Origin of the sequence: Rubinisphaera italica (genome assembly GCF_007859715.1) — a bacterium.
In the GTDB taxonomy this organism is placed as follows: Bacteria; Planctomycetota; Planctomycetia; order Planctomycetales; family Planctomycetaceae; genus Rubinisphaera; species Rubinisphaera italica.
This window is the reverse complement of record NZ_SJPG01000001.1, coordinates 288,358-519,043: the sequence shown is the minus strand read 5'-3', so window position 1 is coordinate 519,043 and position 230,686 is coordinate 288,358. Positions and strand designations below refer to the sequence as shown.

196 protein-coding genes, 3 tRNA genes and 3 pseudogenes (1 of these 202 cut by a window edge) are annotated in these 230,686 nt (G+C 48.2%); 92 read left to right on the top strand and 110 right to left on the bottom strand.

The features are described 5' to 3' along the window. Positions 1–16: 16 nt before the first annotated feature. Positions 17–388, top strand: a complete 372-nt coding sequence (locus tag Pan54_RS02135) for a hypothetical protein (protein WP_146501929.1) — start codon at positions 17–19, stop codon at positions 386–388. 218 nt (positions 389–606) lie between these two features. Further along, the gene (locus tag Pan54_RS02130; RefSeq protein WP_146501928.1) at positions 607–897 is read left to right on the top strand and encodes a hypothetical protein; all 291 of its coding nucleotides are present in this window, start codon (positions 607–609) and stop codon (positions 895–897) included. Positions 898–1,184: 287 nt separating this feature from the next. Here Pan54_RS02130 and Pan54_RS02125 read toward each other — a convergent pair whose 3' ends face one another. Continuing rightward, positions 1,185–1,730, bottom strand: coding sequence for a RipA family octameric membrane protein (locus Pan54_RS02125; protein ID WP_146501927.1), 546 nt, complete (start codon positions 1,728–1,730; stop codon positions 1,185–1,187). A gap of 840 nt (positions 1,731–2,570) precedes the next feature. Further along, positions 2,571–3,751, bottom strand: a protein-coding gene (locus Pan54_RS02120) for an IS3 family transposase (protein WP_146501926.1) whose coding sequence is annotated in 2 segments (ribosomal slippage) — positions 2,571–3,466 and positions 3,466–3,751 — 1,182 coding nt in all. Because the reading frame shifts where the segments join, the coding sequence is not laid out codon by codon here. Here Pan54_RS02120 and Pan54_RS02115 point away from each other — a divergent pair. The 4 genes from Pan54_RS02115 to Pan54_RS02105 all read left to right on the top strand — a co-directional run bounded on the left by Pan54_RS02115 (position 3,750) and on the right by Pan54_RS02105 (position 9,489). Next, on the top strand, positions 3,750–4,526 hold the full coding sequence (locus Pan54_RS02115) for a tyrosine-type recombinase/integrase (protein ID WP_315852392.1): 777 nt from the start codon (positions 3,750–3,752) through the stop codon (positions 4,524–4,526). The genes Pan54_RS02120 and Pan54_RS02115 overlap by 2 nt on opposite strands. A gap of 790 nt (positions 4,527–5,316) precedes the next feature. Then, positions 5,317–5,469, top strand: coding sequence for a hypothetical protein (locus tag Pan54_RS25675; protein WP_165441534.1), 153 nt, complete (start codon positions 5,317–5,319; stop codon positions 5,467–5,469). Between the two features lie 158 nt (positions 5,470–5,627). Continuing rightward, positions 5,628–7,562 (top strand): recombinase family protein, encoded by a 1,935-nt coding sequence (locus Pan54_RS02110; RefSeq protein ID WP_146501924.1) that lies wholly within the window; start codon positions 5,628–5,630, stop codon positions 7,560–7,562. A 1,714-nt stretch (positions 7,563–9,276) separates the two neighbouring features. Next, positions 9,277–9,489: a hypothetical protein gene (locus Pan54_RS02105; RefSeq protein ID WP_146501923.1), complete on the top strand. Its 213-nt coding sequence runs from the start codon at positions 9,277–9,279 to the stop codon at positions 9,487–9,489. 286 nt (positions 9,490–9,775) lie between these two features. Here the strand turns inward: Pan54_RS02105 and Pan54_RS02100 are convergent, their stop codons facing one another. From Pan54_RS02100 to Pan54_RS02085, 4 genes are all read right to left on the bottom strand, one after another. Next, positions 9,776–12,136: an arylsulfatase gene (locus Pan54_RS02100; protein WP_146501922.1), complete on the bottom strand. Its 2,361-nt coding sequence runs from the start codon at positions 12,134–12,136 to the stop codon at positions 9,776–9,778. A gap of 57 nt (positions 12,137–12,193) precedes the next feature. Beyond that, the gene (locus Pan54_RS02095) at positions 12,194–14,563 is read right to left on the bottom strand and encodes an arylsulfatase (protein WP_146501921.1); all 2,370 of its coding nucleotides are present in this window, start codon (positions 14,561–14,563) and stop codon (positions 12,194–12,196) included. A 173-nt stretch (positions 14,564–14,736) separates the two neighbouring features. Continuing rightward, positions 14,737–16,224, bottom strand: coding sequence for an arylsulfatase (locus Pan54_RS02090; RefSeq protein ID WP_242631193.1), 1,488 nt, complete (start codon positions 16,222–16,224; stop codon positions 14,737–14,739). Between the two features lie 266 nt (positions 16,225–16,490). Continuing rightward, entirely contained in the window at positions 16,491–16,787 is a 297-nt protein-coding gene (locus tag Pan54_RS02085) for a DUF1501 domain-containing protein (protein WP_146501919.1), read from the bottom strand. Between Pan54_RS02085 and Pan54_RS02080 the strand changes: the two genes are divergently transcribed. Continuing rightward, complete coding sequence (locus tag Pan54_RS02080) at positions 16,786–18,207, top strand: IS1380 family transposase (RefSeq protein ID WP_146501918.1); 1,422 nt, start codon at positions 16,786–16,788, stop codon at positions 18,205–18,207. The genes Pan54_RS02085 and Pan54_RS02080 overlap by 2 nt on opposite strands. A 200-nt stretch (positions 18,208–18,407) precedes the next feature. Then, the gene (locus tag Pan54_RS02075) at positions 18,408–19,046 is read left to right on the top strand and encodes a hypothetical protein (RefSeq protein WP_146501917.1); all 639 of its coding nucleotides are present in this window, start codon (positions 18,408–18,410) and stop codon (positions 19,044–19,046) included. A gap of 2 nt (positions 19,047–19,048) precedes the next feature. Here Pan54_RS02075 and Pan54_RS02070 read toward each other — a convergent pair whose 3' ends face one another. Then, entirely contained in the window at positions 19,049–20,179 is a 1,131-nt protein-coding gene (locus tag Pan54_RS02070; RefSeq protein WP_146501916.1) for an ISAs1 family transposase, read from the bottom strand. Between the two features lie 195 nt (positions 20,180–20,374). Here Pan54_RS02070 and Pan54_RS02065 point away from each other — a divergent pair, with 195 nt between their 5' ends. Continuing rightward, positions 20,375–20,809 carry a hypothetical protein gene (locus tag Pan54_RS02065; RefSeq protein WP_146501915.1) on the top strand — a complete coding sequence of 145 codons (435 nt, stop codon included), beginning with the start codon at positions 20,375–20,377 and terminating at the stop codon, positions 20,807–20,809. 334 nt (positions 20,810–21,143) lie between these two features. On the opposite strand, the gene Pan54_RS02060 is transcribed toward Pan54_RS02065, so the two are convergent. Further along, complete coding sequence (locus tag Pan54_RS02060) at positions 21,144–21,524, bottom strand: helix-turn-helix domain-containing protein (protein WP_146501914.1); 381 nt, start codon at positions 21,522–21,524, stop codon at positions 21,144–21,146. A 132-nt stretch (positions 21,525–21,656) separates the two neighbouring features. Here Pan54_RS02060 and Pan54_RS02055 point away from each other — a divergent pair, with 132 nt between their 5' ends. The 4 genes from Pan54_RS02055 to Pan54_RS02040 all read left to right on the top strand — a co-directional run bounded on the left by Pan54_RS02055 (position 21,657) and on the right by Pan54_RS02040 (position 23,597). Then, positions 21,657–22,040 carry a DUF4339 domain-containing protein gene (locus tag Pan54_RS02055; protein WP_146501913.1) on the top strand — a complete coding sequence of 128 codons (384 nt, stop codon included), beginning with the start codon at positions 21,657–21,659 and terminating at the stop codon, positions 22,038–22,040. A 55-nt stretch (positions 22,041–22,095) separates the two neighbouring features. Next, positions 22,096–22,851, top strand: coding sequence for a DUF4339 domain-containing protein (locus Pan54_RS02050; protein WP_146501912.1), 756 nt, complete (start codon positions 22,096–22,098; stop codon positions 22,849–22,851). A gap of 9 nt (positions 22,852–22,860) precedes the next feature. Further along, positions 22,861–23,169, top strand: coding sequence for a hypothetical protein (locus tag Pan54_RS02045; RefSeq protein WP_146501911.1), 309 nt, complete (start codon positions 22,861–22,863; stop codon positions 23,167–23,169). Between the two features lie 113 nt (positions 23,170–23,282). Beyond that, positions 23,283–23,597, top strand: a complete 315-nt coding sequence (locus Pan54_RS02040; RefSeq protein ID WP_146501910.1) for a hypothetical protein — start codon at positions 23,283–23,285, stop codon at positions 23,595–23,597. On the opposite strand, the gene Pan54_RS02035 is transcribed toward Pan54_RS02040, so the two are convergent. Next, on the bottom strand, positions 23,594–23,890 hold the full coding sequence (locus Pan54_RS02035; protein ID WP_146501909.1) for a hypothetical protein: 297 nt from the start codon (positions 23,888–23,890) through the stop codon (positions 23,594–23,596). The two genes, Pan54_RS02040 and Pan54_RS02035, sit on opposite strands and share 4 nt — an antisense overlap. 1 nt (position 23,891) lies before the next feature. Between Pan54_RS02035 and Pan54_RS02030 the strand changes: the two genes are divergently transcribed. The 6 genes from Pan54_RS02030 to Pan54_RS02005 all read left to right on the top strand — a co-directional run bounded on the left by Pan54_RS02030 (position 23,892) and on the right by Pan54_RS02005 (position 29,494). Next, a complete protein-coding gene (locus Pan54_RS02030) occupies positions 23,892–24,179 on the top strand; it encodes a molybdopterin converting factor (RefSeq protein WP_207310024.1) in 288 nt (95 codons plus the stop codon). Between the two features lie 116 nt (positions 24,180–24,295). After that, a complete protein-coding gene (locus Pan54_RS02025; protein ID WP_146501908.1) occupies positions 24,296–25,339 on the top strand; it encodes a hypothetical protein in 1,044 nt (347 codons plus the stop codon). Further along, on the top strand, positions 25,275–25,946 hold the full coding sequence (locus Pan54_RS02020; protein WP_146501907.1) for a hypothetical protein: 672 nt from the start codon (positions 25,275–25,277) through the stop codon (positions 25,944–25,946). The genes Pan54_RS02025 and Pan54_RS02020 overlap by 65 nt, the downstream gene beginning before the upstream one ends. Beyond that, the gene (locus Pan54_RS02015; RefSeq protein ID WP_146501906.1) at positions 25,943–26,599 is read left to right on the top strand and encodes a ThiF family adenylyltransferase; all 657 of its coding nucleotides are present in this window, start codon (positions 25,943–25,945) and stop codon (positions 26,597–26,599) included. The genes Pan54_RS02020 and Pan54_RS02015 overlap by 4 nt, the downstream gene beginning before the upstream one ends. Positions 26,600–26,851: 252 nt before the next feature. Continuing rightward, positions 26,852–27,889 (top strand): hypothetical protein, encoded by a 1,038-nt coding sequence (locus tag Pan54_RS02010; RefSeq protein WP_146501905.1) that lies wholly within the window; start codon positions 26,852–26,854, stop codon positions 27,887–27,889. A 417-nt stretch (positions 27,890–28,306) separates the two neighbouring features. Next, positions 28,307–29,494, top strand: coding sequence for a tyrosine-type recombinase/integrase (locus tag Pan54_RS02005; protein WP_165441533.1), 1,188 nt, complete (start codon positions 28,307–28,309; stop codon positions 29,492–29,494). A 211-nt stretch (positions 29,495–29,705) separates the two neighbouring features. On the opposite strand, the gene Pan54_RS02000 is transcribed toward Pan54_RS02005, so the two are convergent. Then, a tRNA-Ser gene (locus Pan54_RS02000) sits at positions 29,706–29,792 on the bottom strand. 44 nt (positions 29,793–29,836) lie between these two features. Beyond that, positions 29,837–30,073 (bottom strand): hypothetical protein, encoded by a 237-nt coding sequence (locus Pan54_RS01995; protein ID WP_146501903.1) that lies wholly within the window; start codon positions 30,071–30,073, stop codon positions 29,837–29,839. Positions 30,074–30,827: 754 nt separating this feature from the next. Here Pan54_RS01995 and Pan54_RS01990 point away from each other — a divergent pair. Next, on the top strand, positions 30,828–31,085 hold the full coding sequence (locus Pan54_RS01990; protein WP_146501902.1) for a hypothetical protein: 258 nt from the start codon (positions 30,828–30,830) through the stop codon (positions 31,083–31,085). Positions 31,086–31,337: 252 nt separating this feature from the next. Here the strand turns inward: Pan54_RS01990 and Pan54_RS01985 are convergent, their stop codons facing one another. Both Pan54_RS01985 and Pan54_RS01980 read right to left on the bottom strand, forming a co-directional pair. Further along, entirely contained in the window at positions 31,338–31,700 is a 363-nt protein-coding gene (locus Pan54_RS01985) for a co-chaperone GroES (RefSeq protein ID WP_146501901.1), read from the bottom strand. Positions 31,701–31,929: 229 nt separating this feature from the next. Next, a complete protein-coding gene (locus Pan54_RS01980) occupies positions 31,930–34,791 on the bottom strand; it encodes an efflux RND transporter permease subunit (protein ID WP_146501900.1) in 2,862 nt (953 codons plus the stop codon). A 686-nt stretch (positions 34,792–35,477) separates the two neighbouring features. Between Pan54_RS01980 and Pan54_RS01975 the strand changes: the two genes are divergently transcribed. Continuing rightward, on the top strand, positions 35,478–36,233 hold the full coding sequence (locus tag Pan54_RS01975; RefSeq protein ID WP_146501899.1) for a class I SAM-dependent methyltransferase: 756 nt from the start codon (positions 35,478–35,480) through the stop codon (positions 36,231–36,233). Positions 36,234–36,440: 207 nt separating this feature from the next. On the opposite strand, the gene Pan54_RS01970 is transcribed toward Pan54_RS01975, so the two are convergent. From Pan54_RS01970 to atpD, 9 genes are read right to left on the bottom strand one after another with little or no spacing between them, the layout of a single operon-like run. Next, on the bottom strand, positions 36,441–37,343 hold the full coding sequence (locus tag Pan54_RS01970; RefSeq protein WP_146501898.1) for a F0F1 ATP synthase subunit gamma: 903 nt from the start codon (positions 37,341–37,343) through the stop codon (positions 36,441–36,443). Further along, on the bottom strand, positions 37,340–38,920 hold the full coding sequence (locus Pan54_RS01965) for an alternate F1F0 ATPase, F1 subunit alpha (RefSeq protein ID WP_146501897.1): 1,581 nt from the start codon (positions 38,918–38,920) through the stop codon (positions 37,340–37,342). Before Pan54_RS01965 ends, Pan54_RS01970 begins: the two co-directional genes overlap by 4 nt. Next, positions 38,917–39,738, bottom strand: a complete 822-nt coding sequence (locus Pan54_RS01960) for a F0F1 ATP synthase subunit delta (RefSeq protein WP_146501896.1) — start codon at positions 39,736–39,738, stop codon at positions 38,917–38,919. The genes Pan54_RS01965 and Pan54_RS01960 overlap by 4 nt, the downstream gene beginning before the upstream one ends. A 3-nt stretch (positions 39,739–39,741) precedes the next feature. Next, a complete protein-coding gene (locus Pan54_RS01955) occupies positions 39,742–40,023 on the bottom strand; it encodes a F0F1 ATP synthase subunit C (protein WP_146501895.1) in 282 nt (93 codons plus the stop codon). 29 nt (positions 40,024–40,052) lie between these two features. Continuing rightward, positions 40,053–40,748, bottom strand: a complete 696-nt coding sequence (locus tag Pan54_RS01950; RefSeq protein WP_146501894.1) for a F0F1 ATP synthase subunit A — start codon at positions 40,746–40,748, stop codon at positions 40,053–40,055. After that, positions 40,732–41,052: an ATP synthase subunit I gene (locus tag Pan54_RS01945; protein WP_146501893.1), complete on the bottom strand. Its 321-nt coding sequence runs from the start codon at positions 41,050–41,052 to the stop codon at positions 40,732–40,734. The genes Pan54_RS01950 and Pan54_RS01945 overlap by 17 nt, the downstream gene beginning before the upstream one ends. Continuing rightward, positions 41,045–41,383, bottom strand: coding sequence for an AtpZ/AtpI family protein (locus Pan54_RS01940; protein WP_146501892.1), 339 nt, complete (start codon positions 41,381–41,383; stop codon positions 41,045–41,047). The genes Pan54_RS01945 and Pan54_RS01940 overlap by 8 nt, the downstream gene beginning before the upstream one ends. Beyond that, positions 41,376–41,765, bottom strand: coding sequence for a F0F1 ATP synthase subunit epsilon (locus tag Pan54_RS01935; RefSeq protein WP_146506280.1), 390 nt, complete (start codon positions 41,763–41,765; stop codon positions 41,376–41,378). The genes Pan54_RS01940 and Pan54_RS01935 overlap by 8 nt, the downstream gene beginning before the upstream one ends. Further along, entirely contained in the window at positions 41,755–43,227 is a 1,473-nt protein-coding gene (gene atpD / locus Pan54_RS01930) for a F0F1 ATP synthase subunit beta (RefSeq protein ID WP_315852365.1), read from the bottom strand. Before atpD ends, Pan54_RS01935 begins: the two co-directional genes overlap by 11 nt. Before the next feature lie 315 nt (positions 43,228–43,542). On the opposite strand from atpD, the pseudogene Pan54_RS26705 reads away from it, so the two are divergent. From Pan54_RS26705 to Pan54_RS01900, 6 genes and pseudogenes are all read left to right on the top strand, one after another. Further along, positions 43,543–43,625: pseudogene (locus tag Pan54_RS26705) on the top strand (ArsR/SmtB family transcription factor); the annotation flags it as partial. A gap of 655 nt (positions 43,626–44,280) precedes the next feature. Then, entirely contained in the window at positions 44,281–44,706 is a 426-nt protein-coding gene (locus tag Pan54_RS01920) for an Hsp20/alpha crystallin family protein (protein WP_207310022.1), read from the top strand. A 125-nt stretch (positions 44,707–44,831) separates the two neighbouring features. Further along, on the top strand, positions 44,832–45,998 hold the full coding sequence (locus Pan54_RS01915) for a baeRF3 domain-containing protein (RefSeq protein ID WP_146501889.1): 1,167 nt from the start codon (positions 44,832–44,834) through the stop codon (positions 45,996–45,998). Beyond that, complete coding sequence (locus Pan54_RS01910; RefSeq protein ID WP_146501888.1) at positions 45,982–47,031, top strand: class I fructose-bisphosphate aldolase; 1,050 nt, start codon at positions 45,982–45,984, stop codon at positions 47,029–47,031. The genes Pan54_RS01915 and Pan54_RS01910 overlap by 17 nt, the downstream gene beginning before the upstream one ends. 137 nt (positions 47,032–47,168) lie before the next feature. Continuing rightward, positions 47,169–48,752, top strand: coding sequence for a glutaredoxin domain-containing protein (locus tag Pan54_RS01905; RefSeq protein WP_165441532.1), 1,584 nt, complete (start codon positions 47,169–47,171; stop codon positions 48,750–48,752). A gap of 59 nt (positions 48,753–48,811) precedes the next feature. Next, on the top strand, positions 48,812–49,822 hold the full coding sequence (locus Pan54_RS01900; protein WP_146501886.1) for an alcohol dehydrogenase catalytic domain-containing protein: 1,011 nt from the start codon (positions 48,812–48,814) through the stop codon (positions 49,820–49,822). Between the two features lie 54 nt (positions 49,823–49,876). On the opposite strand, the gene ppsA is transcribed toward Pan54_RS01900, so the two are convergent. From ppsA to Pan54_RS01820, 16 genes are all read right to left on the bottom strand, one after another. Beyond that, entirely contained in the window at positions 49,877–52,294 is a 2,418-nt protein-coding gene (ppsA, locus tag Pan54_RS01895; RefSeq protein WP_146501885.1) for a phosphoenolpyruvate synthase, read from the bottom strand. A gap of 113 nt (positions 52,295–52,407) precedes the next feature. Next, positions 52,408–53,451 (bottom strand): hydrogenase expression/formation protein HypE, encoded by a 1,044-nt coding sequence (gene hypE / locus Pan54_RS01890; protein ID WP_165441531.1) that lies wholly within the window; start codon positions 53,449–53,451, stop codon positions 52,408–52,410. Positions 53,452–53,465: 14 nt separating this feature from the next. Beyond that, a complete protein-coding gene (hypD, locus tag Pan54_RS01885) occupies positions 53,466–54,593 on the bottom strand; it encodes a hydrogenase formation protein HypD (RefSeq protein ID WP_146501883.1) in 1,128 nt (375 codons plus the stop codon). Continuing rightward, positions 54,590–54,850 carry a HypC/HybG/HupF family hydrogenase formation chaperone gene (locus Pan54_RS01880; protein WP_146501882.1) on the bottom strand — a complete coding sequence of 87 codons (261 nt, stop codon included), beginning with the start codon at positions 54,848–54,850 and terminating at the stop codon, positions 54,590–54,592. The genes hypD and Pan54_RS01880 overlap by 4 nt, the downstream gene beginning before the upstream one ends. Next, complete coding sequence (gene hypF / locus Pan54_RS01875; protein WP_146501881.1) at positions 54,850–57,168, bottom strand: carbamoyltransferase HypF; 2,319 nt, start codon at positions 57,166–57,168, stop codon at positions 54,850–54,852. The genes Pan54_RS01880 and hypF overlap by 1 nt, the downstream gene beginning before the upstream one ends. 17 nt (positions 57,169–57,185) lie before the next feature. Then, positions 57,186–57,845 (bottom strand): hydrogenase nickel incorporation protein HypB, encoded by a 660-nt coding sequence (hypB, locus tag Pan54_RS01870; protein ID WP_146501880.1) that lies wholly within the window; start codon positions 57,843–57,845, stop codon positions 57,186–57,188. Next, positions 57,842–58,201 carry a hydrogenase maturation nickel metallochaperone HypA/HybF gene (locus Pan54_RS01865; protein WP_146501879.1) on the bottom strand — a complete coding sequence of 120 codons (360 nt, stop codon included), beginning with the start codon at positions 58,199–58,201 and terminating at the stop codon, positions 57,842–57,844. Before Pan54_RS01865 ends, hypB begins: the two co-directional genes overlap by 4 nt. Then, positions 58,194–58,715 (bottom strand): hydrogenase maturation protease, encoded by a 522-nt coding sequence (locus Pan54_RS01860; RefSeq protein ID WP_146501878.1) that lies wholly within the window; start codon positions 58,713–58,715, stop codon positions 58,194–58,196. The genes Pan54_RS01865 and Pan54_RS01860 overlap by 8 nt, the downstream gene beginning before the upstream one ends. 43 nt (positions 58,716–58,758) lie before the next feature. Next, positions 58,759–60,057 carry a Ni/Fe hydrogenase subunit alpha gene (locus tag Pan54_RS01855; RefSeq protein ID WP_146501877.1) on the bottom strand — a complete coding sequence of 433 codons (1,299 nt, stop codon included), beginning with the start codon at positions 60,055–60,057 and terminating at the stop codon, positions 58,759–58,761. Next, the gene (locus Pan54_RS01850; RefSeq protein ID WP_146501876.1) at positions 60,050–60,853 is read right to left on the bottom strand and encodes an NADH-quinone oxidoreductase subunit B family protein; all 804 of its coding nucleotides are present in this window, start codon (positions 60,851–60,853) and stop codon (positions 60,050–60,052) included. Before Pan54_RS01850 ends, Pan54_RS01855 begins: the two co-directional genes overlap by 8 nt. A gap of 14 nt (positions 60,854–60,867) precedes the next feature. Then, positions 60,868–61,728, bottom strand: coding sequence for an FAD/NAD(P)-binding protein (locus tag Pan54_RS01845; RefSeq protein WP_146501875.1), 861 nt, complete (start codon positions 61,726–61,728; stop codon positions 60,868–60,870). Next, positions 61,725–62,825, bottom strand: a complete 1,101-nt coding sequence (locus tag Pan54_RS01840) for a 4Fe-4S dicluster domain-containing protein (RefSeq protein WP_146501874.1) — start codon at positions 62,823–62,825, stop codon at positions 61,725–61,727. The genes Pan54_RS01845 and Pan54_RS01840 overlap by 4 nt, the downstream gene beginning before the upstream one ends. 49 nt (positions 62,826–62,874) lie before the next feature. Then, positions 62,875–63,345: a Crp/Fnr family transcriptional regulator gene (locus tag Pan54_RS01835; RefSeq protein ID WP_165441530.1), complete on the bottom strand. Its 471-nt coding sequence runs from the start codon at positions 63,343–63,345 to the stop codon at positions 62,875–62,877. 207 nt (positions 63,346–63,552) lie between these two features. After that, on the bottom strand, positions 63,553–64,386 hold the full coding sequence (locus Pan54_RS01830; RefSeq protein WP_165441529.1) for a universal stress protein: 834 nt from the start codon (positions 64,384–64,386) through the stop codon (positions 63,553–63,555). Positions 64,387–64,435: 49 nt separating this feature from the next. Beyond that, the gene (locus tag Pan54_RS01825) at positions 64,436–65,308 is read right to left on the bottom strand and encodes a universal stress protein (RefSeq protein ID WP_146501871.1); all 873 of its coding nucleotides are present in this window, start codon (positions 65,306–65,308) and stop codon (positions 64,436–64,438) included. Positions 65,309–65,363: 55 nt separating this feature from the next. Further along, positions 65,364–65,828, bottom strand: coding sequence for a cytochrome c (locus Pan54_RS01820; protein ID WP_146501870.1), 465 nt, complete (start codon positions 65,826–65,828; stop codon positions 65,364–65,366). A 69-nt stretch (positions 65,829–65,897) separates the two neighbouring features. Between Pan54_RS01820 and Pan54_RS01815 the strand changes: the two genes are divergently transcribed. After that, positions 65,898–66,341 carry a methyltransferase family protein gene (locus Pan54_RS01815; RefSeq protein WP_146501869.1) on the top strand — a complete coding sequence of 148 codons (444 nt, stop codon included), beginning with the start codon at positions 65,898–65,900 and terminating at the stop codon, positions 66,339–66,341. Positions 66,342–66,456: 115 nt separating this feature from the next. Here Pan54_RS01815 and Pan54_RS01810 read toward each other — a convergent pair whose 3' ends face one another. From Pan54_RS01810 to Pan54_RS01790, 5 genes are all read right to left on the bottom strand, one after another. Next, positions 66,457–66,939: a hypothetical protein gene (locus Pan54_RS01810; RefSeq protein WP_146501868.1), complete on the bottom strand. Its 483-nt coding sequence runs from the start codon at positions 66,937–66,939 to the stop codon at positions 66,457–66,459. A 162-nt stretch (positions 66,940–67,101) separates the two neighbouring features. Further along, positions 67,102–67,560: a hypothetical protein gene (locus Pan54_RS01805; RefSeq protein WP_146501867.1), complete on the bottom strand. Its 459-nt coding sequence runs from the start codon at positions 67,558–67,560 to the stop codon at positions 67,102–67,104. After that, entirely contained in the window at positions 67,553–67,837 is a 285-nt protein-coding gene (locus Pan54_RS01800; protein ID WP_146501866.1) for a hypothetical protein, read from the bottom strand. Before Pan54_RS01800 ends, Pan54_RS01805 begins: the two co-directional genes overlap by 8 nt. Positions 67,838–68,087: 250 nt before the next feature. Further along, positions 68,088–68,741, bottom strand: coding sequence for a response regulator transcription factor (locus tag Pan54_RS01795; RefSeq protein ID WP_207310021.1), 654 nt, complete (start codon positions 68,739–68,741; stop codon positions 68,088–68,090). Further along, positions 68,741–70,582 carry a sensor histidine kinase gene (locus Pan54_RS01790; RefSeq protein ID WP_146501865.1) on the bottom strand — a complete coding sequence of 614 codons (1,842 nt, stop codon included), beginning with the start codon at positions 70,580–70,582 and terminating at the stop codon, positions 68,741–68,743. Before Pan54_RS01790 ends, Pan54_RS01795 begins: the two co-directional genes overlap by 1 nt. A gap of 537 nt (positions 70,583–71,119) precedes the next feature. Here Pan54_RS01790 and Pan54_RS01785 point away from each other — a divergent pair. Both Pan54_RS01785 and Pan54_RS26195 read left to right on the top strand, forming a co-directional pair. Then, positions 71,120–72,712, top strand: a complete 1,593-nt coding sequence (locus tag Pan54_RS01785) for a bifunctional aminoglycoside phosphotransferase/ATP-binding protein (protein WP_146501864.1) — start codon at positions 71,120–71,122, stop codon at positions 72,710–72,712. 138 nt (positions 72,713–72,850) lie between these two features. Continuing rightward, positions 72,851–73,120 (top strand): hypothetical protein, encoded by a 270-nt coding sequence (locus Pan54_RS26195; protein WP_146506278.1) that lies wholly within the window; start codon positions 72,851–72,853, stop codon positions 73,118–73,120. On the opposite strand, the gene Pan54_RS01775 is transcribed toward Pan54_RS26195, so the two are convergent. Both Pan54_RS01775 and Pan54_RS01770 read right to left on the bottom strand, forming a co-directional pair. Next, complete coding sequence (locus Pan54_RS01775) at positions 73,103–73,699, bottom strand: amino acid kinase family protein (RefSeq protein ID WP_146501863.1); 597 nt, start codon at positions 73,697–73,699, stop codon at positions 73,103–73,105. The two genes, Pan54_RS26195 and Pan54_RS01775, sit on opposite strands and share 18 nt — an antisense overlap. A gap of 122 nt (positions 73,700–73,821) precedes the next feature. Next, complete coding sequence (locus Pan54_RS01770; RefSeq protein WP_242631192.1) at positions 73,822–74,211, bottom strand: Rieske (2Fe-2S) protein; 390 nt, start codon at positions 74,209–74,211, stop codon at positions 73,822–73,824. A gap of 330 nt (positions 74,212–74,541) precedes the next feature. Here Pan54_RS01770 and Pan54_RS01765 point away from each other — a divergent pair, with 330 nt between their 5' ends. The 6 genes from Pan54_RS01765 to Pan54_RS01740 all read left to right on the top strand — a co-directional run bounded on the left by Pan54_RS01765 (position 74,542) and on the right by Pan54_RS01740 (position 79,280). Next, complete coding sequence (locus tag Pan54_RS01765; RefSeq protein WP_146501862.1) at positions 74,542–74,907, top strand: hypothetical protein; 366 nt, start codon at positions 74,542–74,544, stop codon at positions 74,905–74,907. Between the two features lie 313 nt (positions 74,908–75,220). Beyond that, positions 75,221–75,309: transfer RNA gene (locus tag Pan54_RS01760), tRNA-Ser, on the top strand. Positions 75,310–75,485: 176 nt separating this feature from the next. Further along, a complete protein-coding gene (locus Pan54_RS01755) occupies positions 75,486–76,787 on the top strand; it encodes a tyrosine-type recombinase/integrase (protein WP_165441528.1) in 1,302 nt (433 codons plus the stop codon). Between the two features lie 558 nt (positions 76,788–77,345). Further along, a complete protein-coding gene (locus Pan54_RS01750; protein WP_165441527.1) occupies positions 77,346–77,507 on the top strand; it encodes a helix-turn-helix domain-containing protein in 162 nt (53 codons plus the stop codon). A gap of 287 nt (positions 77,508–77,794) precedes the next feature. Continuing rightward, positions 77,795–78,175 (top strand): hypothetical protein, encoded by a 381-nt coding sequence (locus Pan54_RS01745; RefSeq protein ID WP_146501859.1) that lies wholly within the window; start codon positions 77,795–77,797, stop codon positions 78,173–78,175. A gap of 118 nt (positions 78,176–78,293) precedes the next feature. Continuing rightward, on the top strand, positions 78,294–79,280 hold the full coding sequence (locus tag Pan54_RS01740) for an IS30 family transposase (RefSeq protein WP_165441826.1): 987 nt from the start codon (positions 78,294–78,296) through the stop codon (positions 79,278–79,280). 399 nt (positions 79,281–79,679) lie between these two features. Here the strand turns inward: Pan54_RS01740 and Pan54_RS01735 are convergent, their stop codons facing one another. From Pan54_RS01735 to Pan54_RS01720, 4 genes are all read right to left on the bottom strand, one after another. After that, on the bottom strand, positions 79,680–82,205 hold the full coding sequence (locus Pan54_RS01735) for a M14 family metallopeptidase (RefSeq protein ID WP_146501857.1): 2,526 nt from the start codon (positions 82,203–82,205) through the stop codon (positions 79,680–79,682). 236 nt (positions 82,206–82,441) lie between these two features. Continuing rightward, the gene (locus tag Pan54_RS01730) at positions 82,442–82,804 is read right to left on the bottom strand and encodes a carboxypeptidase-like regulatory domain-containing protein (RefSeq protein ID WP_207310020.1); all 363 of its coding nucleotides are present in this window, start codon (positions 82,802–82,804) and stop codon (positions 82,442–82,444) included. 169 nt (positions 82,805–82,973) lie between these two features. After that, a complete protein-coding gene (locus tag Pan54_RS01725; RefSeq protein WP_146501855.1) occupies positions 82,974–83,957 on the bottom strand; it encodes a DUF1559 domain-containing protein in 984 nt (327 codons plus the stop codon). Between the two features lie 285 nt (positions 83,958–84,242). Beyond that, complete coding sequence (locus Pan54_RS01720; protein WP_146501854.1) at positions 84,243–85,436, bottom strand: AraC family transcriptional regulator; 1,194 nt, start codon at positions 85,434–85,436, stop codon at positions 84,243–84,245. Positions 85,437–85,773: 337 nt separating this feature from the next. On the opposite strand from Pan54_RS01720, the gene Pan54_RS01715 reads away from it, so the two are divergent. The 3 genes from Pan54_RS01715 (at position 85,774) to Pan54_RS01705 (ending at position 88,713) form a co-directional block, all read left to right on the top strand. Then, positions 85,774–87,087 (top strand): peptidase C45, encoded by a 1,314-nt coding sequence (locus Pan54_RS01715; protein ID WP_146501853.1) that lies wholly within the window; start codon positions 85,774–85,776, stop codon positions 87,085–87,087. A 51-nt stretch (positions 87,088–87,138) separates the two neighbouring features. After that, the gene (locus Pan54_RS01710) at positions 87,139–87,897 is read left to right on the top strand and encodes a BPL-N domain-containing protein (protein WP_146501852.1); all 759 of its coding nucleotides are present in this window, start codon (positions 87,139–87,141) and stop codon (positions 87,895–87,897) included. Positions 87,898–87,987: 90 nt separating this feature from the next. Then, entirely contained in the window at positions 87,988–88,713 is a 726-nt protein-coding gene (locus Pan54_RS01705; RefSeq protein WP_146501851.1) for a hypothetical protein, read from the top strand. A gap of 237 nt (positions 88,714–88,950) precedes the next feature. On the opposite strand, the gene Pan54_RS01700 is transcribed toward Pan54_RS01705, so the two are convergent. The 4 genes from Pan54_RS01700 to Pan54_RS01685 form a co-directional block, all read right to left on the bottom strand. After that, complete coding sequence (locus Pan54_RS01700; RefSeq protein ID WP_146501850.1) at positions 88,951–89,823, bottom strand: DUF1559 domain-containing protein; 873 nt, start codon at positions 89,821–89,823, stop codon at positions 88,951–88,953. 150 nt (positions 89,824–89,973) lie between these two features. Continuing rightward, on the bottom strand, positions 89,974–91,809 hold the full coding sequence (gene ggt, locus Pan54_RS01695; RefSeq protein ID WP_146501849.1) for a gamma-glutamyltransferase: 1,836 nt from the start codon (positions 91,807–91,809) through the stop codon (positions 89,974–89,976). Positions 91,810–91,851: 42 nt separating this feature from the next. Beyond that, a complete protein-coding gene (locus tag Pan54_RS01690; protein WP_146501848.1) occupies positions 91,852–93,642 on the bottom strand; it encodes a Na+/H+ antiporter NhaC family protein in 1,791 nt (596 codons plus the stop codon). A gap of 351 nt (positions 93,643–93,993) precedes the next feature. Beyond that, entirely contained in the window at positions 93,994–95,373 is a 1,380-nt protein-coding gene (locus tag Pan54_RS01685) for a sigma-54-dependent transcriptional regulator (RefSeq protein ID WP_146501847.1), read from the bottom strand. Positions 95,374–95,477: 104 nt separating this feature from the next. Here Pan54_RS01685 and Pan54_RS01680 point away from each other — a divergent pair, with 104 nt between their 5' ends. From Pan54_RS01680 to Pan54_RS01660, 5 genes are all read left to right on the top strand, one after another. After that, on the top strand, positions 95,478–95,927 hold the full coding sequence (locus Pan54_RS01680) for a VOC family protein (protein WP_207310019.1): 450 nt from the start codon (positions 95,478–95,480) through the stop codon (positions 95,925–95,927). 73 nt (positions 95,928–96,000) lie between these two features. Next, positions 96,001–96,471, top strand: a complete 471-nt coding sequence (locus Pan54_RS01675; protein WP_146501846.1) for a hypothetical protein — start codon at positions 96,001–96,003, stop codon at positions 96,469–96,471. 84 nt (positions 96,472–96,555) lie between these two features. Further along, positions 96,556–97,668 (top strand): DUF1611 domain-containing protein, encoded by a 1,113-nt coding sequence (locus Pan54_RS01670; RefSeq protein WP_146501845.1) that lies wholly within the window; start codon positions 96,556–96,558, stop codon positions 97,666–97,668. Beyond that, positions 97,668–98,696 carry a dipeptide epimerase gene (locus Pan54_RS01665; protein ID WP_146501843.1) on the top strand — a complete coding sequence of 343 codons (1,029 nt, stop codon included), beginning with the start codon at positions 97,668–97,670 and terminating at the stop codon, positions 98,694–98,696. The genes Pan54_RS01670 and Pan54_RS01665 overlap by 1 nt, the downstream gene beginning before the upstream one ends. A gap of 110 nt (positions 98,697–98,806) precedes the next feature. Further along, positions 98,807–100,717: a hypothetical protein gene (locus Pan54_RS01660; RefSeq protein WP_146501842.1), complete on the top strand. Its 1,911-nt coding sequence runs from the start codon at positions 98,807–98,809 to the stop codon at positions 100,715–100,717. 43 nt (positions 100,718–100,760) lie between these two features. Here Pan54_RS01660 and Pan54_RS01655 read toward each other — a convergent pair whose 3' ends face one another. The 8 genes from Pan54_RS01655 to Pan54_RS01620 form a co-directional block, all read right to left on the bottom strand. Beyond that, the gene (locus tag Pan54_RS01655) at positions 100,761–101,168 is read right to left on the bottom strand and encodes a hypothetical protein (RefSeq protein WP_146501841.1); all 408 of its coding nucleotides are present in this window, start codon (positions 101,166–101,168) and stop codon (positions 100,761–100,763) included. Between the two features lie 488 nt (positions 101,169–101,656). Then, complete coding sequence (locus tag Pan54_RS01650; RefSeq protein WP_146501840.1) at positions 101,657–102,328, bottom strand: ThiF family adenylyltransferase; 672 nt, start codon at positions 102,326–102,328, stop codon at positions 101,657–101,659. After that, on the bottom strand, positions 102,325–102,996 hold the full coding sequence (locus Pan54_RS01645) for a hypothetical protein (protein WP_146501839.1): 672 nt from the start codon (positions 102,994–102,996) through the stop codon (positions 102,325–102,327). Before Pan54_RS01645 ends, Pan54_RS01650 begins: the two co-directional genes overlap by 4 nt. Further along, on the bottom strand, positions 102,932–103,972 hold the full coding sequence (locus Pan54_RS01640) for a hypothetical protein (protein WP_146501838.1): 1,041 nt from the start codon (positions 103,970–103,972) through the stop codon (positions 102,932–102,934). The genes Pan54_RS01645 and Pan54_RS01640 overlap by 65 nt, the downstream gene beginning before the upstream one ends. A gap of 114 nt (positions 103,973–104,086) precedes the next feature. Continuing rightward, complete coding sequence (locus Pan54_RS01635) at positions 104,087–104,377, bottom strand: molybdopterin converting factor (protein ID WP_207310018.1); 291 nt, start codon at positions 104,375–104,377, stop codon at positions 104,087–104,089. Positions 104,378–104,419: 42 nt separating this feature from the next. Beyond that, on the bottom strand, positions 104,420–104,608 hold the full coding sequence (locus Pan54_RS01630; RefSeq protein WP_146501836.1) for a hypothetical protein: 189 nt from the start codon (positions 104,606–104,608) through the stop codon (positions 104,420–104,422). Next, positions 104,587–104,892, bottom strand: a complete 306-nt coding sequence (locus Pan54_RS01625) for a hypothetical protein (protein WP_146501834.1) — start codon at positions 104,890–104,892, stop codon at positions 104,587–104,589. The genes Pan54_RS01630 and Pan54_RS01625 overlap by 22 nt, the downstream gene beginning before the upstream one ends. Before the next feature lie 133 nt (positions 104,893–105,025). Next, positions 105,026–105,334, bottom strand: coding sequence for a hypothetical protein (locus tag Pan54_RS01620; RefSeq protein ID WP_146501832.1), 309 nt, complete (start codon positions 105,332–105,334; stop codon positions 105,026–105,028). 410 nt (positions 105,335–105,744) lie between these two features. On the opposite strand from Pan54_RS01620, the gene Pan54_RS01615 reads away from it, so the two are divergent. After that, positions 105,745–105,966, top strand: coding sequence for a hypothetical protein (locus Pan54_RS01615; protein ID WP_146501831.1), 222 nt, complete (start codon positions 105,745–105,747; stop codon positions 105,964–105,966). A 182-nt stretch (positions 105,967–106,148) separates the two neighbouring features. On the opposite strand, the gene Pan54_RS01610 is transcribed toward Pan54_RS01615, so the two are convergent. Both Pan54_RS01610 and Pan54_RS26190 read right to left on the bottom strand, forming a co-directional pair. Further along, a complete protein-coding gene (locus tag Pan54_RS01610; protein ID WP_242631191.1) occupies positions 106,149–107,120 on the bottom strand; it encodes an ISAs1 family transposase in 972 nt (323 codons plus the stop codon). Then, complete coding sequence (locus Pan54_RS26190) at positions 107,057–107,311, bottom strand: transposase family protein (protein WP_242631190.1); 255 nt, start codon at positions 107,309–107,311, stop codon at positions 107,057–107,059. The genes Pan54_RS01610 and Pan54_RS26190 overlap by 64 nt, the downstream gene beginning before the upstream one ends. 540 nt (positions 107,312–107,851) lie before the next feature. Between Pan54_RS26190 and Pan54_RS01605 the strand changes: the two are divergent. Further along, positions 107,852–108,061 (top strand): annotated as a pseudogene (locus Pan54_RS01605) (sugar transferase); the annotation flags it as partial. 19 nt (positions 108,062–108,080) lie between these two features. Beyond that, complete coding sequence (locus Pan54_RS01600) at positions 108,081–109,400, top strand: nucleotide sugar dehydrogenase (protein WP_146501825.1); 1,320 nt, start codon at positions 108,081–108,083, stop codon at positions 109,398–109,400. Between the two features lie 31 nt (positions 109,401–109,431). On the opposite strand, the gene Pan54_RS26020 is transcribed toward Pan54_RS01600, so the two are convergent. The 6 genes from Pan54_RS26020 to Pan54_RS01575 form a co-directional block, all read right to left on the bottom strand. Further along, positions 109,432–109,836, bottom strand: coding sequence for a transposase (locus tag Pan54_RS26020; protein WP_207310017.1), 405 nt, complete (start codon positions 109,834–109,836; stop codon positions 109,432–109,434). A gap of 192 nt (positions 109,837–110,028) precedes the next feature. Further along, positions 110,029–111,201 carry a transposase gene (locus Pan54_RS01590; protein ID WP_165441526.1) on the bottom strand — a complete coding sequence of 391 codons (1,173 nt, stop codon included), beginning with the start codon at positions 111,199–111,201 and terminating at the stop codon, positions 110,029–110,031. Continuing rightward, positions 111,093–111,464, bottom strand: a complete 372-nt coding sequence (locus Pan54_RS01585) for a transposase (RefSeq protein WP_146501821.1) — start codon at positions 111,462–111,464, stop codon at positions 111,093–111,095. Before Pan54_RS01585 ends, Pan54_RS01590 begins: the two co-directional genes overlap by 109 nt. A gap of 72 nt (positions 111,465–111,536) precedes the next feature. Continuing rightward, positions 111,537–111,716, bottom strand: a complete 180-nt coding sequence (locus Pan54_RS01580; RefSeq protein WP_146501819.1) for a hypothetical protein — start codon at positions 111,714–111,716, stop codon at positions 111,537–111,539. After that, complete coding sequence (locus tag Pan54_RS26520) at positions 111,717–111,851, bottom strand: hypothetical protein (RefSeq protein WP_261343165.1); 135 nt, start codon at positions 111,849–111,851, stop codon at positions 111,717–111,719. A 501-nt stretch (positions 111,852–112,352) separates the two neighbouring features. Beyond that, positions 112,353–119,213, bottom strand: a complete 6,861-nt coding sequence (locus Pan54_RS01575) for a choice-of-anchor Q domain-containing protein (protein WP_146501817.1) — start codon at positions 119,211–119,213, stop codon at positions 112,353–112,355. Positions 119,214–119,686: 473 nt separating this feature from the next. Between Pan54_RS01575 and Pan54_RS26515 the strand changes: the two genes are divergently transcribed. From Pan54_RS26515 to Pan54_RS01500, 16 genes are all read left to right on the top strand, one after another. Next, on the top strand, positions 119,687–119,809 hold the full coding sequence (locus tag Pan54_RS26515) for a hypothetical protein (RefSeq protein WP_261343164.1): 123 nt from the start codon (positions 119,687–119,689) through the stop codon (positions 119,807–119,809). Positions 119,810–120,765: 956 nt separating this feature from the next. After that, the gene (locus tag Pan54_RS26640; protein ID WP_146501815.1) at positions 120,766–122,037 is read left to right on the top strand and encodes a NeuD/PglB/VioB family sugar acetyltransferase; all 1,272 of its coding nucleotides are present in this window, start codon (positions 120,766–120,768) and stop codon (positions 122,035–122,037) included. A 43-nt stretch (positions 122,038–122,080) separates the two neighbouring features. Next, the gene (locus Pan54_RS01565) at positions 122,081–123,289 is read left to right on the top strand and encodes a DegT/DnrJ/EryC1/StrS family aminotransferase (RefSeq protein WP_146501813.1); all 1,209 of its coding nucleotides are present in this window, start codon (positions 122,081–122,083) and stop codon (positions 123,287–123,289) included. Between the two features lie 209 nt (positions 123,290–123,498). Next, positions 123,499–124,668, top strand: coding sequence for a non-hydrolyzing UDP-N-acetylglucosamine 2-epimerase (gene wecB, locus Pan54_RS01560; protein WP_315852364.1), 1,170 nt, complete (start codon positions 123,499–123,501; stop codon positions 124,666–124,668). 57 nt (positions 124,669–124,725) lie between these two features. After that, positions 124,726–126,021: a UDP-N-acetyl-D-mannosamine dehydrogenase gene (gene wecC / locus Pan54_RS01555; protein WP_146501811.1), complete on the top strand. Its 1,296-nt coding sequence runs from the start codon at positions 124,726–124,728 to the stop codon at positions 126,019–126,021. Between the two features lie 255 nt (positions 126,022–126,276). Continuing rightward, positions 126,277–127,557 (top strand): O-antigen ligase family protein, encoded by a 1,281-nt coding sequence (locus tag Pan54_RS01550; RefSeq protein ID WP_146501809.1) that lies wholly within the window; start codon positions 126,277–126,279, stop codon positions 127,555–127,557. 15 nt (positions 127,558–127,572) lie between these two features. After that, positions 127,573–128,724 (top strand): glycosyltransferase family 4 protein, encoded by a 1,152-nt coding sequence (locus Pan54_RS01545; protein WP_146501807.1) that lies wholly within the window; start codon positions 127,573–127,575, stop codon positions 128,722–128,724. A 124-nt stretch (positions 128,725–128,848) separates the two neighbouring features. Then, positions 128,849–130,141: a lipopolysaccharide biosynthesis protein gene (locus Pan54_RS01540; protein ID WP_146501805.1), complete on the top strand. Its 1,293-nt coding sequence runs from the start codon at positions 128,849–128,851 to the stop codon at positions 130,139–130,141. Then, the gene (locus Pan54_RS01535) at positions 130,119–130,943 is read left to right on the top strand and encodes a sulfotransferase family 2 domain-containing protein (RefSeq protein WP_146501803.1); all 825 of its coding nucleotides are present in this window, start codon (positions 130,119–130,121) and stop codon (positions 130,941–130,943) included. The genes Pan54_RS01540 and Pan54_RS01535 overlap by 23 nt, the downstream gene beginning before the upstream one ends. Positions 130,944–131,218: 275 nt before the next feature. Beyond that, a complete protein-coding gene (locus Pan54_RS01530; RefSeq protein WP_207310016.1) occupies positions 131,219–133,204 on the top strand; it encodes a bi-domain-containing oxidoreductase in 1,986 nt (661 codons plus the stop codon). A gap of 447 nt (positions 133,205–133,651) precedes the next feature. After that, positions 133,652–135,538: an alginate lyase family protein gene (locus Pan54_RS01525; RefSeq protein ID WP_165441525.1), complete on the top strand. Its 1,887-nt coding sequence runs from the start codon at positions 133,652–133,654 to the stop codon at positions 135,536–135,538. Beyond that, the gene (locus Pan54_RS01520; protein ID WP_146501797.1) at positions 135,538–136,761 is read left to right on the top strand and encodes a glycosyltransferase family 4 protein; all 1,224 of its coding nucleotides are present in this window, start codon (positions 135,538–135,540) and stop codon (positions 136,759–136,761) included. The genes Pan54_RS01525 and Pan54_RS01520 overlap by 1 nt, the downstream gene beginning before the upstream one ends. A 227-nt stretch (positions 136,762–136,988) precedes the next feature. Beyond that, positions 136,989–137,144, top strand: a complete 156-nt coding sequence (locus Pan54_RS25670; protein WP_165441524.1) for a hypothetical protein — start codon at positions 136,989–136,991, stop codon at positions 137,142–137,144. Between the two features lie 49 nt (positions 137,145–137,193). Further along, positions 137,194–137,448 (top strand): hypothetical protein, encoded by a 255-nt coding sequence (locus tag Pan54_RS01515; RefSeq protein ID WP_146501795.1) that lies wholly within the window; start codon positions 137,194–137,196, stop codon positions 137,446–137,448. Between the two features lie 445 nt (positions 137,449–137,893). Then, the gene (locus Pan54_RS01505; RefSeq protein ID WP_146501791.1) at positions 137,894–138,340 is read left to right on the top strand and encodes a transposase; all 447 of its coding nucleotides are present in this window, start codon (positions 137,894–137,896) and stop codon (positions 138,338–138,340) included. After that, complete coding sequence (locus Pan54_RS01500; protein WP_242631189.1) at positions 138,337–138,738, top strand: transposase; 402 nt, start codon at positions 138,337–138,339, stop codon at positions 138,736–138,738. Before Pan54_RS01505 ends, Pan54_RS01500 begins: the two co-directional genes overlap by 4 nt. A gap of 21 nt (positions 138,739–138,759) precedes the next feature. Here the strand turns inward: Pan54_RS01500 and Pan54_RS01495 are convergent. Then, positions 138,760–139,846 (bottom strand): annotated as a pseudogene (locus Pan54_RS01495) (IS630 family transposase). A gap of 117 nt (positions 139,847–139,963) precedes the next feature. Between Pan54_RS01495 and Pan54_RS25665 the strand changes: the two are divergent. After that, positions 139,964–140,116, top strand: a complete 153-nt coding sequence (locus Pan54_RS25665) for a hypothetical protein (protein ID WP_165441523.1) — start codon at positions 139,964–139,966, stop codon at positions 140,114–140,116. 665 nt (positions 140,117–140,781) lie between these two features. On the opposite strand, the gene Pan54_RS01490 is transcribed toward Pan54_RS25665, so the two are convergent. Then, positions 140,782–141,297, bottom strand: a complete 516-nt coding sequence (locus Pan54_RS01490) for a hypothetical protein (protein WP_146501787.1) — start codon at positions 141,295–141,297, stop codon at positions 140,782–140,784. A gap of 21 nt (positions 141,298–141,318) precedes the next feature. Between Pan54_RS01490 and drmB the strand changes: the two genes are divergently transcribed. From drmB to Pan54_RS26700, 3 genes are all read left to right on the top strand, one after another. After that, entirely contained in the window at positions 141,319–142,500 is a 1,182-nt protein-coding gene (drmB, locus tag Pan54_RS01485; RefSeq protein WP_261343163.1) for a DUF1998 domain-containing protein, read from the top strand. Positions 142,501–142,633: 133 nt separating this feature from the next. After that, positions 142,634–143,014, top strand: a complete 381-nt coding sequence (locus tag Pan54_RS01480; RefSeq protein WP_146501783.1) for a hypothetical protein — start codon at positions 142,634–142,636, stop codon at positions 143,012–143,014. Then, a complete protein-coding gene (locus Pan54_RS26700) occupies positions 142,926–143,267 on the top strand; it encodes a phospholipase D-like domain-containing protein (RefSeq protein ID WP_146501781.1) in 342 nt (113 codons plus the stop codon). The genes Pan54_RS01480 and Pan54_RS26700 overlap by 89 nt, the downstream gene beginning before the upstream one ends. A gap of 754 nt (positions 143,268–144,021) precedes the next feature. On the opposite strand, the gene Pan54_RS01470 is transcribed toward Pan54_RS26700, so the two are convergent. From Pan54_RS01470 to Pan54_RS01450, 5 genes are all read right to left on the bottom strand, one after another. Next, a complete protein-coding gene (locus tag Pan54_RS01470; protein ID WP_146501780.1) occupies positions 144,022–144,447 on the bottom strand; it encodes a hypothetical protein in 426 nt (141 codons plus the stop codon). A 110-nt stretch (positions 144,448–144,557) separates the two neighbouring features. Next, on the bottom strand, positions 144,558–144,896 hold the full coding sequence (locus tag Pan54_RS01465) for a hypothetical protein (RefSeq protein WP_146501778.1): 339 nt from the start codon (positions 144,894–144,896) through the stop codon (positions 144,558–144,560). Positions 144,897–145,224: 328 nt separating this feature from the next. Beyond that, entirely contained in the window at positions 145,225–146,454 is a 1,230-nt protein-coding gene (locus Pan54_RS01460; RefSeq protein WP_146501776.1) for a recombinase family protein, read from the bottom strand. Between the two features lie 175 nt (positions 146,455–146,629). Further along, positions 146,630–146,968 carry a hypothetical protein gene (locus Pan54_RS01455; protein WP_146501774.1) on the bottom strand — a complete coding sequence of 113 codons (339 nt, stop codon included), beginning with the start codon at positions 146,966–146,968 and terminating at the stop codon, positions 146,630–146,632. Between the two features lie 362 nt (positions 146,969–147,330). Continuing rightward, a complete protein-coding gene (locus Pan54_RS01450; protein WP_146501772.1) occupies positions 147,331–148,413 on the bottom strand; it encodes a hypothetical protein in 1,083 nt (360 codons plus the stop codon). A 143-nt stretch (positions 148,414–148,556) separates the two neighbouring features. Here Pan54_RS01450 and Pan54_RS01445 point away from each other — a divergent pair, with 143 nt between their 5' ends. Beyond that, positions 148,557–149,927: a phage integrase family protein gene (locus Pan54_RS01445; protein WP_146501770.1), complete on the top strand. Its 1,371-nt coding sequence runs from the start codon at positions 148,557–148,559 to the stop codon at positions 149,925–149,927. Here the strand turns inward: Pan54_RS01445 and Pan54_RS01440 are convergent. Together Pan54_RS01440 and Pan54_RS01435 are read right to left on the bottom strand one after the other, a co-directional pair. Beyond that, positions 149,912–151,267, bottom strand: a complete 1,356-nt coding sequence (locus Pan54_RS01440; protein ID WP_165441521.1) for a tyrosine-type recombinase/integrase — start codon at positions 151,265–151,267, stop codon at positions 149,912–149,914. The two genes, Pan54_RS01445 and Pan54_RS01440, sit on opposite strands and share 16 nt — an antisense overlap. A 349-nt stretch (positions 151,268–151,616) precedes the next feature. Beyond that, positions 151,617–151,701 (bottom strand) — tRNA-Ser (locus Pan54_RS01435). A 293-nt stretch (positions 151,702–151,994) separates the two neighbouring features. Here Pan54_RS01435 and Pan54_RS01430 point away from each other — a divergent pair. Continuing rightward, positions 151,995–154,085, top strand: a complete 2,091-nt coding sequence (locus Pan54_RS01430) for a thioredoxin domain-containing protein (protein WP_146501766.1) — start codon at positions 151,995–151,997, stop codon at positions 154,083–154,085. Positions 154,086–154,196: 111 nt separating this feature from the next. On the opposite strand, the gene Pan54_RS01425 is transcribed toward Pan54_RS01430, so the two are convergent. From Pan54_RS01425 to Pan54_RS01410, 4 genes are all read right to left on the bottom strand, one after another. Next, on the bottom strand, positions 154,197–155,948 hold the full coding sequence (locus Pan54_RS01425; RefSeq protein ID WP_146501764.1) for an Hsp70 family protein: 1,752 nt from the start codon (positions 155,946–155,948) through the stop codon (positions 154,197–154,199). 209 nt (positions 155,949–156,157) lie between these two features. Then, a complete protein-coding gene (locus tag Pan54_RS01420) occupies positions 156,158–157,309 on the bottom strand; it encodes a hypothetical protein (RefSeq protein ID WP_165441520.1) in 1,152 nt (383 codons plus the stop codon). Positions 157,310–157,465: 156 nt separating this feature from the next. Beyond that, complete coding sequence (locus Pan54_RS01415; RefSeq protein WP_146501761.1) at positions 157,466–159,247, bottom strand: HEAT repeat domain-containing protein; 1,782 nt, start codon at positions 159,245–159,247, stop codon at positions 157,466–157,468. 118 nt (positions 159,248–159,365) lie between these two features. Beyond that, complete coding sequence (locus Pan54_RS01410) at positions 159,366–159,662, bottom strand: transcriptional regulator (RefSeq protein WP_146501759.1); 297 nt, start codon at positions 159,660–159,662, stop codon at positions 159,366–159,368. 466 nt (positions 159,663–160,128) lie between these two features. Here Pan54_RS01410 and Pan54_RS01405 point away from each other — a divergent pair, with 466 nt between their 5' ends. Continuing rightward, complete coding sequence (locus tag Pan54_RS01405; protein WP_146501757.1) at positions 160,129–163,020, top strand: hypothetical protein; 2,892 nt, start codon at positions 160,129–160,131, stop codon at positions 163,018–163,020. 116 nt (positions 163,021–163,136) lie between these two features. On the opposite strand, the gene Pan54_RS01400 is transcribed toward Pan54_RS01405, so the two are convergent. Then, positions 163,137–164,186 (bottom strand): zinc-dependent alcohol dehydrogenase family protein, encoded by a 1,050-nt coding sequence (locus Pan54_RS01400; RefSeq protein WP_146501755.1) that lies wholly within the window; start codon positions 164,184–164,186, stop codon positions 163,137–163,139. 259 nt (positions 164,187–164,445) lie between these two features. Here Pan54_RS01400 and Pan54_RS01395 point away from each other — a divergent pair, with 259 nt between their 5' ends. The 4 genes from Pan54_RS01395 (at position 164,446) to Pan54_RS01380 (ending at position 168,701) form a co-directional block, all read left to right on the top strand. After that, entirely contained in the window at positions 164,446–165,000 is a 555-nt protein-coding gene (locus tag Pan54_RS01395; RefSeq protein ID WP_146501753.1) for an inorganic diphosphatase, read from the top strand. A 207-nt stretch (positions 165,001–165,207) separates the two neighbouring features. Then, the gene (locus tag Pan54_RS01390) at positions 165,208–166,242 is read left to right on the top strand and encodes a fatty acid desaturase family protein (RefSeq protein ID WP_146501751.1); all 1,035 of its coding nucleotides are present in this window, start codon (positions 165,208–165,210) and stop codon (positions 166,240–166,242) included. 288 nt (positions 166,243–166,530) lie between these two features. After that, positions 166,531–168,372, top strand: a complete 1,842-nt coding sequence (gene lepA, locus Pan54_RS01385) for a translation elongation factor 4 (RefSeq protein WP_146501750.1) — start codon at positions 166,531–166,533, stop codon at positions 168,370–168,372. 131 nt (positions 168,373–168,503) lie between these two features. Then, the gene (locus Pan54_RS01380) at positions 168,504–168,701 is read left to right on the top strand and encodes a hypothetical protein (RefSeq protein ID WP_146501748.1); all 198 of its coding nucleotides are present in this window, start codon (positions 168,504–168,506) and stop codon (positions 168,699–168,701) included. 181 nt (positions 168,702–168,882) lie between these two features. On the opposite strand, the gene Pan54_RS01375 is transcribed toward Pan54_RS01380, so the two are convergent. From Pan54_RS01375 to Pan54_RS01360, 4 genes are read right to left on the bottom strand one after another with little or no spacing between them, the layout of a single operon-like run. Then, positions 168,883–170,214: a DUF1552 domain-containing protein gene (locus Pan54_RS01375; protein WP_146501746.1), complete on the bottom strand. Its 1,332-nt coding sequence runs from the start codon at positions 170,212–170,214 to the stop codon at positions 168,883–168,885. Between the two features lie 36 nt (positions 170,215–170,250). Beyond that, positions 170,251–173,058: a DUF1592 domain-containing protein gene (locus Pan54_RS01370; protein WP_207310014.1), complete on the bottom strand. Its 2,808-nt coding sequence runs from the start codon at positions 173,056–173,058 to the stop codon at positions 170,251–170,253. After that, a complete protein-coding gene (locus Pan54_RS01365; RefSeq protein WP_242631188.1) occupies positions 173,034–173,534 on the bottom strand; it encodes a transposase in 501 nt (166 codons plus the stop codon). Before Pan54_RS01365 ends, Pan54_RS01370 begins: the two co-directional genes overlap by 25 nt. A gap of 19 nt (positions 173,535–173,553) precedes the next feature. Continuing rightward, positions 173,554–174,498, bottom strand: coding sequence for an IS5 family transposase (locus Pan54_RS01360; protein ID WP_146501742.1), 945 nt, complete (start codon positions 174,496–174,498; stop codon positions 173,554–173,556). Positions 174,499–174,711: 213 nt separating this feature from the next. On the opposite strand from Pan54_RS01360, the gene Pan54_RS01355 reads away from it, so the two are divergent. Continuing rightward, positions 174,712–175,884, top strand: coding sequence for a sialidase family protein (locus Pan54_RS01355; RefSeq protein WP_146501740.1), 1,173 nt, complete (start codon positions 174,712–174,714; stop codon positions 175,882–175,884). Between the two features lie 254 nt (positions 175,885–176,138). Here Pan54_RS01355 and Pan54_RS01350 read toward each other — a convergent pair whose 3' ends face one another. Next, a complete protein-coding gene (locus Pan54_RS01350) occupies positions 176,139–176,864 on the bottom strand; it encodes a GntR family transcriptional regulator (protein ID WP_165441518.1) in 726 nt (241 codons plus the stop codon). A gap of 522 nt (positions 176,865–177,386) precedes the next feature. Between Pan54_RS01350 and Pan54_RS01345 the strand changes: the two genes are divergently transcribed. Beyond that, entirely contained in the window at positions 177,387–178,928 is a 1,542-nt protein-coding gene (locus tag Pan54_RS01345; protein ID WP_146501737.1) for a hypothetical protein, read from the top strand. Between the two features lie 67 nt (positions 178,929–178,995). On the opposite strand, the gene Pan54_RS01340 is transcribed toward Pan54_RS01345, so the two are convergent. Beyond that, complete coding sequence (locus Pan54_RS01340; protein WP_146501735.1) at positions 178,996–180,312, bottom strand: Gfo/Idh/MocA family oxidoreductase; 1,317 nt, start codon at positions 180,310–180,312, stop codon at positions 178,996–178,998. Between the two features lie 315 nt (positions 180,313–180,627). Between Pan54_RS01340 and Pan54_RS01335 the strand changes: the two genes are divergently transcribed. Next, positions 180,628–181,941, top strand: a complete 1,314-nt coding sequence (locus Pan54_RS01335; RefSeq protein WP_146501733.1) for a leucine-rich repeat domain-containing protein — start codon at positions 180,628–180,630, stop codon at positions 181,939–181,941. A gap of 116 nt (positions 181,942–182,057) precedes the next feature. Here Pan54_RS01335 and polX read toward each other — a convergent pair whose 3' ends face one another. From polX to Pan54_RS01320, 3 genes are all read right to left on the bottom strand, one after another. Next, positions 182,058–183,806 (bottom strand): DNA polymerase/3'-5' exonuclease PolX, encoded by a 1,749-nt coding sequence (gene polX, locus Pan54_RS01330; protein ID WP_146501731.1) that lies wholly within the window; start codon positions 183,804–183,806, stop codon positions 182,058–182,060. Between the two features lie 151 nt (positions 183,807–183,957). Next, complete coding sequence (locus Pan54_RS01325) at positions 183,958–185,310, bottom strand: sulfatase family protein (protein ID WP_165441517.1); 1,353 nt, start codon at positions 185,308–185,310, stop codon at positions 183,958–183,960. Positions 185,311–185,447: 137 nt separating this feature from the next. After that, positions 185,448–186,320 carry a MerR family transcriptional regulator gene (locus tag Pan54_RS01320; protein ID WP_261343162.1) on the bottom strand — a complete coding sequence of 291 codons (873 nt, stop codon included), beginning with the start codon at positions 186,318–186,320 and terminating at the stop codon, positions 185,448–185,450. 282 nt (positions 186,321–186,602) lie between these two features. Between Pan54_RS01320 and Pan54_RS01315 the strand changes: the two genes are divergently transcribed. From Pan54_RS01315 to Pan54_RS01295, 4 genes are all read left to right on the top strand, one after another. Then, positions 186,603–187,085 carry a fasciclin domain-containing protein gene (locus tag Pan54_RS01315; protein WP_146501725.1) on the top strand — a complete coding sequence of 161 codons (483 nt, stop codon included), beginning with the start codon at positions 186,603–186,605 and terminating at the stop codon, positions 187,083–187,085. A gap of 142 nt (positions 187,086–187,227) precedes the next feature. Then, a complete protein-coding gene (locus tag Pan54_RS01310) occupies positions 187,228–188,247 on the top strand; it encodes a sigma-70 family RNA polymerase sigma factor (protein ID WP_146501723.1) in 1,020 nt (339 codons plus the stop codon). A 243-nt stretch (positions 188,248–188,490) separates the two neighbouring features. Further along, positions 188,491–188,898 (top strand): response regulator transcription factor, encoded by a 408-nt coding sequence (locus Pan54_RS01305; RefSeq protein ID WP_146501721.1) that lies wholly within the window; start codon positions 188,491–188,493, stop codon positions 188,896–188,898. 732 nt (positions 188,899–189,630) lie between these two features. Then, a complete protein-coding gene (locus Pan54_RS01295) occupies positions 189,631–191,268 on the top strand; it encodes a hypothetical protein (protein WP_146501720.1) in 1,638 nt (545 codons plus the stop codon). 272 nt (positions 191,269–191,540) lie between these two features. On the opposite strand, the gene Pan54_RS01290 is transcribed toward Pan54_RS01295, so the two are convergent. From Pan54_RS01290 to Pan54_RS01270, 5 genes are all read right to left on the bottom strand, one after another. Beyond that, positions 191,541–191,951, bottom strand: coding sequence for an amidohydrolase (locus Pan54_RS01290; protein WP_242631187.1), 411 nt, complete (start codon positions 191,949–191,951; stop codon positions 191,541–191,543). A 27-nt stretch (positions 191,952–191,978) separates the two neighbouring features. After that, a complete protein-coding gene (locus Pan54_RS01285) occupies positions 191,979–193,265 on the bottom strand; it encodes an Nramp family divalent metal transporter (RefSeq protein ID WP_146501718.1) in 1,287 nt (428 codons plus the stop codon). A gap of 183 nt (positions 193,266–193,448) precedes the next feature. Continuing rightward, entirely contained in the window at positions 193,449–194,708 is a 1,260-nt protein-coding gene (locus Pan54_RS01280) for a class I SAM-dependent rRNA methyltransferase (protein ID WP_165441515.1), read from the bottom strand. A gap of 133 nt (positions 194,709–194,841) precedes the next feature. Further along, entirely contained in the window at positions 194,842–195,498 is a 657-nt protein-coding gene (locus Pan54_RS01275; protein WP_146501714.1) for an HAD family hydrolase, read from the bottom strand. Between the two features lie 192 nt (positions 195,499–195,690). After that, the gene (locus tag Pan54_RS01270; RefSeq protein WP_165441514.1) at positions 195,691–198,030 is read right to left on the bottom strand and encodes a TolC family protein; all 2,340 of its coding nucleotides are present in this window, start codon (positions 198,028–198,030) and stop codon (positions 195,691–195,693) included. Between the two features lie 312 nt (positions 198,031–198,342). Here Pan54_RS01270 and Pan54_RS01265 point away from each other — a divergent pair, with 312 nt between their 5' ends. Beyond that, on the top strand, positions 198,343–200,133 hold the full coding sequence (locus Pan54_RS01265) for an HlyD family efflux transporter periplasmic adaptor subunit (RefSeq protein WP_165441513.1): 1,791 nt from the start codon (positions 198,343–198,345) through the stop codon (positions 200,131–200,133). A gap of 285 nt (positions 200,134–200,418) precedes the next feature. On the opposite strand, the gene Pan54_RS01260 is transcribed toward Pan54_RS01265, so the two are convergent. The 7 genes from Pan54_RS01260 to Pan54_RS01230 all read right to left on the bottom strand — a co-directional run bounded on the left by Pan54_RS01260 (position 200,419) and on the right by Pan54_RS01230 (position 208,198). Next, the gene (locus Pan54_RS01260; RefSeq protein ID WP_165441512.1) at positions 200,419–201,789 is read right to left on the bottom strand and encodes a type II secretion system F family protein; all 1,371 of its coding nucleotides are present in this window, start codon (positions 201,787–201,789) and stop codon (positions 200,419–200,421) included. A 180-nt stretch (positions 201,790–201,969) separates the two neighbouring features. Beyond that, the gene (locus Pan54_RS01255; RefSeq protein WP_242631186.1) at positions 201,970–202,896 is read right to left on the bottom strand and encodes a type II secretion system F family protein; all 927 of its coding nucleotides are present in this window, start codon (positions 202,894–202,896) and stop codon (positions 201,970–201,972) included. A 155-nt stretch (positions 202,897–203,051) separates the two neighbouring features. Continuing rightward, complete coding sequence (locus Pan54_RS01250; protein ID WP_242631185.1) at positions 203,052–204,407, bottom strand: CpaF family protein; 1,356 nt, start codon at positions 204,405–204,407, stop codon at positions 203,052–203,054. 131 nt (positions 204,408–204,538) lie between these two features. Continuing rightward, on the bottom strand, positions 204,539–205,795 hold the full coding sequence (locus Pan54_RS01245; RefSeq protein ID WP_146501707.1) for a hypothetical protein: 1,257 nt from the start codon (positions 205,793–205,795) through the stop codon (positions 204,539–204,541). A gap of 202 nt (positions 205,796–205,997) precedes the next feature. Then, complete coding sequence (cpaB, locus tag Pan54_RS01240; protein ID WP_146501705.1) at positions 205,998–207,050, bottom strand: Flp pilus assembly protein CpaB; 1,053 nt, start codon at positions 207,048–207,050, stop codon at positions 205,998–206,000. Positions 207,051–207,201: 151 nt separating this feature from the next. Further along, positions 207,202–207,603 carry a TadE/TadG family type IV pilus assembly protein gene (locus Pan54_RS01235; protein WP_146501703.1) on the bottom strand — a complete coding sequence of 134 codons (402 nt, stop codon included), beginning with the start codon at positions 207,601–207,603 and terminating at the stop codon, positions 207,202–207,204. A gap of 22 nt (positions 207,604–207,625) precedes the next feature. Continuing rightward, on the bottom strand, positions 207,626–208,198 hold the full coding sequence (locus Pan54_RS01230; protein ID WP_146501701.1) for a prepilin peptidase: 573 nt from the start codon (positions 208,196–208,198) through the stop codon (positions 207,626–207,628). A 431-nt stretch (positions 208,199–208,629) separates the two neighbouring features. Here Pan54_RS01230 and Pan54_RS01225 point away from each other — a divergent pair, with 431 nt between their 5' ends. After that, on the top strand, positions 208,630–209,331 hold the full coding sequence (locus Pan54_RS01225) for a hypothetical protein (protein WP_146501699.1): 702 nt from the start codon (positions 208,630–208,632) through the stop codon (positions 209,329–209,331). A gap of 34 nt (positions 209,332–209,365) precedes the next feature. After that, the gene (gene hemL, locus Pan54_RS01220) at positions 209,366–210,652 is read left to right on the top strand and encodes a glutamate-1-semialdehyde 2,1-aminomutase (protein WP_146501697.1); all 1,287 of its coding nucleotides are present in this window, start codon (positions 209,366–209,368) and stop codon (positions 210,650–210,652) included. A gap of 378 nt (positions 210,653–211,030) precedes the next feature. Here hemL and Pan54_RS01215 read toward each other — a convergent pair whose 3' ends face one another. Beyond that, a complete protein-coding gene (locus Pan54_RS01215; protein WP_146501695.1) occupies positions 211,031–213,334 on the bottom strand; it encodes a hypothetical protein in 2,304 nt (767 codons plus the stop codon). A 546-nt stretch (positions 213,335–213,880) separates the two neighbouring features. On the opposite strand from Pan54_RS01215, the gene Pan54_RS01210 reads away from it, so the two are divergent. Further along, the gene (locus Pan54_RS01210) at positions 213,881–215,029 is read left to right on the top strand and encodes a 1-deoxy-D-xylulose-5-phosphate reductoisomerase (RefSeq protein WP_146501694.1); all 1,149 of its coding nucleotides are present in this window, start codon (positions 213,881–213,883) and stop codon (positions 215,027–215,029) included. After that, positions 215,017–217,029, top strand: coding sequence for a site-2 protease family protein (locus Pan54_RS01205; protein ID WP_165441511.1), 2,013 nt, complete (start codon positions 215,017–215,019; stop codon positions 217,027–217,029). The genes Pan54_RS01210 and Pan54_RS01205 overlap by 13 nt, the downstream gene beginning before the upstream one ends. A gap of 166 nt (positions 217,030–217,195) precedes the next feature. On the opposite strand, the gene Pan54_RS01200 is transcribed toward Pan54_RS01205, so the two are convergent. Continuing rightward, positions 217,196–218,227, bottom strand: a complete 1,032-nt coding sequence (locus Pan54_RS01200; protein ID WP_146501690.1) for a polysaccharide deacetylase family protein — start codon at positions 218,225–218,227, stop codon at positions 217,196–217,198. Positions 218,228–218,302: 75 nt separating this feature from the next. Further along, positions 218,303–219,244 carry a hypothetical protein gene (locus Pan54_RS01195; protein WP_146501688.1) on the bottom strand — a complete coding sequence of 314 codons (942 nt, stop codon included), beginning with the start codon at positions 219,242–219,244 and terminating at the stop codon, positions 218,303–218,305. 429 nt (positions 219,245–219,673) lie between these two features. Between Pan54_RS01195 and Pan54_RS01190 the strand changes: the two genes are divergently transcribed. Then, positions 219,674–220,414 carry a hypothetical protein gene (locus Pan54_RS01190; RefSeq protein ID WP_146501686.1) on the top strand — a complete coding sequence of 247 codons (741 nt, stop codon included), beginning with the start codon at positions 219,674–219,676 and terminating at the stop codon, positions 220,412–220,414. A 105-nt stretch (positions 220,415–220,519) separates the two neighbouring features. Here the strand turns inward: Pan54_RS01190 and Pan54_RS01185 are convergent, their stop codons facing one another. Further along, complete coding sequence (locus Pan54_RS01185; RefSeq protein WP_146501684.1) at positions 220,520–220,708, bottom strand: hypothetical protein; 189 nt, start codon at positions 220,706–220,708, stop codon at positions 220,520–220,522. Positions 220,709–221,286: 578 nt separating this feature from the next. On the opposite strand from Pan54_RS01185, the gene Pan54_RS01180 reads away from it, so the two are divergent. From Pan54_RS01180 to Pan54_RS01160, 5 genes are all read left to right on the top strand, one after another. After that, complete coding sequence (locus Pan54_RS01180) at positions 221,287–224,055, top strand: PSD1 and planctomycete cytochrome C domain-containing protein (RefSeq protein ID WP_165441509.1); 2,769 nt, start codon at positions 221,287–221,289, stop codon at positions 224,053–224,055. 105 nt (positions 224,056–224,160) lie between these two features. Continuing rightward, on the top strand, positions 224,161–225,576 hold the full coding sequence (locus Pan54_RS01175; protein ID WP_146501680.1) for a DUF1501 domain-containing protein: 1,416 nt from the start codon (positions 224,161–224,163) through the stop codon (positions 225,574–225,576). A gap of 394 nt (positions 225,577–225,970) precedes the next feature. Beyond that, positions 225,971–226,990, top strand: a complete 1,020-nt coding sequence (locus Pan54_RS01170) for an endonuclease/exonuclease/phosphatase family protein (protein WP_146501678.1) — start codon at positions 225,971–225,973, stop codon at positions 226,988–226,990. A 38-nt stretch (positions 226,991–227,028) separates the two neighbouring features. After that, the gene (locus Pan54_RS01165) at positions 227,029–227,805 is read left to right on the top strand and encodes a Swt1 family HEPN domain-containing protein (protein WP_146501677.1); all 777 of its coding nucleotides are present in this window, start codon (positions 227,029–227,031) and stop codon (positions 227,803–227,805) included. A 4-nt stretch (positions 227,806–227,809) separates the two neighbouring features. Then, entirely contained in the window at positions 227,810–228,172 is a 363-nt protein-coding gene (locus tag Pan54_RS01160; protein WP_146506270.1) for a cupin domain-containing protein, read from the top strand. Positions 228,173–228,179: 7 nt separating this feature from the next. On the opposite strand, the gene Pan54_RS01155 is transcribed toward Pan54_RS01160, so the two are convergent. Both Pan54_RS01155 and Pan54_RS01150 read right to left on the bottom strand, forming a co-directional pair. Then, a complete protein-coding gene (locus Pan54_RS01155) occupies positions 228,180–229,814 on the bottom strand; it encodes an arylsulfatase (protein ID WP_146501675.1) in 1,635 nt (544 codons plus the stop codon). A 431-nt stretch (positions 229,815–230,245) separates the two neighbouring features. Continuing rightward, positions 230,246–230,686: the final stretch of a beta-propeller domain-containing protein gene (locus Pan54_RS01150; protein ID WP_207310013.1), read on the bottom strand. Its footprint extends 516 nt past the window's final position; only the last 441 of its 957 coding nucleotides appear in the window; the start codon falls outside the window, past its right edge; the stop codon is at positions 230,246–230,248.

Below are 230,686 nucleotides of genomic sequence, written 5' to 3'. Positions count from 1 at the left end.
ATGAAGGAACAAAGCCATGAATAATTCGATCAATAATATGAATCTTGATGAGGCCATTGATTATTTGAGTTTTGCAAATACTGCAGATGAAGGACCTTATTGGTTAATGCGGTTAGGGAAAGAGCCAAGCGTCTCAGAAAATGAAAAATTACTAGAAGCGATGAAGATCATTTGGAAATCAACTAGTGATAACGATTCCATAGCACGCGAAGTGGCTTTCCACTGCGGAACTATGCTTAACTTCAGTAATTCATGTCACGATGCACTTGTGCAAAGTAACGCAAGTAAAGCAACAATCTACTATATGGAAAAACTAACCATAGCTGCATACGATATTCTCGCCGGTGAAAATGCACTGCAATGGCAGACTCCGTTTGCTGCAGAGTGAGTAATCGACCACGGTGGGTGGCCCGCCCGATTTTGTCGTTTGATTCTCAGAGAGATAAGATGAATCCACCCTGCAGTTTCTGGCTTTAATTGACATCCAACAACCCAAATAGCCAACCGGAACCGTAAAACTTAAAGTCTACGACGACGAGAAATAGATCCACTTCGACACGTTCTCATGCAACAAACGAAGACAACCGGTCGCCATGTCCACGTTTCTTGTGGACATGCTTAATCCGTCTTGAAATCCCTGCAAATCTGACCGCCTCCTCCAGCCGGGATCAGGCCTGGACGACTAACACTCTGGCTCAGGCGACGATTAATCATCAGCAAGAAGTGGATCGGCTGAATTTGAAAGCGGGGTTTGATTTGGGGATCACCGATGCCCAGCATCAGCAGACGATCAAACTGGCCGAAGTCCAGCAGCAGTTCCAGCAGGTCAAGTACGGCATCGAAGGCTACTCCCAAGCGGCTTACGACTATGCCGGTTTAACGGTCGAAACATTCTGATTAACAATTCTTCTTTGATCATTTCATACTACCTTCAGATCAAACAGGAGCATTATTGGGAAGCGATTCCGGCCGAATTGAAAGACAACTACTATGATGCGAGCCGCTGAAATACCAGTATCTATCAATCGCTTGAAGTCCAGAACCGTCAAAAGTGATCGGGAAGTTTTGCAGGGTTTACGCATTGATTTGTAAGTGCAATTTGACGAATTTCAGCTGGTATTTCATGCTATTTCAAATAGCTGTTCTCATTGTTGGTTTCCGCGTTCCTCTTGTAGTCTATGAAATTAAGTTAAGAAATTGGACCGCGTTTCATGTGATGGAAGATTCACCTCATGTGGCTTTGGCGACTCTTTTACAAAGACCACGCTTGCTGCGAGGTATATTACGATAAAAAACACAGGGATAAACGATTCGATCTGCGTCAATGTCATATATCGACCGGAATCTCCGCCCTTTCCCAGCATTGTCCATTCCAGAACACTGTATGGTTGAGCGGGCAACTCCTTTTCAAGAAGTCCAACAACTTTGTATTTCGCTTCGTTCAACCTTCGGTAAGATAGAGTCAGCAAGACCCACAGAACACACAAGCCGATCCCGACTAACAGCAAAGGCAAAATCAATCCTGCTCGTACTTCTGTGTCGCTTTGAAGCAACTGGCCAATGGCGGCGAGAACCAGTGTGTGTAAGGTTATAAACGCAAGGTGCATGCTATGTCGCCGAGTGCTGACACGATCCGCCATTTCGACGTAGAGTTTGTATTGCTCAAGCAATAAATGCTGTATCTCTTGATGTTTTGGATTGCATGGTTGATCTGGGGCGGATTCAGACATTGATTTGGCCTAATTTACGGGAAGTAGTCTGATTTCTCAAACTGAATTTACAGGAATCGATTTAGGGTTATGAATAGAATTATGTAGCCCAATTGCCAACATGCTTTCAACGTTCCGTATCTTCTCTAGGTGACGTCTACCAATAGCAGTTCGCCGCAGAACACTTAATCAAACGACTGCTTACCTGTACGCTTCCAATTCCATCATTGAGCCGGTGATGAGAGAGATTAATCGCATGGTCTTTATCACAGTATTTCATGAACAAATTCCATTGCTATGTGAATGCGACATAGTCGGAATACTGTTGTGGGCACGAATCGGAACTCGCCTCCCGGAACAGGGCAATCGCATGAGAAAACTCTGTAAATACAGCGTTTTTAGTGTGATTGTTAGCAAAAAAGATGCGATTTCGTGTCATCAACTTTAGTGGAACTGTCGAAAACTCCTGTTTTTTAAGTATTTTTGTAAGTAATTCTCATGCGATTGCCCTGCCTCCCGGAATCAGTTGCCGTTAGTACTCATGGAAACGAATATCAATAGGGAACTGTATATTCAACGCAATGACTTATGCACTCAATTGCTGAGAAATGACTGGGTTCAACTCTCAACCTCCTGACAGGCCCCTCATTGATATCTAGTATTTATATTTGGAAAGCTAGTCTTAACGGGTCCACTACCCTGCCCATCGAACTCAATCTGATCTGGGATGTATGCGTATAATACTTGGCCATCAAAGCAGATATCTCATCGTAGAGTTTGTAATGATCCAATATGACTGAATGATTTATTTTCAATTCCTCATTGTGGACTTCCCCAAGAATAGTGGGCGCGGGGTAATGGTTAAGTCACTTGTACAAACTGCGCAGGGCTCAGATAGCCCAGTGCAGAATGTTTCCGTACTCGATTATAAAACACTTCGATGTATTCAAACAGGCTCGATCGAGCCTCTGAACGCTTCTTGTATCGCTCATGATGAACGAGCTCTTTCTTCAACGTCGCAAAAAATGACTCCATGGGAGCGTTGTCCCAACAGTTCCCTTTCCGGCTCATCGAACAGGTGATTCCCATCGAGGTCAACACCTGTTGATAATCCTCGCTAGCGTACTGACTCCCGCGGTCTGAGTGAAGCGTTAATTCTTTGAGGTCTGCATTCGACACGGCCTCCTGATCCACTGCCATCCTCAAGGCATTGACCACCAGGTCTGAGGTCATGCGTTCGGCCATCGACCAGCCTACAACTTTGCGCGTATACATATCCAGCACTGCTGCCAGGTACAACCAGCCCTCCTCAGTCCAGATGCAGGTGATGTCACTCAGCCAAACTTCATTGCTTTTTGTCACGGCATCAAACTGACGATCCAGATGGTTCTCAGCCACGGGCCGGGAATGATTCGAGTCCGTGGTGTTTTTGAACTTCTTCCTGGTTTTTGCCTGAATTCCAGCCTGATTCATCAATTTGGCCACCGTATTCTCTGAGACCTCATAGCCGCGTTCCAGCAATTCTCTATGCATCCGAGGAGAGCCATACACTTCTCGTGTCTCCTGATGAATCTCCTTCATGGCCTGTGTCAACTCCTGTTGATTCTCCTGGCGTATACTCATCGGACGATTCTTCCAGGTGTAATATCCACTCCGGGAAACCTCGAAGATTTCACACATCCGAGCTACTTCAAAGTCTTCTTCATGGTCATCAATAAAGGTAAATCTCACTGATTTTCCTTCGCGAAAAAGGCTGCTGCTTTTTTTAAAATCTCTCGATCCATTCTCAGCTTACGATTCTCCTCGCGCAGCTGTCGCAACTCTTCACGTTCGGATTCAAACAACTTCTCGTTGGACTTCGATTCTTTGCCGCTCATGAACTTCTCTTTCCAGTTGCGTAAAACACTGACATGAATATCCAGGCGTCGAGCCGCCTCGGCCAGCGGATAATGCTGCTCGGTCACCAGTCCCACGGCATCCCGCTTAAACTCTTCAGAATAACGCCGCCGCGTCCGTTTTCCAGCCTGTGATGATCCCGACATAGTCGACTCCTCTCGGAGAGCTTACACTCTCTTTTGGGCGCCCACTATTCTTGGGGAAGTCCAGTTTCGGATATCACTGAGCAAGGCACAGGGATCCGATACCTACTGCTATACCAGGGAACAAGTTGAGGCTATGGTGTCGCACTGCCAGAAAACGCCTTCACTGGAGTGGATGAAAAATGTCATCGTCGGCCTGGCAACAACCGGCATGCGCATCGGCGAATTTGTTTCCCTACGTTGGTCAGACCTTGATCTCGAAAACAATGTCATTCAACTGACCGATGAACGATCAAGTAAACGTCGCAAACAGGCTGGCTCTGTCAGGACGATCAAAGGTAAGCGTGGACGAACGATCCCACTCCATGAAACCTTTAAAACGATTCTCAAACAGATTCCCATGCATCACGATGGACTCGTATTTCATGGTCCACTCGGTGGCAAAATAAAGCCGGATGTGATTCGTAGAAATTTGATCAAGCAGATTCTTGAGCCATTAAGTTCCAGCTTCCCCATCCCTGTAGGTGAGATCGGATTTGAACATGGACGACTCCATAGTTTTCGACACTACTTCGTCAGCGAAGCCTTCCGACAAAACGTGACCGAGGCTCAAATCATGGAATGGGTCGGACACAAGGATTCAGAGATGGTCAAGCTCTATCGGCACTTGCGGGCCGATGATGGTCACCGTCATATGCAGCGCCTGAACTTCGGCACCGCTCCTGAACAGCCATCCCCAATAATGGATGAGACTATCCCAGAAATCACCCTGGCATGAAATGGTTTCATGCCAATTCCCTTTTGACCTGGAGGAACCTGAACGACTCAGCAATATGTAGTCTGCCAAGCTGCGACATATCAGCAAATTAGTCCCAAACTGTCCCATTGATTGTCCCAATCAGTGGGACAAAAAAAGACGCTCGACGTAAGTCGTTATAAAATAGAGACTTGCAATGAGCGTCTTGAATGATGCGGAGAGAGGGGGATTCTAATTTTACGATTCCGCAATAACCTGTTTTTCAGGTACTTTTCTCATATTTCGCTTTAATTATAGCGAATTCGTGATTTTGGCCATTAGTCATCATTGTTCATCTTTATTCACGACTAGTCAACTTTTTGGCACAGTGTGCCAAATCTTCTGGATGAGCTGCCTCCGCAAAGGAGGCTTACTATGTGGCACTATTCTGCTTCAATTTCTCGTTCTATTTATTGCGAGAGTCGACACACTGCTCTTTATGAACCGCATGTTCTGACTGGATTCTGGACTCGATTGAAATTCAATCCAGTCTATGAACTTTGTGAAGATTGCAGGGTTTCAGCTAGAAATTCAAAACTGCGATTTCAATTTACAAAGCTAGTCAAAACTGACCTATCCTGTGGGCATAATTCAGAATCTGCAGAAAGTCGGCTTCAATGGCATGCTCTTGCCTTAATCACAGGCTGTGCAATCAGACTCCAGCTCCCTCAATGCTCATCTAACCATAAACGAATAAGCCGAGAATTAGTCCATTTTATTCGCGATGGTCTCTCCCCTCCCCATATCAAATCAATCAGTAAAGGTTTCGCCAGTGGCTCAATCCGAAGCAGATTTGCCAGTTACAGATGCTGAAAAAGCAGTTAACGCCATTCAGACTTCCAACTTAAAAAAGGTTCAAGTTGAGTGGTTGCGACTGATCATCGAACTGGCCATCACAATGCCAATCGATGAGAAAATCGAATAGATCAAATGAAGCGATAGCTTCAAATTCACCAGATCAGTTCGTAGCAATCTTCAGCATTTTCTGACACGAATTCAATCGTCCTGTTACCAAGGAAATGATTCCCAGTTCCAGGACAGCAATTTTCAATTTCGATCTTAACAGATCAAGGATAGATAATCATGTATTTACAGCACCCCATTAACAAAGATACCAAAATTTTGAGCTATGCGCGATATTCCACAGAGGAACAACGTAGTCAGAGTATTGATGATCAACATCAACAAAATGTTGCATTTCTCGAAGAACAGGGCGTTGATACCAGCTCAGTAGACCGACTTCAGGATGAAGGAATTTCTGGAGAGATTCGCAGTCGGTCAGGAATTAATAAGGTTTTAGCTGGAATTGCGGCTTTGCTTTGGCAACTAATAATCGTCGAAGACTCGAGCCGTTTATTTCGTGGGGTTGCCCCATGTATTGACTTAGTTGGTCGTGCAGTCGATGCCGGAATCCGAATTATTTGTATCGGCGATCGAGTTGATACCGCGGATGAAGACTGGCAGAGTCGGCTGGAAGATGCTCAGAGACATCACGGGCATGATAACTTCAAAACTCGATACCGGATTAAACGTGCACTCGATGGGCTCTGGAGAATGGGAGCCGCCATCGGGCTCTTAAATCCCGGTTATGAGAGGTATCAAGTAAATCCAGAAAATCCAAAAGCTCCGAAATTCGACCGAGTCATAGAACGATTCAAACCTAACATCAAACGGGTCTATGAAATGGTTGCTACAGGGCACTCTACGTGGGAAGCGGCTGAGTACCTGACTCAAGAATGTCTTCCCAAGACGTCAAATTCTTCAAAACCAGAATGGACGCGAAAAAATGTTATCAGTTTAATTCGAAAACCCATCTATCGAGGTGAGGAAAGTTATCGGGTTACAGTCGCTAAAAAAATTCACTCGACAGGAAAAACAAAATGCGAGGAAAATCCCAATCCCGACAAAGTCCTATGGCGTCCAATGCCTCATCTGCAAATTGTTGAAGATCTGTTATGGCACCAAGCCAATCAGAAGCTTAATGAATTAAGCACTGTCAAACCAAAGCATGGAAGAGAAAGCTTGTTGTACGGCATACCACGAGATTCTCGTGGGCCACTTTCAACGATCTTCGAGTGCGGCATATGTGGTCGTCCGATGTATATGGAAGGCCGAAATGAGGGAGGGTATCGCTGTAGTGGAGTCAAACAAAGACAATGCTGGAACAAGGCGACCAGTATTCGGGATTTGACGCATCAGAGGATTGGAGCAGCTATGTCTCAAGAGATTCTTTCCGCCTGTTCGGATCAGATTGATAGTCTGCTGGAATATGCGGAATCGCGGATGACATGTTCAGCAGAAATCGAAGCTGAGTTAAAGAAACTCAATCGACAAATCGCCGAGGTGAAGAAAAAGGAGAATAAGCTTTTGGAACTCTTTCTGGAGGATATGGAACCTACTGATACGGTCAAAGAAAAGCTCAGCCAACTTCAGAGTGACAAGAAAACTATTCAGCTTTCTGAGCAACAACTTCAGGCTCGAAAATCACTTGCTGTTGCAGTTCCCACCCGGGAACAACTTTTCGAAAAGTTGCAGGAAGCTTCTGAGCAGATCTCACTGAACCAAAATCAAACGACTCCACTACTCCGTCAGTTACTGGTGGCTCCAATACGAGCCATTCCCTGTCAGCAGTTTGGTTCCTCGAAGGTCGTCCTGAGGGCTGAATTTACGATTCAGCTGATTCATCTGTTACCGGACGAATTACGTCTGCTGTTGTCAGATGAGGATTTGACATCCACTGAATCTGAATTGTTTCAGAAAACGATTTGTGTCGATCTTTTTGAACCGTCTATGGCTCCCAAATATGCCATGCAAGCCCTGGAAATCTATGAGAGTAATACGACTCGCCGACCGACATTGGTTGAGATTGGTGAAAAGCTTGGCATTTCAAAGCGTAGCACGCACCTCGCATTGAAGCTTGGCCATAAAATGCACGAAGCTGGTCTCACCGATCCATTCATTCCACTTGAGGAGTGTCCGGAAAATGCCTCGCGGTGGAGAATCAGTAGGGCAGGATAGCAGGCTTCAGGCTGGCCATTGTGGTCAGCCTGGTCTGCTTCTTTTTTAACTATCAGTCAGCCTGGCAGGTTTTACCCATGAATCTGCCATGCTGTAATTTTTTGCGATCAACGCCTGACGGCATTATCGGATTCATCACTCCGGATCGTCAGCACCGTTCGACAATGGTGTGATTTTTAGACACGAACTTTGCGACCTTAAAGTCAGAGGTTTTATTGATTCAGGAAACCAACGAATAAATACAACTATCGGCAGTCAGGCGCTATCTACTAGCCAACAAGTTAGTGAGAGATTCTCGGTGAAGTGCAATGTTCATGATAGACCAGGAACTACAGAACAGGATGGTTTCAATAAGTCTCTGCTGATGTTCAGAAACACTATTGAACTGTCCATTTTAAACCGTGTGAAAACTGAAAGTTCGCGGTTTTTCTTTGCAATATGAGTAGGAATCTAAACATGACAAATAATCAAATCAAATCAATACAGAACATGTTGATTAGCGTTCAGCAAAACATGAGGAATGCCGCTAATCCAGCGTGGGCCGAAAAGTTTCATACCGGTGATCATGAAAAGAAGAGAGATCTGATGAGGCTGAGGGGAAGCATTTCTGATAATTCAAACAGGTTGGGCTCTAAAATCACTGAGTCAGTAGATGAGCCATAAAGGACATTAAAATCCAACCATAACAAACAGAATAAAAACGCGTCCCCAACTCCAAATACCGCTTGCCACATACTGGAACTCGTATTGCCCTCAGCTGGCCCGAAGGCCTGGGGAGATTTCGAGAGAGCACGCATTTCAGGGCTCAATATCATTCACGGTTTGGGCAGCCAGCCTATTCCATTCCATTCGTCTTCGATACCTTTGTGCGTACGATTTCAACTACACAGTTATCAGTGACGCCGCATCACTTGCCACCGGACCTCAAGCTAAGTATTTCTAAACTCTATCGAATGTAAGACTTCGCAGGAATGATTAGCCGTTCATTTTGAGAGATCATTTCCCTCTACCTGTAGAACTCAAAATTCGGGGATGCTGTTATAATAGAATTGGTATTTCATATGTATCTTTTGAATGGACGATATCGTCCATCCTCCCTGAATGGCCCAGCGAAGAACCGTTATGTTCCATTTGCTGTGGGGCTGTCCGGATGCCGCTTCGAACCTGCACATCGATGCTGCGAACTGCGCTCGTGTAAGGACGTGGTTCCCAAAGCCCAATCAACAGCAAAACCCCGCCTGCAACGCTGTGGTCAAGGGATTGGGTTTGCATAAACGTACAAATCTCCCCGATTAGTGCTCGAACCAGAGTAGCGAGCCGCGAAACTGGCGACTGGATTTGAACTCCGTAAGTTCCACGCCGACAGTAATTTCGAGCAATGCCCCTTCGTTGCGTCGCCTGTTTGAATTTACTGGGTTGGGCTTCGTGGTTTGCGTAACTCGCATCCACCAAACGAGAAACAGTTCGCTGTAAATCAACACGACGACCTGTTTGGTTTCTCAGTCGGGGCAACCAGACACGGTTAGAACTTTTTTATCGGACCGTCACGCAGTCGACCGTGTTAGAATCTAAAGTATGGGAAGAGGTTACATCAACTAAGGTGTGACTCGCCCTTGAAAGAGCAACTCAAGACGTACGGTGTGTAAAATCCCTCCTGTCAATAAAGCCGAAGCAGATTCGGACGGAATTCCCAGCGCACAAGGACGGTTCGTCCTTGGGCACGACCAGAGCCATTCGCGAACTGCCGGATGTCATCACCTTGACTGCGATTTTCGCGTACCCGAACTGCGGTCGGTGGAAACCACCACTGCCTCGAACGACAATTCCGTCGTGCTGGCGGCTGATGCATCCGACGCGGTTCACAGATCAAGATTGGGATGCTACATCAGGTACCGAAGCCGGTTTGGGGCGAGAACCACAAACATGATCCATATTTCGGCGATCTGGACATCCTCGGTATAGACGGCAGCCATCGCCGGTTCCTCCCCGGCAAACGGACCGTATCCTTGTCAAGTTTGATCTTGACTGCGAATTGAGCAGGGGCATCGGTAGCCAGGCTAGTTGGCATTGTACCCGAAGCTTGCAGTTGACCAGCAGGTATTTCTCATGATTGAAGGTCGCGACGACGACACCTGGATTCCAGCCTTCGTCATAGAGGATGAAACCGGAGATGGAAAATACTGCCTACATCTAATCAAGATAAGGAAGTTATTTCACCTCTTTTCCAGGTAACGAATTTCCGTGGTTTGAATTTTGCCTTCGAATAGGAATGGGGCTTGGTCGTAGTAGTCCAAAGATACGGGCGAGTCCTGGTCGCGGCCGATGTCAAAGGTCGCGTTGCTGGTGAAGTGCAGCGACATGCCGCGTGGGACGCGTCCTTTGGCAACTTCCTTACCATCGACAAGCAGTGAGACATCAATCGGGCCGCCAATCTTTTTGACCAGTTTCGAGACGACTTCGATGCGGTGTTTGCCCGCTGCAATTGGCGTCTTTGAACGCACCTTGGTGCGCTCGATCTCAAAGAGATTGAACTCATAGCACAGCTCTCCGTCATCCATATAGCACGTCAAGCCCCCGGAAAATCCCGCCAGCGCGTATAGCACGCCACTTGCTTCTTTGGGGAGATTGACGTCCATCGTGACTTTACTGCTCACCTTGCCCAGTTTGGGTGCAGCCGATTCCGGAGTGCCCGAGACCGGGCCATAGAACGACCACTGCGTGGACGGCGGCGCGGGCGCGTCTTCAGGGTGATAGAGAACGGTCGACCAGAGCCCACCACCGATGGGCAGGTTCTTATTCTTGGCCGACTCCGTTAAGAACAACTCCTTCATCTCTTCCAGCTTCTTGGGATTGGCCTTCGAAAGGTCGTTCGACTGACTCCAGTCTTCTTCAATGTTGAACAACTCCCATTTGTCCGTCAAAGGCGACCACTCCTTAATCCCCGGTGGAATGCCACCCACCCAAGGTTCGCGGGGACCACGTGCGGAGGCAAACCAACCGTCGTGATAGATCCCACGGCTCGCCATGATGTCAAAGAACTGCGTGTTTCGGGTTCCTTCAGCTTTCGGATCATTCAGTGAGTAAGCCATGCTGACGCCATCAATCGGATCTTGCGCAAATCCGTTGACGACTTGCGGGAGCGAAATGTCCAGCAATTCATAGATGGTCGGTGCGATATCGACCACGTGATGAAACTGGGATCGCGCGACCTTGTCGCCTTTCAACTTGGCTGGCCAGGAGACGGCCATCGGTTGTCGCGTACCGCCAAAATAAGCCCCCTGCAATTTGGTGCCTCGATACGGCGTGCTCCCCGCCCAAGCCCAGCCAGCATGATACATGTTGTCAGTTTTGGGACCGCCGAGTGCATCCAATCCGCCCAGTTCTTCGAGTGCCTCCAGGTGTTGAGAGATTTTTGTTGCAATCCCGTTCTGGGCCAGTTGCTCGCTGATCGTGCCGTAGAGCCCTTCCGAAGAGGAGCCGTTGTCGCCCCAGATGTACAGAACCAGCGTGTTTTCCAGACGCTTCTGTCGTTCGAGTTCATCGATAATCCGACCAACCTGTGCGTCGGCATGTTCGGTGAAGCCAGCAAAAATCTCCATTAACCGCCGCTGGAACGGCTTTTCTTCTTCTGGGATCGATTCCCACGAAGCCATCGAATCGGCTCTCGGCGTTAGCTGTGTGCCTTCTGGTATCCAACCGAGTTTCTTCTGGTTCGCGAAGACGCGCTTTCGGTAGGCGTCCCAGCCATCATCAAATTTTCCTTTGTACTTGTCAGCCCATTCTTTCGATACCTGATGTGGACCATGTGATGCACCGGGTGCCCAGTACATGAAAAACGGTTTGTCGGGAGAGTAGGCTTTCTGATCTCGCAGCCAGGTGATTGCATCGTCGGCGATGTCTTCGGACAAGTGATAATGCTCGTTGCCGCCGCTGGTTTCCGGACGTTCGACGTAGCTTGTGTTTCGAACCATCGTCGGTTCATACTGAGACGCTTCCCCGGCCAGAAACCCATAGAAGTATTCAAACCCGTAACCGGTTGGCCAGTAGTCGAACGGTCCCTTGTTCGTGATCTGCTCCTCAGGCGTGTTGTGCCACTTTCCGAAAGCCGAGGTGTTGTAACCATACGCTTTGAGTACTTCGGCCATCGTTGCCGACGTCTTCGGAATCACTCCGCTGAACCCATCGAAATCGTTGGCAATCGCAGCAATCTGACCATTACCGACGCGCGTATGATTGCGACCAGTCAGCAGCGCAGCCCGGGTGGGCGAGCACATCGCCGTCGAGTGAAAACGGTTGTAAGAAACACCCGACCCTGCAATGCGGCTGAGCGTCGGAGTGTTGATTTCACCACCATACGTTGACGGAGTTCCCGCTCCGACATCGTCAATGAGGACAATCAGAATGTTCGGTGCATTGGACGACAAGCGTTTCGGTTCAACCCGTTTGTTGTAAGTCGAACTCTCAATCGTCACGCCCGCTTGGGATCCCGAAGGAGCGGGTGGGAACGGCAGGATGTCTTGCGCCAGACACGTCCCGGGCATGACCAACAGTATTGCAATAGAGAACAATTTCATCGTTCGGTGCTCATTTTTTTGAGGAGAAGGTGATGGTCGTGCCCGCGTGGTTTCGTCTTACTTCAATTCGACTTTGACAGTGCGGATCGTGCCGTTGAATTTAAACGGACGCTTTTCTGCGTAGTCGAGCGAAACGGGCGAGCCGAGGTCGACACCGACATCAAAGGTTTCACTTGCTGAGAACGCGGCTGGTACGGACAGGCGCGTGGTCATCTTGGCGACTTCGTCGCCGTCAACAGACATCACCAGCGTTAACGGGGCACCGGGTTTTGGGAGTGATGTGTCGACAACAATCGTGTGCTCGCCCGCCGCAATTGGTTCCTTCGATTTCACGGTGTAACGCTCGATGATCATCAGGTTGTATTCGTAGCAGAGGTAGCCGGCGTCCATGTAACAGGTCAGACCCCCGGCAGCGCCACCCAGTGCATAGAGCACTCCACTTGCTTTGTCGCCGACTTCTAAATCGATTTCGACTCGGTTGTTCTTCTTACCCAGTCCAGGCGCAGTGAACTCGGGCATGCGACGTGTGTTCGGGCCGAATGTCCAGCTGGTGTATTTCGTGCCCACCACATCTTCCGGGTGAATTCGCGTCCAAATCGCACCGCCGATCGGGAAATCCTTGTTGTCTTCGGCAGCGACCAGAAACTCCTTTTTCATTTTGGCAAGCCGCTCAGGATGAGCGGCGGCCAAGTCGTTTGCCTGTGAAAAATCGCTTCGCAGATCATAAAGCTCCCAGACGTCGTCTTCTGAATTCCAGCCCTGCATGCGTTCCGGATTGTTTGCCGGATCCCACGGGTAAAGCGGCCCGAACGTGCAGGCCATCCAGCCATCTTTGTAGATTCCCCGACTGGCAAAGTTGTCAAAGAACTGCTCCTTTTTTGTGGTCGGTGCCGCGGCGTCCTCAAAGGTGTACGCCAAACTGCGTCCATCCATCGGCATCTGCTCGGCTCCCAGAACGACCTTCGGCGGTGTGATCTCAAGAATGTCGTAAATGGTCGGCACGATGTCGATTACGTGGTGGAACTGCGACCGAATTTCGTCGCTCGGCTCGATGCCCGCGGGCCAGGAAATTGCCATCGGGTTCCGCGTCCCGCCGAAGTACGACGCCACGAGCTTGGTGCCCTTGAAGGGTGTGCTTCCGGCCCAGGCCCAGCCAGCGTGGTACATGTTGTCGACGGCGGCGGTCCCGATCGCATCGAGCCCGCCCAGTTGGTTGAGAGCTGCGATTTGCTGGTCGACGGTGGTGGGAATCTGGTTCTGTGCGAGCAGCTCGCTGACGGTTCCCTGGACACCTTCGGCACTCGATCCGTTGTCGCCCCAGATGTAAATCACAAGCGTGTTTTCTCGCAGGCCACGTTCTTCTAACCCATCAATCACACGTAGGACTTGATGGTCCGTATGCTCGACAAAGCCCGCATAGACTTCCATCAGCCGGCGCTGAAACGGTCGCTGCGATTCGGGAATCTCCTCCCAGCCTTGCATGGTCGGGTCACGCTTGGTCAGCTTGGTGCCTTCGGGAATGATGCCCGTTTCGAGCTGACGTTTGTAGACACGCTCGCGATAGGCGTCCCATCCGTCATCAAATTTCCCCCGGTACTTATCGGCCCATTCCTGGGCAACATGATGCGGACCATGCACGGCTCCAGGAGCCCAGTACATCAAAAAAGGTTTGTCGGGCGAATAGGCTTGGTGATTGTCGAGCCACTGCAACGCTTCTTCGGCCATGCCTTCAGAAAGGTGGTAGTTCTCGTCGTGTGGGGGTTCAATGTGAGTACGATTGCGGGTCAATCGCGGTTCCCACTGCGAAGTTTCCCCAGCGATGAACCCGAAGAAGTAGTCAAACCCGTAGCCGGTCGGCCAACGGTCGAAGGGCCCCATGCTGGTCGTCTCGGTCGCCGGCGTGTTGTGCCACTTGCCGAACGCTGACGTCTTATAGCCGTAGTGATGCAGCACTTCCGCAACCGTTGCCGCCTCGCGTGGAATGATACCGGTGAATCCGTCAAACGCGACGGCCCGCTCGGAAATGGTGCCCGAACCGACGCGAGTGTGATTGCGTCCCGTCAGCAACGAAGCTCGCGTCGGCGAACAAATCGCCGTCGTGTGGAAGGCATTGTAGCGCAGGCCTTGGCTGGCGATTTTTTTGAACGCCGGGGTGGAGACTTCGCCGCCGAAAACTTCCGACACGCCGAAGCCCACATCGTCAATCAACACGATCAGGATGTTGGGCGCGCCCTCTTTCAAACGCTGTGGCTCGGCCGGCCACTTCATCGTCGAATCCTGTAGCAGCGGCTTGACGACGCTATCAAGCGGCGTCGGCGGGAAAGGCAAGGCGTCCTGGGCATATCCCCGGACTGCAATCAGGGTAACGGCCAAAAAAGCTGCCGAATACTTTGACGCTACCAAGGTAGCAATATGGAACGATTTCATAGTTAAGCTCGCTATGGTGAAGTGGGCGACGCTCGAACGGCGTCAAGGGAATCGGTAAAGTTGTTCATTCATCTCGTCCACTGCGAAATCCAATTCCGCTGTATGTTTGTAAATAAAACGAGTTGCTCCCAGGAATCGGCCTGGGAGCGATCGGGCCAGCGAAAGTGCGACAACTATTGCTTGGGCGTAAAACTTCCTCCCTCTTGTCGTGGGGGGAACTCTTTGAAGGTCGCCATGAATTCGCCGACGATATCCTTGAGGGGAACCATCACATACATGCGGCGGTTGACCCAATCGTCATAGTAGGATGATTCTTCCGGCGCTGCTTCGAAGGGATCGGCGCGGAGGTCGATCAAGAGCGGCGCTTTGCGAACTTCCTGGGGGTGCATCCAGACATCGATGCCGTGATGATTCTGAGTCGAGAAATGAAACTTGTAATCCTTGAACCGAACGGCCCCCAACGTGCCATCGTCAACGAAGGCAAAGAACTTCGTGCGCGGGCCTGCCTTCGCCTTGCCGGTCAGGTAGGGAAGAAAGTTATGGCCGTCGAGGTGAACTTTGAAATTCTTATCGCCCGCTTGGTGGCCCTTGAGAAGCTTGTCTTTGATTTCCGGTTCACCAGCGGCTGCCAAGAGCGTGGGCAGGCAATCCTCCAGCGAAATGATTTCGTTCGAGACCTTGCCGGCGTCGAATTTGCCGGGCCAACGGATGACAAAAGGCACTCGGATACCGCCTTCCCACGTGGTGGCCTTTTCCCCTCGAAACGGGCTGGTGCCTCCATCTGGCCACGAAAATTTCTCAGCACCGTTGTCGGTCGTGTAGATGACAATGGTATTGTCCGAGATGCCGAGGTCGTCCAACTTATCGAGCAGTTGGCCGACGTGTCCGTCATGCTCGACCATCCCGTCCGCATAGACGCCTCGTCCGGTCTTGCCCTTTGACTCCGGCTTCAGGTGCGTGAAGATGTGCATGCGGGTCGTATTGAACCAGCAGAAAAACGGTTTGTCCGCTTTCGTTTGCCGTTCCAGGAAGTCGAACGTAGCGTCAAGGAACTCGCCGTCGACGGTTTCCATGCGCTTCTTGGTGAGTGGTCCGGTGTCCTCGATCTTGCCGTCGACGGTCGATTTGATCACGCCGCGCGGCCCGTATTTCTTCCGGAACTCGGGGTTTTTAGGGTAGTCAACGTTTTCGGGTTCTTCTTCAGCGTTGAGGTGATACAAGTTGCCGAAGAATTCATCAAAACCGTGATTGGTTGGTAAGAATTTGTCGAGGTCGCCCAGGTGATTCTTGCCAAACTGACCCGTCGCGTAGCCCATGGGCTTGAGGAGCTCAGCAATCGTTGGGTCTTCGGACTGCAGCCCAATCGGATCACCCGGCAAGCCGACCTTCAACAGACCGGTTCGCTTGGGTGACTGCCCGGTGATAAACGCGGCGCGACCTGCGGTGCAACTTTGTTGACCGTATGCGTCGGTGAACATGATTCCTTCGCGAGCGATTCGGTCGATGTTCGGCGTCCGATAGCCCATCATCCCATGGTTGTAACAGCTGGGGTTAAACCATCCGATATCGTCCGCCATAATCACAAGAATATTCGGCTTGTCAGCCGCGAGCGATGGAACGACCATTGCAAACACGATCGCCAAACAGGCAAGAGTTCTCATTAACATAAGTGTGCTCCTGGGGTGAAACGAGTTAAACCGACATTTCCCATATGGGTTGAGCCTAAATCGCTCCCTATCTTAATATCGCGCCCCCCCCCCGTGTCTAGCGCGTGGTGATTTTTCTCCATTTTTTCGTCCGTCCGCTGCTGGAGACCGGGAATCGGTCCCCGTCGAGTCGTTTTTCAGCGGCGGAATTTTGGTCCTGCGCAGACCTTCTCCGCCGGGAAGCTCGTTTTCCACTCTTTTTGTTCCGCTCCCGAGTCACGTCACTCGACCACGGGTGGCGGCAGCGCCAGTCGTGCAATGCGGTCGAGGATGTCCGCGATCGGTCGTTTTTCTGTACCAAGTCGAGTCCCCTGATGATGCGCGGGCAGGAATGAACTTCCGTAGTTTTGCGCACCGCCGAATCCGCTGGCGGGCGTCATGGTAATGAAGCCGGGCAGATTCTCGTTCATCGATCCTAGCCCGGATTTCTCACCCGGGGGTGGAAAAAGGCTGCCTGGTTTGGGATAAGTTGTTTTCTCACAACAGCTTTCACCCCAAACGACAGGCAGCCTTCTCATGACACAGTGTTCCACAAAGTCCCTCACTTTTCAACCCCACCAGCGTCGCGAAGTCGTGGCCAATTTTGATGGTCTGATGATCACCTCCGATGCGGGCGGGCTCTTGCTGCGGGAACTCGATAACAAGCTGAAGTTGACTTCACGGGTCGCTGGTTGTTTTAGCGATCATCGCGATTTCGATTATATTGAGCACTCCGTGCTCGAACTGGTCAGGCAGCGTATTTTTGCGTTAACGCTCGGCTATGAAGACCTCAATGATCATGACCGCCTGCGGGATGATCCATTGCTCGCGCTGCTGGCCGGCAAAGACGATCTGACCGGACAACAGCGAGCGCGGGAACGTGATCGCGGGCATGCTCTGGCCGGCAAAAGCACGCTCAATCGACTCGAGTTGACTCCCCCCGGAGCCAGCCCGGAGAGCCGCTACAAAAAGATCACGGCCAACTGCAGCGACTTCTCACGTTTGTTCGTGGATCTGTTTCTCGACGCTCACCAGAGGCCGCCCGAAGAAATCATTCTCGATTTCGACGCCACCGATGATCCACTGCACGGACATCAACTCGGGCGATTCTTTCACGGTTATTACAAGCAGTACTGCTATCTGCCGCTGTATATTTTCTGTGGCGAGCACCTGCTGTGTGCGCAGCTCCGACCGGCCGATATCGATGCCAGTCTGGGGACAGTGGAACAGTTGCAGCGGATTGTGCCGTTGATTCGCCAGCGCTGGCCGGAGGTGCGAATCGTGATTCGCGGCGACAGCGGATTTTGTCGCGAGCCGATCATGCAGTGGTGCGAAAAGAACGAAGTCCAATACATTTTGGGGCTGGCCAAAAACGAGCGACTCAAGGAAATGATTGAGGCTCAGCGGGTGGCCGCCAAGCTCTTTTTTGACGACACGAAACAAGCCGCTCGCCTGTTCGCTGACCTGCGGTACCGGACGTTGAAAAGTTGGAGTTGCCAGCGGCGGGTTGTCGCCAAGGCCGAGCATCTCTCGAAAGGCGAGAACCCGCGGTTTGTGGTGACGAATCTGACAGAAGACCAGGCCGATGCCCGGACGCTGTATGAAGATCTGTATTGTCAGCGCGGCGAGATGGAAAACCGGATCAAGGAACAGCAGTTGTGTCTGTTCGCCGACCGGACGAGTTGTGCGACCATGCGGGCCAATCAACTGCGGTTGTGGTTTTCTTCGGTGGCCTATGTGCTGCTGGCGGCTCTGCGACGTCACGGCTTACAGGGAACCGATCACGCAAAGGCCCGCTGCGATACGATTCGCGTGAAGCTGCTCAAGATCGGGGCACAGGTGCGGGTGACGTGCCGGAAGGTGTGGCTGTCACTGTCGGAAGCATACCCGTATCGCGAGTTGTTCGGCCAGGTCTGGCAAAACCTGCAAGACCTCCCGCCGCACCCTGTCCCTGGATGAGCCCAATCGGCTTCGAAAGAGTCCACCACAGCGCCCACCGCGCTCGCGGTACGCGCCGAACTGACAAAAACGGCCTGAAATCCGACCTGGCACCAAAAAAACACCTCTCGACACCCCCTCCACGCTCCCAATCCCCACCCACCAAACCAAATTCCCGCCCCGCAAGCCCCCGGGAGAAGAAATGAGAAACCGGGTGAGAAATGCGGGCTAATCCGACCCCAGACCCAACAGATGGAGAAAGCACGGAAGAACACGACGATTGCAATTGTGCGTGTGGGGATAATGGTGCTTCTGATGAAGTCGAAGATCTAACACTCGGAATTTTCAAAGCCTTTGATGACGAAGGTAATCAAGTCGGTTGGATTCTGGCAACGATTCTGACCGATGATGATGGGAATCCAATACTGGATGACGATCAGGATTACCTGCCCGATGAAATTCTTCAAACAACGGACATGAACGGCAATCAAGATGATGACCTGGAGTATGCTGAAACCGACTTAGACGACTTTACCACATTCGGTGAAGTCTACGGCGTAACCAAACCGCAATTGGATGATGCGATTGCCCAATTGCAAGCACAGCAGGCAGCGAATCAACAGAACCAACCGGAGTATCAGATTGAGGCGGTGGAAGAGAAGAACGTTACCTCAAACCCAACAATCGAAACAGTAACACCACTTGATCGATTCTCTGATCAAAAAGTCGCTGAGATTCAAGGGTTTGGTCAGGGGTTAGTTCAGGGATACCTTGACATTACTCGCACTGTAGCAGATTCAGTAATCGATACATATAATTTTGTCGCTTGGTGGGGTAAAACATCCAGGGCAATCGCATGAACTCACGCTTGATTTCCTGTCAGATATCGCAATAAATTCTCGAAACTCCAGCTGGCGGTGAGTCGTTTGAGTCTCATGCTCTTCTTTTCGCTCTGGTCTCGCTTCACGATTGTCAGAGCCAGTCGTCGGAAAATTGCGGCGTTGGCTGGGCCTTCGCCTTTGCGGATCCGGCTTGTATCTTCTGCAAATGTCACGTCCAAACTCCAGTGCATCTGGTTCTCGATTTTCCAATGGTCCCGAACGTGCTTAGCCAGTTTGCGGACCTTGGGTGGCAACGAACTGATGAAGTACATCAACTCTTGTGATGTCTTCCCATTCACCGTTCGTTCGCGGTACACCATGCCTATCGTTTGAGCGTCCGTCCATCCGAGTTGACCGATAGCGGCCGGAGCCGGGAAGACCGTGTAGCGGCGATACTCATCCCGACCCCCATTGTGTTCTTGTGTCGTGTGCCGGCGAACGCGGGAGTGGTTGAAATCATTTTCAGAGAGTCTGGCAAAGGTCTCGTTGATGATGTGATAGAGTTTGGGCTGATTCCCCTTGACCGTCAAAATGTAATCGGCTCCTTTCTCACGAATTTGTTTAGCAGTCGACTTTTGAGTGTGCAATGCATCGAGCGTGACAACTGCTCCAGTCAACTCCAGCAACTCGATGAGTTTCGGCACAGCGGTTCGCTCATTGGAGCCTTCTTTGACGGGCAACTGCCCCAGGCACAAATGCAAATCCCCGGCCCAGGCCGTCACAACATTCAGGGCGTTTTTGCCAGCGGCTTTGTCGAAACTGCGTCTAAGAACTTTGCCGTCCAGATGCACGCCCTGATCTTTGAGATCCACTTGAAGGGAGTCGACCCATTTGATCAGACACTCGGAAAACGCAACCGGATCGAGCCGCGAAAAGACGCGGCTGAATGTATCGTGGGAGGGAATGCCATTGGTCAACGGCACATACTTTCGGAAGAGTTCAAGGTGCTGATTGCCATAATGTTCGATGTCGGTCCAAGTATCACAATTGGCAACCGCTCCGCACATCGCTAGAAAAATCATGTCGGTTAACGAGTAAACAACTTTTTTGTCCTGACGTGGATCAGGAAGGTCATTAAAGAAAAGTAAAAATGACAACGGGTCGGTAAACATGACAATTGCTCCGGAAAAATGTTGCAAAAGTCCCTGCGCATAACGAGACCGTACTGGTCTCAAAAACCGAATTGAATACCATGCATTTCCCGAGCCAATTCATGCGATTGCCCTGGTAAAACATCAAACGATTTTATTCTGGAAAAAATTCCAGGAGGAGCCCCTTTTGAATCTGTTGATCTTTCGATTAAGAAAGTGGACTGGGATCGTCCTGACTTACACTTGAATCTCGTAGATCCAAACTTGTATCCCAAGAAGTACAGTTCGACAGCAGGTGCGATTGGCGCTGAGTTCCTGCTGGGTGCTGGTGCAAAAAGAACTCTGGATATTGTTGAAAATGCAACCAAGACCAATAGGATCAACAACTGTGTTGTCTCAAGAACATTTTTGAATTCCGATGACTTTGCCAAGTTGCCAAAATCAGGACGAATTGAACCTATGTCAGTACGATTCAGCCAAGACAGTATCGGCTTGCTTTCCTGCCGTGAAAAGATCGAAGACTTTCAATTCTGCCTGATCAATCGAGCATTTTGCTGTTGCGAACACACGATGGAAGGCCGCATGATCGTGCGCCATGGTACAAGTAACCAATCGCGGATCAGAGTGCGAAAGGTATTGGCGGTCGGTTGATTCATAACGTCGGTAAGAACTCCCAATAACGTAACACCATCCATCAGAGCCATCCTCCTAGTAAGCTCAGCATGGAATGATGAGAAGCCCGAAAATATCGCGCGGATCGAGAATATCTATGGGCTGTTAAACCACCTTACTCAGCAGCGATTTACTCAAGACAATTGCTTCGAACATGATTTGGGCGATTCTGGTCTTCACTACAACTCGAATTAATTCAACGGGTCGATACATTCGCTAAACAATCGGCAAAAACGTGTCATCATAAGGTGATGGAGATAGCTTAGTCTTCCCAAGGCGTCAATCCTCCTCACTTCTCGCGGTCAGCATTGGATCACGCTGATTTTCGGCTGGTTTCACACAGGCGTGCCAGTAGCGGATTGAGCATTAGCAGTGTTTCTTTGCTCGCGTTGTCCAGCAGTTCGTCGAAGCGTTTGCGAGCTTGCTGGCGGAGTAGTTTTTCAGACTGAGGAGCATCTGTTTCCGGGATCAGATCCGCGATTGTGGTCTGCAATCCTTTGGCGAGCCGCTCGATCAAGTCGATGCCAGGTGCCACCTTGCCGGTCTCAAGTCGCCAAACATAGGTTGGCGTAATCTGCGCGACCTGAGCCAACTCTTTCTGCGTCATGCCCCGCGAACTTCTCAGTTCCCGCAAGCGGGCAGCAAACCGATTCACGACGGCGGCATGTTGAATTTGTTGTTTTTGCTTGGCCATGGAGGAACTCCTCTGTGTACATCGTCGCAATTCCTCTCTTAGCCGCACTTGCAATAGTAGTTCACCGTAGGCACTATAGTGCTATTAGTGATTCACAATATCAGTTCCTGCTTCAAGGAAAGACAAAATCACATGACCACACTCACGTACTACATCAAACGACAGGAGCAAATGTTCGGCCCACTCTCGCAGTTAGAAATGCAGGAACTCCTGAAGTCTGGGCAGATTGAAGCCAATACCTCGGTCTCCACCGACGGGAAGTCCTGGCGACCAGCAGAACAAACTTTCCCATCAATACAGTTCACGAACCCAGAAATATCTCCAGAAGACTGTGAACCATATTCCTATCTGCCCAAGTTCGTGCCTCGCTTCATCAGAGAGTTTCATGCTGACAAGACTGACATCCTCTCGATTCAGGGAGGAATTGGCTGTCTGGTTTTTGTCATTATTCTGGCTGTCGCAAATCAATTTCGTCTCTTCATCTTGAGAGGCTTAACCAGTTTGTTTGCCAATTGATGGCTCTCATTTACGGTGACATTTTCGTCTTCTATTCAGCTAAGGATTTACTCTTATGTCCGAATCACACTCTGCTCATCCTCCTGAACCACAAAGCCCTGAACCACCAGTATTACCTAAACAGGATTGGTGGTTGGCTCGGAATGGTCAATCAGAAGGTCCTTATTCCTCAGCATACATCGAACTGCAACTGGCCAGTGGAACGATCAAGCCCCGAGATCTGATCTGTCAGGTTGGTGAGCAGCACTGGCAACCGATCTCTACAGTTTCAGCATTCCAGGCAGCTCATCCTGCTGCTGACCCCACAAAAAGTCCTCCATTGCCTCCGACGATAGAATCGTCACTCAACAATTATGCGTTGCGTTACGCCAGGCGCGGGTATGGAATACTACTGGCAGCCTCAATCGTGTTGACCGTCTGGGAAATCACCTTTCATGAACATTTGACGGGGTTCAACTGGTTATTTCTGTTCCTCGAACTCATCATTTATTTTATTTCTGGAGGGATATTTGTGTGGTTACAGCGCGCAGTCGCACGCTGCGAATCCGAGCCGCAGACTGGCCTTCGTTTTATTCAATTTGGTTTCATTGCAGACATGATTAATTCGGTCTTTTTTGGTCTGGTGATTGGAGGATTGTTACTTATTATTCCGAGCGACGCTCCAGAGTTAATTCCTGAGGTCATCACGAGCCCGCTTTATGACATCATGTTTGTATTTCGCGTCTTCCTGGCATTCCTGGCCTTCTGCTTTGAACTGGTCTGGGTGATCTATTTCCAGATCACAGCCACTTACAAATCTTCTCCACGCTAGAAAGGTTCTATGATCGCGTTCAACGACAACTTTCTCTCTTCTTCCTCTGGCCGCTTACGCTTCCCTCCCGGCCAAATTGTTATCACGCCTAATGCTCTTGCTCAGTTGCCTCACGCCGAAGTTTTTACGGCTCTCACACGCCATCTGACAGGCGACTGGAGAGACTGCTCTTCGGAGGACCGGCAAGCCAACGAGCGGGCGTTGGAATCTGGTGGCCGTGTCTTCTCGGTGTATCACTCGGCCGATCAGCAAAGATTCTGGATCATCACCGAAGCGGATCATACGCTCACGACCGTGTTGATGCCGGACGATTACTGAGGCGACTCGTCGTCATCGACTGCTTCTCGCTAACGGCCACCTTATGGCGGTCTGCTCCCTGACTCCCGTTCCGCGGGAGTTTTTTTACGCACTTTCACAAGTAAGGAATCCTTATGACTTCTCAATCTCACTCTCTAAATCCCAATTCTGAATCTGGTTGCACAATGCGACAACGCGATCTCGACCGGGCCGTCGCCCGAGCCACCGGCGAATCGGTCAATACGATCCATTCGCGGGGATTCATCCCGCTCTACCCCGATGTCATCGATGACGACATTCCGATCCTCGACTGGGATGAACTCGATCGCCAGCACAGTGTCGGCGTCCATCGCTTGCGACATCCGCTCCCCGAGGATTGCTGGATGTCTCCGGAATTCCTCAAGTCTCAAACTCCACAAGGAGGATCATGTCCGCTCGGCAAAAGCTAAATGCCGCCTACCTGAATGGCTCGCTGACGATTGCCGGCATTATCGGAGGGATTTGCGAGTCGTATGTCGTCTTCGGAATCACCTTTGCCGTGCTGATGATCGGCAACATCCAGGGCGGCGACATTCGCCTCAACAGACGTCGCCCGCGACGCTAAAGCATTCTGCTTTACCAGTTGCAGTCGCATGAACGACAAGAGACTGAATCGTCCGTTCTGCTCCTGCAGTACGCAACAAGACCGACTCAATGAATCATGAGTCACCACATCTTCTTCACTTTCACACAAGGAGCCCATTTTGAAGATTCTCTATATCAACAACGACGGCGGCGGTTTCGCCGACTACATCTCCATCGAACCTGAGACCACCATCTCACACTTCGTTGACCAACGTCTCAAACACGGCATCGCAGCCGACTATCTCATCCGCGTCAACCGCCAACCAGTCAGCTCAGACTACATCCTCCAGGAAGGCGACCGCGTCTCCCTCACCCCCACCAAAATCGAGGGGGCTCGGGGAGCCTCTGGGCAGTCGCATGGGCGTTGGGAGACTGAGAGAGTTCAGTTTGCTCCTGCAGGGCGTTGATGAATTGCTGGGGAGAATGAGTTCTCCCTGAGATTTTGTGGGCCGGGCGGTCAGGTTATTGAATCTGGCCGCCCGGCCCTTTTTCTTTCACAAACACTTTTTGAGAAAGGCACCCTATGAATGACTTTCAGCGACTTGCCCTGCGAGCCGCGATCTCCATTCGGGAGGCAATGCTGGTCGATCCGTCGAATCAGGAGCTCGATCTCCCTGATAAAGACTGGAATCGCCTCCAGCGATTGCTGCGACAGAAGCAGTTGGCTCAAGACCACGAATGGCGAATGGCCGAACGGATCATCAATACACGGCTGATCTTCACGATGGAACGTCTGGCTACCGATCTCCGACAACGGACACGCGATCTGGAGCAGTCTGTCAAATCGCGATTCCCTCCACCCGACCTGCGTCTGCTCTATGAAGAACTGATCGCGTTACCGAATGAATTCAGCGAAGTGAGTATCGATCTACGACACGGCATCCTCCGTGTGGTGACAGACGAGATCACTCTCGAAGACATCACTCTTGGCCGCTTTGATATCGTTTACAACTGGACGTCGGAAGGTCCTGGCCCGAGCTATGATATCCACGCTCTCGACCCGGCTCCCTCGAATGCCAATTCTGACTTCGTCCATCCGCACATTTCTGATGGCATCCTCTGCGAAGGCGAAGCGAAGTCGGGGATCGAAGCGGCACTGGCTCAGGGGCGTTTCTGCGATTTCTTTCTGATCGTCGCCAGCACGCTCAATACCTACAATGACGATTCGGCTTATGTCACGCTCAAAGAGTGGTACGGCACTCCCTGTCTGGATTGTGGAACCAGTTGCAGCGATGACGACCTCACCCTCTGCAGTGGCTGTGAAGATCCCTTCTGCCATCAGTGCTGTGATTCCTGTCGGAACTGCCACGACTCACTCTGCAGTTCCTGTCTGCAATCCTGCGAGGAGTGCTCTGCACCCCATTGCGGCGACTGCCTCAATACGTGCAGCGAATGCAACCACGACTTCTGCAGTAACTGCCTGACCGATGGCTATTGCGAAGCCTGTTACGAAACCCTTTCTGAAACTGATCCTGAACTCGAAGAAGAAGAGGACAACCATTATGAAACGACGCACCCCCAACAAATCCCCACTCCCTCGACGCCTGCAGAGACGACCTCGCCGTAAACGCTTTCATCGACCGGCCTTGAAGTTCAGCCCAACGGCTTGGGCCAAGTTGATTTACCTGCGCGATGCCGGCCCGACTGAAGTGGGGGGATTCGGCATCTCCTCTGCAGACGATCTGCTGTACGTTGAAGAGCTGGTGCTGCTGCCGCAAATCTGCACAGCCGTGACTGTCAGCTTTGCTGAAGACGCGATTGCGGATTACTTCGATCAGCAGATTGATCGCGGCCTGAAACCCGAGCAGTTTGCTCGTATCTGGATTCACACGCATCCGGGGGAGTCCCCGGAACCGAGTCCCACCGACCTGGACACCATGGAAACCAGTTTCGGGGAGTGTGACTGGGCGGTGATGTTTATCCTGGCCAGGGAAGGCAAACGCTACGCCGAGCTCCGCTGGAACCGCATGCAGCACTCCCGCATGCGGATCAAAACCTCGATCGACTACCAGCAGCCGTTTGCCGGCACCGACTATGCAGCCTGGCAGGAGGAATACGACGAGAATGTCGTCGACCAATCTCAGAAATGGACGGACCTCATGGAACCGGACGAACTCTGGGAATATGGCGACCTGTTTGACAATCCCCACTCAATTCTGGAGTTCAACGCATGACTAATCCTGATCGCTATATAAGACAAGCCGATCTCGTTCCCCGGGATCGGATCCAAGAACTGCAGGTGACCGTGATCGGCGTGGGAGCGATTGGTAGACAGGTCGCACTGCAACTGGCGGCTCTGGGAATCCCCCGATTGCAGTTGATCGATTTTGATCAGGTCGAGCCAACGAACATCACGACGCAGGGCTACGACCATCAGGATCTGGGCCAGCTCAAAGTCGAGGCCACCGCCCGACGCATCCAGCAACTTGATCCCACCATTGAAATCATCCAAGTAGCCGACCGCTACCGCTCACGCATGGAAGTCGGGGCAGTCGTCTTCTGCTGCGTCGACCGGATCAGCACCCGGGAATCAATCTGGCGATCCCTCCAGGACCGCTGCGAATTCTGGAGCGATGGCCGCATGCTGGGAGAATCGATGCGGATCCTAACAGCCACGGATCCCAATTCCCGGCAGCATTACAGCAGTACGCTCTTCAAGCAGTCCGCGGCCCAGTCCGGTCAGTGCACGGCCCGCAGCACCATTTACACGGCCAACATCGCTGCTGGCCTGATGCTGCACCAGTTCACCCGCTGGCTACGCGGGATGCCTACTGATGTTGATCTCTGTCTGAACTTATTGGCAAATGAGTTGATGATCGCCAATTGATTCTTGAAAATTCCGAATTGAATTGTCAATTGCATATTTTGAATATCTCACCCCAAATACCTATTTGGACGGAAATGGATGCTCCCAGAACTGTATCACGGACTGGGGCATCTTTTTTATTGTTTTTCGTCTTTATCATTCAAAAAAGCACCTGACAAAAAAATCTCTCTCGCCTACTTTTAGAAAGGAGAAAGCCAGTTCTTTTTTAGATTCTCCAGGATCAATGTTTTTGAGTAGGACAGGAGGGGAGACGTGACGGTCCAGGGTAATGTGCAGTTTTCAACCAAACTGCCAATGAAACAGATCTTGCATAGCAATGGAGAATACACGGAGGAGTCCGAAAAGCTGAGTTACATATTTCCAATCGAATTGCTGAATATGATATGCCAGGAAATCGGTGAGGAAAATTTTGATACCAATGTCCTGGTTCGTGAGCGGAAACTCTCACAAAACACGCAGTACATTGGATTTTGGCGGGGAATGCCGTTGTCCTATCCGTTGCTGAAACCTTATCAGGATATTGTGCTGGATCAATTCGCAGCTGATGTTCTCAAACAATCAGAGGCTGATTGCCAGAGTCTTGAAGATGTGGCCAATGACAGGTTGAGAAAATTCAATCTCACAATGCGTGCCTACTGTGGCTGGTTGCTGATGAATGAGGAATTTCTTAAAGATCATGATCGCTGGTTAAATCAAAATGGGGAGAACATTCTCAAGTTCGGAATCCCCTGCTTTGTTCAAAATACTGCTCAAGATAGAACACTTGAAGAATCAGAGGAGTGGGTCCGGGAGTATCAGTCATTCTGCCAGAAGTGGCGATTACAGTCACTGGCAGCACCACGACTTCCTGTTCCTCAACCCATCCAATCTCCGTACGTCTCTGAGCTGTCAGCTCTTAATCCAGCGGAAGGGACCACTCTGATGGCTGTACCGGATATCTATCCAACATTCAGTCGAGGGATACTCCCTGACATTTTGGAGGATTCACTGAGAGGCTCCCAGGTTCCAGGTCATCTTCAGGATTGGATGGATATTGCGGCAAAGGAAAACACCTCAAAAAATACGTTGGGAACTTTTCAGCGTCGGTTCGCCTTACAGCATTACTGGCGAGTGTTCTACGACAAATTCCCGACATCGGTAAGTAAGAACGTGACCAAATTGCATGCCGCGTTCAGCACTTTTTTTCAATGTGATATAGACACGATTCGTGGAGACCTTCGCTCTATCAAAAATTCACTGGGACCGGACTGGCAATACACTCCCTTTTTCGCCCCATCCAAAAAAGTGTGAAAACGTGAGCTAGCGAATTCACTCAGCGTGACAGCAAACTCCTGCTCAAATCACTCGTAACTGGTCGTCTTTAAGTCCTTTTGCGAGTGTTTTTTCATGAAGTCAGCTCAGAACTCCAGCTCATTTTTCAGTATCAATGAATTCGTAGCCAAGACAGGGATGTCGTTGAGCACTGTTCACAGGCGGATCCACAATGGTGATATCCAAACATATCAGCCGGGTGGTCCCAAAACGCGAATTCTAATCCCTGCCGAAGAACTCAATACGAGTTATTCACATCGGTCGTCGACCGAATCCGCTTTACTTAATGATCGGCTCCAGACTGCTAATAAAAAGCGGGGGCCAAAGCCACGCTGGCAAAACAATTAAAATTCAGCACATTATTGCGAATCGCATTTCGCAGAGGAGGTTACGATTGTGCCTAAAAAACGTACGCGTCAAGTCATTCAGTGTCCGCACTTTAGATGGGTATTGTATCAACATAAAAATGGTATCTGGTATGCAGATGGACGCAGCAATTCCCCGGATCTGGGTCGGCACTCACTAGGAACATCGGATCAAGCCGAAGCCCGCTCTAGGGTTTCCGAACTCGATTTAAATAAGGCTGTCAAACAAGGATTGGTGGACAAGTCTCTATTGGATCGAGATTCAAAAGCCCTACTTCAAATCGCCGCAGGGCGTAGGTTGTACGAGGAATACACACGACGACCGTTATCGGTCGGAGGTCCACGGGAATCGACCCGAAAACGGTATCGTGCCGTGTTGGATAAGTTTGTCCCGTTCTGTACAAATCAGAAAATTCAATACTGGAATCAAGTGACCGATGAGTTGTTGGATCGGTATGCCTCTTGGCTGGAAATTCGTGAGTATGCTCATGCCACTCAGTGTTTTGAGATCGCCACGATCTTACAGATCAACAAATATCTGGTGGAGAAATCGCACCTGCCACCCGAGGCATTGATCAAAAAATCAGTTCCAAAGATTCAGGAGTCGACGACATATTGCTGGAAGCCTGAAGAAGTCAAAGCTCTCTTTAAAGCTTGCGAGGATCCCGAATTAATCTGGCTGAGAAACGTCTTGATAACTCTCGCGTACACTGGCATGAGAATCAGTGAGTTAGCAGGGCTTCGCTGGAACGATATCGATTTTGAAGCCAACAAAATCAGCTTGACTGACGAAAGTAAGAAAAAGAGTTTGAAGGGACGAAACAAGCGAACGATCAAGTCAGGATACAGTCGAAGATTTCCCATTCATCCCGATCTTCAACCGATACTCAACTCGATCGAACGACAGGACGATGGATTGGTTTTTCATGGATCTCGGGGAGGGAAAATCAAACCGGATGTCGTTCGTACCGTCCTGATCCGGGATCTGCTCAAACCACTAGCAGATCGTTTTCCGAGCCCTGACGGGGAGGTCGGATTTATTGACGGACGACTACACTCTTTCCGACATTATTTTTGTTCAGTCTGTGCCAATAACAATATCCCGGAGCGGATCCTGATGGACTGGCTGGGACACAAAGACAGCAAAATGATCAGCAGGTACTATCACCTGAATGAAAAAACATCGACCGAACAGATGAGCAAAATTCAAATTGTCTGATGTTGTCCTCTGCATCAGTGTGATGTAGGGACGTTACTATTCTTTTTTACTGGAGGTCAGCAAGTCCAGCGACTATGAATGAAGTAAGAAATCGATGGCTGATTCAAGCAACGAATTTGGCACAGTTTTGGCACAGTTTCAATTTTCGAAACTGGCAACACTTCTCAAACCCCTGTTTTTATAGGATTTGAGAAAGCCAAAATGAAAAAAGCGGAGAGAGGGGGATTCGAACCCCCGGTCCTGTTACCAGGACACAGCATTTCCAATGCTGCACAATCGGCCGCTCTGCCATCTCTCCGTGGGCATCAATTGAGGATGCCGTTTGTTTAATCAATGATGTGATTATTCTTGGTCGGATTCTTCAGCAGGCGTTTCGCGTTGCCCGCGTTCAGTTAAGTCCTTGGCTGCATCCATGCGGGTTTGAATGTCTCTGCAAGCTGCGTTGAGTGAACGCCAGCGTGGGTCTCTACGGAATTCTTCCGCTTTGACACTTCGGGATTCCAAGTCTTTTTGCCACAGGTCACGAGTATTTTCTGCTAATTTCAAACTACGCTCTAATCGATCTGACTTGAGTGGCATCGCATTAATTCCGTGTGCTTAGGTTACCGTTTGGACTTGTTTTCACTGGATAGCATCGCATCTCGCAAGATGAGAGAGAGGATCGAAATTGAGTTTCTGGTTCTCATTCTGCTCAATATAAAATCTCTATCCCCACATCTAACAAGCGGATGGGCATTGTGGCGTTCCACGATCCGATTATCAAGTGAAGCTAATTTTAACATCTGGTGGAATTTAAAATTGAATGAGATCTGTACAAGAAAATACTCTTCTGGCCACTGTGTGAGTCATTATTAGAGAATGTTTATCCTGAGATTGCGGCAATTTGCTGGGCTGGAGCATATTCACAACTTTCCTGCAGCGTTCAACAGGAGAAACACAGCGTTATAGGACATTTGGTGACCATGCGACTGCAGAGACCGTTTGAAAATGGGCTAAACCGTGCTTTTATAATAATTTGAAAGTCTATGCGACAGATATTGGTTGAGCAGATGCTCAAAGGAGTCGTTGTACGATTTACAGCCCTCGAATGCATCTCGACAAGACACCACGCGTATGATACTTATTCGCTCCCTCCAATACTCCCTCCTTATTCACTGTGTTACGCCTGCGACGTTTTGTTTCAGCGTAAACACTCATGCCTAAATGGCAGTGTCATCGTCTTTGACAATCCCACGTCAAATTCCCTCAGGATAATCCCATGATCCGGTTCTCAGCCCTCCCTTTATTGAATTGTTTTTCGAAGGGAAAGTGTTCTCTCTCATTAGCAATACTGATGTTATTACTCATTGGATCGAGTGGATGCACGCAAACTGGTAGTATTCGAGAGATGTTCACGAGAAGCTTTGATAGCTCGAAACCGAGTCATCATGATTATGATGATGATACCGATAACGTTGACGAAGGCTGGATAAAAGAAGCAGGCATTGAAGCGCGTGGAGATCGGCCACTGGAAGTGGATAATGATCCCTTCAGGAATATGCTCATGTCACCCAAGGCGAGAAGCATCGAACGGAATCTGGGATTTGAGTAACTCTTCGGAGTTCTGAGAGCATTTCTAAATGCAGTGTGCCTTCACCTGTTCGATTATTTAACTAAATCGCTGTATTTGCTCAGGCAGAACGCGGAAAATTGATTTTGGAAATGCTCTAGACCATTTTCAAATGGTTTCTGCAGTCGCTTGGACTCCAAATGACCGTAAAACACTGAGTTTGCTCCTGCCAAACGCTGCAGGTGATTTTTGAATATGCTCTAGAACTTTACCGAGTTGCATAAATTCGGTCGTCTACTCCAGGTCGTCCCTATCGTCATCGGATTCTTCTTGTCCAAGATCCGAATTGGAATGTGAGCGCGGTGTCTCAGAGCGACGAAAGACAGCGACGACATCATCAATCGGCACGACAAACAGCAGATTGTCTGATTCAAAATCGACCGGAATGGCATCCTTAGGGTGAAACAGAACCTTGTCGTATTTATTGACGGGAAATTCCTCGTCATTTTCAACTTCAAGACTGACCGCAACGACTCTCCCTGTAATGGTTGGAATCTCAGCCTGATCAGGTAATACAATTCCGCCACGTGTTTTTTGACGACTTTCATCTTTTCGAATAAGAATTCGTGGCCCAAGAGGCTCGACGTATTCGGTCATAATCTATTCCTGAATTATTATTAGAGCAATCGCTCTTCGATATGCCTGTGTCGGACATTAATACAATGTTTTGACGCATTTGAGACAAAATATTGTCTGTCACTAAAGAATAGCCTGACATGAATGCTTGCACACGGAAAATTCCGTATATTTGTCGCACAATATTCACAAAATGAATCATTGCAAAGAGAAAGGGATGAGAAAAGAGCAAATCCTTTGCCAAATTGATTCAGTTAGAATTTGATCCTTCGGTGACCTTGGCAGTGACAATTTTGAGATGAGGAGTCGATACGCTGGCTTGACGGGATTCTGTGTCTTCGGGATCTACATCCTCATTGAGGCCAGCAGTGTTTGAAAGTTCGGAGTTCTCTTGAGGATTGTTCGACTTTCGAACACTTTTTTCAATGATGGTTCCCAACCATCCCGCCAAAAGTGCAGGCAGAAACACAATGTCTGCGATGAGGGCAGCAGCCACTAAGGCAGCCATCAGAATTCCAAATCGACTGATCATTAACAGTGGAGCCGGGAAGAGCATTAGTAAGCCGATGGCAACAATCGCACTGGTTTGCCACATTGCAGGCGCACAATGAGAGAGTCCCAGTTCGATAGCCTCTTTCCGTGACTTGCCCAAAATTAACCCCTGTTTGAACCAGGTAAGTAGATGCAAAGTGCCATCGACTGCTATCCCGAGAGCCACCGAAGCAGTGATCATGGTACCGATATCGACCCGCCCCCCCATTATCGACAAAGTGCCGAAGCAAAATGCGACGGGCATGAGGTTGGGGAGCATGGTCAGTAAACCAGCAATCGGATTCCTGAGCACGATGATCAGTACGACAGCAATGATGCCAAAGGCCATGCCGAAACTGCGAATCAGGCTCTCAAGCAACGCTTCCTGTGTCCGTAAGAATACGGGAACCATGCCTGTCACAACATGATGAGTGCCAGCATGAAATTTCAAAACCGATTGAGAAATTCCATCGAGTTCATCCATCAGCAGGCCGTAATCATTATCAGCCATGACGTAGGCCTGGGCTGAAATTCGCCACAGTTCGTCGCCAGTTTCACTCAATTTTTTATCGCCAGGAACGGTCCAGTCGGCATCTTCCTGAGCGACTGTTAACAGAGATTCAGCTTCTGGAAGTTCGCCATCTTTAATTTTGCTTTCAAAGGCATTGCTGCGTTTGTTGTAACGTGCTTTGACAAGAAATGAGTCATCTTCAGCAGGTGGTTCAGTCGGCTTCTGGAAATCTGACAGGGAAAGTGCACCAGTAATTTCATGATGAGTCCGGATCTTGTCGGTAATCTGACGAACCACTTCCAGGCGTTCCAGAAACGGCATATTCTCCTGTGCGTCTTTATCGAACCTGACAATCGTGTCAACAGTATTGATGCCGATAACGTTATCTTCCAGAAACCAGTAATCCTTCATGATCTGAGAATCTTTGGGAAAATAACGAATCACTTTCGTTTCACTCTTAAAATAAGTAAGCCCATAAAGACCAAAGGCAAATAGTCCCAGACAAACAACTGTAACTAACGAGGAATGACGATAAATCGCGTTTGCCAGCAGACGCCAGGACTTACCATCGGACTCATGTTCTTCGGGTGGCTGGCCTGGCCAAACTTGCATTAAGGCAGGTAAGACAAAAAGTACAAAGATCAAAGATACGCCACATCCTGCCGCCGCATAGATTCCGAAGTCGCGAACGGGGTTGAGTGTACTGGTCATCAATGATGCCAAACCAATTGCCGTTGTCGCTGAGGCAAGAATACAGGGTTGTGCTGCCATCTTAACTGCATTTATGACAGCATTCTCAGGGTTCTCCCAGGCTGCATGCTTCCAGTAACTGGCCAGATGAATGGCTCCTGAAAGTGTTAATACCGACAATAGGGTCGGCATCACAATGAGCACCATATTCATGGTCGATCCCGTTAAGGGAACCAGCATCACCGTTAATAAGGTCGCATAGCCGGAAACGGTTAATACGAGCACGCCAAGTCGAAAACTACGTAGCATGAAAAAGGCCAGTACAAAGCTGACCAGAGCCGACAATCCGGTTACGGAACGCATGAAAAATGGGGCATTCGGATCGTAGTTGGACTTAGCAACTTCTTCGTTCAATCGAGCCGAGCCAACGGGTCGTCCACCAAGATGGATTTCTTCTGCAGGAATGAAACATTCTTTGGCAACCGTGATAACGTCTTCAAGAGCCGCAGAACGATCAGCCTGACCTGCTTCCGTGAAGGTGACCACGAGTGCAATCGGTGCTCCTGTCGAAAAGAAGGTCTCAGCAATAAGCGGGTCGCCCTTCGGGTAGGCTTTACTGGGGCGTGAAGTGATCGATTCGATTAATTTTTGAACTTTGGTCGATAATTCCGCATCTGGTGCAATCAAATGCCAGGTGACCTGAAACTCATGCTCCGGGACTACTAGAATCTTGTCGAGGCGTTCTTCATCCTCTTCGTAAAACTCCTCATCATCTGCTTTACGTTGACGGATTTCTGCATATTCAGTGAATTTAAGGGGAGGCTGCCAGAGTTTTACCGCTGGGAGTATTTCGACATTTAGTTTTAACTCATCTTTTGCTCGTCGGATAATTTCCTGTTCAATAAAATCCTGTTTTTCCTGACCGAGTTCCGTCAGACGGACTTTTAAAGCTCCATGCCCAAGTAGCAATCCTCCCAGAGTATCAAGAGCCTGATCGTCTTCGATGCCCTGATCGAGAATTTGTCGCAACGATTCCCTGGGCGTTAAAACGGCTTCAACATAAGGACTCCCACGACGCTCAACGCCTTTGGCATCGACATAACCTTCAAGTTTCGCAGCCAGCAATTCGCTGCGGGCGTCATTCAATGTGCTGTCGTCCCAGGAAACGAACAGGCGATCTTTCACAGGGAAGTGTTCGCCGTACCAGTCCAGTAAAACAGCTTGCGGATCGCGTTCCGGAAGCCAGGCCTCTACCTCATTCTTCATCTCGATCTGTTTAAGCGTCGTGAAGATAAACGGAGTCGCAAACAGCAGGGCAGCCAGAACCCAAACGGAAAGTCCATTGCCCCAGGGATCTTTTTTATTGAAGAAATTCAGCATGTGGTCTGCACCAGTTATTGTTTTGGAGACGAATCACGCAAGTGGCTCTCTCTCCGAAATCCATTTATAAGATTGTCATCTGAGCGAGCCATCACCCTTTTCACATCCATTTGCCCCACCCCAGCGACCTAAATCAGCTAGAAGTGTAGTGCTTTAATGCGTTTAATCAAATCGGAGAAACAGACCAAGCGTTCTTATCACTGTATTTTTATACCAACCCGGGATCTTGGGCAACATAGGATGTACAGAGCGTTTTTTCGGGAGTGGCTGATGGAATTCAAATTACACACATCTGTCAAATTGGGCAAGAAAAAGCCTCAGGGGATATTGTATTAATAAATAAGTCATCCCCTATCGGTCCCGGATTTCAGTCCCATTATTTTTCATTCCTATTTGAATTTTAACTCACAATCGCGACCAGATCTTCGCGCCTCGCGAAATCAGTGTTCCGATCGAACCTTTAGTGGTCTTCGATCTGACAGTCTTTGAATCCGGCTTGATCGAAGGCCCCAGAACTGTTCAATTTCCCATGGTTTTGGCAGATAAGCCTAACAGAAAAGACTTCCCAATTAAGTGGTAGCACAACTTGCTAAGAGATATCATGTAAGGTGATTTGAATTGAAGATACGTCATAACTTCATTGGATTGATATGTGAACTAGTGCAAGCCGATAGGGAGAGTATTCGATGAGTGCATGGGAAAGGTTTGGTTTTGCCCGCTGGTTGGTGGTAGGCATTGTCGCGTTCTGTTTATTATCTGAGTTGGAGATTTCCGTCGGGCAAGAACAACCGACGGATGCAAAGTCACTGCCCACTAAGAGTGTGAAGCCAGGAATTAATGAGAATTTCCTAAACCCAAATTTGAAGGTTGAGGAATGGGTTGAACGATTCGAGGTAGAAAGTCGTGAGGTTTTCACGGCTCGTAACGAGGTGCTGGCTGCACTGGAGCTCCAACCGGGCATGCGGGTGGCCGATGTTGGTGCGGGAACAGGCTTGTACACAACTTTAATGGCGGATCAAGTTGGCTCCGAAGGCTGGGTATTCGCCGTAGAAATTGCCGTTCCATTCGTGGAGCATCTCCGTGAAGTCGCGCGTAAACATAATCAGACGAATGTGACTCCCGTGCTTTGTGATGAAGATGCGATCAATCTACCACCTGAGTTGCTCGATCTCGTTTTCACCTGCGATGTCTATCATCATTTCGAGTACCCACAATCAACTCTCGCTACCATTCTGTCTGCACTCAAGCCGGGTGGGCGATTTATTGTTGTCGACTTCGAAAAAATCCCCGGAGTGAGCCGCGATTGGCTGCTCGAACATGTGCGTGCTGATAAAACGACAGTCCGCCAGGAAATCGAACAGCAAGGTTTCGAATTTGTCGCTGAGAAGAAGATGAAAGGGTTTCAGGAAAACTACTTTCTTGTCTTCCGAAAGCCGATGTAATGAGTCTTCCAGGTCATGTGCGGCAGTGTCAAGCTGAGTTGATGTCACGGTGAGTATTGTGGTTTCCAAGAGAGTAGCAGTTTGTCACGACGCTTCTTATTTATCAGGAATATTGTCGCCGGTTTGGAAGTAAATCTCATTCTGTGTCTGTCAGTGAAACGCCAGATGCGGTCGGGGCAAGTTGTGTTGAGAAACGAAAAACTCAACCTATTTCACATGCTCCTTGGATGCAACAAGGGCATCAAAGCCGGCGACGACATCGAACAGTTCCTCATCAATGCTGCTTTGGCGGAGGCGATGGAAGGAGACGTGGAACTCTTCGAGTAACTGATTGATATTTTGATCTGCACGTTGCATCGAGGCCAGACGGCTCGCATTCTCACTCGCCAGTGATTCTGCACATGCTTGAAACATTGAGATAAACAAATACTCGTGGATGAGGGCTCGCAATATCGAGAGTTCGCTTCCCATCACTTCTGGAACAATCTTGGTTGGCCAGGAAACTTTGGTCAAACTTTTCTGCCATTGGGTGTCCAGAGGGAGCAACCGCCGACTGACTGGTTCGTACAATGCCCCAGAATTCGGGCGATTGTGAAAGACATACACACACGCAGGTTCTTCAGTAGATTGCTGAGAGACACTTTCCAATTGAATCTGACCGACCAGCGGCGCGATGGCCTTGACGGTATTTGGTACATTAAACAGTCCCTGCATTGGGAGGCCGGCATCTGACAATCTTGCGTGAACGCGTTCGCCAACTGCCCAGACTTCCAGTGAGCCGGGAAACTTCGTAAGTGTCTGAATTGCATGATCGGCCACAACATCGTTGAATCGGCCTACCAGACCCTGGTCAGAACCGAACACAATGGCGCAAATGGTCCCAGACTCTGGATGTTGATTACCAGGTGTTGACAATGTCATCATGTTACTTTTTCGATAACATGCACTCAAACCTAATTCGATAGTTCTGTAGTAGTCAGTCAATGCTCGCACGGATTGCTCGTATTGCTCGATACTGGAAGCGGCCATCGCTTTCATCGTCCTGACAACCGATTGCAAATCGCTGGCGGTGGTGATCTGACGGCGAATTCTCGCGAGGCTGTCACTCATGTTTGTTCCTCCTCAACCGATGCTGGAGAGGTGGGCTTGGGGTCTGGATTGGATTTGAATCCTGCAAGTGATTGTCGAGCAATCTCGATGATCGTTTTGCGATCCTCGTCATTCAATTTCTGAGCGGTTTCGAATCTCTTGCAGATGTCTTCCGGAATATTTTCAGCTGAATCCTGAACGGTCTGTTCTGCAGCTGTCATCTGGTTAAGTGGCACGGCCTCAAAAAGCCCCTCGCTCAAGGCGAGTAAGATTGCGATTTGGGCAGCCACTGATACGGGAGTGAATTCGGGCTGCTTGAGACATTCACGGATTCGTCGACCATGCTCGATTACTTTGAGAGTGTTATCATCCAGACGGGCGCCGAATCGAGCAAACGTTTCTAATTCTTCGAACTGGGCGTATGCCAGTTTAAGATCCCCTGCAACCGCACGATACATTGCCCGTTGTGCCTTCCCGCCAACACGTGATACGGATTTACCAACATCGACAGCGGGCAGCACTCCCAGTTCAAAGAGAGAAGGAGACAGGTAGATTTGCCCATCCGTAATGGAAATCAGGTTGGTTGGGATGTAAGCGGAAATGTCCTGAGCTTCCGTTTCGATGATTGGCAATGCCGTTAATGAGCCTCCTCCGCGTTTCTCGCACAGATGTGTCGATCGCTCCAGTAACCGGGAGTGAATATAGAAGATATCACCGGGAAAGGCTTCCCGACCGGGGGGACGCCGCAAGAGCAAAGAGAGCTCACGATAAGCACGTGCGTGTTGTGTCAGGTCGTCGTAAACAATCAGGACATCACGACCTGCTTCCATGAAATATTCAGCAATACTGGTTGCTGCATAGGGTGCAATGTAAGCCAGTCCGGGAGGATCGTCGCCTTCGGAGACTACGACAACTGTGTGATCCAGCCCCCCGCTCTCTTGCAAAACAGCCACCGCTTTCGCCACAGAGGAAGCCCGCTGTCCAATCGCGCAATAAACACAGACAACATCTCGCCCCCGTTGGTTGAGAATGGTATCCAATGCAATGGCAGTTTTTCCTGTCTGGCGATCACCGAGAATCAACTCCCGTTGACCACGTCCAATGGGAATGAGTGCATCGATAACTTTGAGACCAGTATGAAGCGGCACCGTTACGGGAGCACGATCCATAATTGGGGGTGAAGCACGTTCTGTAGGAAGACGTGTTTCCGTGGAGACCAGCCCCTTGCCATCGATTGGTCGCCCAAGCGGATCGATCACCCGCCCGAGTAATCCGTTCCCTACAGCCACGTCCATCACACGTCCGGTGCGCCGCACTTCATCACCTGCCTGAAGTTGCCAATAGTCGCCAAGTAACACGACACCGATTTCATCCTCATCCACGTTGAATGCAATGCCTAACACATCGCCCGGAAACTTAACCAGTTCTTCAAAGCCAACATTAGGCAAGCCTGAAACCTTGGCGATTCCTGTACTCAGACTGGTAATAGTACCGACTTCTCGCGGTATTAATCGGGGTTTCAGGGCGGATTGAGCCTGATGGATCCCTGCCCAGGCAGTGTCGAGTAGATCGTTTAAGCTTTCCGGTTGCTCACTCATGAGTGACTCTCCGCGAGGTGCGTATCTTTAGAATTTGACTCAGCGCCGGGAGTTATCATCTGTTTGTTATTGAGTATTTGGTCAACATTCTCTTCGAGCGAGCTTAAATAATCGGCAAGACTCCATGCTATTTTTTGTCCGTTGATGGTCAGCTCAATGCCGCAGATGACATCTGGAGTCGTTTCAAAGCGGACGAGAATCTCCTTTGCGATAATTTCATTGAATGTCTGTTGGATTTTCTGACGTTGACTCTCAGACAATTGAAACGCACTCCGTACGATAGCAGGATCCGATGACGACTTGAGTGCCTCAGTCAGTCTGGCTTTTGTCATACCGTCGATGTCTCGCAGGCGGTCTGTGAATGTCTCACACATTCGCTCTTCCAGACTTACGCCAGCAAGATCAATCAATGCTTTACGTGCGATGGAAAAGACTTCCTGCTGAGTCCGTTGAATGAAGGCGTTGTTGAGGTTACGAGCGTCAATTCTCAACGATTCCTGTCGTTTAATAGTGAAGGAATCGGCTGCCTGACGCGCTTGCTCAATCAGTCGTTGGCGTTCTGCTTTCGCGTCCTCCGTAGCCTGGCTGATCAGTTCCGATTTCTGCTGATCGAACTCTGCATTTTTCCGTTCGAAATCATTGCGTTCTTTTCGGGCTTCGGCTTTCTTTGCATCAGCATCTGCGAGTTCTGCTGCAATCTTCTTTTCCCGCTCATCAATTGCATGCAGGATGGGGCGATAGAGAAATCGTTTCATCAACCACACCAGAATCAGGAAGTTAATCGCCTGTGCAAGTACGGTGAACCAATCAATAAGCATTGCTTACTTTCCTGCCGCTTGGGAGATGGCCTGGTTCCAGAACGGATTGGCGAAAATGAGAATCATAGAAACTACAAAGCAATAAATGGCCGTCGATTCGATCATCGCCAGACCGACAAATAGCGTTCTGGTGATTGTAGCTGAGGCGTCGGGCTGCTGAGCCAGTGCGCTCAGGGCAGTTGCGACCGCCTTTCCCTCTGCGAAGGCAGGCCCCATACAGCCGAAACTGGTGGTAATCCCGGCAATGGCAATCGATGTCACCGCGATGATTGTCATACTGTCCATGTATTTTTCCTTTTATTGGAGAGGTAAAGTTAGAGGGCCCCATCGGATTTAGAATTGGGCTGACGAATTCGTGTCGCAGCGGCAATATAAACAGCAGCCAGGATCGTGAAGATATAGGCCTGCACCATTCCGGTGAGCAAGCCGAGTGCCGTCATGAAGATTGGAAAAATGAGCGGAGTAATCGTGAGCAATATAGCAATGATCATCGCTCCACTCATCATGTTGCCAAATAATCGAACGGCCAATGCCAATGTTCTTGATAATTCACTGATGATATTGAACGGAAGCATAATGACTGTCGGTTCAATGTAAGACTTCAGGTAGTCTCCCAAACCATGAGCTTCGATTCCGAACATCGGCACCGCCACAAACACGCAAAGTGCCAAGGCTACGGTTGTCGATAATGAGCCCGTCGGCGGTTCATAGCCAGGGAAAATTGTGCAGAGACTGGCTGTGGCCAGGAATAAAAATAGTGTGCCCAGAAAGCTAAGATACTTCAGAGGATGACTCAGCCCCACATCTGCGATTTGCTTTTCGATGCCGCAGACGATGATTTCAAGCAGATTCTGCCAACGAGTGCGATGCAAGTCAGTAGAAAGCTTGCGCGTGATCAGTTTCGAGGCAACGATCAGCAATAGCATGGTTGCCCAAGTGAATACGATGGTCGCATTGATTTTGAAAAATCCGAATTGCCAGAAAATCAGTTCGTCAGGGCTGAGACGCATGGTTGGCCTCCTGCACGTTGAGAGTTGGATTTTCAACGGAACTGAACGTCTGCCGCATTACGACCATGCGTGCCATGATAAAACCTATCAGGCATGCCATCAGTCGCTCCCAGTGAAAGCCTGAGACAAAGTAGAATCCCAGCAAGGTCACACTCATTCGCAGCAGAAGACTTCCAAGAAACCACCGCACCGGATATGGGGAGATGATTCCTTTCTGAATGGTCCATCGGAGTCCCCCAAAGAATATCGTTCCCAGTATGGTTCCTGCTAACCAAGCTGGAATCAGAATGAACGCCTCATTCATCTCGATCCTCCTGTTCGTCTCGCATCGCTTTATCTTCCTTAAAGACCCATTGCCAGGCACTCCAGCAACCGATTGTCAAACCAATGATCATCAGCGTTAGCGTCCACGAGTGCCGTGCTCCAAAGTGTTTGTCCAGCCAAATTCCGATAACAACTCCCAGTAATGTGGGAATTACGACCGACCAGCCAATCAGCCCCATCATTCCCAAACCAAACCAAACCCCATAATTGTTGTGACGTTGAGCCTTAAGTTTTCGTGTCAGCTTTGCGCCGACTTCCCGGCTAAAAGCCGTTTGTTTCTTATTGTCAATCGCTTTCGGCTTATCAGTCATGATGAAGCTCCGAAAGACTACGGACAATACCCGTCTCCAATTTTGTCATTGTGGAGCGAATACTTTGCTCCTGTTCATCCAGTGTCAGAAACTCTCTTTCAACAGCTGCGCGTAACTGGTTCAGATCTGTACCACCAATTGCATTTCTAACGGAGACGAGCACTTCCTGACCGGATTTGACGAGCATACCTTCGTCAATGGCGATGTAAACCTCTCCTTCCGTCTCATTTTCGTACATGAAAATTCCTGGAGAGAGAGACATGACACAGTCCAGTCGATGCGGCAGCAAGCCAAACGAACCTTCTCGTGATTCTGCAACAATGCGGGAGACGTCGGTCTTCTCTGCAAAGACCTGAAACGGTAGCAACACTTTAAGATGCATGAACGTCATTGGCGTGTTCCTCCGTTTTCTGAGGATTTGTCTTTAACTTCGACTTCCTGGTGGCTTCGTCAATCGTTCCAATCATATAAAGATCGCTTTCATTGGTCTCTTTAAATTCATCACGCAGAATTCTTTCACAACCGTTCAAGGCATCTTTGAGGCTTACGAGTTTGCCTTTGAGTCCTGTAAACTGCTCAGTTGTGAAGAAGGGCTGAGTCAGAAAGCGTTCTAATCGGCGAGCGCGTCCCACGATCATTCGATCCTGAGGGGAAAGTTGCTCCATACCGAGCATCGCAATGATGTCTTTAAGGTCGGCGTACTGGGCCAGCGTCCGTCTAATTTTTTGTGCCAGTTCGTAATGACGCTGGCCAACGATTCCCGGCGTGGCCATTTTTGAACTCGACTGCAGTGGATCAATAGCCGGATAGAGCCCTTCGCTGGCCCGTTTACGAGACAGAACAATTGAAGCCGAAAGATGAGAAAATGTATGTACCGCTGCAGGATCAGTGAAATCGTCCGCTGGCACATAGACTGCCTGAATCGATGTGATGGCTCCGGTGTCGGTGTTCGCAATGCGTTCTTCCAAACCTGAGAGTTCCGTGCCCATGGTCGGTTGATACCCCAGTCGCGATGGCATCTGCCCCATCAAGCCAGACACCTCCATGCCAGCCTGGATGAATCGAAAGATATTGTCGATAAGCAGCAGCACATCGCGATGCTCGTCGTCACGGAAATATTCAGCCATGGTTAATGCCACATGTCCCACGCGAAAGCGGGCTCCCGGTGGCTCATTCATTTGCCCAAACACCATCGCCATGTTCGGAAGCACCCCAGCTTTATTCATATCTCGGTAGAGTTCCTCGCCTTCGCGACAGCGTTCACCAATGCCGCAAAATATGCTCGCGCCTTTGTGATTCCCTACCATATTGTGAATCAATTCCGTTAGCAATACGGTTTTACCTACGCCCGCTCCCCCGAATAGACCAGCTTTACCACCCCGTTCAAGAGGCACAAGAACATCAATGATTTTGATGCCCGTTTCAAATATCTCTGACTTGGTCGAACGTTGTGCTAACGCTGGCGGAGCCCGATGGACGCTACGTAAGTGAACATCGGCTAATTCCCCTTCACGGTCGATCGTATTGCCGAAGACGTCAAACATTCGCGACAGTAACCCTTTACCCACCGGGGCTTGCAATGGGCCGCCCGTATCTTCTACGGTCATACCTCGCGCGAGTCCCTGCGTCGGCGTCAAGGCAATCCCGCGCACATGAAACTTATCGCGTTGGACCAGAACTTCAATAACAATTTGCCTTTGGTCCCCAGCTCGCAGCACAGAATATATTGGAGGCAATTGCTTTTCGAACCGTACATCGACAACGCTACCACGAACGGAAACCACGACACCCTGATTCAATACCATGGCATCATTTTCCTGCGGCTCAATCGTCGGCAAACTCATAGGCGATGACTCCATTTCCAATTACAATTTTCAAGCATGTCCAGACGGTGCTCGTTGATGTATTTTCTATGCTCTTTGAGTTTGTCAGAGCGTGGTTGTTTCAGCAGCTCTTCCGTACCTGAGTTTGCTGCTTACCGTCCATCTTATCAGAATCATCACCAGAAAGAAGAATGATCTAGTTTCGAAATCGTTTCATCACAACCATCATTTGGATAGTTATTGTACACAGACTGCAAATAAAGCCATGAAAAAAATAACAATAAAGCTCCATAGCCTCCGGGTACCTTTGAGGACTTTGCTGGAGCTGTAGAATGTCTGAAAACTGGCACAATCCAGTTCGATTGCGAATCGTTCAGATGATGTTGCATGGTCTCTATACAGTCGGTGAATTGGCTGCCGTTTTTGTATCGTGGCAATGATTTTGATGGTCAGACCGTTGCCCATATTCCCGGGGGCGGTCTACTATTGTTGACCAGTGCCCAGTAGAAACGCCGTAAGAGACACAGTGCCTTCAAGCCGAGGATTGGTTACCTCAAGCAAGACAATCGAACGGGGCACTGTTTTTTGAAAGATCTGCCAGGAGATGAAATCGACGCGGTACTTGCAGCCACCTTATCGAACTTGCAGAAACTGCAGCGAGCGATCTTCCCTCGCTGATTTTGTGGATGTGGGAGTGAGCTCAGGATACATGTTGATTGCTCGTGCCAGTCTCGATGTATTATCCCGAGAATGCCCGCTTTTTCTGCAGCAGACTGAAGACGACAAGGTTTTTTGGTGTCCAAACGATAGATAAGAATCCCGGGAAATGCTCTATGTTTCCCGGCTCAGCATCTCTCCTCAGCAATCTCTGAGGGCAGCTTATGTCATGAAAGTCGCTACAGACTAACACCTGAATATCTGGTAGTCACTCATTGTAGATTAATAGAAAATGACGTCATTGACTGATTTTCAGAAGTATGAAAATCGGAATCATTTTTCTGGAACAATAAACGGTTGTAGACAACCAGGAGGTGAATGATGGCTGGTACTGGGATTTCTAAAAATTCGGGGAACATGAGTCCCGCAATTCGCCATCCGTTTCAAGCCATTCGACAGGAAATGGATGAACTGTTTGGAGAGATGACGAGGGGGCTAAGTGAATGGTCAAATGGTCCACAGTCCGCTGCATTCGATCTGGCTGAAACTGAGAATACACTGGAGCTGAAAATGGATCTGCCCGGCTTGAAACCCGAGGATGTTCAATTGGATGTTACTGGTGACCGCATCCGCATCTCTGGTGAGCATCGGGATGAAAGTGAAGAAAAGAATAAAACGTTTCATCGGATCGAACGTTCTCAACGTTCGTTCTTCCGCGTGATTGATCTTCCCTGTTCGGTATCTCAGGAGGAAATTGTTGCTGAACTTAACAATGGCGTTCTGACCGTAACGATGCCGAAATGTGAAGAGGCAAAATGTCACAAGGTAGCCATCAAAGGTTAATCAGAATTTTCGGGTGTGTGCAGGTGCACTCACCCGACTCTTTATCATTTGCTTATTTTGTATTAGCCAGGCACTCACAATAGAGAGGGCAGCGAAGTTGTTCGCTGTGGACTTCTGGATCGAAAATGTGTGACATTAAGACAAAAGAGTTATTCGAATTCGCAAATCAAAATACTCCACCACTCGTCTCCGTTTATCTTCCAGTCGAAATCACTGGACGAGAGTCGAAGCAGAACTCAATCCGTTTACGCAATTTGTTAAAGCAAGCAGAGAGCACTCTGGCAAACTGGTGGTTCGAGCAGCCAGAAGCTGAGAAGTTTATCAATAAGGTGATGTCATTTGCAGAGAAGACCGTCTGGAAAAAGCGTTCTCAAGGAATGGTGATTCTGATATCAGATCAGCAGATTCATCACTATGCGCTCCCCGACCCTGTTCCCGAGTTAGTCTTTGTAGGAGACCATTTTTACCTCCGACCTTTGCTTCCCGTCGTTCAGGAGCAGATTCCTTACATGGTTTTGGCTCTGAGTCAGAATCATGTTCGTCTTATTCAAGTTAGCGAAGGTCAACCAACGCAACTCAGGATCCCGGAACTGGATCAGATGAGTATGACGGTCGATCGTGCTCAAATATCGGATCCTGGACTTCAGCGTCACTCAGTTGGCTCTGGAAAAGAAATACTGCATGGTCATCAAGCCGAACCCGATGACCCTCATTCAAAGATTCGCTTACACGAGTTTTGCCAGCATGTGTTTGATGCGATCAAGCCAAAACTCACCGACAAGCACGGTCCTCTTCTCCTCGCTGCTGAAAATCGAATTGCTGTTGAATTTAGCAAGGTTGTTACCGATCAAGATCTTTCAAGTCGAGTTCTGTCAGGTAATCCCGATCAGAAATCGGTAGAAGATCTCCAATACGATTCGTTATCATTCATCAGTGAAATTGTTGCAGGTCGACGTCAAAAGTTCCTGGATGATTTTCTGACACGGCATGAACTACCTGATATTTCCAGTGATCTTGAAGTGATATTTGAAGAGTTATTTACTGGCCGACTGGAATCGATTTGTCTTGCCGAAGATACTCAAGTCTGGGGTTTATACAGCCAGTCAACAGGAGTAATTGAACAGCATTCTGAGAGACGAGACGATGATGAAGATCTCTTGAATCGATTAGCCGTCTACGCGATCTCTCACAAAATCCCATGGATGACTTTTCCCGCAGACGAGATGCCTGATCAGAGTGTCGCCATCGGTCGGTTTTATAAAGGAGCAGTGACTCATGAATTCCATCCTTGAACTTCTTGGGGAAGAAAGCGGATCTCTACTGGACCACCAGTGCCAAACCATTGATAAATCACGGCTGACTCTTCCGGGGCCAGATTTCGTTTCTCGAGTATGTGCAAATTCTGATAGAAACTCGAGAGTCCTCAGGAGCTTGGAAACGCTCTTTGCTCACGGCCGATTGAGTCAGACGGGGTACATGTCGATATTGCCGGTGGATCAAGGAGTCGAACATTCTGCCGGCGCCTCCTTTGCCGTCAATCCTGATTATTTCGATCCGGAAAACATAGTAAGACTCGCCATCGAAGGAGGATGCAATGCCGTCGCATCCACAGTTGGAGTTCTCGGTGCAGTCTCCCGAAAATACGCGCATCGAATTCCGTTTCTGGTCAAATTAAATCACAATGAACTTCTTACTTATCCAAACTCTTATGATCAGCGGATGTTCGCCTCTGTGAAGAGAGCATACGATCTGGGTGCGGTGGCCGTCGGAGCTACAATTTACTTTGGCTCTCCCGAATCCCGCCGTCAAATTGAAGAAGTCAGCCTGGCATTTGAGACGGCTCATGAACTTGGCCTGGCCTGTTTTTTGTGGTGTTATCTACGGAATCCAGCCTTCAAAACTGATCAGGACTATCATGTCTCGGCCGATTTGACTGGGCAGGCCAACCATTTGGGAGTTACGCTTCAAGCGGACATCATCAAGCAAAAACAAGCCACAAACAACGGAGGCTATCGAGCCATACAATTTGGCAAAACCAATGATCTCGTCTACGAGCAATTATCTTCTGATCACCCGATCGATCTGTGTCGATATCAAGTGGCCAATTGTTATATGGGACGAGCTGGCCTTATCAACTCCGGTGGAGCGTCCTCTGGAAATTCAGACCTTGCTCAGGCGGTTCGAACAGCAGTGATTAACAAAAGAGCAGGTGGCATGGGGCTGATCAGTGGCCGCAAAGCCTTTCAACGACCGCTGAAAGAGGGTATCGAGCTTTTGAATCGCATTCAGGACGTTTACCTGGACTCCGAAATCACCATCGCCTGAGAGAAATAGAAGGTTGATTCATTATTACGTTGCAAACATCAATCCAAATCACATTGATCAATCATACTTGTGACTTGCTGTGGAATACTGTAGCACGTTGGAGATATTTCATATTGATGGCCATTGTGGCATTTCTGATGACAACTTCTTCGGGCTTAGTGATACGCCACGCCCATGCTCAAATGGAAACCAAACGTACCGCAGTCCTGGTTTTCTATTATCACAGTGATCAGAATACAGATTTGCTGCTATTTAACTCCCTGAATAAAAGCATACGATCACGCAAGGCCACAACACTTCAAGCTGTCGATCTGGACAATGCCGATCAAAAGCAGTTGCTGCAGTATCAAAGGTTTCTGGACTATTTTTCAATTACGGCGGACTCAACGCCGTTACTGATTGGCTGCAATGCCTATCGTTCTCGTGGTTTGAACGAGCAAAATGTTGAGTCCTATGTCGAACAGATGTTACGGGTTGATATTTATACCCGAGCAGGATGTTCTCATTGCGAGGACGCCATACGATATTTAAAGCTCCTGCGGGATAAATATCCAGGTTTTGAATTTCGTGTCCGGGATATCTTTAAAGACGCGGAAGCACGACAGGATCTGATCACTCTCACGCAACGCTATAAACAGGCAGCAGCAAGCACTCCGGTCTTTCATCTCTGCAATCAGATGATTGTTGGTTTTCAGGGAATCGAAATTACCGGTAATCGTCTGGAGAAATTATTGACGACCTGGACGATGAATGCCGGACAGACACAATCAAAGATGGAACCGAGTTTAGAGCATCAACTCTTTTCTGAAATTCCTTTTTCAGCACAACTACGTTGGGAACGATCCCTATTTACAGTCTCCGCCGGCTTGAATTCTCCAGAAAGTTCGACAAGTTTGTTACAGGATGAGACGTCTCTGGATGCCCCCAGTTTTTTCGAACCAGACCTGAATGATGCTACGCCTCTCGGTCCCGAATCCGATACGACAATCATCCTGCCATGGATTGGCGAAGTGAATGCGGATAGTCTGGGAATGCCCCTGTTCACCATTCTTGTGGGACTGGTCGATGGTTTTAACCCCTGTGCGATGTGGGTACTTCTATTTCTATTATCCTTACTTGTTAATCTGAAAAATCGTCTGAGGATACTACTAATCGCCGCGACTTTCGTGCTGGTGAGTGGGCTGGCCTACTTCGCTTTCATGGCTGCATGGCTCAACGTCTTCCTGCTGATTGGATATCTTCGATCAGTCCAGGTAATCCTGGCGATTCTTGCCATTGGGATTGGCTCGATACACATCAAGGACTTCTTTCTCTTCAAAAAAGGCATTTCTCTCTCGATTCCTGAGTCTGCAAAACCGGGCATCTATGCAAGAACGCGACAAATCATTACTGCTGAAAACCTGTACGGAGCCTTGTTTGGTGCGTTTGTGCTCGCAGTACTTGTGAATATCGTCGAATTGTTATGCACAGCCGGTCTGCCTGCACTCTATACTCAAATTCTCACGGAGCAGAATTATTCGACCTGGATAAACTATGGCTATCTCGCGCTTTACAATATTGCTTATATGTTTGACGATAGTTTGATGGTTGGCATCGTTGTGATCACGTTAGGAAAGAACAAATTGCAGGAACGGCAGGGTCGCTGGCTCAAACTGACTAGCGGGATCGTCATTCTTGTACTGGGATTGGTCATGCTGATTCGTCCCGAGTGGCTATCCTGAGACATCTTCAAAGCTGAGTTTTCAGGAACTGAGAATATTAATCATTTGAGGAGCGTTTGATGAAGGCAATGATCCTGGAAACTCTTCAGGAACTCACTCCAGACTCCGAACCGTTGAAGTACGTTGACTGGACTGATCCAGAACCTCAATCTGATGAAGTCGTTATACGTGTTGCTGCTTGTGGAGTTTGCCATACTGAACTCGATGAAATCGAAGGACGCTTAATTCCGCCATCACTGCCGATCATCCTGGGACATGAAGTCATTGGATATGTTGAAAGCGTAGGTCATGATGTCACTCAACATCGCATTGGAGATCGTGTCGGAGTCGGCTGGATTTACTCATCGACCGGAGACAGTGACGAAAATCTGGATCCGACATTTCAGGGTACCGGATGTGACCATCATGGTGGATACGCAGAAAAAATGTCTGTTCCAGCCCGGTATGCGTATCCAATTCCAGAGTTATTCAAAGATGCTGAAGCGGCTCCATTGATGTGCGCAGGCTCTATCGGATATCGGGCACTGAAACTGACACAATGCTACGATGGAGATCCGATTGGTTTGACTGGATTTGGAGGATCCGCTCATCTCGTCTTGTCTTTGATTCACCATCTGTATCCGCGCTCTCCAGTTTCGGTCTTCGCACGTGATGCCGAATCGCGACAGTTCGCACTCAATCTCGGAGCCAGTTGGGCAGGTCCGATCGAAGCAACAGCTCCGGTACCGCTGAAGGCAATCATCGACACGACCCCCGCCTGGAAACCTGTCGTAAACGCACTCCGCAATCTACAACCTGGCGGGCGGTTGGTGATTAATGCGATCCGAAAGGAAGCCCGTGATCAGGAAGAGTTACTCTTGCTCAACTATCATGAACACCTCTGGATGGAACGCCAGATACAATCTGTTGCGAATATCACCCATTATGATATCAGCGAATTTCTAAAAATTGCCTCAGAGATCCCAATTCGCCCCACAATCAAAACATTTCCACTCCAGGAAGCGAATCAGGCTCTGCGCGATCTCAAATTTAAGCCGACGCGCGGGGCCAATGTGTTAGTGATGTCATAATCCCATTTTCAATAAATTCTGCAGTTGGATTATTCATCAATTTGCTCCAGTTCATTATTGTTTCGCTTCATGTTCGGCAACCAGTAATGTTGTCTTGATGATTGTATCGGGATTGAGTGAGATACTGTCGATACCTTCATCAATCAGGAATTTTGCGAACTCGGGATAATCACTTGGGGCCTGCCCACAGATTCCAATTTTCTTATTCGCGGATTTCGCTTTGCTAATCACCTCAGTAATCATCTTTTTCACAGCTGGATTCCGCTCGTCGAATAGATGGGCGACAATTTCAGAATCGCGATCCACTCCCAATGTCAGTTGTGTCAAATCGTTGGATCCAATTGAAAAACCATCAAAGACTTCTGCAAATTGTTCGGCGATGATGACATTGCTGGGGATCTCACACATCACATAAACTTCCAGACCATTTTCGCCCTGAACGAGTCCATGACTTTCCATTTCGGAAATCACCCGTCGGCCTTCCTCAACAGTTCGACAAAACGGAATCATGACTTTGAGATTATGTAATCCCATAACTTCTCGGACCCGGTGAATCGCCCGGCATTCGAGTGCGAAGCCAGCCCGATAACGGTCATCGTAATAGCGGGAAGCTCCCCGGAAACCGATCATCGGATTCTCTTCGGTCGGTTCATAAGGTTTACCGCCTACCAGATTTGCATACTCATTTGTTTTGAAATCACTCATCCTCAAAATGACTTCTTTGGGATAGAACGCAGCCGCAATCATCGCGACCCCTTCGGCTAGTTTCTCGACAAAGAATTCCGGCTTGTCCTCATATCCAACTGTAATCTCATCGATCATTTCCCTGATTTTGATATCCGCCAGTTGATCGTAATCCAGCAGTGCGAGTGGATGAATTTTTATGGAATGGTTGATGATAAACTCGACCCGGGCCAGGCCAACTCCATCATTTGGCAAGAAGGAAAGCCGAAATGCCTGATCGGGGTTGGCCAGGTTCATCATAATCTTTGTCCTGGTCCGACTGACCTCACTCAGTTCAACGGACTTCTGCTCATAATCCAGTAATCCTTCATAGACGAAGCCGGCATCTCCTTCGGCACAACAGACGGTGACTGGTTGACCAGTCTGAAGAAGCTCTGTGCCTGTTTCAGTTCCCACGATTGCGGGAAGACCTAATTCCCGACTGACGATGGCGGCATGACAAGTCCGCCCGCCACGATTCGTAACAATCGCCGCTGCTTTCTTCATCGTCGGTTCCCAATCGGGATCTGTTTTATCAGTGACAAGGATTTCTCCTGGCTGAAACTGCTTGAGCCCAAGTGGAGAATCGATAATCCGAACGGGGCCTTTAGCAATTCGTTCTCCGACTGCACGTCCGGTAACGAGAACCTGACTTCGGTTATTAAGTTCAAATGTCTCCAACACATTTTTTATCTTCTGAGACTGAACCGTTTCTGGCCGTGCCTGAACGATATACATTTTTCCTGTCAGCCCATCCTTAGCCCATTCAATATCCATTGGACAAAGCTGACCTTTCTTTTGAGAGTAGTGATCTTCGATCACGCAGGCCCATCGTGCCAGGAGCAGCAGGTCCTCATCAGGAATGCAAAATCGTCGACGATCTTCCAGGGAGACAGGAACGTTCTTTGTCATCCTTGTGCCACCGAGATCGTAAATCAGTTTGAATTCTTTTGTCCCGAGGCGACGTTGGAGAATGGGACGACATTCAGGATCTTTCAGGAGAGTTGTCTTGAAAACATAAAATTCATCAGGATTGACAGAACCTTGAACAACATTCTCTCCCAAGCCATAAGCGGCGTTGATAAGAACGGCATCTGGAAATCCGGTTTCGGTATCAATCGAAAACATAACGCCGGAATAAGCAAGATCCGAACGAACCATCAGTTGAACACCAATCGAAAGTCCGATTGTGAAATGATCAAAATCTCTTTCCTGACGATAAGAAATAGCACGATCCGTGAATAAGGAGGCAAAACAGCGACGGCATGTTTCCAGTAAAACTCCGGCTCCGCGAACATTGAGCATGGTTTCCTGTTGTCCGGCAAAACTGGCATCGGGCAAATCTTCCGCAGTCGCACTACTGCGGACCGCGACATCGATGTCAATGGTTTCGCCACACAACGTTTCGTATTCGGTGATGATTTGCTGTTGCAAACTGTCGGGCATTGTGACTGAGAGAATGGCTTGTCTCACGGCGTGGCCACGCTGCTGTAAGTTCTCCATGTCACTGGTATCCAGATCTGCAAGAATGGATCTGATCTTCTGATCCACGCCAGTCACAGAGAGAAAATCGTGATAGGCCTGAGCAGTGACTGCAAAACCGTTAGGAACCAGTATCCCCTGGTCGGTCAGCGACTGATACATTTCACCAAGTGAAGCATTTTTTCCACCGACCGATGCAATATCGTCTATCGAAATGTCGTTGAACCAACGGATATATTCAGAAGTCCCTTTTACTGCATCAGACATCTTGTTAGCTCCTTAGTGTGGTTTGAACTGAACCGGTAACAGCCTTAAATACATCCGTACCGAAAATTGGTTCGTTATTGTTCGGAGTAGTTCCTAAGTTTCGGAGAAGAATTTCAACAGATTCGAGGTAGCGGTGCCCCCATAGGTTCATCGATTGGAAGTTCACGATCGAAGAGATTTTTTATGGTGACGGGAGCATTCTGACGTGACCGAGCAGTCCCAATGATTGCGGCATCACGATTACCAGTTGCCTGCAGTGACTCCAGTATTAAAGGCCCCTGTCCCGAAGCTGCCGCAATCACCATTGTCCCTTCACATGCAATATGAAGGGGATTCAGGCCGAGCAATTCACAGGCTGCCTGTACTTCCGGGGAGATCGGTAATTGATTCTCCATGATTGTGAAAGTGCATTGAGCAGCCTCAGCCCACTCGTGTAAAACAGCCGAGACTCCTCCCCGCGTGGCATCCCGGAGTGAGCGAACCTGCTCCATATGCCCCTTGATGGCATTGATTTCATTTGCCAGGCTGTTCACGTCACTGGTGGGTTCTGGCTCAAACTGTAAATTTTCTCGGGCAGAAAGGATCGCAATGCCATGCTGACCAATTGGTCCGGTCACCAGAATTTCATCACCAGGTTGAATGGCCTGAGGTCCCGGTGGCACAACAGGACCGGCTATCCCGACTCCTGTCGTGTTTAAGTAGATCTGATCACATTGGCCCCGCGGAACAACTTTCGTGTCACCCGTTGATACAAAGACACTACATCTTTCACAGGCATTCCTCACGCTCTTCAGGATGCGATCCAAGGTTGCAATTGGAAACCCCTCTTCAATGATAATTCCCAAACTTATGCAATAAGGAATTGCACCGCTCACGAGCAGGTCGTTAACGGTTCCGTAGACCGCCAGAGAGCCGATATCTCCACCCGGAAAAAATAGTGGTGAGACCACATAGGAATCAGTGGTCATCATGATTGACGAACTATTGAGGCTCAGGCAGGCCGCATCTCCAGAAACGTTTAAGGTGGGATCTGACAGAATGACCTGCATATGGTCCCGAATCAACTCCCGCGACAACAGTCCGCCTTCGCCATGGGCGAGGGTCACTAACCCGTGAGATCCGGAAAGAGGAATGGGACAATTTTCGTTCAATTGCATCTTAAGTAAGTCCATTATCCATCGATCAATGGAGCCTTTTCTGACTGGGGCTCGTTGTTAATTCGGTAACGGTAATAAGCAGCACAGGCTCCTTCCGAGGAGACCATCGGCGCCCCGAGTGGGTGGGCGGGTTTGCATGACTTTCCATAGGCACTGCATTCCGGCGGCTTGATAAGCCCTTGTAACACTTCCGCACTCTGGCATACCGTTTCGTTCTGATTGACTGGAGAACGACTCCCAACAAAGCGACTCCAGGCGTCATATTTTCGATAGTTTGGTTTCAATGAGAGACCGCCTGCGGGAATGATTCCAATTCCCCTCCAGGATTGATCAACGATTTGATAAACTTCGTCAATCAATTTCATGGCATTGACATTACCACCATGCTTCACCGATCGGGGATAGCAGTTCAGTAGCCGAGGTTTTCCTTGCTCCAGCATATGCACGCATGACTGAATTCCCTGTAGCAGATCAATCGGTTCAAAGCCTGTGATGACGACAGGTACTTCATAGGTATCCACTAAATCCTGATACTCTTCCAGGCCCGTAATGGTGCAAACGTGACCGGCAGCCAGGAATCCCTGCAAACGCGACTTTGAAGATTCAAGTATGATTCGCATCGCAGGCAAAACACGAACATGGGAAACCAGAACGCTGAAATTATCCAGTCGTAATTGTTCCGCCTGCAGGACTGCCAACGCCGTTGAAGGAGCGGTCGTTTCAAAACCCACGCCCAGAAATACGACATCCAGATCCGGATTCAGGCGTGCGAGTTCTACGGCATCAACCGGGCTGTAAACTATCCGCACATCACCGCCGCTCGCTCGGGTTTGATTCAACGACTGTGCAGTTCCGGGAACTCGAAGCATATCCCCAAATGTAGTCAGTATGGTCGATGGCTGCAGAGAAATCTGTTGTGCGATGTCGATGATCTCAGCCGGTGTGACGCATACCGGGCATCCGGGGCCGTGAATCAATTCCACCACGCCAGTCAATTCAGATTCAATACCGTACTTGAGTAGATTATGAGTCTGCCCGCCGCAGACCTCCATAATCCGCCAGCGCTGCGTCGCCTGTTTTCGAATTTCAGATACGAGATTCCTGGCTGTTTGCGGATTTCGATATTCCGTCAGATACTTCATCCGCTTGTTCCTTCCTCTTGAATTTTGTCCGAGGGATCGAGACCTGAAAGATCGGTCTCGATGAGTGCTGCTTGCTCTGCGGAGATTTGTGTGATCGCGATCCCGGCATGGACAATCACAAAATCTCCAATCTCTGCATCAGGAACGCAGGCGAAATGACAGACCTTTTTCAGACCACCGAAGTCAACCTCCGCTTTCGCAAATAGTGGATCCTGGTCTAGCCAGCGAGTCACACGTCCAGGAATTCCCAGGCACATTAGACTGCTCCTACCGAATTGTGATCTGCATTTCGAGTCAGTCTCGCGACCGCTATTGCTAATTGACCCGCTGCCAGGCCTGCGTCATTCAGCGGAATAGAGACAGGACAAAAAACATTCCGATGATCCTGTTCCAGTTCTCTACGCAATGTCTCCAGTAAGATTCGATTCTGAAAACAACCTCCTGAGAGTACGATAGGATAGTCGGGGAAAAGACGACACATTTTTCGAATTCCCTGAACCAGTCCACGATGAAATCGACAAGCGATAACCGCAGGTGCAGTGCCTGCGTCAATATCATGTACGATTTGTCGAATCGCAGTTTTCCATTCGAGTTGAATTCTGTGATCAACAGTAGATACCTTAAATCGATAAGGTGTCTGTACGGAATCACAATTCTGAGCTAAGGCTTCCAGAATCATGGGAAACTGACCTTCATAGCTCGATTCCGTACGACGAGTGATCAGTGCAGTGATTCCATCGAACAAACGTCCCATACTCGAAGTCCGCGGTGAAAGATGTTGTCTGCCTGTTATTTGAAGGATATTCTCTGCACTATTGTCAGGGAATATCTGACGTCCAATCTTACTTGCGGCTTCTGCTTCCATTGCCGATTCCAGCAACGAAATCGCAATACGCCAGGGACTGAGAATTGCAGCGTCCCCCCCCGGAAGTGAGAAAGGGGCGATATTTCCAACCCGGATGTAGTCAACTGCAGTGGTCAGCAGGAATTCACCTCCCCAGACCGTTGCATCATCTCCCAGCCCGGTTCCATCAAAAGCAAGCCCTAAAACGTTCTCGTCTAACAAATTATGCTCAAGCATTCCTGAAACAATGTGCGCATGATGATGTTGAACACCGATGAGCGGCTTCCCCTGACGAGTCGCCCATTTGGTGGAATAATATTCCTGGTGAAGATCGTGAACGATGTATTCGGGATCCATTTGATACAGAGTCTGCAGTTCTGCAATTTGCTGTTCGAAGTATGTTCGGTTTTCCAGTGTATTGAGATCACCAATATGAGGGCTCAAAATTGATTGAGATCCATTCGAGAACGCGATTGCATTCTTTTGTTCTCCGCCAACAGCGAGGATTTGCATCTGGGTAGAAATCGGGAGTTTCAAAGGGGATAGCCCACGACCGCAACGGATGGTGACCTGTTGTCCGCTGGCAATACGAACGACGCTATCGTCAATCGGCCTGACAATTTCTCGATTGTGATGGAGAAAACAATCAGCGATATCAGCCAGTTCCGACCGAGCCTTGGACGGGACGCTCTCGATTGGCTTGCCTTCGACATTTCCGCTTGTCACGATCAACGGGACATTCACAAGACGACACAATTCCTGGTGGACAGGAGTGGTCGGAAGCATCACGCCTATTGTCCCTACAGGACCTGTCACCTCTCGAGCCAATCTGTTCCTGGCGAGTTGATTCAACAAAACAATCGGATTACGGCTATCCGCCAATATCTCCCGTTCAATCTGATTCAAACTGGCAAGGTGTTCGGCTGCATTGAGCGATTGAACCATGACCGCAAAAGGTTTCGATTCCCTCTTCTTTCTCTGTCGTAATCGTTGAACAGCAGCTAAATTCGTACCATCCACCAGTAACTGGTAACCGCCTACACCACATAAACCGACAATGTCTCCTCTCTTGATATCCTCTACCGCAAGTTGAATCATCATATCATAATTAAGTTCGACAAATTGTCCTGATTTTTCGTACCAGTATTTCGGGCCGCAATCTTGACAGGCAATTGTCTGTGCATGGAAACGACGTGAAGATGAATTCGTATAATCCTCTCGGCAATTGACGCAGAGATCATAATCTTTCAGACTCGATTGCTCTCGCTCAAAAGGCATCCGTTTAATAATCGAATACCGCGGCCCGCAACTGGTACAGGAAATCATCGGATAGCGATATCGGGCATCATCCGGCGACGAGTATTCGTGTTGACATTGGTCACATGTTGCCAAGTCAGCTGGAAGAATTGTCTCTAACCGGCCGGTTGCAATACTTTCAAGAATGCGGAACTCCGTATTTCCGGTTGCTTCACATTTGATTTCCTGACGACTTGTAATCTTTGCGTCTGTCGGGAAATGTGAAGAAAGCTGATCGCGAAATTCATCCACATCTGACGGTGATCCTTCAACCACGATCAACAAACCAGTCAGTTGGTTACTCACAGAGCCACTCAGATGATGCATTTGAGCTAATCGAGCAACGGCTGGGCGCATCCCGATCCCCTGAACGATTCCATTCAGGATGATTCGATGAGCGACAACGTTCTGAAGTGTTGAATCAGGAGATAACATCGATGTTGCTTATTTAATTATTTCTGAATCTTACGAAGTTGACGGACCAGGAATTCACACCATTCGTCAACTCCAGCCAGGGTTTGTGAACTGGTCGTCAAAAAGTCCAGTTCAGGTTGAATTCTCCGAGCATCCTCAACAGCTGAGGAAACGTCAAAAGGAACATACGGCAGCAGATCAGATTTCGTAATGACCATTGCCTGACTGGTTCGAAACATCTTCGGGTACTTTCCTGGCTTGTCATCTCCCTCTGTCACACTCAGAAGCGTTACCCGCAGATGTTCACCCAAATCGTGGGAGGCTGGACATACTAAATTTCCCACATTTTCTATGAACAGAATATCGAGATCCGATTGATTCAAACGCTCATATCCACTTTCCACCAGCGGGATTTCCAGGTGGCATGCTCCCCCTGTGGTTAATTGCTGTACCGGAACGTAAGGCTTGAGCCGTTCTGCATCACGATCAGTGGCCAAATCGCCAACAAGCACAGCCAGGCGATACTCATCCCCGATTTTCGTGGCCGTTCTTTGAAGCAGACTGGTTTTCCCGGCTCCGGGCGATGAAACAAGGTTTACAACGAGTGTTCCCTGATCTGACATTCGTTGGCGAAACCGATTCGCTTGTTCTTTAAGATCAGCTTTCAGATCGCGGTTTACGGTAATTGTCTGATTCATGCATTCACTCCAACTTCACGCAATTCAATATCGATAATTGTTAATTCATCTCCGGCAGTAATCCGGACCTGTTGTGAATTACATCGTGGACAACAAAACTGATAATTCGTAATGATGATCTTCTGCTGGCAATTCTCACATTTTGCCTCAAGAGGAATTTTTTGGATTTCCAATTTAGCCTGTCGTCCGATTTTCTCGGGGGCCAGATCACGAAACGCTAACTCAACCAGAGTGCACTCGACCCCGGAAAACTCTCCTACAGCGAGTCGAATCATTTCAATCGCTCCTCCCCCGTTTGATCGAGCAATTTCTTGAACCTGCCGTAGCAATGAACGAACGACTGAATACTCATGCATCAAACTCACCTACTCTATTGAATTGAGGATTTTGTAATCCCCGAGTGTGAGGTTCAATTTCATTACGCTGCAGTAACTCGGCAACATCCTTGGCTGCTGATAAGACCTGGGGGCTCATGGAACTGAGCGGTTCCCAGTTCTTGCCTGTCACCGTCCAGATATGAATCTTCATCAAATCCGGAAATGTTTCCGTAGCCAATTCCAGTGTCCCGGTCAGACTGGAAGCATGGGAACTGGCAGGAATTCGTTGCAGTTCCGGTAATTGAGGCCAGGTGTAGCAGGCGATTTCGCCAGGCTCATGAGAGGTTTCAGAATTGGCATCGCAAATGATCAGGTGTGTAATCGTATCAAGATGATTGAGCAAAGCCTGTGAATGTGTGATTTTCTTCAGTCGCACATCACACCCTTGCAGCCGATCGATGACCTCCCAGCCGAACTGATCATCCCCATGTGAACTTCCAAGTCCAGCGATCAGCATAGTCGGTTGTCGAGATTGTTTCCGAATTTCACTCATTACATTTTCTCAAATCACTATGTTTATTTTTCGCGACTTTTCATTACTCCACACGTTCAATCGAGAGTTTAAGGAAATGAGTCGCACAACTGATGCAGGGATCGTAGGATCGAATCAATCGCTCACATGCCTGAGCCACCTGATCATCTTCCATCGATAGTAAGGGGGGAAGATAATCCCTTAAGTCGTTTTCAATTTGTTTCTGATTTTGTGATGTCGGAGGAATAATCGTCGCATGTTGAATCAGGCCAGCATCGTCAATTTCATAACGGTGAAACAAAGTGCCGCGAGGAGCTTCTGTCGCGGCCATGCCAACTGCGGCTCGTGGTTGATAGGGTATTCGCGATTCGGATGGTCGTTGATAGTTCCTGCAGATCTCCAGTGCTTCTTCGAATGCATGCACGACTTCCAAACCACGTGCCAGTATCGATTGAAACGGATTGTTACAGGGCCATTGGATATTCACACGATCTGCAAGTTCGCGAGCATTGGGGTGGAAATTGTCTCGACTGTGGTTGATGCGAGCCAGCGGTCCGAACAGACAACTTGTTTGACTTTCTATTTTATGAGCCTGCAAGGCCGTTGAATGCGGAACCTGATATTCACAGATCACCTGCTCGTACTCTTTCACATCGAACGACTCTCCTTTGCTTGAGCCCATGGTATCTCCAAACCAGGGATATTCACTCGAGTTGCTAATCGAGATCAAATCGTAATTGCATACAAAGTCTGGAAAGTTGAAGCCGGAAATCCAATGAGTCGTCTCAATCGCTGCCTGAAGTCCCCATTCCAGCTCAGGAATCAAACTCTGCAACTCGTCGAGAGCAGGCGTGCGATAAAACCCTCCAATGCAGACATTGACAGGATGAACCGAACGTCCCCCCAGGACTTCGAGAATCTGATTACCAATTTTCTTGAGTCTGAGCCCCCGTTTAATTTCGTCAGGAAAGTGTTTTCCCAATTCCAGTCCACTGGAGTAGCCAAAGAAATCAGGAGCCTGCAACAAATGCATATGCAGGCAATGGCTTTCAATCCATTCTCCACAGTAGAGCAACTTCCGAAGTTGATGAATTTCGGTTGGGATCTCAATTTCGAGAGCTGCCTCAATCGCACATGCGGAACTCATTTGATAGGCCACAGGGCAGATTCCACAAATTCTGGCAGTTAAGTCAGGGACATCTTCCAGAGGGCGGCCCCGCAAAAAGGCTTCGAAAAACCGCGGAGATTCATAGATATTCAACTCAACACGATCGATGACATTGTTGTTCAAGCTGACATGCAGTGCCCCTTCTCCCTCAACACGCGTCAGGGCGCCAACACGAATTGTGCGAGACTCACTCATCAGACTCTCCTTCGGCCGAGTCTTGCCTCTTAAGTTGTGCACCTGTCCGTGCAAATTCTGGAGCTTCTGCGTTCACGTTCAGAAAGAGTGGAATCAACTCAGCTGATGCGTGCCCGTCTTTAATCAGCCAATCTGTTAAGCCATCTGTATTCGTTTGATGACAAGGCCCGAAGCAGCCATAACAGCCACGATGAAATCGAGGACAAATGGCTCCGCATCCAGCTTGCGTGAGCGGCCCCAGGCAGGGGATTCCCCGAGCGACACTCACGCATACGATATTTTGCAGTTTGCAGTCCCGACAGACGGAGTGATCTGGCACGCTGAATTTGCGATGGTGAAGTTTATCGGAAATGATTTGCAAAAGTTGCCCGGTGTCGACGGGACAACCTCTCAATTCAAAATCAACGGAAACGTGGTTGGAGATTGGAGTTGACGTTGCCAGTGATTGTAAATACTCGGGATGTGGGTAGACCAGTTTCATAAACTCGTCATGATTGGCTCCATTGCGTAACGCCTGAATCCCTCCTGCTGTTGCACAGGCTCCAATCGTGACAAGTGTGTCTGTTTGCCTACGAATCTGTTGGATACGATCCAGGTCTTCAGGAGTCGAAATCGATCCCTCAATCAAAACCAGATCATAAGGTCCGGAGTCGATACGACTGCTCGCTTCTGGAAAGTGCGCAAACTCGACCAACTCAGCCAGTTCCAGCAATTCTTCTTCCGCATTAAGTAGTGAAAGCTGACATCCATCGCATGAGGCGAATTTGAAGATTCCCAGCCTTAATTTTTCCGGCATCGATTCTCCTCGATTCAGAGTTCTGGAATCTTCATTAATTCTTTGACTTGATTATACCGGAAAACCGGTCCATTCGTACAAAGAAAGTAGGACCCTAATTGGCATCGCCCACAATGTCCGATCGCACAATTCATATGACGCTCAAGACTGAAGAAAATCTGATCTTCAGGAATTCCTCGTTCGATTGCCGCAAGAGCAGAATAATTCATCATCACTTCGGGGCCACAGCACATCACGATGGCGGCGTTGGGATCTGAGAGCTCGATGTGGTCCAGTAAACTCGGCACAACTCCAATATTTCCCTGCCAACCGGTTGTCGAGTGATCGACTGTGGTCAGAACTTCAAAGCCTGAAGACCGCCACTGATCATATTCTGCTGAATACAAGAGAGAGTCCGGACTGCGTCCACCTATGAGTATGGTCACTTTCGAAAAACTACACCGCGATTGTCTCAATGATTCAATAACAGAACGCAGTGGTGCCATTCCAATGCCTCCACCAATCAGAATGAGGTGCTTCTCCTCCAAATCCCGTAACGGCCAACCGTTTCCATACGGTCCTCGACACCCGAGTGTTTGCCCTAACTCCAATCTGAAAATCGCATTGGTGACATTACCAGCCTGACGAATCGTATGCACGATGTTTCCGGTATTTTGCGATAATCCACTTGTAGAAATTGCTGCTTCTCCATATCCAGGAATATAAAGCATATTGAACTGCCCAGGTCTTGCGGCGTATTGCTGTCCAACCGCGGAATCGACGAAAGAAAATTCAAAAGTCTCGACGATTGGTATTTCCTTCTTTCTTGAGACCAAACGAATTTCATGAAGTTTCCAGGCAGAGTTGGAAGTCGGAACCGATGCCTCCCGATTCATGGTTCCTCCTCACAAAGGGCTGCGACTTCCGCCGTCAAATCGATACCGACAGGACACCAGGTGATACATCGACCACAGCCAACACAACCAGATTCACCAAATTGATCGTGCCAGGTCGCCAGTTTATGGGTAAGCCATTGTCGATATCGACTACGTGTATCGTTTCTGACAGGTGTTCCATGCAACTTGCTGAAACCAGGATTGAAACAGGAGTCCCAGGTTTTACGACGATCGACTCGTTCCTGATTCAAATCAGGAACTTCTTCAACATGACTGCAAAAACAGGTCGGGCATACCATCGTGCAATTTGTGCAGGAGAGACAACGATTCGCAACATCTTTCCAGTGGGAATGCTCAAGTTGACCCATTAACCGATTTCGCAAATCGGTTGTGTCCATTGTTTTTTTTATTTGTTCTGTAGCGTGATCAGAGATCGACTCTGACTCAGAAAGTTGTTCCTCAGTCGCAGTCGGAAATCCCAACGGCGTCACAATTTCATTTCCATGTGAACTACCAATCTCTATCAGGAATCCATCGGACAGTTCCGTCAACGCAATATCAAATCCCGACTTGCACTTAGGTCCTGTATTCATCGAGGTGCAAAAGCAATTCGCAGAAGGCACGGCACAGTTAACGGCTACGATGAATGAAGCTTTTCGTCGATTCTGATAGTTTTTGTCAACGTATGCCCCCTCCAGAAACACTCGATCCTGAATACGCATCGCTGCCAGTTCGCAGGCTCGAACTCCCAGAAACGCATAGGATTCGCCTTCGTCGACATGATCTTCGAAAACCCATCCATCCTGAGACTTGATCGATGTTGAGATCAACTGCAATGGAGGAAACAGATATCTCTTCCAGGAGTGTGGGCCAACGGCATAGTCGAAGAATCGCTGATTCCCTGTATGTTGAAGTCGATAATATCCCGGTTTCTGTTCATCAGTGTATCCGCGTGGCATGTCATCAATCGATTGAATTTCAGCATAGACGATGGCTTCCTGATCAATGGTCGGAGCAATCACTCGATAGCCCGAATGCATCAATTGCCTTAAAAGGTCGGGGAACTGATCCATGCGAAAATATTGAAAGTCGTTCATGAAATTAAGTCTGAGATAAAACTAAGTGATAAGAGAATTGCACTCTGCTTCAGGTGACTTTAGGTTTCACAGCAGAATCGACGTCTGGAGGGAGAAACAGATCAAGCAGCTGTAGCCGAGTGGCCATTAATCGACGAGCAAATATGCAGGCGATCTCTTTCATAAACTGGTATCCGAAATCATGGTCAATTTCGCAATAGTCTTTTAACTCATCTGCCTGAAAAACAATCAGCTGAGTCTCTGTCAGCGTCGTTGCTCGTAGTGACATCGGTCGAGTTGAAATAATTGGGGAACATCCCAGAAATTCTCCATCACTCAAGGTTAACAATTCGATAAATTTTCGCCCTTGCACAAACGTGTCCAATAAGACATTCCCTTTGACAATCAGATAGACGGAGTTGTGATACTCTCCCTCCCGGAACAAACAGCAATTTCCGGCGACGGTTTTAGGTTCTCCCATTGAGATAATCTTGGACATCATCTTTTCAGAGAGGTTTCTGCCAAACGATAATTGATCCATTATTGATGGTCTTTCAATCATTCATCCCTGTCAAACAGCGTGTCATTTCTTAGATTTCACTTTACAATCAACCGCGTTTCATCTTTTTGAGACAGTATCATTACTGCAGTTTGCAGTTTACTGGAGTGGCTATTGATGGTTTGAGTCCTATTTTTCCAGTCATTCACCCGCTGCACATTCATGGAAACGGCTATAGAACTTCAACATTCACCTGATCACTAACACGGAACAGGAAGCATGTTCGGCGATATGATAAGCTGTGCTACCGAGCATATGTTCGATTAACTTATTATGTCCATGATGGCCAAGCAAAATTAAATCGGCGTTCCAGGTCACGGCAGCATTCAGGATGGTTTTATCAATATTGTCGTCTTCAATTACTTCCGTTTCTACACGACGTAATTTTGTTGTCATTTCTTTGTCGAGCCGTATCCTTAAAGCGTCGAGTTCACCATAGGTGGCATTCGCTATCGCCATTTTTTTCATATGGTCAGTCTGAGACTCCATCACATTGAGGAGCATTAACTCGACGGGGATCCGCCAGTTAGTCGACTCAATCCACTGCACTGCAGACTCTGCGGCTCGGGATCCATCGTAGGGAAACAGGATTCGCACAACTTCCCTGGAATCGACTTCAGGAAATTTCTTTGCGATCAGCACCGAGCAGTTTGCCTGCTTGACAAGATGACTGGACACATTTCCCAACAGCAGAGAATCGATCTTGCCAAGGCCCCGGTCTCCAGCGACCAGAAGTGTGGCCCCTCCCACCTCGGCTTCCTTCATCAGCGTCTTGGATATCTCTCCTTCATGTCGCTTCGTTTCCACATTCCAGTCTTCAACCTGGAATTCTCTTTGGATCGCTTCCAGCTTGAGGTCAGCCTCGTTCTGAAGATCTGATAATACACGACAACTGTGATCTCGCAGGGCATCAATCACGCAAACGATTTCAATGGGATCACTCGTAGGATAAAAGAATCTCCTCAGAAACTTCCCTGCGGCTTTAGACTGTTCCGATCCATCGTAGGCAAGCAGAATCTTCATGGACATTTCCTGTTTGTGTATGAGTTTAACAAGGAGAACTCACACCTGATTAACGGACGATGATCACAGAACAGAGTGCGTGTTCCGCAACGCGATACGCGACACTTCCGAGTAGATACTGTGCTACGGCCCCGTGCCCCTGATGTCCCATCACAATCAGATCCGGCTTCCAGACGTCACTGGTCTGGAGCAGTTCTTCTGCGACTTTCTGGCTTTGATGAAGTTGCGTCTCCACGGAAGCGGCCGTTGCTTCTAAATCGACTTTGACAGATTCTATCGCCTGTTGACTGGCTTGAACTTCGTCATCCCAGCCAGCCGAGGCATGTTGAATCGCATCCATATTGAAGGCTTCGACCAGTTCGATGACGCGAACTATCAGCACTTCGATCTCACTTTTCCAGGGATAACTTTTCAGGAACTCAACAGCCTTTTTCGAGTCGTCAGAACCATCATAAGCAAGCAGGATCCGCAGTTTTTCTCCTGCAGGTTGAGTAGAACCACGGTGTATCATAACCGTACATTCGGCATGCCTGACAATTTTGGAGGACACACTACCCAGTAGAAATTTTTCAAAGCCAGATTTACGCTGCGAACCGACGGCAATCACATCCGCGTTTAACGATTTTGAATTGGCAATAATTTCTTGTGCAGGCAGCCCTTCAACGAGGTGAGAGCTCTGCTGCCAATTGGCTTCATTAAACTTTGTCGTTGAATTCTCCAGAGCAAGAGCAGCCTCTTTCCGCATAGATTCATGCATTTCAGCGGCGATGAACATGCTTTCGTAACCGAAACTCCCATAATGTGGTGGATAAATGACGGATACGATTTCAGCGATCGCTCTGTTTGAATCTGTGATGTTGATTAGAAAGTCTTCATTCGCCAGAGCAGCCTCTGATCCATCGTGAGCAAGTAGGAATTTCATCGTTCGGATTCTTTCATCATCAGTATTCGGTACGATTGACCAATTTATTCTTCGCCTAGTTTTCACGAATATGGCGATGGCATTCAATACACTTCATTGTCAACTCCATCCATTTCAGTGTCGATTTATCGAGTTTGCCTTCTTTGGCCGTTTCCACCAGCCCGAGTGCGTCGCGTTGAAATTCATTCGTATATTGGCGATATTCCTCATCATCTGAGTACAGCCATTTTTCGACGGTACTCATTTTATATAACTTCTCTGCTCCACTGCCGATCAGAAGAAAATCCTCATTACTGAGTCCTTCTAAAATATCAGACGAGGCTTTCAATTTAGCTCTCATGAAGCTTCGACGTAATTCTACATCTTCATCTGAGGAGTTTTCTGACAAAGGACGAAGACCAGATGATTCTTTCGTCTTCTTGAGAGGTTCACTGGAATGGAGTGGAGATACCATCAGCAGTCCGCAAAGTGTGATCAATGCGTATTGACTGTTAACGGCCAGCGAGCGTATTGGAACCATGTTTCTACTCCTGTTTGTGTGGGCTCAGATTGTCGTAAAGCATTCAATTTGAATAGAAAATAAATACACATGAAAAATTGGGATTGGAAAATTCATATGCTGGTCATATTGCAGTTTGGATTGTCCTCGGTAATTGTTTTGTCGACTCCGTTGCCAAAACTAACAATCTGGAATGGACTGGGCATGATTTCTGGTTTCATACTTTTCCTCTGGTCAATTGCGATCATGAAACTTCATAACCTTTCAGTTGGACCCGATCCTCATCCCAATGCCAAACTTGTCACAACGGGACCTTATCGAATATTACTGCATCCGATGTATACCGGTCTGTTATTCCTCACAGGGAGCACCTTAAATTTTGAAGCTCCTTACTGGAGGCTGCTTATGTGGTTTGCTCTTGTCAGTGTCTTGAATTTCAAAGCTCGTTATGAAGAAATATTCATGCAGGAACGATTTCAGGAATACGAACAATTCAAAAAATCCCGATGGAGATTCCTGCCCTATCTCTATTGATTTAAATAGAAAGACTCTCTTGCTTTTAACCTGCCAAACAGACGGGTAGCGAACTTTTTATTTCCGAAAACAGAAATGCATACTGACCACTCCTTAATGCTATGATCCTGCCTCTTTACTCTGCGACAATCAGCATGGCTCTAACATGGCGATGACACTCAATGCACTTCACGGTGACGTCCATCCATTTCAATGTCGATTTATCTAGATTCTTTTCGTTGGCAGCCTCAATCATATCCTGAGTCGTTCGTTGGAATTCGGAACTGAACTGACGGTAAATAGTATCGTTAGAATATCTCCACTTTTCAGCCGTGCTCATTTGGTTGAGTTTCGTGGCACCATGTTTTATGAGTGGATAGTTTTCGGTCGTGAGCCCTTCCAGAATATCGACTGAGGCTTTCAATTTTGCAATCATAAAGCGATGAAGCTCTTTTTCCTGTTCTTCTTCAGCCAGTTCCGCTTTATCCTCATTAGATTTTGTTTCTCGTCTGTCTGAAGGAGGATTTTCTTCACAATGCGTGATCGTTGTATACAATAAGAGTAGTGCCGTAAAACCAGCAAGAAACAGGACACGACGACCGCAAATGGATTTACTCACTGCTTTACTCCCTTGAACATATGATAATTGTTTATACAGTTCCAGCTTTTATTCCCACTGGATAAATTCTCCGACAGCTGATCAGCCTGGAATCGCTTAAGAGGCTATGCAAAATACCAAATACCGACTTTCATCTCCAAATAACATAGTTGACGAAGGCTATTATTGCCGTTGAATTTGTTCGTCCTGAAATTCAACTGCAGCGGTAATCATGTCCTGCTCTGCAACTTCGTGTACTGCAATTTGATCAATAATGTCATCAAACTCATCCCAGACGGAAGCCCAGTTTCGGAATCGGTGAGTCCCCGATTCCAGACGCTCGATATCATCTGCCAGACGTTCCAGAAAAACGGTATGCTCCTCCAGAATCTGACCATATTGTGCCTGATTGATACGAGCTCCTCGCTTGATTAATGATAGCAAAAAGAATTGCTCCTCAACAAAGTGATTTGCGAGTAAGCTTCGAAATTGAGACAGTTTTAAACTCATCTCTTCATACTTTGGTCCTTGCCCGTACTGATTCACCTCATCCCAGAATGTTTTCAATTCGTTGATGGCTTCATGAATTTCTTCATGGTGAAATGATTGGGGGACTTCCTCTTGGATACGATTATTATTCATGTCCAGCTCCTTTCAGCACATGTGGTTTCCGATCCACTGCAATGCGATCGATAATAGTTCGATGAGAATTTTCTAAAAATATCAACTTAAGTGCCATTTGCTTCTGATAGTAACTGCTTACCGTGCCACTGACCGTTAAGTCGAGTGAATCCTCAGGTATCTGGACACTCAATTCTCGTCCGCCAACAATTAAAGTGCGTACGCTGTTAGCTCGACGCCCCGGAACACAGTTCGAAAGAGACTCTTTTTTGTCGAAATGATTCCTCCATGCTTCCATGACATTCCTCATTGTTAAAATTGATCAGTTTCGGCTCTTTTGAAGCGGCAGTATTCCTCACTGAATATAAGTTAGCGAGCCAGTTAAATTCTGGCTGTCTTGGAAACAGGCGTCTGTTTGTCGGGAAATTCGCCACAAGCAATGGCGATGAAGAAATCGATAATTGTGTTCGCACAAAGCGAGCATTATCATCTGGCCCAAAGACAACTGTGGATCAAGAGCATTGCTGGATTGCTCAGATCGGTTTTTATCAAGTTCGTTCCAAAACCCATTGAGAAGCCTGGCGAATCAACTCGGACATGGAATGACAGTCGAGCTTTTGTTTAATCCGTGCACGATACGTTTCAATCGTGCTGGGACTCAAATTCATGGCATCAGCGATCTGTAAAGTCGTTTTCCCCAAACCGATTTGCTCATAAACCTGAAGTTCTCGATTCGACAAAGCTTCTTCCGGTCGACTTTGCAATCCTGATTGCCCCATGACGATACGATGTAGCAATACGGATGACATTTCTGTTGAAAGATAGATCTTGTCATCGAGCACGGCTCGAATGGCATCAATAATATTATCGGTCGCAGCCTGCTTATTAATGTATCCCCGGGCACCAGCACGCAGGGCTCGATCTGCATATAGATCTTCCTCGTACATCGACCAGACGAGAAATCGAACGAACTCATTTTCCGTTTTCGCTTTCTCAATGAGGTCGAGTCCGTTTCCTGTTTTCAATGAAATATCCACAATGGCCAGATGAGGCTGAGTCCGAATAATTAATTCCAGACCATCTGCAACATCCTCCGCCTCTCCGCAAACCTCCAGATCCTTTTCCAGGGAGATCCGTGTCGCCAGGCCGTCTCGAACGGCAGGATGATCGTCAATTATTGCAATTTTCTTTTTATGCATCATTATACATTCTTATCTTTCATTGATGCTGCGGAAATTATGCACTTAACCAGTGTACCGCCAAATTCCGATCCCTCAAAACTAAGCCCACCTCCCATACGATTTGCCCTGTATCGCATAATCCTGAGCCCCAGTCCGCTTCCCTCACTTTCCTGCAGTCCAATCCCATCATCTTGAATCATGAGAATGATATTCTCTTCAGTCTGGAGAAGCTCAATCACGATATACGTAGCCTGAGCATGTTTAATAGCATTTGTAGTGGCTTCCTCAGCAATTCGGTACAACTGATTAGCAACGATATTGTCTTCGAGAAAGACAGGAGATGGGCACTTGAATTCACAACTGATTTTGTGATTTTCCCTTATTCTCGAAGAGATTGAATTTAACGCAGCCATCAAACCCGCGGCATCAATATCAACCGGATTGAGTCCTTTACTTAATAGCCGAACCTTTCTGAGAGCTTCGCTTGTACCACGTGCAATTTTTTGTGCCAATTGCAATTGCTTCGCATCGGCTCCCTGAAGTGAAACCGCCAGGCTCTCTGCCAGCATCGCCATGCCTGTTAATTCCTGTCCGACAACGTCGTGAAGGTCCTGACCAATTCGTCGCTGTTCCTCTGTGGCAATTTCAAGAACTTCTCTTTCCAGTCTCCTCTGCTCTGTCACATTAACGCCGGTACAAAGCAAGGCAACTACCATCCCTGTGCGGGATGTCATTGGCACCGTTTCCCACTCCACAATCAATCGTTCTCCTGTCTGAGTTAACAAGATTGGACACAATTCCCTTGTCGACTGCCCGGAAATCGCATTGGTGAAGCTAGTTTGAAAATGTTGATGATCAGTTGCATGGATAAACAGTTCGCCAAAATCTTTATTCTTGGAATCTTTGAGTAGACGTCCTGTCAATTGCTCAAAGCACGAGTTGAATTGCAGGATTTTTTTATTTGGGTCGAGCATGAGAATAATACTTCGGCTTGTTGAAATAATTTTCTGATTTAAATCATGCTCTTTTCTGAGGAGTTCCTCGCTGCGTTTTCTCTCTGTTAAATCTCTGACAATTCCTGTGAAAAGACGTTTGTGATCTACCTGATTGATGGCAATTTCAGCTGGGAATACGCTTCCATTTTTCCGTTTGGCGATGACTTCCCGCCCAACTCCAATCACCTTGGTAATACCGGTTTCGAGAAAATTTCTCAGGTATCCGTCGTGTTCTTCGTGATAGGGAGAAGGCATGAGGATATTGATATTTTGTCCTAATAATTCCTCGGGCTGATACCCAAAAATTGCTTTAGCCGCCAAGTTCAAATCCTGAATGATTCCACGATCGTTAATCGTAATGATCGCGTCTTCTGCAGAATTAAGGATGGACCTCAACGTATCCTCAACGATTTCCTTCTCAGTTCTTGTTTTCTCATAATTAGAAACATCACTCAAAATCTGAATGAAACATTTAATTTTCAGATTCTGATCCCGCACAGGAATCAAGGTAATCTCATTCCAGAACAGCCGACCATCTTTGCGATAATTACGTAAGACCACTCGACATTCACGTCCATTATCAATCGCCCAGAGCAGAGTTTTAATCCCGTGCTGTTCCTGATCATTGCCCCAAAGTGAATCCGGAGAATGATTCAGTAACTCCTCTAAGCCAAAACCGGACATTTCAATAACTGACTGATTCGCATAGATAATCGGACATCCTGGTAAATGAGGATCAATAATCAGGATCCCGAACGCGGATCGATCCAGACTCTGCAGCAACCATTGCACATTCGGCTGATCATCAGCAAAAGTACGACGCAACAAAGAAAAAGAATCCGCGTTCTTATCAGCGGGGTTGTTCATTGACTCTCCTGAGAGTTCTTTGAAGTGTGGTCAGACAAGGGCAGTAAATGAATAGTATGCAGAGAGTGCGATTTTATCCGTGTGGCAAAAGTCACTACACAAAGAATACGACTTCAATGATAGTTGTGGCGTCTCAGACTGATCATAATCTCTATTATGGAGGCTACGGTCAACGGCAGTGGCTGGTAAATATTATGAGACTCGAAAGAATGATCCGATTTACTTCTCAGGATTAAAATGCCATTCTTACATCGATTCAAAGGGTTCAGCAGAAATGGGGAATGGATAAAGACTACCTGTCCTGCAGTGACGGTATTCCCTGTTAACTGTGTGACCTGCTGAACCCTTTGTTCTAACATTTAATTTCCGACATCAGCGATACAAGTTTCAAGAGCATTGATGCAGCACCGATAAACGCTTCCCTTATTCATCAGACCTCTTTAGTTGAGACTGCTGTTTATGATTCGACTAACAGTTGATTAAAATATTGCAGACATACTGCTACATAAATGATGAGCCCCATAGAAAGGATGCGAAATGCTCAACATCCACGCTCTACTCGACGCTGATGCATTTGAGCACCCTGTTGAAGATCTGCAATTGATCGAAACCCATTCCGCCTGGGTCATCCTGACAGGAGAATACGCTTATAAAATCAAGCGACCAGTGGATCTGGGGTTTCTCGATTTTTCTTCGCTAGAGAAACGAAAATTCTTTTGCGAACAGGAAATTGTTCTCAATAGCCGTCTAACTCAAGATCTGTATATTAAAGTCGTCCCAATCACCAGATGCGTTGACCATTATAAGTTTGAGGGTCGTGGAGAAACGGTTGAATGGGCGGTGAAAATGCACCAGTTTCCGCAGTCCGCGTTATTCAGTCATTTGATCAACGCAGGAGAATTGTCCGAAACTCAAGTTGACGCACTCAGTCAGAAAATTGCAGCCTTTCACCGCGAAACCAAACAAGCCCAGAGCCAGGATGACTACGGCGGTTTTAATAGCATCTCCCAGGCAGCTATTAATAATTTTGAGGTATTTGAACCGAACTCTCCCTATTTACAGTGGGACGCGAAAGTTGTCTCACTTCGACAATGGACAGCTGACTCATTGAAGACATCCGAATCAGTCTTTAAGAAGCGAAAGAGGGACGGTATGGTTCGTGAATGTCATGGCGATCTCCATTTGAATAATATTATCTGGAGGAATCATCAGGTTGAAATCTTCGATGGAATTGAATTTAATCCCCATCTTCGCTGGATCGATGTGATCAATGACCTGGCTTTTTGCCTGATGGATCTTGAGGCGAATGATCGTCCCAATCTGGCAAATCGCCTCTTAAATAATTATCTGGAACACACCGGAGACTACGATGGCATTCAGATTCTCCGCTTTTACATGGTTTACCGCGCCATGGTTCGGGCCAAAGTCAACCGCATTCGACTATCGCAAAATCACGAGGATGATGTCCATTCTCCATCGGCTCAACTCTGCACGAAATACTTGAATCTCGCAGCTGCTTTCAGTCAGCCATTCTCTCCCAGATTGGTCATCATGCACGGATTGTCCGCCAGTGGTAAATCTTCCATTTCACAGTCACTGGCAGAATTCAGTGGTGCGATTCGCATACGTTCTGATGTCGAGAGGAAACGAAAGTCGCCTGACAGTTATCAAAATGAGTCTGCAGTCAGACTGTATTCGCAAGATCACAACAACAAAACTTACACACGGCTATTAGAATTATCCCAAACGATTCTAAACTCGGGTCATTCAGTCATTGTTGACGCGACCTTTCTTAAAGAACAATATCGAGTTCCCTTTTTGAATCTGGTGAAAGACAGCAAGATTCCATTTGCTATTCTATCCTGTACTGCCTCTGAGGCTGAGTTACGCCGCAGGCTAGAGAAACGCAGCCTGCAAAGGAATTCGATTTCTGATGCAGATGGAAGAGTGCTGACCCAGCAAATCGAATCTCAAGATCCTCTGAGTCCTGAAGAGGAATTCTATGCATACCGGATCGATACGGAAAGAATTCAGGGAATGACTCAAGTCCGTCAATTCTGGGAAATCTTTTCTAGAGCAAATTCAAAAATTACCTGCAGCGATCAGCAGGAGCAAACACATCGTTTTTAGGACATTTGATGTCCATGCGACTGCAGATACCATTTGGAAATGGTCTAATGCCTGTCATGCTAAAATGAGTCGTACTTGTTAATTCCAGCTGTACTCAGCAAGTGGCATTATTTTGAAAGTGAATTGTGGAAGGCATGGATGACCGGGAATGACTGCAAACGATCATCAATCAACTCCAGAATCGTACATAGTGGATTCAGTTTTGAAATGCACGGGTTTTGGTTTCGAACAGTTCGTGTGGCGATTTCAAAGGTCTTTCGCTCCGCTATGTCGGGGATTTGTAACGACCGGCCCGAGCTTGCTCAAACGGAATTGCCTTTGACGGCTCGCATCGATGTCTTGCCAGTTCGTGGAGCAGACCTACAACTGTTCGACCAATGGTATAGTGAATTAGCTCTGATCGTATGATCGTAAATTCTCCCAGCTGATACTTGGGTTGAAATTCAATCGCTTTAATAATCGAGGGAATTCGGCATCGATCAATTCCAGCTCCGCAATTTCATTCCAGTCCCATATTTCCGGCAGGTCGACCGACTTGAGTAACATCAATCTCGAGATCCCTAGCTCGGCACTCAACCAGAGTGCGATAGAATCGCTCGTTGTCTGCCAATGATGCGGAAGTCGGGTTGTTGAGTCCGGCTCGAGTGTCGCAATCCACTGACCAGGTAGAATGATGGGAATCTTTTTGTAATTGAGCAGGTTTAGACAAGAGATTGAAGAGTCGCAGAGCTGACTGTTGGGAAGTAGCTGGAAGAGGAGTCTGGCAGTCAAGTCCAGAGATGCAATAGCCAGACGATGGGACGCCTCTTCCCCCAATTGATAGAGTTCGTCCCAGCGACGCACGACGTCAGTCGTTTTTCCACCACCAACAATCAGAATTGGTGAAGGGATGCCATCAAGAAATTGCGATAAACGAACGGGAAACTCAAGCCATTCCAGCAGGCTGCCACCAATCTTGATGAGTGTCGATTCTGAGAATTCCGTCATTGGGCAATTACGATTCTGTCACTTTTTAAAGTCGTAAATCCAGTAAAGCAAGAGAACAGACTGCATTACCGCTATTGGACAACTCGACAAATGACAGGTTGATAGTCTGCCATGCACATATATTATTGATCTCGGGGGATCCCAATCTGGATTTCTTCACCAAGGATTCGCACCGGATAGGTTGGGCAGCGTAAAGGAGATTTTGGAGAATCGGCCCAGGCTCCATCGCACAAGCGAAATTTCCAGGCATGCCAGGGGCACATCACAACACCATCTTCCACATAGCCGCCGGTTAATTGTGCCCCCTGATGTGGGCAGAAATCGCTGATTGCAAAATGTTTGCCATTCGAATGAAACAGCCCGATCACATGCCCATTTAAACGCAGACTGATTCCTTTTCCTTCACCCACTTCGCCCACTTGAGCGGCATGCATAAAGTCGTAATTCTCATCGGTTGGTTCATTCAGATCATTCATGAGAGCAGTATAAAACGCATCTGGAAGTGAAGGCAATGCTGCGAAGTTTCTCTGCCAAAACGCTGCTTTTTGTGTGTCAGCTGCGGAAGTGAATCAATCGCATGCTACTGATAAAGGACCACTTTGAAATGAAATCGAAACCAGGGAGAGATCCCCATGTATTCTTGCTTCATGAAATCTCAGCATTGGATGTTGAAAACAATTATTACGGGATACTCATCCTCAATGTTCGCACAAGACTCCTTAGCACTCCCCAACTGGTAGCGAAAGACTCACGATTTCAATACGAAATGCCATCCTTGGGTTCCGCCAACCACATTGGAAGAGCGGGAAACACTGAAGCATAGCATTCTGGTCTCTCAGGAATTGTGGCCAATCCTGAAGATCGACTCAAAAAACACCGCAACCGCTGCGATGTTCGCCCCCAAACCACTCGCCATGGTCGGAGCCGATGGCTGGACTGTTCAACTGATCTCGCGAGGCTATCCGGAATTCAAGCACAACGACACTCATATTACACAGACGCAAATGAAGTCAGTCAGAATCATTTTGGCTGGCCGTGATGATGATGATGTCGCGTCCGAGTTGCTGGTTCCATATCAACTTTTAGATTTTGTTACCACAGCCGATGCCGATTTTTCCACTGGATCATTGAGAGCAATCACATCAGTGAATGTCCCCTTTTCCTTCCCGGTTAAAATAATATGGTGGAATTTCCGGGCTGACCATTGATCAAACCGTGAGAAGAACTCGTGATTCGTAGAGTTTCTGACCAGCAGCAAGAAAAACTGATCGATCTTCAGAACGCTGGCAAGGGTCGTATTACGTTCAGGCCATGCTAAGATTGATGAACCTGACTGAACACCCTAAAGATTCCAGTGTCAGGAGAGTAATCCCAAAAATTTCAATGATTAGTCATGTTTTGACGTTCAATAAGCCGAAATCAATAGAATTCAATGAATCTGTCAACATTCATAATTCGTGATTTCACTACAAATCCAAGCCTTGCAAAGACATACACCAGATCGCTAGAATGCGCTCTCTCGGAGAGATGGCTGAGAGGCCGAAAGCGCCGGATTGCTAATCCGGTAAGGGTCGAAAGACTCTTCACGGGTTCGAATCCCGTTCTCTCCGCTTAAACGCTTATGAATTAGGCTTTTACGTCAAACGTCCTGCCCTGTCGGTAGGACGTTTTTTCGTTGGCATATTGCCTGTCCGCATGGCTTTTCGTGCGGCTTCGTGCAAATACTGTGCGGACAAAAACGGAAACGATGGTCGTTCTAACTGTCAAACTGACGGAGAACGATCTAATGAGAGTCTGGAAAAAGAACAGCGTAAAGTATGTCAATAACGGTAAAAGATGTTCGAAAAACGAACTGGGAGCGATTAAACAAACAATCCCGTCCAAACGGTTCTACGGAACATTAAAAACGTTTGACGGAACAACGAAGCAAATACCGCTTACCGAAGATCGTAAAACGTCTGAGAGTCTTCTGAGACGATTACAATCTGAAGCCGACCATAAACGTTCAATCGGATATACGGTACAAGACGACAAACGGAACAAGCCGTTAACCGATGTTCTAGACGAATATATTGTCTACCTGACCGCAAAAGGCAATTCCGAAGAATACATTCGTCTTTGCGAAAGCCGTTTACGGAAACTGTTCTTCGGTGGATCGAAAAAAGATAAAATGGATAAAACGAATAAAACGATCCGACGAACAACGAAATCGGCTTCAAGAGATAAAACGGATAAAACGGATAAAACGAACCAACGATCAAAAGAGAACGGACAAAAAGATAAAACGGATAAAACGATAAAACGATTGAACGATCTCAACGTGAACGAAGTTCGTTCTAGTCTTCAACAAATGAACCTTTTGGGTATCTCAACAGGAACGATCAACCATTACGTTCGAGCCGTCAAATGCTTTACGGGCTGGCTTCTCCGTGAACGGTATCTGACTTCCGATCCGTTTATCGGATTGCGTGGTCAGAATTCGAAAGCGGATAGACGGAAGGTGAGAAGACCGATAACCGATGATGAGTTCAAACGTTTGGTATCAGATACCCAAAAGGTTTGTAAATGTTATCGTGGAAACGATTGGCATTTCCGTTCTTCTGATCGCATCATGCTTTACCGTCTAGCGATCTCAACAGGATTGCGGGCAAAAGAGATCGCATCGTTAACGATACACGATTTCGATTTAACGACTAAGACGGTTCGTTGTAAGGCTTCGAATACGAAGAACGGAGAAGAAGCGGTACTGCCGCTATCCGATTCGTTGTGCGTCCATCTAAGAACGTATATCGATCAATTGAAAACAGATAAGCTATTTCCGGGTTCGTGGGCGGAAAAACGAATGGGCGGTAAGCTGTTGAAGCGTGACCTGAAACGGGCTGGAATACCGTATGAGACGAAAACGGGAAGTCTAGACTTCCACTCATTACGTTATACATTCATCAGTAATCTAGCAAAAGGAAATGTGCATCCCGCAAAAGCACAACGGCTTGCAAGACATTCGACGATAGCATTAACGATGGACGTTTATACTCAACTCGATATTAACGATCTACGATCCGCTGTGGATGTTCTCCCGACCATTTAGTTCGGATCACTGATTAGATACCCAAAAATAAAATTGATTAACCAATAGAAGCCGATTCCGTTTTACGGGTCGGCTTTTTTCGTTGTTCGTACTATCGTTTTATCCGTTCTATTCGTTTTATCTCTGTTCGATCATTCGGAACGAATCGTTGTTTCGTTCAATCGTTTTATCCGTTTTATCCGTTCAATCTCTGATCGTTGAAACCGCTTCTAGAATTCGTCATGCGTTTTATTCGTTTTATCCGTTTTATCTCTGATCGTGACCGTAGGGGGGCAAAATTCTAGAGAATGACCGATCCGACGATCAAATCAGTCACGTGTATATTTTTCGGGGCTTTTTTCCGTGGTAAACGTATGGGTAAAGACCGTGGAGAATACCCTAGAGAAAAACCTAGTAAATACGGGCATTATTTATTCGTTATTCTGATATACAACAAGAAATGTTCAGATGTATAATTTAGAATTATTTCTAGAATTTTTTGAATATTCGTATTTGCGACACTATCTAATAGTAGTAAAATTAACAAATCAGTAGCAAACAATGAAAAAGGAGAATATTATGCTAACTGTATCAGAGATCGCAAAAAGTCTAGAGATCAATCCTACAACGGTACGAAGATTGATCGAGACTGGAGAAATTACCGCTTATAAGGTTGGAAAGACCTATCGAGTAACAAAAGAGGATTACGAGAAATTTCTAGCAAACAACAAAGTCGGGTAAGAGGAAAGGAAAGGTAACCCTACCTGAAATAATGCTCGAAAGAGATTGCACTAACGATCCCCCACTGGTAATTAATTTCTAGTACCAAAAAATAGTGGATGGGTCAAAAAACTGAAGAACTTGAACAACTTGAAAAAACTGATTTATTAACTTGATAACCTGACCAACTTGTAAACTTATAAACTTGAACAACTTGAAAAAACTAATTGTTGAAATTTCGAAGTAGAAATTGTCAACGAAAAAGCGGAAGGAGAAAATACACATTAAAAAGTAAAGTATATTAAATTATGAGCGAGTACGTTAGTGAAAAAATCGTCGTTAACAGTGACGTGATGACGATTGAAGCGGGAGCTTACGAAGCGAAATTTATTGGCATGACTGATTGGCTGATAAACGAAAAAAGCGATAAACAGACCATTTATCGAAGGTTCGACTTCGAAGGCGAAGAGGGAATCAAGTATGCCGCCTTTGCTGATAAGCCAAAAATGGCTCCCAGATCGGCAAATAAATACGGTAGATTCTTATTAGGATTAAGTGGTCGGGCGGCAAATTCAACTGATTTATGCGAAATTGATCCGTCCGAGTTCGTTGGTAAAAAATATCAACTAATTTATGCACCTAATACCAAAGGTAATGTTGCGTTATCAGCGTTTACAATGATGAGATGAATATAAAAGAAAGGTGGATTCAATTTTGAAATGCACGGGTTGATGGAAAAAGAGTGACATTCGTGAGATGGTTTGTTTTGACCAAACGACCATCAATCCTACTAAGAAGAAATCACGAATGTCACACACGCATCTTACTGCTGAGGAACGTGATTCCATAGCGCACATGCACGCCCTGGGACACTCTCGAATAGAAATTGCGCGCGAGTTATCCCGAGACCCCAGCACGATCTCCCGAGAACTGCGGCGGAATTCGGATGCGACCGGGAAGTATTTCGCCGGGAAAGCCGACCGCAAAGCGCGACGGCGTCGACAACTCTGCAAACTCCCCTGGAAACTCAACCACGCTCCGCTCAAAGAATTCCTGCTCGATAAGTTGTCTCTCAAGTGGTCGCCGGAACAGATTGCAGGTCAACTCTTGCGACTGCATCCTCGGGAGGCCAGAATGCGAATATCCATTGAGACGATTTACGCCTGGATCAAAGCAAACAAAAAGCAGGGCGGCAACATCTACAGGCAGCTGCGTCAATCGAGAAAGAAACGCCGCAAACGCTACGGCACAGGGATCTCCAGACGATGCGACCCGACCAAAAAGCCAATGGATCAGCGACCGGTTTCTGCACGCAATCGTTCGCGGATCGGGCACTGGGAATCGGATACCATCGAGGGTCAAAAGGGGACCGGCTACATTGTCACGCATGTCGAACGCAAGACCGGCTATCTTGTGGCGAGCTATCTGCCGGACAAGAAAGCATCGACGTTGAACGCGGCTTCGGTGTTTGCGTTTGAGGGGTTGCCATCGTCATTGATTCGAACTTTGACGACGGACAACGGGAGTGAGTTTTCGGGTCATCGAGAGTTGGAGCAAGCCCTGCATTGTGCGATCTATTTTGCTCCGGCTCGCCAGCCGTGGCAACGCGGCCAGAATGAGAACACCAACGGGCTTCTGCGGCAATACTTCCTGAAGGGGAGCGATTTCCGTAAACTGAAAGCCGAGGATATTCAAGCGGCTGTGATGGAGTTGAACAACCGGCCTCGCAAAAAGTACCAATTCAAATCACCACACGAACTGTTCGAACCCAAAACCCGTGCATTTCAAAATTGAATCCACCTGGAAGTGAGTACGGAGATCCCACCTGAAGAATGGACTTCTATAGTTCCTCAGCATTACAGTGGGAAGCATTATTTTATCTAGGAGATTGAAGCAGGACACAACAATATCGACCTTAATTTCAGCAGTGATCCAAATGGGACCGAACTTCTTACTCTCGATACTTCATCTCAACAAATATGCTCAAATACGGCATGAGAATCTGACTACGCTCAAGCGAATAACGTAATCAGTCTTCCAAGAGTCGATGACTGGTTTAAGTTGTCCATATTTATGGCGCTGGATCTGGACCAATATTGTACCCGATCATGGGTTCTAGATCCGATCTGGTTTTGGTACGCGATTACTTGCCATCGTCCAAAAGTATCAACATTATCAATAGACATGGCAGATTTATTTTTTATCAGCTGTAAAAAATATTGAGCGGAATAGTAGTGAGAAAGTCGCTTGCGACCAGGCTCGATAATGGGGGCGAAAGCCAAACAGGTGCACATCTCCTTCGCCATAGGGACAGACGGCCCAAGCCATTTGATCGTGAATGATTTCTTCTTTCGCGATGTACCCCGAGTACAGCACGCGCGTGGGAGCATACTTCAGCAAAGTCGTAACGGTCTCGGGTTTGAGTTCTACATCTTTAAGTTCCTCTTTGTTTTTCACTCGCCATGCTGTCGACTTCGCAAAGTAAACTGCAATATCTGGAGGTAGGCCAGCCGTGAAGGGATGCTCCTCAAAGACACTACGCAGAACACTTCCCGGACACGAAAATTCCTTGGCTGATTTTTCTTCGGTGACATCTACGAGTGGAAGTTGCAGGAGGTCAATCATCCAGTTGCTCGCATCATCAAAGGCGATAACTCGTCCCCCTTGCCGAACGAAACGTTCAAGGGCAATTGCTCCCTCTGGTTCCAGTCCCTCGCTAAACTGAGGTGGAGAAGGTTCCGGTTTGCGGCCATGATTTAATTGAACTTTGGTGACATCAGGGATGATGATGACATCCACGAGATCCTCTAATCTCCCGGCTCGAATGGTTTCATTGCGAAGTGTCTGGAAGGGAATCTCAAATTCATCGAGCACCCACCGCAGCCAGCCCTCATCCATACTTCCTGTCCAAGGGGCATACACACCAATTCGGGGAACGCTGCGAATGGGAAGTGTGTCTTCTTCAGGTTTTGCTCCCGGAAGAATAAGTCCGGCGTTTGCTCCTTTCACAACGAATCGATGTTCAGTTCCAGCTTGCAAACTGTTGACCAGTTTAGTCCAGCTACTACTATCGAGAGAGGAAAGGGCGTTGCTGGCAGAGGGATCGGCCAGACGTTTGTCACCTGGAAACTCTGTTGTCGACGCTCCTGAATTTGGGAGCAGCGACACGTTTGCCTGAAAGTCATGGTTGACAGTAACGCGATGGACTCCCATCAGTAATGGAATCGTCCAGCCTGAAACATCATAGGGAGCCCTTCCCTCGGGGAATTTCTGGAGTTCAAATAGATCTTTAACGTAATTGCCGTATGGTTGATCGCGCCAGATGATGAGTGTGCCAGGAGGGTAAGTTCGCCCATCAGCCACAAACTCCGCATCGGCTTTGCTCACTTCGACACCAGAAGCCATCAGGATATCGGCAAGACGTCGGACGGCATGCAGGTCACGATTTTCAATTGTTATCAGCCAGGCTCGAGGGCCGCCGGCTTTTCCAGAGGCAATACTTCGCTCGGCTGCCTCCATGGCATTTCTCAACCAGAACTCCGGTTCTCGATTGATGCTCGCCAGGAGTGAACGGCCGAACGAAAGTTCGTACTTAACAATATCATTCAATCGCCACCATCCGCCCGGCCACGGCTGAATAAAACTGTTGGATGGCTGATATTTCTTTTGCCCCAGGGGATCTCCCAACACGGTTTCTTCCTGAAAGACTGGAGAGGCAATCTTAACCGAAGCCGCTTCGGTCAGAATTCCGATTGTGTTGTGACGCGCGGGCACACTTCGGTTTCCACCGTTCCACCAGTTGTCATAAGAAACTCCGGTAGCGATTCCATTTAACCCTTCCCGTTGCATATCCATTACCGCTCGAGTTCCCAGCACATTGATGCCGGCGACGATACCTGGGTCGAGGTTCGGATTTAACGGGTCTCGATAAGGAGGCACAAAAAAACGTTCTCGCGAATTCCCCTGTTGATGAACATCCCACAGAATTTGAGGGAACCACTCCTGATACATGAGCCCGGTTAAATGTCGGGTTTCTGCCTGGGTGAGCATAAACCAGTCCCGGTTATTGTCGTGCCCCGTGTAGTATTGATAGAGTTTGGTCATCGACGTTCCCTCAAAGGGAGTGAAAACGTGTTCGCGATACCATTGCACAACATGATCAACGCCATCTGGATTCAATGACGGCGTAATCACGACGACGATATTCTCGCGAGCGGAACGGAACGGTTCTTCTTGTGAGGTGGCCAGCTGCCAGGCGAACTGCATCCCCATCTCCGTGGCGGCTGCTTCCGTCGCATGCATGGTTGGTGTCACGAAAAGAACGACTTTCCCTTCATTAATAGCCCATTGCTTCTCCTCATCTGATCGGTTTCGGGGATCTGTAACTATGCTGGTTTGCTTCTTAATTTCATCAAGATTCTCCAGATTGGTTTTACTGGAAATAACGGCTATTAAAAACTCGCGCCCTTCCGTCGTCTTCCCGACTTCTCTCAATAAAACATTTTCACTCTGATCGGCAAGTTGACGATAGTAGTCGCTGACCGTGGGCCAATCCGCGAGTTTAAAATCCGTTCCGACTGGACGTCGCAAATAGTCTTCGGGACTTCTTACCCCATCAGATTGAACCGGTTCCTGTGCATAAATTCGGTTTGCAGACAGCACAAGGCTCGATACCAATGAGACGGTTAAACAAAGCGAGAGCATTAATCGATTAAACACATTCACATCCAGGCTATTTACAATGATTCGATTTAATGATTTTGACTGAGGTACAACTGAGATAAAGAGATAACTATCGACAAGAGCAAGTTTTTCTCGAATTCAAATTGGAATTAAACTCATCATGATACACAGATCGTTCTCACTGATCTCGCATCACTAAAAGAAAACGCTCTCGGTTGAATTCAATCGAGAGCGTTTCGAATCATTGTGAGAGTCGAATTTCCGTTTCCAGATTATCCCTCGCCACTCATTGATGAAATCACATCGTCCTCATCAGGACTCTTTTTCAGATCGAATGTGAATCGAGATTCACTCTCATCTGTGACGACTACTTTCGCCACTCCATTTTCCTGATACAGCATGGAAATTTCCAGAGGCTGAGATGAGTCTTTGACTTTTGTGCCTTCTTTACTAAGGACCTTAACCAGATATTCCCCGGCAGGTGCTCCCTTACCGTAGCGATGAGTTTCCAATTGAAACTGGCCCATAGAATCCGTCAGACCAAAAGCGCGTGCACCGCTCGGAGCATCAAAGACAACACTGGCATTCTCGACCGGTTGCCCCTCAAAGGTAATAGTCCCACTGACAGATTTCATCTCGTAATCTGGCTGCCCAGATCCAGAACATCCGATCTGGAAACACATGGCAGCCATCAGGAAAAAGAGTTTAGGTAAGTCAAGCTTTAAATTCATAAACAGTGATCCGATTCAATTGCCACGATAGAAGAATGAAGTAGGAATGAGAAGAAGGTTTATTCAAATCAACTTAAAACTCACCCAGGACCTCACCGTCATCGCGGGCTGCCAACCAGTTCGTGGTTTGTGAGTCCAGATTTTCTGAAAGGAATCTCACGCTGCCATCAGTCAAGACAAACTGAACTCCCCCCTTGTGATGTGAGCTGAAAGAATTACTATTGGTTCCGTTAATGGAGTAGAGTGATTCCGGGTTTCCACTCCCGTTGAGTCCTCGTAAGGTCTGATGGGTAGCGACGTTACTGCGGGCCCCATCAGCATCAACTCCAGCCCAGACTGAACCACGATAATCAATCAATGTTCCCGAGGAATTACGCACTCCGTTAATCCCATAGGCAACTTCACCGATCATAAGAGTATTTGAGGTGCCATCAGTAATATCACGGAATTTCTCTGAACTGTTTGAGCTGAAAACTCCATTACCGCCGCTGATGCAACTCCCCGAGTAGTAGGCACAATCATCACCTGAATAATTGTATTGTGTATTCAAATCACCAAATACCCCTTTGTATGTGGAAATGGCATGAGGTTCATCTGTTGGATCATCAATCAACCTTTCATTCAGGTTACCACCAGGACAACTTGGACAGCGGAATGTTTCAATAGGTGTTTGAGTTAACGGAACCATCGTAGCCGATCGTGAGAGAATGGTTGCGTTGGGTGACAGTGCGTCCCATAGAGCCGTCTGTTCGAGTTGTGGCAGAATCATTGTGCCCCAACCCCAACCCGGCCCTGCAAATGTCGACGAAACGCTGTAATCACGACGATAAAAGCCAGAAGGAAAACAGGAATGGGCATCGTGATAATTGTGAAGTGCCAAACCGATTTGTTTCAAATTGTTTTTACAGGAAGAACGACGTGCTGCTTCCCGAGCCTGCTGAACAGCTGGCAGTAGTAATGCTACCAGTATGGCAATAATAGCGATAACAACTAATAATTCGATGAGCGTGAATGCTTTTCGATTCTGTACCGAAACCGACAATTTAGAATCTTTCATGATGACCCTCATAATGGTATTGAAAACGATTGCAAGCCGCATGAGAATATTTTCTTCATGTTGGCTGCTTTAAGATAATTAGTTATAAACGCTCTTCAAGTGAGTACGAGCGTCGTTTGCGCAAAGTGATTAACGTTTTTTGCAGTCATAAGTTCTGCCCGATATCGGGCGATGGCAGGAATGTGTGAAACAGGGAATGTGGGGAGTGTCAAGTAGGGAGGTTTTCTCGCAGATGAGATTTCTCACTGGAGCGATCAGAAGACTCACCTATCAATAAGGAGTGATTTATTCGGTCGTAGTGCTGTAGGAGTAGTTACGACGGAATTGACCAGGCGTCTGGCTGGTAAGCCGTTTGAAGAATCGGAGCATCGCATTCTGACAGCTGAATCCGGTTCGATCACTGATCTCTGATAAAGAAAGTGTGGTCCGTTTTAAATAGGATTTAATGACTTCCAGTCGAGCCGTGCGAATTTCATCAGCGGGAGTACGATTCAGTGAACGTCGGAAACGCTCCTCAAGAGAACGTCGTGAAACATTGAGTGCTCGAGTCAGTTCATCCACACTGATTCCACTGGCCGAGTTCCGTCGGATAAAGGCAACCGCTTCCTGAACAATATCGTCTTGTGTAAATATCGTATCAGTCGAAGTTTTCTCAACAATTCCTTCAGGCTGAATTAAAATTGGGGATTCTCGAGGCGTTCCGCCATTCATCAATCGTTGCAGTTCTTTGGCCGCTTCAAACCCAACGGTTTCAGTTGATTGCTGAACATAAGAAATCGGGAAGGGGCACAGCGAAGAGAGCGTGGGCTCGTGTTCAATCGCCAAGATTGCAACATCGTTAGGAATATCGAATTGCTCATTGAGGCTCGTCAACATTATTTCCCGGGCCACGTTAGTCGACCAGGCGATCAATCCAACAGGTTTTGGCAATGAATGGATCCAGCCCCGCATCCGGCTTCTCTGAAAATCGTAATCTGACGAGGGAAAATTTGGATCCGGATCAAAACAATTCAATGAGCCACCAACACCGTCAACGACTGATTTCACTTCATCCAGGACGGGATCGTTATAGTTATAACAGAGAGGTGGACCAATATAGGCAAACGATTCAAATCCACGCTCAACATAGTATTCTGCAGCCATTCGTCCACAGGCTTTGGGATCGGAAATCACTTTGGGGCAATCCAGAGAATGTTCTGTATGCCAGGAAACATTGACGCAGGGAATCCCTCGCGATTTCACAGAATCATGAATTTCTTCATCAGCAATTCGGGCAATAATCCTCTGTCCTGACCAGTCAGAGGGAAGAATTGGTTTCTGAGAAAAATTTCGTGGTGCCAGCCAAAAATCCCAACTGTCATATTCGTCAGCAAAGCTCACTATTCCACTGACGACAGAGCGAGACCATTGACTCGCATTCAGGACCAGCAATGCGATTCTCAGCCGATCATTCATCGCTGGGATACGACATGCGATCATCTTCTCAGCACCTCTCCAATTCAAATCATATTCATAGGGTAAATAAATAGACTAGTAAATCCACCTAATGCACAAAATGTGCAATCGACGTTCCAAATTTGTTCGTTACAGAGAGAATGTTAAAATAATCAAGAATCGCCAAAGGAATTCGAGCCTGTTTTATTAATGTTCAGCCAATATACTCTGAGTAAAGACTTAGCGTGAAGTGTTATCTTTTCTGCGCACAATGTGCTTGCCAATTTTTCACTTTCGCAGAGACTGCCTATGTTGACAGCGGGTATGCATAGTCTTCCCGCACTCCTCCCTTTTCAAACACGATCAATTTAAAAGGAAGTTTATGCGAGCCCGAGAAAAACAATTGACGATTCGAACAAGTATGATCCTCTGGGGGGCACTCATCGCGTTTTTACCCTCGGTTGTTACCGCCTGCACGACGGCCGTCATTAGCGGAAGAGCGACAGTTGACGGTCGTCCAATTTTATGGAAAAACCGCGATACCTCATCGAGACGGAATGAAGTCGCATTTCTCGAAGGTGGAAAGTATCGAGCGATCGCGGTCGTCAATGCGGGTAGTCGCAGTTCCGCTTGGATGGGTGTAAATGAAGCCGGATTCTGTATCGAAAACTCGTTAAGTAAAGACTTGAATACTGACGGCGAAAGAAGTGGCCCGGGCAATGGCGGGTTTATGAAACTTGCACTTGAAACGTGCCGTACGGTTGAAGAGTTCCGTCAACTCCTCGAAAAGACAAATACATCTGGTCGCAGAACCAATTCCAATTTTGGCGTAATCGATGCCCAGGGTGGTGCTGCTCTATTTGAAACAGGTGCGACATCCTTCAAAATGTTTGACGCAAACGATCCCGCGATTGCACCGAATGGATATCTCGTTCGCTCCAATTTTGCGACAACTGCACAGGAAGTGAGTCCTCAGCCATCACTTGAAGAATTATCTGGAAAAACGCTCTATTCAGCCGATCGATTCAGTCAAGCCTGCACGCTGCTCAGTTCACCAGGCGAAGCCGGGGTTTCTGTCGAATATATGATCCGAAATGTCTGCCGGGATCTTTCCGATGCTCCTGGTGCTGCCGTTTGCGGAAGTGTGAATGATCCCTCAGGAAAGCTCCCCGAAATCATCAATGCCGACTCCATGATCAGTCGGACAACGACCGTATCAGCCGCTGTTTTTCACGGCGTGAAAGCAGGGGAAGATCCCTTGATGACAACAATGTGGGCCTTTCTGGGTGATCCTAAATTTTCCATCGCGGTTCCCTGCTGGACATCAATGAGCGACATTGCCCCGCCACTCGTCGGTGAGAAGGAAGCTCCGATTGGTGCGATTGCCAACACCATGCGAGGCTGGAGCTTTGTCGATGGAGACAAAGGAGTTGATTCTACGGTATTGACGGGAATTTGGAGTGATGTCTGGAAGGTCGAAGATCAGATTCTTTCCGCGACTGCCAGAGCTCGCTCAAAATGGGAATCCAAAGGGGTCAACCCAAGAGATATGAATGCGGTTCATATGGAGAGTGCTCGTCGTTCCTATCAGGCTATGTTGACCGAACTCCGACAACTCAAGAACGCCGCACTCACCATTAAAACTCCTGCACCACCAAAGTTTGAGCCGGTCACAAAGACAATTCTGGTTCCCTAAGCAGTCACCCGACCTTCATAAAACTGTATCATTTCAATAAGGCTGAATTCGATGAATAAAATCTCCCAGGCCCTTCTGGCGGGTCTACTGATGCTGATGCCAACGATTGTTATCGCTGAAAATGTTCAACTCGTTCGCGTGGCTATCTATGATCATTCTGAGGAAATCTCCAATGGCCCCAGTAACCTGTTGCGATTTTTAATCCCCGTACATGGCTTCTCTGCACAGCGCGTTTCACCGGAGCAAATTCAGGAAGGTTGTCTCAGCGATTTCGATGTGCTGATTATGCCTGGCGGTTCCGGTAGTAAACAGTCAGAAAAACTGCAGGAAAGTGGTCGTGCACAAGTGAAGGAATTTGTTCGTAATGGAGGCGGATATGTCGGAATCTGCGCTGGCTCCTATCTCGCATCCTCTCACTATTCATGGTCACTCGGTTTGATTAACGCAAAAGTTTGGGATCGAGAACACTGGGCTCGAGGTCAGGGAACGGTTTCGTTATGCCTGACCAGTTCAGGGCGCGAAGTGCTGGGCTGCAAACAGAAAGAAGTTGACGTCTACTACGGTCAGGGGCCACTTCTTGTTCCTGATAATCAGTCTGATCTTCCGGGATATGAAGTCCTGGCCTCATACGGCAGCGAAATCGCCAAGAAAGGCGCTCCTGTTGAAGCCATGATCGACACTCATGCTGTGATCCGTTCCAAATATGGCGAAGGAAGAGTCATTTGTTTCAGCCCTCATCCCGAAACCAAGGATGGCCCAAACTCACTGATGGCTTCTGGCATTTACTGGGCCGCACAGCTGAAACCATAAACCGGGCCATGATTATTTCTGACATCTGCTGAAATCACTTTTATCTTCAGCAGATCGAGTCTAATTCTACCAAATTAAATTGAGAACGGAATGTCTGAGTTACCGCCTGTCAATGCTCCTTATTTTGAGTTTGGACAATTTCAGAGGACGCCAAAGTCACTGCCTGAAAATGCACTGATCTATAATTATCCATGGGATGAACTGCCCCCGTTCGGGGAATCCGATCAGACAATTTCTCTGCTGGGGTACGGTAGTTTGATGAATCGGTCCTCCGCCGCTCAGGTACTCTGCTCCGAGACCATGTCGACTGCTCGCTCTGTAATTGCCTGGGGGGCTCGCCGGGTTTACAACACCATCAGCCTGAATCGGATGGCATATGCAGAATACTGCCATCCTGTAGATTCAGATTATGGTGTCTTAAACGCCATGACAGCTGACGGCCATTGGTTCAATGCCGTTGAATACCAAGTCCGCCAGGAGGATATTGAATTTCTCCGCACCAGAGAAAAAGCCTACGATCTAATTCCCGTCTGGATTTCCGACTGCAACACCCCCGCAGAGACGAATCGCTGGGCCTACTTTTTTTCACGGAGACAATCATTCTGGAACGATACTCAGATCCTGTATGATGCCGTCGTTCCCTTGGAAAAGTATCATCAAATCTGTGAAACCGGCTGCCGGGAAATTGCTGAAGACTTCCTGGAGATGTTCCGTCAATCGACTTGGTTGAACAACGGGAATCAATCCTTGAGTATATCCGAAGAAATGATAAGGCTAGATTTGCAAACGGCTACCGTCGCAAGGCGAGTGATCTGATATCACATATCTCCAGGAGACTAGATGAATATCACTACTGCAGCTCTCAGTTTACGGTAACGGTATTATGAAAATTGAGTGCTATTAACGCAGTCGAGATCGCGCTCCTCATTTATGAAATCAGCTATAAGAGGATTTAACAGCGAATACACCACAAAGTGACGTTAACTTTTCTGCTAACGTCACTGGGGGATAATGTCTATTCTATGAGTCTGGATGATACCAGACTTGCAATCCTTAAAATTCTCCGACAACTTCTCCATCATTTCGGGAGGAGAGGCGTTCGAGGGTTTCTCCATCAATATTTTCGCTGAGGAATTTCACGGCTCCATCTCCGAGAACAAATTGTACTCCTCCCGCATGACGGCTGCTAAATGTCCATGCCGAATCGCCATTCAGGTGATAGTCGAGGCTGTTGTACATGCAGCGCATGACTCCGGCATAGCCAGCATTATAAGTTACGCCGACCCATTGTCCCCCCAACCAGGGTTTTTCGGGAGCTTTGTCGACAAAGGCTCTCTCACCAATCATCAAAGTATTGGTAAGACCGTCAGTAACATCACGAAAGCGAATACTGCTGATCTGAAATAACATCCCACCATAATCTCCAATGTCGTCTGAATTGGATCGGAATCCTCCAGCGGAATCCGCTCCCTGCACTGCAATATAGTTGGACATTCCTTGATCATTACGTTCCGGATTCAGATTCGGTCCAACATCGGAAGGGCAACGAAAGGGACTGAGAACCGTTTGTGTTTCAGAAGTGGGATCCCGTGGAATTCTTGAAAAGCTGACGTCCATTTTGTCATATAAGTTCGTCTCTTCAATCTGAGGTAAAATGAGAGCCCCCCAGCCCCAACCACGATTGAAATAATCGGGATCGCGATAGTAAGCAGCAGGCAATGTGCCATGCGTGTCATGATAATTATGTAATGCCAAACCAATTTGTTTCAAATTATTCTTACAACTCGACCGACGTGCTGCTTCACGTGCCTGTTGAACTGCGGGAAGTAACAATGCAACCAGTATAGCGATTATCGCGATAACAACCAGTAGTTCGATAAGAGTGAAACCCTTCTGAGAATTTCCAGGTTTGAGATGTGACTTCACAGATAGATCCTTGTATAAAAAACAGATAAAATGACCACATCGGCGCTCTGGGCATTAATGTACCTTACGGAATTACTTACAAGAGTAGTCAACTTGCTTCAATAATGAACTGCTGACAGTAGGTCTAATGCTCACCAGTGAGCGCTAATATTATTGAGAGTCATTTGTGACAGGTGTGACAGGCTTATCGTTAGACTGAACTTTTTGTGGAACCGCGACCGCCTTTCCTCCGCGTCTCCAGTCGGCTACTCCTATGGCAATGCCCGATGCTGGATCATATTCAATTCCATGGGCCGACCCCTGCAGCCAGCCTTTAGGGCGGCTGATGGTATGTCCTCTATCAATTAATGATCTTGTTAATCGAGTCAGTTGCTCCTGGTCGTCGGACTCGAATTTGATTTCATCGGGAAACCATTGATGATGAAAACGCGGCCCATCAATCGCTTCGCTCAAGGGACGCTCAAAAAGTAGTGTTTGAACCAGAATTTCAGTGACAGTATTGATAATCGTTCTGCCGCCCGGGCTGCCTATCACCAGAGCAACGCCTCCATCGTTTTTCACAATCATCGGTGATTGCGAACTTAGCATTCTTTTTCCCGGGCTCATCAAGTTCGGCTTTGTTCCAATTCTTCCTTGCTGATTTGTATATCCTGGAATCCAGTTGAAATCGCCCATCTCATTGTTCAGAACAAATCCAGTCCCTTTGGGGGCAATTCTGCAGCCAAAAGTTCCTTCCAATGTATAGGTATTACTGACAGCCATCCCATTGCGATCTATGATCGAAAAGTGCGTGGTCTCCAGGCTTTCTTCTGGAAGGTTACTGATGGGAATCTCACCAGCGACCTCGATACTGGAAGTCGCTTGATTTCGCGAGATTTTTTCAGCCTGTTTTTGAGCATATTGATTGGAGAACATAAACTCCGGGATGCTGCTGAAATCGGGATCTGCTAGGTAAGCCGCTCGATCTCTGAAAGCTCTTTTTGAGATTTCCGCTAACAGATGGACCTGATCGACATTCCAGTAATTATCAGGATCCACTTCCAGTCCAACCGCTTCGGCCATCCTCATTTGCAGGAGAACCGTGATCCCTCCAGAACTTGGCGGGTAAGCACCGTAAAGTGTATAACCATTGACTTGACCAGAGACCGCAGGCCGAATGTTCGCTTTGTAATTCTTTAGATCTTCAGCTGTAATCAAGCCTCCCTGCTCTTCCATTTCGGCGACTATTTTCTTTGCGATGCTACCGGTATAAAACGCATCGGCTCCATGTTCAGCAATGATTTCCAGCGTGTTGGCTAAATCCGGTTGTTTGAACAAATCGCCTGTCTGCCAAAGTTCTCCAATCGCTTTTCCGTAGAGCCTGCGAAATTCTGCAAATCGCTTTTCATTTTTAATCGAGGAAAGCGTGAGAACTCGATTGAGCGAATAAGCCAGATATTCATCGACAACGATCCCCTCACGAGCGATACGAATCGAATGTTTCACGAGCTGATCCCAAGGCAGACTTCCATATTTTTTATGGGCCAGTTCCAGACCTCTTAATGTGCCCGGAACTCCTGCCATTCGTGCGTGGTGACGCTCTTGCCATTTTTCAAAACTGTGTTCATCGACACATGCAGGAGCAGTTTCTCGATATTCGACACAAACGACTTCTTCGTTCGGAGGCGCAACCATCATGAATCCTCCGCCACTGATGTTTCCGGCTTCAGGCCAGGTGACAGCCAGCGCAAAAGCAACTGCCACCGCTGCGTCGACGGCATTACCTCCCTGAGCCAGGATATCCGCTCCAATCTGTGAAGCGATGTCGGTATCTGAAACGACAATTCCTGAATGACTCTCTGCGATATCAACAGGTGCTCGTTCGGGACGCACAATATCCTCTGCAGAAGAGGGCAGTGGAATCAGTGTCACCAGAATTAGAACACAACAACAGATACGTGATAAATGACGAGAAGTTGAATTGGCTCGAAAGTTATATTGATTCATCTTTTCTGCCCGCGATAACGTTGTGAGTAAATAATAAGATTCTCAGTTGCAAGTCAGTGCCAGAAGTGTCCAACCCAAAACGGCAACACCAGCTGCCAGAGATGCAGGCACAATTTGTGTGAGCACGTGATCCATCAAGTCAGTTCCTGTCGTCAATGCACTGATAATCGTCGTATCAGATATTGGCGAACACTGGTCGCCAAAAACACTACCGTTAAGTACACATGCAAAATTGATCATTAAGTACAGTTTCTCGTCAGCCAGTTGTTGCGTGGAGGCAATCGCCATTGCCAGGGGCATCGTTAGTGGGAAGGCAATCGCATATGTCCCCCAACTCGTTCCTGTGGAAAACGCGATCATAATTGTAATTGCAAATAGTGTGCCAGGGAGCAACCAATAGGGAATCGATCCCCCCAGGCACTCCACCAGATATAAGCCTCCTCCTGCCGTCTGCGTGATATTTCCCATCGTAACTGCCAGGACCAGAATCAGAGAAAACATGACGACTCCCTGCAGTCCTTCACCAATGCCCTTTACGATATCCTGCAGAGTCATCCCCCGAATGTAAGCTGTGATTGCAGAAATCAATAAAGCCAGACCAAAGGCCCAGCGAACCTGAGGTGTTCCTGTCCAGAAAAAGCTTCCCATCGCAACGGCAATCAAAGAAAGAATTGGAACGACAAACTCTGCCGCATGCGATTGGTAATGATTCTGCATTTGTGACGAGACTGTTTTAGACTCGAAGGTCAGCTGCCGATTTATACGGCTCAATTGCCCTGTCGTTCGCGCACGGTCAATCGCTTTACGAAAACGTTTTCCTAAAAATGGGGCCACGTCAAAACTAAGTAGCAGTGTCCCCAAAATCGCAGCCATTGCATAAAAACTAAGAGGCAAAGCGGCAAAGTAAAAATTGATTCGATCTGATTCCGTCATCAGGTAGGTAACACCGGGGATGAATATCAATGACTGAACATAAGCTGGCCAGGCATTGAAAGGGACCAGACAGGCAATGGGAGATGCAGTCGAGTCTATGATATAAGAGAGCTCTTCATGGCTGACCCGATGTTGATCGGAAATCGGTTTGACCGTTGTTCCTACAATAACCGTGCTAATAGTTCCCCCTTGAAAGAAGACAATCCCTAATGCCCAGGCAACAAATTTGGCAGAACGTGGGCCGCGGACAAAGTGACGCGTCACCGTCTCGGCAAAAGCGACAGCGGCTCCTGTCCGGGTCCAGATTCCCATCAATCCCCCGAGCAGCCATAAATATAAGAGGATGATGCCAGCAGTTTGATTGGTGGCCATTGAAGGTAACAGAATATTTTCCGTCAAATCATACTGTTGCATCACCAAAGCCCCACAAGCGATACCCATCAACAAAGCCGCCAGGGGTTCTCGGCAATACCAGCATAAAGCGATTGCCACCATCGCAGGGAGTAATGACCAGAAACCAAAATGCTTACTGGCAATCAATTGAGAATAATTGATCGAGCCATCTTCATTCTTCTCAAGGATTAAGACTTCATTCTGCACTGGCAAAGAAGCGTCTTGTTGATAGCGTTCCAGGTCAGCCGGAGTTAAACCGGAATCCTGATAACTCACCGCTGATTCCGGACTCTCAAGCATTTCCGGAGTTACCGTAAACTGATGAACAATCCACGTTGGCTGAATCAACATTCCGACAATTGCGGAAACCATCAAAAGAAGAACAACAGGAACCAATCTCAGTACACGTTCCCATTTCATTGAACTATTCGTCTTCTTCTGTAAGACAGATTCATCGATATCATTTTCGGCAGAGTGATGGCCCAGGCCCTTAATGAATTCAGTCAATCAATAATTCCTTAACACACGATGATCAGTCAGATTATTTTCAGGTGAAGATAAAAAAGTAAGTATTCCTGAAAACATTTCATTGATGAGCAATTCAAACCCTTGCAATCACGATGCCAACTGAGATCTCTTGACTGTTCTCCCCGATATCAGTGACATTATTCGGACGGGCAACAGACCTGCATCAACCTCTACTTCAGGATTACGATTTGGGCAAGCAAGAAAACAAGCCGCTACCTTGTTGACGATATGACAACATGTTGACATAGATGTTGTCATAATGACAACAGGGAGCGGTTATTCTGAATTGAAAGCCAGTGAGGACATTTCCAAATCATCTCAGTAGGAAATTTAAGTATTAGCATTCTGATGGGAGCTCGATGTTAACCCATGCTTTTTGACCAGTCGATAAAATTGGGCACGATCCATTTCAGCGATCCGGGCTCCCTCAGCCAGATTCCCTTGAACCTGCATGATGAGCCTTCCGAGATACTCTTTTTCAAACTGATCCCGAGCCGTGCGGAATGGGATACTTTCAGCGACAAAAGGAGACGTCTGTGTCTCAGTTGTTCCTTTATCAATGATTCGCTGAGGTAAATCGACCACTCCAATTTTCTCTCCAGCTTTCATGATCGCTAATTGCTCAGCCATGTTTTGCAATTCTCGAATGTTTCCAGGCCAGGAGTAACGCGTCAAAATGGAGAGTGCCTCCGGCATGATGATGGGGGGTTTTTGGCTTGGGGCGACGAATTTCTCCATGAAATGCTGAATCAGTATCGAGATATCTCCAGGTCGTTCTCGCAGTGGTGGAAGTTCAATACAGATGACATTCAATCGATAAAACAAGTCGGCTCGGAACCGACCCAGTTCAACTTCTTTGATCAGGTCGCGATTGGTCGCCGAAACTAATCGTGCCTGACTGACCTGGTCTTTATTCCCTCCCACCCGACAGAATTTTCCACTGTCCAATACGTGCAGTAATTTTGATTGCAAATCAAAACTGAGCTCACCAATTTCATCCAGAAAGATCGTTCCCTTGCCGGCGGCTTCAAAACGTCCGATACGACGTTTCGAGGCTCCAGTGAAGGCTCCTTCCTCATGGCCGAACAGTTCACTCTCCAGTAGATTCGCAGGGATTGCCGCGCAGTTAACTTCGACAAAAGGCTCTTTTTTCCGCCGACTCTGATCATGAATCGCATGAGCGAGCACCTGCTTTCCAGCTCCGGTTTCTCCGAGAATTAAAACCCGACTCTCAGTTGAGGCGATAGTTTTCACCTTCTCAAAGACGGAATTCATCGACGGATCTGCCGAAATCATTCGAGCCAGTATGCGTGGGCCGTCCGATTCCTGAGGCAGATTTTGCTTCAGAACTCGTTTCACTCTGGCAATAAGTTCCGCTTCAGCGACAGGCTTTGTGAGATAATCGGCCACTCCGAGCCTGGCTGCTTCAATAGCCGATTGTTCGGTTCCATATCCGGTCACCATGATGATGGGAACACGAGAGCCAGCCCCTCGAATTCGTTGAATGATTTCAAAGCCGTTAAGTTCTGCGATTACCAATCCCGTGATGACTAAAGCAAACTCTCCCCGAGCAATTCGAGGAATAGCTGCATGGGGGCTGAGCATCGCTTCCGCATCCAAATCGACTGATCGCAGGATGGTCACCATCTCTTCACAGAGATTCGGCAAGTCATCGATAAACAGGATTTTCTGTTGAGATAAGGACGACATTAAGAACTTTCAAAAGGTTTCATCAAGACACGAGCGTCCTTCGGTACAATTATTGCATAGCGGTCTTGATATTAAAACCACACTCAATGTAAAGAAATCCAGTTATGAAACAGAGTTTAGCAGAGACAACTTCCGCACTCATGCCATTCCATCTCGCGGTACAAGTTCACGATATCGCAGAAGCTCGAAAATTTTATGGGAGCTTACTCGGTTGCCCGGAAGGCCGCAGTGCAGAAACATGGGTCGATTTCGATTTCTTCGGCCATCAATTTGTCTGTCATCTGAATCCAGATTTAAAAGCTGCGGCATTGCATCACAACCCGGTTGATGGACACGCAGTGCCGGTTCCTCATTATGGAGTTGTACTAACATTAGACCGCTGGAGTGAGCTGGCTGACAAACTTCAAACTGCTGGCGTGCAGTTTGTGATTGAACCCTATATTCGCTTTGAAGGTCAGCCTGGAGAACAGGGAACCATGTTCTTTTACGACCCTTCTGGTAATGCGCTGGAATTCAAAGGTTTCCGAGACATGAATTCGCTTTTCGCAACTTGATGTCTGGGGCAGCAAACATCATTTCCTCCTGTGAGCAGTCTATATTATCAAAGTTAACGAATTGTCATCCCTCATGATTTCCAAAGACTCTAAGGATTTTTTTCCACTCTGCATGAACGGGTTCTGTTTAATTTCACTCGTTCCCTTTTTGGCAGGCTGTGATTCCTCTGCTGCACAACAGGGAGAACTTGTCGAAGTCACCGGCAAGGTATTGTGTCAGGGGGAACCACTCTCATCTGGAGTTGTTCGTTTTGAACCGATCCCTCTGAAAAGCGAGTCTGCAGTGGCTCAAGGAATTCTCAAAGAAGATGGCCTGTTTTCGCTGCGAACATCTGAAGAACCAGGAGCCTTCGCGGGCAAATATCGTGTTCTGTTGACGACTGCCAACGAACGAACTCCAGGAATGATCACAGAAGGTTCTCCCAATTCCTGCAAGCTGGGAGACACCGGGCAGACCGTTCAGGTGAATTTCGGCTCCAACAATTATTTTGAAATCCACGCAGCCGATCAACAGGGATTTCACGATCCTGTTGCAGGTGAGTAAATTGTCGATCCAATACGCCGCTTATTTTCTTTCTCGCAATCTCTGCCAACTTTTTTCATCCATCTTGTATTCAAAGGTATGATAATGCCAGCTCAACAAATAAGCGTTGCAGATCCACCAATCAGCAATCCGGAGCAATCGCAACTGATCTCGCGAATTAACGGCTATCACCGGATCGTCATTTTGACGGAAGCACACACGAACTATCAATATGCGAAAACGGCAATCGCACTCCTTCGCTACAGGACTGCCGATGTCGTAGCCGTACTCGATTCCACCCAGGTTGGACGTCAGGTTAAAGATTTAATCGGCCAGGGAGATGGCATTCCAATCGTTTCTTCTATGAAGGAACTCGATGATGTCGATGCCCTCTTTGTCGGAATTTCCCCCAGTGGAGGCCGACTCCCCGCGGCAATGCAGGCTGCGATTCGTGAAGCAATTGAAGCTGGAATCGATGTCGTTTCCGGATTACACGATTTTCTCAGTGAAGATGTTGAGCTGAAACAGCTTGCAGAAGAATCAGGCTCTACGATTATCGATGTGCGGAAAAACAACTGCCGTGAAGTCGCTCGACATGCGACCTTCAATCCTCAGTGTCTGCGAATTCATACCGTCGGTCATGACTGCTCAGTCGGCAAGATGATCGCCTCCAAAGAAATCGAGCTTGAATTAATCCGACGCGGTATCGATGCCAGGTTTCTGGCAACAGGTCAGACAGGCATCATGATTGCCGGAAACGGCATCCCGATCGACTGTACCGTTTCTGACTTCCTCAATGGATCTGCAGAGCAACTCGTACTCGACCATCAACACCATGAAATCGTCCTGATTGAAGGACAGGGTTGTATCACTCATCCAGCTTATTCTGGAGTGACTCTTGGTTTGCTGCATGGATCAGCCCCTCATGGTTTGATTTTATGTTACGAAGCTGGCCGAGAAACAGTAAAAAACCTGGACCACGTCCCCATCCCCTCACTGAAACAATTTGTCAGTCTGTATGAAACAATCGCATCCGCCCGGCATCCCTCTAAAATTATCGGAATTGCCATGAATGGGAGAAGACTAACACCTGAAGAAGGTGAGTTAGAAAAGCAGAAAGTTTCCGCAGAGCTGGGTTTGCCAGTCTGCGATGTTTTTCGCGATGGAGCTGCCGTCCTTGCTGATGCGATTCTGGAATTTCAAAAAGAAGCCGTTTAATGAAGTTATTGATTCACATTTTAGATCTCCCACTTAAAATCCCATTTACGATTTCAAGAGGATCCTTCTCTGTTCAAAAAACAGTGATTGTCGAATTGCATCAGGCTGGTCACATTGGATATGGAGAAGCGACTCAACATGCCTATTACCAGCATTCTCAAGAATCAATCGTAACTTCTCTTGAAAAAGTACGGCCATTCCTGGAATCATGCCATCTGGAATCTCCCGAAGAGCTTTGGCAGGAATTATCCCACCACTCAAAGGGCGATACATTCGCTCTGTCTGCGCTCGATCAAGCTACCCATGATCTTGCGGGAAAAATTGCACAACGTTCAGTTTACGAGCAGCACGGGTTGGCCTGGCAGAATATTCCTGCATCGAGCGTCACTCTTTCCATCAGTTCCATTCCTCAAATGATTGAACAACTCTCTCTTTATCAGAACTGGCCAGTGATCAAAATCAAACTGGGTACGGGCAACGATCTTGAGATCGTTAAAGTCCTACGGGATCACACGAATGCAGTATTCCGAGTCGATGCCAACTGCGCGTGGACGGTTTCTCAGACAATTCAAATGTCCGAGCGATTCAACGAATTGGGAGTGGAATTTATTGAGCAACCACTTCCCGCTCATTCGCCAGTCAAGGATCATGAAACAGTTTTTCGCGAATCAGCCTTACCTATCATTGCAGATGAAAGTTGCGTTCTTGAAGAAGATGTCGTGCATTGTTCCAGACACTTTCATGGCATCAATATCAAACTCTGCAAATGCGGTGGACTGACTCCAGCATTTCGCATGTTAAAAAAAGCCAAAGAGTTAAGTTTACTCACAATGGCAGGCTGCATGATTGAATCCAACGTAGCCATTTCCGCAGCTGCACAGTTATTGCCTTTGCTCGATTACGCAGATCTCGATGGCGATGTGTTGTTAGCAGAGAACCCCGCGACTGGAGTGGAGCTAAAGGAAGGTCATTTTTCACCTTCAAAGGAATTTGGTTGCGGAACTCGTCTTACTGAACAAATTGCATAACTTTTTATTGGGCATCCAAAGTCCAGCTTAATTATTTACGGAACATCAAAGTCATGAACTTCAGAATCTCTTACACAGCTATTAATCCATTTCTTTTAGCACTGATACTCATGCTTTCTACCTGCACTTCTCAGGCATGCACGACTGTTGTTATCTCTGGTCGAGCAACAATTGATGGTCGGCCCCTGCTCTGGAAAAACAGAGACACATGGCAAAATCAAAATGAGGTTGTTCATGACTCATCTGGAAAGTATACCTTCGTAGGGATAACGAATGCCGAGGCCAGCGAACGTATTTATATGGGAACCAACACTGCCGGATTGTGTATTGAAAATTCTGTGAGTCGAGATTTGGTAGGCAAGGCGACCAATGGGCCGACGAACGGCGAGTTTATCAAGTATGTCCTGCAAAATTTCTCAACTGTGAATCAGGTTAAAGAGTATCTTGAACAGACAGATAAAACCGGCCGCAAAACACGAGCCAACTTCGGAGTGATTGATGCAAAAGGTGGAGCCGCGATTTTTGAAGCAGGACCTTCATCTTATCGCATGTTTGACGCGAACAATCCCCATGATGCTCCCCAAGGCTTTATCGTGCGGGCGAATTTCAGCGAAACCAGTCGAGAGTCGCTCCCGGAAACCAAACAGAATTTGGAAACGATTTACTCGGGAATTCGCTACCAACGTGCCTTTGATCTGTGCCAAAGTCAGCTGAACGACTCTGGCCTGAACGCAGAGTACTTGCTACAGCGAATTGCACGCGATGTAGCCGATTGTCCATCCTGTTGTTTCGGGGAAAGAGTTGAAGGGAATAATCCGCTAAGCAAGGAATCGGTTCGCACCAGTTCCACTCTGAATCGATCCATGACTGTTTCCTCTGTTGTCTTCCAGGGAGTTCTACCCGAAGAAGCACCGGAGTTGACGACAATGTGGGCATTATTGGGCGAACCATTATTCACTATCGCCATTCCCTGCTGGGCTTCTCAGCACAAGGTCGCAAAAGAGTTAAATGGAGATGGATCAAGCTCACTTTGTGACTTATCCATCCGCATCCGATCTGCCTGTTACGAAGCTGATGATAAGCATCTTATAACAACCCATCTATCAAAACTGATACCGAAGTTGTTCTCAGTTGAACAGGAAATCTTTCATCAGACACAGGCTCGATTACATAAAAGCAGCCCTCAGCAACTCAAGCCCGAAGAATATGAGCAAGTACATCAGCAAGCCGTAGATAAAGCATTTTCTGTACTCACCACTCTCGCTCAAAAGACATCCCAATTCTCTGTACCAGTTTCATTAAAAAACAACGATCCGTCCCCAACTGCAGTAGACTTTAAGTTTGAAGAGAAAGAGGGGACGCGGTTAGCAGACACCGTGAATTCAGCCGGAGATGCAAAATGGGACGGAGGGATGACCGATTCGAATGTAAATGAAGGCTCTTTTCAAATCAATCGCAATTCAACAACACCTGTCACTCGATATGTGGAGCTGATTCCCAATATCCGTACCAAGGCGGATCGCGAAGGGAATCCCAAAGTACCCCGTGGCTGGCTAGTCATAGAAATTGCAGGCTGGAATTTCCGAGGTGCAACACCTAACGAAATGGTTCGCTTCGGTTTCAGCTCTCAACCTGAAAAAGATCTGCACTCTGCCGGTGTCGTCATTGAGCGAACAGCTGAGGAGACTGTCAGCATCAGTGGAATAGGATTTGGCGACGGAAGCTCCGAAATTGTCAGCTCTCAACTGTGGCCTGCAAAACTGGAAAAGCCACTCACCCTGGTCCTCGAATTCGACAAAGAAAAAGGGAATCCTGACGAGGGCGAGACAGGTGGTGAGTATCGCATCTATTTCCGAAAAGCTGGGGAATCAGGTTTCCAACAATTGGGAACCGCTGAAAAAATACGCCGCTTGCGAAACGGAAACGCAATCCACTTCCGGACGGCAGGCTTCTTTGCAGCCAAAGAGGAGTATTTCAAACTTGATCGTCTCTATTATACAACGATAAATCCTCTTCAATAAATTTATCATACCGGTAATTTATGGTTACCTTCGAGGCCAGGGCTTACGCACCGATTTTCATCGGGACTGCGAAGACTTTCAGTAAGTAATTTGGATTGAGAGCACAGTTCATTCGCTTATACTTTGCTCGCACGGGATGAGAGCTCACAAGTAATCGGGACTCCCAACTCTCCTTTCCCTTGATCGTTCGTGCAGAAATGATGATCGCCAGTGTTTTTAAATCACGCCACTTTTCACGCTGAGGATGATCTTTCGGGATCTCGACCACATGACAGAAGTGGTTCTCGATTCGACCGTGTCCCGCTGCGAAACTTGCAAACATATGATGCTTCATGTTCGTGAAATGACTCTCCTGGGCAGGCTCCATCAAAGCCTGCATGCCTTCGATGAGAGAAGACTGTTTTCCGTCAAACCAATGGTTTGCAATCATATAAGGAGAGGGGGCGGACAAAAGGATTCAGAGATGTCCAAGCTCTACCGGCACTTGCGAGCCGATGATGGCACCGTCATATGCAGCGACTGAACTTCGACACCGCTCCTGAACAGCCATCCCCCAACAATGGATGAGACCATCCCAGAAATCAACCTGACATGAAATGGTTTCATGCCGATTACCTTTTGACTTGGAGGAACCCAAGCGACTCAGCAGCACGGAGTAATTCAGACAGCGGCTAATCAGCCAATTGGCCCAAACGTCCCATTGAGTGGGACAAAAAAGACGCTCATTGCAAGTCATTATAAAATAAAGACTTGCAATGAGCGTCTTGAATGATGCGGAGAGGCAGGGATTCCCTGAATGCAATTATTCAAATCACTATATATTGCAGAAAAAGCCTTTATTTATAGAGTAATTCGATACTTTCAATATTTCACCTAAGACTCGAAAAGTTCTAATATTTCCGTTACAACGCCACAAAAACGCCACAAACAAATCTATTATCACTTTGAAAATGAGGCATAAAATATATGCAATTCATTCGCCAGCAGATTCAGACTAAGGTCGGCATCGTTTGGCATGCTACGTAACCAGCGAGTGAACTGGTGCAGCATCAGACCGGCGGCGATGTTGGCCGTGTAGATGGTGCTGCGGGCGGTGCACTGGCCTGACTGGGCTTCGGACTGCCGGAACAGAGTGGTGCTATAGTGCTGTCGGGAAGTGGGATCCGTGGCTGTCAGGATTCGCATCGATTCTCCCAGCATGCGGCCGTCGCTCCAGAATTCGCAGCGGTCCTGAAGGGATCGCCAGATTGATTCCCGGGTGCTGATCCGGTCGACGCAGCAGAAGACGACCGTTCCGATCTGCATGCGGAAGCGGAAGCGGTCGGCGATTGTCGTCACTGCGATTGTAGGATCGAGTTGCTGGATGCGTCGGGCCGTGGCCTCGACTTTAAGTTGTCCCAGATCCTGACGGTCGTAACCCTGCGTCGTGATGTTCGTCGGCTCGACTTCATCAAAATCGATCAACTGCAATCGCGGAACTCCCAGAGCGGCCAGTTGCAGGGCGACCTGACGTCCGATCGCTCCGACTCCGATCACGGTTGCCTGCAACTCTTGGATCCGCTCTCGGGGCACGAGGTCGGCTTGTCGGGTAAAACGATTTTCAATATTCATGCATTGAACTCCAGAATTGAGTGGGGATTGTCAAACAGGTCGCCATACTCCCAGAGTTCTTCCGGTTCCATCAGGCTCTTCCAGTTCTGGGATTGGTCGACCACATTCTCGTCGTACTCCTCCTGCCAGGCCGCATAGTCGGTCCCAGCAAACGGCTGCTGGTAGTCGATCGAGGTTTTGATCCGCATTCGAGCATCCTGCATGCGGTTCCAGCGGAGCTCGGCGTAGCGTTTGCCTTCTCTGGCCAGGATGAACATCACTACCCAGTCACACTCCCCGAAACTGGTTTCCATCGTGTCCAGATCCGTAGGGCTCGGTTCCGGAGACTCCCCCGGATGCGTGTGGATCCAGATCCGAGCAAACTGCTCGGGTTTCAGGCCGCGGTCAATTTGCTGATCGAAGTAATCGGCAATCGCGTCCTCCGCAAAGCTGACGGTCACGGCTGTGCAGATTTGCGGCAGCAGCACCAGCTCTTCGACATACAGCAGATCGTCTGCAGAGGAGATTCCGAAGCCCCCCACTTCAGTCGGGCCGGCATCGCGCAGATAAATCAACTTGGCCCAAGCCGTTGGGCTGAACTTCAAGGCCGGTCGATGAAAGCGTTTACGGCGAGGTCGTCGTTGCAGGCGTCGCGGGAGGGGGGATTTGTTGAGGGTGCGTCGTTTCATAATGGTTGTCCTCTTCTTCGAGTTCAGGATCAGTTTCAGAAAGGGTTTCGTAACAGGCTTCGCAATAGCCATCGGTCAAGCAGTGGCTGCAGAAGTCGTGATTGCATTCGCTACACGTATTGAGGCAATCACGGCAATGGGGTGTTGAGCACTCCTCGCAGGATTGCAGGCAGGAACCGCAGAGCGAGTCGTGACAATTCCGACAGGAATCACAGCATTGATGGCAGAAGGGATCTTCACACCCACTGCAGAGGGTGAGGTCGTCATCGCCGCAACTGGTCCCACAATCCAGACAGGGGGTGCCGTACCATTCTTTGAGCGTGACGTAGGCCGAATCGTCGTTGTAGGTATTAAGCGTGTTGGCAACGATCAGAAAGAAATCGCAGTAACGTCCTTGAGCCAGTGCCGCTTCGATACCCGGCTTCGCTTCACCTTCACAGAGGATGCCATCGGAAATATGCGGATGCACGAAATCGGAATTGGCATTCGAGGGAGCCGGATCGAGAGCGTGGATGTCATAACTGGGACCAGGTCCATCATTTGTCCAGTTGTAAACAATATCGAAGCGACCAAGCGCGATTCCTTCGAGAGTGATTTCGTCCGTCACGACACGCAGGATGCCGTGACGCAAATCGATAATGACTTCCGTGAACTCACTGGGGAGAGCGATCAGCTCTTCATAGATCAATCTCAGGTCCGGAGTTACAACTCGTGGTGTTGACGATTGTTCGAGATCGCGCGTCCATTGCCGGAAGTCTGTGGCCAAACGCTCCATTGTGGAGATCAGCCGCTTGTTAATGATTTGCACGGCCATTCGCCACTCGTGGTCTTGAGCCAGTTGTTTTTGCCGCAGCAATCGCTGGAGCCGATTCCAGTCTTTATCAGGAAGATCGATCTCCTGATTTGGCGGATCGACGAGCATTGCCTCCCGAATAGAAATCGCAGCTCGCAACGCAAGTCGCTGAAAATCATTCATAGGAAGCCTTTCTCAAAAAGTGTTTGTGAAAGAAAAAGGGCCAGGCAGCCAGATTCAGAATCTGACCACCCAGCCCACAAAACCTCAGAGAGCACTCACTCCCCCAATAGTCCATCAACGCCCTGCAGGAGCAAACAAATCTTCCTCAGTCTCCCGACGCCCATGCGACTGCCCCAAGCACTCCTCGAGTGCCCCTTCGATTTTTGTGGGGGTGAGGGAGACGCGGTCGCCTTCTTGGAGGAGGTAGTCTGAGCTGACCAGTTGGCGGTTGACGCGAATGAGGTAGTCGGCTGCGAGGCCGTGCTTGAGGCGTTGGTTGACGAACTGGGAGATGGTGGTCTCGGGTTCGATGGAAACGTAATCCGCGAAACCGCCGCCGTCGTTATTGATATAAAGAATCTTCAAAATGGGCTCCTTGTGTGGAAGTCGTGTGATGGAAAGGGTTTGTCATTTGCGTCGAGTTCGAAGAGATTGATGACGATTCAGGCGAATGTCGCCGCACTGGATGTTGCCGATTAGGAGCACGGCAAAGGTGATCCCGAAGACAAGATAGGACTGGGATGCAGCTCCGATGATGCCGGCGATGACCAGCGAACCATGCAGGTAGGCGGCATTCAACTTGTGCCGAGCGGACATGCTCCTCCTTGTCGGGTTTGAGACATGAGAGATTCTGGTGACATCCAGCAATCCTCCGGCATGGGGTGTCGCAACCGATGGACACCGACGCCTTGTTGACGATCGAGTTCATCCCAGTCGAGGATAGGAATATCGTCATCGATGACATCGGGATACAACGGCACAAATCCACGCGAGTGGATCGTGTGAACCGATTCACCAGTCGCCCGGGCGACGGCTCGATCGAGATCGCGTTGTCGCAGCGGACATTCGGTTTCTGAGCAGTAGTGATTGTGAGAAGACATGTGGGTTCCTTAATTAGAAAAGTGCATAAAAAAACTCCCGTAAAACGGGAGTCAGGGAGCAGACTGCTCCACAGGGGGCAGTCGTGAGCTGGTCAAGTATAGACCAAACGAGAACGAGCTTCAGCAAACCGGCTCAATAATCCTCCGGCAGCAACACGGTCGTGAGCGTGTAATCCGCTTCCGTGATGATCCAGAATTTGTGCTGATCTTCAGTGTGATACACCGAGAAGAGACTGCCACCCGATTCCAGAGCCATGTCGTTAGCCTGCCGATCTTCAGGACAGCAGTCGCCCCAGTCTCCAGTAAGGTGACGCTTGAGAGCGTTGAGAACTTCAGAGGGAGAAAGCTGTGAAAGAGCATTGGGGGTGATGACGATCTGGCCGGAAGGGAAGCGTAAGTGGCCAGAAGGAGAGGAATCAGCTGAGTCGTTGAACGCGATCATAAAACCTTTCTGTTCAATAGAGGGGGATTGGGTAAATGCATTCAGGACGAATGAAAGCATCGGAGACAATGAAAGCAGGATTTTCCGTATGGAGAAGCCAAACAGCAGATTCGGCAAGCAGCGATCGTAAATCGGTTTACTGAGATCGGAAAATCAGTTCATGAATTCCAACTGACAGCGAGAAAAGACTGTGACTGAAGAGTAATGGATCTCCATCATTCTATGATGACACGTTTTTGCCGATTGTTTAGCTTTTACGGAAATGATTTCAACAGGAGCCTAGAGTCTCAAAAAAGTGAATCTGCTTTGTTCACTCCTGCCCGTCGCCACAGGTTATCAGGATGAATAAAAATGTCGGTACTCAATGACTGTATGTTCGTCATTGAACTGGGTTCGTTGGATAGCGTGGCATGACGCAAATAGAGTTAGCCCAGATCATGCGGACTTATAAAGAGCGAAGGAGACCGGTACGGCGGCTCTGCAGAACGGAGTCTCTGCAGACGCAAAAGCTGCGGCGGCAACTGGCTCGAAAAGGATTCAAGCAACTACTTGAGAAAGCGAGTCGTAAAACACTACGAATACTCAATCTCCTGCTGGCCCGCTTGTGTGAAACCAGCCGGACAGCCGCATGATGGCTCACTATAATCGACATCCCGCTCGCCAATCGACAGTTCTGGGCAGAACGTTGCCAATAATGAAGGATGCCTGAGGATTAATAGATCTCCATCACCTTATGATGACACGTTTTTGCCAATTGTTTAGCGAATGCTTCCAACCTGTCGAATTGACCGATCACCCAGGGCCAGCGCGTACTTTAAGCGATTGAATTTGTCAGCACTTCCCATAAAAATTCCTCGTTCCACGCACAACGCCGTCGCTTCATTGCGATGCTTTGTTTCGTGGGGTGCTGCTTGAGCAATGAGAGTGTGAATTTATTGAGCCACGCAAAACTCTCTCGAATCCACTCCTGTCGGATACGGGACTCATCTTCGCGAAATACCATATCAAGAATCCAATGGCAACTGTTTTCAATCGCCCAGTGACCACGGACTGACCGGGCAAATTCTTTCACACCCATTGTTAGGCTGCTGATGAAATAGCGAACATCCGATGTTGTCTTCCCGTTCTTGACTGTCGTCAACATGGCCACGCCAATCGTCTTTAAACCAGTCCACTCATGTGGACTGACGATCTCCTTCGGCAGCGGCATCTGTACGTAAATGCGGCGCTCCTCTGGACCATATCCCGTTTCCTCGGTCATGTGTCGGCGAGCAGGAATACTTTTGAAGTCGTCGTCGAGCTGAGCATCGACATATTCTTTGACCGCATGGTGAAGCTTCTCGTGATTCCCATTGAGTGCCAGCACGTAGTCGCCCCCTTGCTCAACGATCTGACTTGCAATCGCCTTTTGGCATCCCATCGCGTCAATGGTGATAATGGCTCCTTTGCAATTGACGAGCTTCAATGCTTCGGGAATCGCCGTAGTCTCATTCGATTTCTCCGTGCAGGCGGTTTGAGCCAACGTCAGTCCATAGTCGCCCGCCCAGACACTCACCGCATGCAAGGCTTTCAATCCTTTGGCCTGATCGTGGCTGCGACGGGCCGTTTTTCCATCGACGCTGAGAATCGTACGACCCACTCCAGTGGACTTCCGGGCGGCTTCTGCCAGCCCTGAGATCCAGGTATGAAAACAACGCTGAAACGGTTCAGGGTTCAGAGCGATTAGCACACGACGAAACACATCCTTGCGAGGAATCCCGTGCGGAAGATCGAGGATGGAATGCAACCATTCTGCTTTGTCGTTTGCCCATTCAGCAATTCCGGTCGGGCCACCATTGCCGCCAAAACACCCATCACGGAGATCATCAAGACACTCGGCAACGGATGCTTGCGATTCGTCTGCGAGCGAGGATATTCCAGTTCTTCAAACGATTCCAACAGATCGTCGACATCCAATTCAAACTTATGGATGGCCATCCCTGTGCTCCTCTACGATGAATGCAATTCAATAATTTCGCACAGGATGACAACTCAAGAACCATGGCGCAAGTCTACCCAAGCTGCGTACTTGACTCACAAGTGCGCGCTGGCCCTGGCTGAAATCCCTCCCATATTGACACGATTTCAGCCGACTGATAGCTTAACCGGAAATCCAGCTTGCCTGTGGGAGGGAACATTGAATGCGGAATGAGTATTCTAGTTGAATACTTCTTCTAACGTCCCAAATTCAATCTTGACCATTTCTCTGCGGAACTGTTTTCAACAGAAAGGTACTCCCGCTTGTGGAATGAGCAAAAGCAGGATTAAGAGTGTTTAAGGTTAGAGCTGTTCAGAGTAGAATGCTCTGGAGTGAAAGCAGGGGAAGTCCAGTACTCAGTATTCTTCAAAAGAACCTTAGATCCTGTAGTCGCTAGTCTGCTAAGATAATTCTTAAATCCGTCATTGGAATTCTCTATGCACACGTGAGTCTGAATCTCGGAGCTCCCGTCTGTTATTGTGCAATAACGCACTGGGAAAGATGGCAAAAGCTTTCAAATGGTAAAGTTTAGCAACATGAATTCGAGTGTCGATGCCTCTGCAAAACCTTTGCCGGATGAACTTCGACTGACTCAGTTCGGCAATTTCTTAGGCAAAGCCTCGCTGGATGAATTGCCGGAATGGATCAATATGACCCGCGGTCAATTGAGCCTCGTCGGTCCGCGTCCCGTAGTAATGTTTTCCATTTAATTCAACAAGGTATGGGACGATGCTCAAGAATCTCAAAAACAAAATTGAATCGCAGAATAGCATTATTGGAATCATCGGACTGGGCTACGTCGGCTTACCATTAATCAGTGCTTTTTTTAATAAAGGCTTTCAGGTCATTGGATTTGATGTTGATTCCAAAAAAGTAGAAACCCTCAATGCAGGCAAAAGCTATATCAAACACATCAGCAATGAAGAAGTTGATAAATGGCGAATCTCTGGAAAATTTGAGGCCACTACTGATTCGGCTCGTCTGGCAGAAGCAGACGTTTTGCTCATTTGCGTTCCGACTCCATTGAACGACACTCGTGATCCCGATTTAACCTATGTAGAAAAAACAACCGAGTCAATTGCCAGAACATTGAGAAAAGGACAATTGATCATACTGGAAAGTACGACTTATCCAACAACGACCCGTGACGTGATGCTTCCAATCCTTGAAACCTCAGGCTTAAAAGTGGGTGAGGATTTTTTCCTCGCTTACAGCCCGGAACGCGAAGATCCTGGCAACCCCGACTTCACTGCCGCTGGCATTCCTAAAGTGGTCGGCGGATACGATCCACAGAGTCTTGAACTGGCAGTGGCGCTCTATTCTCAATCGATCGTCAAAGTAATCCCTGTCTCAAGTTGTGAAGTTGCTGAAGCCTGCAAAATTCTCGAGAACACGTACCGGGCTGTGAATATCGCTCTAGTGAACGAACTCAAAATGCTGTTTGACCGCATGGGCATAGACATCTGGGAGGTCATCGATGCCGCTAAAACCAAACCGTTTGGATTTCAGGCATTTTATCCTGGGCCTGGATTGGGCGGTCACTGCATTCCGATCGATCCATTCTACTTGACTTGGCTGGCACGCAAACAGGGGCTGACAACGCGATTTATTGAACTGGCAGGAGAAGTCAACTCACGAATGCCCGATTATGTAATTACGCGGCTGGCTGAGTTTCTGAATGAACAGGGAAAGCCGATCAAGAACAGCAAAATCCTTCTTCTCGGCGTTGCTTACAAAAAAGATGTCGACGACCCGCGGGAGAGTCCTTCATTCTTTCTGATGGAAGAACTCCTGAAACGCGGAGCGGAGCTTTCTTATAATGACCCTCATGTGCCCCATCTTCCGAAAATGAGACACCATGACCTACCCGAAATGTCAAGTTGCGAATTAACAGAGAAATTACTATCTGAGCAGGATTGTGTCCTTATTGCAACTGACCATAGCGCATACGACTGTAACTTTATTACCAGTCATTCTAAGTTTATTCTTGATACCCGCAATTTTACAAAACTTGCAACTATGACTACTGGCATCATCCGTAAGGCTTAGTATGCGGAATTGAAGTCCATAATGACCTTATTCAGAGAACGCACCTGTGCAAAGAAGGGGCAGAAAAGATAACGCTTTGGGCGGAAATGTGGCACTGAGTTGGCGGAGTTTCGTTCGCCACATAAAAGATGCGACGGACCCTTCTTGCGATAAGTGTCTGCTGTTCGTCTTTTAGGATGTCTCGCTCTCGTTCGACACGTCGAAGCTCACTCTCCAACTCCTGGACACGTGCCTCCAGCGAACTGGCGACCGGCCCGCTCCGCTCAAGTTGAAGCTTCTTCCAGCGATACAAAACATTGATGTTGGAAATGCCCAGACGCTTCACCACCGACACTGCCGTATGGCCATCCAGCAACATTTGCACGGCTTCTTCTTTGAACTCATCTGTGTACTCACGACGTCCACGCTTGACGGTTGATGTTTTCTTTTTGGTCATTCTGATGTCCTTCCAAGTGACACAGAATAAGAGATTCAAGTGTCCCTGAAACCGTCACCACCTCACCTCGCCTCGATCTACTCTTTTGGGCAGAACGTCGCCCGTAAAGAAGGGTACCTGAAGGTTAATAGTTCTCCATCACTCTATAGTGACACGTTTTTGCCAATTGTTTAGCAGCCCGTTGAATTTGTCTTAACGGGTCGTTTTGACTTGATACAAGATTGCGTTTTTGTGGATTCCAAATTGGTTCCGGAAATTTGTTTTCAGGTCGGTCTGAAGCCTGTTGATGGTTTCTCGGCACGCTGAGATTCGTTTCTGAAGCATCTCCAGTGGAAATCTCGACGCAAAACGCCGCCAGAGTCCCATCAAACCTCGTGGGGTGCCTGCTCCCAGTAGTTTTCTAAGGACCAGACTCAGGTTTCGCGCAGCCGCGTGGATGCTGTAACGTTTGCGGATCTCTCCGAGTCCTCGTAAGCGACTTCGTCTCGCGCCGCCGGTTTCGCAGCTGTGAGCAAAGCTGCGTTCCACTCGCTCGCTGCGCAATCGTTGTTTCTTCCGGCCGCGACGGCTGCGGGTTTCCAGCCGATTCATGAGCCGCGACCAGTAATGGAGGTCTGACCGTGAGAGTTTTGTCGCGTTGGATTTCTCTGGGATGTGAGCTGTCAACTCCATCCACTGCAGTTGTGTCAGTACCTCCGCTTTGTAATACCCCTTGTCGGCCACGACATTCATAATCTCCGCATCCATTTCGGCCTCGTCCAGATTGACCTGAGCCGAGACGACATTGCCGATCAGCGTCTGCGTGTCATGATCGGTGCCGTGATGCACTTCGGCATGCAGGATCAGTTCGGTCTCCAAATCGACAACATGTTCGATCTTGTAGCCCAGATGTGTGCGTCCATCCTTCATTTTGACGATGCGGCTGTCCGGATCTGTTGGCGATTCCCAGTCGGTATTCGAGACGTTCTTCTCGCCGTTTTTGGATCGTTTACGATCAAAGCGTCGCAGGTCTTCATCGTTCGGCTCGTCATCCTCTTCGATTTCACCGGCTTCAATCATCAAGCCTTTGAGGTATTCTTTCCAGTCTTCTCCGGTCTGTTTGCGGACAATGCTTTTCATAGCCGCGTTAGCTTCGATCATGGTGGAGTCGACGCCGATATCCAGGCCCGTCAACGAGAGTTCTTCACTGGCGATTTTGAGCACAAACGTAAAGACTTGATTGTGCACACTGAGCGGCAACCGTTTGCGAATGCGAGTCAGCGAAGAATGGTCGGGTGTCGCTTCGGTGATTTTGAACCCGAGGAATTCTCGCAGTGAAAAACTGTCGGCACATCGCCAGGCCGGCGTCTCCCGAGCAGACGACAATCTGCACAGCCGCGTTGGGAATCGAGCCCTTCAAAATAGCCGATCAGCAGCATCCGAAAGTAAACCCCCGGCGGCACACCCGGTCGTCCTGAGACAGCGGTGTAATAGGGCGAGCAGAGTTCTTCCAGAAACGCATCGAAGTTATGCTCGGCCAGCAATCGGTTCAAGCGTTCGTAAAACACATGCCGAGGAGTTCTTGGCAGTTCCTGAGTAGGAACAAACAGTTCCTGCTGCCGTTGAGATTTCCGTCGTCCCAGACTCATCGGAATAGCCCTGCGAAGAAGAAAGTAGAGAGAAATAGACCAATGGAAAGTTAGTGGGATTCTGAGAGTTTTTCAACGGGCTGCTAGCAGGCACAAGGTTTGATGATGTTTCCAGCCGGTCCAGTTACGAACTTCATAGTCGGCCAGGCCAACCTGTCCTTTGGCTCTCTGAAAACATTCTTCAATCCGATGTTCGACTTTGGCGGCCCGAGCAAATTCCTCCAAAGGTGTTTCCACAGTCGCGTTGCTCAATTAGTAATCGGTTTTCACAACTCTGCTGTCTCGATCCTTGTAGAGAATGACAAAGAGAACCTGTTCAGCAGCGGTTGGTCGACATCGCTTGCCAGTTTCCACCTGACGCTTTAATGCATCGACGATCAGCGGCACTTTCTCACCATCTCGGACTTCCAGTTTGATACAATCGTCATCACTGCATTCTTTGAGTCAGCGGTCAACCCGAGTGGATGTTCGTTTGGACGGCCGACCATTGCCACAATATTCCGGTGGTGGAACATCTCGATCACGAATGGTGGTATTGCTTGGTACGGCAAGGAGATATTGCTCACTCACTTCCCGTAATTTTTGGCGAAAATCCGCAGGTCGGAACATAATCCCTGAACTATTTGGATCGCGTGACTGACCTGTTCATGCCGACGGTAATGGTTGACAAACAGTTCCATACTGCTGTAATTGATTTGTTATCGCGGAAAACAGTTCAATCGAAACCTGACATTCGGCTACCCATTCCTTTTGACGAGTCTCGAAACAGCCGTCCATTGCCAACTTCTAAATCGAAGTTTGAATGCAGTTAAAAACTCAGTAATAATTTCTCACATAAGAATTTAGCCCCACAAGAGCAACCTTGATCAGTCGCAATGGTAGAGATGATCAATTCAATCCGACAAGTGATACAGCCAATTGTTCTGTGTCAATCCTGTCATTGAGAATAATATCGACCTCGAAGACAAATGTTACATTCTGATTTGAATTCGGAGTCAGGAAGCTGGTTTTAAACTGGTCATCATTGTCGAGCATGACATTTGGCCCTGAAATTTGTCTCCAGCGATAGATGGCATTATTGATTTTTGTCACTTTCAACTCGACACGTTCCAGAGGTCGATAAAATTCAGGAACCCGATCAACTTGAATGTTGCTCCATGTGACAACTTGAGGACCTTGCCCACGTGGTGTAGGAGATGATGTTGGACCATAATTAGTCAATATGAGCGTTCTGATGAACGCTGTTCCATATCGAAATTGACTTGGCTGATTGCCTACTCCTGAAATTGTTCCTGTATACTGAGTCAACTGTCCCGATACCGCTTCATATTTCAGAGCATTATAATTGTAAGTTCCCCCGGAAGTGTTGTTGGTAACTGCTGCTCCTACAGACAAAGTCCCTCCAGTCCAGGCATTTCTTAATGTGATCGTATTGTTCACATAATCGACTTGTCCTGGCCCCCATGCTCCGTTGGCGACGTCGAAGATCACGTTTCTCGTATAAGTGTAGTCATCATAAGTGTTACCCGACGCGTTTTGATATCTGTACCAGGCGAGAGTCCGAGCATGCCCCGGACCACCGTTATTCCAGCCAGCTACATTATCCAAATGAATGACAGTATCGCCGTTTTTGAGCTCCTGGGTCAATCGAGTCTGAGAGCTTCCTGCGAATTGAGTGACATGCCACGGGGCAATAAATCTGTGGTCAACATCATAGCTAGCAAATCCAAAATAATGCCGATTGATTGAATTTGCAGGATCACTTGAGATTGCCGATCCGGAAATGACGTAATCATCATCGAGATTCACTGCGACGAACTCATCACCAATTACTGTGGTACGATTCGTTTCAGAAAACTCTTCTTCTCCATTAAATGTTGTATAATCAAGAGCAGAATCAGTAATGGCATTTGAATTAAACGTGCCCGCAAAAATTCTAACGCTTATCGAGTGTGTGACAATTTCGGCGCCTCTTTGTATGGTCACTTCAAAATCTAACGTGTCATTGACGTTCGTAAATGGTGCGACAAAGTTTGCAATGGGTTGATTATCATTATTGATTTGAACCTGTGGACCACCAGTCTGAGTCCATTGATAAGTTGCCGTCGGGTCTTGAATCGCTTTCAATTCAATGGACTCGCCTGAACGATATTCTTCGATCGTACGATCAATTTGAACATTGCTCCAGTTAACCCGGTTCACTCCATTGTTTTGATAGTTTGAGAGGATCAGGCTGCGGATAAAGGCTGTTCCATACCGGAACTGATTTGCGAGATGTCCAAAACCACTCACTTCACCAGAATAAGAATTCGATTGATTGGAAACGAGACCATTTTTGATCACATTGTAATTGTATGATGGACCTGAACTGTTATTTGTAAATGCTGTGTTTGCCTGTAGATTTGGACCTGCCCAAGGTGTTCGTAAAGTAATCGAATTATTGGAGTAATTGATGGCACCAGCATCCCAGGCTCCATTAGCGACATCAAAAATCACATTTCGTGTATAGGTGTAATCATCGTAAATTTCTCCAGCAGCGTTGGCATATCCGTACCAGGCAAGCGTGCGAGCATGGCCTGGGCCCCCGTTGTTCCAACCGGAGACATTGTCGAGATAGATAACTGTATCACCTGTTTTTAACTGCCTTGCTAATCGAGCCTGATTACTTCCTGCGAACTGCAGTACCGTCCAGGTGTTAATCAAGTTCATGTCAGCATCATAACTGGCAAAGCCGAAGTATTGGCGGTTATTGGGATTATATAGCCCGCCCATTCCGTCACCGGAAAATGCGTTACCGGAAATCGTGTAACCGGCTGTAGGGTCAATTTCAATAAGTTCATCGCCAAAGATGGTACCACGATTCGTAGTTGAGAAGTTATACATCCCGTTGAATGTTGTATAATCCAAACCAGAGTCGACAAATGCATCGACAACCTCAATCCGTTGCTGGTCGATATCCTGAATGAATTGACTGAATACAGTCGTGGAAGTATCGATTGTCAATGAAATCGGACCGAGCTGAGCATCGGCAGTATACATTAAGCCATCAAGAGCGGCATTAATCGCTGGAGCTGTCCCCATTATTTGAATCATGTTGGAATTATTCCCAGACGAGGATATCAAACCAGCGGTCGTCGCTAGCGTGAGAATTCCTCGTGGAACCGTCAAATTCACGGTGTATTCCGTAAAGTCACTGGGAGAATCCAGCTCGATTGCGTTTCCGTTGGCATTGGAAAATTCGATCGTGCTATTTTCGAGCATTGCGATCACACCACCGGGAATGACGTTATCGACAGCATCATTAATGGTGATGAATTGAGTTTCGGTATCCGTCAGTGATGTGTTGTCGGTCACCTGGACGCTTACTTCGTAGACGTTGTCGCCATCAGAGTCGACTGGATTTTCAAAATCGGGAGTGAGATTAAAGCTGAGCAGTCCATCGCTGGTGATGCTGAACAGTGCGTCGTCCGCCCCATTTCCTGAGATCGAATAAACCAGAGTATTGTCTGGTTGATCGGGATCGGTCGCCTGCATTTGTCCAACATCTATCACATGTTCAAATTGACCGAAGAAGAATTGCGTTAGGGTGGGAGGCGTTTGAGGGGCGTCCTCTTCCAAAGCACCAATGTCGATTCTAGCATTGACCACACGATTAAAGCCTGTTCCTCGCTGATCTGTATTAGGAGGTGTTGCAAAGGCGGGATCGCCTGCATCAATCGCAGCAGAACCTGCGAGCAAGGAGTGTGTCAGTGTCGGTCCACCATTGTTGACGAGATTGGTGTTGAGGATAGTATTGATGTCTCTAATACCGACACCGTTCACACCAACGATGTTACCGTTGACTCCGTCCATTAAACCACCAGCCGAACCAGAATCTCCAATAAGGTTGAAACTGGAAACCGCCTGAATGGCCGAAGAGGTGATATCATCAGAGGTGTTCCCTGTACCTACAACGTTACCTGCGACGAGTGAATTATTGAGTTCGATCGTTCCGCCCAAAGTACCAATTCCTCCTCCGACACCACTAAAGAATCCAGCATCTGCATCCGCTCGGTTCCCAGTAATCGTACTGTTAAGGATGGAGACTGTTGCCCCTTGAGTAAAAAATCCACCTCCGTCAAGGTTTGAAGAATTATTTGAAATCGTACTTTGAGTAATTTCACTGGTTCCAACAACCGCGAATGAATAAACACCTCCCCCTTCACGTGAAGCAGTATTGCTGTGAATTGTGGAGCGATCTATATTGAAGAGTCCGAATGTATAAACACCCCCACCAGTTCCCGCAGAAGAGTTATTTGAAATTGTCGATTCCAAAATGGAAAGTGTTCCATTGAACAACAGGTAGACTCCGCCGCCGCTGCCTGTTGAAGTGTTATTTTGAATTTGAGATCCCGTGATAAACATGTCGCCGCTGTCGACTGCAATCCCTCCACCATACGAAGCTGAACCCCCAGTGACAGTGACACCATCCAAATTGAAGGTCGCTTCATTGACCAAATGGAAGACTCGATCGATACCATCTGCGTCAATAATGGTCTGACCGATACCATTTCCTGTAATCGTAATGTCTTCAGTGATATCCAGATCGCCAGTCAGTCCAGCATCATCATTGAGACCAGTCAGAGAGAGGACGATCGGTGTTCCATTCAAGCCAGGCGCAAAGGTGATCGTATTCGCATTGGGATTTGAATTCGCTGCCAGAATCGCTTCACGAAGCGAGACACCGGCACCGACCGCCGGGTCGATCGTACCATCTTCTTCGTCCACTGCCGTCGTGACTGTAATCGTAGCAGGAGTAGCAATGTCATTGTCGGTAATGGCGACTGTAATATCCGCTACAGTGAAGCTGTCATAGTCAGCATCGGTACTGGTCACCGTATGCATAATCGTGCCATTGTGGGCACCTTCATTGAGATAGTCATCAACAGCTGCGACCGTCACTTCTTGAGCCAAGTCCCAGTTCGCAGATGTGAAGACGAGAGTCGTTGGGGCGAGATTAAGTTGGGTGTCTCCGGCAATGGTGATGGTGACATCATCGGTCGGTTGTGAATCCAGAACAATCGTATAAGTATCTGTGGCTCCGCCTTCAGTCACATCAGTGGAATCTCCTGATTCTACAATCGTAATCCCGGGTTGATCAGTCTCATCCATCAACTCAACGCTGGCATTGGCCAGTGTCCAGGCACCTCGACCAAGCGTACCCGCGACGAGGATGTCATCAGTCGCATTATATTCGAGTTCATAAACGAGAGCGTTGGGAAGATTATCGCCAACCTCAGTCCAGGTGCCGAGCGAGGAAACCATCGAGGAAAAGACCCCCAGATTTCCGCCAACAACCAAAACACCCGAGACGTACTCGATCGTCTGAATCGCATTCCCTGCAATGGACATCAGGTTGCCTGTGATGTCCGTCCAGGTCACTCCTGCATCAACAGACTGGTAGACCTGATTCGAGTCAATCGCGAAGACATTGGACCAGTCCTCTGTATTCATGATGACATCTAGAATATCGCTACTGTCATTCGTGTTCGGATCCCGAAATGCAACTGCCCCTCCCATTGTTGTACGGACTGCTACGTCGTCGCTAACTCCGGCATAGAAAACATCTGCATTGGCGACTCCATTCTGAAACCCGCCGTAATCGACTGCATTTTGTAAGAATCCGGCAAAGGCAGTTGCTCCGACCTGAGCAATTGTGTTTCCCTGGTTTAAGGATTCATAAAGACCATTGGCGCCATGAATGATCATTCTTCTCGGATCAATGCGATTCAACTCGACAGGAGTACTGAATTGAGGAATCAATGCTGAACCACTTGTCACAGTCAAAGCCGGAAAAGCAACACCTATCTGAGTGTTCGCGGCATTCCATGTCGTTCTGCGAAACCCACCTAAGTTTTGAAAGCTACTGTAGCGAATGGACTGGTTCGAACCTGCCAAAGTGACGTTATCAACCGCAACATCACCTCCGTCACCTCCAGAAAGGAAGTCCCAGACTTTATCTCCAGCAGTCACCTGAAATTGAGTTCCGTTATCCTGGGCACCAGCAATGATTGTTTTGGTGAGACTGTCATAAGCAATGTCATGAAACTCAGCAACTCCCAAAGAGCCAGCCAGAGAGAACCAATCTCCCGTATTGTCTCGGGGACTGGTACGTCGGAAGATTCCACCATCATCGACTTCCAGAAGATTTCCGTTCGCATCAAAGGTCATTTCTCTCGAATCGGCATGCGGAGCAGTCCCATTGGCCGTTCCTCCGCTGGGATCAAATTCCACTTGATCATGCGTCAAATGATCCCACTGTGGTGAGGGGATCTGACTCGGGTCACGGGCGATACTGGCATCGCCACGGAAAATTGCCCCGCCGTATGTGTCGTCACCAATAATATTGTTGATTTCCTGGCGATCCCCACCAACATAGAGGATGTCTTCGTTTGTGGGGTCCACTGTAATTGAAAAGTGAATACGTCCCTGAGCTCCAGTTTCATCAATATCTTTAGCTCTTGGGCTAGGTCCTGTAACCCGCGTCCAGGTTCCTCCACCTGTGTACGCTCCATTTCCTTGACTTGTTTCCAGAGAAAATGTGTTGGCATCTATTCTGTTGACTCTGAAAAATCCATTCGCTGCTGTATTTCCCGTAACACCATTAACGACAACAAAGTTTCCTGTGTTCAGTCCATGTCCTGCAGAGGTGATCACAATTGGAGATGTATTGCTGGCATTAGTTAGAGCAGTTGCACTTCCCAATGGGAGGACAGGAATATCCATGCGAGTCCAAGTCGGATTTCCACTGTCACCTGTGTTCGTATGAAAAATACCCCGTGGTTGTCCACTGACCAGGACGGCGACATACAGACGCCCGGTTGTTGGGTGAACGGAAATTTCAATATTATTGGAAGCGGCCAGCAAATCATCCATTTCTGCATCGATCGCCTGGCCGGTAATCTTGGTCCAGGTCGAACCAAAGTCATCAGAACGGTAGATACCACCGGGACCTCCGACCCCCTCGGCAGCTGCGTAAAGCCGCTGACCAGTCGGATCACTTTCATCCACCACAAGATCGGTGAAGTTATCATTGGGTGAATTGAAATCTGCAGCATCAATCGCTATGAATGTTGCTCCGTTATCTTCACTACGGAAGATTCCCCCTGCAATAGCAGATGAGGTCACCACAATGGTGTTTCCGCGTGCAGCAATTCCTGAAATATTTTCAGCGGATGCCAGCAATCCTGCACTGGGAAGTTCTATCCAGGTTGCTCCACCATCGACTGTTTTATAAACAGGACCTCTAATCCCGCCACGTCCAGCAAAACTGCTATACTGTGCAGTACCCGCGACCAGGGTGTCGAATGAGGAATCCGAAAGATCAAAAGCCATGGCTCCTATGGAAAGAGAACCAAGAAAGTCGGTTTGAGGTGTCCAGGTAGGATTCACAGAAGTGGCGTCTGTAGTTTTCCAAATCCCACCATTCACCGAGCCTATATAGAGAATGTCCGGATTGGTCGGATGAGCAAGGACAGTGTGAATTGCTCCGGTGATTTGTCGATTAGGTTGCGTGCCGGTCTCTAACTGACCATTTTGCGTTGGTGCAGGACCTTGATCTGTCCAAACAGCCGCCAGCAATATTCGCTGTTCACAGACTTCGACATTGCTGTATCCCAGAGATCTCTGCTGGCGACGGTTCGACTTCAATTGATGACCACGCAGGAAATGCTTAGAAACCAAACCTTGTAACCACAAATGAAATTGCATGATAGCGAGCCTATACCTATTAATTTAAATAGAAAATCCAGCAAATCAATGATTGAGTTGTTCAAAAAATCCTGAATGATCCATCACACCTGTGTAATCAAGAATTCATCTTCACAATCGCCAGTGCTTTTTTATGCATATAATTGCGAAGCATGCGGGCAAAATGAATTCCTTTAGAATCCAACCCGTTGAAACTGCTCAATTTAGGACAAAAAAGAGTCATCCATTGTGGATTCAAGATTTGACCATAAACAATAGTGAAGGTAGTTTCAAATTCTAAGATGAGAAAGATATGAAAATTAGAGCAAATAAATCGCACTAAAATTTTTACAGATCATTTAAAAATCACTCACTGCCGAAGTAGCCCGCTTATTTCCTTGGCGAAGTCCGATATTTCCGGCCAGTTCGGTCAATTGTTTCGAACCTTTCAAGTCGGACTGAGATGGCGAGGTGATCTCCGGGTGGGTCGCAGCATGTCTAATTTTTTTGCCGATGGCTTTTCGATCAAGCAGTCTCTCTGTATCCAATTGACCAAGGCCACACCCAATGATTCTTCATTTGCGCGGATTCGCAATCGACTTCCGCTCGAAATTTAAGAGCAGGCATTTCCGATTGTGCTGGCGATCGTTGGGGAATCATTATTTGAAACGAGTACTATTGTCGGTATTGACTCCACACAGGTCGAATCCATGCTGTGATAAACGTCTCCGCAACCATCCTCGCGAAGCCTTTAAAGCTTTTCGGAAAAGCGGATGATCGAATCTGGCGAGATCGACAAGGACGACGCTCCAAGTGACGACGTCTTACGAAAGTTCGACCAGAAACACAAAGACAAGAAGGGTTCAAACAATCAATGGTCGTCTCCCGTGGACTCATCTGTCCGAATTGCCAAGATGTGTAGGAAGATCGAACTGGCCCGATTCCGGTCAGTTTCGCATGCTGGAACCGTAAGAAGCATATTCTGGACACAGATCTTTCTAACGAGTTCCGGTAGCGAACACTCACAAAATGCCTTCATTACATTTGCGGATATCGAGTTCAGGCCGTCCACCTGAAGCTGAATGGAGTATCTTAGGTACAGAATGGTTTGATCAAATTCCAATGTTCGTCCGTCAGGAAAAAGAGAATTCTGTATTGGCCCCCGACTGAAGCCGAAGCGTGGAATCCCGGTAACCTGTACAAAGCTCTTTTTTTGAAATTAGAGTGCCGCACGTACCATGCCATTGTAAACCGTTCACTAATTTTTGGTATTCTGAAAAAGACTCTTGCATACCCCATTGCTGAAATCCTTCCCGTATTGACACGTTTCCAGTCGAGTGATAGCTTACTCGAATATCCGACGGACCTCTGGGGGGGAACGTTGAATGCGGAATGAGTACGTTTGTTGAAGTCCTTCTTTGAACGTCCCAAATTCAAGCTTGACCATTTCTCTGCGTAAACCTTTACAAGAGAGATGAATTCCCTTTGTGGATTGATCAGAAGCAAGCCTAAGAGTGTTTAACGTTAAAGCTGATCAGAGCAGGATGCTCTGGAGTGATGGTAAGGGAATACAATGTACTCAGCGTACTTCAAAAGAACCTTCGATGCTGTAGTCGCCAGTTTGCTGCTGGTGGTTCTCTCTCCCGTCATTGCAATTCTATATGCACTCGTACGACAGATTCTCGGGGCTCCCGTTTTTTTTGTTCAGGAACGGACTGGAAAAAACGGCAAAAGCTTTCACATGGTGAAATTTCGCACCATGAAATCGAGTGTCGATGCCTCTGGGAAGCCTTTGCCAGATGAAGTTCGAATGACAAAGTTCGGCAACTTTCTGCGTAAAGCCTCGCTAGATGAATTACCAGAACTGATCAATGTAATCCGCGGTCAGATGAGTCTCGTCGGCCCGCGCCCCTTACTGCCTCAATATTTGAAATTCTATACACCCGAGCAAAACCGTCGACATGATGTGCTGCCAGGTGTTACCGGTTGGTCCCAAATTAATGGCCGCAATTCACTTTCCTGGTCAGCAAAGTTTGAGCTCGATGTCTGGTATGTCGACAATCAAAGCTTTCTGCTCGATCTCATAATTCTGCTTAAAACCGTTTTCAGGGTGTTTAATCCCGCAGGAGTGAGTCAGGATGGTCATGCGACAATGCCATTGTTTGATCAGAAAAGTTCGTCTCAGATAGCCGTGATCGGTGCCGGAGGGCATGCCAAGGTTGTGATTGAAACCTTAAGACATAGTCAGGAATTTGTTTCTGCGATTTTCGATGATAACCCAGCACTCTGGGGGCAAACGTTTTTTGCAGTACCGGTCACAGGTCCGATCTCGAAACTTACTGAGTTGCCAGGACATAAAGCAATTGTGGCTATTGGAAATAATGACACTCGAAGGGAATTGGCAGAAAAACTCAATTGCCAATGGGTCACAGCCATTCACCCTTTAAGTATCATTTCAGATTCAGTTGAAATTGGAACTGGAACACTGGTGGCGGCGGGAGCAGTCATTCAACCTGACACAAAAATAGGTGAGCATGTCATTATCAATACTTCCGCAAGTGTCGATCATGATTGCCGAATTGACTCCTTTGCTCACATCTGCCCTAATGCAAGCCTAGCTGGAGGAGTTCACATTGGGAAATGTTCATTGCTGGGAACGGGAAGCACTTGTATCCCTGGAGTTCGTATCGGAGCAAATTGCCAGATCGGAGCCGCGTCTGTTGTGACCAGGGATATTCCAGAAAACAGTATTGCGATCGGTATTCCAGCACGTGCCTTGAAGTCAAATATTCTCCCCCAAAAACAAGGTAAGGCAGCCGAACAGACCGATTATAAGGCTGCATAGCAATATAAGATGCAAGAGTTGAAGTTATTCAAAGGATTGAAACATGGGCGCTAACACTCAAGATCTATTCGCAGCATGGCCTTGCTTTAGCCAGGATGAAATCGATGCTGCTCAGCATGTACTCCAAAGTGGTCGAGTCAATTATTGGACCGGACAGGAAGGTCGGCTATTTGAGCAGGAATTTGCGGTCTACACGAACTGCAACCATGCCATCGCCGTTGCCAACGGAACGTTAGCGCTAGAACTGGGATTGTACGCACTTGATTTGCAACCCGGTGATGAAGTGATTGTTCCCAGCAAAACTTTCATTGCCAGTGCCAGTTGCGTTGTAGCTCGCGGAGGACGCCCCATAATCGCCGATGTAGACCCGAGCAGTCAGAACTTGACGCGTGAAACGATCGAAGCCGTCCTAACGCCAAGAACCAAAGTGATTATTGCGGTCCATCTAGCTGGCTGGCCTTGCGAAATGGATGAGATCATGGAATTAGCCAATGAGTATGGGTTATATGTCATTGAAGATTGCGCCCAGGCACATGGAGCCGAATACAAGGGACGACCAATAGGATCCATTGGTGATCTCGGTGCTTTTTCATTTTGTCAGGATAAAATCCTCACCACTGCCGGTGAAGGCGGGATGCTGGTAACGAATAATCCTGAACTTTGGGATAAAGCTTGGCGGTATAAAGATCATGGAAAAACACCGGAGGCGTTCTATAATCCTCAACCGGGTGGCACACAGTTTCGCTGGTTGCATGAAAGTTTTGGATCGAATATGAGACTTTCGGAAGTTCAATCAGTTGTGGGACGCATGCAGCTTCAAAAGCTGCCGGAATGGATTGAAACCCGGAATCGCAACGCAAACATATTGAGAACTGTTTGTGAGCCATTCGCAGCGTTACGAATTCCTGCACCCGATAAAAATATCAAACATGCCTATTACAAATTCTATGCTTTTATAAATCCTGACTATTTACGTGGAGGTTGGACACGTGATCGGGTTTTAGAAGAAATTAGAAATTACGGAGTGCCCTGCTTCAGTGGAAGTTGCAGTGAAATCTATCTGGAAGAGGCCTTTCCGCAGGAGTGGAAGCCGAAACAGCCTTGCCTCATTGCCCGGAAACTGGGCGAACAAAGTTTAATGTTCCTAGTCCATCCTACTCTAACTCAAGCTAACCTCGACAGCACGACTCAAGCGATTCAGGCAGTAATGGAGCAGGCCAGTATGGAAACCACTTATTCGGTATCTGCCTGAAACCTTAGTGAACTCCAAGGCCAGTTATGATTTGGGATCGACAGCACTTTGATCTTAAGTTCTGAAATCGTAAGCCTGACGTAAACTTTATCGTTTAAGGAGGTCAGGGATGATGCTCACATCTCTCAAATACCATATGAAAACACAGAAAATTATTATTGGCGTCATCGGACTGGATATTAATCAAAACAGGCTTACAGGCATCAACAATGGCAGCAGGCGAAATGGATCAGTCATCAAAAATCAAAGCATTATTAGTTATGGGAACACGCCCTGAAGCCATTAAAATGGCTCCAGTCGTACGAGCCTGCAAGCAAAGTTCTTCGATCGATTCTATTGTTTGCTTTACAGGTCAGCATCGTGAAATGCTGGCTCAAGTTGCCGATTATTTTCAAATACAGCCTGATATTGATTTGGATTTAATGCAATCCAATCAGTCGCTGGCAATGTTGACTTCTCGTTGCCTGAATGGTTTGGAAAAAGCTCTGGATCAATTTGAGCCAGATTGCATCGTTGCTCAGGGAGATACAACGACAGTTCTCGTTGCCTCAATGGTGGCTTTTTATCGTAAGCTTCCTTTCATCCATGTCGAAGCCGGATTGCGAACCGGAGACCTATATTCTCCCTGGCCTGAGGAATATAACAGACGTGTAGCGGGATTAACTGCTACGATTCACTGTGCACCAACTCAACGCGCTGCAGATAATCTACTGGCCGAGGGGGCGTGCAGTGAATCCGTACACGTTACTGGAAATACGGTGATCGACTCACTCCTTTGGACTGTAGAGAAGGAAAGAAACAGAGATAGTATCTGGCGAGAAAAATATAAATTTCTAAACAGTAAGGAGCTCGTTCTCATCACAGGGCATCGCAGGGAAAATTTTGGTGGGAAATTCGAATCTGTCTGCAGAGCAATAGCAGAATTATCTCAAGTATTTTCAGAGACGGCCTTTCTGTATCCGGTACATCTAAACCCTAACGTACGAGAGCCCGTGTTCAGAATTTTGGGAAAATGCTCCAATGTTTACCTGACAGAGCCTGCGATCTATCCCGAGTTCGTATGGTTGATGGATCAGGCAAAACTGATTCTGACTGATTCGGGAGGAGTGCAGGAAGAGGCTCCCTCGCTGAAGAAGCCAGTTCTTGTCATGAGAGACACAACGGAGCGTCCCGAAGCGGTCGATGCTGGGGCCGTAAGGCTGGTCGGCACAGATCAAAGTGCCATCGTTGAAAACGCACGAGAATTGCTAAGCAATAAAGAAGTCTATGAAAGCTGCCAAATCGGATTAAATCCTTACGGGGACGGAAAAGCATCTGAGAAAATTGTAAAATTGATATTGGCACTCTTTGACCGGACTGTTAAAACTGCCAATTCTTAGATCTAAATAACGAAATACTTGACAAGATGTCATTGATATTTGCACATGGAGGTTACTATGGCACAACTGAATGTCATTCCAGATACCTGTTCTAATGACAGCACTTCTAAATCAAAAAATATATGCGTTGTAGGTTTAGGGTATATCGGTCTCCCAACAGCAAGTGTTCTTGCTGACCACGGATACCTTGTTCATGGCGTGGATGTTCGACCCGATGTGATCGAGATTATCAATCGAGGGGAAATTCATATTCATGAACCTCATCTCGGGGAATTAGTCAATAAAGTAGTCTCACAGAATAAGCTGAAGGCTTCCACCGAACCATGTGAAGCGGATGTCTTTTTCATCTGTGTTCCCACGCCAATCAACGAAGACAAAACACCAGACCTCTCTTATGTTGAAGCCGCCTCAAAAGCGATTCAACCCTATGTAAGAGCAGGTAACATAGTCATTTTGGAATCGACAAGCCCACCTAGAACCACTCAAGACGTCGTCGTGCAAAACGCTATTCCTGAAGATCTTGAAGTTGGTAAAGACGTATATGTTGCTTACTGTCCTGAACGCGTGTTACCGGGACGCATTCTGATCGAAGTCGTCGAAAATGATCGAATTGTCGGCGGGGTTACAACTGCATGCACTGATAAAGTTGTCGAATTTTATAAATCCTTTGTGACAGGAGCAGTACTTCCGACCGATGCAATCTCAGCTGAAATTACTAAGCTGACTGAAAACGCATTTCGAGATGTCAATATCGCTTTCGCCAATGAGCTATCAATTCTAGCCGATAAACTGGGTGCTGATGTTTTTGAGGTCATAAAACTCGCCAATCGGCATCCCAGGGTCAATATACTTACTCCTGGACCTGGTGTCGGCGGGCATTGTATTAGCGTAGATCCTTGGTTTTTAGTTCATGCCTGCACAGGGGCGACTCCTCTCATTAAAACCGCTCGAGAAGTAAATGATATGAAACCTCATTACGTGGTCCAGCAAATCATCGAAGCGGCAAATCGATTCGATAACCCCACAATTGCCTGTCTTGGCCTAGCATATAAAGCAGATGTGGATGATTTCCGCGAAAGTCCCAGCACGGAAATTGCAACCATGCTTACTGAAAGCGGTGTCGGAGTCGTGTTGGCATGCGATCCCTATGCAAATAGTAATAATTTACCCGGGCTGAATCTCTGCACGCTCCAAGAGTCAATTCAAAAAGCAGACATTTTAGTCCTGCTGACAGATCATCGGCAATTTCTTGAATTATCTCCAGAAGACAGATATGGCAAAACAGTAATAGATCCTCGAGGTGCCTGGTCTTCAACAAAGGCCAGCAGGGTAGGAATAAATAATGCGGCCTGATCAAGGAAAATCGTTAAGGTCACTAATCGAAGTATAAGCTTCCAGGATTAAACCAGGGCAATCGCATGAGAAAACTCTGTAAATACAGCGTTTTTAGTATGATTGTTAGCAAAAAAGATGCGATTACGTGTCATCAACTTTAGTGGAACTGTCGAAAACGCCTGTTTTTAAGGTACTTTTGCAAGTAATTCTCATGCGATTGCCCTGAGGATTAAACCGCAATGATCTAAGTATAAAGATAGTGAGTACAGCAAAGTGTTTTCTGAAAGTGTTCTATTATTAGTTTCCTTATTACTTTTGCATCCAATTGCATTCAATTTAGGGTACTCAGGCGATAAGCCGATTGATGCAGTTTTGTCAGACCTGCTTATCCCTATGTCAGTTCTTATAATAGCACTACTACCATCAAAACAAAAACGTCACCCAAATATACTAAATAAAGCAACAAACATAAACGATTGGGTGCTTCTTACATCAGGTTACATGCTACTTCTCGCAGTCGTAGCTGTTATTGCTAATGACGATAACGGAAGGGGGCTTACCGCCTTTAAATTAATGAAGCCTTTACTATTCGTGCTAGTTGGCTCTGCCGTAGCACGCCGCTTAGATAGAGTAAAACTCTTTGACAGAATTGCCCAGACGCAATTACTCTACATAGCATGGCTGATGATAAGCACCATACTCACGCCAGGGTTTCCTTTTGGATACTGGGGAAAGTATTTACTTCCATTTGAAAGTGAATTATACGCATATCCAAATATGTCACAAACATTCTTAGCGTGTACTATTCCGATGCTGTTGGCTTATGCAGACAGTAATACATTTAGCAAGCCATTGTATTACTTTGCTGCGTTTATCGCATTTCTGCTGATTGTAGGGTCCATGTCCAGGTCTTCAACCTTTGTTGCAGTGATCTCTTCGGCAATATACATAGGAATGTCGCATAAGAAAATTTACTTGTTTTTTATAGTAACAACAACTTTGGTCGTGCTTGGGGGCGCAGCTTACTTGGCCAAGGACACTGATGTGTACAGGTCGATACAGGATAAGATTGAAGTGAGAGCAGCCAATACATTTGAAAATGGTGATACGCTATCAGGGAGAGATCAGATATGGATGGAAACGGTTAAACTAGTATCTAAGAAGCCTATCTTTGGGTACAGCTATGAGCCCTACTCAAACTATTCATTCTTTGGGACACCACACCAGCAGTATCTGGAGGTACTCTACAAAACTGGGATTGTAGGTGTATTTCTATACATTGCAGTGTTGACAAAACTTTTTATGGGCTGCTATTTCGTATTTTATTTCCAGTGTGAAAGCAGGAGCGATAAGCTACACGCTTCTGCATGCATTGCATGCCTAGTGGGCTGTTGCATAGGATGCTTAACACAACCCAATCTGACATATTCCTTAACTGGACACTTTGTTTTTTTTATTACGTCCTTTTGCATAATGTCGCATTTGTCAATTCAATCACACTCTTATTGCCATCCTGCAAGTGTTGGTAATTACAACTCTGCCAAGACTTGCTGAGTTAGGTACACAGTAATGCATCCGAGAAAAATCTACTTTGTAGCGAATCATAAAAGCGTTCACTTACTACGGTGGAAGAAACTATCTGATATATGTAATCTTGAAGTTAGAATATTATCAACAGTGCCTCAGGATAAAACAGCAGGTGACGAATGCATGCATCTGATACCTTCCATGTATGGTATCAGAAATATTCCAAAGATATTTAACGTTATGATTTCAGGTATCAAGCTGAGGTGGATGTCAAAAACACTTAGCGGATCAATACTTCACGCCCACAGTGCCTCCGGAAATTCAATGGTGGCCTATATGAGCGGATGCCCTTATGTTGTGACGACCTATGGATCTGAGGTTTACTGTTATCAGCAGTACGGATGGTTAAGCCGCTGGCTCATGCGTAAGGTGCTGAGCCACGCTCTATGTATCACAGCATCCTCTCCGGCAATGGCTGAAGCAGTCAAGAGTATTTTAGGTTCTTCTACGCAAGTTAAAATTCACACTTTCCCTCTTGGGTACGATTCAGATATATTCCAGCCCATTAACGAGGATCAACGCTTACAAATTAGGGAAACTTATGGCATTGAGGATGGAATGCCGGTGTTTTGTATTAACCGACGGGCCACAGAGTTGTACCGAACTAAGGAAATGATAGCTGGGTTCATGCGGTATTTAGACAAAGGCGGTGATGCTTATCTACTTGTGATCAGTGGTGATGCGGATTCAGTATACCTTAAGGAGACAGAAAATCTTGCTAAGATCGGCATTGATTCAGGAAGAATCCAAATTCTTAAGGGAATTATGACACAAAAAGAAGTCTCTGATGTTCTTCACATTAGCGATTATGCAATTTCAGTGCCCATGACTGATCAGCTTTCATGTTCAATCCTGGAATCCATGGCTTGCGGTTGCGTGCCGATACTATCTGACATCCCCGCCTACGGTGAATTGCGAGATACTAGCGGGGCAATTTGGGTTAGCAGTTTTGATCCTGACTCATTAAGTGAATTGTTTAAAAAGGCAACGCATTCAATTCGCGCAAATAATATGGTCCTTTCGAGTAACGTTGCTGATTTAGTAAAGGAAAAATACTCAAACAATGTAATAGCCAGCCATGTTATAGGCATGTATGTTTATGCTTATGAGCAAATATGCGCAACGGTCAATTAGTATGTGCAATGATTGGGCATGTTGCATCTACACCTTATTGATTGCTAGTATCGATCACGCCTTCGTTGTTATAAAAGAATAATTGGCGTAGCCGGCAATGGCTACTAAAACATAAGGTGTTCATATGTGGCTTTCTATATCAGCTGTGGTTTTAAGAAGCCTTGCTGCGTTAATGTCCATCTTGCTAACATTAGTAGTTGCAAGATATTTGGGGACAATAAATTACGGGTACTACTCAGTAGCTTATTCGATTATGCTGGCGTGCACTATATTATCAAAAATCGGCATGGATGGAGCATTGCTTCGCTTTGTCCCAAAGTTAAACAAGAGTAAACAGTTGTTACAAGTCAGGGAAATTATATATGCTTCTCATATTTACTCGCTGGTCGGGTCTCTTATTATTCTGGTAATTCTTAACGCAGTATTTATCAGCTTTCGTGACCAAAATAATGCTTTTGATAGTCATGACGTTATTGTCTGTTCGATTTTCCTGCTTGTCTACACACAGTATTTAATAATAGAATCACAATTGGTGAGCTTTGGCAAAACCCTGCTTTCGCAGATTCTTTCCGTGGTGACGATTGCAATTGCCATTATGCTGATACTATTCGCGGGCCAATGGTATCCCAGTGACCTGAAATGTGCCGGCGTCTTTTCGTGTCTATGCCTATCACATGGCGTCGTTGCTTTTGCAGGCGCTTGCTGTGTAAGTGTAGCAATCACAGAAAGTGGAACATGTGCTCAGTGCAAAATAAACAAACAATGGTTGATTTCAGGTGCTCTTTTCGCAGTTGTTAACTTTCTGAATTATATCCAATTGCAGTCTGGCCCTGTGTTTTGTGGGATTATTGGGGGGCCAGAGATTGCGGCTCACTATTCAGTTATAGTGAAGCTTGGTATCGTTGTCTTATTAGGGCAACAGGCAATAACTATGCTAGAGGCTTCAAATATATCAAGACTGTTATGTGACGAACGCGATCGTTATAGGCTTGTTCTAAGCCTCAGGCGGGTGACGTTTCGATGTGTTCTCATGGGAGTTATATCTACTCTTGCAGTTATTATATTTGCTCCATTTGCTTTGCAACTGTTTGGTAATGATTATACGGGTTGTTATACAAGCATAGTAATGCTTGCATTTGGCCTAATGCTTACATCATCTTTCGGCCCATTAAATCAAGTAGTATATTTGTCCGGTCACCAGAGTGACTGTATTGTTGCATATTTATTAAACTCTTTATGCTTTGCCATATTTTCTGTTCTATTGATTCCTTCTATGGGGGCTGCTGGGGGAGTAGTTGCTTCTTTCCTGTCGCGACTATTATTGATGATCACCTTGCTGTTTATTGTTAAGTGGAGACTGGGGATCAATCCCTTATTTATTTTTGGAGTGAATTATGCTGGCATTCGTACACATTGAGAAAACTGCTGGTTCTACAATGGTGTCAATATTACGAAAATCTTTTGGCATCCATCATGCGGACGTAAGAAGTTGGGAAACACCGTGGAACTCAGAAGTGAGTAATTTTACGTCTTCTGATTTAAGAAAGACCAAAAGGGTTTATTGTAACTTGCAGTCAATCGCAGGACATTCTTTAAAACCTTACATTATTTCAAGAGAAGATGAACCAAGTATAAGGTATTTTACATTTTTTCGAGATCCTCTCAAGAGATGTGCATCTCATTATCAGTATCAGATCCAAAAGATGCATAAAATCGTTAGTTTTGATGAGTGGATCTCTAATGAAGAGTACAGAAACTTTCAGTGTCGACGGTTATGTGGGCAAGAATCCGCAGAACGAGCTATAGAAGTGTTGAAGAATCAGATTGAATTTGCGGGTATTGTTGAACAATTTGATGCATCACTTGTACTAATGAATAAGTTATACCCATTATTGGATATACACTACTCACCTAGGAATGTAGCAGAAGATAACTTTATAAAAAATAATATTCTCAACAGTACGCGTGAACGCCGGATGCTTGAGGAAGCAAACAAGGAGGATGGAATATTGTATAGTTATGTCGAGAAAGAAGTGTTTCCACGTCAAGTAAAGCAATACGGAGAAGCGTTTTCAATGGATGTGCATAATTTCCAGGAGCAAAACAAAACTTCCGATAAATTACGTGAAGGGTTGATGCCATTAGTCATCCGCCATTTACTCTTTCGCCCAGTAATGTCTGCATATCGATTACAGAAGCGAGTTTTGGTAAAGAGATGATTATTCGGGAACGATTTGAAACGTATTTACATATTGCATTATATAATATTGGTCATTCATAGATAAGTACACTAATGAAACAAGTTATCCAGAATATTGGTAGCGGTAGCCTTACTGTTTTACACGTTCCTAGCCCTATGGCTAGGCCGGGATGTGTATTAGTGGCAACGCAACGTTCCCTGATTTCCGCTGGAACAGAGAAGTCACTTAGGGAATTGGCGCAAAAGTCTATGCTTGAAAAAGCAAGGTCAAGGCCTGATCATGTCAAGCGTATCGTGGATAAGGTCAGGCAGGAAGGGCTTCGGAATACCATTCAGCAGATTAGAGAAAAACTTGATGACCCGATGCCGTTGGGGTATTGCTCAGCGGGTACAGTGTTAACTGTTGGTGCTGGAGTTCAGGAGTTTAAGCCCGGCGACCATGTCGCAACTGCAGGACCTCATGCTGAGGTTGTTTGTGTCCCCAAAAACATGTGTGCTCGCATTCCTGATGGAGTCTCATTTGAAGAGGCTTCTTTTACTGTACTGGGTTCCATCGCGTTACAGGGAGTTCGGCTTGCAGAACTTAACCTGGGAGAGACCGCGTTTGTTATCGGTTTGGGATTAGTTGGTCAAATAGCAGTCGGTTTATTGAATGCCGCTGGCGTTAGGGTTATTGGAACAGATCTGGATCCTGCTAAATGTGAACTTGCCAAGAGAATGGGGGCTGTTGAGGCCCGTCCAGGGATAAGAGCCTCGGATGTCGATCAGATGACCCATGGTTTGGGAGCAGATGCAGTTTTGATTACTGCATCTACCAAGTCTAATGGACCAATAGATTTGGCAGCCGGTGCAGTACGTCAGAAAGGACGCGTGGTGCTGGTTGGGGTAGTTGGATTAGAGTTAGATCGTCGTCCCTTCTATTTTAAGGAAGCCGAATTTGTAGTTTCCTGTTCATATGGACCAGGACGATATGATAGTCAGTATGAAGAAGGAGGGCTGGACTATCCCGCGGCTTATGTACGTTGGACTGAGCAAAGAAATATGCAGGCATTACTGGGCTTGATGTCTACCGGCAAGCTGGATGTGAAGCCATTAATTTCTCATCGATTTGAAATTGAAAACGCGAAGTCTGCTTATGATTTGATTGAATCAAACAGCGAACCCTATCTGGGGATTATTTTGCAGTATTGTGAAGATACTGCTGTCGAACGATCAGTTCAGTTTAGACCAACTGTCAAGAAGTCTACTGTAACGATAAGTATAGGATGTCTGGGAGCTGGCAATTTTGCGAGAATGACTCTGTTGCCTAAGCTCATGGGAATTCCGGCTGTCGAGCCTCATGTGCTGTGTACTTCAGGCGGATTGTCTGCCTCGCATTGTGGTAAGAAGCTTGGGTTCGCTCTTGCGAGTAGTGACGAACAGGATGTATTCGACAGTGATCAGGTCGATGCTGTTTTTGTTTTGACTCGACATGATCAACATGCCCGGCAGGTTTCGCAAGGACTTTTGAATGGCAAACATGTCTTTGTTGAAAAGCCGCTCTGCCTGAATGTTGAGGAGCTTATCGGAATTGAAGAAAGCTGGAAATCCGCGGGAGACTCAGCCGGCATTTTAATGGTCGGTTTTAATCGCCGCTTTTCACCAGCGGCCAAGGCGGTAAAGAAGTATTATCAGGATGTGGAATGTCCGCTTACCGTTTCAATCCGTTTTAATGCCGGGGCAATTCCGGCCGATCATTGGGTGCAAGATGAAGAAGCAGGAGGCGGTCGAATCATTGGAGAAGCCTGTCATGCGATCGATCTGGCCACCTATCTGATTGGTTCTCCAGTCTCTCGTGTGTTTGCGGAATCGATTGGTGGTCCTGATGCCCCTGGAATTACGGATGATCAATGTTTCATCACTCTTCGACATGAGAATGGGTCTGTGTCCAATATTGGATATCTGGCAGGTGGTGATAAAAGTTTCTCCAAAGAGAGAGTGGAAGTGTTTGGCGGAGGCAAAGTCTGTGTCATCGACGATTTCAATTCCGCAGAAAGCTGGTTCCAAGGGAAACGGAAGCGACTTTGGAAAGGAAATCAGGACAAGGGACACCTTGCTGAATTAGTTGCCTTCACTGACGCGATTAAGACGGGTTTTGGATTGCCAATTTCCTGGGAAGAGATACGCGCGACGACCTTGGCCTCAATTCTTGCCGTTCAGAGTTTGCGTGAAGGAACGCCATTCTCTGTAGTTACGGAATCTGTTTCCGAAACTGCTCGAATTGTGAAACAGGCGGGGTAATGCCAGGTGCATTTCTCTTGCATTTTTCTGACAAAAAACTCGGGTACACAAATCTTTGATCATAGACTAATTTACCACGGTTTTAGAGCTTTTCATCGAAGACAGGATCATTAATGGATTCGACTCTAAATTACCTCAATTGAAATTGTCTCAAGAAACGGGAAGTTCAGGAACGTGTTGTCCAAATTGCCAATGGCCTACCGGATGCTGAAAGCTCTTGGGCCTTTGTGGTTAATGGATCGATTTTGCTATGAGTTCCGCAAGAAGAGTGGGATGTTGCAAAAGCAATTCCCAATCTCACACTGGGACAATCATTCTCTGGATGCCCTGTTAAAGAATCCGACCATTTCTGGTCCTGATGAAATCCTGTGGAATCGCGAGAAACAAGACCTCCCCTTTTTCTTTTCACCGGCCGATCGCCCCAAGTACTTTCAGCATTTTCAAGCTTTGGATGGAAATGACTCGAATACGATCAAACAGGCGGATCGATTAATTTCGGGAGTGAATCGATATTTTGGATTTCATGAAATCAAAAGCAGTTGGCCTCCCGACTGGCATGAGAATCCATGGACTGGTATGAGGGTCGACTCGGATAGCCATTGGTGCGAGATCTCGGATTTTGAACATGGCGATATTAAAGTGCTATGGGAGCCTTCGCGGTTTTCATCGGCTTTCTTATTAGTACGTGCTTACTGGCGTAAACCTGACGAAAGTTATGCGCAAGCATTTTGGGACTCAGTAGAAGATTGGAAGTGCAGTAATCGACCTCAAGCAGGTATTCACTGGAAGTGCGGACAGGAAATCAGTTTGCGTGTATTGGCATGGTGCTTTGGCCTGTATGGATTTGCGAATTCCTTATCATCAACCCCCGAGCGAATTGCGAGTCTCCTGAAAATGATTGCGATTTCAGGTCAGAGAATTGCTGCCACAATCGATTATGCTTTGAGTCAGAAAAACAATCATGGAGTTAGTGAAGCGGCAGCATTATGGACAATTGGTTTGCTTTTTCCTGAGTTGAAGATGGCATCTCCCTGGAAAAATATGGGGCGTATATATCTGGAGAAGCAAGCCCAGGAGCTTATTTATGCGGATGGTACTTTTTCGCAGCATTCGATGAATTATCATCGAGTTATGTTACATCTCTATCTCTGGTGTTGGAGGCTCGGCGAACTCCATGAAGAGAGATTGACGGATTCCTTACGAGAGCGAATCCATCTTGCAGGTAATTTTCTTTATCAAGTTCAGGACCAGCAAAGTGGGCAAGTTCCCTGCTATGGTCAAAACGATGGAGCCTTGGTATTCCCTTTGAGTGAATGCGACTATCAGGATTATCGACCAATTGTGCAAGCCGCACATGGAATATGCGATCATCGGCGTTGCTTTGAAAATGGCCCCTGGGATGAGGAGCTACTCTGGCTAGGTGGTGCGTCGTCATTGAATTCTGAAATCATTGAAGGTCAAAAGCAACGATATTCTGCTGTTGAGGGTGGCTATCATGTAATCAGGACAAGCGAGAGCTTTGCGATGACTCGGGCGGGAAAGTTCAGGCATCGCCCCTCTCAGGCAGATATGCTTCATTTCGACCTTTGGTGGCGAGGCAAAAATATCGCGATCGATCCTGGAACTTACAGCTATAATTCTCCTGCACCATGGGATAAACAGTTAGGCTTAACTTGTAATCATAATGCTGTTACTGTAGACGGCAATGACCAGATGGAAAAAGTGAGTCGCTTTTTCTGGTATCCGTGGGTCACTGGCCAACAGGAACACAGACAGTCTTCTCCTGGACAACTACTGGATTGGTGGGAAGGAAGTCACGATGGTTACTTCAGGCTCAAGGATCCAGTTAGCTGTCGTAGAGGCCTGTTAAGGCTGGGTGAAGAGCACTGGCTTGTTATTGATAAACTTTCTGGTCGTCAGTCGCACGAATATTGTCTTCACTGGCAGTTATGTGATGCTCCATACGAATTGGATGCGGCATCAGGAATGCTAAAGCTTGAATTGGAGTCTGGAGGTTATCAGATGAAGATCATTGCATCAGGCGACATGCAATGTTCGCTTGTCAGAGCTGATCCTCAGAGTACTCGAGGATGGCATTCTGCATATTACCTTCATCGAGTTCCAAATTTATCCATTAACGCAACCGTAAATACTCACGCGGTAACTTATTGGACACTATTTGGCCCTTCTGAAAGTCAAATGTCTTTTAATAACAACGAACTTCAAATCAGTTCTCCGGACTGGGCTGCAGACATAAGGCTTGGCGATGCGGGGCGTTTAATCAATCATGTTTCCATGAATGGAAATATCTCAGACGAAATGGAAATCGAATAATGCGAGTTCTCTTAGTTCATCAGGCATTTGTCTCTCCTGGCCAGGGAGGTGGGACGCGTCATTATGAGATGGCATGTAGACTGGTCAAACGGGGATACGATTTTACGGTTGTTGCCAGTGACACTAATTATCTCGATGGAATCCGAAAAGAGGGATCCAAAGGATTAGTTTCTAAAGAAACAATTGACGGGATAAATGTGCTACGGGCATATACGATTCCTACCTATCATCGAAGCTTTGTATGGCGTGTGGTTTCTTTTCTTTCATTTATGGTCACCTCTGTCCTGGCAGGTTTGAGTGCGGGAAAAGCTGATCTCGTGATTGGGACAACACCGCCTATCTTCCAAGCCGTATCTGCATGGATCCTCAGTGTGATTCGGCGTTGTCCATTTTTACTGGAAGTACGTGACCTGTGGCCTGAATTTGCAGTTAACATGGGTGTGCTGAAAAATCCAGTGTTGATCTGGATGGCTCGTCAACTTGAATCTTTTCTCTATGCCAGAGCCTCTCACATTTTGGTGAACTCTCCGGCATATCAAGATTACCTTTTGAGCAAAGGAATCAAAGCGGAAAAAATTTCAGTCATTCCAAATGGTGTCGATCCAGAGATGTTTAATTCCAGCATGGATACAAGAGATATCCGCAAAGAGTTGAATCTGGAAAACAAGTTCATTGCAACATATGCAGGTGCACTTGGAATGGCAAACGATATCGATACGATTCTTCATGCCGCAAGTATGACTGATGCACCAGAAATCCACTATTTGATTGTTGGTGATGGCAAAGAGCGACCGCGTCTCCAGCAACTCGCGAAGGAATTAAATCTTACCAATTTAACATTTACCGGAGGGGTAGCAAAACAGGAAATGTCTGCCTATCTGACCGCCTCGAATGTTTGCCTGGCGACTTTACAAGATATTCCTATGTTTAAGACTGTCTATCCAAATAAAGTCTTTGATTACATGGCTGCTGGTCGTCCAGTGATTTTGGGAATTGATGGTGTCATACGAGAAGTTCTGGAATCAGCGAATGGAGGCGTTTTTATTCATCCTGGTAAGCCCGAAGAATTAAGAAAGGCGGTTATGGCGATGGCTGTCGACCCCCAAATATCTGAGAGTATGGGGAAGTCAGGTCAAGATTATGTAACGCTGCATTTCAATCGTGATAATCACGCAGAAGATCTGCATAAGTTGCTTAATAAGGTTTCCAGGAAAGCAGCATGAGTTAAGAAGTTGAAAACCAATAAGTAAGATCACGCACATGTCGAACAATAAATTACGATTTCTCTATCATCTTCGCTCAGGGTAGTCGCATGAGATTACACTTGATTTCCTATAATATAACGCAATGAATTCTCCGAATTTCAACTTGCGGTCAGTTTTGTAAACGTTCACATCCCCGAAATTGAAATTTCTCTTGCCATCTGAATGGATTGAATCATGATACGTGCATGACACGGAATTCGATTGAAATTCCTGACGAGTGGTTGTCTCGCCAGACTGTAGATGTTCAGGCGGTGATCCGCATGCAGTTTGATCATATTAAGCAACAGGACAAACAGATTGCCGTCCTCCAGTCAACTCTCACACGCGAAAGCTCCCGCTGACAAACCGAAATCCAAGCGAAAACGTGGTGGCCTGTAAGGGCGCAAAAAGGTGAAACGGGAACTGGTGCTGATCGAAGATGTTCATCAGATCATTCCATGCGTTCCCGCTGTCTGTCGGCGTTGCGGGCGAGAACAGAGCGGTGAAGAGATCGAGTCACTGCGTCATCAAGTCTATAAATTACCGGAGATCCAACCCGACATCATCGAGTATCAGCAGCATCGTCTCTGCTGTTCCAAGTGTGGCATCACGACCTGCGGAACCCTTACCCGACGAGGTAGACTCATTCAACGGGGCCGCGACTGACTACCTTTGTCTCACTCCTGATGGCTCATTATCGTCAGAGTAAACGCCGAACGAGCCTGTTTCTCGAATCGATTCTGAAAATCCCTATCATTCCCACTTGGATCTGTAAACTCCAGAACATCACAACAGCGGCACTGAGACCCATATACAATGAGCTGATCAGTCAACTGCCGCGACAAATCCGGATGCGGATAGACGAAATTCCGATGAAACAACCTACTCAGAACACTTGGCTGAGGACGTTTGTGGCTGATCAGTTCACCTTCTTTCAGAACCGGCCGAGTCAGTACGGGAAGATACTGTCGGAATGACTGACAGAGGAATTTTCCGGTACTGTGACCTGCGATCAGGCGAAGATGTACTAGAAGGTATCTCAAAACGTCAAATCGTACAGTCGATTGGCCTGAAAGTTGCATGAGAATCTCTCCCGAAAGGAGGCATTCTCATGCTCATGACACTGGTTTGGTGGCCGAAACGACATCGGTCGTCCACAAGCTCAGTGTCCAGGACGGATCGAACGGTTGTGTTAACCGACAGGCAATGGAATTTGATTGCGGATTTGTTTCCTTGGATCCCCCCTGCCAAACAGGGCGGCCGTCCCAAGGTCCACCCTCGCGACTGTTTGGAGGGTGTGTTGTGGATTCTCGTCACCGGAGCCCGTTGGAAAGATTTACCAAAGGCCTACCCATCGAAAGCGACTTGCCACCGCAGGCACGCCGCGTGGTCCGGAGATGGAACGTTGATGAAGGTTTGGGAACGGTTATTGGTCACCATGGAAGGAAATGGCCAAATTGATTTGAGTGAAACCTTCGGCGATGGCACGTTTGCCTCGGCAAAAAAAGGGGTAAAAAGATTGGTCCCACCCGTCGTGGGAAAGGCACAAAGATTATGATTCTGGTGGATCGCCACGGTACTCCGCTGGCGATCGACACCGAATCGGCATCGCGAAACGAATCGATCTTGATTGAGCCGCTGTTTGTAAAAATGACCTGTAAAAACCACAAGCCCGAACGGATCATTTACGACAAAGCCGGAGATGTTGATCGCATTCGAGACAAATTTCAGGAAGCCGTAATTGATTACATTTGCCCACATCGCCGGGGTCGCACTCGAGCTGTCAAACAGGATGGTCGTAAAATTCGTCGGTACAAACGACGGTGGATCGTGGAACGTACGATCGCCTGGCTGCACAACTATCGCCGCATTGTCACACGCTGGGAACGCCATGATTTTTTGTACGAAGGCTTCGTCGCACTCGGCTGTGCGTTTACACTATTAAAACGGTTTTGAGATAGCTTCTAGTGTAGTGTCTCATTCAGAAAGGCATTTATCCAGAGCGGCTTTGGCACGTTTCACTTTTTCCAATATCTGTTCGGCGGTCTTATGCCATTGATAACCCTTCGGATTTTGATTGTGATGCTCGACATATTCTTCAATGACAGTCACTAACTGTTTCACACTGTTAAAAACTCCCCGTTTCAAGCGGTTGTGGGATAACTCGGCAAACCATCTCTCAATCAAATTCAACCACGAACTGCTCGTGGGCGTGAAGTGAATGTGAAAGCGGGGATGTCTCTTCAGACAAGCTTTCACATTGGCATGTTTATGAGTTGCGTAGTTATCGACGATCAAATGCAATTCCAGGCCGGAAGCTGTTTCCGATCAATTTGCTGCAGAAACTTAATCCACTCCTGATGACGATGATGCTGCTGTTGGCACTGTGTGATCAATGTCCCATCGGCTACTTTCAATGCCGCAAACAATGTTGTTGTGCCATGACGTTTGTAATCATGTGTTAACGTTCCCAGTCGCCCCGGAAACTTCGGCAAGCTTTTTTGAGTTCGATCCAGAGCCTGAATCTGACTCTTCTCATCACACGAGAGAACCAACGCATGCTCGGGGGGATTGAGATACAACCCCACAACATCGACCAGCTTTTCCGCAAAGTCAGGATCATTGGAGACTTTGAACGTTTTGATTCGATGCGGCTTAAGGCCATTGTCTCGCCAGACTTTCTGCACCGTTGAACGACTCACACCGACAGCTACGGCCATCGTTCTCGTCGACCAGTGGTTGCATTGACGGGAGTTTCCTGCGTCGTTCTGCGGAGTATCTCAGCCTCTTTTGTTTCCCGGACCGAAGCCTTACGACCAGATCGCGGAGCATCTTTAGAGATGCCATTGAGCCGCAGTTGAGCAAACCGATTCCGCCATCGTGAGACGGTCCTCCGGGTGCACTGTAGTTGACTGGCAATCTGTTGATTCTCAAAACCCTCGACCGCAGACAGCACAATCTTAGCCCGCAACACAAGCCTTGAGGGAGTTGAACGTCCCCGCGACCACTTCGTCAGTTGAACCCGCTCGGAGTCTGTTAATTCAATTTGCTGAGCCACTCGCATCGTCAAATCCTCCTTAGTTGAAAGATAAGACGCAACTCAACCCAAATAAGTTCCCGCATTTGAGTGACACTACACTAGCGGTTAAAATGTCAGCAAAGATGCTGGGGCACATCTGAAATGATGGTTCGACCTCAGATCGACAAACAAAACTTTCAGAAAATGAGTGAATACGCTGGTAAACATGCCGCCGAAGTCGGTCAACAGTTGTTGAAGCAGGCTGGGAAGTTGTTTGCGTCCATCCGCCGCTGCCAGGATGGAACGATCAGTTGATTAGGTTTTCAAATCACGAGGGGACGGATTCGCAAGCAGACCGAAGTTCTTTTGCTGTGCGGACTCAAACTCCCCTACTCCCCGACGACTGGCACGTGTCGGGAATTGTATTGGCGTCGAGAGAATCTGTGGCGGTTCGTGAGCAATCCGATAATTCTTGCGACGAATAATCACACCGAGTGATCGTTAAGAAATCCAGTCATTTGGCGGAGAGTGTCCTTCGGAACCAACAGAGAATCAGGCATCCGCTTCGTGGACACAATCCTAAGCATACTGGAAACCTGCCGCCATCAAAACACAACCGATTCCTTGACCTGACGACCGCACTCACAGCAGCCAGTTAAGATCAATCCATTCCATATCTGTTATCCGTGGCGTGAAAGGATACATACTCCAAAGCCTTTATCATTCGGAGACTCTTAATTTGCCAACTAATTTGAGAATGTCTCGAATGAGAGAGACGGAGAGATGTGGCTATCTTTGTAGCAAATATTTCGTATCTTCAAGCTGTGCATCAACTGCACCGGATTCTGCAGCGCGCATTATGTAATTTCGCTTATTTCGCTTGTTAGAATGTGTTTGTTCGAGTTCCGCCTCGACTACCAAGAAGAGTGGGATTGGGGATTGGGGATTGGGAAAAAGAACCAATCCCTAACCCGGATTTCTCACCCCGGGGTGGAAAAAAGGCTGCCTGGTTTGGGATAAGTTGTTTTCTCACAACAGCTTTCACCCCTGCGGTACCAGACATTGAAAAGTTGGAGTTGCGAGCGGCGGGTTGTCGCCAAGGCCGAGCCATCTCTCGAAGGGAGAGAACCTGAGGCTGGCAGTTTCCTGAGTGGTTTATCACACAGGATGTCGACAGTGATTCCAAACGAAGCACCGTCCGCGCACGTATGCTGGTCCATCGCAGGATGCTGACCAAAGGCAAATTCATCGACGACAGCAAGAAGAAACGCAGTGTCGTTCCGGTGCGATTTGTGAGGACGTGCCGGAATGGACACATCGGCGATATTGACTGGTACGAATTTGTACATGGCGGAAAGACCGAATGTCGCCGTCAGATGTGGATCGAAGAAAGGGGAACCAGCGGAGATCTTTCCGAAGTCTATGTCCGTTGCGAGTGCGGAAACGCAGAGCGAAGCATGGCCGCCGCATTTGAACAGCCCATTCTTCTGAAACACTGTGATAGTAACCGGCCCTAGTTGGGACCTTTTTCAAAGGAGTCATGTGATCAAATCAATCGTCTGTTGATCCGAACCGCCAGCAATGCGTACTTCGCCCAACTCATGAGCGTCATTTCTCTGCCCGATCGCAATGAAACCCTTCGCGACGCTGTCGAAACCGTCTGGTACTTTATTGGTGAAGTCGAAGATGTGGGCGAACTCAAATACGAACGCAAGAAGGCAAAGGTCCACACGGTTCTGGACGGTATTAATGATGACGAAGTTTTCGCCGAGGTGAAAGTTCGACGAGGACAATCTGCGGAAACATCGAAGTCCATCAAACATGCCGAGATGGAAACGCTGATCGCCAGTAAGGACGAACTCGGTGATGACAAACCGGATGGAAACTTTTTCGCACGAAACCTGCCGCGTGACTGCTGGGATGCTCCCTGGATGAGCCAGGTCGAACGTGTCGTGCTGGTCCACCGCCTTCGCGAGGTGATGGCTCAAGCAGGCTTCACGAGATTTGAGGCGGTTTCACCGGATATCGATGGAGAATTGGAAATGGGTGTTCAGCGTGCTGCGCTGGCCCGAGAGATTACATGGTTGCCTGCAATCGAAAAACGGGGCGAGGGAATCTTCATTCAGTTCCGCAAAGATGCAGTTGAGCAATGGGCGAGCCGCCAGGATTTGATTGCCCGCGGTACACGGCTACTGGCCGGCTACGAAGCCTGGAAAGGCGAATACTCGGGAGCCCATAAGAAGGTTGTCGAAGCGGGTGGATTGCTCCCCTATGTGCTGTTTCATTCGTTCTCCCATCTGCTGGTCACTGCTGTTTCCCTAGAATGCGGCTACCCCGCCAGCTCAATTCGGGAGCGAATCTACACAATTCCTGATGTTGGTTACGGCATCCTGCTTTACACGGGCACATCCGATGCTGAGGGAACGCTCGGCGGGTTGGTGCAGGTGGGGCGGCGGATTCACGAACACATACACAACGCTTTGGAAATGGGGGAGCTTTGCTCGAACGACTCCGTTTGTGCTCAACACGAGCCAGCAAATCAGCATGAACGTCGTTTTCTGCACGGTGCAGCCTGTCATGGCTGCCTGCTGATCTCCGAGACCTACTGCGAACAACACAATGAATTCCTCGACCGCGCTCTTGTCGTTCCCACTGTGGATCATCTTGGCATCGAGTTCTTCAGTTTGAGGGGCTCATGAACGGCACCTTGACGAGACTCAGCAATAGCGACCTGCAATCCCTGATTGCAGCCCTGCGTTCTGAACGGCTTGCTGCCCCGTACACAGCATTGCAGGTGAGCCGACTGATTCCATCCTATGGTCGCTGACTGGTTTGGCAGAGCAGGGATTCTCAGAAAAGCAGATCGCCAAACCCCGGGAGTTGATCCTCGCCGACCGTACCGGAGGACAGGCTGTCGAGCCTCCTATTGACCTCGTCACATCTGGGCCGGAAGCCCCTGGAATTACGAACCGGGACACATCTGTTGTGGTTCGCGAACTGTTCGCACATGCCAATCACTCCGTTCTCGTGATTGGATACGCCGTTTATCAGGGACAACAGGTTTTCGAGGCACTTGCCACACGTATGGAGCAATTCCCCTCGCTTCAGGTCCAGTTCTTCCTGAATGTCCCTCGTCCAGATGCTGACACGACGCCGTCAGCAATCCTTTGTCCAGGTTCAAGCAACGATTCAAAGACAAGCAGTGGCCTCTGAGGTGCCGACTTCCCGATGTTTATTACAACCCCCGCTTGATTGCAGACGACATCCCTGTGCATCTTCTCTGCATGCCAAATGTGTTGTTGTGGATTCCCGAAAAGTGTTTGTATCGTCAGCCAACTTTACGGAGGCCGGTCAAGTGCGAAACATCGAAGTGGGCCTGAAGATCGAAAGCGAATGGCTCGCCAAACGAGTCGAAACTCATTTCAGACATTTATATGACCAGGGCCTTGCGAAAAGAGCATTCTGATAAACTGAGTTCATCGGGGTTGTGGATGAATGAGAGATACTGACCGTTTGAAAAGACTCCGACTGAAGAGTAATGGATCTCCATCACTATATAATGATACGTTTTTGCCAATTGTTTAGCTGAGGCTTCCAAACTGTCGAACATGACCAGTTATGGAGGTGCAAGCCTTATCGCCAGCGGAAGTGCTGAATGCAAAAGTGTGCACGTGTATAATATTTCCGCCATTTGCCGGCTTTTTGCAAAAAAGCCAGATAGAACTGGAAACAACCGGAAAATTTCAGAAGCGCGCTCGTTAGACAATAGCTCAACCAACACAACACCCGTTATCAACACCGGAAGCCGATTCCCATAATACGATCACTCCTCATTGCCGCACTCATCGCTCTGTTCGCCTTCACCGGACCAAGTTTCGGCATCCAAACCGGGAATGTGTACGCATGCAACCATGGCGATTGCGGTGACAACTGAAGTTTTATGTGTTCAAAGGTGGTCAGTTGCTGGCGATGATGAAATAACCCTTTAAATACAGAGATTCTGTTCGATTTTTCAATCAAGAAACCCAGCAGAAAGAATTCTCGGATCGTATCATGGACATGGTCATATACCTGGTACGATCCGAGAAAAGTTGCGGGGCTGCTTTTGACCTGTGAACGATGTGCTCACAGATCAAACGATGTCCTCGAAATCCTTGATAGTTAAAAAACAATCCATACCGGCAGCCCAATGGCTGCCGGTCAAATGCCCCACTGAGCGATCAGATTCTGGAGGAAGACTTTTCAGGATCGATCTCAGCCCTGGATGTACTGGGATCGTCTGATGACGATGACGGCGTGACTGCTTCTTCCCCCATTTGACGGGCATATTTTTTTGCCATCGAGAGCGTCGGTTGGGATTTGCCAAAATGCTCCACTGCGTCAGACATGGTGACACCCGGTTGCTCGAAATACTCGAGAACCTGTGTGGCATTTTCCTTGGCCCAGTTTTGATGGTTCATGCGACTGAGTTCTTTTCCGAATGCGTCCAGTCCATACTGGCTCTTGGCGTATTTCAATGCGTTTCGAATAGTCGGAACAGACATCCCGAAATGCTTCGCAGTTTTTTCCATCGAAAGTTTTTTATTCAATCGAAACTCAGCGACAAGCTGAGCATTTTCTTCAGGCCAGGATTTTTTCTTGGGCACTTGAAACTCATGCTTCTGAAACAATTGCGGGCTCAACTTGTCGAATCGCTCGGGATCGACAGCAAAATCGTTATTCGCGATTGCGGCACTATCATCATCAAATACCTCTGTCAGATTTCTGCGCGTGCGTCGCCGTGGCTTGATACCAGTTTTTCCAATGTCGAGTCCATATCGTCTGACACCTGAAACAAATCATTCGCTTCTTCCAGTTCAGCCAATACCCCCATGAGGCAGGTGTTGACCTCCACTTTACCTTCTGGACTGCATTTAATGGATTTGATATGTTTTGATAATTCCACATTCATTGCAGAGGCATGCTCACTGTCGAGAATCCGAGCTAAATTCAACAGTCGATCTGCGACCCAATCAGGATCGATTGCCTCCCGTTTTTGACGAGTCGCGGAATCCAAATCATTAAGTGCTGTTTCGATTTGATGGATTCGTTCCATGGCTGATTGTGATTCGTGCTCGACCTCATTGCGGAATAAAGGGCAGATATCTGGATTACTTAGTGTTTCAAACCAACCGCGTCTTTTCTTTTCCAGATCTCTTTTCTCCTAGAGAAGAGCTTCTTTTTGTGTGGCAATATCTGGCTGAAGCTGTTCCACTTGGTTTTGTACTTCAGAGAGTAGACGTCCAAAATTGGAGGATTGCATCAGCTGTTTTTTTGAATCATTGGCTTGTACTTCCGTGTAAATTGAGTAAATAAAAAGAAGAGAACGGCGAATTCAATCGCCGTCCTCGATGCGTCCCAATCGGAATCGATCAGGTCAGCAATTATTGGGATATGGAAAAGAGTTGCTGTCGGATGAGATCAAAAACGGTCTCTCTGAGCCACTCCTCGGGTATTGAGAAGTGATTGTCACACTCGTCAGCAAACCGTGCCGGACAGCGGTAAGACACATAATTACGTATTTCACCTGAGATTGTTTTGTATTTTGCACCTGAAGTGGCGACCATTGATCGGCCACAGGAGGAACAGATCACTAATCCAGAGAGAGGATATTTGAGTGCAATTCCTCTTGCATGTGGCATATTGGGTCTACATCCGTTCTTTGATTGATCGTTGGAATCATTGTTTTTCAACCGACGAGCGGCCCGATTCTTAGCGGCCAAATCCCAAAGGGCTTTGTCGACAATCGGCTCGCAGAAGTTTTCATTTCGGACCCAATCTTGCTCCGGAACTGGTTGTCGTACCCGAACATCATCGACGATTCCATAGCAATATTTACCCCAGATCATTTCTCCATAATACAGTTCATTTTGCAGAAAACTGTCGATGGAACTGATCGAAAAGGGTTTGAGGTCTTCTGGGATCTCAGGATCTTTATTGAGTTTCCTGCAGATCCTGGAGGCCCCCAGATTTTCATGAGCCGCAGACTCAAATATTTTCAGAATAATTCCTTTATGCTCAGGGATCGGTTCAATAGTCCGATAGTCGATCTCCTCCACTCCCTTGCGGAGAGTCATGATGTTTTTCAATCGATATCCAAACGGAGCCGATCCCCCTGGCCAATGCCCAAGCCTAACAGCATCATGCTTCCCTCTCAGGACGTTATGTGCTTTGATTCGTCCTTCTTCAGTTGCCCGGAACGACTCGACAAAACTCAGTGCTTTTCCAGGCACACTGTCTGGGTTCTCGAAGTTGCTGTCCGCAGTTAGAATTTTAATGCCCTGCCGAGCCAGCTTTGAGCGAATTTCGTGATTATTGTCCGCACGTGAAAAACGTTCAAAAGAGTCAACGAGGATTAATTCTGCTTGGACTTTGCCGGATTTGAGATCTTTCAGCATTTGCTGAAAGTCAAGTCGCTTGCGGCTACTACGACCAGAAATTCCATCACCCCGATAAATTGCAACCACTTCCCAGGGAAGTTGTAATCGGTGTATGAGTTCCTTGATCCTCTCAATCTGCTGATCAGGAGATCGTTCATTCTGCATCTTTGTGGACATCCGCACATAAATCACGACGCGGTACTTTTTGTTGCGATCAAATCGATCAATTAACATGATCCTCTTCCTTAATAGTTGAGGGATTTGAGTTCACCTGGCAAATCCTCACCTGATAGACTCAGAAATCAGGACGATGGAACGCTTTATTCACACCGGCCCAACGCACGTCAGGCACTACTAGGCATTTGCGCGCAGCAGAAATCTCTGAATCCTGTCCTGAATTTCATGGTTTTCAGGTTTTTCGTTGAAATTCCTCTGAGACGAGCGATTTTGCGATGATTCGCGCCATCAATGTCAGCAGACTTACCCGTCTCTGCTCCCGTACCAGCAGCAGCAATCTCATTTGCTGTTGCGGTGTCAGTTCGTCTGGCCAATCCATTTCTGCATTTGCCAGCAGAAGAGCCCATTTCCGCAGGGTTTGATCGGAGATTGCGTCTGAATCGAGTTGGTCACCTGTCGATGACGAGTTCACAACTGGTTGCGGTTTGATAGTGATCTCCTTTTTGTAATGATCAGATTTGATTCTGGAATTCCCGTGCAAATGTCGGGGAGAGTTTGAGGCCGTATCCATGAAAAAAGCGGTCCACTCTCATTGGAGAATGAACCGCTTAAAACAGATATTGCTGGATCTTCAGATCTGAAGTGAAAGGAATAATAACGAAGACAATACCGAGTCGTACCTCCGCCTGCTTTTGAATCTGAAAACCATCACAGAATGTCCCTGTCTTGAAGAAACTGCTGCATCTCAGATCTTCGGATTGAATGACCACTTGGCTTTTTACAGGAGGGACATTGATAACTTATAAAGATGTTATCACGATCTGTGTCTTGAGGATTTAACTGGAAATACTCAAGTATGGGAGAGTCGGCACACACTTCACAACTCAGCTGGCGATCCACCGCGAGCGTGTTGAATGCCCGACTAGCACGAATTTATGAAGCATCAACTGCAGGAATGATATCACTGATTGTAATTCCAGGCTGAAACTCACTAAATGAGCGAGGTCTCTTGATTCTGTTAGAGCGAGACTCTTCGATTTGTGATGAATAGAGATGGACGGAAATCAGCATCGCGTTCAGAAAGCGATTGACACATCCCCACTCACATGGATTACTGATTAATTCTCCAATCAATTCCCGACCGGTTTGAGTGCGAATCAATTCGCTACCTGCCGGGTGAAGACCAAACGTATGGCCATGAAATAAATGCGTTTTCAGCTGATCGTTATAACGGTCTTCAATGGGGAGATCGAGATGCCAGATTCTATGAAATGTTGTTGTTGTCTCATTCCACAAGCCCTCAGCGACAAAATCCTGGATCAAATGCATCCACGCATAAGAATAACAGCGATGAAGAGCGGCTCTGGCTTCATAGGAGAAGATGTCCATGATCTTTTTAGGAATCTCATTGGCTCCGTTTGGATCCGATCTGCGACTGTATATTCTATTCCACTCGCTCCAAGCGTTGCGGGCCAATTCAATTGCTTGCTCGGGATCATTTTCAAGAACATCACACGCATCCTCCATAAGTTCGGTGCGAAATTGAGCATACTGCTCATCAACCTCTTCGCCATACTTTGGCGAACTGAGTGTTTGAAATGTCTCATCATGGAATTCTTGCTGAGTTTTTTGCCCATCACGAGCACTGGCAAGCATTGATTCCAATTGATTTTGACGATCCCGAATCTCACTCTCATTTTTTTGTGACATCCGGGAATCATCGAAGACTTTCCGAGCCCCATTGCTCCGAGTCTCCGGCAACAGTTTTGCCAGTAAAAATGATTCTTTGACTTCTAACTCATGTTGAGGGCCATCTTCACGACAACACGCCCAGTAAAAGTTAATGATTTTGTCATGGTTTGGGGATGTTGATCTGCGATCTTTATACAGACCGCGTTTATCAATCCACCATTGATCAATCGTAAAATTGCCTAATTCTACATTCTGATCCCGATGTAGACGAAGTGGAAACGTTCGATTTCCAACCTTCAAACCCCGTTCAATTTCTGGTTCCATCCGAAAATTCTCCTCAATCCCTGCGCGCAAATGCCTAGCTCCTAAACCCTCGCACAATGGATTTAGGAGATCTGAACATGGATGTAAGTCATTTTACGCAAACAGATTCTGAGTGGACCCAAAAATATGGCAAAAAATTTAAAATGCAGAGATTTACTGAGTTCCCAGCCGGGATAGCGGCTCCCGAGAAAGTTCGCGTCTATCGCCGGGCCGATTATTTTTTGCTGCAATGGTGGGAGCCCTCCGAAAAAAAGAACGTGGCTGAACGAGTGCAGGGGGATTTGCTAACGGCGATTGTGCGGGCACGGACCATCGATGAGCGACTTACCCACTATCGGTCTTCCTGTACGGGAACCCGCCGACTGGGAAACCAGCAGTTGATTGGACAGTATATTGAGGATCTCCAGCAGCGAGCCGCCGCTGGAGAAATCAGTCCTGCGACAGCCAGACGCTATGCATCAGCCCTGGAGCACTATCGGGGATTTGTTTCTCAACCAAAAATTGAAAAACGCTGGGCGACAGCAGCCAGTGTCGATCGAAAATTCGTGCAGGAACTGCGAGCCTATCTTTCTCAATTGCAGATTTCACCAAACGGTCACACCAATACTGCTACCCGCCCGCTTCGCTCAGCTGAGTATGTTCTGGATGTGATTCGTTCGATGTATACCTGGGCAGCCGATGGTCAGCGGGGAAACCTGCTGCCGGCTGGGTTCTCCAATCCGTTCTGTGGGAATCGGACACGAAATCATCGTCGGGCTCCCGATCTGTTTGGGGAGCCCGACATTACGATTTCGATGGCCTGCGACTTTCTGAAAGAGTGTGATTGTTTTCAGCTACGATTATTCATTCCCCTGATCCTGTTCGGACTTCGCGCCTCAGAACCCTGCTTCATCTTTCGCGAAGATTTATCTTCTGAATGGCTGCAGGTTGTCTGCCGTCCTGGATTTGATTACGACACCAAGGGTTTACGGGATAAACGCTTTCCCATTCCTGAACTTGTCCATACCTTGCTGGCAACGGATTCGGACAGGCATTGCCTGTTGTTCCCCCAGCGAATGATTTTCCAGGGGAATAAACAGCCCCAAAAAAGTTTTGCCACAGTCCAAGAGTTTTCGGATGACTTTCAAACGCAGATCCAGAAACGGAATGTTCCTTCCCCTGAACAGCGTCAGCGATTGCTCAAATTGCAGATCCGGAAGGCTGGGGGGATCAACTATGATCAGGTTGAGCATGAATTCCATGGAATTCAACAGAAACTGGGCTGGCCCAGTCAGGCCACACTGAAGGACTTTCGGCATCTGTTCAGCACATCCTTGGAGAATTCGGGGGTCCCTCTGTTCTACAGAAAATATCTGATGGGACAATCACCGGGGAATTCTCCGATTGTCGGTTACACGCACGTTAATGAGCTGAAACGACAATACGACCTGGCTCTCGACAGAACACTCGCTCCGGTTGTGGAGATCCTCTCCAAACGGATGTCGCAACTCAAGTTGACTCAGGCATGCTGCTGAAGCCATTCTCGGGCAAATGCTGTTGCTGCCCGGGAATCGAGAGCAAATTGGAGTTGCTTGCGTTTGGTCTCAAAGCGGGTATGCGTGTAATTGGCCGTCATGCCCAGATTATGAGAACTACTCTGATTGGCCGTGGAGTGCCCCATCAACTCACAACGGATCAGGGGATCAACATTGGCATCCTGCAGAGTCGTCGCAAACAGATGTCGCAGCATTTTTGGGGATGTGAAACCCTGCAGTCCCGCTCGTTCGCAGACCCGAATAAATTCAGAACGAACCTGCTCGATTTTGATGGCCCCGGCATCGCGCCAGACTGTACGACAGATTCTCAATCTGGCGACTCGATCGAGTCCAGTGGGTTCGTCGGTTTTCTGTACGACAAGTCGTTGTTGAAGTTCGCGTTCCATATTTGCCGGAATGGGATTCTCAATCTGTCGGGTATTCTCGGCAAACTGTCTCCGCTGCAACAGGGTCCCACTGGATCGCTCGCGGGTGATATGTTGAAGGATCTGACAGAGTTCGTTGACCAATGGGATCTCACGAGCGATTCGGGTTTTGATCTGCCATCCGAGTTGAGGTCGATTATTGATCTGCAAAACCGACTGCTCGAAATTGACATCGTCTGGCAGTAACAGGTGTGTCATTTCTCCCGGCCTCATTCCTGTCAGCATGAGTGTCAGAAATAGAGAGACTTGCCAGTCATCGCAGTGCTGCAGGAATCGCATTTCCTGATCGGAAGTAAACAGAATGATCGGTTTGGAATCCTCAACTGACATCCGATCGAATTCCAGATTGCTGAAAGGGTTGTCACTGTAGGGAGGCAGGTGTCGCCTTTTGATGGCAAAGTTGAATAGAGAACGACAGCAATGCAGGATGTAGAGAACTCCCTTGTCGAGTAACGGACGTGAAATCGAATGGGGATGACCATTGGGAGTCACTTCCAGCGTTCGCAGGTATCGTGCAAACTGTTCGGCATGTTCCAGACGGAATTGGGCAGTGACCTGAGGTACCCGGTGTTGCGAGAGAAAATTGATCAGATGCTGGGTCGCGCTCCGGTAGCGTTTGATCGTGTGGACAGAGGATCGCGTCACATGTTCGTGATGGTCCAACCAGCGAGTTCTGAGGTCGTCGATTGAGATCGAATCAAAACTCAGGACAGCTGGAACCCCAGTTTCGAGTTGGACATTGATTTGAGAAGCCAGCTTTTTGGCTTCAGCTAGATCTTGTCCGGAACGCGACCGGTGTCGCTTACCATTTTCGTGATAGGTCAAATACCAGACCTGACCACGCAGATCACCACGCACACGACCGACGCGAAAGCTGGTCGTTTTTCGGGCCATAAATACTCCTTTCTGAAATGAGCAAATGAGTGAGAAATAGAGCCACCTCGCTGGAAGCGTTTGGGCAAAGAGAGTCCCAAATCGTGAAGTCGGAACTGAAGAGATCATCCCTCGATATCGATGAAGATCATTGAGCTGAGGCGAACGCTCGGAGGGGCAGTCGTTGAGTCAAATCAGCAGGACTCAAGACAAAGAACGGCGTTCAAAAAGCAGCGGAGAGCCTGAATTCAGAGAATCATTCCGCCACAAAACGCCACAAACACCGCCACAAAATGCGTTTTCGAAAGAGAGCCCATCAACGCAAACACCCACGTGTCAATGAGTTATGACTCGTGGGTGTTTGGGGATGCGGAGAGGCAGGGATTCGAACCCTGGGTCGGTTGCCCGACGCCGGTTTTCAAGACCGGTGCATTCGGCCGCTCTGCCACCTCTCCGAGCGGTTTGTACGCGAAACGTAGCATGAACTCCCGGGGGGTGTCAAGGAGTTTGGGCGTTGTGTCTGGCAGACACTCCAAATTCGAGAAATGTTCACCTTAAAAAAGGGTAAATACTCAAAATATGCACTAATTTCAGGCTATGTTGAGTCTATGGTTGGCTTGCCTTTGCTCATTACAATCGATGTGGTTTGACTCAACCTCCACGCCCATCACTGCGTATTGGGTCGTGCCACCCCATCCAAGCGTTACAATAAGGGGGAACCTATTCTACAAAGCGGAAAGAGAATCCAATGAGCGAAACTCATGGCGAGCCGAATCGTTTAATTCATGAATCCAGCCCCTATCTCCAGCAGCATGCTTATAATCCTGTGGACTGGTACCCTTGGGGAGGAGAGGCTTTTGCGGAGGCGAAAAAACGTGAATTGCCCGTTTTCCTTTCCGTTGGTTACAGCGCCTGTCACTGGTGTCATGTGATGGAGCGGGAGAGTTTTGAACATCCGCAGATTGCTCAGTTGATGAACCAATGGTTTATCAATGTGAAAGTCGATCGCGAAGAACGGCCGGATGTCGATCAGATTTATATGACAGCTGTCCAGTTGGTGACCGGACAGGGTGGCTGGCCGATGTCGGTCTTTATGACACCTGCAGGCGAGCCCTTTTTCGGGGGGACCTACTGGCCGCCAACTTCTCAGCAGGGGATGCTCGGATTTGGTGAGATTCTCCAGCGGATTCACGATTACTGGACGCAGCATCGGGAAGAGTGTGTGGGCAAAGGCCGCGAAATGGTAGAGGCGATTGACCAGTTGCAGACTGAGCAGCGGATGAAAAGTACACTCAATGAAAATCTGCTGAAAAATGCCGAGCAGAAAATTCTCGAAGCCGCAGACTGGCAACACGGTGGACTGGGACAGGCTCCGAAGTTTCCTCACCCGGTCGATTTCAAATTGCTGTTACGCACCTGGAAACGCTTCGGCAATGAAAAGGCATTGGAGTTCGTTTGTCTGACGCTCGACAAAATGGCGGATGGCGGAATTTACGATCATCTCGGAGGAGGATTTGCGCGTTACGCAACCGATCAACGCTGGCTCGTGCCACACTTTGAGAAGATGCTTTATGACAATGCTCAACTCGTACCAGTCTATCTCGACGCCTATTTGGCAACAAAAAATCAGAAATATCTCAACACTGTTAAGGAGACGCTCATTTATGTGATGCGGGAAATGACAGCTCCTCAAGGTGGTTTCTATTCAACGCAAGATGCCGATAGCGAAGGAGTTGAAGGGAAATATTACGTCTGGACGAAATCAGAAATCGAAACACTGCTTGGTGAGGATGCGGAAATCTATTGTGCCTGTTACGACGTATCCGAGCATGGCAACTGGGAAGGTCATACGATTCTCAATCGTCCTCTATCGGAGGAATTGCTTATCAAACAGTTGGGGATAGAACCAGTTGAGTTAGAGCATATTTTAGAGCGATCCCGCAAAACTTTATTGAAGCATCGGGAAGCCAATCGGATACCGCCTGGTCGCGATGAAAAAATTCTGATCGCTTGGAATGGGATGATGCTATCGGCTTTCGCTCAGGCGATTGCGGTTATCGATTCAGATTCGTATCGAGAAACTGCACGAACTACAGCAGATTTTCTGCTCTCAACCATGCGGGATGATCAAGGTCGATTGTGGCATAGTTACAAGGATGGTCGCTGCCAGATCTCTGGTTTTCTGGATGACTACGCCTGCCTGATTGAAGGGCTGACCGAATTGTCGCTGGCTGTTCAGGAAGAGCGATATCTGCAAGCGGCCGTTGAATTGAGTGAGACGATGATTGCTCAATTTTACGATGAGGAATCAGCCGCGTTTCTGTACACGCCACTTGATCATGAACAATTGATTGTGCGAATCCGCGATCAGTACGACAATGCGATTCCTTCAGGAACGAATCTGGCGATTCATGCTCTTTTTAAGCTGGGGCAGCTTGTGGACAATGAGAAATTTATCGCTGTCGCAACGGCTGCACTCGATACAGTTTCGGGAACACTACTGCATCAGCCCACGGGCATGTGCCAGGCATTGCTGGCTTTGGATCGACACTTGGGGCCGACTTCGGAATTTATTTGTATCGTACCAGACAAGGAAACGTTCACAAAGAGATTTCATCAGCTTTGCTCGCAATATGTACCATTGTCGACATTCGTTGTTCAGTCCGAAGAGACTCCGGCGTGGTCGTTGTTGAATGCTAAACTTCAGGGGAAGTCCACGGTTGAAGGAAAAGTGACTGTTTATCATTGCACACAGGGGCGTTGTGATGAGCCCTGGGTTGGGTGGGATCAAATCGAGAAGAATTTGTCCTTATTGGGTACTGGAAGCAATCGCAACTGATCCTTGTTATTTGTCATCTTTACTGCAGTTTGCAGTTAAATGTAGCGGCTTCTTGATGGTTTGAGCCCTATATTTCAGACTACCACCCGCTACACATTCAGGGAAACGGCTCTAGTTTGAATCGTCGGAATCATTTTCGTTAGATGGCTCTTCATAAGGAAAGCCGATTTCATTCAGGCGGGCGATGAGAAAACTGCGGACCTCAAAAAAGAACTCTCGGTCGCCCGAGGACATGGCCTGTTCATAGCTGTCGATGATTTCCTCAAACTGTTGTCGTTCGTCTGGTGCGATTTCTCCAAGAACGCGTTCGGAAAACTGGAGCAGGCGTTGATGTTGAGCTTCGTCGCGGGGATAGAATTTGATGTTCTCCAGCTTTTTGACTGCTGATTGCACTTCTGCTTCAGAAAGATGCTGAGCGTGATTGGTCAGGACTGTGCGAAAGCGTTTCTCGGAATTGGGCACAAAGGCTTCCACTTCGAGCAGGCCATTCAAATCGTAGGTGAAGCGAATGCAGATTGGTGTACCAGCAGGACCGAGTGGAATATCTTTGACCGTCAATTCGCCAAGAAAGATATTATCTTCTACTTTGCGATGTTCACCCTGGTAGACGCGGACATTGGTTTGCCGTTGGTTCGCTCGGACTGTCGAGACAACTTCTTCTTTTGAAATTGGCAGCGTCGTATTTCGATGAATGATGGGCAGATAGAAACCATTTACATCCCGACCGGCAAACTGCTTGACGACTTCAACGCCGAGAGTGAACGGACAAACGTCCGTCATCACAATATCCTGCACCGCGGCATCATTCACAATGAGTGCGGCCTGGATTGCTGCTCCAATCGCGACGACTTCATCGGGATTGTGCTGGCACATCGGTTCTTTGCCAAACATCTCTTTGACACACTGATTCAGAACCGGCATGCGGGTTGCACCGCCGACGAGAATAACGTCGTCAATCTGTTCAGCAGATCGGCCTGCATCTCGCAGAACTCGTGCAATCGGGCGACGGATTCGATCGAGTAAAGGAGTGACGATTTTTGTGAAATCTTCCGAAGTAATCGTCAAACTTTCCGGCTCAGTTGAAAAGTTTCCTTCGTGATCGGGAATGCGGATTGTCACCTGAGAAGCGCTGCCAAATTTGCGCTTGGCTTGTTCACATTCTTCCCTGAGTCTCGCGACCAATTGAGGATGTTGGATTTCCGCGGACTCCAGATGCAGCTTTTGAGATTCCAGCAGCGAGCCTGCCAGGCGGTCGGTAAAGTCTTCTCCGCCGAGTGTGCTCTCCCCGGCTGAGGCAATGATTTCGAGCGTCCCTTCGAAGACTTCCATCAACGTGACATCGAACGTTCCACCTCCCAGATCAATCACGAGCAGATGTTTTTCCGCGTCCCGATCGTGAAAGCCATAGGCCAGTGCGGCAGCAGTCGGTTCGTTAATGATCCTCCGTACTTTCAGTCCCGCCAGTTCACCAGCAATTTTTGTCGAACGTCTCTGCAAATCGTTGAAGTAAGCCGGAACAGTAATGACGGCTTCTGTGATTTCTTCACCGAGATAAGCCTCGGCATCCTGCTTGAGAGTTTTCAGAACAAAGCTCGATAGTTCTTCCGCATTCCATTTATTACTGCCCAGCTTCAGTAATTCTTTCGTTCCCATCAAGCGTTTGAATCGTGACGCGACAGCCTGCGGACGAGTGACCCGCTGTTCACGAGCCGGTTCTCCTACCAGTAATTCACCGGATTCCAGGAGACCGACCACAGATGGAGTCAGCAGGTCTCCATGACTGTTTGGGATCAACTCCGGTTGACCATTGCGAAAAACAGCACAGAGCGAATTGGTTGTTCCTAAATCAATTCCGAGAATCATGAGCCGGGAAGTTCCTTGAGAATCTATAAAGCAATGCCTCAACTATGGTCAGATGAGCAATCAACTGTCAACTGCTGACACGAGATCGGACAGGATGTTCAGAATGATGATGATGATGATCAGAAAGCCTGCGGAGGCTAAAGATGATAACAAAAAAAGAGCCGCTCGATTGCTCGGCGGCTCTTGAATTGATGATAGCTCATCCGGCTTTAGTAGCAGGTGTTCCCTGGACAGGTTGAGCAGGGAACGGGAATTCGTTTGACGATGGTTTTGGGAACCATGTGACAAACGGGAACCTGGATTTCTTTTTCAACCTGGACGGGAACACAAACTGTGTAATCGACCATTTTTTCATGAGGGACGCAGTCGTAGACTGTGTATTTTTCTTCGCGAGTTTCCGTACGAGGCACCATTTCGGTGTAGTGGACGACTCGTTCAGAAGTTTCCTGGACATAGCGGCAAACGCGTACGTTACGTACGGCTGTCTTCTGCTCCATATGGCAGACGGTGTATGTGTATTCCTGCTTTTCGGGAACCATTCGGCAAACTCGTCGAGTACAAGTTCGTGTTTGTGGTTCACAAACGGTTGTGCAGTAGCGGTATTCCTGATCGACATAAACCGGACGGCATGTCATGTAAGGAATCTGCTTTTGGACAATGTTTGGCTGCCATCGACGGCAGATGATGGGGCGGCAAACGGTATAGCAACCGCAGTTTCCTGGGCCGCAGCCGATGTTGCAGCAAGGAGCAGCAACGACGTTATCGACCCAGCAGCCTTCATCGACGCAGACCGTTCGCATCGCAGTCACAGGTTCCATGTGACAAACCTTACGGACACCCGTATGCCACTCGGTTCGAGGAACCATCACCGTGTACTCGTAAGGAACTTCGTCCCATTCTGCACGACAGACAGTTCGGTAGCCAACCTTCTGTTCGTAAACCGGTTCACAATAATTATAAGAAACTTCACGATCTTCATAGACCGGACGGCAGGTCACATGAGGGACTGTTTTTTCACGCTTGACGGGGTCGCAAACAGTGTAAGAAACCTGACGGACTTCAGTACGAGGGACTCGCTCGTAATAAGTGACAGGACGCTGACGAACTTCGTGTGTGTATTGCGTGGTCATTACCCGGCGAGTTTCGTAACTCGTTTCGGGAACCATGACTGTGCATTCCACTTCCTGCCACTTCGGTTCGCAGACTGGACCGCAAGGGGCACAGGAGTAATCATCGAGACAATTAATTGGCCCGACTCCGCAATTCCACAAACGACAGGCTCGGCGACGAGCTTCTGTGGTTGTTGGCGACGAGAGCAGTAGCGTCGTCAGCCCCATTAAGAGTGCAGCTTTGAATTTCATCTTGTCCTCGCTCATCTTGCTGTTAGTTAAGGTAACTTGTGCGGTTAATGACAAATGCACAGCTTACACATAAAGAATAGCAGAGCGAGAAACAAACACCAGCGCAAACGGTCTATTTAACTCAAATTAACATTGAACTTACCGTTGGCGGGGAAATCAGTTACCGACTTGAATTGTATATTCAGCGGCTGGATTTTCACCTTTACGAATGATGGCTTTGAGTTCCTGTTTGCCATAGGCGGAACGATCAACTCTCAGGAGCAGGCGATGCGATCCCTCGTCAACCTGCAGGTTTTTCAAATCTGCAGCCGAAATTCGCTCGTCATCCACCCAGATCGTCATTCCCTCGGTTGAAGTCAAATCAATGCTGATATTGCCAGCGACAGTGACTTCAAATTCAGCCATCAGGAAGATGATATTGCCTTTAGTCTTTTCGCGAGCTTCCTGCATGGAAATATTGCCGGAAGCAAAAGCATACAGAGGCTGCCATTTTTCCGGAGCGTATTCGAACAACATATTGCGGACGGAGTCGTCATCAAACAATTCGCCAGTCACTTTCCCAGGCGGATTTTGATAGACACGCCAGCGGTAAACAGTCGGATCAGCTGACATTGTGTAGCCGGGGTCTTTTCCGAGTGCTGATAAATAGCGGACCAAATCCAGGAATTCCTGATGAGTCAGGAACTTGGTCAAGCCAGCCGGCATGAGGGAATTACCTTCTTTTTCGAATTCGATATCATCAACGGCGATCGTTTTCTCTTTGCCCTGAGCGTCGCGAAGAATGATACGATCATCGTCCTGATCGACGACGATGCCAGTGTGCTGCAAGCCGTCAATATCGACAATCAGCAGTGTTTTATAAGCCTCTTTGATTGCCTGGCTTGGAAGCAGCAAAGAGTTTGCCAGATAATCAATTGGCGAACTTCCGCCAACGGCACTTAAGTCAGGACCGACATTCCCCCCAGATTTTCCGATCGAATGACATTTGTAACAATTCAGTTCTTCTCGACGAAAAATCAATTCGCCGCGAGCGGAATCGCCGTGCTGCTGAACTTCCTGGGCCAACTGAGCCAGTTCTTCTTTGGTCAATGGTTCCATATTGGTATCCAACCCGGCCGCTTTGGAGAGCGGATCGGAGATGGCGGCTTCGTTTCGACCAGATGTGAGCATGGTTCGAATGGCTAATTTGGCAACATCCGGTTTAATTTCGACGCTTGCCAGGGCAGAGCCGAGTGCTTCTGGTCCAGATTTTCTGTCCAGAAATGGCTGAATGACATTATTGAGATTGTCTTTGGGTGTCGCTTCACTCAGAAATTTTGCAGCCGAGTCAGCGGCCAGAGCCAGATCAATCCCTGCCAGAGCTTCAATCGCCTGAGAACGTACAGCTTTGGAATGCTTGGATGTTGTCAGGGAGACGATTGTCTGTCGAGCATCTTTGCCACCCAGATTCGCCAGAGCGGTGATGATACTTCCCGATAAACTCGCTGGTGTCTTGGGATTCTGCAGGCTCTTTTCCAGATCCCCTGCCAGTTCTTTTACATCCCAAAGACCGATCAACTGAATCAATTGCTTTTGCATAGCCACATTTTCGTCGGAGATCGCAGACTCCAGAGCTTTGCCAAGCGAGGTCAAATCGCCCTCGGGTTTCAATTTTCGGTCACGGGTCGTATTTGCCAATAGCTCGAGAATGACGAGACGGGTTTTGGGTGAATATGTCTCAGCGGAAATCGCTTTATCGAATACATATCGCAGATCGACCGCATCGCCTCGTTTACAGATCAATCCGAGAATTGTTGGCAAACGTTCTTCCGGTATCTTTCCACTCTCAAGCATGCGAACCATTGGTGCCACAGAGGAATTTTGGGCAAATGTGGAATGCTCGGAAACCAGATTGATCAGAATAACGGAAGTTAATAATAGCGCAATGCGACAGGACATAGGATTTCTCTAACGAAACTCAATGGAATAATAATCAGGTGAGACAAATAAGGCAGGAGCCGAAATCACTTTGGGAGTGATTCAACATATTCATCTTATCCAAGTCTAGCCATATGATTCAATCGAGTTCGTCAAGTTCATCGAGTTGAGCACGAAGCAGATCCCGTTCTTTTCGGGTCATTTCCAGATCGAACATCAGATATTTGATGTCCAATCTCAACTGTGCCAGGGCTTCCTGGACAAGATTGAGAATGCGACGCCGACGACGGACGCAATCGACGACCTGATCGTAACTTTCAGACATTTCTCGCTGAACTGAAGCGGGCATTCGCTGTAAGTTAACCCCCAATTCCACCAGTTCACGGGGTAATTCACTGGATTCCTGGGCTTCAAGTCTTGAATGTGGTGAAAGCATAATATGATCCTGAACATTCCGGGTTATCATTACTGCCAAGTCAAAACCCAGTAAGCCCATACTGATAAGGGAGTTATGTCATTTTCAAAGCTGGTTTTCTCAGGATAGACTGTGAACTCTGGTGTTGTCCCAGTGCGTTGATGTCTGATATTCTCAGGAAAACCAGCCTGCAAATTGATTTTTGTGATTGTTATGAGATACCCATTGCACCACAAGCAGATTGCGGAGGAACCCGGTATTCGTTGAAATCACGGTATCAATTTGTTTGATGAAGACGATTTTGCAGGTCCTGCAGGGGGAAGTCCAGTGATAATTTTCGGATCGTCAGGATTGTATCGAAATTAATAAGTCGAACGCTCAAAGTCTGACACCTTCTCATATTTTAACACTTTTGAACCTCTTCAATATTTTCTGCAGTATCTCGCTGGTCATTACAAATTTTTAACTCAGCTCAGGACGAGCCAACGTGCTTCAGCCAGTACAATTCACAATCCTCAGTGATCAAGCAGATTCGGTGGTAAGAAACCGTTGCTTTTCCAGCTTTGTCTGTGTTTTGCAGGGTTTCCTGCTGGCTTGCATTTTCTCAACATCATCTGGCTCAGTTCAAGCCGAAGAGTATGTGGATGATTTCGATGGCGATGAGATCGGTTGTCGACTTTATTTTGATGAAAAGCAGGTGCAGTTGAAACTGCAAGAGCGAACCAAGTCTCTGGCCTTTTCAGGTATGGGGGCAGAAAGATTTCAATTTGTTGCGGCTGACAATAATGTCAGTCTGGTGATTGAAACCGCAGTCAAGCCGACGCGCGTGTTTGAAGAATTGCGAATCTCTGCTGCAGTCTTTTGTAATCGACCAGGCACACAGCTAGCTGCGCGAGTTGTCTTTCCTCATCAAATTGATCCAACGACCAAGGAACCAGTCACTCGATTATTTGTCGGACAGACCTTAACGGAAGTGACGAAATGGCAGGAACTGAAACTCACAACGACTGATAGTCAGATCGGCAAGCACCTCATTTTGTGGCGTGCCTCATTGAAGCCGCAAGAGCTTGATCCCAGGGAAATGTATATTGATCGCGTTTACCTGAAACAGACACTCGGGAAAGGCATGACAGAAATCATGCTCGACAATTTAAGGATGTCGCCAATTGTCGAACCCGAAACCGAGTGGCTCAATCAATCGCAGGCAGAAGCAAACGAGCCGAGAAAGCCGACGATCGAATTTCAGCTTGATCGACTTATTGTAGAGGGACGACCGATGTTTCCGGTGATTGTTCCCTATCAGCACGAACCTGTGGAATTATTCAAACAGATTGGCCCGAATGTCGTCTGGGTCGATAACTATCTGAATCGCAATCTGGTCAATCAGTTGAATCGTGAGCGAATCTGGGCGACAGCCTGGCCTCCCAGTGTGAAATCAGAAAATGGAAAAATTCTCGATGCCGCTCAAGGCAGTCTGGCCCCATTTGGTGAAGAAACCGATGGCGTACTGTTCTGGAATCTTGGTGTTCGCATCGATCCGACCAGTCATCAGCAATTAAAGCACTGGGTTCATCAGGTCAAAACGAGCGATCGCGAACAGCGGCGGCCAATTCTAGCCGATGTCACTGCAGAGGAAACGATTTTCTCGCGCGATGTCGATATGCTGGGCATCAGCAAGCATATCCTGCAAACTCCGTACAGCCTCAAAGCCTATTCAGAACATTTAAAAAGACGCATGAGGCGCGCTCAGCCGGGAACGTTTGTAATATCCTGGTTGCAGACTGAACCTTCCCGTGAAATCGCCGACTATCGAAAAGGAATTGGATTATCGCCTGCAAGCGTTGAACCAGAGCAGATTCGTCTGCAAACGTATCATTCGTTATGTGCCGGCTGCAAAGGGCTTGGCTATTGGAACTGGACTCCCTTAAATGCAGAAGGTCCAGGCTTCGAAGAACGTCGATTGGTACTCGAACAACTGATGACTGAACTTGATCTGCTCGAACCGTTTCTGGCAGGTGGAGAAGTCATCGATAAGTTTCAGGTTTCACTCTCCAATTCCAATGGCTCTAAACGAAACCCCATTCAACAAAATCTTCTTGAAACTTCATCAGAAGAAGAACTCTCGTGTGCCCTGATTCGCAGTGAGCATGGATTGGTCATTCTGATGTCAACTCTGGAGCCCGACTCTCAATATGTTCCGGGACCATTGGCAGCAAACGATTTGAAAATTCTGGTGCGAAGTCTGCCAGAATCCGCTTTTCTCTGGCAAATTACACCTACTGGACTATGGCCGCTGGAAACGTCACGCAAAGCGGGTGGAACAGAAATCCGTATTCCCCGCTTTAATATGACAGCCGCTTTGATGGTCGCCACCGATCAGGGCGTGGCTCAGGAAATGGAACGAAAGATCCAGCAGATTCAGTCTCGTGCGGCTGAGTTATCGTTAGAGCTTGCGGAAGCAAAATTTGAACGCGTTCAGAAAATTGATTCCGAACTCAATGAACTGGGAGTCGGCCTTTCGGCTGGTTCGCATCTGCTGTTGCAAAGTCATCGACTGATTGAGGAATCGAGACTTTCACTCAAAAAACAACACTATCATCAAACCCGAGACAATGCAGAAATGGCTTGCCAGCTTCTCCGCATTCTCCAACGAACTCACTGGCAAAATGCAGTTCAACATTTGTCGTCTCCAACTTCGGTCCCCCATGCGGTCTGCTTTCAGACACTGCCTGATTATTGGAAACTGATTGAATTGCTGGGGCAACAGGAAGACTCCCCGCGAGCATCGCTTGTTCACACCGCTAACTTTGAAGATGCCGACTCGATGCGGGTTGAAGGCTGGACGCGAGATGTCACTTCTTCAGAACAAGTAGCCGTTTACGATGCCCTGGACCCGAGTCACGTTCACGAAGGTGATTACTGCCTGCGGATGGTTTCGGTGCCGACGGAAAATCAACCAGTGGTCACAATCGATGAGCCCGTTGTCCGCTATGAAACTCCCGCCATTCCCGTTAAGGCAGGAGAACTGTTACATGTCACGGGTTGGATTCGCATCCCTCGTCCTCTGACAAGCAGCCTGGAAGGTTTTCGCATTTATGATACCCAGTTCGGCTCCGCCAATGCCCTGCAATGGACGCAGGAAACTGAATGGAAACAGTTTGAAATGATGCGCCCGATCTGGAAACAGGAGGATGTGCACATCGTAATGGAACTCTACGGCCTGGGTGATGTCGCGATTGATCACGTTCAGATTAAAACCATCACACTACCCAATATGCAACGCGGCCCAATCGCCAGCCTCGAGCCCGATACTGAAGAGGACTCTCCCACAAAAACAAGTCAGAAAGCGCTTGATTTGTTGAAGGGGTTCTTGAAATAGATTGAGAAAGGTTAGAGATTAGTGCTGAGAGGTTAGAGTAGTGGTATTAATTGTAGGTTGGGTTAGCGAAGCGTAACCCAACAAGCACTTCCATCTTAATTTCCGCCTTCCTCCTTCTACCTTCCCGCTTCCACTCGAATCATTGTCATTCCAGAGAGACTGCCTCGGGACATTTCGGGAAGATAGTCGATCGCTTCTTCCAGTGAGATCGTTCGTTCGATCAAATTGCCGAGTGGAATGTTGGCTCGATGGATTAACTCGAACATCGCGGAATATCGAAATGCCTGCATTCCGTGGCAGCCGAACAGTTGAAGTTCGTCAGCAATGACATGCCCCATTGGTATTTCGGGTCGAGCATGTTCGCCTGTCATGAGGCCGATTTGCAAATGTCGCCCCCGCTTTCGCAGGCTTGCCAATGATGCATGAAAGGTTGTCAGACTGCCCAGGGCATCGACAGAAATGTGTACGCCTCCATTGGTGAGTTCTCGTACAATTTGAGAAACATCGTGAGTTGCGGCGGCATTGACGATTTCATCAGCCCCCAATGATTTTGCTTTTTGCAACGTATCTGCTGAAACATCGACAGCAATCACCCGGGCCTGGAGTGCTTTTGCGATCAGTAATGCCGAAAGTCCAACACCTCCGCAGCCGAAGATCGCTATCGATTCTCCTGCTCTGAGTTGACCTTGATCGACGATCGCGCGGAACGAAGTGGCGAACCGGCAGCCGAGACTGGCTGCTTCGAGTCCGCTCATTGATTCGGGCAGTTGGACAAGATTGACATCGGCCTGATGAATCGCCACATATTCGGCAAAGGATCCCCAATGTGTGAAGCCAGGTTGAGTCTGATGAGGACACACTTGCTGATCTCCCTGGTCGCAATACTCGCAGTGACCACATCCGCAGACAAAGGGAGCGGTCACACGCTCACCTGCCTGAAATCGCTTGACCTGGGTTCCGACTTCAGAAATCGTGCCTGCAAATTCATGTCCGGGAACATGCGGCAACTGGATCATGTCATCGTGTCCCATCCAGCCATGCCAGTCGCTGCGGCATAATCCCGTTGCTTCCACTTGAATCAGCACACCATCGGCTGGACATTCAGGCTTGGGGACTTCTGCAATGTAGGGTCGGGATTGAAAATTGTCGAAAGTAAGAGCGCGCACAGGGAATTCCAATCGTCAGACAGTTTCTACTTGTTCTCAAGAAGGACCTCGGGAACGAGACGGATGTCCTGCCGTTTACAGCAAAAGACACTATTCTGTCGCATTTCACTCGAAAGTCTTGCATGGAAGGATCAGGCAGACTACAACCGTTTAGCAATGGGCATTATTCTTTACAGTCCATTTTCAGCGTTTACAACTTACAGGCAGCCATTGGCTGATTATTTTGACCATAAATTTGAAGACCCCATAAGGCGACGGCATGACTCATCCCTGGCACGATGTGACCCCTGGTGAAAATTTACCTCTTGAATTTCAGGCGATTATTGAAATCCCGATGGGTTCAAGTGTGAAATACGAACTGGACAAAGAAACTGGCTTATTGCGACTGGACCGGATGCTCTACTCGGCAGTCTACTATCCGGCAAATTATGGATTTATCCCCCAAACTCTGGCCGAAGATGACGACCCGTTGGATGTTTTGGTCATGTGTAAAGAAGCCGTCGCCCCTTTGACGCTCGTTAATGCACGGGCCATCGGGTTGATGACGATGATTGACAGTGGCAAGCCGGATCACAAAATTCTGGCGGTTGCCGTGGATGATCCCGAGTACAATCATGTGCGGGAAGCAGATGAATTACCGACACATCGGTTGAATCAACTCCGGCGCTTCTTCCAGGATTACAAGCAGCTGGAACAAAAAGTTGTCGAGGTGAACAAAATTCAACCAGCAGAGCCCTGTATGAGTATTATCGAAGCTTCCCTCGAAGCTTACAGTTCACGTCGACGAAAAGGCTTTGGTGCGTATCATCATTAAAATGAGCAGCGACTAAAGTATTCTGGAACAGCTGACTGATTTTGGAATCTTTTTTCATTTGATTTCCTGCATGGTCTGTGTAGATTGTGATTTAGAAGGTTATGCATCAACAATCAGGAATAGGTTTTTTCATAATCTTTAGGGAGGATGTGATGGCAATGGAGTTTTGCCGGTAATAATGTTGTTTCAAAAGTCAGTCTGAAATTCATGATCACTGTGTCGCCTTCAGAGCCTATCTTTAATGAGGAAGGAGAAATTCCTTCCGAACCTCCACGGCATGTCATTAAGCAGGAATTGGCAGCGGACGAAAAATTGCAGATGAAGGACCTGCATCAGCAGTCCGGCAGTGCCGTTCTTCGTCAGCAGTTGAACAATGTCGCAATTGTGTTACTGATCTGGGCATGCATAACACTCTACTATCAGCAAATGTGGATTGGTCTGGTCATTTGCTGGCTGGCTCTCGGGCACTTTTTTCACACAAAGCCGCTCTCTCTGCACGATGCCAGTCATGGCACTCTCGACAAAAATCGACGTCGAAACACCCTCTTCGGCATCGTATGTGGCACAGGTTCTCTCGTTCCACTGAGCGTTTATCGTTATGCCCATGCGTATCATCACGGTTTTATGGCAACCAAATCAGACCCGGAACTCTGGCCCTTTAACGACCCCCAGACTTCCCGTCCATTTCGCATGCTCTGCGCATTTCTGGAAATCTTTTTTGGTTTCATTTACACGCCACTGTTATTTGTCAGATCTCTGTTTGTCTGCGGCAAACTCAAAAAAGACTTACGAAAACGCGTCATTTTTGAATACAGCCTGATTTTCCTTGTCTGGGGAACGTTATTTTCTGTTGTCGCCTGGCAAGGCTGGTGGGTGCAATTCATCGTTGGATTTGGAATTCCGTACGCCTTTGCGGGGATGTATCAGACTTTGAATAAATACACTGAACACATGGGACTGCTAGGGGATACTGTCCTTTCCGGGACACGTACGGTCATTCCCAGAAAACGCATCGATAAAACAATTTCCAATATGATGCAACATGTCGATCATCACGGAACCCATCATCGATATGCCCGCATCCCGTTTTACTCACTTCCGGTAGCCAGCGAAGTCGTTTACGGTGAAAACAATCCGGAAAATCCGGTCTACTCAACGTATGCTGCGGCCTTCTTCGCGATGCTGCCAACGCTGTGGAATCCCAAAGTGGGAAGCCAGTGGAAACAGGACGCATCGGCGTAAGCTGTTGTATGCGGTGGACTTCAGTTGCAGAATTCATATGCAAAACCAATTGTACTGCAACAATTGATGGCCTATGCTCTCCCACCAACGCCCACCTTGTGTGTATAATGCCAAATCTGGCCGACCATTTAACATTTGGTTGTGCCGATTCATCTCGCCTGCGAATTGATTGCTTAGCTTACCAAGTCTAAATATTCGAAGTTATAGATGAGATCTGGCACGCTGATGGCGTGCGTTTCCGTAAATTGAATACCAATATAAAGCCCCAACAGGGCATTGAGGACAGGAATGGCCGCTTCAGGGAGGTCAACGAGTAAAGCTGGACGGATGGAACGCGAGTTCATTCGCAACTTTTCAATTATTGCCCACATCGACCACGGTAAAAGTACGCTGGCCGATCAATTGCTGCTGCAATCAGGAGCGATTACGCAACGCGATTTCAAAGATCAGATGCTCGACGATCTGGATATCGAGCGTGATCGTGGAATTACCGTGAAAGCTCACGCGGTCGCTCTTCGTTACGAATACGAGGGGCAGACATACGAATTGAACTTAATCGACACCCCCGGCCACGTCGATTTTCACTACGAAGTGTCCCGCTCACTGGCTGCCTGTGAAGGGGCATTACTGCTCGTCGATGCCTTTCAGGGTGTGCAGGCACAGACGGTTGCGAATGCCTATGCTGCCATTGAGGTCGATCTGGAGATTATTCCGGTCGTCAACAAAATCGACTTGCCAGTAACTCGCGTCGAAGAAGTTCTCGACGAAGTCGAAACCGTTCTCGGGTTGGATGCCACTCAGGCTCTGCGGGTCAGTGCCAAAACCGGAGTCGGTGTCGAGACGGTGTTCAAGGCGATTATCGAACGAATTCCTCATCCGAGTGGGCACTCCACCTCTCCACTGCAAGCTTTGATTTTCGACAGCAAATACGACAGCTTTCGAGGCGTCATCATTTATATTCGCCTGGTCGAAGGGCAAATCGCCAAAGGGGATAAAATCCGCTTCATGCGAACCGGCGGGGTTCAGGAAGTGATTGAAGTTGGCCAGTTTATTCCCAAGCTGACGTCCTGTGAGTCGCTGGGAGCCGGGCAGGTCGGCTATATCATTACCGGTGTCAAAAAACTGGAAGATGTGAAAGTCGGCGATACGGTCACTCACGAGCATCGCAAAGCCGAAAAAGCACTGCCGGGTTATCGTGAACCCAAGCAGATGGTTTTCTGCGGCATGTATCCGATTGAAGCGACTGACTTCGAGAAACTGCGCGACGAACTCGGAAAAATGAGTCTGAATGATGCCAGTTTCTCATTCCAGCCGGAAACCAGCGATGCCCTCGGTTTCGGATTCCGTTGCGGGTTCCTGGGAATGCTGCACATGGAAATCATCCAGCAGCGACTCGAACATGAATCCAATATCGATCTCATTCAGACCGCGCCGAACGTCACCTATGAACTGCTCTTACGAGGCGGACAAGTGATGATGCTCGATAATCCGCAGGATGTGCCGGATGCAGGCAGCATCGAGGAATTCCGAGAGCCAATCGCTAAAGTGAATTTCATTGTACCAACATCCAATATTGGCGTTTTGATGCAGATGTGTGAAGAACGCCGTGGGAATTACATCAATACCGAATACCTCGGCCCGGATCGCGCGCAAGTCATATACGAATTACCGCTCGCGGAAATTATTTACGATATGCACGACCGCCTCAAATCGGCGACACGTGGTTACGGCACGATGGATTACGAGGTCACAGGCTACAAAACTGCCAACCTCGTGAAAATGGATGTGCTGGTTAAGTCGGTTCAGGTCGATGCGTTGGCAACAATTGTGCATCGCGACGTGGCTGAAAAGCGAGGTCGCGGGCTGGTTAAGCGACTCAAAGATGAAATCTCCAAGCATCAGTTTGAGATTCCATTGCAGGCAGCGATCGGAGGAAAGATTATTGCCCGCGAGACGATTTCTGCCTTGAGAAAAAACGTCACGGCGAAATGTTACGGTGGCGACATCACGCGAAAACGGAAACTGTGGGCCAAGCAGAAAGAGGGGAAAAAACGCCTGAAACAATTCGGTCAGGTCGAAATTCCTCAGAAGGCGTTCCTCTCGGTGCTGGAAGCAGGCAAAGACGATTGACATCCTGTTCTAGAGCTTATTAAAAAAATACCTGCAGCGTTCAGCAGGAGTAAACACATCGCTTTTGGGACATTTAATGTCCATGCGACGCAGATACCATTTGAAAATGGTCTAAACGCTCGATGTGTTGTGTGCCGAACGGATTCAGTCAGAAATGCCTCTCTGACGGCACGAATGACGAAGCAAAACCGAAAATCCAGGGAATTCGCAAAGGGACTCGCGATCGGATGATAAATCGAGAAATCATTCTCCGCCATTACGCAGGACCGATTTTACGAACGGTATTACCGCAGGTTGCAGGTTACAGTAGCGATTTATTGAAGGTTTGAGCCCTATGTTTCCTGTCAATTGTTTCCTGTCAATCCTCGCTATGTTTTCTTGGAATACGGCTATTAAGTAAATGGTCAGCGGATGTTATGGAAATGATGTGCAAATACGGTCGCTCCGTAAACGGCACCGTCCTTCACTCCAGGAAGTCTATCAAAAGTGTATTCTACTCATGAGTCCGATTTAGACTTCCTCAAGCATGGTATTCGCATCGCCGAACGTTTCTGGATGCACGTCCATCTTGTCCATCATTGAGAGGAACAGACGGCACAACTGACGTTCGGGTTTGTCCATGTAATCCAGAATACGGCCTCCCTGCAAACGTCCCCCGGCACCGCCAAGCACGATCACAGGAAGCTGGTCGTTATCGTGTTTCGCTCCGGCCATCATGCTTGAGCAATGCATGAGCATCGTGTTGTCGAGCAACGTACGCGAGCCCTCTTGAATCGAGTCGAGCCTGTGCGCGATGTAGGCCACTTGCTCCATGAAGAATTGATTGACCTTCAGCCAGTCCTCGCCGTCGGAATGCGATAGCAGATGATGGATCATGTAATCGATTCCGTGCTGTGGTTGCTCGACACTTGCCAGATTCGGAAATCTCAGCGCGCTGTGATCGTTGTTGAGCTTCAACGTTGTGATTCGTGTGGTGTCGGTCTGAAAACCGAGCACGAGGATGTCGCTCATGAGCCGCATATGCTCGGCGATGTCCTGTGGAATGCCGTCGGCGGGACGGTTCATGTTTGGCTTTTCGAGTGTCGGACGCCAGCCTTGAACTTCACCTCGGTTGCCAGCGTTTTCAATGCGCGTCTCTACATCGCGTACGGAATCAAGATATTCGTCCAACTTGCGCTGGTCAGTGGTACTGATACGACGTCGCAGGTCCTGAGCGTCCGCCAGCACGGCGTCGAGCACACTCTTGTCACCGGGTGCGACTTCGTCCTTGAACAGACGGTCGAACGCCAGCGCGGGATAGAGCTCCAGCGGCGTCGGCGTCGTGGGTGAATTCCACGAAATGTGCGAGCTGTAGAGCATCGAGTAGTTCTTGTGGACCGACGGGTTTGAATGCTCGCATCCCAGCACGAGACTCGGTACTTTCGTCGATCGTCCGTAGGTCTGAGCCAGAAGTTGATCGAAGCTTGTTCCCGAACGTATCTCACCGCCCGAGGCGATGGGCGCACCGGACAGGATGTTCCCCGTCTGCGAACTGTGGATGTTTCCCTTCCGTGCTTCTTCATGATAGAGGCCGCGCACGAACAATAGCTTCTCACGAAAATCGCTCAGCGGTGCCAACGCCTTGCCGAGTTCCATCTCGCGGCCTTCACCCTTCGCCCACCATTGTTTCGAATGAAAACCGTTACCGGAAAACAGCACCGCCAAACGCACCGGTGCTTCGCTCGCTGGCTTGGTGATATGCGGTTCGTCGCCCCACACATTGAACGATTCGAGCCACGGCAAGGCCATGCTGACGCCCACTCCACGCAGGAAGAAACGTCGAGAGAAATGATGTTGGTTCATGTTGACTCCAATGTAGATGTTGGTCTGTAGGATGGGTCACTCTTGCCCGCGGATTTCGCGGAACTGTGGGCTCAGGACGATCAGTTCGATGGCAGTGCTGACTCGGTACTCATGCGAATTAAGCTGGACGAGCATGTCGTCCAGCAGCGGTTTGTCTGACAGTTGCACGCTGCGTCCCAGTGCATAACCGAGTAGTTTGCGGCAGAACTGGCGGAGAAAGTCCTCTCGGCGTTGCTCCAGGAGATACGAGCGCAGGCCATCTATACCATTTAACTCTCCTCCACCTGGGAGTTTCGCCAGCGTGTCGATCGGCAGTCCTGCGGCATCTTCGCTACGTGCTCGGCCAATCGCATCGAAGCCTTCCAGAGCGAAGCCAAAGTGATCAATGCGTTCGTGGCAACGAGCACAGTTGGGATCACTGCTATGACGTTCAATCAACTGGCGTTCCGTCAGACCTTCTGGAGCTTCTTCCGGCAGAATCGGCACGTCTTTGGGCGGTCGCGGAAGTTTCTCGCCCAGCACGACTTCGCTAATCCAGTTGCCTCGCAGAATTGGGCTGGTACGCGATGCGCCACTCTGTTTCGCAAGCGTTGCGGCGAAGCCTAGCATACCTCCACGACCGCGGGCACGCAGGCCTTCAACCCGCTGCCAGTCGTTGTCTGGTAAATCGCCGCCCGGCAACTCGATGCCATAGTGCCCGGCAAGTGCGGCGTTCATGAAGCTGTGGTCGGCGTCCAGCAACGACAGCACCGACCGATCCGCCTGGAACATGTCCATCAGGAAACGGACAGCCTCTTCCTGCATCTCGTCCCTCAATCCAGCAAATGTCGGAAAATGCCGTTCGCTCTTTTCGTTCAAAGTTTCGAGATCGCGAATGTGCAGCCATTGGCAGCCGAATTCAGTCGCGAGCCGCCGAACTCTACCATCCTGCAACATGCGGCGGGTCTGAGCGACCAGTACCTCACTGGAGTGCAACCTACCTGAGGCGGCTACGGTGCGCAATTCTTCGTCGGGCGAGGAAGACCATAGAAAATAGCTCAGTCGCGTCGCCAATTCCCAATTGCTGACGGGATTGGATTTCGAGCCTTCTTCCACAAGTTCGCCGCGATACAGAAATGCGGGCGACGTCAGCACACGGGCAATAAGCAGGCGAACGGCTTCCTCGTGGGCGACGCCTTTGATCCTCAGAGTTTGATAGAGCTCTCGCATGGCTTGCTGTTCCAACTCGGTCAGGGGATGACGCCACGCCTGCTCGGCAAACCGAATTGCAGCCTCGACGTGCAGCGGTTGCACGTCGACCTGCAACTTCTTGAACTCATCCGCTCCCCGCATGATCGGTTCGCGTAACGGCTCCAAACGCTTGTCGCCGTTCGGTGCGTTAGGACCGTCTTGCGTTGAGTATTCCCAAATCTGTTCGAATGCATCGACCAGCGTGAGTGAATCTCGACTGACGAAATGCAGTTCGGCCCACAAACGATCCAGCTTGGCATGTTGCTTATCATCGAGCATCAATCGCGACAGCAGTTTGTCTTCGCGATGAAACAGCGTCAGGGTCACCACTTCGTCCACGGGCACAATGGTCGTATAGCAGACGGCGGCGGGAAAGATCTCGCGAAATTCATAGAATGCCGTCTCGAATCGTTGGCGGGCAGCGCTGCCGTCGTGCACCAGCACGGGCGCCTCGAACGCCATGGACGGCATGCTTGACGTCCAGGCCCCATTGAGATTCTCGGAGTTGTAGGTTCCGGGACGCAGCTCTGTGGCTGTTGGTTTCGTAGTTGTGACCTGGAGTTGCACGCTACCCTCGCCCCCGCTGGTGGGATGTAATCGTCCCTGCACGATGAACTCCGCTCCGTCAATCAGCGACGCGGGGAGGCGTACTTCAATCAATGATGGAGCCCGCACACATAGACTGGTCGCGGCGACATCAGCGCCGTCAGGATGTTTGCCGAAGAGTGCGGAATCAATTCCATATGGGAATTCCGATTCTTCGTCATCCACGACCCTTGCCGATCGCAATGCCGATGCCAGCAACGGCCCCGTGAACGACAGCAGTTGTGCATGCGTTGTTCGATTGGGCGAGTCGGCAGGAATCGAGTCGAAGTCTTGTTGAAGCAATTGTTGCACCTGAAGAGCGAGACGGGAACGCGCTTCGGCATTTTTCTCCCGACGCCACAGAGCCAATAGCGATTGACCGGGAATGGCTGCCGTGACGCCGTGCGTTTCCGGTTCACCAAAAAAGTACCAGACGTCTCGATTGCCGAATCGATCGGCGTGGGGATTGCCTGCCAGGATGTCGGGAACGATATCCTTGGCCAGATCCCATTCTTTCTCAGCATCTCGAATCGTCAGTTCGATTGCTGTGAGATCACAGACGTGGTTTCCCTGGCCTGGACCAATCACCAGCGCAATCATATCGCCAGCCTGCACAGACACGTTTTCAAAACGTCCCATGCTGCTGACTTCATTGCCCTTCGTGACGCCACTGGCAAAAGATTCTCGCGTATTGCCTCGACGCACTTCGAGCGTCCATGTCACTCCATTTCCGCAGGCGGTGTGCGCGTCCTGCACGGTTCCGGTGATCGTGACGTTTCTCGCTTCGGGACAGTGCCAGCCGATGACCGACGAGAGCGCAGGCGACGGATGCGTGGCAATGCTGAAGGGTTTCATGGTCCCTGGAATCTGCACCGTGGCGTCGGATGAATTCGCGAGCACACTGTAAGCCTCTTCGCCGCTCCAGCCTTTGATGAACCCGTAATTAGTCGTCCCTGAATAACCCCGATCATGCGTTTTGACGCCTGATTTGTTCAGGTGCGTGTCTACGGACTTATCAGAAAAGGCCAAGTGTTGGGGTTTTGTCCCGGCAAAATGAATTGATACAGCCGGCTTTTGAGTTTTCCGTTGAGTCTGTCGATGGCCAGGATGGGTAAAAACCAGGCGCAGGCCAGACCGGCCAGGAGCTTGCGCAGGTTGTAACCAATCGCACTCACCAGAGCATTGATGCGATCTCCTTCGCGACCCTTCAAATAGTTTCGCTCCATCCGGTGATCGCTCTTGAGATGGCCAATTGTTGGCTCGATTGCGCTGCGACGTTTGAGCATTTTCCGAAACGCCCGCGTCGCTGTTTTTGGAATCCGCCCGGCCAGATGCACCTTCCCTGATCCCTGATAATCATGGCCACGATAGCCACGATCAACTATGATGTGTGCGGGCTCAATCTCAGTGATCTTCACCACCTGCTGAAGTGTGTGGCCATCGAAGGGATTCCCATGTAAAGCAAGCACACCGACAATGAAGTTATTGGCATTCGTGGTCGCCACACTCACTTTGCAGCCGAATTCATACTTCTTGTGCGCCTTCCCTTTGGCGATGCACTCGACGTGCGGTTCCGTCGGTTGACGGTATCATAAATTGAAAAGAGCTTAAGGCATGATTACGTGAGAAGTGAATCATTCGATCGGAACAAACCAGCCTCGCTGGGACGCTGTAGATTTTCGGACTGTCGGTTCGCTGTTGTTTAAATATTTGCCTTACGATTGTCAGCAGTTGCTCGAGGGCTTCCCGGTGCGTCGGATTCGTGATACTGGTCAACTTCCGCGACACATCCCGCAGAAGGCAGCCGAGGTGCGTACGGAGTTTGCGTTCGCATTTGCGGGCGCGCCGGTAGTGCTTCGCACGGGCATAACGCCCCTGCATCACCAGGAGAGTTTTGTTGGTGAATTTGTAGGATCGCCGCAATACCACACCCGCATTTTGAGCCATTCGAACCAGCGAACGGGCCGCTTTGAAATACAAACGCGCATCGGTCGGAAAGGCGATTGCTTTGGGCTGGACGGTCGTGTCGATATTGATTTTTGCGAGCTGGGGTTTGCGAAGTTGCCCTGTGCGCCGGGCGACGTGAATCGTTTGCTGCAGAAGAATTTCGAGACGCTCGGCTCCGAGCCGCGAACGCCAGCGGGAGAGCGTGGTGGGATCGATCGGCGGCTTATGCTGCATCACCGTGTAGCCGCAGAACCACTGCCAATAAGGGTTCTCGATCCAGCGTTGGATGAGTTGCTCATCACTCTGGTCGAAGGCGGACTTCAGATAAAACAATCCCATCACAACCCGCACCTCCGTAGCCGGTCGACCATTGTCGTCACAGAAAACAGGTTCAATTTCCTGACGAATCGCATCCCAGTCGATTAAAGCAGCCAGTTTGACGAGAGAATGCTCCAGATCAATCACTTTTTTAAGCGAAACAGTGAACAAATCCGGTTCAGAACGGGAATTTTTCGGCAACATTTTTGTTGCCAGCTTTTGAGAGGAATCGAAAGAAAGCTGGTCAAAAATACCAAACCGAATTGGCTCTGCAACCCTAAAATGGAAGACTTTACAGGGTTATGCAGGGACGACTAGACTACTGGGAATCAAAATTCCTATCAGCAACGAGCCTGCCACATATGGGGTGGCAGTTTACTGTTGTCGTCCACAACAACAAGCCTTCGGAGGCCCCGCATGAGTCAACTCTTTGCAACATACTCTCCAACATGGTTCGTTCGGATCGGCGCGGTCGCACTCCTTGTTACGTTGGCCGCCAACACGACAAGCGCCCAGTCAACACCGACGTCCGCTCTGAAGATCACACCGCCGAATCCGCCGAACGCGGGCATCCTGTTCATTAACCATTCCACGACCAATCGTAGCGGTCATCTGGGGCATGCGTTAGTGGAATACGACAACGGCAAACTTCTTGCCTTCTACCCCAACTGCTCCGGCGACAACGGCGGACACTCGGCGGTCGGATGGATGGAGTTCAAACGATCGTTGGACGGCGGACGGACCTGGAGCAACCGGCTGCCGCTGCCGTTCTCGAAGCAACTCTTTAAGAAAGTCGAGGGCCGCACGGCGATGGCCGAAAAAGCGGTACTGACAGATCAAGGCGACATCGTTTTGTTCTACCTGATCTGTGACATCTCGACGACCGCGCTGTGGCAACCTTACTGGACACCGCTGTCTTCCATTAGCTCGGACGGTGGGAAAACATGGAGCGAGCCCAAGCCGGTGTGCGAAACGCGCGGCCGAGTTTACGACGCCGTGTATCACGATGGAGAAATCCGCGCACTGCATTTCGCCAACGACGCCACGGGAACGTGGTGGGGAACGACCGACGAGCACATCTTTGAACTCCACGTCAGCAGCGATGGCGGCAAGACCTTCACCCGACGAAGCGCGCTGCCCTTCAACACCAAAGACCGCGGCTATGGATCGCTGGGCCGTCTGGCGAACGGAGATCTGATCGCCTTTGTTTACAACCGCACCAACGAGCATGACCTCGACTACACAACCAGCGCCGACGGCGGCACGACGTGGTCCACCGTGAAAACCTCGCACTTCCGCCGCAAAATCCGCAACCCGCAATTCATTGGCTTCAACGGAAAGTTCTATATGCATGGCCGTAGCGGTGCGTATGGCGAAGGCAGCGGTCACATGATTCTTTACACTTCGCCCGACGGTATGAAGTGGGATGATGGCGTCTACCTGCGCATGCAAGACACCGGGACCGGCGCGTATTCCAACAGCATCATCGTCGGTTCGAAAAACGACCAAACCCCGAATCGTTTGCTGATTCAGGCTTCACACGCTTACGAAGATAGTAAGACAAACGTGTTGCACTGGTGGCTGGACTGATCTGTGGCAGGCGTTTTATTGAAATTGCTCAACACGGGCGACGGCAAGGCATTGTTGGAATACGGCTGGCTGACTGCACACGGCTATTGGTGTTGGCACCTGAAAACTTTGATTGACAAGCAATTCATCACCAAATTTCAGCATGACAAAAGCCATGCATACGAATAACGCCATGAACATCAGTGACGATGAAAGCAATCAAGAGGATCAAGAAGATGGAAAGTGCCTACAAAATATCCGGCATGCATTGCCAATCATGTGTTACGAAACTGACCGATGCCTTGCGGGGTGTCGATGTTATCGAACAGTTTCTTCAAACCATTGGCGTGACGACGAGCAAGCTGCTCGCAACGATCTGCATCGCCAGCATGAAGCGCATTGAGCAATTCACGATGCGACTCCGCAGTTTCCGAATGTGTCTGAGAAATCATTGAAGCATGCATTCGCTGCATGCTCGCCAACCAGAAGACAAGCTGCGGTCGCAGCAACTGCCAGGCAGCAAGCAGCCTCGAATTTTCGGCGGCTCGGACGATCTCCTCATGGAAAGCGATGTCCAGCAAAGTTAACTGTAACAGGTTCGGTGCCGCTTCGATCTGTTCAATACAGCGAGTCAGTTTTGAGGCAGAATGTTCGGTCAACCGCGTACACGCCAATCGAATCGCAGCGGAATCGAGTACTTCGCGAAACTCGACAATTTCCTGAACATCCGCCTGAGTGAGTGTGCGAACAATGGCCGTGCCTCGAGAATCAAATTCAAGCAAGCCTTCTTGTGCGAGTTGAAACTTGGCCTGCCGCACCGATGCGCGACTTACACCGAACTGGGTCGCCAACTGAGCTTCTGCAAGCGACTCGTCTGGTTTGAGACGCCCGTCCAGAATGGCTTCGCGCAACTGGCCTTCGACATCGTTGGTAACGCTTTGTTTTTCGACCTTTCTAAAGGTCGAGCTATTTTTCAGCGTCTTTTCTCGTAATTTGTTCATGAGATTACGATAATCAGTCGACGGTCGACCGTCAACCATTTCGAAATTTATTCTTTATGGATGATCAGAGGCATGGCTCACTTCCTAATCAGGATGGTTTCACCCGTGGAACCATCTTTTTACTGGAGCGTACAGGAGTTTGCGGATGAGTCGGGCACGAACAGCCAGACTTCGGGCAGCGCGAATTTTTCGATACCTTGGTCCGTGAGGAGTCGCGATTGCGGTCAGGTGTGGGCGTGAGGAACCACACGCCGTCAGCACGCTGGCAAGTGATTGTTTTTTCGTTCATTGAGACGAACAGCAGTGTGAGAATTTGATACCGTCAGTGGAAATATGAGAAATTACTCTCTAATTCGTGAACTCCTGTATTTATTTAATTCATTTTCCACATAATGAACGTGTATCAGAGATCGACGAAATATTATGATGACTGGACGAACAGTTAATTTGTACACCTTCAGGCCAAATTTTCTTATCTCTGTGCAAATTCAAAAAGTTCTCAGGCAACAACAGGAGACAAACATGAAGAAGATCGACTGGAATATTCAAGGGGCCTATTTGCTGGTTGTAATTATTTGCGCAACTTCGCTCCTTGACGCAGATGAGATCACTCCAGCCGACGATTCACTGCCTGCAATTGAGCCGCGAACCGAAGAGGTCGAAGGAGAATCCGGTGAGACGATCCCCAAGGAACCGAGCCCAGATTCGGAAACAGTGTCTGAGGAGGAAACTCCTAATCCTGCACATGTGCAATTCTCGAAAAAGAACTATTTCGTTCCACGCTATATTGAGAGGAACATCCTGACACAGAAACCTGTGGCAATTGTTAATCCGTTCGTAGTTTCCACCAAAAGCCTGGAACCTGGCCAGAAAATTAAAGCCGTTGAAATATTTGTTCTAAGAGTCAATGGAGAGACTGTAGCGTTATTTGATACAGTGATTGCAGTTCTGGATGTCACCTGGAGTCCTCAAGGGGAAATCACAAAACTGATTCTGTCGGGAGACGAAGAACTCCAGAAACAACTAGCTCGGGTCCCTCAGGAAAGTCTGCAATTCCGAGTTGTTGGTGTTGATCTGGAAAATGGAGTCATTCCTGCCCCGGAGCATCAGGTAGCAACAGATGCTGAGTCCCTACTGAAATGGGCATTGACTGTGCGACGGCAGCAGGCTGGGGGTGATGTGGGAGATGTCATGTTATCTCCTGAAGACAGCAGGAGTCTGTTAATTGATCCTGAGAAACTGGAGTTGCATGAGAACTATATTCTAAATCCCTACCCACTCGACTCACCTGGCTGGCGTAATTCATTTGAGGCATTACAAAGTGTCGGTGAAGGGACACGACGTTCGAAACTCCTGCGAGTCTTCCTGGAAGATCCTCAGCCGGAGGAACGAATTACACTGCAGGGTCAAAAGAGTATTAAAATGTTTTATCGATCCCCCACTGGAGCTAGCTCTCCTATTCAAGCTGCACCTCGGAATAAGAACAGCAAAACTTTCCATCGAATTTACCCGGGGGATAGTTCAACAGCAGATGGAACCTATCATGAAATCTATCCCGGCCAGTTTTCCGGTTTTACCTATTTCAGTCGCGCTGCCGGCAGTTTGAAAATTGCGTCTCCTTATCATCTGCCAGCGATCATCGAACTCCCACCTCCTGAAGAAGAAGTTGGAGCGTTAGGAGAAGTGATGCTGCTGCGTCCGAAATGGCATGAGCTTTCGACGATGCTCGTTACCTTAACTGATGCCGACGGTCAACCTGTCAAAGACTGGCACTTCAGTTACGGTCCGATCACTTTTGGTGGCCCTTACGGCTATACCAAAACACTCAGCAATCAGGGAATGGCAATTGTCGAAGGATTGGCCCCACAAAGTTTTCAGGTTGGATTTTCCGAAAAACCATTGGCGAAGTTCCGCTCTAGTATTGAACTAAAGCCGGGGCATCTCACAAGAATCGCGTTTCGACTCGATGCAAACGGTGAATTGCTTGAGCCGAATGTCAGTCAGTATCCCTGGAATGATGTGCCTGAGGATGAGGTGACCGAAGCCGCTGCAGAGGCTGAGTGATCAGTAACACAAAAAGCCCTCGTTCCGAAGAGCGAGGGCTTTTTTAATTTCCAGTTCTCGAAGTCTATTACAGAGTCCAGCCTTCGCGGTAATCGCGAGAGAGGAACTTGTTCGCTTCAGGAACATTTGTGATTTTGCCAGCTTCGGCATCCCATTCGATTTTTGTTCCAGCTCGCATGGCTGCGTTGCCAAGCAGGATGGTTTCGGTCAGACGGGAAGCATAGTTGAAGTTGGACATCGCAGGATCGCCACCGGCACAGGCCAGTGCGTACTCTTTGAAATGTCCTGGAGAACGAGGCAGTTTCTGTTCGGGCTTCTTGTAGTCGCTGAACTTGTCGCGAGGCAGAAGTACGTATTTCGCACCGTAATCGTTTGGTGAGAACATGGCTCCTTCCGTTCCGATGAGAATCGAACCACTGTTTGGCACATCTTCCCCTTTGAGGATATCCAGATCTGGACGACGTCCGCCATCGTACCAGTGCATTTTAACAGCTGGCCGTTTGTCGGTCGCTGGGAACTGGAAGACGATCGAAGAAGATTTCGGATAAGATTCGTTTTCGACAATGCCGGTCGTTTCCGCAACGACGGAAGTCGGATCGAACAGATCGAGAGCCATCACAGCCATGTTGGCGGTGTGACAGGCCATATCGCCCAGGGCTCCTGTGCCGAAGTCCAACCAGCCACGCCATTTGAATGGGAGATAAGCAGGATTGTAGGGCCGTTCAGGAGCAGGTCCGAGGAACAGATCCCAATGGAGTCCTTTAGGAATTTCTGGAGTTCCCTCGGGGCGCCCTTCTCCCTGCGGCCAGACTGGACGATTCGTCCAGACGTGCACATCAGTGACTGTTCCAATCGCTCCCGACTGAACAACTTCGACACCTTCGCGGAGTCCATTTTCCGATGTTCCCTGATTACCCATCTGAGTAGCAACACCATGTTCATTGGCCAGTTTTCGCAGGACTCGGGCTTCATGGACCGACCATGTCAGAGGTTTCTGGCAGAAGCAGTGCTTACCCATTTTCATGGCCATGGCTGAAGCCGGGGCGTGAGAGTGGTCGGGCGTACTGACGGTTACGCCATCAATTTGATCTCCCATCTCGGTCAGCATTTCACGATAATCGACAAACTTCTTCGCATCCGGATAGCGACGGGCTTTCTTGTCGAGTCGATTTTCATCAATATCGCAAAGGGCAACAACATTGCCATAACGGCCAGCTTCATCGGTATCGCTCGAACCTTTTCCTTCAACACCAATACAGGCGAAGTTCAGCTTTTCGTTCGGGCTATCACTCAGTGCAACGCTCGGGGAACCGGCGACCCAGTAGGCAGCGCCAGCGACAGCAGTTGTCTTTAAGAAGTCGCGTCTCGTATTGTTGTTAGTCATAGAATTCCTATCTTCATCTAAACGAATATGGGTGAGCGGGAAGTCCGTCGTAATGAACTTCCCAGCCGTTTCAAAAGAATCCATCAGTCTTGATTGATCTTATCGTACCAATTTACTCAATCAATTTTGAAGTCAATCCTCAAGAAATTCCTATTTTTCAGTTGAAACCTCTCATACTGAAAAAATTAGATCCTGCCAGCGGATTTCCCGTTTGAACAGTGAACTCAGGTGCGTTACTCTGGAAGGTTGGCTTAGGACCCTATCGGATATACCCACACTGACAGACCATCATTCTGCTCGAAAGTAGCTCTGAATATGAAACTCGCATTTGCAACCGTTGCACTTCTTCTAACCGCTCCATTTCTGATTGTCGGCTGCAAACCTGCACCACCGACACCACCAGCAACTTCAGAACAGTCTCAACCTGAAAATGCGGCAGAGCCACCTGCTGCAGCAGACGATGCCGAAGCGGTCGCTAAACTTGAAACGCTTGGCGCGCAGTTGGATAAGAATGAAGCCGGCAATGTCACACTTGTCGATTTCTCTGGAACACAAGCAGGCGATGCCGATTTGGAGTACCTGAAGGGACTACCCGACTTATCTCGATTAATCCTGTTTGGCCCGACCTTCACGAATGCAGGAATGAAAACTGTTGGATCGCTCAACACACTCCAATTACTCTCCCTCGAAAAAGCATTACTCGATGACCCGGGCCTCAAAGAACTTTCAGGTCTGACGAATCTGATCGCGTTACGACTGCGTCAAACCGATATTTCCAACGAAGGTCTCAAGCATCTTTCCGGAATGGATAAACTTCGCGAACTCGATTTGCGATTCACGAATATCACAGACGATGGTCTGCCCTACCTGAAAGAACTCGATTCTGTTTCGACCATTAAACTTGAACGAACTAACGTAACCGATGTCGGTGCAAAAACACTGGCCGAGATTCCGACTCTTCGCCGCGTCAACTTAAACCTGACTGTTGTTTCCAATGAAGGGGCGATCGCTCTGACTCAGAATCCTGAATTACAGGGACTGGAACTGGATGACACTTCCATTGACGATGCGGCTCTCGAACCCGTCGGCAAGTTGAAAAAACTGGACACGCTCCATTTGCGTCGCGACAACGTGGGCGATGAAGGATTTGGGCATCTCGCCGGAATGCAGTCGATCAAGACTCTGCTCATTCGCGATACCGTCATCAGCGATGCTGGCTGCGAACATATTGGCACATTGAGCAACCTCGAAGTTCTCGATCTCAACGAAACTTTCATCGGCGATGCTGGACTGGCTCATTTGAATTCTCTCAAAAAACTCCGAGTCCTCGAACTCTGGTTCACAAGAATTACTAATGAAGGTCTCGCCAGCATCAGTGGGATGACAACACTGACAGAATTGAATCTGCAGGACACGCAAATCCAGGATGCCGCCCTGCAGCATCTCAAACCTCTGGAAAATCTGCAGTCTCTCAATCTCAAACTGACCGGCGTGACCGACGAAGGGCTCAAAGATCTGCACGGATTGAAGAAACTCAAAACACTCAACCTCGGCAATACGCAAGTCACCGATGAAGGAATAGAAGCGATCAAAGCCGCAATTCCTGGTCTGCAGGTTCAGGCTTATTAATGATTGAAGATGACTTGAGGGGGGCTCTAAGAAAACGGAATCCCCTCGATTTCAATTTGGCCTCACTGATCTAAACCACTATGAAATAGATGTGGCAGATGATTTTGAGTACGATTTCAGCGTAGCATCTTGAGGAACTGCTTTGCGGTTCTGGTGTTGGCGACATCTTTTTTGGTCAGTCCAGCTCGGCGGGCCTGATAGACTCCCCACTGCATCAAGTCGAAGCCGGCAGTCGAGTGGGCATCGGTATTGATGACTATTGGAATTCCCATCTCTTTAGCCTGAGCTGCTCGAATATCATCCAGATCGAGCCGAGAGGGATGTGCATTGAGTTCCAGCATCACGCCATGATCGGCTGCGGCTTGAAAGATCGTCTCGTAATCGACATCCGCTCCCGGTCGCTTGCCGATCAAACGTCCCGATAAATGACCGAGCATATGCACATGCGGATTTTCAATTGCAGTCAACAGACGCTTTGTAATCTGTTCGCGAGGTTGTTTGAGTCCGTAATGAAGAACGGCAATGACCCAGTCCGCCTCGGCTAAAACATCATCCGGCAAATCCAGCGTCGCATCTTCCAGAATGTCGCATTCAATCCCGCAGTAGACTTCGATGTCGGAATAGTGTTCACGGATTTTCCGAATCTCCTCCCAGTGCGCCCGTAAGCGATCCGCATCGAGTCCGTTCGCCATCGTCACTCGTTTGGAGTGATCGGTGATCGCAATATATTTGTGGCCACGTTCGCGAGCCCCTTCGATCATTTGTTCGATGGTCGCGGTCCCATCAGTCGCGGTCGTGTGCATGTGCAGGTCGCCACGGATGTCGCTGACTTCGAGCAGGTCAGGAATCCTTCCATTTTCAGCGGCTATGAATTCGCGTCGATTCTCCCTCAACTCCGGTGGAATCCAGGGCAGATCGAGCGCCTCGTAGACTTCCTCCTCAGTCGCTGCGGCTTTAGGGTCTTCTCCATGAAACAATCCATACTCATTCAGTTTGAGATCGCGTTCTTTAGCAAGTCGACGTGTTACAATATTGTGTTCTTTCGAGCCCGTAAAATACTGCAGGGCGGCTCCAAAACTTTCTTTGGGCACAACCCGCAAATCCATTTCGAGTGAAATACGATTTCCATCCGGTGTCATGCAGGGGGAGAGTGGTTGAAAGCGAACACGTTGTTTGGTTTCTCCGCGAGCGATAACGTTTTCTGTCAGGGGATGATTGGCCAGGTAGTCCATCGCTTCGGTGGGATCGTCTGCTGTCGCAAGCATGTCGAGATCGCCGACCGTTTCCTTGAGTCTTCGAACACTCCCGGCAACCGAAACCTGATCGACCGACTTGAGCTTTCTCAGCTGATCGGCAATGGCATCGACAAACGGTTTTGCATCGGCCAGATACATCCTCACACCCGCCTGTTCGAGTTGTTCCAGGCCTTCGAGAATGATCTGCTCGGTCTTTTTGCCGAAGCCTTTGAGTTCGGAGATCTTGCCTTCCTCAGCCGCATGTTTTAGAAGTTCGAGAGAGGTGATTTTCAAATCATGGTACAGTGTGGCCACTTTCTTAGGACCGATGCCAGGAATTCGCAACATCCGTACGACATCAGCTGGAATTTTCGCTTTCAGCTCTTCGAGCTGTCTCAGTTCGCCAGTTGAAAGAATGGCTTCAATTTTTTCCGCGAGATCCTTCCCAATTCCCTGCAATTCCTGCAGTTGGGCGGGATCATCTTCGACAATCGAAGCGAGCGATTCCGACAAGCCTTCAATTGTGCGGGAAGCATTTCGATAAGCACGCACACGAAATGCATTCGCACCTTCCAACTCCAGTAAATCAGCCAGTTGATCGAACTGATCGGCAATTTTTGCGTTGTTCATATTTTTTCACTGTCAGCGAAATCTGGACACTCTAAAATTGTAGGCCCAACATCTCTCAACATCATCTCTATTCAAAATGGAGGAGCAGGCAAACTGCCTGCGGAATAGCAAATTGAGGATGACATTTAGAGCTCGACAGAGCACTACGGCGTTATTGAATTTGCTGCTGGACAAGGATGTTCAGTCGCTCGGCAATTTGAGGGTACTTGTCCGCAACGTCGTATTTTTCATTGGGATCTGTTTCTAAATTATAGAGCTGTCCCTGTTTTCCCGGTGGTTGAACCCATTTCCATTTTCCATCTCGAACCGCTTGCCATGATTTGCGGCTGAGTTCCTGATGTGCTCCCGTTACAAAAACTAGAGGAGGGCGAGCAGGAAGTTGCCCGCCCTTAAATACTGGAACCAGCGAGATTCCATCCAGCTGCTGTTTTCCGAGATCACTTCCTGCGATTTCCAGTAGTGTGGGATAGAAATCGACGGCACAGGTCACGTCATCCGATACGCTACCCGGTTCGATTTCGCCTGGCCAGCGAATCAGGCAGGGAACCTTCAAGCCTCCCTCATACAGCGTCGCTTTTCCACCTCGAAGCGGAATGTTACTCCCCCCATAATCGGGATCACCACCGTGATCCGTCATGAAAATGACAAGCGTATTCTTCGTCATTTTCAAATCATCGAGCCTCTGCAGGATGCGACCGATTCCTTCGTCCATACCGACTACTTTCGCGGCAAAACTTCGTCGTAGAGGATCTTCAATTTCAGCAACTTTTGCCAGATCATCAGGCTTCGGTTGCATCACATTGACGGTCGAATTTGCCTGTAGATCATACCCCTTCCCAAAATGAGGAGCATTGTATGCGATATGCAGATACAAAGGCCTTTCGCTTCCGGCATGGGCATTAAGAACTCGAACCGCTTCCGCGGTGATGACATCTGTCGCGTAGCCCTCGATATCAACCAGTTCTTCACCTCGATACCAGTCCGGCTGATTGCCATAGTTCAGCGTAAAGAAATCGACGCACCCTCCCGTGTGGCCAAAGAACGAATCGAAGCCATGTTTTGTCGGCCAGAAAATTTTCGATCCATGTCCCAGATGCCATTTCCCGACCAAAGCCGTTTGGTATCCCGCATCGGCCAGTCGAGAAACATAGGTGACTTCCTGAGAATGAATGCCACGCTCGGCATCCCTATCAGAAAGGAACATCAAAGCCCCGAGCAGATGATCCTGTGAACGATGAGCAAACTGGCCGGTCAATAAACCAAATCGGGAAGGCGTACAAATGCTGCTGGCGGCATAAAACTCAGTCAACTTCAAGCCTTCTGCTGCCAGACGATCGATGTTGGGAGTCGAGATTTCACTGCCGTAACAGCCGACATCGTGATAACCCTGATCATCCGTGAAAATCATTAAAATGTTGGGCCGCTCGGCGGCGAGTAACACGGGGCAACTGCAAGCACACAAGGCAAGTAGAAAACCACCACAGAAGTTTAGTCTCAAACTCATTGGAAGATCTCCCGAAAAGAATCTCATTCATCAGAGCGGAATAGGGATGGCGAAGCAGGAGTAACTACTTGCAGAATTCAGCTTCTGTTATTGAATTGACTCTATCGGTTCGCAATGAGTTTGAAAAGTCGATGGATTCAGGAAGTTTGATGAGGCTGCTGGATCGTGGACCAGGTCTGGCAGAGTTCAACCAGACGCTCTGCCGATTCACAGTACGAAAAGAATTTCATTTGTTTTAACAGCTCTGGCGTTGCTGCTCGACCGCCAATGATGATAGCGACTCGATCACCATATTTTTGATAGAACGTCTGATACTCCTGGAGAAACTGGTTGACGTCTCGAAGATAAGAGAGGCTGAGCCACAACATTGTGGGGTTCAAAGCATCGATGGCAGAAGCAAAGGTTTCCAGCGGCAAGTTTTCTCCCAATGAGGTCGCATTCCAGCCGATTTCTTTGAGCACGGTTTCAATAACCAGTGAAGGAATTTTATAGGGATCGCCCGAGACTGCCCCGCCAATCGCCTGCGGAGCCTCAGCCGGGGGCTCATCAATCATACGACGAAGGTCATGGATCAGGATTGTGACAATCTCACAGCCACGACGCTCCTGAAAAATCTGAACATCACCGCACTGCCAACGATCACCTATCAGATGCAATGCCGGGACAATTATCGTTTCCATAATTTGCAAAACGCTCAAGCCGGATAAATAAAGCTCAGAAATGATCTGCCTGCTGCGAGTTTCGTCAAGATTAAGCAATGCCTCGCAGAGCTGTTCTGAGAGTTTTTCAGGATCAGCATTTTCATCGGCAGGAAAAGCAGGCAATCCAAGCAATTCAGGATGAACCAATGTCTTGTTGCTGTCCCTGAGGAACTGGAGCAGTGATTTTGTGCCGACACGACGGTGCCCTCCAGACGTGTATTGTGTCTTGAGTCGACCGCTATCACACCAGCGTTTGACGGAAGATTCGCTCACCTGTAAGGCTTCAGCGATTTGTTTTGGACTTAACATCATATGTTCGAGACTGTTTACAGAAGTCTTGGGTTGCTTAGTAAGTTAACGTTTTGGTCGTTTTTTAACCCTCTAATATGTTAAACGATAGCACCTTTACCACCCTAGTCCGATGGCATGACTGTTAAATATTGAATATTTATGAAATTTTGTCTTCAAATCACCTTGCGTAATAAAACAAGCCGTATATTATTAAATGAACGTTTTGAACGTTTTTTAGGTTTTGCAAAATCTTGAGCCCCACATTCATTCTGTACCACAAACCACAAACGGAGATGAACGATGAAATTTTCACATGTATTTGTAGCTGGACTTGCTCTGCTCTCGACCGCAATTGCACCAGTCGCAGCTTGCGACAAGAAGGCAGATATTGTCGACACCGCAGTCGCAGCAGATGACTTCAACACATTAGTGGCAGCAGTCCAGGCAGCTGGTCTAGTGGAAGCACTCAAAAGCGAAGGTCCATTGACTGTTTTCGCACCAACTGATGCAGCTTTTGCAGCTTTACCAGAGGGAACTGTCGAAAGCCTGCTCAAGCCTGAAAATAAAGACAAATTGATCAGTATTCTGAAATACCATGTCGTTGCAGGCAAAGTGATGGCCAAAGATGTCGTGAAATTGAAAAAGGCCAAAACTCTTAACGGGAGCGCAGTGAAAATTGATGCTCACGATGGAGTGAAAATCAACAATGCCACTGTTATCAAGGCAGACATTGTGACCAGCAACGGTGTCATTCATGTGATCGATACAGTTCTTCTCCCATAATCGGGATCAGCTTGAATTTCAGCCTATCGATTTAGCTGATTGGGTCAGGGATTTGACATATCCCTGACCGAGTCAGATTTTTTCAAGAACGAGAATATTTTATTTTACTTCACTCTCTTATTGGCAGTCTTGGAGTCATGTTATGAATCAGTCCCCGGATGTAAAAAATAATGAATTGACGAGTGAAGCAACAAGCGGTCCGCAATTGGTACAATCTCAATCGATAAACAGCATTGCACTGGATCGGAATAAACGACTCACTAGAAAAAGATTGTCAGAACTCGCAACGGCCCTACTCGGGCAGGAAATAGAATATATTTCTGACCGCCGTTATCAGCAAAAAAATGCTGCCAAAGAATTTGAAAACAATGAATTTGACACATATTTACGGAATTTAGAGATGGAGATTCGTCCGAATGACGACTCCTCATCGCTGGAAATGTCTTCTTGCATGGGGCAGGCACCTTTATTGACACCTGAAAACGAAGCTTGCTTTTTTAGTCAGATGAACTATCTCAAGTTTCGCTTTAACCAGCTTCGGTCAAAAATCGATCCTGAAAATCCAGATCGGAAACTCATCCTTGAGGCTCAGGCAAAACTGAATAAGGCGATTTCAATCAGGGATCTAATTATCCGCTCTAATTTGCGATTGGTCATGTCAATCACGAGAAAATTTGTTACCCCTCTAATGTCTTTCGATGATCTTTTCAGTGATGGAGTGATGGCTCTGATGCAGGCCGTCGAAAAATTCGACATCGGACGGGGTTATCGCTTCAGCACCTATGGGTATTACTCGATCTCCAGAAGTATGTATCGTTTCACTAAAAGGCTGCGTAAAAAAATGCTCAGCGTGGAGTCATTCGAGTTAAACTCAGAATCCGACAAAACTGGAGATTCCATTCTGCCGGAACAATCCTGGAGCACACTCTCCAATCAATTGAGTGACATGGTGACCCAACTCGATGAACGCGAACAATGGATCATTCGTCAGAGGTATTCATTTGACGGCCTCGGAAAAGCTCCCACCTACAAACAATTGGCTGAAAAGCTAGGTGTTTGTAACGAACGTGTCCGTCAGTTGGAAAAACGGGCGTTGCTCAAGTTAAGAAATATGCAGGAAACTTTAGTCATTGACGATCTCCTGGAAGTTGCGATGCGTTAAGCTCTGCTATCTCTTTTTCATGAAGTCTGACAGCTTATCTGGCTGCCGGACTTTTTTTATTGACTTATTCAAGTTCAGCCCTAACCATGAATTTACTGTCTCTGGCATTGTTTTTATGGTATAACTGATATCGACATTTGGAATCCAGATGGTGTTCCATGTCTTCAATTCCCAAAATAATGCTCGATAGAGCCCCACCTGCACTTTGCGGAACACATTCCGCCCCGAGAGAACGGATGATTCATGACTGCCAAGCATATTGTGCTGATTGAAGATGATCGAGAAATTTCCACCACATTGCAGGCTGTCCTGAACAATGCTGGCTATCGTGTGACAGCTTGCAACAACGGGATGGATGGTCAAAAAGCGATCACGAGCGAAAAGCCGGATCTCGTCGTGACCGATATGATGATGCCCCGCATGGGGGGATTCCCAGTCCTCGAGTTCCTGAAAACACTCGACAATCCTCCGAAAGTTATCATGGTGACCGCCAATGAAGGCGGGCGGCATAAAGCCTATGCAGAAATGCTGGGCGTGGCGGCTTATCTCCGAAAACCATTCGCGATGGACCTGTTCTTGGACACAATTGCCAATGTGCTCAAAGATGTGGAACCGAGTCCGCCACTGAAACGACGCACGAAAAAAAGCTGATTCTCAGATATTACTGAGCAATCTTCAGTTGATGTTATTGTCTTTTGACGTGTGCCACTGATGAAGTCGGATTGCATGCCATCAAAGACAAAATGCACATCCACGTCCTGCACGCAACCTGACTCTCTTGCTCGGACGGCATCACATGCAACTCGAATTATGCCACAAAGGTCGCCCCGAACGGCCAACCATCAATGCGGGGCATCCACTGAAAAAATTGACGATTGGATAATTCTTGTTTCCAGTTCAGATCGTTACAGGTCAGGCGCACTGCCTGACGAAACGTGCGTGCCGCCTTGATTATTGTGGGCGCAGCCTGCCCTGCACCTTCATCACAAATCCTCGAAGGTCACTTTAGGCTTGCCATGCTGCACGATGCAAACATGGCACCCAGCTCATTTGACTTTCCGCTCTTGCCTCCCCGGATTCGTTTCAAGCTGCATATCCCGAATAACCGATACAGTCGATACGTGCGCGATTTATTACCGCGTGGAAGAAGCTATTCTGGCGATCTCAGAGGGAATTCTGAGTAATCGCCAGCGGCTCTCCGTTATAGATAAATTGTCGTAACTTATTGTCAGGACAGCTATTGTGAGAAATTACAATGGAGACTTAAGTTGCAGTTGGCACGTTGAGGGGAATCTGCATTTCGATGGATCGGGGCAGTCGCGGAAGTTGGTATCGCTGTTCAATTGGGACAGATCCGATACCTGAACTCGCCAGGGGGCAGTAATGAGACGGTTCTCAATTTTTATGATAGTCTGCACACTCTGCAGTGGAGCATTTCCATTGTCGAGCAGTCGGGCCGCTGAACCTGCGACAATCATTACGGCTCGTGATGAGTTCACCATTCCGTTCCGATACGATCAGGAACTCCTCTCCCGCTTGCAGGCCCGCGAAGTGGTGCTGTTCGTTTCGGTGGATGAAGGTCGCAGTTGGAACGAAGCGGCCACTCAACCGATCGATCATCAGGAATTTCAATTTGAACCGACTGGCGAAGGTGAATACTGGTTTTCGGTCTCGATTCGAGATTCCGGAAGACGCCTGCATCCCGACCCCAAGAAAAGTCCACCCGGGTTGAAGGTTGTCGTCGATCGACAAAACCCGGAACTTCAACTTCAATTGACTCGCGAATCGGGAGGCCGCGTTGGCCTTTCCTGGAAGATAAAAGATGCTCATGCCGATGTCGAAACATTGATCCTTGAATTTCGCAATACTTCTGCCGACGACTGGAAGATGGTCTACATTGCCAAAGCCATGTCGGGTCAAACGGCATGGAAAATTCAGCCCGGTCAATTGCCAGAAGTTCGGGGCCAGGTTTTTGATACTGCTGGGAACGTTACACAGAACCTCGTGGTCCTGGGAGAACTTCCTGTAGAGCCAAAACCGATTCAGAAGAAGTCAAAACCGGTCAGCAACATTGAAAATATCAGTGAACCGCATGAAGAACTCTCGTTGCCTGTGTTACAACCTGTTGATAAGCCGAACCCGGAAAGCGTGGCCAATGATGCCATGCCTCTGATTATTCCGAAGCAGGTCAAAGTCGGCGAAAAACCTCAGGCACCAACATTGCCATCGTTTCCATCACCATCGGTCGAGCCACAAATCAGTTCTGTTCCGATGCTGACTGCACCGATGCAGACTCCTGCATTTGAAGCAGTTCCTCAGCAATCGACTTATTCAATGCCCGAAACATATCCATACCAGGCGATAATCCCTGCTCCCATCAATAAGATCGAAGGTGTGCGATCCCGTCATGTCAACGGCCATCAATTTCATATCGATTATCAGGTTGCTGGCGTCGGTCCTTCCGGAGTTGGAGCCGTGGAGTTGTTTATCACACAGGACAATGGTCAGCAGTGGTGGCGGTATGGAGTGGATGCCGATTTGAAAAGTCCGATGGAAGTTTCCGTTCCCAAAGATGGACGCTACGGTTTTCACTTCCGAATTCACAGCGGCGTCGGCAATGCCGAACCACCTCCACAACCGCGACAAAAACCACAAATTGATGTCTTTGTCGATTCCCATCCGCCTCAACTGCAGTTGTTGAAAAGTTATCAGGGACACGGCCCGCATATCAATCAATTGACCGTTCAGTGGCGTCTGCACGACGATTTCCCAGCCGAAAAGCCGGTGTCGTTGTACTACTCCGCCAACGTGAACGGTCCCTGGCAGCAGGTAGACGGCGGCATCCAGAACACGGGCACATTCAGTTTCGAATTGCCCGATCACGCCCCCACTCGAATGTACCTGCGCATGGTTGCTTTCGATGCGGCTGGAAATACAACCGAACAAATCTCACGAGAACCACTCCTCATCGACCTCTCACGCCCGACCGCCCGAGTAATTACAATCGATGCCATTCGGTAGAGTAAGCCGACAAGCACGAAGCGAAAGCGAGAGAGTCAACACACGTTACATGAAAATCATAACCCGAAGCGTGAGCGAGGGGACGGCGCGATTTGTATTGATTGATTGCCTATTAATTTTAAAGGGCGACGGATTTTCTTTTGCGAATACATACAGGTGGTTTAGGAATGCGTTTAACTCAGTTGTAGATTGAACGCCGTCCCCTCGCTCACGCTTCGGGTTGAGATTGTTTTCTTTCCCCAAGTTCCCCTGGGGAACAGGAAAAATATAAATTACACAGATTTCTTCAAAAATACATGACTCTGATTCAGAATCTCTCGCAAAGATTCACAACATGTCTGCACGGAAATCACCGCTTGCTGAAAGTTCGTATGTGTTGACGCTTCCGGGGCGTCGATGGCGAATTGACGGGTTGCTGCTTCCAGTTTGCCGATTTTCTTGCTAAGCATCTTGAAGTAACCAGCAGGATTATCGACACGAGTTTCTAAAGCTCGTGAGGTGTCGAACACGCTGCGAACAATACCCATCAGTTCTGGAAAATCTTCCACTTCATCAGAATGCTTGATGAAAGTCCGTACCATCCACGCATGAGCCATCACTTTCTGACTGGAAGTGACGAGTTGATTCAATTCCTCATTAGTGGAATTCGAATTCTCTGGCTGGGTATTGGATTCTGAATTCACGGAAGTTGCCTGATCATACCTTAGAAATTATTTGACGGTCATTGGTTTTACACGAAATACTTCTGCCAGTGCAAGCAGACCTGCAACGGAGAAAAACAACAATGCAACACCAAGCAATGTATTACTCCACAGCGGATTTCGATTCTCACGCCCGATCATACGTGAACTGTTTCCCAAAATCAGGAGAACGACTGCAAGGAGGGGGATTAGCAACGCACCGCAAATCGCATAGATTTTCTGCAGCGATTTGAAGTTCGTCGAGAGGGCGAGAATCGGGATAAACGCCATGGCGATTAAGTACAGACGATACGGCCAGCTTCGAACGTTGACCGATTGACAATCCCGTTTGCAAAATTTGGCAGCAAGCGATTCATAAACATCAGCAAACAGATACGGCACAGACTGCCAGACACCCAGTAAACTGCTCGCAACCGCTCCCCAGGCTCCGACCAAAAAAATCCACTTCATCGGTGTACCGAAGTTGCCGAAGACTTCCTGCAGTTTCTCAGCGATAACAACAATTGTTTTTGAGGAAGCTCCTTTTTCGATGACAATTTCTGAGCCGATCACCACCATCGCCATTCCAAAGATGGCGGTCATCAGATAGCCACTCGCCAGATCGATTCGACATGTCGGAAGATCTTTGAGAGACACCCGCCCTTCTTCCCGGATCCAGTATCCGTAACAGAGAATTGTCAACGTGCCACCGATACCGCCGAGCAGGGCAATCGTCCAGTTTGTGCCTTGTCCATCTGCATGAGGTATGGTTGGCCAGAATATGCCCGAGAGAACGTCCAGCAGATTTGGCTGCATTGCGACGGCGGTCAACACCACGGTCACGAACATCACACCGATGCAGACAGTCATCACTTTTTCAAAGAGCCGATATCCTCCTGTGAATACCAATCCGACCGCAACAAGACTATGCAGAATTCCCCAGTACCATTTGTCGTTCTCGGGAGAACCAAACACAGGAAGAATCGCATGCATGACGACGCCGCAGGCGCTCATCAATGCTGCGGAAACAAAGTAAGTCCAGAGGATGAGATAGGCTAGAAATGCCAGCAGAAAAATTGTTCCGAAATAGCGAAAACAACCTTCAAGCAGTGTCGTTTCAGTCGCCAGTTGCCAGCGAGTGAGTCCTTCGTTCATCGCATATTTAAAGAGAGCACCGACAATCACCGCCCACAGAATGGCAACTCCCAGCAGACTCCCCGTCAAAGCTCCAGTCGCCAGATCGCCCGCTCCCACTCCCGTCGCCGCAACCAGGATTCCGGGACCAATCAGCTTCACTTTATCGAGTATTCGAGTCATGATTGGTCTGCCTGAATTATTAACCGCCAAGACGCCAAGGAGTATAAGTTAATATATAGGCACGAAGCGCAAGCGAGTGTGTTCTTTATGTGAGACTCACTCGCTTGCGCTTCGTGCTTATATTCTCCTACATGTCTGATTTTATCCAGAAAATATCCTTCTTGGTGGTTCATTATAAGATCATCACCGAGGTTCAATCTGCACCAGGTACGCTTTCAGGTACTCCGTTTCCGGGCAGTGAGCCGCGACGGGATGATCGGACGCCGCTCCCCATTTTCGCAAGAAGCGACCACAACTGTTATCTGGAATCGAGGCTGCGATCGTCTTGGACAATTCCTCTGGCGGCATTAAGCCAGAGCAACTGCAGGAGAGCAGCAATCCACCCGGTGCGACCAGTTGCGTTGCCAGCCGATTCATATCGTAATATTTCTTCCGGCCTTCTTCGTAATCTTCTCGACGGTTAATCAGCTTCGGTGGATCGAGAATTACGACATCGTATTGTTTGCCGTTCGTAATCATGTCCCGCATATACGGAAATGCATCGGCATGTACAAAGCGGATGTTTTGCTTATTCAATTTTGCGTTGGCCTTGGCTGTCTCAATCGCATCTTCATCGAGGTCCACTCCAGTGACTTCAGCCGCGCTGCCTAATCGTTTGGCCTGCACAGAAAATCCGCCGGTATAACAACACAAGTCGAGAACGGATTTCCCTTCGCAGAATTTGGCCAGTTGCTGACGATTGTCCCGCTGATCACAGAAGAATCCGGTCTTATGTCCTTCATCAAAATCGACTTTGAACTTCGTGCCGAATTCTTCAACCATTGATTGTTTCGGACAATCAGGCGAACTGAGCCCCGGTTCGTTAAAACCTTCATGGTCGAGAGAATGCGGGGCCGAGGTGATCCGCCAGTGCTCGGTTTTTAATTCCGCCTGAATCAATTCCAGAATTCCTTGGGCTCGACGATACATCCCCAGCGAAAAGCACTCTGCACTCAGAATGTTGTCGTATCGATCAATCACAATCCCGGGCAGCAAATCCGCTTCTGCATGAATAACTCGATACGCATTGGTATCGGCATCCACCTTGAGCAGATCTCTGCGAACACTGCAGGCCTGCTGAGCGATTCGTTTCCACCAGGCATAGCTGGGGACTTCGTCTGTCCGATTTAAAACTCGAATCGTCGCCTCGGCTCGGGAGTTGAATAGACCATGCCCGAAGTGGGTCCCATCACTCAATTCGAGTCTGACGAGATCGCCCGGTCGGGCACGGGTATCAAAGTTGCCGAGCCGTTTGCGATAGAGAATGGGATGCCTCACGGGAGCCTTCACTTCCACGACAGGAAGATTCCCGGACGGCTCTTCTTCCAGATCGATCGGTAAAAAATGTTCTTCGGCCAGTGGGCCACGCGAAACCGGTTTGGAGTTTCGCTTCACATGCTTCATGTAAGGTTTTCTTTGAGGACTCATAAGGAGCTTAATTTGATAGGTCAGGAATTGCCTGATGATTTTTTGGTTGATCAACAAAGGTGGCGGATCGCACTCGTCTTATAACACAAGCACGACTTGTCTGCTCGCATTATGACCGCAGCAAATTAAGAATGTAAGGATCGGACAGCGATTCTGCGATGTATTTCGCACTCGAGAAGTCCTGGCCTCGGCTGAATTCATGTGGGACAGACACAATATGAGTCCCCGCAGCCGCGGCTGCCTTCGTGCCATTGCTGCTGTCTTCAAGTACAAGAACATTCGCTGGGGAGTGTCCCAACTCATGCGTCGCTTTTAGATAAATCTCGGGATGGGGCTTCCCGTGTTCCACGTCGTTCGAGGTGAAAGTCTTCTGGAATCGGTCGAGGATGCTGAAGTGTGTCAAAATCTCTTCGAGATAGTCCCGACCGGAAGAGGTCGCCACCGCCTTGGGCAATTCCTGCTGTTCGATAAGATCGAGCAAATCAAACAGCCCCGGCATCGGCTCGATGTGATCGAACAGCAGGGCATGAAAAATCTCATTCGACTCGACCTGCAACTCTTCGATGCTCTCGGTGAAATTGCAGTGATCAATCATCTCAGCAAACGCTTCATGAGCCCGGCGACCCATCATCCGATCGATCACAGGCTGCACATCGGTTATCCCGCGCCGCCGTAGAAGCTCGGTGCCTGTTTTATTGAAAATCATTTCCGTATTAAACATCAAGCCATCGAGATCAAACACGACAGCCGTAATCTTAGGTTTCATCAGGTTCTTTTCGATTGAAGTTCCGGCAAGCGAACTGACGATTATCAGTTTTAAGCCATTGCACTACAGTTCCTGGGTTGGATTTACATAGCGTAACTCAAGAAGATTCGCTTGTCGAATCCGTCGAGAAGTCCGAGAAGGGACAACAGGCCTTAGCTTTTCAGTTGACGAATATTGTCTACAAATCAGCAATTACTCAAACAGCGGCCGGACCACTGGAGTGGAGTTGGCAGTTTCATCGGAGAAGACGGGATCCTGAAGATACAACTCAGGATTCAGTTCGAGTGCTGCCCCTGCTTCGGGGAGTAGAATGGGCGTAGGTGTCAGTTCGGTATCCGTTTCGGATTCCGGTTTCTGATCTTGAGAATTTTCATACACTGGAATCTCTGAAGGCATTTCCTCAGGAGTCATTAAGTAGGGCATTCCCATTTCTTCGACAGGTTCAGCAATGATTTCCTGATCGTTTGGATCTGGAGTCATTCCGTGACTGATCACACGCGGAGGTTTGATCCAGCGTGGAACTTTCGGCATCGGCTGTTTCAGATCAGACTTGCGAGCTGCGTACTGATGGGCACCTTCTGACCAAGGTCCTTCCGAGGTATGCACGCCGCAATATTCGAGATAGGATCCTTTCTCAAAGTGCACGTTTCTGATCGCAACATTGTAATCCAACACCGCTGAATAATAAGAGCTTTTTGCAGAGGCAAATCGTCGCTGAGCTTCCAGGACCAGATTCAATGGAGCTTGATCGGCTTCATAAGCAGCATTGAGTGCATTCACCTGATCCCCAGCCGCTTCAAGACGCTCCCGCACTGTCTGCATCACTTCCCATGCTCGGACCGATTCAGACATCGCATTGCTTAGTTCAAGTACGATTACGCGTTCCTGTTCTTTGAGAACCTGACGAGCACGAGCCAGTTTGAACTCCGCATTTCTCATCCCGGAATGCGCCTGGCGATTTCCCAGTGGGACATCCAGTTCAACTCCGAGTTCCCATTCCTGGAAACGTCCGCTCGCCAAATCTCCGTAAGCACTATCGAAGCGGGGTGCACCACCATTACTTGGATTCGTCAGTGTTTCCCCAAATCCACGCCAGCGATACAACGCAACCAGGTCGAGATCTGGCAGCAGCAATTTCTTGGCAGCGATCATCTCAAGTTCACGCTGTTTAATCACCCATTTCTGTCGACGAAGTTCTGGTCGTTGATCGACTGATTCTGCCAGATTTGTCTCCCAGTTGAAACAGACGGGAGCAGCCAACGGTTCATCGACAGGTCGCACCAGGCTGCCATCGTTAATCGGCATGCCAATCAGATATCGCAGGCGTCGTTCCAGTCGGAGCACTCCTCCATTACTTTTGAACGAACCGGCTGAGGTTCCATTGTAGGTTTTCGTATTGTCTTCCGGACGCCCGTTCAAGGCATTCTGCATATCTTCTTCGAAGCGATAATACTGCTCGCGAGCCTGGGCTTCCTTATCGGCTTCACCACCGGCTCTGCCAAGTTGTTTCAGAGCATCCACCCGTCTCCACAATTCCAGAGAGGCATCCCGAGCGGCGATCTTCGTCTCCAGGTCTCGATAAGCAAAATACAAATCCCAATAGGCATTCTCGACTTCAGCGACAAAATCGCGAATCGCAATCTCAAAATCACTTTGGGAAATGTCGGTATTAGTTCGAGCAATTAAGACACCATTGTAGAGGCCAGGAGTCTGGCTGTTACCGACGGTTTGCCAGTAATCGACGCCGTAACCTTTTAGCAACGGTTGACGCATCTCGGCTTCGAGTTGAGTCGTCCAGGCTCCGGGGAATTGGTTTCCGGGAGCGTTATTTTTGTCGTAATCGGTAATGTTTCGCAGATAGTATTCTGTACCGGAGGCAGACTGTTTCCCCAGCTGGGCCTGCAAAACGGTCGCTTCCTGCTGCAGTAATCGTGTACCACCTCCGAAGAACTGATTGTTCAAAGCCCGGTCGTTGTTCTGATGAATCACGCTGGCACCAAATGAGGTGTCAAAGGCACTCAAGGCAGCCTGGACACCAAAGCGCGGATCGGATTCGACCAAAGCCGGATCGAACGACGTGGTCACGGATTCGGGAGATCGCAGAATGGTCACTCCCAGATTGCGAATGACTTTCGATTTTTCCAGAGCCAGTGAAACGGCTTTGGAGAGTTCAAGGTTGTGATAGGTAATCGAATCGAGATCGGTCACCAGACTGATCGGGTTACTGTTGAGCAATGCATCGCTGGGAACCGGTTGTTCCAGCTGAGGATATTCAATTTGAGCAGCAGCGGTCTGGTAATACTTCTGAGTTTCCGTTGAGACCCCAGCGGTTGGTTTACCGGGCCAGTGACAACCGGTCAACTGACATAACGCCAGCGAAAGTGTTCCTATACTGAATAGAAACAGCCCCCGCGCAAATCGATTGACCGTTTTTGAACGGACAGGCTCGAAAGCATCAAATTGTGGAGTTGGCTCAGCCAAAATTGATCCCGTCCCTGGGAAATAATGTCCATTGCGAGCTGAAAGTGTCACAATGCGTCCTGTCAAATGACAACAACGAACTCAAAATGTAAGTACACCTTCCATCGTTCTATCGGTGATTGGAGTGGGGTGAAACAAAGAAAACACGACCGAAATGATCCGCAAGACCGGAATGACAGTAATAAGCAACCTAAACAACCTATATTGACAGATATACGTTCTTCAAAAACTTAACTTCAGGGACAATGCAATTCGAAGTGCAGTCTGATAAAACGCAGTGAAGAAGGTCGGACTGTTTTTGATCTCAAGTCAATGTGGCAGGACGCTTTGCTGCCCCATCCATAAATGTCTCATCGATTTCCTATGCAAAAATCAAAATCCAATATTGCTGAAGAAATCAGCCAACTTGTTCCAGAAGCGACATCCTGGTTGCTTTGGCAGATTGATTCCGAAAATGGCTTTCATCTTGTGGCCAGTCACGGATTTGGTGACCAGGATGCCACTTCAATCTATCAGAAATGGGCAGGGCATCACGAATTATTACAGCGAGCTGCGGAACAAAAGACCGTCCTCAAGGCTCAGGGACAAGCCTCGCAAATCAAATCGTCTGAGGCGGTCAGCCTGGAACTGATCGCCGTCCCACTGATTGAAAACGATGTCGCATTAGGCATCTTTGAAATGATTGTCACGAATCAAATTTCGATGGAGCCATTTTTACAATCCGACCGCATTCACCAGGTGACTCACGAGTATGGGCCAGGGTGGCTCAAAAATTTACTTCCAGCGACTCCAGATAATAATTTTCAATCTCTGGAATTGCTGCAGCAGTTCTGGCGAATCCAGCAAGAGACTCCCCCCGCTGAATGTTTGCAGGCGTTGCTGGAATTACTGGTCGTCCATGGTTACACAAATCGCTGCAGTCTTTTTCAAAAGGTGGGGCAAAAGACTCAATTGCTGGCAATCAGCGGTGGATCGGAAATCGACTCCCGTTCTCCAGCGTTGCGTAATCTGACACAGTTTGCCAGTACTCTTTTCGACAACGATTTCCCAGAGCCCAGAACGTTCCAGGCACAAGACCTGAAAGACTATTCATTATCTGCTAAATCAATTCACGTTTTTGAAGTCGATCCTGCAGGACAGTTTCATCATCCCTCCCGACTCCTGCTTGAATCGTTTCAAACTCCCCGGATGACAATCAATCCCGAGTTGATCGAGGAGTTTCCCGTATGGCGACTGGTGTTATCTGCTCAGAAAAAGCAGACTTCAACAAAACGTTCGAGAAGCTGGTGGCTGTGGCCTGCAGGCTTGGTCATTGCAGCCGTTCTTGTACTCCTGCCAATACCGATGACAATCTCTGCTGAGGGATATCTTGTTCCGGAGGATCGAAGAAATCTGTATGCTCCGGAAACGGGCACGATCCATGCCAATGATTTGCATCTTCCAGAGAATCGTATCGTCGACAAAGATCAACTGTTGTTGACGATTACGAGCCTGGATCTGGAAACTCGCTTGAGTGCTCTGGATGGCGAAGTTGCCACTCTGAATGAGCAGATTCGCAGCCTGCGTAACACCCGCCCGGAAGCGGAACGCCGCAATGATGGCCGGGATACGGTCGATGTGAACATCGGGATCCGACTGGCTGAGCTCAAAGCAGAACTACAGGGCCTACAGGCAGAACAGTCTCTAGTGAAACATCGTATTGAGTCTCTCAAATTGAACAGTCCGCTAGCCGGACAGATTCTCACCTGGGATGCCGAGCATCAGCTAGCCGGTCGCCCTGTGCAGTCGGGTCAACACCTGTTGACGGTAGGTGATCCTCATTCCAGTTGGGAGGCGATTGTCGAGGTTCGAGATGTTGATTTGCAATTCGTGAAACAAACTCTGGAAGCGGCTCCCCAACAGGAGTGGAAATTGGTTTCGCTGGCAGAAGCAAAGAGTCGCTGGAGCGGAGTCCTGAAAATCCTCTCGCCGACTGTCGAACAACATCCGACGGGCCAGGCGTTTGCAGTCGCAGCGATCGACTTGCAGGCACCGGAAGCTGACCAACTCCCAGGAACACGAATTCGGGCTACTCTCGATTGTGGGAAATATCCACTCGGATATGTGATTTTTCGAGCCCCAATCGAAACCCTGCGGTCCTATCTATGGTGGTAAAGCAGATTGACAATACCTGGACAGGGATCGGACTGTTGAATAATTGAAATGCTTTCTGGAGCATTTTCAAAATCACCTGCAGCGTTCAGCAGGAGCAAACACAGCGTTTTTAGGACATTTGATGTCCATGCGACTGCAGATACCATTTGAAAATGGTCTAGAGCCTGTCCCAATTGGAAAGCGGATTTCCTTTAGCATCTTAAACAGGACCAAACGAGTTTGATTATTTCCCGGTTTTCATTTGAAAGCCGTAAACAGCATAATCAAAACTGAATTGCTGATGTTTTATCGGTCGGTTTCGACCTGATTGAACTGGTTGACTCCCCCACGCTGGAAGAAGTCAGACAGATCGACCACGGCTGGGCCGAGCAGGAACATGAACACGGCCGGCATCAGACATAGAACTGTTGGAAACAACAGTTTGAATGTCGCGGCATTGGCTTTCTGATCGGCTCGCTGTTGTAAAGTCGCTCGCATTCCGTCGGAATATTCGGTCAATGAATCGCTGACGTTCGTTCCCATGCGTTCGGTTTGAATCAACAGGGAAGACAACGAGTGTAACTCAGGAACATCGACACGTTCGTTGAGGTTCATCAGGGCATGTTCGGTTGTGCTTAAGTCGGCTTGTTCGGCGACGATTCGCAGTTCTTCGGACATCGCCGGATAGGTTTCGGAAATTTCCCAGGAGACGCGAGCCAGAGCCGATCGCAAAGTCATTCCCTGACTGACGCACATATTGAGCAGGTCAATCACGTCCGGCAAAGCGTTTTCAATTTCCTTACGACGTTGAGCCGCTTTGGAGCGGATGAAAACCCGCGGCATCGCCCAGCCGAGCCCGGCACCGACAACGATTAACAGGATAAAAATCCATTCAATTGCTGGTGGAGCCAGAATCAGAAGGCCGCCGAAAATCAGGATCGGTGCCATCAGTCCGAGATACCGAGCGGCTGCAAAGTTATCGTAGGCGTGAGGAGTGTAATATCCGGCCTGAATCAGATCTTTCTTCAGTGCCGCCTTTCGCTCGTCGGTTTCGGGCATCAATGAAGCGAGGGCTGGTGTTAAACTTGATCCATATCGATAGTCGCTACGATCCGCGAAAGGAATGTCACTGGAACTGACTCGTGGCAAATCGACCTGTTGCCCAGTGATCGGTTTCCCGAACAGAGAGCGTGATGTCCAGCTTCGTTGTTTGCCTGTGTACTCTCGGGTTTCTTTGGAGGAAGCGACCTGGAAAGTACGTTGAGGTTGAGACGATTCTTTCACCATCGACTCTTCGGACGAAAGAACCGGCATTGGTTCATCGACTTCATCGCGTTCATCGCGGAAGATGGAATCCTCAGCTGGTGCGAGGACTCGTTGATCGCCACTGGTTTCATCTTTAAGCAGGGAATCAGCAGAGCGAGCAAATGATTGCCGAGAATCGTCTGAAGTCAGGGTCACTGCAGGCTGATCGCGATCCCGCTGCATCTCTGGTCGAGGCTGAGTCTTTGTGGCAGGGGTCGACTTCGACGAAGACCCACTAGTGATCCAGCGAAAAAACCGTCTCAAGAGCATGATGGCCAACAGGGCGCAAGCAGCAATGAAAATCCAGATCGCAATCTGATATAGAGTCGTGCCTGCAAATTCGGTCTGTTGTAAGTATTCTCGGATATTCATAATCGTCATCCAAATGGCTGAGCCGGTTTGTTACGAAATTCGCTTTTATAGATTCATTTCGGGCGCCCCATCGCAGCTAGGCGATGGTTGCGTCCGATTAATTTTTCAACTGATCGTAAAAATATACGCACAATGCGTATGCGAATAACCGTGCCTTCACTGGCACGGCTCGCTTGTTTCTTACGTGTTCTGAGTGTTTCCCAGAATTCTCCAGATCCAGATCGCTCCTACGATTTCCAGAAAGATTCCCATCATCGTGATGAAGAAGCCCCAATCAGAATTCATTAGTCTGCTCAGGTAATTTGGATCGCGGAAAATAAAGAATGCCAGAATCGCTGGTGGCAACAGGATCATCAAAATAGCCGTCGCCCGGCTACCTGCTGTAATCGCTCGCAAACGTCCCAGGAACATCGATCGATCTCGAAGTGTCTTCGAAAGTCGCTCCAAAACTCGAACCAGATCTCCCCCAGTCTGCTGGTGAACGCTCAATGCAGTCGCCAGAATTCGCAGGCCATTCACACCCGTTCTTTCTGGAAGTTCGTACAAGGCTTCATTCATGGTGACGCCCATCTGCAATTTACGAACACAGTGGTCCATTTCATCACCGAGTGGACCGGGGGTATCTTCTGCCACCATTTCCAGACACTGATCCAGACTCCGTCCCGTACGGGCGGCTCGGGCCAGTTCATCAATCATCGGTGGCATTTGTCGTAAAATCATCGATTGTCGTCTCGATCGCATCGCCATCAGAATTGCAATCGGAATCGCAAAACCAAGCAGTACTCCAATAGCCGTTGCAATTGGGTCTTCCAATACAACGTATATGAAAATGCCCATCGCAATAGAAAGCCAACCACATAACACAAGTGCGGCCATCGGAGAAATCGGCAAACCCGATTGAATCATCAGTCGATCAAACCACGTATTAATCCCGTTCAATCCACTTGTGTTCTCTGAAGTCGCATATTGATCCTGCGGCTTGAGAATGTCCGCGAATTCGGGGCGCGATTTGATTTGATTTGGTTGTGAATATCCTGTAGCCATCGCGGCAACCTTTTCGATTCCTGTCGAAGATGTTCCACTCGCGAACGATTCACGTTTGGTCATCTTAGCAGTCATTGATAAGAATAAGTTTGACTGGGGTCGAACAACGTGAGCCCCCAGTTCTTATTCAGAACTTTGTAGGACAGGCTTCCAGCCTGTCTGCAATTCTCTCTTAAACAGGCTGGAAGCCTGTCCTACGGCAATCGATCTCTAAAAATTTATTTCTTTTCCTGAACAATATACTCACCACCTGCGATCAACTCACGTGCAGTAAACAGGTCCATCGATACATCGTGGCCCAGAGTTGTCATGCGACGAATACATTCCGGCTCATAACCCGTTGCATAGAAAGCTCCTTCGGCTTTGCCATCTGAACTGATTCCGGTCATGCGGTAGACGAAAATGTCTTCCACGTTGTATTCCCCTTCACGAGTTCCAGCCACTTCAGAGATACGCATCACTTTACGTTCGCCAGTGCTCAATCGAGAAACATGTACCAGAATCTGCAGAGCAGAGGCGATGTATCGTCGGGCAACTGTCGGAGTCAATTCGGCACCGGACAACGCGATCATCAATTCAAGACGATCGAGTGCGTCGCGGGTGTCGTTGGCATGAACGGTACTCATCGAACCGTCGTGACCCGTATTCATGGCCTGGAGCATTTCCAGAACTTCACTTCCACGAGCTTCGCCGACGATGATCCGATCCGGACGCATACGCAACGAGTTTCGCAGCAGTTCGCGTTGAGAAATTCCCCCTTTGCCTTCCACGTTCGGCAGGCGGGTTTCCATACTGACAACATCGGTTTGTCGTAACTGAAGCTCGGCGGTTTCTTCGATGGTCAAAACTCGTTCGGTCATCGGAATGAACCGGCTAAGCTGGTTGAGCATCGTCGTTTTACCGGCACCGGTACCACCGCTGAGCAGAATGTTCATTCGGCCTTTCACACAGGCGATCAGGAAGTCGGCCATCTCGCGAGTGAGTGTTCGAGATCGAACCATGTCCTCAAATTCGACAGCTGTTTTACTGAATCGTCGAATGGAAAGCGTTGGCCCCTTGCTCGTAAGGGGCGGGATGACAGCGTGCAGACGAGAACCGTCTGGCAGTTTGGCATCGACCATCGGCGAAACTTCGTCGATACGTCGCCCCGCACGACCGACGAGTCGTTGAATCAGATGCAACAGGTGATTGTTATCGGCAAACCGAACATCGGTTCGTTCCAGTTTACCGCGACGTTCCACAAACACCGTGTCGGCTCCGTTGATCAGCACATCGCTGACTTCTGGATCGTTCATCAATGGTTCGAGGGGACCGAAGCCGTACATCTCGTCCATGATCTCGTTGACCATCTGTTCCCGTTCCGATTCGGGCAGATAGGCGGAGTGCATGTCACACAGATGTGCGGCCAAGGCTCGCAATTGTTTACGAAGTTCGTGTTCAGGAAGTTTGCCTGCTTTTGACAAATCCATCGCATCGATCATTTGACGATGCAGACGTGTTTTCAATTGTTGAAACGCACGTTTGGATTCTGCATTGGATTCGTAGTCGTAATCGGCTTCAGTCATAGTCGCCATGATCAATCTTCCTCAATAACGATTCTGTTTTGACGCACTCGTCAAATTAAGTATTTTCTTATCGCTGGTAGGGCAGGCTGGAAACCTGTCCTGAATATCTCTTCAACCGATACATTCACATGAAAGAGTGATTACCGGCTGACATAAATCTTGTATACGTATTTGTTGGATTCGTTCGTTTTTGGTTCTATCATCATCCTGGCCAGGTTTGGTGGCAGATTCGGGTAGTCGGCCATCTCATTAAAGAATTGAGTCAGCACTGCAGACTTGGTCGTCAGTACAGTCGGTTGAACAATAACGGTAGCCGATTCGCCTGATTCAGGAATCACCTTCAAAATTCGAATAGCGACAACACCTTCACAACTCAATGAGGTCCAGCCGGGAACGTCTATTGCAGTGGCCTGATTATACAATAGACACAACCTCTGTTGACCGATTTGAGATTCCATTGCGAACTGGATGGGTGTCGTAATATTGCCCAGTCCGGTTATTTGCATCTCTTCCTGAGCCTGTAACCGATTATTCCAGGGTTTCATGTCGAGTTGAGTCAAACCGTTGTTGATCTGCTGAATGATTTTCTGGTCGTTCAACTCATTATTGAAGTCGAGCAACTGAACGTTGCCTTTAAGTGGATCCGATTTCAGCGGGACAGATCGGAGGGTGATCTCCGGGATTCCGTCGGACTGTTTTACGACTTCATGTGTGACTTCATTGTATGCGTAATCATCAGCTCCGTGAGCTGCTTCAATCATGTTGGCCCAGGTATCGGTTCGCTTCCCCAGAGGATCATTCGCCAGTATTGCCAGCGGGAGTGCGGGAATCGGTCGTGCCGGTGCCGCAACAAAATGATCGATATGATTATCGAAAGTGACTTCAACAATCATGGTCGCATCGGCATAAGCCCGTTTGGTCACGCCGGGATAAAACAGATTGATCGGGTTCCCTAAATCGCGAGAACGGCTGGCCCGTACTTCGACGACAGAAGGATTTTTATTTGTGAGTAGAAAGACCGTTTCGGGGTCGATGCCATTGTCGACACGACGACCAAACACAATATCGGTGTCATCACCGGTAATTGTCAATGAGACCGGCTGACCGCCAACCAGATTGCTGGCAGCGACTTGGGCGGCTCGTTGTTTGGCCTGTTCGACAGCAGCATCGGCATCGAAGCCAGGTTTGAGAAGTTCATCACCCAGATAGTCACCAGCCGCTGCCAGGGCAGTGGCTTCGGCGACATTCTGAAGTTCAATTTCGGCTGCGTCTATCCATAATTTGTTCATCACCAGAGCCGAGGCAGCGGCAACGACCAGCAACGAGAACGCAATCGCCGGCAACAGCGTACCGCGTCGCGTCGAATTGTTGTTCTGGTTGGAAGGTTGCGTTTTCACAATCGCCTCATTGTCTTGATGATCAAATTTTGCTTGGGAACGGAATGACGAGCCGCAAGCATTTCTGGGAATCAAAAGTGTCTTCAGGCTTTTCCAATTTTACCGGGTTCTAAAAATGAATCACGATAGAAATTCTGGAATCGCCATGTTTCCACGGGGATCGTCAGAACCTGAGTTCACCGGTTCTGACATATACGTGAGATCAGGCAGACGGGTTCAGACGTCCGTTGGAACGCAACTGAGAATTTACCGTATTAGGATTCTGTTGCGTTTCGGGATTGCTGGGCGTCGGCGGTGAAACCTGAGTTCCACGGTAGCCGTTGTAGCCGCCTCGTCCCTGATATCCGTTTCCATATCCGCCATTATTATTTCTCGGTGGAGCCCAGCCCGGGGTTTCAATCCAGGGAGTTGCTCTGTTCCAGTTGTCATCGTAATTATCATCCCACTCGTCACCATAACCGATGACCGAACGAGAACCTCTTCGCCAGATTTCTGTCAGGAAAGGTTTATCCTTTTCTGGTGGTTCTGGCAGTCCCAGGATTTCTTCGAAGTAAGCCCGATCGGCTTCCGCCACATCGACACCTCCAGAACCTGGTCCGTCGGGAGCATATGTCACGACAATCTCACCATGCTTCTGTGCTTCGAGCATGATGTTCGCCTGCATCGGTGTGACTTCGAATGTGATGGTATTTGCACCGCGAGAAAGGTCGGTTCGCTGAGTCATTCGATTGATGGCCAATACGCGGACACCCTTGAACATCGTCATCGTGAATCCACCACGGTAGCGTGCATCGCCCTGGTTATCGTTGATGGAAAGATGCACATCGACGTAGTCATCTGGTTTGATCAAGCCATCGACCAGATCGGTACTGTTGCCCAATCCAATCGTCAGGGCTCGCATGCCTGGATTCATCTCTAATGGAGGCCGTTCATCAGGTGCGTACAATTGATTGGTTTCAATTGCTTGAGCCTGCGGAATATCCTTCTTAGCGTATCGACCAATAATCGCGTCCTTGTTCAGGATTGTTTCGCGAGTCATTTTCGATTCGTCCAGACGACCGTTCACAATGTGATCGCTTGTAATGTAAGTTCCTGCAGGAATATCTGCAGAGGCCATGGGCACTGTTCGCACAGTGCTGACCGGTTCTGGTGCTTCGCCGACCCAGAAAAAGGTCTTAACGATATAAAACAAGACAAGCAGGCCGATGACGCCGAGCATCAGCAACGTAATTAAGGCTGGTGTTAGTACTCTCACGATCCCCTCTCCGATTCCAAAAAGGCTGTCTGATCATTGAAGTCAGACAATTGTTCCCCATTGTATTGCCGAATTCCGGCTGTTCCCAAGCTTATTTCGTCCATGCCGAATTGGCTTTCAGCTCCATCGCGAAAGCCTGAGTCATATTCAATTATTCTTTTTGCATCACCGTTTCAGCAATCAAATATTGATCACTCAAACTGAAACCTACTGGCCAAAGCAGGTCTGGCGAGGCCACACCCATTGGCACTTTGACGACAACCACACACGGGTCGCCGGCATATTTTCCCATTTCTGCTTTTACAACCGCATTCCGAGCCATTTTCGGCCCCAGCGACTGCATCACAGACTCCTGAATAAATTCTTCCGTCGTTCCCGGATAAGTCGCCGCCCGGGCTCCCACCCGACTGGCCTCAACAACAGTTCCTCTTGCGAAAAACAGCATCGAGAATTCGAAAAGACCGAACAGGAGCAGCATCAGAATTGGCAGTGTTAATGCCAGTTCCATACTGCTGAAGCCTTTTCGGGTTATTCGCTTACGATTTGATATCATGTCGATGATCCGAGTTGTCTGTTCAAATTAAAGTCCACGGGAGTGGTGGCCAGCTCACTGTGTAGGCCATGATCAACAAACCCCATGTGGCGAATGCGATAGGTAAAGCATAGGCCATAATTCGACGCTGTTGTTTTTCCTCAACCGTTTCTGCTTTTCGCTTCTCGCCAGCTTTTGTCGGTTTCCCCGTCGCCAGCATTTTCTTTTTCATCCGCTTAGGCCCAATCATCAGTACATTTCCAATCACAATGCAAATGGTGACAAGAACAACAATAAACGTACTGACAATCAGAATGTATAAAGACCATTTGAAACCCATCCAGACGGACAACGCTCCAAACAGTTTCACATCTCCACCGCCTGCTGTGCCGATCATCCATAATAGGAAAAGCACACCAAAACCGACCAGAAATCCCAATCCGCCTGTGGCCAGTCCCGAAAACTGATCGAACACGCCCTGATAAATCCACCCCGCAAAAAACATGGGCAGAGTCAGCTTATTGGGAATCTTGTAATATTTTTGATCCCAGATCGTCGCCGCCACGGTGTAACCAATGACCGCCACTAAAAAAACTACAGGTTGTATCTGATCCATATTGGCCTCGATGCCAGTTTGTGGAAGCAACTGAATCTTCAGGCTTCCCGAGTCAATCAATTGGCCCTGGTTGAATTGTGTGTCAACTTTTCTTGACGCGTGTTAAGTCAATTTCAACCGGGTTTACGCAGTCTGTGTTGCAATCATAACACACGTTTTCACTGCAAAATGTACATGTTGACATTTTCCTACAGATTCCGTGTTTGCATTCGGTCAACAAAACTTCGCAATCGTTTCAATCGCTACCAGCGGTCTGATGCACAAAGCTTGCAGACCACGCACTGCCCTGACAAATACATTGCTGACTTGGCTAGCCCCCTACATATTATTCTCACCGAAACATCTCAAGAAAAACGCCACCGCCGTTGAAGGATCTTTTCAAGTCGCGATAATGAAACTTCACTAGGATTTCATTCATTGCGGATCTCAATATGCTGAAAATTGCCACCAAATTCGCCCCCGACGAAGCCACCTTATCCTTAGCCTGGCGAGCCGGATTCCGCTATGGAGAGTTTTTTCTCACTCCGGAAATTCTGGCAAAAGTCAATGCAATCGTTAAAACAGCCCAAAACTATCCTATCGAATATGTCCCGCATTTCCCCAATAAAAAAGTGACTAAAATGGCAGCTCAAGCCTGCGTTGATCTGTACAAAAGGCTCGATTGCAAAGCGATAGTCATTCATCAACCGATGCTCGATCAATGGGGAGCCAGCATTCAGGAATGGCATCCGGACATTTGCTTCGCGGTCGAGAACCATTATCTCACCGAAGAGCAGTTCTGGGAATGGGCCGATAAAAATCCTGGACTCAATCTCGATATCGAACACCTCTGGAAATTCACGCTGCAGGATGCTCCTCTGCCTCAAGTGGTCGAGTTCTTCTCAAAATTTCTGGACCGCTATGCCGATAAACTCAACCACATCCATCTGCCCGGCTACATCCCTGGAGCCGACGAACATCGTCCGATGTACTGTTCACGCGAATTGATGTATGCCGTTTGGCCATTGCTGGAAAAGAAACAATACACGGGCTTGATTGTCAGCGAGATCAATAAACAGTATCAAACCTTCCAGGACTTACGCATGGACGCTCTGCTCTTCGAAGGCTGGCATTCGCAACAAAAATCAAAATAGACACCATTTTCAATACATCTAAGAAGTAAACACCATGAACCACACGCTAAGTCATCAACAAATCGAACGCGCCCGCAAAGTCATTCCCGGTGGAGTCAACAGCCCTGCTCGTGCCTTCGGAGCCGTGGGCGGGGAACCGGTCGTTATCGATCGAGGGCAGGGAGCCTACCTTTACGACCTGGATGGCAATCAATATATCGATTACATCGGCTCCTGGGGGCCGCAAATTCTCGGGCACCGACATCCGCAAGTGATGCAGGCCATCAGCGATGCCCTCGCCAAAGGAACCAGCTTCGGTGCGCCTTGTGCCGCCGAAACTGAAATGGCTGAGTTCCTCTGTGAAGCCGTTCCGTCTCTCGAAAAAGTCCGCATGGTCAACTCGGGAACCGAAGCAACTATGTCGGCAATTCGCGTCGCCCGTGGATTTACCGGAAGGGATCGCATCATCAAATTCTCCGGTTGTTATCACGGTCATGTCGATAGCCTGCTCGTTCAAGCTGGCAGTGGAGCCCTCACGCTGGGCACTCCGTCCAGCCCCGGCATCCCGAAAGGCTGTACTCAGGATACGCTTTCGCTCGAATACAATGACTGTCAGCAACTTGAAGAGACCTTTGAAAAATTCGGTTCAGAAATTGCCTGTATCATTCTTGAACCTGTCGTCGGTAATATGGGAACCGTCATTCCTGATAAGGAATTTCTGCAGACCTGTCGGGACTTGTGTACAAAGCATGGAACCGTGCTGATTTTCGATGAAGTGATGACCGGCTTCCGCGTTGCGTTTGGATGTGCCCAGAGCCTGTTCGGCATCACACCCGACATGACCGCGCTCGGCAAGATCATCGGCGGGGGCATGCCGGTCGGTGCTTACGGCGGACGAGCAGACATCATGGCCAAGGTCTCTCCAGATGGCCCGGTTTATCAGGCGGGCACGCTTTCCGGAAATCCCGTCGCCATGGCAGCCGGCCTGTCAACTTTAAAATTACTTCGCGATGTCAACCCGTATCCGCATCTCGAATTGATGGGTGAAAAACTGGCAGCTGGTCTGACCGCAGCGGCTCAGGCAGCAGGCATCCCGCATCAACTCGCCCGCGTCGGCAGTATGCTGACCCTGTTCTTTAATCAGCAGGAGGTCAAAAACTACAGCATCTCCAGCCAGAACGACACCTCGCGATTCGCCAAATACTTTCACGGTATGCTCAACCGGGGCATCTATTTGCCATGCAGTCAATACGAGGCGATGTTTATTTCCAACGCCCATACCGAGGAAGATCTGGATAAAACAATTCAGGCGGCTCAAGAAGTTTTGAAAGAGATTGCGTGATCGGCGTATGATGCCTGATGTAAAATCACTATGCGCAATTATTTGACAGTCATGATTTTTCTTTGTATTAGCAAGTTGCTTGGTGGCACGTCCCAGAACGAAGTGATGGGCGTGGAAAATGCGGACGACCACGCCTTTTGTGTTGCTCAGAGAGTGCTACCCATGAACCAATCATTTCGACTTCAATCTTATTCCAACTGTATATTGATTGCACACAGTCATTAAGAGCACTCGGTCATTTTGAACATGTTTTGTAATTCGGCCTCGAGCATCATTACAAAGCAAAGCCCTCAGAATGTTGGATTTTCTGAGGGCTCATGTTTTGTATTCACACATCTGGCAACAGCAAAGAGTGCAGATGGCATTGAATCAATTCGTTCATTCGGATTCTTTTGTCTCGACTTCACCGAATCGAATGTGGCTGCGTTGGATCCAGGCATCGTCTTCTTTGACTGTCGTTGAAGAAACCGATTTCAGCTGCTTGAGGACGTTCCACATCGCCCGGGAAATTTCCGCCTCGTCAGAGTTGATTTCTTCGGATTCCAGTTGTTGCTCAATTCCCTGTTTCGCATAAGGTTCCATCAAGCTCCATAATTTTGACAGATCGACATGACTGAAGCAGGACATCGGCTGATCGATGTTTTCAATCGGGGAATCGATAGTGAGCTTGTTCGATTCCAGTACTTTCATCGCAAAGTTCTTATCACTCGTAATCGCAGCCAGATTGTCGCTAACGACACCAACCGGCAGGATCGGAATTTCATTTTGTCCCTCTGCGATCATCTTTTTCAGATCCTGATGATAGAGTGTTCCCCCTTCGACTTCATCAGCTGTCGGCTTTAAAATCACGACAGGATCAGTATCGTCGGGAGACATCACGCTCGCTTTAACGAGCAATTGATTGAGGGCTTTGCGATAACCATCGCAGGCCTCGACGAGTTTTTCACGATCAGAAATCCCCCAGATTACCCCCACCTGTGGCAAGTAAGGATAAGTTGGGAAATCTTCTTTGATCAGTTCGTTTGGCTCGTCCCGTAAATCGACTGCATCGATCACAAGAGCCGCTTGACCATCGTTGAACGCAGGCACGAACAGTTCGCGGGTGATCCGATCAAACTCGATGACATGCGGACGGATCTGATCCAGTATTGCGGCATAGATATACCGTTCGTTTGCACCTTCTGGATAGAAAGCCAGTACTCCTTTATTAATGTACCACCATGTTCTCGTGATCCATTTTGAGCGGAATTCATACACTTCGGGACGATAGGCTTTGCGACCAGCGACGACGAGAAGCGGCTGGCCTCCGACATGGTCGATAATAGTCAGTGGTTGAGAGCCATCGCGTTCCGGATGTTCCGACCAGTTATAACTGACGCGATCCAAGCCCTCAGCCGTCATCAGACTGTAACCGAGATGAGCCCCCGGTTTTGACTGAAACTTCTGCAGATCCCGACCGAAATCAACCACATCCTCAGCGGCCTGATCAGATATGACTTTAGCGATACCCTCAGACTCTTCACTTTGATTGCGAATCTCCTGAGCCCAGTTTTCATAGCCTTTGAGGTTGCCATCTTTTTTCCAGCCAACCTGAGCCATGCCTTCACTGTAATAAGTGACGGAGGTCACTTTCTGATCAGCCAGTTCGAGCAGCTTCGCCATGTGAGGATGATCAATCAGCCGTTTGTCTCCAGTGGGACGTTTCAAGTGCTTAAGATCACCACCCATTGAAAGCAGAACCGAATGATCCCGCACTCCCAAAGCCATGATGAAGGAGCGTTTGCGGATTCCATCGAGAAAGAACTCAAGAAGGGCTTCCTGATTGCGAGTCATTTCTGAGCGATCGATCAGATAGAACGGAATCCAGCTGCCGGGAATTTTGACAGTCAGATATTCAACGCCATCGACCATCTTTACCTGAAAGGAATCACGATAAGCCTGGACGGTTTCATCATCTGAATTCTCAAGCTGTTCCTGAATCGTCTCTTTCAGTTGTCCAAACAGTTTCTGTGCCCGCTGTTCGTCTTCGACCTGACATCCAAAGACAATGTTCGGCAATTGAATATTGAGATACTGTTGAATTGGCAGCGTTTTAAGTTTCTCCAGAAGCTTGGCGGCTTTTTCATCATCGGTCAGATCAGAATTGGAGCCGGAAAATCGCTGCATCGTGTTTATGACAAACTGAAACGACTTTGGCATTGTTACCCAGCTGGAATCTCCATACACAAAGACTTCATGAGATGCAGCATCTTTCAGAAAAGCCAACGCCTCCTCGCCATGTTCGGTCTTCTTCAAACCCTTCAAAAAGTCATCGAAATTCTGAGTATCGACATCCACTTCAACTTCGACCGATTTTTCATCCCCTTGGACTTCAATCTCCAGAGCCTCATCAGCCTCGATTGTGACTTGCAACTTTTTCTTATCACGTCGATTCCATTGATTCTGAAATGCTTCAAGGTGAATCAGTTTCTGAATCGCAGGATTCGATTTGATTGCCTCGTATTGTTCACGATGCAAACGACTGACGGCCAGGAATGGTGTATCAAGCGGTAACTGCCCGACAATCGAATCTTCACGCAGATCATCGGCCTGCACCTGCAAAGGAACTGCAGCAGTGCAGAAAATCAGAGCTATCAGCAGACAAAATTTTACAGGCATGCTGTTCGGTGAGGTGAGAGTCATCTTTATTCGTTCCTTGATTATTGACTGGTGAGGGTGTCCATCTAGTCAAACTTAACAAACCACATTCCGATGCACGAGTGTTAACAAAAAGATCATCGCTGAAATGAAAGCAGCAAAATTCTGCTTATTCATTAGATCATAAATTTTGGAACCGCCAAGACGCCAAGTTCACGAAGAGGTAAAATCGTTGACCTCATTATGTATCTGGATATTCAAATCAAATCAAAACTCTCTCTGTATCTTGGCGTCTTGGCGATTCAATATTTCTTAACTTAATCGGTAAAACTCGCCAGAAATCAGGTTTCGCCTCACTTTTACCTTGAGCATTCTTAATAAGTCTCTGCAGCATATGGCAGGAGCAAATCCGGCGATTTTTGGTCATTTGGTGCTCATGCGACTGCAGAAACCATTTGAAAATGGCCTAAGTCTCCCTTGTGAAAGAACATCGGAACAGACTAAGCTTCGCAACGTATTCGTTCAGATCGATGTCAGTCATTGATTTGATCTCTTTTCACCGCACCGTTCGTGAAGTTTCAAATTCTTTCGATGAATCAGATAGCCTTACTGGGAGCGACCGGCTCGATTGGAACGAGTTGTCTGGATGTCGTCCGGGCTCATGCGGATCAGATTCAGATTCGAGCGGTTTCCGCTCATCGGAACTGGCGAGAACTGGCGAAAATCTGCCATGAGTTTCAGCCTGCGGTGGCGATATTGGCTGATGAAACTGTTCAAAACGAAGCGATTCTCAGCGATTTTCCCTCAAAAACTGAAGTCCGATTCGGTTCTGAGGCAGTGACCGAAGTTGCTGCGTTTGAAGAAATCGACACAGTGGTTGCTGCAATTGTGGGAGCAGCCGGGCTGGCCAGCTCCTATGCAGCTGTCAAAGCGGGCAAACGGGTTGCGATTGCCAATAAGGAGACGCTCGTCGTCGCTGGCCCTATTATTATGGAACTGGCTCGCGAATCTGGAAGTGAATTGATTCCCGTCGACAGTGAGCACTCCGCTATTTTTCAGGCATTACTGGCGGGGAATCAGCGAGATGTTGCAAAAATTGTGCTGACATCCAGTGGTGGGCCGTTTCGAGGATTATCACGCGAGGAAATCGCCAGCAAAACGCCGGAACAAGCCCTGAAACATCCGACTTGGGATATGGGGCCGAAAATCACAATTGATTCTGCAACTCTGATGAACAAGGCTCTGGAAGTCATTGAAGCTCGCTGGTTGTTTAATTTACAAGCCGAGCAAATTGAGGTTGTCGTACACCCGCAATCGATCGTGCATTCGTTTGTCGAATATCGAGATGGATCAGTAATTGCTCAACTGTCTCCTCCAGATATGAGATTACCAATACAATATGCTTTGTCGTATCCTCAACGCTGGGAAGCAGTTGCGCCTCGTTTTGACTTTAAAACGAATCAGCAACTTGATTTTTCTCCTCCTGATCTCGCAACATTCCCTGCGCTTAAGCTAGGATTTGACGTAGCAAAGCTAGGAGGCACATCGGGTTCCGTCCTGAATGCCGCCAATGAGATAGCCGTTTCGCGCTATCTTCAGAATGAACTTTCGTTTTATGATATCGAGCGCGTTTGCCGGGAAGTCCTGTCAGCGCATGAATTTATCGCATCACCAACTTTGGATGAATTAGTCGCCCTGGATGATTGGGCGCGCAAGGAGACAACTCTGTGGCAACCCTAATCGCTGCCAGCGTCCTCGCGGTCAGTCTGAGTAGCATTCAGAATATTCTCATCGTGGCACTTGGCCTCGGACTGGTCATTTTCTTCCACGAACTGGGGCATTTCGCCGTTGCCAAATGGTGCGATGTGAATGTCGAACGCTTCAGTATTGGCTTCGGCCCGATTCTCCTCTCCTGGAAATGGGGTGAGACGGAATACGCACTCTCCCTGATCCCCTTTGGTGGTTACGTGAAGATGCTCGGCCAGGACGATGCCGACCCGTCTCAATTGACCAGTGAAGAAGTCGCCGAAGATCCTCGATCATACATTGCAAAGAATGTGCCTCAGCGGATGGCGATCATTTCTGCCGGTGTGATTATGAATATCATCACTGGCCTGCTGTTCTTCGCCTTTGCCTTCCAGCAGGGCGTGGAAGTTCCCCCCTCTGAGTTAGGAACCGTTTTCGTAGGCAAACCAGCTTGGGAAGCCGGTTTGCGTGAGGGAGATCGTCTTACCGAAATCAACGGTCGTGATGTCAGCACCTTTGGCGACATTATTCGAGCCACAGCCTTGAGTTCATCCGAGTATCTGGATGTCAAAGGTGTGCACTACGATGGCGGAGAATTCGAAGCTCGCATCTTCCCGACGATGAATGGAACCCGCCGAGAAATTGGTGTCGAACCCATTCGCGGCCTGGCCCTGGCTCCGAAAGAATTTGTCCCCAACGGCGATGCGACACTGGCTGGTACAGCTGCCAATAAAGCCTCTCCTCCTTTCAAACCTGGGGATGAAATTGTTTCTCTCGATGGTGAGAAGCTCGATGGATTTGCGGGACTCCAGAATTATCTGGCTAGTCATCGGGGAGACACTGTGGAATTCAATGTCAAACGGACCGATGAAAACAATAAAAGCTCAGATGTTGAAATTACAGTGGGACCACAGGGTTTCCGCACACTTGGTTTATGGATGGATATCGGCCAGATCGAAGCTGTTCAGGTTGGTTCGCCAGCTGAAAAAGCGGGTTTGAAAACGGGCGATAAAATAGTCCGCATTGATGATCTTGATGTTGGTAAAGATATCAATCCCCTGACGTTGCCTGACTATTTTGCAGAGCGTCACGGACAGGAAATTTCGGTTGTCGTCAATCGCGAAGAAAAAGGCTCGGGAGCCAAAAGTCACGATTTGGTCATCACTCCGCTCGATATTCCGGGCTGGATTGAACGCCCCTCTTCAGCCAACACTCCCCTTTCTGTGCAGTCAATCGGGATCGCATTCCACATGATTCCAACTGTCCTGAAAGTTCAGGAAGGCAGCCCGGCTGATGGGAAAGTTAAAGCGGGAGATCAAATTCAGCAGGTTGAATTAGTTCTTCCCAAGGGGACTGAAAAGCCGGATATTATGGATAAACTCGATCCCGTAGTGATTGAATTGAATGAGTCGAATCGCAACTGGATGTATGCGTTCTGGCAACTTCAGGTGGCCAACTCCCGCGATATCCGCCTCAAAATTGTCCGAGATGGATCTGCTCCAGAAACGGTCACCTTTACCCCGACTCGCTCCGAGGACTGGTTCCTGCCCACACGAGGCATCATGATGAGCCTGCTTTCGGTTTCACAAAAAGCAGACAGCTTTGGTGAAGCGATTCAAATGGGAGTCTCTCACACAAAGAATTCCGCATTCGATATCTATCTGACTCTGCGGAATCTGATCACGCAAAACTTGTCCGTTAAAGAACTGCACGGACCGATTGGAATTGCCAAAGTCGCCTATCAGGTTTCCCAGCAGGGAATCGCCGAGTTGTCGATGTTCCTTGGTTTCCTCAGTATCAACCTGGCTGTCCTGAACTTCCTGCCAATTCCTGTACTCGATGGCGGACATATGATCTTCCTGATTTACGAAGGCATCACCCGTAAAAAACCAAGCGAACGGGTTCTGATAGCCGCAACCTATATTGGTATGGCATTCGTGCTGAGTCTAATGGTGCTCGTCATCTTCCTGGATGTCTTCGTGCACGGCTTTTAAAAGTAGGGTGCGTTTAAACGCACCTTTCTCGAAGTGTTATTGCACGAGAATAAACAATACCCGTCAAATTCGGTGACAGTGAAAGGTGCGTCAAGACGCGCCCTACTGGACTGAAACATTACGATACTGTCCATATTTGTACATGTATTGAGTCGTAAATGCTCAATTATTTCTTCGCAAAAATCTGTGGCAGTGTCAGACGGGAATCGAAAATTGCCTGAGGCATGTTAAAGTCGATCGCGCAGCGGGGGATGTCGTAGGGGTCGACCGAAACACAGGATTCATAGTTCCCATAGAAACTGAATCCATATTTGTAACCTGCCTCTTTGAGAAGATGTTTCGTTTCGGCTGAGAACATATGAGCCTGTCCGACAGGGTAGGCAAAGGCTTGAGGTTCAATTCCCAATTTTTCAATCAACCGAGCCCGACTTTCGAAAATCTCACGCCGCTGCGTTTTGCCGGACTGTTGAGCAAGAATCGGATGGTCGACGGTATGTCCGCCAAAATCCATGCCCGAGTTTGACATCTCGTGCATCATTTCCCAGGTCATCCACATTTTGTCCGCCAGCTCTACAGGACAACGTCCCGCTTGCGTCTGCTTTGCGAGATCGTTGAGATACAGTTCCGTCTGATTCCCTGTCAAAGTCCAGTATTTCCGAACGGCTGCTCCCAAAGCCGAGCTACGATCCTGTTCAGGTATAATAAGCCCTTCTGGAAACCAGACACTGCCCGGCAACTTGTTCACTTTTGATTGCCGAATCATCCAGGCAATTTCGTCCCACCAGGCAATTCGAGGCTGATCAACAAAGCCAGTCGCCACAAAAAACGTCGCAGGCACATCGGCCGCTTTGAGTACTGGAAATGCCAGATCGTAATTGTCACGGTAACCATCATCGAAGGTAATCAGTACCGATTTCCCCGTTCGACGTTTCAAAACCTCGTCCAGATCAGAGATACGTATTACATCGGCGTGACGTTTGTAATGTTTGAGCTGAAGTTCCAGTCCTTCAGAAGTCGCGCTGAACAGATTTTGGTCAAAAGGGCAAGCGGAAGATTGTCCAATCCGATGATAATTGACGACAAGCAAACCAGACCAGGTCGGTAGTCTGTGCAAAACGGCATTCATTCCCGATGATCTCATCACACTGGCGAGGAGTTTCTTTTTTGGAATGGGAACAAGTTTATTCACCAGTAGCATAGGAAATGACTTTTCATGCTTGATCTTGTGAGTGGCAATGAACGCTCAGTAAGTCTTGTTATTTGAATTGCTCACTTACTCGGATTGATGTTTAATCCGTAGTAAACTCAGCCATTTTTGATTGGGAACGGACGAACGCTTCTCATTCGCGGACTCATCGGACAATTGAACACCAAGAGAGGGAAGCTCAGTCGGGTCGAGATTATGCTTCTTGACATATTTCTGCAGTTGGACACGATACTGCCTCAACTGTGTCGATTCACGGCTAATACGGGCCCGCTCCAGTGACATAGTCACTTCATTCAGGCGAGCCTGCTCCCGCAAATGCGATTCGAGTTCCTGCAGACTTCCCACCAGTTCTTCAGGGCATTCCGAGATCACTTCCCAGTTGATCGGCTGGATTAAACCTGACTTCAGTCGCAGGTCCCGATACATCGAAATACAGTTCTCGATGTAATCATCTCGAGTTTGAATTGCAGAAATCATTTCTTCGTGATTCGCTTGCTCAAAATCAACTGCAGCAGGAGTTGGGGGAAGAGGATCGATCGATGTGATTACATCTTCATCCGCTTCAATCTCATTTAAGGATTCATCAAATACTTCATCAGTTATTTCGGGAGTGGCACCAAAGAGAACATCCTTCAATGCATCGAGTTGCAAGCCGGTCGGTCTGTTGTCGTCGTCTTCAGGAGACCAGTTCCTGGTCGTCGATTGCTCAGCCGGTAGCTGGATATTGGAGACGGAACTTTTCAGATCCTCGATTTGAGATTCGATTCGTTCCAGGCAACTTGCAATCTGCGACTCCTCCCACTGCTCAATCAGATAATTGAGATTGGTCGAGAGTTGTTCATTCAGAGGATTGATGACCTTACTCTCTTGAGCATTGTGCAGTCCAGATCGGCCGCCCGAGCGATGCATTCGATCCAACTGCTCGGCCGCCTGCTCCAACTGTTGTGTCAGCGCAGTGACGAGTTCATCCTTCTCATCGAGCTGTTGTTGGAGTTCATCGATGGACATGCTATTTAGCTACCGAGCCATTCTCTCATAAGTGTAAGATTTTCAGGAACTTCATTCCTCGAAGAAATGAGATTCTGCGTATCAGAACACACCATTCCCATTCTAGTGAGTTGTTTTAGGAAGATGGATTATGTTGTGTTCACGCTTCAAATCTAGCTTGAGGAGACGGCTGAGGATTGATTTGATCGAGATGGAATGCGCATTGAAGTGTCAAAGTTATCGAATGTAACGATTCTGACATTGTGAAGACGTTTGAAAACCGTTCGGGGTGAATTCTCTGTCCGAATGAACTGCAATTGACAGCGACGGCGTTTGACAACTAAACAGGTGAGGTCTCAGACCGTTATGTGCCGATTGCATCGAGGAATTTAGATTTTGAAGCTTCGGACCTCAAATTACCAATTGCTCTGCTCATTTACGCAAGTTGTTATGGCCGTTGCGGTTACGCTATCCGTGCACACTCAGACTGCTTTGGCTGAGGAATGGCCAGTCACATTTACACATGAGAATTTTCGCGTACAGTCACAGGTTGCAACCGAAAAAATTCTACCCGCGATTCAGTCTTTACCTCTGTTGCAGCAACAGATTTCATATGATTTGGGGATTACAGTTTATGATGAGACGATCGATGTCATGGTTTTCTCATCATCCTATCATTATCGAAACTACATTCGCCCCCGTATTCCCGAAGCGGTCAATCGTCCCGCGCTATTTGTGAAGGCACCAGACCGTCTCTACGTATTTGTGATTTACTCCCGGAGTTGGGAAACCGATTTGCGACACGAAACAACCCATGCAACGCTCCATGGATCGATGCCCTACTTGCCAATCTGGGTCGATGAAGGCCTCGCCAAGTATTTTGAAGTGCCTGCTGAAATTAAGGGACGAAATGAGGAATTGTTATCGAATCTGAAATGGCGTTTTCGCTTCCGTCAACCGATCCGCACCCGTGAACTCGAAGAGATGCAGGATCTGACGGACATGCGTCCCGAACATTACCGGGACAGCTGGGCCTGGATGTATTTCTGTATGCATCACTCTCAGGCGAGCAAAGAGTTATTACAAAGCTATCTCAAAGAAATTCAGAATGAAGAAGTGGTCGGCTCGTTCGTGGATCGATTGCTTGCCTTGTTTCCAGAACTGCAAAAAACCGCCAAAGAGTTCTTTTAAAGCATTTTCTGCCAGCTTCAGTATGTTCGAGAAACAATAGCGATCTCGCATAAAAAAGAGGACTCTGCAATAAGAGTCCTCCTGGATTGTCAGGCTTAACTCGAACTACTTGGAGGCTCGCTTTTTAGCCAATGCCATCCCTTTGCTCATCGTATCCGCAAAGTCATCGGCATCCATTTTGCAAAGCACATCGAAAGCGACTGCGAGAACTCGTTTGGTTTCTGCGGCGTTAATCTGAGTTTTGGAGGTGTCTGTAAGTCGGGAAACTTCGTTGTAGAAATCGGCAATTTTCATCGTATCTCCTCATGGGGCTACATGCTGATTTTGACCGCGAGCGGGTCGATGAAGTTCAAATCAGCAGTCGGATTTGTGAATTCATATCCTGACAAACGAGAATCATTCGTCAATCCGAGACCGTCAAGATTTTTGCAAACTCTCATAAAGTTCTTAACTAGTGTGGTGTTTTGCAAAGCTCCAGCCGGGAGATCATTCCAGACTTGGGGGATGAGTTTCCAGATATTATTGACACAGTGAGTACAGAAGACTCAGGGTTATTATTGGAGGAGTCTCATGAATATTCTCAGAGAACTTTGTGCGACTAACGATTCATCGTTGTATGGCTTGCGCAGGATTTGAAAACCACTGGCCTTTATCATCAGGCTCGTCTGTTTCTGCAGGAAATGGCAGAGACTGGTCAATTCTCACCGGTAGAACCGTTGGATTACATTGAATGAGGCATGTTTACCGAGATATTTTATCAAATTGCTTTTGAATGACACTTCAAAGACGATATAATAAATAAGTAGGCCATGATGTTAAGAAAGTTAATCTGGTTGAACTCCCTCCTGATCCAACCCCACCCGGATAATAATATGATGAATTGCGTCCGCAAAATTCTGTTCGTGTGCTTTGCGCTTCTGGTTACGAATGCATCGACCGGTTTTGCAGCTGAAACAATCACAAAAGAACAGGCGGATTTCTTTGAGAATAAGGTTCGTCCAATTCTGGTCGAGCATTGTTATGAATGCCACGGCACGAAGAAGCAATGGGCAGATTTGCGTCTCGATAGCCATGCTGCCATTCTTAAAGGTGGCGAAAGTGGACCTGCCATTGAAGCAGGAAATCCTGACGAGAGCCGTATCATTCAAGTGATTCGCTATTCTGAAGACGATTCTCAGATGCCGCCTGAAGGAAAAATGTCAGACGAGCAAATTGCCAGCCTCACTCAATGGGTTTCGCAGGGTGCCCGCTGGCCGGAATCTTCACCGCAGGTTTCAGAACTCGATTATTTTGAGCGTGCAAGAACGCATTGGGCCTTTCAGCCGATCATACCAGTAAAGTTGCCAGGTGTCAGCGAGAAAATTCGCGTTGCTAATCCGATCGATCGCTTTATTGGTCAAAAAGTCGAAGAGGCTGGTCTGGAGCAATCTCCGCGAGCTGAAGCTCGTCAGCAACTCCGTCGGCTCGCGTTTGATCTGACCGGTTTGCCTCCCTCGTACGAAGAGGTTAAGCAGTTTGAAACCAATTCGAGTGATGCCGCCTGGAGTCAGGCGATTGATCGATATCTGGCCTCGAAGGACTTCGGACAGAAATGGGCTCGACACTGGCTCGATCTGGCGCGGTATGCCGATACGAAAGGATATGTCTTTACCGAAGAGCGACGTTATCCATTTGCCTACACCTATCGCGATTATGTGATTGATGCTCTGAACATCGATCTCCCTTACGACCAGTTTATTATTGAACAACTCGCGGCTGATCTGATGCCGGAGCGTCGTAGCGAGGAATCGTTGGCGGCTCTCGGATTTTTGACAGTTGGCAACCGTTTCCTGAATAAGTCGCAGGAAATTTATGATGACCGTATCGATGTGACCGTTCGAGGCTTGATGGGCCTGACGGTTGCCTGTGCCCGCTGTCATGATCATAAATTCGATCCGCTCGAACAGGCTGATTATTATTCGCTTTACGGTGTATTTGCCAGCTGTGAAGAACCGGAACGGTTACCTCAAATCGGCGATCCACCCGATGAAGCCGCCTTTAAAAAGTACAAGGAAGAACTGGCCAAACTGGAGCAGAATCTTCACGATTATGAGAATAAGTTGGCTGGGGAAATTTCCAGCGAAGCGAAGTCTCATATCGAAAACTATCTTCTGGAAGTTGCTGATAAACTGAAGCATCAGACAGGTCGGTATGAATTGAAAGAGAAGTACGAAATTCGCAGGCGACTCAGCGACCAATTCCTGGCTTACCTGCGTCAGCGAGATGTGAATGATCCTGTGTTTGGAGCTTGGAGACGGGTGATCAATCTCAAGCCGGAAGACTTCGACAAGGATGCTGAAATCCGTTTGGGCAATGTTCTTCAGCAAATGGAACAAGGTAAGTACGAACCGAATCCGCTGGTAAAAGTAAGGTTGATCAATAATCGTCCCGTGCACATGTACGATTATGTCAAACTGTATTCGGAACTCATCACAACAGCTTACAAGCCCGAAGCAGAACTTCCGGAAGATCAGCGGGAAAACTGGAGGCAGATTCGCGAACATTTGACAGCAACCGGATTCCCTGTCGATATCGATGGAACGGAAGCGGTGGCATTGTTTCACCGGGATGAACGAAATAAACATCGGGCACTGGAAAAGAAAATCGATGCTCACATGGTGACTTCGCCAGGTTCACCGCCGCGAGCGATGGTTCTGAATGATAAAGACAAGCCGATCACACCGTATATTTTCAAACGGGGAAATCCAGGAATGCGGGGAGATCAGATTCCACGCCGCTTCCTCAAAGTTCTCAGCTCAGTCGACAGTGAACCGTTCAGTAACGAATCAAGTGGACGGCTCAAGCTGGCTCAGGATATTTCCTCGAAGAAAAATCCTTTGACGGCTCGGGTATTTGTGAATCGTATCTGGATGCAATTGATCGGTCAGCCTTTGGTTCAGGAAACGAGCGATTTCGGATTACGAACCGCTCCTCCGTCACATCCCGAACTGCTGGATGATTTATCATATCGATTTATGGAAAATAACTGGTCGGTCAAATGGTTGATCAAAGAGATTGTCAGTTCGGAAACATATCGACAAACCAGTCAGGCCAATGCCGCTGGCAAACAGAATGATCTGGAAAACATTTTGGTCTGGCGGATGAATCGGAAACGGTTGCCGTTCGAGTCGATGCGAGATTCCATCCTCTTAACAGTCGGTGTACTCGATAAAAGCCTGAAAGGTCGCTCCGAACAACTCGAAGGAGACAAGCCGACCTTCCGCCGTGCGATTTATGGATACATCGATCGCAATAATGTTTCCCAACTGCTGCAGAATTTCGATGTCGCCGGGCCAAGTGTTTCGGTCTCTGCACGTACAGAAACGGTTGTTCCGCAGCAGCCGTTGTATTTAATGAATTCCCCGTTTGTGCAGGATTTGTGTCAACGTTTGTCTGAGGACGTTCAAAAGGAATTGGCTTCAGACAATTCGGAAAACGCTTTCACGACCGCACTTTATCATCGAGTTTTACAGCGCGAGCCGAGCGGAGAGGAGTTGAACTGGTGCGTGGACTATCTGAAGACTCACAAGGATCAGAAAGCCGGTCAAAAAGAACTGGCCCAGGCGTTGATTCTGACCAACGAATTTTTGTTTGTTGATTAAGTGATGACCTACAGAAGTCAGTCAACCGGGTGGCTGGGGTCGTAGCGAAGCCCCCAGAACAATCGACTCTAAATAATTCAATCTCTCAATATAAAGAAAACTGTCATGTACGAAACCATCTATTCACGACGCGAAATGCTGCGACGTTGCGGGATGGGCTTTGGGGCTCTTTCCTGTGCGACCTTGCTGGCAGATGAAGCCCGAGCAGCGGATATTAAAAATCCGATGTTGCCCAAGCAGCCTCATTTTGCAGGAAAAGCCAAGCACGTCATACATATTTTCCTGAATGGAGGAGCCTCTCAGGTCGATACGTTCGATCCGAAACCGGCTCTGGAAAAATGGGCAGGTAAATCGATTGAAGGGGGGAACCTCCGCACCGAGCGTAAAACGGGCGGGGTGATGGCTTCGCCTTTCAAGTTCAAAAAACATGGACAATCCGGCATCGAAGTCAGTGAGATTTTCCCACATTTGGGTGAATGCGTCGACGACATGACGTTTATCCATTCGATGCACGCCAATGTTCCAAATCACGAACCATCCCTTATGCTGATGAACTGCGGAGAATCGAATTTGATTCGTCCCTGCATGGGTTCCTGGGTGACTTACGGGATGGGAACCGAGAACCAGAACCTGCCAGGTTTTGTTGTGATGTGTCCGGGGGGGTATCCGATTAAAGAATCCGCCAACTGGCGATCTGCGTTTCTGCCGGGAGTCTTTCAGGGAACACACCTGGATACAAACAAGCAGAAAGTAGAAGATCTGATTGCCAATATTCAGAACAATCAGTTGCCTTACGAGCGTCAGCGGGAACAACTCAATTTGATTCAGAAATTGAATCAACATCACTTTGCCGCTCGCTCCAGTGATACTCAACTGGAATCGCGGATTCAGTCCTTCGAGTTGGCCTATCGCATGCAGATGGAAGCGACCGATGCATTTGATGTGACTCGAGAACCCAAACATATTCAGGAAATGTACGGCGAGGGAGCTCATGCCCGTCAATGCCTGATGGCTCGACGGCTGGTTGAACGTGGTGTTCGATTTGTGCAATTATGGCATGGACAGGGACAACCTTGGGATAACCATGACGATCTCGAAAAGAATCATGCTCGACTTGCCAAGCAGTGCGATCAACCGATTGCCGCTTTAATTAAGGATCTCAAGCAACGAGGATTACTGGATGACACATTGATTGTCTGCAGTGGTGAATTCGGACGAACACCTGTTGTCGAATTGCCAACACCCGGTTCTAACGCAGGAAAGGTCAACGGACGTGACCATAACCATTACGGATTCACCGCCTGGATGGCGGGAGGCGGTGTTAAAGGCGGATTCAAGTATGGTGCAACCGATGAATTCGGTTTCAAAGCGGTCGAAAATCCGGTTCACGTCCACGACCTGCAGGCAACGATACTGCACCTGCTCGGCTTCAATCACGAAAAACTGACTTATCGTTATTCAGGCCGCGACTTCCGATTAACAGACGTACATGGACAGGTCGTTCAGGATGTTCTGGCTTAATCAATTGTGTCATCTGTCATCTCTATTGATTTCGGATTATTTGCCACTGGCTTCGCCAGTGCAGGTCAAAACAATCACCGATGTAGTAATGCACTGGTAGAGCCAGTGGCACTCCTATATCAATTTGAATAAATGCACTCAATTGTGCCATTTCGGGATTTTTGTTTCAGTTTCTGAGTCCCTGGGACGATACGATCAATAGAATGCGATATGAAAGCCGCTGAAAATCCGGCCTTCCGCTATTTCTATTTTCAGATAAGCTGTAATAAATTCACGCAGCGACAACGGACGTCGACTACGATACGAAACGTAGCATTCAGGGAATTTCGATTTTGCCCGGACAAGGCAGGCATCGAACAAGAACATTCTCTGACTCTAAGACGTCACCGGTACCATGAAATTCCGTTCTATATTGTCGCCGATATCGCGAGCTTCAACCGATGTGGGAATCCGCCCTCGTGGTTTGATTGTCGCCTCCTATATAATCCTCGCTTCAGCCTGGGTCATTGCCGTTCTGCTCCGATTGACTGTTCGCGACCTGACCTCGTTCAATCAGCTGACGGCTTATCATTACGCCACCCCCATGCCTTTGTTGTTCTTGCTGGCATTATTTCTGGCGATCACCGCTTTTTTCCTGAGTCACTCCAAAGCCAGCGCGGGCTGGTGTCTGTTGGCAATGGTGATTGCCCAAAGCGCAGGCTCTTATCCCATTCAGAATCAGGCAATAAATTCGATCGAGGAACCCCTTCAACAGAGGCTGATGTTATGGAATGTTTGTCATGGACGAAACGGGTTTGACAATGTCGTAGACGAGATGCAGTCTCACTATGCCGATATCTACATGCTGATTGAAGCGGGGCCGCCTTCAGAAAAGATGCGCCGTTTCTGGCAGGAAAATTTTCCTGATCACGAGGTCACACTCCTTGGGTCAGAAATGGTGCTGTTACTGCGTGGAACAGCCGGTCAGGTGCAGGTTGGAGCCCTCAGACCTCAAGGGCAGTATCGTCAGGTCGAAGTCGCAACGACTGCAGGTAAATTCGATTTATTATTCGTCGATATCCACGGACGTCCGACGTTGTCGCGTCGAGAACCAATCGCACGACTGACGGAATTAGTCGATGAATCATCCGATGGCCCGCTCCTCGTCGCAGGAGATTTTAATACCCCACGAGACTCTCCCTTGTTCCAGCCTCTTGATGCCCGACTCTGCAACGCTTACGATGCAGTCGGAACGGGTTTCGAACCAACATGGCCCTGGCCATTTCCACTGTTGACGTTGGATCAGGTCTGGTCAAACTCAGGAGTCTGTTTTCATCACTGCCTGCAATCGTGGTGTTCAATTTCCGACCATCGTCCTGTGATTGTCGATTTCAGTCTGACTCAACAACAATTGAAACTTGCCAATAACAAATAACGTGGGGCTGAACGCCTGCGACTTAATTGAAATAAGTGATGACAGTGTCGGACTCTCCACCAAACAATCAGGCAGCCGAATCACAGACAGAACTCCAGCGCGATTACGTTCGAGATGCACTTGATGTTCTGACCAACGCCCTCGGACCATATGTCGAAAGTCAGCTCCGAGCAACATTCGGCGACCAATGGAAGCGAAACGCGCGTTCGAGTTTCCGCAGACCTCGTGAAGAATCGCCCGGAGGCAAGTCGGACGATTTCACCTGGGATGCACATTCGGCTCTGACGGTTATGTGGGATCAGTGGAACGCCGTTTTTCGTCAACATCTCGGGCATTACGAACGCTCGCTCGTTAGCGAACTTCGAGAGTTCCGAAATCGCTGGGCCCATCAACGCCAGTTGAATTTTGACGACAGTTACCGCGTGCTCGACAGCATCGAACGCTTACTCAGTGCAATCGGCTGCGATGAGGACGCCCGCAAAATCTACGATACAAAACAGGAACTCCTCGGTCGCGAATTTTCCGACAAAATCAATGAGGAACAAATCACCAAACAGAATGTCCGCAACAAATGGTGGACGGTCGGAGTTTATATTGTCTGCTGCATCGCGATTGTCGCTCAGATGATTCTCTCCTGGAGTTCCAGCGGCTATCTGATTGCTGGTTTCGTCGTGCTCGTATTTATCTATCTGATCTATCAGCGAATGCAGTTTGAACCAGTCATTTACGGTCCTAGAGAGTGCCGCAAGTGTTTCCGCATCATTTACACTCAGGAATGCCCTTACTGCGGCAAAAAACCCTCGCCTCAGGAATAGTCCACTGTCCACTTCAGAATCAAATCAGCCTCACATTGTCGATCTGGCCAGCCTGCCCGGAGTTCCCTGCCCCTGCGGCACTGCTCGCCGTGCCTTTGCCGATGTTGCAGAATTTCCCGGCACAATCCATCTGACAGAAATCTCAACTGATGCAGAAACGCATTATCACAAAACGCTGACAGAGACCTATTACATTCTCGAATGCAAAGACGATGCCCTGATGGAACTCGATGGCCAACTCACGCCCCTCAAACCCGGCATGTGCATCATGATCCCCCCCGGCGTCCGTCACCGAGCGATCGGAGAAATGAAAATTCTGAACATCGTCTTTCCGAAATTCGATCCCGCTGACGAATTCGTCGATTGAATTAATGTTACTGACTCACATGCTCAGCCCTGGCTTTCATATACCCTGGCTTCCAGATCCACGGCAACACATAACTTTCTTTGGCCCATTCTTCCCAGTCACTAATCAACTCTTTGACCTTCGCAGGTTTTTCGCCGGCTAAATTGTGCATTTCTGTCCGATCATTTTGCATGTCATACAGTTCCCACTTTCCTTTCGGTCCATTCGCGACCAGTTTCCAGTCTCCTTTACGAACTGCCCGATTTCCCTCATGCTCCCAGAAAATGACTTCGTGAATCCGCTGCTCTCTGCCTGACAATAGTGGCTTCAGACTCTTACCCGCTAATGGCACAATCTCATTGCCGTAGAAGTTTTTTGGATACTTCGCCTGACCAAGATCAGCACAAGTTGCCATCAGATCAATCACATGTGCAGGTTGCCGACAGAATGTCCCCTCACGATGTTGAGGAATCCCCTTCGGCCAATGAGCAATCAGCGGACTCGCAATTCCCCCTTCATGGTTCCAATGCTTATGCTTGCGGAACGGCGTGTTCGAAACATTCGACCAGGCTTTGCCGTAGCGAATGAAAGAATCAGCAGAACCCCAGGCGGCTTCCGGAGTTCCTGAATTCTTGACGAGATCGCCTCCCTCGGCACATCCTCCATTGTCAGAGAGGAATAGTATCAGCGTGTTGTCGAGAACTCCCTGTTCTTCAAGGGATGCGACAACCTTTCCGACTGCATGATCCATTCGCTCCATCACAGCCGCATAACAGGCCATTCCCAGATCCTGTTTCTCCTGGCTCGACTGATCCAGCTGAGACCACTTCACCCCCTCAGGATCCTGCGGCGTCAAATCCCACGCCTCATCAATTAGACCCAATTCAATCTGTTTTTGATGACGAGCCTTCCGTGTCGCTTCCCAGCCTTCGAGATACTTCCCTTTATATTTCTCAATATCTTTCTGATCAGCCTGCAAAGGCCAGTGTGGTGCATTGAATGCCAGATACCAGAAAAACGGCTTCTCTTGCTTGACCGCTTCTTTCACGAATTCATTGCCTTGCTCAGCAAACGCATCAGTCGTGTAAAACCCTTCGGGCATTTTGTCACCGAAGGAAAACTGAATATCGTTTCCGGCAACAAGATCGCGTCCCTTCGTCGGAGCAAAATAAAATCCGCCCCCTTGAGGAACTCCATAAAATCGATCAAACCCTCGTTGCAATGGCCACCAGCTATGATCGGAAGCTCCCACATGCCACTTGCCCGTGACAGCCGTTAAATATCCTGCCGGCCGAAGCACTTCCCCAATTGTGACGCACCTTTTCAGAAGATGCCCGCGATATCCCGGCCGTTTGTCCCCCTTATCCTGATTCATATGACCAATGCCGGCCTGATGAGAATACAGTCCCGTTAACAAGGCCGCCCGAGTCGGACAACATCGCCCCGTATTATAAAACTGAGTAAACCGCAATCCATTCTCAGCCAGCCGATCCAAATTCGGCGTCGAAATCTCGCTGCCATAACAGCCGACATCCGAAAAACCCATATCATCAACCAAAATGATCACAATATTCGGCCGCTCATCGGCATTCAGGAATTCTTTGGAATGAACTCCCAACAGAATTCCAGCTGCAATCGTCAAGCAGAGTTTCCAACGATTCATTAATAACCTCCAATAACTTGTCCGTATGAAATTCAACCCGAACATACAAAAGTATGCTTATTGGAGAAAGCAAGTGCGGTAGGATTTCTCAAAAAGACTGAGTCGCCAAAAGAGGCTCAATAAATTCCCTGGTTGTCAAAGTCGCTGAACTATTGCAAAACTCCAGTGAGCAGTCGCCGAACGGCGAACCGAGCGTCGAGCAGCCAATGCCTGATTTTATAATACAACTCAAATTTGGTAACAGTAAGATACGAATTGTGTCAGCGACTTCCTGGGTGGCATGTCTCAGTACGAATTAATGAGCGTGGGAATTGCAAACGGCCACGCCCTTCGCTTTGCTCAGGGTCGTGCCACCCAACGCGTCTTCGCGTTCTGTTTTAGTCCGCATTGAAAGTGCTCTATAAGGATTACGGACAAAGCGAGACTGAAGATTACTTCAGAACGGGTGGAGTGAGTTTCAATCCATTCGTATCCAGAATCTGAAAATGATGGATGCCGACGGGGCTGTCGCTGCGATAGGTCCAGACGACTTCCTTATCCTGATTGACTTCGATCAGTTTCGGGGAATCGATCTTTGATCGATTTACTTTGTAGGACGTAATCACAAAATTTCCGTTGGGGAGGACCTGACCGCCGCAAGGATCCTGCAGCCAGGTGCCGGGGAAATCTTCGTTGGTGAGTTGCCATACGTTTTCCCCTTTTGCATTGAAGTCGACCACACGATTTCCATTTGTGCAACAGACGAGCGTATGTCCTTCACCGTGACGGATTGCCGTGAAAGGCCAGGAGTGAATCTTTCGTTCGGGATCGTTCTTGACCGTTGTATCGATACTACTGAGCACTTTGCCGTTGCGGTCGTAATTTTTCACGGC

Excerpts from the sequence above, each read along its gene's own strand:
- Pan54_RS02135 (WP_146501929.1), top strand. The coding sequence starts at position 17 with ATGAATAATTCGATCAATAATATGAATCTTGATGAGGCCATTGATTAT.
- Pan54_RS02125 (WP_146501927.1), bottom strand. The coding sequence starts at position 1,730 with ATGTCTGAATCCGCCCCAGATCAACCATGCAATCCAAAACATCAAGAG.
- Pan54_RS02110 (WP_146501924.1), top strand. The coding sequence starts at position 5,628 with ATGTATTTACAGCACCCCATTAACAAAGATACCAAAATTTTGAGCTAT.
- Pan54_RS02100 (WP_146501922.1), bottom strand. The coding sequence starts at position 12,136 with ATGAAATTGTTCTCTATTGCAATACTGTTGGTCATGCCCGGGACGTGT.
- Pan54_RS02095 (WP_146501921.1), bottom strand. The coding sequence starts at position 14,563 with ATGAAATCGTTCCATATTGCTACCTTGGTAGCGTCAAAGTATTCGGCA.
- Pan54_RS02090 (WP_242631193.1), bottom strand. The coding sequence starts at position 16,224 with ATGAGAACTCTTGCCTGTTTGGCGATCGTGTTTGCAATGGTCGTTCCA.
- Pan54_RS02080 (WP_146501918.1), top strand. The coding sequence starts at position 16,786 with ATGACACAGTGTTCCACAAAGTCCCTCACTTTTCAACCCCACCAGCGT.
- Pan54_RS02085 (WP_146501919.1), bottom strand. The coding sequence starts at position 16,787 with ATGAGAAGGCTGCCTGTCGTTTGGGGTGAAAGCTGTTGTGAGAAAACA.
- Pan54_RS02075 (WP_146501917.1), top strand. The coding sequence starts at position 18,408 with ATGCGGGCTAATCCGACCCCAGACCCAACAGATGGAGAAAGCACGGAA.
- Pan54_RS02070 (WP_146501916.1), bottom strand. The coding sequence starts at position 20,179 with ATGTTTACCGACCCGTTGTCATTTTTACTTTTCTTTAATGACCTTCCT.
- Pan54_RS02060 (WP_146501914.1), bottom strand. The coding sequence starts at position 21,524 with ATGGCCAAGCAAAAACAACAAATTCAACATGCCGCCGTCGTGAATCGG.
- Pan54_RS02055 (WP_146501913.1), top strand. The coding sequence starts at position 21,657 with ATGACCACACTCACGTACTACATCAAACGACAGGAGCAAATGTTCGGC.
- Pan54_RS02050 (WP_146501912.1), top strand. The coding sequence starts at position 22,096 with ATGTCCGAATCACACTCTGCTCATCCTCCTGAACCACAAAGCCCTGAA.
- Pan54_RS02045 (WP_146501911.1), top strand. The coding sequence starts at position 22,861 with ATGATCGCGTTCAACGACAACTTTCTCTCTTCTTCCTCTGGCCGCTTA.
- Pan54_RS02040 (WP_146501910.1), top strand. The coding sequence starts at position 23,283 with ATGACTTCTCAATCTCACTCTCTAAATCCCAATTCTGAATCTGGTTGC.
- Pan54_RS02035 (WP_146501909.1), bottom strand. The coding sequence starts at position 23,890 with ATGGGCTCCTTGTGTGAAAGTGAAGAAGATGTGGTGACTCATGATTCA.
- Pan54_RS02025 (WP_146501908.1), top strand. The coding sequence starts at position 24,296 with ATGAATGACTTTCAGCGACTTGCCCTGCGAGCCGCGATCTCCATTCGG.
- Pan54_RS02020 (WP_146501907.1), top strand. The coding sequence starts at position 25,275 with ATGAAACGACGCACCCCCAACAAATCCCCACTCCCTCGACGCCTGCAG.
- Pan54_RS02015 (WP_146501906.1), top strand. The coding sequence starts at position 25,943 with ATGACTAATCCTGATCGCTATATAAGACAAGCCGATCTCGTTCCCCGG.
- Pan54_RS01995 (WP_146501903.1), bottom strand. The coding sequence starts at position 30,073 with ATGCCACTCAAGTCAGATCGATTAGAGCGTAGTTTGAAATTAGCAGAA.
- Pan54_RS01990 (WP_146501902.1), top strand. The coding sequence starts at position 30,828 with ATGTTATTACTCATTGGATCGAGTGGATGCACGCAAACTGGTAGTATT.
- Pan54_RS01985 (WP_146501901.1), bottom strand. The coding sequence starts at position 31,700 with ATGACCGAATACGTCGAGCCTCTTGGGCCACGAATTCTTATTCGAAAA.
- Pan54_RS01980 (WP_146501900.1), bottom strand. The coding sequence starts at position 34,791 with ATGCTGAATTTCTTCAATAAAAAAGATCCCTGGGGCAATGGACTTTCC.
- Pan54_RS01975 (WP_146501899.1), top strand. The coding sequence starts at position 35,478 with ATGAGTGCATGGGAAAGGTTTGGTTTTGCCCGCTGGTTGGTGGTAGGC.
- Pan54_RS01970 (WP_146501898.1), bottom strand. The coding sequence starts at position 37,343 with ATGAGTGACAGCCTCGCGAGAATTCGCCGTCAGATCACCACCGCCAGC.
- Pan54_RS01965 (WP_146501897.1), bottom strand. The coding sequence starts at position 38,920 with ATGAGTGAGCAACCGGAAAGCTTAAACGATCTACTCGACACTGCCTGG.
- Pan54_RS01960 (WP_146501896.1), bottom strand. The coding sequence starts at position 39,738 with ATGCTTATTGATTGGTTCACCGTACTTGCACAGGCGATTAACTTCCTG.
- Pan54_RS01955 (WP_146501895.1), bottom strand. The coding sequence starts at position 40,023 with ATGGACAGTATGACAATCATCGCGGTGACATCGATTGCCATTGCCGGG.
- Pan54_RS01950 (WP_146501894.1), bottom strand. The coding sequence starts at position 40,748 with ATGCGTCTCAGCCCTGACGAACTGATTTTCTGGCAATTCGGATTTTTC.
- Pan54_RS01945 (WP_146501893.1), bottom strand. The coding sequence starts at position 41,052 with ATGAATGAGGCGTTCATTCTGATTCCAGCTTGGTTAGCAGGAACCATA.
- Pan54_RS01940 (WP_146501892.1), bottom strand. The coding sequence starts at position 41,383 with ATGACTGATAAGCCGAAAGCGATTGACAATAAGAAACAAACGGCTTTT.
- Pan54_RS01935 (WP_146506280.1), bottom strand. The coding sequence starts at position 41,765 with ATGCATCTTAAAGTGTTGCTACCGTTTCAGGTCTTTGCAGAGAAGACC.
- atpD (WP_315852365.1), bottom strand. The coding sequence starts at position 43,227 with ATGAGTTTGCCGACGATTGAGCCGCAGGAAAATGATGCCATGGTATTG.
- Pan54_RS01920 (WP_207310022.1), top strand. The coding sequence starts at position 44,281 with ATGAGTCCCGCAATTCGCCATCCGTTTCAAGCCATTCGACAGGAAATG.
- Pan54_RS01915 (WP_146501889.1), top strand. The coding sequence starts at position 44,832 with ATGTGTGACATTAAGACAAAAGAGTTATTCGAATTCGCAAATCAAAAT.
- Pan54_RS01910 (WP_146501888.1), top strand. The coding sequence starts at position 45,982 with ATGAATTCCATCCTTGAACTTCTTGGGGAAGAAAGCGGATCTCTACTG.
- Pan54_RS01905 (WP_165441532.1), top strand. The coding sequence starts at position 47,169 with ATGACAACTTCTTCGGGCTTAGTGATACGCCACGCCCATGCTCAAATG.
- Pan54_RS01900 (WP_146501886.1), top strand. The coding sequence starts at position 48,812 with ATGAAGGCAATGATCCTGGAAACTCTTCAGGAACTCACTCCAGACTCC.
- ppsA (WP_146501885.1), bottom strand. The coding sequence starts at position 52,294 with ATGTCTGATGCAGTAAAAGGGACTTCTGAATATATCCGTTGGTTCAAC.
- hypE (WP_165441531.1), bottom strand. The coding sequence starts at position 53,451 with ATGCAATTGAACGAAAATTGTCCCATTCCTCTTTCCGGATCTCACGGG.
- hypD (WP_146501883.1), bottom strand. The coding sequence starts at position 54,593 with ATGAAGTATCTGACGGAATATCGAAATCCGCAAACAGCCAGGAATCTC.
- Pan54_RS01880 (WP_146501882.1), bottom strand. The coding sequence starts at position 54,850 with ATGTGCCTGGGAATTCCTGGACGTGTGACTCGCTGGCTAGACCAGGAT.
- hypF (WP_146501881.1), bottom strand. The coding sequence starts at position 57,168 with ATGTTATCTCCTGATTCAACACTTCAGAACGTTGTCGCTCATCGAATC.
- hypB (WP_146501880.1), bottom strand. The coding sequence starts at position 57,845 with ATGAATCAGACAATTACCGTAAACCGCGATCTGAAAGCTGATCTTAAA.
- Pan54_RS01865 (WP_146501879.1), bottom strand. The coding sequence starts at position 58,201 with ATGCATGAGTATTCAGTCGTTCGTTCATTGCTACGGCAGGTTCAAGAA.
- Pan54_RS01860 (WP_146501878.1), bottom strand. The coding sequence starts at position 58,715 with ATGAGTGAAATTCGGAAACAATCTCGACAACCGACTATGCTGATCGCT.
- Pan54_RS01855 (WP_146501877.1), bottom strand. The coding sequence starts at position 60,057 with ATGAGTGAGTCTCGCACAATTCGTGTTGGCGCCCTGACGCGTGTTGAG.
- Pan54_RS01850 (WP_146501876.1), bottom strand. The coding sequence starts at position 60,853 with ATGCCGGAAAAATTAAGGCTGGGAATCTTCAAATTCGCCTCATGCGAT.
- Pan54_RS01845 (WP_146501875.1), bottom strand. The coding sequence starts at position 61,728 with ATGAATCGGGAGGCATCGGTTCCGACTTCCAACTCTGCCTGGAAACTT.
- Pan54_RS01840 (WP_146501874.1), bottom strand. The coding sequence starts at position 62,825 with ATGAACGACTTTCAATATTTTCGCATGGATCAGTTCCCCGACCTTTTA.
- Pan54_RS01835 (WP_165441530.1), bottom strand. The coding sequence starts at position 63,345 with ATGGATCAATTATCGTTTGGCAGAAACCTCTCTGAAAAGATGATGTCC.
- Pan54_RS01830 (WP_165441529.1), bottom strand. The coding sequence starts at position 64,386 with ATGAAGATTCTGCTTGCCTACGATGGATCGGAACAGTCTAAAGCCGCA.
- Pan54_RS01825 (WP_146501871.1), bottom strand. The coding sequence starts at position 65,308 with ATGAAATTCCTACTTGCTCACGATGGATCAGAGGCTGCTCTGGCGAAT.
- Pan54_RS01820 (WP_146501870.1), bottom strand. The coding sequence starts at position 65,828 with ATGGTTCCAATACGCTCGCTGGCCGTTAACAGTCAATACGCATTGATC.
- Pan54_RS01815 (WP_146501869.1), top strand. The coding sequence starts at position 65,898 with ATGAAAAATTGGGATTGGAAAATTCATATGCTGGTCATATTGCAGTTT.
- Pan54_RS01805 (WP_146501867.1), bottom strand. The coding sequence starts at position 67,560 with ATGAATAATAATCGTATCCAAGAGGAAGTCCCCCAATCATTTCACCAT.
- Pan54_RS01800 (WP_146501866.1), bottom strand. The coding sequence starts at position 67,837 with ATGGAAGCATGGAGGAATCATTTCGACAAAAAAGAGTCTCTTTCGAAC.
- Pan54_RS01795 (WP_207310021.1), bottom strand. The coding sequence starts at position 68,741 with ATGATGCATAAAAAGAAAATTGCAATAATTGACGATCATCCTGCCGTT.
- Pan54_RS01790 (WP_146501865.1), bottom strand. The coding sequence starts at position 70,582 with ATGAACAACCCCGCTGATAAGAACGCGGATTCTTTTTCTTTGTTGCGT.
- Pan54_RS01785 (WP_146501864.1), top strand. The coding sequence starts at position 71,120 with ATGCTCAACATCCACGCTCTACTCGACGCTGATGCATTTGAGCACCCT.
- Pan54_RS26195 (WP_146506278.1), top strand. The coding sequence starts at position 72,851 with ATGACCGGGAATGACTGCAAACGATCATCAATCAACTCCAGAATCGTA.
- Pan54_RS01775 (WP_146501863.1), bottom strand. The coding sequence starts at position 73,699 with ATGACGGAATTCTCAGAATCGACACTCATCAAGATTGGTGGCAGCCTG.
- Pan54_RS01755 (WP_165441528.1), top strand. The coding sequence starts at position 75,486 with ATGAGAGTCTGGAAAAAGAACAGCGTAAAGTATGTCAATAACGGTAAA.
- Pan54_RS01750 (WP_165441527.1), top strand. The coding sequence starts at position 77,346 with ATGCTAACTGTATCAGAGATCGCAAAAAGTCTAGAGATCAATCCTACA.
- Pan54_RS01745 (WP_146501859.1), top strand. The coding sequence starts at position 77,795 with ATGAGCGAGTACGTTAGTGAAAAAATCGTCGTTAACAGTGACGTGATG.
- Pan54_RS01740 (WP_165441826.1), top strand. The coding sequence starts at position 78,294 with ATGTCACACACGCATCTTACTGCTGAGGAACGTGATTCCATAGCGCAC.
- Pan54_RS01730 (WP_207310020.1), bottom strand. The coding sequence starts at position 82,804 with ATGAAATCTGTCAGTGGGACTATTACCTTTGAGGGGCAACCGGTCGAG.
- Pan54_RS01725 (WP_146501855.1), bottom strand. The coding sequence starts at position 83,957 with ATGAAAGATTCTAAATTGTCGGTTTCGGTACAGAATCGAAAAGCATTC.
- Pan54_RS01720 (WP_146501854.1), bottom strand. The coding sequence starts at position 85,436 with ATGATCGCATGTCGTATCCCAGCGATGAATGATCGGCTGAGAATCGCA.
- Pan54_RS01715 (WP_146501853.1), top strand. The coding sequence starts at position 85,774 with ATGCGAGCCCGAGAAAAACAATTGACGATTCGAACAAGTATGATCCTC.
- Pan54_RS01710 (WP_146501852.1), top strand. The coding sequence starts at position 87,139 with ATGAATAAAATCTCCCAGGCCCTTCTGGCGGGTCTACTGATGCTGATG.
- Pan54_RS01705 (WP_146501851.1), top strand. The coding sequence starts at position 87,988 with ATGTCTGAGTTACCGCCTGTCAATGCTCCTTATTTTGAGTTTGGACAA.
- ggt (WP_146501849.1), bottom strand. The coding sequence starts at position 91,809 with ATGAATCAATATAACTTTCGAGCCAATTCAACTTCTCGTCATTTATCA.
- Pan54_RS01685 (WP_146501847.1), bottom strand. The coding sequence starts at position 95,373 with ATGTCGTCCTTATCTCAACAGAAAATCCTGTTTATCGATGACTTGCCG.
- Pan54_RS01680 (WP_207310019.1), top strand. The coding sequence starts at position 95,478 with ATGAAACAGAGTTTAGCAGAGACAACTTCCGCACTCATGCCATTCCAT.
- Pan54_RS01675 (WP_146501846.1), top strand. The coding sequence starts at position 96,001 with ATGATTTCCAAAGACTCTAAGGATTTTTTTCCACTCTGCATGAACGGG.
- Pan54_RS01670 (WP_146501845.1), top strand. The coding sequence starts at position 96,556 with ATGCCAGCTCAACAAATAAGCGTTGCAGATCCACCAATCAGCAATCCG.
- Pan54_RS01665 (WP_146501843.1), top strand. The coding sequence starts at position 97,668 with ATGAAGTTATTGATTCACATTTTAGATCTCCCACTTAAAATCCCATTT.
- Pan54_RS01660 (WP_146501842.1), top strand. The coding sequence starts at position 98,807 with ATGCTTTCTACCTGCACTTCTCAGGCATGCACGACTGTTGTTATCTCT.
- Pan54_RS01650 (WP_146501840.1), bottom strand. The coding sequence starts at position 102,328 with ATGAATATTGAAAATCGTTTTACCCGACAAGCCGACCTCGTGCCCCGA.
- Pan54_RS01645 (WP_146501839.1), bottom strand. The coding sequence starts at position 102,996 with ATGAAACGACGCACCCTCAACAAATCCCCCCTCCCGCGACGCCTGCAA.
- Pan54_RS01640 (WP_146501838.1), bottom strand. The coding sequence starts at position 103,972 with ATGAATGATTTTCAGCGACTTGCGTTGCGAGCTGCGATTTCTATTCGG.
- Pan54_RS01630 (WP_146501836.1), bottom strand. The coding sequence starts at position 104,608 with ATGTCCGCTCGGCACAAGTTGAATGCCGCCTACCTGCATGGTTCGCTG.
- Pan54_RS01625 (WP_146501834.1), bottom strand. The coding sequence starts at position 104,892 with ATGTCTTCTCACAATCACTACTGCTCAGAAACCGAATGTCCGCTGCGA.
- Pan54_RS01620 (WP_146501832.1), bottom strand. The coding sequence starts at position 105,334 with ATGATCGCGTTCAACGACTCAGCTGATTCCTCTCCTTCTGGCCACTTA.
- Pan54_RS01615 (WP_146501831.1), top strand. The coding sequence starts at position 105,745 with ATGACGCAAATAGAGTTAGCCCAGATCATGCGGACTTATAAAGAGCGA.
- Pan54_RS26190 (WP_242631190.1), bottom strand. The coding sequence starts at position 107,311 with ATGGCCATCCATAAGTTTGAATTGGATGTCGACGATCTGTTGGAATCG.
- Pan54_RS01600 (WP_146501825.1), top strand. The coding sequence starts at position 108,081 with ATGCTCAAGAATCTCAAAAACAAAATTGAATCGCAGAATAGCATTATT.
- Pan54_RS26020 (WP_207310017.1), bottom strand. The coding sequence starts at position 109,836 with ATGACCAAAAAGAAAACATCAACCGTCAAGCGTGGACGTCGTGAGTAC.
- Pan54_RS01585 (WP_146501821.1), bottom strand. The coding sequence starts at position 111,464 with ATGAGTCTGGGACGACGGAAATCTCAACGGCAGCAGGAACTGTTTGTT.
- Pan54_RS01575 (WP_146501817.1), bottom strand. The coding sequence starts at position 119,213 with ATGCAATTTCATTTGTGGTTACAAGGTTTGGTTTCTAAGCATTTCCTG.
- Pan54_RS26515 (WP_261343164.1), top strand. The coding sequence starts at position 119,687 with ATGTCTAATTTTTTTGCCGATGGCTTTTCGATCAAGCAGTCTCTCTGT.
- Pan54_RS26640 (WP_146501815.1), top strand. The coding sequence starts at position 120,766 with ATGTACTCAGCGTACTTCAAAAGAACCTTCGATGCTGTAGTCGCCAGT.
- Pan54_RS01565 (WP_146501813.1), top strand. The coding sequence starts at position 122,081 with ATGGGCGCTAACACTCAAGATCTATTCGCAGCATGGCCTTGCTTTAGC.
- wecB (WP_315852364.1), top strand. The coding sequence starts at position 123,499 with ATGGCAGCAGGCGAAATGGATCAGTCATCAAAAATCAAAGCATTATTA.
- wecC (WP_146501811.1), top strand. The coding sequence starts at position 124,726 with ATGGCACAACTGAATGTCATTCCAGATACCTGTTCTAATGACAGCACT.
- Pan54_RS01545 (WP_146501807.1), top strand. The coding sequence starts at position 127,573 with ATGCATCCGAGAAAAATCTACTTTGTAGCGAATCATAAAAGCGTTCAC.
- Pan54_RS01540 (WP_146501805.1), top strand. The coding sequence starts at position 128,849 with ATGTGGCTTTCTATATCAGCTGTGGTTTTAAGAAGCCTTGCTGCGTTA.
- Pan54_RS01535 (WP_146501803.1), top strand. The coding sequence starts at position 130,119 with ATGCTGGCATTCGTACACATTGAGAAAACTGCTGGTTCTACAATGGTG.
- Pan54_RS01520 (WP_146501797.1), top strand. The coding sequence starts at position 135,538 with ATGCGAGTTCTCTTAGTTCATCAGGCATTTGTCTCTCCTGGCCAGGGA.
- Pan54_RS25670 (WP_165441524.1), top strand. The coding sequence starts at position 136,989 with ATGACACGGAATTCGATTGAAATTCCTGACGAGTGGTTGTCTCGCCAG.
- Pan54_RS01505 (WP_146501791.1), top strand. The coding sequence starts at position 137,894 with ATGCTCATGACACTGGTTTGGTGGCCGAAACGACATCGGTCGTCCACA.
- Pan54_RS01500 (WP_242631189.1), top strand. The coding sequence starts at position 138,337 with ATGATTCTGGTGGATCGCCACGGTACTCCGCTGGCGATCGACACCGAA.
- Pan54_RS25665 (WP_165441523.1), top strand. The coding sequence starts at position 139,964 with ATGATGGTTCGACCTCAGATCGACAAACAAAACTTTCAGAAAATGAGT.
- Pan54_RS26700 (WP_146501781.1), top strand. The coding sequence starts at position 142,926 with ATGTCCCTCGTCCAGATGCTGACACGACGCCGTCAGCAATCCTTTGTC.
- Pan54_RS01465 (WP_146501778.1), bottom strand. The coding sequence starts at position 144,896 with ATGGAACGAATCCATCAAATCGAAACAGCACTTAATGATTTGGATTCC.
- Pan54_RS01460 (WP_146501776.1), bottom strand. The coding sequence starts at position 146,454 with ATGTTAATTGATCGATTTGATCGCAACAAAAAGTACCGCGTCGTGATT.
- Pan54_RS01455 (WP_146501774.1), bottom strand. The coding sequence starts at position 146,968 with ATGGATACGGCCTCAAACTCTCCCCGACATTTGCACGGGAATTCCAGA.
- Pan54_RS01450 (WP_146501772.1), bottom strand. The coding sequence starts at position 148,413 with ATGGAACCAGAAATTGAACGGGGTTTGAAGGTTGGAAATCGAACGTTT.
- Pan54_RS01445 (WP_146501770.1), top strand. The coding sequence starts at position 148,557 with ATGCAGAGATTTACTGAGTTCCCAGCCGGGATAGCGGCTCCCGAGAAA.
- Pan54_RS01440 (WP_165441521.1), bottom strand. The coding sequence starts at position 151,267 with ATGGCCCGAAAAACGACCAGCTTTCGCGTCGGTCGTGTGCGTGGTGAT.
- Pan54_RS01430 (WP_146501766.1), top strand. The coding sequence starts at position 151,995 with ATGAGCGAAACTCATGGCGAGCCGAATCGTTTAATTCATGAATCCAGC.
- Pan54_RS01425 (WP_146501764.1), bottom strand. The coding sequence starts at position 155,948 with ATGATTCTCGGAATTGATTTAGGAACAACCAATTCGCTCTGTGCTGTT.
- Pan54_RS01420 (WP_165441520.1), bottom strand. The coding sequence starts at position 157,309 with ATGAAATTCAAAGCTGCACTCTTAATGGGGCTGACGACGCTACTGCTC.
- Pan54_RS01415 (WP_146501761.1), bottom strand. The coding sequence starts at position 159,247 with ATGTCCTGTCGCATTGCGCTATTATTAACTTCCGTTATTCTGATCAAT.
- Pan54_RS01410 (WP_146501759.1), bottom strand. The coding sequence starts at position 159,662 with ATGCTTTCACCACATTCAAGACTTGAAGCCCAGGAATCCAGTGAATTA.
- Pan54_RS01395 (WP_146501753.1), top strand. The coding sequence starts at position 164,446 with ATGACTCATCCCTGGCACGATGTGACCCCTGGTGAAAATTTACCTCTT.
- Pan54_RS01390 (WP_146501751.1), top strand. The coding sequence starts at position 165,208 with ATGATCACTGTGTCGCCTTCAGAGCCTATCTTTAATGAGGAAGGAGAA.
- lepA (WP_146501750.1), top strand. The coding sequence starts at position 166,531 with ATGGCCGCTTCAGGGAGGTCAACGAGTAAAGCTGGACGGATGGAACGC.
- Pan54_RS01375 (WP_146501746.1), bottom strand. The coding sequence starts at position 170,214 with ATGAACCAACATCATTTCTCTCGACGTTTCTTCCTGCGTGGAGTGGGC.
- Pan54_RS01360 (WP_146501742.1), bottom strand. The coding sequence starts at position 174,498 with ATGTTGCCGAAAAATTCCCGTTCTGAACCGGATTTGTTCACTGTTTCG.
- Pan54_RS01355 (WP_146501740.1), top strand. The coding sequence starts at position 174,712 with ATGAGTCAACTCTTTGCAACATACTCTCCAACATGGTTCGTTCGGATC.
- Pan54_RS01350 (WP_165441518.1), bottom strand. The coding sequence starts at position 176,864 with ATGAACAAATTACGAGAAAAGACGCTGAAAAATAGCTCGACCTTTAGA.
- Pan54_RS01345 (WP_146501737.1), top strand. The coding sequence starts at position 177,387 with ATGAAGAAGATCGACTGGAATATTCAAGGGGCCTATTTGCTGGTTGTA.
- Pan54_RS01340 (WP_146501735.1), bottom strand. The coding sequence starts at position 180,312 with ATGACTAACAACAATACGAGACGCGACTTCTTAAAGACAACTGCTGTC.
- Pan54_RS01335 (WP_146501733.1), top strand. The coding sequence starts at position 180,628 with ATGAAACTCGCATTTGCAACCGTTGCACTTCTTCTAACCGCTCCATTT.
- polX (WP_146501731.1), bottom strand. The coding sequence starts at position 183,806 with ATGAACAACGCAAAAATTGCCGATCAGTTCGATCAACTGGCTGATTTA.
- Pan54_RS01325 (WP_165441517.1), bottom strand. The coding sequence starts at position 185,310 with ATGAGTTTGAGACTAAACTTCTGTGGTGGTTTTCTACTTGCCTTGTGT.
- Pan54_RS01320 (WP_261343162.1), bottom strand. The coding sequence starts at position 186,320 with ATGTTAAGTCCAAAACAAATCGCTGAAGCCTTACAGGTGAGCGAATCT.
- Pan54_RS01315 (WP_146501725.1), top strand. The coding sequence starts at position 186,603 with ATGAAATTTTCACATGTATTTGTAGCTGGACTTGCTCTGCTCTCGACC.
- Pan54_RS01310 (WP_146501723.1), top strand. The coding sequence starts at position 187,228 with ATGAATCAGTCCCCGGATGTAAAAAATAATGAATTGACGAGTGAAGCA.
- Pan54_RS01305 (WP_146501721.1), top strand. The coding sequence starts at position 188,491 with ATGACTGCCAAGCATATTGTGCTGATTGAAGATGATCGAGAAATTTCC.
- Pan54_RS01295 (WP_146501720.1), top strand. The coding sequence starts at position 189,631 with ATGAGACGGTTCTCAATTTTTATGATAGTCTGCACACTCTGCAGTGGA.
- Pan54_RS01285 (WP_146501718.1), bottom strand. The coding sequence starts at position 193,265 with ATGACTCGAATACTCGATAAAGTGAAGCTGATTGGTCCCGGAATCCTG.
- Pan54_RS01280 (WP_165441515.1), bottom strand. The coding sequence starts at position 194,708 with ATGAAGCATGTGAAGCGAAACTCCAAACCGGTTTCGCGTGGCCCACTG.
- Pan54_RS01275 (WP_146501714.1), bottom strand. The coding sequence starts at position 195,498 with ATGAAACCTAAGATTACGGCTGTCGTGTTTGATCTCGATGGCTTGATG.
- Pan54_RS01265 (WP_165441513.1), top strand. The coding sequence starts at position 198,343 with ATGCAAAAATCAAAATCCAATATTGCTGAAGAAATCAGCCAACTTGTT.
- Pan54_RS01260 (WP_165441512.1), bottom strand. The coding sequence starts at position 201,789 with ATGAATATCCGAGAATACTTACAACAGACCGAATTTGCAGGCACGACT.
- Pan54_RS01255 (WP_242631186.1), bottom strand. The coding sequence starts at position 202,896 with ATGACCAAACGTGAATCGTTCGCGAGTGGAACATCTTCGACAGGAATC.
- Pan54_RS01250 (WP_242631185.1), bottom strand. The coding sequence starts at position 204,407 with ATGGCGACTATGACTGAAGCCGATTACGACTACGAATCCAATGCAGAA.
- Pan54_RS01235 (WP_146501703.1), bottom strand. The coding sequence starts at position 207,603 with ATGATATCAAATCGTAAGCGAATAACCCGAAAAGGCTTCAGCAGTATG.
- Pan54_RS01230 (WP_146501701.1), bottom strand. The coding sequence starts at position 208,198 with ATGGATCAGATACAACCTGTAGTTTTTTTAGTGGCGGTCATTGGTTAC.
- Pan54_RS01225 (WP_146501699.1), top strand. The coding sequence starts at position 208,630 with ATGCTGAAAATTGCCACCAAATTCGCCCCCGACGAAGCCACCTTATCC.
- hemL (WP_146501697.1), top strand. The coding sequence starts at position 209,366 with ATGAACCACACGCTAAGTCATCAACAAATCGAACGCGCCCGCAAAGTC.
- Pan54_RS01215 (WP_146501695.1), bottom strand. The coding sequence starts at position 213,334 with ATGACTCTCACCTCACCGAACAGCATGCCTGTAAAATTTTGTCTGCTG.
- Pan54_RS01210 (WP_146501694.1), top strand. The coding sequence starts at position 213,881 with ATGAATCAGATAGCCTTACTGGGAGCGACCGGCTCGATTGGAACGAGT.
- Pan54_RS01200 (WP_146501690.1), bottom strand. The coding sequence starts at position 218,227 with ATGCTACTGGTGAATAAACTTGTTCCCATTCCAAAAAAGAAACTCCTC.
- Pan54_RS01195 (WP_146501688.1), bottom strand. The coding sequence starts at position 219,244 with ATGTCCATCGATGAACTCCAACAACAGCTCGATGAGAAGGATGAACTC.
- Pan54_RS01190 (WP_146501686.1), top strand. The coding sequence starts at position 219,674 with ATGGCCGTTGCGGTTACGCTATCCGTGCACACTCAGACTGCTTTGGCT.
- Pan54_RS01185 (WP_146501684.1), bottom strand. The coding sequence starts at position 220,708 with ATGAAAATTGCCGATTTCTACAACGAAGTTTCCCGACTTACAGACACC.
- Pan54_RS01180 (WP_165441509.1), top strand. The coding sequence starts at position 221,287 with ATGATGAATTGCGTCCGCAAAATTCTGTTCGTGTGCTTTGCGCTTCTG.
- Pan54_RS01175 (WP_146501680.1), top strand. The coding sequence starts at position 224,161 with ATGTACGAAACCATCTATTCACGACGCGAAATGCTGCGACGTTGCGGG.
- Pan54_RS01170 (WP_146501678.1), top strand. The coding sequence starts at position 225,971 with ATGAAATTCCGTTCTATATTGTCGCCGATATCGCGAGCTTCAACCGAT.
- Pan54_RS01165 (WP_146501677.1), top strand. The coding sequence starts at position 227,029 with ATGACAGTGTCGGACTCTCCACCAAACAATCAGGCAGCCGAATCACAG.
- Pan54_RS01155 (WP_146501675.1), bottom strand. The coding sequence starts at position 229,814 with ATGAATCGTTGGAAACTCTGCTTGACGATTGCAGCTGGAATTCTGTTG.